The 230,686-nt window shown below is 71.7% G+C and carries 193 protein-coding genes and 3 pseudogenes (2 of these 196 running past the window's edge); 99 read left to right on the forward strand and 97 right to left on the reverse strand.

The window, feature by feature from the left end:
* Positions 1–1,388, forward strand: the 3' portion of a protein-coding gene (cobN, locus tag OG338_RS24430) for a cobaltochelatase subunit CobN (RefSeq protein WP_405939358.1). The gene continues 2,302 nt to the left of window position 1, outside the view; the window shows 1,388 of its 3,690 coding nt (coding positions 2,303–3,690); its start codon lies off the left edge, out of view; the stop codon is at positions 1,386–1,388.
* A 4-nt stretch (positions 1,389–1,392) separates the two neighbouring features.
* Here cobN and OG338_RS24435 read toward each other — a convergent pair whose 3' ends face one another.
* The 3 genes from OG338_RS24435 to OG338_RS24445 all read right to left on the reverse strand — a co-directional run bounded on the left by OG338_RS24435 (position 1,393) and on the right by OG338_RS24445 (position 7,089).
* Entirely contained in the window at positions 1,393–2,088 is a 696-nt protein-coding gene (locus OG338_RS24435) for a L,D-transpeptidase (RefSeq protein ID WP_405939359.1), read from the reverse strand.
* 100 nt (positions 2,089–2,188) lie between these two features.
* Positions 2,189–5,704, reverse strand: coding sequence for a SpaA isopeptide-forming pilin-related protein (locus tag OG338_RS24440; protein ID WP_405939360.1), 3,516 nt, complete (start codon positions 5,702–5,704; stop codon positions 2,189–2,191).
* A 134-nt stretch (positions 5,705–5,838) separates the two neighbouring features.
* Positions 5,839–7,089 (reverse strand): ThuA domain-containing protein, encoded by a 1,251-nt coding sequence (locus OG338_RS24445; RefSeq protein ID WP_405939361.1) that lies wholly within the window; start codon positions 7,087–7,089, stop codon positions 5,839–5,841.
* Positions 7,090–7,491: 402 nt separating this feature from the next.
* Between OG338_RS24445 and OG338_RS24450 the strand changes: the two genes are divergently transcribed.
* Positions 7,492–9,630 (forward strand): RICIN domain-containing protein, encoded by a 2,139-nt coding sequence (locus OG338_RS24450; protein WP_405940519.1) that lies wholly within the window; start codon positions 7,492–7,494, stop codon positions 9,628–9,630.
* Positions 9,631–9,646: 16 nt separating this feature from the next.
* On the forward strand, positions 9,647–11,038 hold the full coding sequence (locus tag OG338_RS24455) for a ricin-type beta-trefoil lectin domain protein (RefSeq protein WP_405939362.1): 1,392 nt from the start codon (positions 9,647–9,649) through the stop codon (positions 11,036–11,038).
* Positions 11,039–11,062: 24 nt separating this feature from the next.
* Here OG338_RS24455 and OG338_RS24460 read toward each other — a convergent pair whose 3' ends face one another.
* Positions 11,063–12,025 carry a helix-turn-helix domain-containing protein gene (locus OG338_RS24460; protein ID WP_405939363.1) on the reverse strand — a complete coding sequence of 321 codons (963 nt, stop codon included), beginning with the start codon at positions 12,023–12,025 and terminating at the stop codon, positions 11,063–11,065.
* 210 nt (positions 12,026–12,235) lie between these two features.
* Between OG338_RS24460 and OG338_RS24465 the strand changes: the two genes are divergently transcribed.
* On the forward strand, positions 12,236–12,700 hold the full coding sequence (locus tag OG338_RS24465; RefSeq protein WP_405939364.1) for a hypothetical protein: 465 nt from the start codon (positions 12,236–12,238) through the stop codon (positions 12,698–12,700).
* 77 nt (positions 12,701–12,777) lie between these two features.
* Here the strand turns inward: OG338_RS24465 and OG338_RS24470 are convergent, their stop codons facing one another.
* Both OG338_RS24470 and OG338_RS24475 read right to left on the reverse strand, forming a co-directional pair.
* Positions 12,778–12,966: a DUF397 domain-containing protein gene (locus tag OG338_RS24470; protein ID WP_405939365.1), complete on the reverse strand. Its 189-nt coding sequence runs from the start codon at positions 12,964–12,966 to the stop codon at positions 12,778–12,780.
* Positions 12,963–13,250 (reverse strand): annotated as a pseudogene (locus OG338_RS24475) (Scr1 family TA system antitoxin-like transcriptional regulator); the annotation flags it as partial. The pseudogene OG338_RS24475 and the gene OG338_RS24470, both read right to left, overlap by 4 nt.
* On the opposite strand from OG338_RS24475, the pseudogene OG338_RS24480 reads away from it, so the two are divergent.
* Together OG338_RS24480 and OG338_RS24485 are read left to right on the forward strand one after the other, a co-directional pair.
* A pseudogene (locus OG338_RS24480) lies at positions 13,243–13,359 on the forward strand (ATP-binding protein); the annotation flags it as partial. The pseudogenes OG338_RS24475 and OG338_RS24480 overlap by 8 nt on opposite strands.
* Before the next feature lie 92 nt (positions 13,360–13,451).
* A complete protein-coding gene (locus OG338_RS24485; protein WP_405939366.1) occupies positions 13,452–13,889 on the forward strand; it encodes a hypothetical protein in 438 nt (145 codons plus the stop codon).
* Between the two features lie 7 nt (positions 13,890–13,896).
* Here OG338_RS24485 and OG338_RS24490 read toward each other — a convergent pair whose 3' ends face one another.
* Together OG338_RS24490 and OG338_RS24495 are read right to left on the reverse strand one after the other, a co-directional pair.
* Positions 13,897–14,085, reverse strand: a complete 189-nt coding sequence (locus tag OG338_RS24490) for a hypothetical protein (RefSeq protein ID WP_405939367.1) — start codon at positions 14,083–14,085, stop codon at positions 13,897–13,899.
* Positions 14,086–14,244: 159 nt separating this feature from the next.
* Entirely contained in the window at positions 14,245–14,754 is a 510-nt protein-coding gene (locus OG338_RS24495) for a hypothetical protein (RefSeq protein ID WP_405939368.1), read from the reverse strand.
* Between the two features lie 155 nt (positions 14,755–14,909).
* Between OG338_RS24495 and OG338_RS24500 the strand changes: the two genes are divergently transcribed.
* Positions 14,910–15,551 (forward strand): DUF6928 family protein, encoded by a 642-nt coding sequence (locus tag OG338_RS24500; protein WP_405939369.1) that lies wholly within the window; start codon positions 14,910–14,912, stop codon positions 15,549–15,551.
* A 464-nt stretch (positions 15,552–16,015) separates the two neighbouring features.
* Here OG338_RS24500 and OG338_RS24505 read toward each other — a convergent pair whose 3' ends face one another.
* Positions 16,016–17,827 (reverse strand): TerD family protein, encoded by a 1,812-nt coding sequence (locus tag OG338_RS24505; protein ID WP_405939370.1) that lies wholly within the window; start codon positions 17,825–17,827, stop codon positions 16,016–16,018.
* 33 nt (positions 17,828–17,860) lie between these two features.
* On the reverse strand, positions 17,861–18,085 hold the full coding sequence (locus OG338_RS24510; protein WP_405939371.1) for a hypothetical protein: 225 nt from the start codon (positions 18,083–18,085) through the stop codon (positions 17,861–17,863).
* A 77-nt stretch (positions 18,086–18,162) separates the two neighbouring features.
* Between OG338_RS24510 and OG338_RS24515 the strand changes: the two genes are divergently transcribed.
* The 3 genes from OG338_RS24515 to OG338_RS24525 are packed head-to-tail and all read left to right on the forward strand — an operon-like array spanning position 18,163 to position 20,045.
* Positions 18,163–18,522 carry a hypothetical protein gene (locus tag OG338_RS24515; RefSeq protein ID WP_405939372.1) on the forward strand — a complete coding sequence of 120 codons (360 nt, stop codon included), beginning with the start codon at positions 18,163–18,165 and terminating at the stop codon, positions 18,520–18,522.
* Between the two features lie 25 nt (positions 18,523–18,547).
* A complete protein-coding gene (locus tag OG338_RS24520) occupies positions 18,548–19,117 on the forward strand; it encodes an isochorismatase family cysteine hydrolase (RefSeq protein WP_405939373.1) in 570 nt (189 codons plus the stop codon).
* Positions 19,118–19,121: 4 nt separating this feature from the next.
* A complete protein-coding gene (locus OG338_RS24525) occupies positions 19,122–20,045 on the forward strand; it encodes an FAD-dependent oxidoreductase (RefSeq protein ID WP_405939374.1) in 924 nt (307 codons plus the stop codon).
* 76 nt (positions 20,046–20,121) lie between these two features.
* Here OG338_RS24525 and OG338_RS24530 read toward each other — a convergent pair whose 3' ends face one another.
* From OG338_RS24530 to OG338_RS24540, 3 genes are all read right to left on the reverse strand, one after another.
* A complete protein-coding gene (locus tag OG338_RS24530) occupies positions 20,122–20,310 on the reverse strand; it encodes a DUF397 domain-containing protein (RefSeq protein ID WP_405939375.1) in 189 nt (62 codons plus the stop codon).
* Between the two features lie 133 nt (positions 20,311–20,443).
* Complete coding sequence (locus OG338_RS24535) at positions 20,444–20,632, reverse strand: DUF397 domain-containing protein (protein WP_405939376.1); 189 nt, start codon at positions 20,630–20,632, stop codon at positions 20,444–20,446.
* Positions 20,629–21,483 (reverse strand): Scr1 family TA system antitoxin-like transcriptional regulator, encoded by an 855-nt coding sequence (locus tag OG338_RS24540; protein ID WP_405939377.1) that lies wholly within the window; start codon positions 21,481–21,483, stop codon positions 20,629–20,631. The genes OG338_RS24535 and OG338_RS24540 overlap by 4 nt, the downstream gene beginning before the upstream one ends.
* A 123-nt stretch (positions 21,484–21,606) precedes the next feature.
* On the opposite strand from OG338_RS24540, the gene OG338_RS24545 reads away from it, so the two are divergent.
* The gene (locus tag OG338_RS24545; RefSeq protein WP_405939378.1) at positions 21,607–22,104 is read left to right on the forward strand and encodes an ATP-binding protein; all 498 of its coding nucleotides are present in this window, start codon (positions 21,607–21,609) and stop codon (positions 22,102–22,104) included.
* Between the two features lie 135 nt (positions 22,105–22,239).
* Positions 22,240–22,773 carry a putative immunity protein gene (locus OG338_RS24550; RefSeq protein ID WP_405939379.1) on the forward strand — a complete coding sequence of 178 codons (534 nt, stop codon included), beginning with the start codon at positions 22,240–22,242 and terminating at the stop codon, positions 22,771–22,773.
* Between the two features lie 15 nt (positions 22,774–22,788).
* Here the strand turns inward: OG338_RS24550 and OG338_RS24555 are convergent, their stop codons facing one another.
* The 10 genes from OG338_RS24555 to OG338_RS24600 all read right to left on the reverse strand — a co-directional run bounded on the left by OG338_RS24555 (position 22,789) and on the right by OG338_RS24600 (position 34,925).
* Complete coding sequence (locus tag OG338_RS24555; RefSeq protein WP_405940520.1) at positions 22,789–23,601, reverse strand: endo alpha-1,4 polygalactosaminidase; 813 nt, start codon at positions 23,599–23,601, stop codon at positions 22,789–22,791.
* Positions 23,602–23,615: 14 nt separating this feature from the next.
* Positions 23,616–24,278, reverse strand: coding sequence for a spherulation-specific family 4 protein (locus tag OG338_RS24560; protein WP_405939380.1), 663 nt, complete (start codon positions 24,276–24,278; stop codon positions 23,616–23,618).
* Entirely contained in the window at positions 24,275–25,201 is a 927-nt protein-coding gene (locus OG338_RS24565) for an NAD-dependent epimerase/dehydratase family protein (RefSeq protein ID WP_405939381.1), read from the reverse strand. Before OG338_RS24565 ends, OG338_RS24560 begins: the two co-directional genes overlap by 4 nt.
* A 7-nt stretch (positions 25,202–25,208) precedes the next feature.
* Positions 25,209–25,922, reverse strand: a complete 714-nt coding sequence (locus OG338_RS24570; RefSeq protein WP_405939382.1) for an NDP-sugar synthase — start codon at positions 25,920–25,922, stop codon at positions 25,209–25,211.
* Positions 25,923–25,954: 32 nt separating this feature from the next.
* Positions 25,955–26,956: an SDR family NAD(P)-dependent oxidoreductase gene (locus OG338_RS24575; RefSeq protein ID WP_405939383.1), complete on the reverse strand. Its 1,002-nt coding sequence runs from the start codon at positions 26,954–26,956 to the stop codon at positions 25,955–25,957.
* Between the two features lie 111 nt (positions 26,957–27,067).
* Positions 27,068–28,504 carry a hypothetical protein gene (locus OG338_RS24580; RefSeq protein ID WP_405939384.1) on the reverse strand — a complete coding sequence of 479 codons (1,437 nt, stop codon included), beginning with the start codon at positions 28,502–28,504 and terminating at the stop codon, positions 27,068–27,070.
* Complete coding sequence (gene pelF, locus OG338_RS24585; RefSeq protein ID WP_405939385.1) at positions 28,501–30,024, reverse strand: GT4 family glycosyltransferase PelF; 1,524 nt, start codon at positions 30,022–30,024, stop codon at positions 28,501–28,503. The genes OG338_RS24580 and pelF overlap by 4 nt, the downstream gene beginning before the upstream one ends.
* Positions 30,025–30,124: 100 nt before the next feature.
* Positions 30,125–32,272, reverse strand: a complete 2,148-nt coding sequence (locus OG338_RS24590) for a hypothetical protein (protein WP_405939386.1) — start codon at positions 32,270–32,272, stop codon at positions 30,125–30,127.
* Between the two features lie 438 nt (positions 32,273–32,710).
* Positions 32,711–33,244, reverse strand: coding sequence for a hypothetical protein (locus OG338_RS24595; protein WP_405939387.1), 534 nt, complete (start codon positions 33,242–33,244; stop codon positions 32,711–32,713).
* Between the two features lie 268 nt (positions 33,245–33,512).
* Positions 33,513–34,925: a lamin tail domain-containing protein gene (locus OG338_RS24600; RefSeq protein ID WP_405940521.1), complete on the reverse strand. Its 1,413-nt coding sequence runs from the start codon at positions 34,923–34,925 to the stop codon at positions 33,513–33,515.
* Positions 34,926–35,282: 357 nt separating this feature from the next.
* Between OG338_RS24600 and OG338_RS24605 the strand changes: the two genes are divergently transcribed.
* The 6 genes from OG338_RS24605 to OG338_RS24630 all read left to right on the forward strand — a co-directional run bounded on the left by OG338_RS24605 (position 35,283) and on the right by OG338_RS24630 (position 41,196).
* A complete protein-coding gene (locus OG338_RS24605) occupies positions 35,283–35,939 on the forward strand; it encodes a Crp/Fnr family transcriptional regulator (RefSeq protein ID WP_405939388.1) in 657 nt (218 codons plus the stop codon).
* Between the two features lie 145 nt (positions 35,940–36,084).
* Positions 36,085–37,020, forward strand: coding sequence for a hypothetical protein (locus tag OG338_RS24610; RefSeq protein WP_405939389.1), 936 nt, complete (start codon positions 36,085–36,087; stop codon positions 37,018–37,020).
* A 29-nt stretch (positions 37,021–37,049) separates the two neighbouring features.
* A complete protein-coding gene (locus OG338_RS24615) occupies positions 37,050–39,029 on the forward strand; it encodes a hypothetical protein (RefSeq protein ID WP_405939390.1) in 1,980 nt (659 codons plus the stop codon).
* A 23-nt stretch (positions 39,030–39,052) separates the two neighbouring features.
* Positions 39,053–39,787 (forward strand): hypothetical protein, encoded by a 735-nt coding sequence (locus tag OG338_RS24620; RefSeq protein WP_405939391.1) that lies wholly within the window; start codon positions 39,053–39,055, stop codon positions 39,785–39,787.
* Positions 39,784–40,059 (forward strand): DNA-binding protein, encoded by a 276-nt coding sequence (locus OG338_RS24625; protein ID WP_405939392.1) that lies wholly within the window; start codon positions 39,784–39,786, stop codon positions 40,057–40,059. Before OG338_RS24620 ends, OG338_RS24625 begins: the two co-directional genes overlap by 4 nt.
* 75 nt (positions 40,060–40,134) lie before the next feature.
* A complete protein-coding gene (locus tag OG338_RS24630) occupies positions 40,135–41,196 on the forward strand; it encodes a hypothetical protein (protein WP_405939393.1) in 1,062 nt (353 codons plus the stop codon).
* Positions 41,197–41,375: 179 nt separating this feature from the next.
* On the opposite strand, the gene OG338_RS24635 is transcribed toward OG338_RS24630, so the two are convergent.
* Entirely contained in the window at positions 41,376–42,905 is a 1,530-nt protein-coding gene (locus OG338_RS24635) for a helix-turn-helix domain-containing protein (RefSeq protein ID WP_405939394.1), read from the reverse strand.
* Positions 42,906–43,054: 149 nt separating this feature from the next.
* Here OG338_RS24635 and OG338_RS24640 point away from each other — a divergent pair, with 149 nt between their 5' ends.
* Both OG338_RS24640 and acnA read left to right on the forward strand, forming a co-directional pair.
* The gene (locus OG338_RS24640; protein ID WP_405939395.1) at positions 43,055–43,747 is read left to right on the forward strand and encodes an MOSC domain-containing protein; all 693 of its coding nucleotides are present in this window, start codon (positions 43,055–43,057) and stop codon (positions 43,745–43,747) included.
* Between the two features lie 198 nt (positions 43,748–43,945).
* Entirely contained in the window at positions 43,946–46,660 is a 2,715-nt protein-coding gene (gene acnA / locus OG338_RS24645) for an aconitate hydratase AcnA (protein ID WP_405939396.1), read from the forward strand.
* A gap of 72 nt (positions 46,661–46,732) precedes the next feature.
* Here the strand turns inward: acnA and OG338_RS24650 are convergent, their stop codons facing one another.
* The 6 genes from OG338_RS24650 to OG338_RS24675 form a co-directional block, all read right to left on the reverse strand.
* The gene (locus OG338_RS24650; RefSeq protein ID WP_405939397.1) at positions 46,733–47,617 is read right to left on the reverse strand and encodes an FG-GAP repeat domain-containing protein; all 885 of its coding nucleotides are present in this window, start codon (positions 47,615–47,617) and stop codon (positions 46,733–46,735) included.
* A 181-nt stretch (positions 47,618–47,798) separates the two neighbouring features.
* Entirely contained in the window at positions 47,799–48,653 is an 855-nt protein-coding gene (locus OG338_RS24655) for an FG-GAP-like repeat-containing protein (RefSeq protein WP_405939398.1), read from the reverse strand.
* Between the two features lie 187 nt (positions 48,654–48,840).
* Positions 48,841–50,220, reverse strand: coding sequence for a GH1 family beta-glucosidase (locus tag OG338_RS24660; protein ID WP_405939399.1), 1,380 nt, complete (start codon positions 50,218–50,220; stop codon positions 48,841–48,843).
* Positions 50,221–50,228: 8 nt separating this feature from the next.
* The gene (locus OG338_RS24665; protein ID WP_405939400.1) at positions 50,229–51,083 is read right to left on the reverse strand and encodes a carbohydrate ABC transporter permease; all 855 of its coding nucleotides are present in this window, start codon (positions 51,081–51,083) and stop codon (positions 50,229–50,231) included.
* Positions 51,084–51,088: 5 nt separating this feature from the next.
* Positions 51,089–52,036, reverse strand: a complete 948-nt coding sequence (locus OG338_RS24670) for a carbohydrate ABC transporter permease (RefSeq protein WP_405939401.1) — start codon at positions 52,034–52,036, stop codon at positions 51,089–51,091.
* Positions 52,037–52,048: 12 nt separating this feature from the next.
* Entirely contained in the window at positions 52,049–53,278 is a 1,230-nt protein-coding gene (locus OG338_RS24675) for an ABC transporter substrate-binding protein (protein ID WP_405939402.1), read from the reverse strand.
* 268 nt (positions 53,279–53,546) lie between these two features.
* Between OG338_RS24675 and yicI the strand changes: the two genes are divergently transcribed.
* Positions 53,547–55,796 carry an alpha-xylosidase gene (yicI, locus tag OG338_RS24680; protein WP_405939403.1) on the forward strand — a complete coding sequence of 750 codons (2,250 nt, stop codon included), beginning with the start codon at positions 53,547–53,549 and terminating at the stop codon, positions 55,794–55,796.
* On the opposite strand, the gene OG338_RS24685 is transcribed toward yicI, so the two are convergent.
* On the reverse strand, positions 55,765–56,937 hold the full coding sequence (locus OG338_RS24685; protein WP_405939404.1) for an alpha/beta hydrolase: 1,173 nt from the start codon (positions 56,935–56,937) through the stop codon (positions 55,765–55,767). The genes yicI and OG338_RS24685 overlap by 32 nt on opposite strands.
* 158 nt (positions 56,938–57,095) lie before the next feature.
* Between OG338_RS24685 and OG338_RS24690 the strand changes: the two genes are divergently transcribed.
* Together OG338_RS24690 and OG338_RS24695 are read left to right on the forward strand one after the other, a co-directional pair.
* Positions 57,096–57,977: a LysR family transcriptional regulator gene (locus OG338_RS24690; protein WP_405940522.1), complete on the forward strand. Its 882-nt coding sequence runs from the start codon at positions 57,096–57,098 to the stop codon at positions 57,975–57,977.
* A 137-nt stretch (positions 57,978–58,114) separates the two neighbouring features.
* Positions 58,115–58,777, forward strand: coding sequence for a histidine phosphatase family protein (locus OG338_RS24695; RefSeq protein WP_405939405.1), 663 nt, complete (start codon positions 58,115–58,117; stop codon positions 58,775–58,777).
* A gap of 24 nt (positions 58,778–58,801) precedes the next feature.
* Here OG338_RS24695 and OG338_RS24700 read toward each other — a convergent pair whose 3' ends face one another.
* Together OG338_RS24700 and OG338_RS24705 are read right to left on the reverse strand one after the other, a co-directional pair.
* Positions 58,802–61,087 (reverse strand): glycosyl hydrolase family 18 protein, encoded by a 2,286-nt coding sequence (locus OG338_RS24700; RefSeq protein ID WP_405939406.1) that lies wholly within the window; start codon positions 61,085–61,087, stop codon positions 58,802–58,804.
* Positions 61,088–61,293: 206 nt separating this feature from the next.
* Positions 61,294–65,139, reverse strand: coding sequence for a GH92 family glycosyl hydrolase (locus OG338_RS24705; RefSeq protein WP_405939407.1), 3,846 nt, complete (start codon positions 65,137–65,139; stop codon positions 61,294–61,296).
* A gap of 499 nt (positions 65,140–65,638) precedes the next feature.
* Between OG338_RS24705 and ngcE the strand changes: the two genes are divergently transcribed.
* The 9 genes from ngcE to OG338_RS24750 all read left to right on the forward strand — a co-directional run bounded on the left by ngcE (position 65,639) and on the right by OG338_RS24750 (position 77,864).
* Positions 65,639–67,084, forward strand: coding sequence for an N-acetylglucosamine/diacetylchitobiose ABC transporter substrate-binding protein (ngcE, locus tag OG338_RS24710; protein ID WP_405939408.1), 1,446 nt, complete (start codon positions 65,639–65,641; stop codon positions 67,082–67,084).
* Positions 67,085–67,134: 50 nt separating this feature from the next.
* The gene (locus tag OG338_RS24715; protein ID WP_405939409.1) at positions 67,135–68,058 is read left to right on the forward strand and encodes a carbohydrate ABC transporter permease; all 924 of its coding nucleotides are present in this window, start codon (positions 67,135–67,137) and stop codon (positions 68,056–68,058) included.
* A 94-nt stretch (positions 68,059–68,152) separates the two neighbouring features.
* Positions 68,153–69,073 (forward strand): carbohydrate ABC transporter permease, encoded by a 921-nt coding sequence (locus OG338_RS24720; RefSeq protein WP_405939410.1) that lies wholly within the window; start codon positions 68,153–68,155, stop codon positions 69,071–69,073.
* Positions 69,074–69,296: 223 nt separating this feature from the next.
* Positions 69,297–70,496 carry an ROK family protein gene (locus tag OG338_RS24725; RefSeq protein ID WP_405939411.1) on the forward strand — a complete coding sequence of 400 codons (1,200 nt, stop codon included), beginning with the start codon at positions 69,297–69,299 and terminating at the stop codon, positions 70,494–70,496.
* Between the two features lie 123 nt (positions 70,497–70,619).
* Positions 70,620–71,687, forward strand: a complete 1,068-nt coding sequence (locus tag OG338_RS24730) for a sugar ABC transporter substrate-binding protein (RefSeq protein WP_405939412.1) — start codon at positions 70,620–70,622, stop codon at positions 71,685–71,687.
* 234 nt (positions 71,688–71,921) lie between these two features.
* Positions 71,922–72,710 (forward strand): ATP-binding cassette domain-containing protein, encoded by a 789-nt coding sequence (locus tag OG338_RS24735; RefSeq protein ID WP_405939413.1) that lies wholly within the window; start codon positions 71,922–71,924, stop codon positions 72,708–72,710.
* Entirely contained in the window at positions 72,707–74,005 is a 1,299-nt protein-coding gene (locus OG338_RS24740; RefSeq protein WP_405939414.1) for a sugar ABC transporter permease, read from the forward strand. The genes OG338_RS24735 and OG338_RS24740 overlap by 4 nt, the downstream gene beginning before the upstream one ends.
* A 271-nt stretch (positions 74,006–74,276) precedes the next feature.
* Positions 74,277–76,196, forward strand: coding sequence for a 1-deoxy-D-xylulose-5-phosphate synthase (gene dxs, locus OG338_RS24745; RefSeq protein ID WP_405940523.1), 1,920 nt, complete (start codon positions 74,277–74,279; stop codon positions 76,194–76,196).
* A gap of 162 nt (positions 76,197–76,358) precedes the next feature.
* Positions 76,359–77,864: an amino acid permease gene (locus tag OG338_RS24750; protein ID WP_405939415.1), complete on the forward strand. Its 1,506-nt coding sequence runs from the start codon at positions 76,359–76,361 to the stop codon at positions 77,862–77,864.
* A 13-nt stretch (positions 77,865–77,877) separates the two neighbouring features.
* Here the strand turns inward: OG338_RS24750 and OG338_RS24755 are convergent, their stop codons facing one another.
* Entirely contained in the window at positions 77,878–78,267 is a 390-nt protein-coding gene (locus OG338_RS24755) for an NTP pyrophosphohydrolase (RefSeq protein WP_405939416.1), read from the reverse strand.
* A gap of 186 nt (positions 78,268–78,453) precedes the next feature.
* Between OG338_RS24755 and OG338_RS24760 the strand changes: the two genes are divergently transcribed.
* Positions 78,454–79,584, forward strand: a complete 1,131-nt coding sequence (locus OG338_RS24760; RefSeq protein ID WP_405939417.1) for a hypothetical protein — start codon at positions 78,454–78,456, stop codon at positions 79,582–79,584.
* Positions 79,585–79,664: 80 nt separating this feature from the next.
* Here OG338_RS24760 and OG338_RS24765 read toward each other — a convergent pair whose 3' ends face one another.
* Positions 79,665–80,768: an LCP family protein gene (locus OG338_RS24765; RefSeq protein WP_405939418.1), complete on the reverse strand. Its 1,104-nt coding sequence runs from the start codon at positions 80,766–80,768 to the stop codon at positions 79,665–79,667.
* Positions 80,769–81,184: 416 nt separating this feature from the next.
* On the opposite strand from OG338_RS24765, the gene OG338_RS24770 reads away from it, so the two are divergent.
* From OG338_RS24770 to OG338_RS24795, 6 genes are all read left to right on the forward strand, one after another.
* Positions 81,185–82,696, forward strand: coding sequence for a hypothetical protein (locus OG338_RS24770; RefSeq protein WP_405939419.1), 1,512 nt, complete (start codon positions 81,185–81,187; stop codon positions 82,694–82,696).
* 207 nt (positions 82,697–82,903) lie between these two features.
* On the forward strand, positions 82,904–84,067 hold the full coding sequence (locus OG338_RS24775; protein WP_405939420.1) for a CDP-alcohol phosphatidyltransferase family protein: 1,164 nt from the start codon (positions 82,904–82,906) through the stop codon (positions 84,065–84,067).
* A gap of 38 nt (positions 84,068–84,105) precedes the next feature.
* On the forward strand, positions 84,106–88,551 hold the full coding sequence (locus OG338_RS24780; protein ID WP_405939421.1) for a glycosyltransferase: 4,446 nt from the start codon (positions 84,106–84,108) through the stop codon (positions 88,549–88,551).
* A 57-nt stretch (positions 88,552–88,608) separates the two neighbouring features.
* On the forward strand, positions 88,609–88,749 hold the full coding sequence (locus OG338_RS24785; RefSeq protein ID WP_405939422.1) for a hypothetical protein: 141 nt from the start codon (positions 88,609–88,611) through the stop codon (positions 88,747–88,749).
* Positions 88,746–89,483, forward strand: a complete 738-nt coding sequence (locus tag OG338_RS24790) for a hypothetical protein (protein WP_405939423.1) — start codon at positions 88,746–88,748, stop codon at positions 89,481–89,483. Before OG338_RS24785 ends, OG338_RS24790 begins: the two co-directional genes overlap by 4 nt.
* Positions 89,480–90,736, forward strand: coding sequence for a phosphodiester glycosidase family protein (locus OG338_RS24795; protein WP_405939424.1), 1,257 nt, complete (start codon positions 89,480–89,482; stop codon positions 90,734–90,736). The genes OG338_RS24790 and OG338_RS24795 overlap by 4 nt, the downstream gene beginning before the upstream one ends.
* Positions 90,737–90,809: 73 nt before the next feature.
* Here OG338_RS24795 and OG338_RS24800 read toward each other — a convergent pair whose 3' ends face one another.
* From OG338_RS24800 to OG338_RS24820, 5 genes are all read right to left on the reverse strand, one after another.
* Positions 90,810–92,939 (reverse strand): 3-hydroxyacyl-CoA dehydrogenase NAD-binding domain-containing protein, encoded by a 2,130-nt coding sequence (locus OG338_RS24800; protein ID WP_405939425.1) that lies wholly within the window; start codon positions 92,937–92,939, stop codon positions 90,810–90,812.
* Positions 92,936–94,162: a thiolase family protein gene (locus tag OG338_RS24805; protein ID WP_405939426.1), complete on the reverse strand. Its 1,227-nt coding sequence runs from the start codon at positions 94,160–94,162 to the stop codon at positions 92,936–92,938. Before OG338_RS24805 ends, OG338_RS24800 begins: the two co-directional genes overlap by 4 nt.
* A gap of 274 nt (positions 94,163–94,436) precedes the next feature.
* A complete protein-coding gene (locus tag OG338_RS24810; RefSeq protein ID WP_405939427.1) occupies positions 94,437–95,711 on the reverse strand; it encodes an HRDC domain-containing protein in 1,275 nt (424 codons plus the stop codon).
* 114 nt (positions 95,712–95,825) lie between these two features.
* The gene (locus OG338_RS24815; protein ID WP_018100712.1) at positions 95,826–96,488 is read right to left on the reverse strand and encodes a response regulator transcription factor; all 663 of its coding nucleotides are present in this window, start codon (positions 96,486–96,488) and stop codon (positions 95,826–95,828) included.
* A gap of 304 nt (positions 96,489–96,792) precedes the next feature.
* Positions 96,793–97,452 (reverse strand): DUF3000 domain-containing protein, encoded by a 660-nt coding sequence (locus OG338_RS24820; RefSeq protein ID WP_405939428.1) that lies wholly within the window; start codon positions 97,450–97,452, stop codon positions 96,793–96,795.
* A gap of 92 nt (positions 97,453–97,544) precedes the next feature.
* Here OG338_RS24820 and hemE point away from each other — a divergent pair, with 92 nt between their 5' ends.
* A complete protein-coding gene (gene hemE, locus OG338_RS24825) occupies positions 97,545–98,618 on the forward strand; it encodes a uroporphyrinogen decarboxylase (RefSeq protein WP_405939429.1) in 1,074 nt (357 codons plus the stop codon).
* A gap of 22 nt (positions 98,619–98,640) precedes the next feature.
* Here the strand turns inward: hemE and OG338_RS24830 are convergent, their stop codons facing one another.
* A complete protein-coding gene (locus OG338_RS24830; RefSeq protein WP_405939430.1) occupies positions 98,641–100,023 on the reverse strand; it encodes an FAD-dependent oxidoreductase in 1,383 nt (460 codons plus the stop codon).
* Between the two features lie 65 nt (positions 100,024–100,088).
* Positions 100,089–101,000, reverse strand: coding sequence for a DUF4349 domain-containing protein (locus OG338_RS24835; protein ID WP_405939431.1), 912 nt, complete (start codon positions 100,998–101,000; stop codon positions 100,089–100,091).
* A gap of 126 nt (positions 101,001–101,126) precedes the next feature.
* Here OG338_RS24835 and hemG point away from each other — a divergent pair, with 126 nt between their 5' ends.
* Both hemG and hemQ read left to right on the forward strand, forming a co-directional pair.
* On the forward strand, positions 101,127–102,599 hold the full coding sequence (hemG, locus tag OG338_RS24840; RefSeq protein WP_405939432.1) for a protoporphyrinogen oxidase: 1,473 nt from the start codon (positions 101,127–101,129) through the stop codon (positions 102,597–102,599).
* A gap of 4 nt (positions 102,600–102,603) precedes the next feature.
* Positions 102,604–103,338, forward strand: coding sequence for a hydrogen peroxide-dependent heme synthase (hemQ, locus tag OG338_RS24845; RefSeq protein WP_405939433.1), 735 nt, complete (start codon positions 102,604–102,606; stop codon positions 103,336–103,338).
* 133 nt (positions 103,339–103,471) lie between these two features.
* On the opposite strand, the gene OG338_RS24850 is transcribed toward hemQ, so the two are convergent.
* The 4 genes from OG338_RS24850 to OG338_RS24865 all read right to left on the reverse strand — a co-directional run bounded on the left by OG338_RS24850 (position 103,472) and on the right by OG338_RS24865 (position 107,488).
* Positions 103,472–104,254: a TIGR04222 domain-containing membrane protein gene (locus OG338_RS24850; RefSeq protein ID WP_405939434.1), complete on the reverse strand. Its 783-nt coding sequence runs from the start codon at positions 104,252–104,254 to the stop codon at positions 103,472–103,474.
* A 63-nt stretch (positions 104,255–104,317) separates the two neighbouring features.
* Positions 104,318–105,418 (reverse strand): TIGR04222 domain-containing membrane protein, encoded by a 1,101-nt coding sequence (locus tag OG338_RS24855; RefSeq protein WP_405940524.1) that lies wholly within the window; start codon positions 105,416–105,418, stop codon positions 104,318–104,320.
* Positions 105,334–106,620, reverse strand: coding sequence for a DUF692 domain-containing protein (locus OG338_RS24860; RefSeq protein ID WP_405940525.1), 1,287 nt, complete (start codon positions 106,618–106,620; stop codon positions 105,334–105,336). The genes OG338_RS24855 and OG338_RS24860 overlap by 85 nt, the downstream gene beginning before the upstream one ends.
* 121 nt (positions 106,621–106,741) lie before the next feature.
* Positions 106,742–107,488 carry a peptidyl-tRNA hydrolase gene (locus OG338_RS24865; protein ID WP_405939435.1) on the reverse strand — a complete coding sequence of 249 codons (747 nt, stop codon included), beginning with the start codon at positions 107,486–107,488 and terminating at the stop codon, positions 106,742–106,744.
* 71 nt (positions 107,489–107,559) lie between these two features.
* Between OG338_RS24865 and OG338_RS24870 the strand changes: the two genes are divergently transcribed.
* Both OG338_RS24870 and OG338_RS24875 read left to right on the forward strand, forming a co-directional pair.
* On the forward strand, positions 107,560–108,237 hold the full coding sequence (locus OG338_RS24870; protein ID WP_405939436.1) for an AIM24 family protein: 678 nt from the start codon (positions 107,560–107,562) through the stop codon (positions 108,235–108,237).
* 127 nt (positions 108,238–108,364) lie between these two features.
* On the forward strand, positions 108,365–108,553 hold the full coding sequence (locus OG338_RS24875) for a hypothetical protein (protein WP_405939437.1): 189 nt from the start codon (positions 108,365–108,367) through the stop codon (positions 108,551–108,553).
* 6 nt (positions 108,554–108,559) lie between these two features.
* Here OG338_RS24875 and OG338_RS24880 read toward each other — a convergent pair whose 3' ends face one another.
* From OG338_RS24880 to zapE, 12 genes are all read right to left on the reverse strand, one after another.
* Positions 108,560–109,345 carry a polysaccharide deacetylase family protein gene (locus OG338_RS24880; protein ID WP_405940526.1) on the reverse strand — a complete coding sequence of 262 codons (786 nt, stop codon included), beginning with the start codon at positions 109,343–109,345 and terminating at the stop codon, positions 108,560–108,562.
* A 19-nt stretch (positions 109,346–109,364) separates the two neighbouring features.
* Positions 109,365–110,093: a DUF6177 family protein gene (locus OG338_RS24885; RefSeq protein ID WP_405939438.1), complete on the reverse strand. Its 729-nt coding sequence runs from the start codon at positions 110,091–110,093 to the stop codon at positions 109,365–109,367.
* A gap of 24 nt (positions 110,094–110,117) precedes the next feature.
* Complete coding sequence (locus OG338_RS24890; protein ID WP_405939439.1) at positions 110,118–110,309, reverse strand: hypothetical protein; 192 nt, start codon at positions 110,307–110,309, stop codon at positions 110,118–110,120.
* Positions 110,310–110,394: 85 nt separating this feature from the next.
* Entirely contained in the window at positions 110,395–110,607 is a 213-nt protein-coding gene (locus OG338_RS24895; protein ID WP_405939440.1) for a hypothetical protein, read from the reverse strand.
* Positions 110,608–110,618: 11 nt separating this feature from the next.
* The gene (locus OG338_RS24900; RefSeq protein WP_405939441.1) at positions 110,619–112,007 is read right to left on the reverse strand and encodes an alkaline phosphatase PhoX; all 1,389 of its coding nucleotides are present in this window, start codon (positions 112,005–112,007) and stop codon (positions 110,619–110,621) included.
* Between the two features lie 94 nt (positions 112,008–112,101).
* Entirely contained in the window at positions 112,102–113,619 is a 1,518-nt protein-coding gene (locus tag OG338_RS24905) for a sensor histidine kinase (protein ID WP_405939442.1), read from the reverse strand.
* Entirely contained in the window at positions 113,616–114,335 is a 720-nt protein-coding gene (locus OG338_RS24910) for a response regulator transcription factor (RefSeq protein WP_405939443.1), read from the reverse strand. Before OG338_RS24910 ends, OG338_RS24905 begins: the two co-directional genes overlap by 4 nt.
* A 130-nt stretch (positions 114,336–114,465) precedes the next feature.
* Complete coding sequence (locus tag OG338_RS24915; protein ID WP_405939444.1) at positions 114,466–116,124, reverse strand: CotH kinase family protein; 1,659 nt, start codon at positions 116,122–116,124, stop codon at positions 114,466–114,468.
* A complete protein-coding gene (locus OG338_RS24920) occupies positions 116,121–116,798 on the reverse strand; it encodes a DUF4956 domain-containing protein (RefSeq protein ID WP_018100685.1) in 678 nt (225 codons plus the stop codon). Before OG338_RS24920 ends, OG338_RS24915 begins: the two co-directional genes overlap by 4 nt.
* Positions 116,795–117,601 carry a polyphosphate polymerase domain-containing protein gene (locus OG338_RS24925; protein ID WP_405939445.1) on the reverse strand — a complete coding sequence of 269 codons (807 nt, stop codon included), beginning with the start codon at positions 117,599–117,601 and terminating at the stop codon, positions 116,795–116,797. Before OG338_RS24925 ends, OG338_RS24920 begins: the two co-directional genes overlap by 4 nt.
* 190 nt (positions 117,602–117,791) lie before the next feature.
* Positions 117,792–118,217, reverse strand: coding sequence for an OsmC family protein (locus OG338_RS24930; RefSeq protein ID WP_329029529.1), 426 nt, complete (start codon positions 118,215–118,217; stop codon positions 117,792–117,794).
* Positions 118,218–118,305: 88 nt separating this feature from the next.
* Positions 118,306–119,400 carry a cell division protein ZapE gene (gene zapE, locus OG338_RS24935; protein ID WP_405939446.1) on the reverse strand — a complete coding sequence of 365 codons (1,095 nt, stop codon included), beginning with the start codon at positions 119,398–119,400 and terminating at the stop codon, positions 118,306–118,308.
* 37 nt (positions 119,401–119,437) lie between these two features.
* Between zapE and OG338_RS24940 the strand changes: the two genes are divergently transcribed.
* From OG338_RS24940 to msrB, 4 genes are all read left to right on the forward strand, one after another.
* Positions 119,438–120,202, forward strand: a complete 765-nt coding sequence (locus OG338_RS24940; RefSeq protein WP_405939447.1) for a pyrimidine reductase family protein — start codon at positions 119,438–119,440, stop codon at positions 120,200–120,202.
* A gap of 214 nt (positions 120,203–120,416) precedes the next feature.
* Positions 120,417–120,869 (forward strand): indole-3-glycerol phosphate synthase, encoded by a 453-nt coding sequence (locus OG338_RS24945; RefSeq protein WP_405939448.1) that lies wholly within the window; start codon positions 120,417–120,419, stop codon positions 120,867–120,869.
* 40 nt (positions 120,870–120,909) lie between these two features.
* Positions 120,910–122,307 (forward strand): UDP-N-acetylmuramate--L-alanine ligase, encoded by a 1,398-nt coding sequence (murC, locus tag OG338_RS24950; RefSeq protein WP_405939449.1) that lies wholly within the window; start codon positions 120,910–120,912, stop codon positions 122,305–122,307.
* A 10-nt stretch (positions 122,308–122,317) separates the two neighbouring features.
* The gene (msrB, locus tag OG338_RS24955) at positions 122,318–122,722 is read left to right on the forward strand and encodes a peptide-methionine (R)-S-oxide reductase MsrB (RefSeq protein WP_405939450.1); all 405 of its coding nucleotides are present in this window, start codon (positions 122,318–122,320) and stop codon (positions 122,720–122,722) included.
* A gap of 47 nt (positions 122,723–122,769) precedes the next feature.
* Here msrB and OG338_RS24960 read toward each other — a convergent pair whose 3' ends face one another.
* Together OG338_RS24960 and OG338_RS24965 are read right to left on the reverse strand one after the other, a co-directional pair.
* On the reverse strand, positions 122,770–125,217 hold the full coding sequence (locus tag OG338_RS24960) for a GTPase-associated protein 1-related protein (RefSeq protein WP_405939451.1): 2,448 nt from the start codon (positions 125,215–125,217) through the stop codon (positions 122,770–122,772).
* 203 nt (positions 125,218–125,420) lie between these two features.
* Positions 125,421–126,041: an L-threonylcarbamoyladenylate synthase gene (locus OG338_RS24965; RefSeq protein ID WP_405939452.1), complete on the reverse strand. Its 621-nt coding sequence runs from the start codon at positions 126,039–126,041 to the stop codon at positions 125,421–125,423.
* Positions 126,042–126,278: 237 nt separating this feature from the next.
* Between OG338_RS24965 and OG338_RS24970 the strand changes: the two genes are divergently transcribed.
* From OG338_RS24970 to OG338_RS25005, 8 genes are all read left to right on the forward strand, one after another.
* Complete coding sequence (locus OG338_RS24970; RefSeq protein WP_405939453.1) at positions 126,279–126,725, forward strand: MarR family transcriptional regulator; 447 nt, start codon at positions 126,279–126,281, stop codon at positions 126,723–126,725.
* A gap of 137 nt (positions 126,726–126,862) precedes the next feature.
* Entirely contained in the window at positions 126,863–127,606 is a 744-nt protein-coding gene (locus OG338_RS24975; RefSeq protein WP_405940527.1) for a hypothetical protein, read from the forward strand.
* A gap of 13 nt (positions 127,607–127,619) precedes the next feature.
* Positions 127,620–129,764 (forward strand): protein kinase domain-containing protein, encoded by a 2,145-nt coding sequence (locus OG338_RS24980; RefSeq protein ID WP_405939454.1) that lies wholly within the window; start codon positions 127,620–127,622, stop codon positions 129,762–129,764.
* 6 nt (positions 129,765–129,770) lie between these two features.
* A complete protein-coding gene (locus OG338_RS24985; RefSeq protein ID WP_405939455.1) occupies positions 129,771–131,879 on the forward strand; it encodes a bifunctional serine/threonine-protein kinase/ABC transporter substrate-binding protein in 2,109 nt (702 codons plus the stop codon).
* A 205-nt stretch (positions 131,880–132,084) separates the two neighbouring features.
* Positions 132,085–133,113, forward strand: coding sequence for an L-threonine 3-dehydrogenase (gene tdh, locus OG338_RS24990; protein WP_405939456.1), 1,029 nt, complete (start codon positions 132,085–132,087; stop codon positions 133,111–133,113).
* 27 nt (positions 133,114–133,140) lie between these two features.
* Positions 133,141–134,334, forward strand: coding sequence for a glycine C-acetyltransferase (locus tag OG338_RS24995; RefSeq protein WP_405939457.1), 1,194 nt, complete (start codon positions 133,141–133,143; stop codon positions 134,332–134,334).
* A 74-nt stretch (positions 134,335–134,408) separates the two neighbouring features.
* Entirely contained in the window at positions 134,409–135,308 is a 900-nt protein-coding gene (locus OG338_RS25000) for a LysR substrate-binding domain-containing protein (protein ID WP_405939458.1), read from the forward strand.
* A gap of 135 nt (positions 135,309–135,443) precedes the next feature.
* A complete protein-coding gene (locus tag OG338_RS25005; protein ID WP_405939459.1) occupies positions 135,444–136,571 on the forward strand; it encodes an aminopeptidase P family protein in 1,128 nt (375 codons plus the stop codon).
* 17 nt (positions 136,572–136,588) lie between these two features.
* Here OG338_RS25005 and treZ read toward each other — a convergent pair whose 3' ends face one another.
* A complete protein-coding gene (gene treZ, locus OG338_RS25010) occupies positions 136,589–138,349 on the reverse strand; it encodes a malto-oligosyltrehalose trehalohydrolase (RefSeq protein WP_405939460.1) in 1,761 nt (586 codons plus the stop codon).
* A 66-nt stretch (positions 138,350–138,415) separates the two neighbouring features.
* Entirely contained in the window at positions 138,416–139,372 is a 957-nt protein-coding gene (locus OG338_RS25015; RefSeq protein WP_405939461.1) for a GNAT family N-acetyltransferase, read from the reverse strand.
* A gap of 165 nt (positions 139,373–139,537) precedes the next feature.
* Between OG338_RS25015 and OG338_RS25020 the strand changes: the two genes are divergently transcribed.
* Positions 139,538–140,104, forward strand: coding sequence for an FHA domain-containing protein (locus OG338_RS25020; RefSeq protein ID WP_405939462.1), 567 nt, complete (start codon positions 139,538–139,540; stop codon positions 140,102–140,104).
* A gap of 9 nt (positions 140,105–140,113) precedes the next feature.
* Here OG338_RS25020 and lpdA read toward each other — a convergent pair whose 3' ends face one another.
* The gene (gene lpdA / locus OG338_RS25025; protein WP_405939463.1) at positions 140,114–141,535 is read right to left on the reverse strand and encodes a dihydrolipoyl dehydrogenase; all 1,422 of its coding nucleotides are present in this window, start codon (positions 141,533–141,535) and stop codon (positions 140,114–140,116) included.
* A gap of 88 nt (positions 141,536–141,623) precedes the next feature.
* On the opposite strand from lpdA, the gene OG338_RS25030 reads away from it, so the two are divergent.
* Together OG338_RS25030 and OG338_RS25035 are read left to right on the forward strand one after the other, a co-directional pair.
* Complete coding sequence (locus tag OG338_RS25030) at positions 141,624–142,523, forward strand: LysR substrate-binding domain-containing protein (RefSeq protein WP_405939464.1); 900 nt, start codon at positions 141,624–141,626, stop codon at positions 142,521–142,523.
* A 132-nt stretch (positions 142,524–142,655) separates the two neighbouring features.
* On the forward strand, positions 142,656–143,624 hold the full coding sequence (locus tag OG338_RS25035; RefSeq protein ID WP_405939465.1) for a cytochrome: 969 nt from the start codon (positions 142,656–142,658) through the stop codon (positions 143,622–143,624).
* A 3-nt stretch (positions 143,625–143,627) separates the two neighbouring features.
* Here OG338_RS25035 and treY read toward each other — a convergent pair whose 3' ends face one another.
* The gene (gene treY, locus OG338_RS25040; protein WP_405939466.1) at positions 143,628–146,156 is read right to left on the reverse strand and encodes a malto-oligosyltrehalose synthase; all 2,529 of its coding nucleotides are present in this window, start codon (positions 146,154–146,156) and stop codon (positions 143,628–143,630) included.
* Positions 146,157–146,305: 149 nt separating this feature from the next.
* Complete coding sequence (gene glgX / locus OG338_RS25045; protein ID WP_405939467.1) at positions 146,306–148,474, reverse strand: glycogen debranching protein GlgX; 2,169 nt, start codon at positions 148,472–148,474, stop codon at positions 146,306–146,308.
* 364 nt (positions 148,475–148,838) lie between these two features.
* On the opposite strand from glgX, the gene OG338_RS25050 reads away from it, so the two are divergent.
* Both OG338_RS25050 and OG338_RS25055 read left to right on the forward strand, forming a co-directional pair.
* Positions 148,839–150,071 (forward strand): SAV2148 family HEPN domain-containing protein, encoded by a 1,233-nt coding sequence (locus tag OG338_RS25050; RefSeq protein ID WP_361027280.1) that lies wholly within the window; start codon positions 148,839–148,841, stop codon positions 150,069–150,071.
* A 67-nt stretch (positions 150,072–150,138) separates the two neighbouring features.
* The gene (locus tag OG338_RS25055) at positions 150,139–150,888 is read left to right on the forward strand and encodes a 3'-5' exonuclease (protein WP_405939468.1); all 750 of its coding nucleotides are present in this window, start codon (positions 150,139–150,141) and stop codon (positions 150,886–150,888) included.
* Between the two features lie 40 nt (positions 150,889–150,928).
* Here OG338_RS25055 and OG338_RS25060 read toward each other — a convergent pair whose 3' ends face one another.
* Entirely contained in the window at positions 150,929–151,795 is an 867-nt protein-coding gene (locus OG338_RS25060) for a phosphotransferase enzyme family protein (protein WP_405939469.1), read from the reverse strand.
* A gap of 124 nt (positions 151,796–151,919) precedes the next feature.
* On the opposite strand from OG338_RS25060, the gene OG338_RS25065 reads away from it, so the two are divergent.
* The 3 genes from OG338_RS25065 to OG338_RS25075 are packed head-to-tail and all read left to right on the forward strand — an operon-like array spanning position 151,920 to position 154,992.
* Positions 151,920–152,864 (forward strand): carbohydrate ABC transporter permease, encoded by a 945-nt coding sequence (locus tag OG338_RS25065; protein ID WP_405939470.1) that lies wholly within the window; start codon positions 151,920–151,922, stop codon positions 152,862–152,864.
* Positions 152,861–153,700: a carbohydrate ABC transporter permease gene (locus tag OG338_RS25070; protein ID WP_405939471.1), complete on the forward strand. Its 840-nt coding sequence runs from the start codon at positions 152,861–152,863 to the stop codon at positions 153,698–153,700. The genes OG338_RS25065 and OG338_RS25070 overlap by 4 nt, the downstream gene beginning before the upstream one ends.
* Entirely contained in the window at positions 153,700–154,992 is a 1,293-nt protein-coding gene (locus OG338_RS25075; protein WP_405939472.1) for an ABC transporter substrate-binding protein, read from the forward strand. Before OG338_RS25070 ends, OG338_RS25075 begins: the two co-directional genes overlap by 1 nt.
* Before the next feature lie 55 nt (positions 154,993–155,047).
* On the opposite strand, the gene OG338_RS25080 is transcribed toward OG338_RS25075, so the two are convergent.
* Positions 155,048–157,339: an MMPL family transporter gene (locus OG338_RS25080; protein WP_405939473.1), complete on the reverse strand. Its 2,292-nt coding sequence runs from the start codon at positions 157,337–157,339 to the stop codon at positions 155,048–155,050.
* A 358-nt stretch (positions 157,340–157,697) separates the two neighbouring features.
* On the opposite strand from OG338_RS25080, the gene OG338_RS25085 reads away from it, so the two are divergent.
* Positions 157,698–158,900 carry a S8 family peptidase gene (locus OG338_RS25085; RefSeq protein ID WP_405939474.1) on the forward strand — a complete coding sequence of 401 codons (1,203 nt, stop codon included), beginning with the start codon at positions 157,698–157,700 and terminating at the stop codon, positions 158,898–158,900.
* Positions 158,901–159,015: 115 nt separating this feature from the next.
* On the forward strand, positions 159,016–159,411 hold the full coding sequence (locus tag OG338_RS25090; RefSeq protein WP_405939475.1) for a DUF4440 domain-containing protein: 396 nt from the start codon (positions 159,016–159,018) through the stop codon (positions 159,409–159,411).
* Here OG338_RS25090 and OG338_RS25095 read toward each other — a convergent pair.
* A complete protein-coding gene (locus OG338_RS25095; RefSeq protein WP_405939476.1) occupies positions 159,326–160,192 on the reverse strand; it encodes an ABC transporter ATP-binding protein in 867 nt (288 codons plus the stop codon). The two genes, OG338_RS25090 and OG338_RS25095, sit on opposite strands and share 86 nt — an antisense overlap.
* A gap of 142 nt (positions 160,193–160,334) precedes the next feature.
* Here OG338_RS25095 and OG338_RS25100 point away from each other — a divergent pair, with 142 nt between their 5' ends.
* Entirely contained in the window at positions 160,335–160,967 is a 633-nt protein-coding gene (locus tag OG338_RS25100) for a DsbA family protein (RefSeq protein ID WP_405939477.1), read from the forward strand.
* Between the two features lie 30 nt (positions 160,968–160,997).
* On the opposite strand, the gene OG338_RS25105 is transcribed toward OG338_RS25100, so the two are convergent.
* From OG338_RS25105 to OG338_RS25170, 14 genes are all read right to left on the reverse strand, one after another.
* Positions 160,998–161,768 carry a sirohydrochlorin chelatase gene (locus OG338_RS25105; RefSeq protein WP_405939478.1) on the reverse strand — a complete coding sequence of 257 codons (771 nt, stop codon included), beginning with the start codon at positions 161,766–161,768 and terminating at the stop codon, positions 160,998–161,000.
* 7 nt (positions 161,769–161,775) lie between these two features.
* The gene (locus OG338_RS25110; RefSeq protein WP_405939479.1) at positions 161,776–162,687 is read right to left on the reverse strand and encodes an ABC transporter permease; all 912 of its coding nucleotides are present in this window, start codon (positions 162,685–162,687) and stop codon (positions 161,776–161,778) included.
* A complete protein-coding gene (locus OG338_RS25115) occupies positions 162,674–163,462 on the reverse strand; it encodes an ABC transporter ATP-binding protein (protein ID WP_405939480.1) in 789 nt (262 codons plus the stop codon). Before OG338_RS25115 ends, OG338_RS25110 begins: the two co-directional genes overlap by 14 nt.
* A gap of 34 nt (positions 163,463–163,496) precedes the next feature.
* Positions 163,497–164,603 carry an aliphatic sulfonate ABC transporter substrate-binding protein gene (locus OG338_RS25120; protein WP_405939481.1) on the reverse strand — a complete coding sequence of 369 codons (1,107 nt, stop codon included), beginning with the start codon at positions 164,601–164,603 and terminating at the stop codon, positions 163,497–163,499.
* 234 nt (positions 164,604–164,837) lie between these two features.
* Positions 164,838–166,169: a sulfate adenylyltransferase subunit 1 gene (locus OG338_RS25125; RefSeq protein WP_405939482.1), complete on the reverse strand. Its 1,332-nt coding sequence runs from the start codon at positions 166,167–166,169 to the stop codon at positions 164,838–164,840.
* Positions 166,170–167,105, reverse strand: coding sequence for a sulfate adenylyltransferase subunit CysD (cysD, locus tag OG338_RS25130; RefSeq protein ID WP_405939483.1), 936 nt, complete (start codon positions 167,103–167,105; stop codon positions 166,170–166,172).
* Complete coding sequence (cysC, locus tag OG338_RS25135; RefSeq protein WP_405939484.1) at positions 167,102–167,647, reverse strand: adenylyl-sulfate kinase; 546 nt, start codon at positions 167,645–167,647, stop codon at positions 167,102–167,104. Before cysC ends, cysD begins: the two co-directional genes overlap by 4 nt.
* 23 nt (positions 167,648–167,670) lie before the next feature.
* Positions 167,671–168,387: a phosphoadenylyl-sulfate reductase gene (locus OG338_RS25140; RefSeq protein WP_405939485.1), complete on the reverse strand. Its 717-nt coding sequence runs from the start codon at positions 168,385–168,387 to the stop codon at positions 167,671–167,673.
* Positions 168,384–168,563 (reverse strand): hypothetical protein, encoded by a 180-nt coding sequence (locus tag OG338_RS25145; protein WP_405939486.1) that lies wholly within the window; start codon positions 168,561–168,563, stop codon positions 168,384–168,386. Before OG338_RS25145 ends, OG338_RS25140 begins: the two co-directional genes overlap by 4 nt.
* On the reverse strand, positions 168,560–170,257 hold the full coding sequence (locus OG338_RS25150; RefSeq protein WP_405939487.1) for a nitrite/sulfite reductase: 1,698 nt from the start codon (positions 170,255–170,257) through the stop codon (positions 168,560–168,562). Before OG338_RS25150 ends, OG338_RS25145 begins: the two co-directional genes overlap by 4 nt.
* Before the next feature lie 114 nt (positions 170,258–170,371).
* Positions 170,372–170,455, reverse strand: a complete 84-nt coding sequence (locus OG338_RS25155; protein ID WP_309486338.1) for a putative leader peptide — start codon at positions 170,453–170,455, stop codon at positions 170,372–170,374.
* A gap of 185 nt (positions 170,456–170,640) precedes the next feature.
* The gene (locus OG338_RS25160) at positions 170,641–171,237 is read right to left on the reverse strand and encodes a GNAT family N-acetyltransferase (RefSeq protein ID WP_405939488.1); all 597 of its coding nucleotides are present in this window, start codon (positions 171,235–171,237) and stop codon (positions 170,641–170,643) included.
* A gap of 49 nt (positions 171,238–171,286) precedes the next feature.
* Complete coding sequence (locus tag OG338_RS25165) at positions 171,287–172,531, reverse strand: GAF domain-containing protein (RefSeq protein ID WP_405940528.1); 1,245 nt, start codon at positions 172,529–172,531, stop codon at positions 171,287–171,289.
* A 336-nt stretch (positions 172,532–172,867) separates the two neighbouring features.
* On the reverse strand, positions 172,868–174,505 hold the full coding sequence (locus tag OG338_RS25170) for an acyl-CoA dehydrogenase family protein (protein ID WP_405939489.1): 1,638 nt from the start codon (positions 174,503–174,505) through the stop codon (positions 172,868–172,870).
* A 74-nt stretch (positions 174,506–174,579) separates the two neighbouring features.
* Here OG338_RS25170 and OG338_RS25175 point away from each other — a divergent pair, with 74 nt between their 5' ends.
* Positions 174,580–175,698, forward strand: coding sequence for a YihY/virulence factor BrkB family protein (locus OG338_RS25175; RefSeq protein WP_405940529.1), 1,119 nt, complete (start codon positions 174,580–174,582; stop codon positions 175,696–175,698).
* A gap of 3 nt (positions 175,699–175,701) precedes the next feature.
* Here OG338_RS25175 and OG338_RS25180 read toward each other — a convergent pair whose 3' ends face one another.
* Together OG338_RS25180 and OG338_RS25185 are read right to left on the reverse strand one after the other, a co-directional pair.
* Positions 175,702–176,046 (reverse strand): CU044_2847 family protein, encoded by a 345-nt coding sequence (locus OG338_RS25180; RefSeq protein ID WP_405939490.1) that lies wholly within the window; start codon positions 176,044–176,046, stop codon positions 175,702–175,704.
* 124 nt (positions 176,047–176,170) lie between these two features.
* On the reverse strand, positions 176,171–177,724 hold the full coding sequence (locus tag OG338_RS25185; protein WP_405939491.1) for a 3-hydroxyacyl-CoA dehydrogenase: 1,554 nt from the start codon (positions 177,722–177,724) through the stop codon (positions 176,171–176,173).
* Between the two features lie 164 nt (positions 177,725–177,888).
* On the opposite strand from OG338_RS25185, the gene OG338_RS25190 reads away from it, so the two are divergent.
* Together OG338_RS25190 and OG338_RS25195 are read left to right on the forward strand one after the other, a co-directional pair.
* Positions 177,889–178,794 carry a LysR family transcriptional regulator gene (locus OG338_RS25190; protein ID WP_405939492.1) on the forward strand — a complete coding sequence of 302 codons (906 nt, stop codon included), beginning with the start codon at positions 177,889–177,891 and terminating at the stop codon, positions 178,792–178,794.
* Between the two features lie 107 nt (positions 178,795–178,901).
* Positions 178,902–180,128 carry an acetyl-CoA C-acetyltransferase gene (locus tag OG338_RS25195; RefSeq protein ID WP_405939493.1) on the forward strand — a complete coding sequence of 409 codons (1,227 nt, stop codon included), beginning with the start codon at positions 178,902–178,904 and terminating at the stop codon, positions 180,126–180,128.
* 23 nt (positions 180,129–180,151) lie between these two features.
* On the opposite strand, the gene OG338_RS25200 is transcribed toward OG338_RS25195, so the two are convergent.
* On the reverse strand, positions 180,152–181,519 hold the full coding sequence (locus tag OG338_RS25200; RefSeq protein ID WP_405939494.1) for an MFS transporter: 1,368 nt from the start codon (positions 181,517–181,519) through the stop codon (positions 180,152–180,154).
* Between OG338_RS25200 and OG338_RS25205 the strand changes: the two are divergent.
* Positions 181,487–182,104, forward strand: a pseudogene (locus tag OG338_RS25205) (dihydrodipicolinate synthase family protein); the annotation flags it as partial. The gene OG338_RS25200 and the pseudogene OG338_RS25205 overlap by 33 nt on opposite strands.
* Positions 182,105–182,198: 94 nt before the next feature.
* Here the strand turns inward: OG338_RS25205 and OG338_RS25210 are convergent.
* Positions 182,199–183,125, reverse strand: coding sequence for a chaplin (locus OG338_RS25210; RefSeq protein ID WP_405939495.1), 927 nt, complete (start codon positions 183,123–183,125; stop codon positions 182,199–182,201).
* A gap of 382 nt (positions 183,126–183,507) precedes the next feature.
* Between OG338_RS25210 and OG338_RS25215 the strand changes: the two genes are divergently transcribed.
* The 6 genes from OG338_RS25215 to OG338_RS25240 all read left to right on the forward strand — a co-directional run bounded on the left by OG338_RS25215 (position 183,508) and on the right by OG338_RS25240 (position 186,279).
* Positions 183,508–183,909, forward strand: a complete 402-nt coding sequence (locus tag OG338_RS25215) for a rodlin (RefSeq protein WP_018100608.1) — start codon at positions 183,508–183,510, stop codon at positions 183,907–183,909.
* A gap of 268 nt (positions 183,910–184,177) precedes the next feature.
* Positions 184,178–184,411, forward strand: a complete 234-nt coding sequence (locus OG338_RS25220) for a chaplin (RefSeq protein ID WP_018523737.1) — start codon at positions 184,178–184,180, stop codon at positions 184,409–184,411.
* Between the two features lie 239 nt (positions 184,412–184,650).
* Positions 184,651–184,941 carry a hypothetical protein gene (locus OG338_RS25225; RefSeq protein ID WP_405939496.1) on the forward strand — a complete coding sequence of 97 codons (291 nt, stop codon included), beginning with the start codon at positions 184,651–184,653 and terminating at the stop codon, positions 184,939–184,941.
* Positions 184,942–185,045: 104 nt separating this feature from the next.
* Complete coding sequence (locus OG338_RS25230; RefSeq protein ID WP_161206838.1) at positions 185,046–185,456, forward strand: rodlin; 411 nt, start codon at positions 185,046–185,048, stop codon at positions 185,454–185,456.
* A gap of 114 nt (positions 185,457–185,570) precedes the next feature.
* On the forward strand, positions 185,571–185,741 hold the full coding sequence (locus OG338_RS25235; protein ID WP_405939497.1) for a hypothetical protein: 171 nt from the start codon (positions 185,571–185,573) through the stop codon (positions 185,739–185,741).
* Positions 185,742–185,868: 127 nt separating this feature from the next.
* Positions 185,869–186,279: a rodlin gene (locus OG338_RS25240; protein ID WP_405939498.1), complete on the forward strand. Its 411-nt coding sequence runs from the start codon at positions 185,869–185,871 to the stop codon at positions 186,277–186,279.
* Positions 186,280–186,396: 117 nt separating this feature from the next.
* Here OG338_RS25240 and OG338_RS25245 read toward each other — a convergent pair whose 3' ends face one another.
* Complete coding sequence (locus OG338_RS25245; protein ID WP_405939499.1) at positions 186,397–186,897, reverse strand: DUF5949 family protein; 501 nt, start codon at positions 186,895–186,897, stop codon at positions 186,397–186,399.
* Positions 186,898–187,213: 316 nt separating this feature from the next.
* Between OG338_RS25245 and rsgA the strand changes: the two genes are divergently transcribed.
* Together rsgA and OG338_RS25255 are read left to right on the forward strand one after the other, a co-directional pair.
* Positions 187,214–188,383, forward strand: a complete 1,170-nt coding sequence (rsgA, locus tag OG338_RS25250) for a ribosome small subunit-dependent GTPase A (RefSeq protein WP_405939500.1) — start codon at positions 187,214–187,216, stop codon at positions 188,381–188,383.
* Between the two features lie 72 nt (positions 188,384–188,455).
* Complete coding sequence (locus tag OG338_RS25255; RefSeq protein WP_405940530.1) at positions 188,456–189,883, forward strand: DNA-3-methyladenine glycosylase 2 family protein; 1,428 nt, start codon at positions 188,456–188,458, stop codon at positions 189,881–189,883.
* On the opposite strand, the gene OG338_RS25260 is transcribed toward OG338_RS25255, so the two are convergent.
* Positions 189,808–190,290: a DUF456 domain-containing protein gene (locus OG338_RS25260; protein ID WP_405939501.1), complete on the reverse strand. Its 483-nt coding sequence runs from the start codon at positions 190,288–190,290 to the stop codon at positions 189,808–189,810. The two genes, OG338_RS25255 and OG338_RS25260, sit on opposite strands and share 76 nt — an antisense overlap.
* Positions 190,291–190,338: 48 nt before the next feature.
* On the reverse strand, positions 190,339–191,319 hold the full coding sequence (locus OG338_RS25265) for a helix-turn-helix domain-containing protein (RefSeq protein WP_405939502.1): 981 nt from the start codon (positions 191,317–191,319) through the stop codon (positions 190,339–190,341).
* 268 nt (positions 191,320–191,587) lie between these two features.
* On the opposite strand from OG338_RS25265, the gene OG338_RS25270 reads away from it, so the two are divergent.
* From OG338_RS25270 to OG338_RS25315, 10 genes are all read left to right on the forward strand, one after another.
* A complete protein-coding gene (locus OG338_RS25270; RefSeq protein ID WP_405939503.1) occupies positions 191,588–193,051 on the forward strand; it encodes a protein phosphatase 2C domain-containing protein in 1,464 nt (487 codons plus the stop codon).
* A gap of 113 nt (positions 193,052–193,164) precedes the next feature.
* Positions 193,165–194,907: a pyruvate dehydrogenase gene (locus OG338_RS25275; RefSeq protein WP_405939504.1), complete on the forward strand. Its 1,743-nt coding sequence runs from the start codon at positions 193,165–193,167 to the stop codon at positions 194,905–194,907.
* 121 nt (positions 194,908–195,028) lie between these two features.
* Complete coding sequence (locus tag OG338_RS25280) at positions 195,029–197,587, forward strand: phosphatidylinositol-specific phospholipase C domain-containing protein (protein ID WP_405939505.1); 2,559 nt, start codon at positions 195,029–195,031, stop codon at positions 197,585–197,587.
* Between the two features lie 118 nt (positions 197,588–197,705).
* Positions 197,706–198,878 (forward strand): NAD(P)/FAD-dependent oxidoreductase, encoded by a 1,173-nt coding sequence (locus tag OG338_RS25285; protein WP_405939506.1) that lies wholly within the window; start codon positions 197,706–197,708, stop codon positions 198,876–198,878.
* Positions 198,879–198,945: 67 nt separating this feature from the next.
* Positions 198,946–199,278 (forward strand): (2Fe-2S)-binding protein, encoded by a 333-nt coding sequence (locus OG338_RS25290; protein WP_405939507.1) that lies wholly within the window; start codon positions 198,946–198,948, stop codon positions 199,276–199,278.
* Positions 199,259–200,689: an FAD-dependent oxidoreductase gene (locus OG338_RS25295; RefSeq protein WP_405939508.1), complete on the forward strand. Its 1,431-nt coding sequence runs from the start codon at positions 199,259–199,261 to the stop codon at positions 200,687–200,689. The genes OG338_RS25290 and OG338_RS25295 overlap by 20 nt, the downstream gene beginning before the upstream one ends.
* Before the next feature lie 53 nt (positions 200,690–200,742).
* Positions 200,743–201,651, forward strand: a complete 909-nt coding sequence (locus OG338_RS25300) for a dihydrodipicolinate synthase family protein (protein ID WP_405939509.1) — start codon at positions 200,743–200,745, stop codon at positions 201,649–201,651.
* A gap of 13 nt (positions 201,652–201,664) precedes the next feature.
* A complete protein-coding gene (locus OG338_RS25305; protein ID WP_405939510.1) occupies positions 201,665–202,666 on the forward strand; it encodes a proline racemase family protein in 1,002 nt (333 codons plus the stop codon).
* A gap of 69 nt (positions 202,667–202,735) precedes the next feature.
* Positions 202,736–203,425, forward strand: a complete 690-nt coding sequence (locus tag OG338_RS25310; RefSeq protein WP_405939511.1) for a GntR family transcriptional regulator — start codon at positions 202,736–202,738, stop codon at positions 203,423–203,425.
* A 510-nt stretch (positions 203,426–203,935) separates the two neighbouring features.
* Complete coding sequence (locus OG338_RS25315; protein ID WP_405939512.1) at positions 203,936–206,218, forward strand: M9 family metallopeptidase; 2,283 nt, start codon at positions 203,936–203,938, stop codon at positions 206,216–206,218.
* Positions 206,219–206,286: 68 nt separating this feature from the next.
* Here the strand turns inward: OG338_RS25315 and OG338_RS25320 are convergent, their stop codons facing one another.
* Positions 206,287–206,877 carry a TetR/AcrR family transcriptional regulator gene (locus OG338_RS25320; protein ID WP_405939513.1) on the reverse strand — a complete coding sequence of 197 codons (591 nt, stop codon included), beginning with the start codon at positions 206,875–206,877 and terminating at the stop codon, positions 206,287–206,289.
* 176 nt (positions 206,878–207,053) lie between these two features.
* Between OG338_RS25320 and OG338_RS25325 the strand changes: the two genes are divergently transcribed.
* Positions 207,054–208,976, forward strand: coding sequence for a serine/threonine-protein kinase (locus OG338_RS25325; protein ID WP_405939514.1), 1,923 nt, complete (start codon positions 207,054–207,056; stop codon positions 208,974–208,976).
* Between the two features lie 156 nt (positions 208,977–209,132).
* A complete protein-coding gene (locus tag OG338_RS25330) occupies positions 209,133–209,498 on the forward strand; it encodes an ATP-binding protein (RefSeq protein WP_405940531.1) in 366 nt (121 codons plus the stop codon).
* A gap of 49 nt (positions 209,499–209,547) precedes the next feature.
* Here the strand turns inward: OG338_RS25330 and OG338_RS25335 are convergent, their stop codons facing one another.
* Both OG338_RS25335 and OG338_RS25340 read right to left on the reverse strand, forming a co-directional pair.
* Positions 209,548–210,630 carry a DUF2637 domain-containing protein gene (locus tag OG338_RS25335; RefSeq protein WP_405939515.1) on the reverse strand — a complete coding sequence of 361 codons (1,083 nt, stop codon included), beginning with the start codon at positions 210,628–210,630 and terminating at the stop codon, positions 209,548–209,550.
* Between the two features lie 206 nt (positions 210,631–210,836).
* Entirely contained in the window at positions 210,837–211,685 is an 849-nt protein-coding gene (locus OG338_RS25340) for a (2Fe-2S)-binding protein (protein WP_405939516.1), read from the reverse strand.
* Between the two features lie 146 nt (positions 211,686–211,831).
* Between OG338_RS25340 and OG338_RS25345 the strand changes: the two genes are divergently transcribed.
* Positions 211,832–212,596: a GntR family transcriptional regulator gene (locus OG338_RS25345; protein WP_405939517.1), complete on the forward strand. Its 765-nt coding sequence runs from the start codon at positions 211,832–211,834 to the stop codon at positions 212,594–212,596.
* A gap of 45 nt (positions 212,597–212,641) precedes the next feature.
* Here the strand turns inward: OG338_RS25345 and OG338_RS25350 are convergent, their stop codons facing one another.
* Positions 212,642–213,427 (reverse strand): hypothetical protein, encoded by a 786-nt coding sequence (locus OG338_RS25350; protein WP_405939518.1) that lies wholly within the window; start codon positions 213,425–213,427, stop codon positions 212,642–212,644.
* Between the two features lie 175 nt (positions 213,428–213,602).
* Positions 213,603–215,390, reverse strand: coding sequence for a PucR family transcriptional regulator (locus OG338_RS25355; protein WP_405939519.1), 1,788 nt, complete (start codon positions 215,388–215,390; stop codon positions 213,603–213,605).
* Between the two features lie 257 nt (positions 215,391–215,647).
* Here OG338_RS25355 and OG338_RS25360 point away from each other — a divergent pair, with 257 nt between their 5' ends.
* The 6 genes from OG338_RS25360 (at position 215,648) to OG338_RS25385 (ending at position 226,339) form a co-directional block, all read left to right on the forward strand.
* A complete protein-coding gene (locus OG338_RS25360) occupies positions 215,648–216,538 on the forward strand; it encodes an FAD binding domain-containing protein (protein ID WP_405939520.1) in 891 nt (296 codons plus the stop codon).
* A gap of 2 nt (positions 216,539–216,540) precedes the next feature.
* Complete coding sequence (locus OG338_RS25365; protein ID WP_405939521.1) at positions 216,541–217,137, forward strand: (2Fe-2S)-binding protein; 597 nt, start codon at positions 216,541–216,543, stop codon at positions 217,135–217,137.
* Between the two features lie 3 nt (positions 217,138–217,140).
* Positions 217,141–219,525, forward strand: a complete 2,385-nt coding sequence (locus tag OG338_RS25370; protein ID WP_405939522.1) for a xanthine dehydrogenase family protein molybdopterin-binding subunit — start codon at positions 217,141–217,143, stop codon at positions 219,523–219,525.
* 270 nt (positions 219,526–219,795) lie between these two features.
* Positions 219,796–221,253 carry an NCS2 family permease gene (locus OG338_RS25375; protein ID WP_405939523.1) on the forward strand — a complete coding sequence of 486 codons (1,458 nt, stop codon included), beginning with the start codon at positions 219,796–219,798 and terminating at the stop codon, positions 221,251–221,253.
* A gap of 34 nt (positions 221,254–221,287) precedes the next feature.
* The gene (locus tag OG338_RS25380; protein WP_405939524.1) at positions 221,288–222,439 is read left to right on the forward strand and encodes an XdhC family protein; all 1,152 of its coding nucleotides are present in this window, start codon (positions 221,288–221,290) and stop codon (positions 222,437–222,439) included.
* 129 nt (positions 222,440–222,568) lie between these two features.
* Positions 222,569–226,339, forward strand: coding sequence for a S8 family peptidase (locus tag OG338_RS25385; protein ID WP_405939525.1), 3,771 nt, complete (start codon positions 222,569–222,571; stop codon positions 226,337–226,339).
* A gap of 65 nt (positions 226,340–226,404) precedes the next feature.
* Here the strand turns inward: OG338_RS25385 and OG338_RS25390 are convergent, their stop codons facing one another.
* Both OG338_RS25390 and OG338_RS25395 read right to left on the reverse strand, forming a co-directional pair.
* A complete protein-coding gene (locus OG338_RS25390) occupies positions 226,405–227,634 on the reverse strand; it encodes an MFS transporter (RefSeq protein WP_405939526.1) in 1,230 nt (409 codons plus the stop codon).
* A 148-nt stretch (positions 227,635–227,782) separates the two neighbouring features.
* Entirely contained in the window at positions 227,783–228,820 is a 1,038-nt protein-coding gene (locus OG338_RS25395; RefSeq protein ID WP_405939527.1) for a hypothetical protein, read from the reverse strand.
* 114 nt (positions 228,821–228,934) lie between these two features.
* Here OG338_RS25395 and OG338_RS25400 point away from each other — a divergent pair, with 114 nt between their 5' ends.
* Positions 228,935–229,501 carry a dihydrofolate reductase family protein gene (locus tag OG338_RS25400; RefSeq protein ID WP_405939528.1) on the forward strand — a complete coding sequence of 189 codons (567 nt, stop codon included), beginning with the start codon at positions 228,935–228,937 and terminating at the stop codon, positions 229,499–229,501.
* A gap of 43 nt (positions 229,502–229,544) precedes the next feature.
* Here OG338_RS25400 and OG338_RS25405 read toward each other — a convergent pair whose 3' ends face one another.
* Positions 229,545–230,686: the 3' portion of a peptidoglycan-binding protein gene (locus OG338_RS25405; RefSeq protein WP_405939529.1), read on the reverse strand. 388 nt of this gene lie beyond the right edge of the window; 1,142 of the gene's 1,530 nt are visible here — the last part of the coding sequence; its start codon lies beyond the right edge, outside the window; its stop codon occupies positions 229,545–229,547.

Here is a 230,686-nt window from a genome sequence, read left to right on the forward strand (position 1 = left end):
CCGAGCAGCCGACCCGCACACTGCTCCACGACCTCAGCCCAGACGTGGCGGCCATCCTCAACTTCGCGGCCCAGGAGGTCGCCCCCCGCCTCGCCGGGACCACCGACGAACTGGACCACTGCGTCCACGCCCTCAACGGCGGATTCGTCCCCGCAGGCCCCTCCGGCTCACCTCTCCGGGGGCTCGTCAACGTCCTCCCGACCGGCCGCAACTTCTACTCCGTGGACCCGAAGGCCGTCCCCTCCCGGCTCGCCTGGGAGACCGGCCAGGCCCTCGCCGACTCACTCCTCAACCGCTACCGCGAGGACAACGGCGACTGGCCGGTGTCCGTGGGCCTCTCCCTCTGGGGTACGAGCGCCATGCGCACCGCGGGCGACGACGTCGCGGAGGCGTTCGCCCTGCTCGGCGTGCGCCCGGTCTGGGACGACGCCTCGCGCCGCGTCACCGGCCTGGAGGCGGTCCCGGCCGAGGAGCTGGGCCGCCCCCGCATCGACGTCACCCTCCGCATCAGCGGCTTCTTCCGCGACGCGTTCCCGCACACCATCGGCCTCCTGGACGACGCCGTGCGGCTGGCAGCCTCGCTGGACGAACCCGCCGAGCTCAACCACGTACGGGCGCACACCCAGGCCGACCTGGCCGAGCACGGGGACGAGCGCCGGGCCACCACCCGTATCTTCGGCTCGCGCCCCGGCACGTACGGCGCCGGGCTGCTCCAGCTCATCGACTCCCGTGACTGGCGCACCGACGCCGACCTCGCCGAGGTCTACACGACCTGGGGCGGCTACGCCTACGGCCGCGACCTGGACGGCTGCCCGGCCCGCGAGGAGATGGAGACCGCGTACAAGCGCATCGCGGTCGCCGCGAAGAACACCGACACCCGCGAGCACGACATCGCGGACTCCGACGACTACTTCCAGTACCACGGGGGAATGGTCGCCACGGTCCGTGCGCTGAAGGGGACCGCCCCGGAGGCGTACATCGGGGACTCCACCCGCCCCGAGACGGTCCGCACACGCACCCTGACCGAGGAGACCTCGCGCGTCTTCCGCGCCCGCGTCGTCAACCCGAAGTGGATCGAGGCGATGCGCCGCCACGGCTACAAGGGCGCCTTCGAGCTGGCCGCGACCGTCGACTACCTCTTCGGTTACGACGCCACGACGGGCGTGGTCGCGGACTGGATGTACGACAAGCTGACCGAGACCTACGTCCTGGACCCGGCCAACCGCGCCTTCCTGGAACAGGCCAACCCGTGGGCCCTGCACGGCATCGCGGAACGCCTGCTGGAGGCCGAGTCGCGCGGCATGTGGGCCAAGCCCGACCCGGCGGTCCTCGAAGCACTGCGCCAGGTCTTCCTGGAGACGGAAGGAAACCTGGAGGGCGAGGAGTAAGCCTCTAGCCGGCGGTACCGGGCTTCACACCCCACACATAGACGACGTCGTCGAGCGCGAGCAGATCCCACAGCTTCGCCGCGTCGTCCACGGTGAGGTTGACGCAGCCCGCCGACCCGCCGCCGTCGTACAGGTCCCCCGGGTGCCCGTGCAGCGCCTGCCCGCCGTCGAAGAACTGCGAGTACGGCATGGGGGCGTCGTCGTAGATGTCGGAGACGTGGTCGCGGTCGCGCCAGTAGATGGTGTGCCGGCCGGGCCGCGTCTCCTGCGCGTCGCGGCCCGTACGAATGGCCACGGGCCCGAACACGACCGTCCGCCCCTTCTGCACCCACAGCAGCTGGCGGTCCATGTCCACACAGGTCACCCGCCCGGTCTCGACGGGGCAGCTTCCGGCGGCGTTCGGGTCCGGCGCGGCCTCGACCACGAGCATCGCGCGGTACGTACCGAGGTCGGCGAACCCGTCCGGGTGCGGGCGGCCCCGCTCGGTCTGGAAGGACCGGATCGCCCGGCAGTCGGCGTCGGACTGACGCCCGTCCACGGGCAGTCCGAGATGGGTCTCCAGCTGCCGCTGGTACGGCCCGGCCGGCGCGGTGCACGCGGTGTCGCGGGCGGCGGAGGCGGCCGAGGGGGCCGCGGTGCACAGCAGCGCCATGGCCGCGGTGGCGACGGTGGCACCGATGAGGCGGTGGGAACGGGACACGGCCGGACCTCCTGCGGGATCAACGGAAACGGTGTATTGCCGAGCCAATCAGCACAAACGCCCGGCCGCCCACGAGTGGGCGGCCGGGCGGGTGAGCGTGTCAGCCGCGAGCGGCCTTGTGCGTGTCGTGCTTGCAGTCCTTGCCCTTGCCCTTACCCTTGCCCGGCTCACCGCGGTCGTTGGCCAGCTCCACGGTGACGCCGTCCTCGCTGTTCTCCTCCGTCACCTCGAACGGCCCGGAGACCGGGTTCGCCGGCAGCACGTAGCCCTCCGGGACGGCGATCTCGCGGAGGTAGTACTCCCCGAGCGGCAGGTCGTCGAAGGTGCACTGCCCGTCCTGGTCGGTGGAGCAGCCCGCGTCCGCGAGCGTGTCGGGGTTCGCCCCGCCCGTCTGAAGCCCGGGCACGTCGTTGCTCTCACGCCACAGCTCGAACACGGCCCCGGGCAGCGGCGCCCCGTTCTTCGCGTCCGTCTTGTCCAGCGTCAGCGACCCGGTCACCGGCGGCACGGGCGTCTTGGCGTTGACGGCCTCGGCCTGGACGCCGTCCTCGGCGTTCTCCTCGGTGAGCGTGAGCGGCCCGAACACGTTCGGGTCAGGCAGATCGTAACCGTCCGGCGCCGAGGTCTCGCGCCAGTAGTAGGTGCCCGGAACCGTGGTCGCGGTGCAGACACCGTTCGCCGGGGTGGTGCAGTCCGAGACGTGGGTGTCGGGGTTGATACCGATCGTCTGGAGCCCCGGCGTGTTGTTGGTCTCACGCCACAGCTCGAAGTCGGCCCCGGCCAGCGGCGCCCCGGTGTCCGCGTCGGTCTTCTCCACGCGGACTTCGCCGGTCACGGGCGGTACGGGGGTCTTCGTGTCGACGGCCTCGGCCTGGACGCCTTGGTCCGCGTTGTCCTCGGTGAGGGTGAGCGGCCCGAAGACGTTCGGGTCCGGGAGGTCGTAGCCGTCCGGGGCCGCCGTCTCGCGCCAGTAGTACGTACCCACGGTGGTGGTGTCGGCGCAGATGCCGTTTGCGGGGGTGGTGCAGTCGGAGACGTGGGTGTCGGGGTTGTCTCCGTCGGTCTGGAGGCCGGGGACGTCGTTGGTTTCGCGCCAGAGTTCGAAGTCGGCGCCGGCGAGGGGTGCTCCGGTGTCGGCGTCGGTCTTTTGTACGCGGACTTCGCCGGTGACGGGGGGTACGGGGGTTTGGGTGTTGGCGGCTTCGGTCTGGACGCCGTCTTCGGCGTTGTCTTCGGTGAGGGTGAGGGGGCCGAAGACGTTGGGGTCGGGGAGGTCGTAGCCGTCTGGGGCCGCGGTCTCGCGCCAGTAGTACGTACCCACGGTGGTGGTGTTGGCGCAGATGCCGTTCGCGGGGGTGGTGCAGTCGGAGACGTGGGTGTCGGGGTTGTCTCCGTCGGTCTGGAGGCCGGGGACGTCGTTGGTTTCGCGCCAGAGTTCGAAGTCGGCGCCGGCGAGGGGTGCTCCGGTGTCGGCGTCGGTCTTCTCCACGCGGACTTCGCCGGTGACGGGCGGTACGGGGGTCTTCGTGTCGACGGCCTCGGCCTGGACGCCTTGGTCCGCATTGTCTTCGGTGAGGGTGAGGGGGCCGAAGACGTTGGGGTCGGGGAGGTCGTAGCCGTCTGGGGCCGCGGTCTCGCGCCAGTAGTACGTACCCACGGTGGTGGTGTTGGCGCAGATGCCGTTCGCGGGGGTGGTGCAGTCGGAGACGTGGGTGTCGGGGTTGTCTCCGTCGGTCTGGAGGCCGGGGACGTCGTTGGTTTCGCGCCAGAGTTCGAAGTCGGCGCCGGCCAGCGGTGCTCCGGTGTCGGCGTCGGTCTTTTGTACGCGGACCTCGCCGGTGACCGGGGGGACGGGCGTCTGGGTGTTTGCCGCTTCGGCCTGGACGCCGTCTTCGGCGTTGTCCTCGGTGAGCGTGAGCGGCCCGAAGACGTTCGGGTCCGGGAGGTCGTAGCCGTCCGGGGCCGCGGTCTCGCGCCAGTAGTACGTACCGGGGACCGTCGTCGCGGTGCAGATGCCGTTCGCGGGCGTCGTGCAGTCCGAGACGTGGGTGTCCGGGTCGTCTCCGTCGACCTGGAGGCCGGGGACGTCGTTGGTCTCGCGCCAGAGTTCGAAGTCGGCGCCGGCCAGCGGGGCTCCGGTGTCCGCGTCCGTCTTCTCTACGCGGACCTCACCGGTCACCGGGGGGACGGGCGTCTGGCTGTTGATGGCCTCGGCCTGGACGCCCTGGTCCGCGTTGTCCTCGGTCAGGACGAGGGGGCCGAAGACGTTGGGGTCGGGGAGGTCGTAGCCGTCGGGGGCTGCCGTCTCGCGCCAGTAGTACGTACCCACGGTCGTGGTGTCGGAGCAGATGCCGTTCGCCGGGGTGGTGCAGTCCGAGACGTGGGTGTCCGGGTTGTCACCGTCGGTCTGGAGGCCGGGGACGTCGTTGGTCTCGCGCCACAGCTCGAAGTCGGCCCCCGCGAGCGGGTCACCGGTGTCCGCGTCGGTCTTCAGCACGCTGACCGCGCCCGTCACCGGCTGCGGTCCACCGCAGTCCGGGAGGTCACCGTCGAACGGGTAGGCGTGGAACTCCACGCCCGCGTTCTCGCTGGTGTGGGTGAGCGAGCCGGTGGTGAAGAACCTGCCGTTCATGCCGGGCAGGCTCACCGTGGTCATGGACGCCTGCTCGCCCACCAGCACGCTGCCCTGAAACTGCCCGGACCCCACGAAGGACGCCGTGGTGGCGTCCGGCAGGTTCCACAGCAGCCGCTCGCGGTACTGGCCCAGCGTGTCGCTTCCGCTGGTGGTGTTGATGATGCGGTTCTCGCCGACCACGTTGACCAGGATCGTCGCGTCGGCGGGGATGTTCTCGAACTCGATGGACTGGCTGCCGTTGGGCGAGTTCGGGTTGACCATGTCGAAGTCGACGTTGAACACCTGGAGGCTGGACGTCCCGTCGCCGGTGAACAGCGTCCGGTAGCCCTCGTTGACCGCGGTCCCGGTGGGCGTCCGGGTCTCGCCGTCCGGCCGCGCGTAGCACTGGCTGGCCGCCGTGAGCTCGTCGCGCAGGCCCACGTACGGGGCCGTCGCGTCGTCGTCCTGGATGGTCGTCCCGGTGACGGTCCCGGTCTGGGTGCCCGCGTACCGGACGATGCCCTGCTCATCGGGCAGGCCGCCCGTCGTGTCCAGGGTCTGTCCGGAGGCGATGGTCACGTTCCCGCCGGCGGCCAGGAAGTCCGAGCCGTCGGGCGGTGCGACGCGCGAGCCGACCCCGACGATTCCGAGGTTGTACAGCGAGCTCGCGTCCGTGTCCTTGTTCTGGTCGAAGTGGTCCAGCACGACGACCCGGCCCTCGGCCTCCGCCGCACGCCCCCGGACGAGGAAGTCGTCGCCGACGAAGATGTTGATGCCGTCGTCCCGGCCGGCGATCGGTCCGTTGTTGATGTCGGGGAACGGGTCGGGGCAGTCGCCCGGGATACAGGGCCCGAGACCACCGGGCAGCGGGGCGGCGGCGGCCGAGGTGGCGCCTAGGCCGAGGGAGAAGACGGGGACGACCGTCGCCAGGACGGCGCAGGCCGCACCTGTGGCGCGGGCGCGTGAGCGCAGCGCGGCGAGGCGTTTGGGCATGGGTTTCATGGCGGCATCCTGAGCGCCCCGCACCCCCGCTCCGCGCGCGCGACACGAGCCGTTGCGCCGGGCGGCGGGACGGGGCCACCCGGACGGAGGGGGTGCGAGCCCGGGCCACCGACCCGGGCGGCCCGGCCGCCCCGTCACCCCGGAAGCACCCAGACCTGATTGTCGCTCCCATAGCAGGACCAGATCTGAAGCCGCGTGCCATTGGCCGCGCTCGGCCCCGTCGCGTCCAGGCACTTCCCGGACGCGGGGTTCAGCAGCTCGCCGGTGCTCCGGTGCTGCCAGACCTGCGCCCCGGAGCCGTTGCAGTCGTAGAGCTGCACCTTCGTGCCGTTCGCGGTCCCGGCCGCCGTGACGTCCAGGCACTTGCCGAGTGCCCGCAGCATGCCGTCGGTGCCGGTCGTCCACCGCTGGGCCCCGGTGTCGTTGCAGTCGTAGAGCTGGACCGCCGTGCCGTTGGCGGAGCTTCCGCCCGCCACGTCGACGCACTTGCCGCCGTACCCGGTGATCCGGCCGGTGGCGCCGTCGTCGGGCGGGGTGACCGGGCCGCCGTCCTGCCCGGCGGCCCAGGCGATCTCCTGGAGCAGGAGCTGATTCTGCCGGGCGCTCGCGAAGGTGGAGGAGAGGGCGGTGTCCGTCGCGTAGTCCATCGCGTTGTGGCCGAAGTTGTTGTAGACCATCCGGTAGTCGCGGTTCGACCACACGATCGGGTAATCCCCGCTGTACCAGGTCTGGTTGGGGTCCGTGCCGATGGGGAACGTCGAGGGGTCCATCGAGGCGAGGACATCGATCGCGGGGTTCTTCCGCAGGTCGTTCTGCCAGCTGTACCACTCGCTCACCGACGAGGTGATCGTGGCCGGGAGCCCCGCCGTCGCCGGGTGCCCGGGATCGTCCACGCGCAGCGTTTCCCGCGTGGGCCCCCAGGTGTTGGAGCGGAACGTGCCGGTGCCCAGGAAGGTGTTGTGGTACCAGGGCCAGTCACCGGTGTCCGTGTTGAACGCGGACACATGGAAGCCGACGAACCCGCCGCCGTTCCGCACGTACGCCTCGAACGCGGAGCGCTGCGACGCGGTCTGCGGGTAGTTGTCGAGGAACATCACCACCTGGTAGCCGGCCAGCTCGGAGCCGTTGAGCCGGCTCCAGTCGGTCGTCGCGGTGTACGTGAAGCCGTGGGCGGCGCCCTGCTCTGCGAACCAGGCGTTCGCCTCGTGGTCGAAGCTGATGTGCGCCGCGTCGTAGGTGCCGTCGTAGAAGGCCAGCACCCGGAACGTACCGGCTGCGGGGGCGGAGTGCGCCGGGGCGGCTTGCAGGCCGAGCACGAGGGCGGCGAGGGCGAGGGTGCGGGCGAGGAGCCGGAGCAGGAGTGCGGTGCCGTGTCTGACGCGCATGGAGGACTCCAGAGGTGGGCGGCGGAGCGCAGCGGCCGAGCAGACCGGAGTCTGCGCGTGTACACGACAGCCCGTCAAGACATCTGTCAGGAAACCTTCCTGGCAGAAATTCGCGCATAACTCGAACGCTGCATGTCAGCGCAGCTGACCTGCGGCTTCAGAAGGCTTACGGCAACCCCGCGGTTTCTCGTGATCGCGCCCCAAGTGCCTACAGAAGGTGAAGGGCCGACTCGTGCACGGGGGTTGACGGGCAGTCGACGGCGGGCCTAGCTTCACGGCTTGAAATAAGGCCGGACCGCATTTCCTGTCATGCACCTGTCCCCGCCCGACACCCCCACCACAGGAAGGCCCCCCATGCCGAGACCACTCCACCGCCGCAGACGGCGGACCACCCCCCTGGCCATGGCGCTGTCCGCCTCACTGGCCGCCGCCGGCGCGCTCGTCGCCCTGGGCACCGGCACCGCCGGCGCCGCGACCCCCGGCGCCCTGACCAACACCGGCAACGGCAAGTGCCTCGACGTCACCGACGGTTCGACCGCCGACGGCACGCCCGCCCAGATGTGGACCTGCTACCCCGGCAGCCAGAACCAGAGCTGGACGCTCAACAGCGACGGCTCGCTGACCGCGAAGGGCAAGTGCCTGGACCTGGCCGCGAACGGCACGGCCAACGGCACCGCCGTCCACCTGTGGACCTGTTACGCGAGCGTCGCCAGCCAGAAGTGGCGGCTGACCGCCGCCGGTGACCTGGTCAACACCGCCGCGGACAAGTGCCTGGACATCAAGGACAACAGCAACGCGGACGGCGCCCGGCTACAGATCTGGGACTGCACCGGCACCGGCAACCAGAAGTGGAGCTACTCCGGCGCCGTGGACCCGACCGACCCCACGGACCCGCCCACGGGGAACAACCCGGACCTCGGCCCGAACACGGTGATCTTCGACCCGTCGATGTCCGCCTCGTCCATCCAGTCCAAGCTGAACAGCATCTTCAACCAGCAGCAGTCCAACCAGTTCGGCTCCCAGCGCTACGCGGTCCTGTTCAAGCCGGGCACGTACAGCGCGGACGTCAACGTCGGCTTCTACACCCAGGTCGCCGGCCTCGGCCTGTCCCCGGACGCGGTGAACATCAACGGCGCCGTCCACGCCGAGGCCGACTGGTTCCAGGGCAACGCCACCCAGAACTTCTGGCGCGACGCCGAGAACCTCTCCGTCACGCCGAACGGCGGCAGCGACCGCTGGGCCGTCTCGCAGGCGGCACCGTACCGGCGCATGCACGTGCGCGGGAATCTCAAGCTGGACGACGGCGGCTGGTCCAGCGGCGGCTTCATCTCCGACTCGAAGATCGACGGCCAGATCCAGTCGGGCAGCCAGCAGCAGTTCCTGACCAAGAACACCCGGATGGGTTCCTGGTCCGGCTCCAACTGGAACATGGTCTTCGTCGGTGACCAGGGCGCCCCCGCCCAGTCCTTCCCGACCTACACCACCGTCCCCGCCGCCCCGGTCAACCGCGAGAAGCCCTTCCTGTACGTGGACGACGCGGGCGCCTGGAAGGTCTTCGTACCCGCCGCGCAGACCAATGCCTCGGCCACCACCTGGAGCGGCAAGAACCAGGCGGGCTCCTCGCTGCCGCTGGACGACTTCTACATCGCGAAGCCCGGCGCGAGCGCGGCCGACATGAACGCGGCGCTGGCCGCCGGCAAGAACCTCCTCATCACCCCCGGCGTCTACCACCTCAACCAGACGCTCGACGTCACCCGCCCCGACACCGTCGTCCTCGGCATGGGCCTCGCCACGCTCATCCCGGACAACGGCATCACCGCGCTCACCACGGCCGATGTGGACGGCATCAAGATCGCCGGAGTCCTGGTCGACGCCGGTACGGTCAACTCCCAGACCCTGATGCGGATCGGGCCCGACGGCTCGTCGGCGAGCCACGCCGCCAACCCCGTCACGCTCAACGACGTGTTCTTCCGCATCGGCGGCGCGACCGTCGGCAAGGCCACCCAGTCGCTGGTCGTCAACACCGACGACACGATCATCGACCACACCTGGATCTGGCGCGCCGACCACGGCAACGGCGGAACGGTCGGCTGGAACACCAACACCGCGGACACCGGGCTCGTCGTCAACGGCCGGAACGTCACCGCGTACGGGCTGTTCGTGGAGCACTACCAGAAGACCCAGGTCATCTGGAACGGCAACGGCGGCCGCACGTACTTCTTCCAGAACGAGCTGCCGTACGACCCGCCCAATCAGAGCGCCTGGAAGAACGGGAACACCAACGGCTATCCCGCGTACAAGGTCGGCGCGTCCGTGACCAGCCACGAAGCGTGGGGCCTGGGCAGTTACGCGTACTTCAACGTCAACCCGTCGGTGGTCGAGGACCACTCCTTCGAGGGGCCCCAGACCTCCGGCGTGAAGTTCCACGACATGGTCACCGTCGTCCTCGGCGGCGCCGGAACGATCAGCCACATCATCAACGGCACCGGCGCGGCCGTCACGCCCGGCAGCAACGTCGCGTACCTCACCACCTACCCGTAAACCGGAGGGACCCACCATGCTCGGATCACGCAGCAGATGGCTCACCGCCCTGCTCGGCGTCGTGCCGCTGGCCGCCGCCGGCCTGGTCGCCACGGCCGCCGCCCCCGCCTCCGCCGCCGCCAACCCCGGCCCCGGCTTCCCCGCGCACTACGCGGCCCCGTACGCGGAGATGTGGAACAGCCCGTCCAGCCTGATGAACGCGTACAACGCGACCGGCAACAAGTACTACACGCTGGCCTTCATCGTCAGCCAGGGCACCTGCAACGCCACCATCAACGGCGACACCCCGGTCACCGACTCCGGCTGGAACAACGCCGTCAACAGCCTGCGCGCGGTGGGCGGCGATGTGATCGCCTCCTTCGGCGGCGCGAGCGGCAGCGAACTCGCCTCCTGTGGCTCGGTGTCCGCGATGCAGGCCCAGTACAAGAAGGTCATCGACCAGTTCAACCTGACCCGCATCGACCTGGACATCGAGGGCAGCACCCTCGACAACACCGCCGCCAACGACCGACGCAACCAGGCACTGGCCAACCTCCAGAACGATTACGCGGCCCAGGGCCGGAAGCTGGACGTCGACTTCACCCTCCCGGTCAGCCCCAGCGGCCTGGAGTCCAACGGCATCGCGCTCCTGAAGAACGCCAAGAGCCACAACCTGGACGTCAACCTGGTCAACATCATGACCATGGACTACGGCCCCGCCATGGACATGGGCCAGGCCGCGATCAGCGCCGCGAACGGACTGCACACCCAGCTCGGCCAGATCTGGACCGACAAGTCCTCCGCCGAGCTGTGGGCGATGGAGGGCAACTGCCCGATGATCGGCGTCAACGACACCGCCGCCGAGGTCTTCACCGTCCAGGACGCCCAGGAACTCGAAGCCTTCGCCGCGAGCAAGGGCATCCAGGAACTCACCTTCTGGTCCCTCGGCCGCGACAACCAGGGCCAGAGCGGCACCCCGCAGAGCACCTGGCAGTTCACCAACACCTTCAAGGCCATAACCGGCGGCGGCGGCCCCGTCGACCCACCGGCCGGCACCACCGCCATCAAGGGCTACGGCGGCAAGTGCGTCGACGTCGCCGGCGCCGACAGCGCCAACGGCACCAAGGTCGACCTCTACACCTGCAACGGCACGTCGGCCCAGCAGTGGACCCGGGACGGCAACACCTTCCGCGCCCTCGGCAAGTGCCTCGACGTCACGGCGGCCGGCACCGCCAACGGCACGAAGGTCCAGCTCTACGACTGCAACGGCACCGCCGCCCAGTCCTGGACGACCGGCGCCAACGGCAGCCTGGTCAACTCCGGTTCGGGCAAGTGCCTCGACGTCACGGACTGGAGCACCACGGACGGCAACCAGCTCCAGATCTGGACGTGCGGCGGCACGGCGAACCAGACCTGGACGCTGGCCTGACGGCCCGGCCCGGCGCGATCGGTATCACCGGTGCGGGTGATGCCGATCGCGCCAGGCCCGCGGCGACATCCCGTACGCGTCCTTGAAGACCTTGCTGAAGTGGGCCGCGTTCACGAAGCCCCAGCTCCGCGCGACCGCCGCCACGGTCCGCGCCCGTCCGGCGGGCCCGGCCAGCTCCCGCTTGCACGCCTCCAGCCGCCGGGCCCGAATCCAGTCCCCGAGGGCGATCCCCGCCCGGGACAGCACGGTGTACAGATGCCGTACGGAGATGCCGTGCGCGGCCGCGATGCGCGCCGCCGACAGATCGGGCTCGGCCAGATGCTCCCGGATGTAGTGCGTGATCCGCAGCCCGAGCGTCGCCTCCATCGGCTCCTTCGCCGGCGCGATGGCCCCGTGCCGGGAGACCAGGACGGCGCGCAGCAGCTCCACGCTCGGCGGCAGCACGGCGGCCGCCTGGTCGCTGCGGTGCAGCTCGTCGCTCCGGGCGAGCTCCGAGAAGTACGTGTACGCCAGCCGCGCGAGCGGGTCCCCGGCGCCGAACGTGAGCGTGGTGGTGTCCCGGATCAGCCGGTCGGGCAGCCCCAACACGGAGAGGGGCAGCCGCAGGAAGTGGTGGTCGACGCCTTCGTCGAAGAGCATCGTGTAGGTCGCGTCCGACCGGAACACCGCGAACTCCCCGGGCCCGATGACGCATTGGCGCCCGTTCTGCGCCGCCATGCTGGTGCCCGTCACCTGAAGACTGATGAAGAGCGAAGGCTCCTCGTCCTTCCGCACGAGCTGCTCGGTCCGCCGTAACGTCACCGCCGACGACCGCGCCGTGCAGACCCGTAACGCCCCGACCGCCTCCACGTCCATCCGCGCCCGGATCTCCCCGTCGGGCGCCCGGTGGTCGATGTCCATCGGCACCACGGAATCCCACACCGCGTGCCGGATGATCTCCTCGCGGTCCCGTAACGGAATGTACGCAGTATCCAGCGCCGGACTCATGTGCGCCCCCTTCGACATGAACGATCCGAGATGAGTGTGGGGGAGCCGCCCCCACCGCGCAACGTCTGAAATTCGCGAGGCGTGTGTGCTGTCCGGGGCGGCGCGCTACTGACAAAGAGCTGTGCACAACGGGCAAAGTCAGCGGCCGCCGACGACTCTAGGGTCCATCAGCGAACCCGTTACGCACCTCTGAGCAGGAATGGGAGCCCGATGTCCCTGAGGACCAGACTCACCGCAACTCTGTTCGCCCTGGGTGTAGTCGCCGCCGCGATTCCCCTGGCCGCCTCGCCCGCAACGGCCGCCAGCGCGCACGGTTGCAGCTACCCGTACGTGTGCCTGTTCAACGGTTCCTATCAGTCGGGCACCATCTGGGGCCGCTACAAGGTCCCGGGCTACCAGTCGATGCCGAAGGCCCACTGGAACACCACGGACGCGGTCGTCAACACGCTGAACAACGACTCCGTCTGGCTGCTCGACACCGGGCCCTCCCCGGACCGGTACATCTGCATCCCGCGGAACACCTCCGTGAACCTCGGCGACTATGCCCACCCCAACGGCGGCACCTGGGCGAACGACGTCGACGTGATCAACATCTGGCCGCCGTCCGACAACGGCCTGTGCAGCGGCACGACCCAGGTCCGCCAGGGCAGCGTCCCCGACGGCTGGCGCCCCTGAGCTGTTACGCGCACGCGAGAGCCCTGCCGGTCCGAGGCGGACCGGCAGGGCTCCGGCGCGTACAGACGCGGCCCGTACTACTTCGCCGTGGCGAGTCCGACGAACCCGGCCCAGGCGTCGTGCGACAGGTGGAGGACCGGTCCGGCCATGTCCTTGGAGTCACGGACGTGGACGGTTCCGGGGCCGGTCGCGACCTCGATGCACTGGCCGCCCTCGGTGTTGCTGTAGCTGCTCTTGAACCAGGCAAGGGGCTCAGCGTTGTTCATAGCTCTCCCAGCAACTTCTCGATGAACGCCAGCGACTCTCGCGGGCTGAGAGCCTGTGAACGGATGATCCCATAGCGCGCTGCGGCGAGAACCGTCAGCTCCGGATCGGTCGACAGGGTGCTCGTGTTCTGAGCCTCGACGTAGAGGAACTTCTTGCCGTCCCTGCGTGTGACGACGGTGAACGGGCCGTTCACGCCCGCGTTGTCCTCGCAGTCGGTAGGCATCACCTGGATCTCCACGTTACGACGCTGTCCGATGAGGAGGAGGTGCTCCAGTCGCGGCCTGCTGCTGGTCGAGGGCCTGGCCACGCGCTGGGGCTGGTACCCGAGGAAGCAGGCACCGGGGAAGACGGTGTGGGCGGAATACGACATGACGGCCGGCGGCGCGGATTAGCGTGGGGGCATGGGAGCGAGGACGGCACAGGGGGCGTACGTGAACGGCGGGGTGGTCCTGGACCTGGCGGCCACGCACTGCACGAGGCGCGGGTGCTGTGGCTCGCGCGGACGGAGGAGTACGCCGCGCGGCGCCGGGCGGAGAAGAGGGCCGGGCGGCGGGCCGTGGCGAGCCCGCGACCGTGGTGGCTGTGGAGCTGGTCGGAGAGCCCGAATCGCGGCTGGTACGAGGACCCGTTCCGCCATCCGCCGCTGCGGCTGCCCGCGTACGTCCGGCGCCAGAACGCGCTGCTGGACGGCGCCGACCTCCCCGGCTGCCCCGCCTGCGGCGACGAGCGACCACCGGTGTCCCACTCGTCCGGTCACGGCTGGGTGGCGCTGTGCCCCGGGTGCGCCTGGGTGCTGACGCCCTGCCCGTGCGGGCAGCGACACCTGGTCGTCCCGCAGACCCCGTACACCTGGACAGGGCTCTGGCGCCGCACCCACATGGGCAACGACGGCCTGCCGAACCCGCATTGGCCGGGGCGCTAGGGCGGAGCTACAGGCCCAAGCTCGCGACGAAGCCCGAGAAGCTGGGCGCCACGACCCGCCACCGGCACAGAGCGGCGTCCGTCCAGAAGTCGCTGCCGACGACGCGGGGATCCGAGGGGTCGGTCCGGTAGTCGAGAGCCAGGGCGCCGTCATCGCCGGGGTTGCCCGTGGTGGCGATCAGTACGGCCTGTTCCACGTCGAGCCAGGGAAGTCCGAGCGGGGCGACGCCGCCGGATGGTGCCAGAAGCCGCGATCGATGAGCGAGGTCAGCAGCGCGGGCAGAGCGAGGCCACGGGCGCCATGGCGCACAGCTTCGCATGGCGGGCAACGCCAAGGAGACAGAGCCCGCGGCTGGTCACCACACGTCGACAGACCAGACGTCACCCCTTCGATGCTCGTCGGGATCCGGGGCGCCGGTCCCGTAAGGATCGGGGTCGGCGACGACGTGGATGCGGGCGGTGGACGCGGATACGCGGTAGCAGTCCATGTCACGCGACGTGTTCTGCTTGTCGAGTGTGATCGTGTGGCCCAGGGCCAGGATGGCGGCCTGTAGTTCCTTGAAGGGAACTCTGGGTGCGAATTCCCCGTACTCCCGCGAGAGCGGGGCCGGCACGGTGCTCGGGGACTGGTCGTACAGCAGGCGTTGGGCCTTCACGCCGAAGCCGAAGCACGACAGCTGCCCGGACGGCCCCGGCTGGTCCGGCGAGAAGTTGATCTCCACGAGCCCGTAGTCCCGCCGTAGCAGACCGCCACCGGGAACATCGAGGAATGTCGCCCCCAGGGCGGCTTCCCAGGCCCCCGGGTCCGCACCGACGCCCGCTCCCAGGACCTCGCCGCAGCCGGCGACGCGAGCGTAGAAATCCACAGCGGACACCCGCCAACCCCTCCGAACTATCCGCACAGGGCACCACGTGGAGCAGCGCCAGTGTTCGGTGATCGTACAGAGATGCCTTCAGGAGCGGCCGTCATGAGGCGATGGAAGGCGCGGGGCTGTCAGTGGGGGGGGCTAGCGTGCGGTGCATGGGAGCGAAGACGGCGATACTTGCGTACGCGGACGGGGACGTGGCCCCCGTACTGAAGGCGGCCGGTGAGCCGCGGGCAGCGGGAACGGCGGAGCTGGTCGCCCGGGTGTTCCCGGGCCGGGGGACGGTGCCGACGGAGGGGGACGTCCTGGCCGAATCGACGTATCCGCCGGAGGGCATCACGTACGCGGGGAGCTTTCCCGGCGTGGACCTGCTCTGCGACCGGCGGCTGATGTTCGACCGCCCGTCGGAACTCCCGGCGCACCTCTTGGAGGCCGCCGAGGGCCGACGCGTGATCCTGCACGCGATGCACAGCGCCTCGGACTGGCTGGCGTTCGCGGTCTGGGAGGAGGGCCGCCTCCGCCGCTCCCTGAGCCTGTCGCCGGACGGAGGCATCGTGGAGAACGTCGGCGACCCGTTCCCCTTCGAGGCGCCGTACTGGGCGGGGGACCGGGCGATGGAGGACTACGCGCTGCCGTTCCACCCCCTCGATCTGGGCAACGAAGCCCTCCGATCCTTCTTCGGCTTCCTCCTGGAGGGCCGCCCCTCGCCTGATGACGTCGACCCGGACGAGATCCCCCTGCTGGGCTTCGCCCTCACGCACGATGGTGCGGTTCGCCGCCCGAGGTCAGGCCGCTGAGATGCCCCTCCAGAGGCGGGCTCCGGCCGCGAACACGATCGGGTCCATGGTGGACAGTTCCGCCCGCACCCGCGCTTCGAACTCCGTACGGGCATCGGCCGGGAGGGCGTCGAAGTAGGCGCGGGAGCCGTGGGAGAGCCCCGTGGCCGTGAGCAGCCGTTCCGCGTCCAGGGGGCGAGGCGACTCAGCCGCCCCTGTCCCTCGGGAATCAGGGGCTGGAACTCCCGGAAGAGAGCCCCGTAGAACTCCCACTCCGGCGCGTCCTCGACGTCACCGGGAACGGAGAAGAAGAACACCCCGCCGGGGGCGAGGACGCGGCGGGTCTCCCGGGCCGCCGCGGCCGGATCATCGAGCAGGTGGACGACGCTGTCACCCGGCAGCCACGGGCCAGCGCGGCACCGGTCAGGGCACCGCGCCCGGGCCCAGGTTGACGACCCGGGTGCCGGGCGCAGGAGCGAGCCACTTCAGTCGGTGATTTCGACGCCGAACCCTCGGGCGAGTGTGTCGAGGCCGTGGTCGTAGCCCTGGCCGACGGCGCGGAAGCGCCAGATGAGGCCGCGACGATAGAACTCGCCCAGGATCAGGGTGCGTTCGGTGGTGGCGGCGTCCAGGGTGGCGCGGGCCGACGGGGCGGCGTCACTGCCGGAAGCAGTACTGATCTGGACCGCGCCGATATCACCAAAGGTGGCCATGCCATCGATGGCGGCAGCGACGACGACTTTGTGGGAGGCGGGTGGGAGGGCGGCGAGGTCGATGGCGACAGTCTGTTCGGCGGGTCCGTCGGTGAGGAGCCGCACGGTGCCCGCGGGGTTCTCCGGGGCGCCGTAGAAGACGAAGTCTTCGTCGAAGGTGACCTGTTCGTCCTCGTCCAGTACGAATGCGACAACATCGACCTCGCAGCGGCTCTGGGGGGCCCAGGCAGCGGTGAGATGCCACTGAGGGGTGGACAGATCGATGACTCCGCCACGGGGGAGTACGTGGAAGGGCAGTGCCGTGATGCCCGTAGCCGCCTCCTCACCCGGTGCAGCCTCTGCCTGGACGATGGTTTCGGTTACGGCAATTGGGGAGGCGAGCCAGCGTTCGTCATGCACGGCGAGTTCCAGCTCCGAGATCCGGCGCATACGACGGTCCTTCTCCCCACCGGTGAGGACGACGACGTCGGTGACGCTCCGAGAGAGATTGACCGCAGCGGACCCACCCAGCTCGACGACCCGCGTACGTGCGGCGACAGCCTCTTCGTGCATGCCGCCCAGGACGAGCACGCGACGGTCTTGCAACGGCTTGTCGGCCGACCTGGTCGGCGCGGGCGTCGGCCGACGAGGCGCCGGAACGCTGGGCGCCGCCCCGGATGCCTCGTGCGACGTTCCGGGTTCCACGGTGTCGAGCAGCTTGAGGAAGGCGCCCTCGTCGATGACGGGAATGCCTTCGGTAGTCGCCCGCCGGGCCTTGGCCGAACCGGACGCGGGCTCATTGGTGACCAGGACGCTCGTGTGGTGGCTGACCGAGGTCATCATGTTGAGCCCGGCTGCCACGCCTCGGCCGATCAACTCAGCGCGCGCGCAGGAAGTTTCACCGGTGATCGCGACCTTCATCCCCTGCTGCAACGCCGCACTCGGCTTCAGCCGCCCCGGATTGCGATAGGCGCACGGCGTCTTGGGCGGCTTCGGCGTGAACTGGGACTCGGCCCGCGGCGGGCAGGGTACGAGTGGCAACGACAAGGCGAGCCGCGCGGCCTCGCGCAGCGATGCCCGCAGGATCCCGGCGAGCACCCGGGTGTCGTCCAGTGCGTCGTGCGCGTGCTGCTGCGGTACGCCGTAGTGGGCGGCCAGCGTGCCCAGCTTCAGGTCAGACGTTGGCGGGTCCACCTGCCGGTTCAGTGCCAGAGTGCACAGCCTCTGCGACACCGGTAGCCACATCCGCGCGTGGGCGAACTCGTGGGCGAGGAACTCGTAATCGAACTGCGCGTTGTGAGCAACGAGGACCCGGCCCTTCAGCATCTCCCCGATCCGCTCGGCGACCTGCTCGAAGGCCGGTGCTCCGAGCAGCCGCTCAGCGGTCAGCCCGTGCACCTCGACCGGCCCAGGGTCACATCCGGGATTCACCAGTGTGGAGAACTCCCCGGTCTGCCGCCCATCCGCCCCGATGGTCACGACGGCGACCGACAGCACCCGGTCCCGGCGGGGTATGACCCCGGAGGTCTCGACATCGACGAGGGCCCAGTCGTGGGCGTAGTCGCCCACGGCGGGTGGCGGGAAGGGAGGCGCGGCGAGACTCATGGCGCCAAGGATGAGTGGCCATGTGACCTTCCCTCAACCTGCATCTGCCTTTGTCCCGATATGAGAAGGCAGGACTCGAACCTGCGGCCAAGTGTGCTTGGAAGGCGCCTGAAGGGAGGGGAAAAGACTCTGACGAGGATTCTGTTCGTCGCCCGACGCGGTCCAGCGGACCTGGTGCACGTGCTCGGCCGGCCCTGTCCGCTGCACGTCGTGCTTGATGCCGCGGGCCCTGGCGTACTCGTCCAGATCGTCGATCACGAAGAGATGACTGGACCACTCTCCAGGCCACACGGCGTACAACTCTCCTCGCCACCGGCTTCGACCACCCCGACATCGTGTCCTTCGGCGTACGGGGTGTGTCCACCGCCTATGCGGGCTGGCCCGGCGTCGCCTACGCCTCCGGCTCCCGCGAGCGCAGCCTCACCATCGACGAGTTGGTCGCCTGCGAACTGACCGTCCAAGCCCTCTGGTGTTTCACCCGTCAGGTGCAGCAGATGATCGAGGAGGGCCAGGACCCCTTCATGCCCGAGCAGTACGGCTGGCGCTTCCTGCGTGCCGCCTCCTCCCGGCTCACCACCGCCCGAGCCCAGGAGACCGCTCAACACGTTCTGATGCGGGAGGCCATCATGAAGACCAGCGGGCTGGCCGAACGGCTGCGCGCCGCGCAGGACGCTCTGCGAGAGGGCGTCGGGTGAGGACACGGGGCAGGAGAAGCAACGGATGGACATCGGCAGCGCCGCGCTGGTCGTGATCGACATGCAGAACGGCTTCGTGAACGAGCGAAGCCGCCACGCCGTGCCCGCGGTCTCCGATCTAGTCGCCCAGTGGGCCGGCGCCGGCCGACCCGTGATCTTCACCCGGTACTTCAACTATCCGGACAGCCCGTACGAGCGCTTCTTCCAGTGGAGCCGACTCCAAGGGCCACCGGAAACCGACATCGTCCCCGAGCTCGCGGAGGCGGCAGCCCGCGCGCAGGCTGTCGTCGACAAGACCGGCTACACGCTCTTCACCTCCCAGGCGGCCGAACTGGTCCGCGGGGGCGGCTGGACCGACCTCGTCTTCTGCGGGATCGCTACCGAGAGCTGCGTCCTGAAGTCCGCGGCTGACGCCTTCGAACACGGCTACGCACCCTGGATCGTCACCGACGCCTGCGCCAGCGACGCCGGCCCCCACGTACACGACGCCGGACTCGTCGTCGCCCGCCGCCTGATCGGAACCGGCCAACTTGTCACCACGGACCACGTGGCCGGCCAACTCGCCGTGTACGCAGGGGCCCCGGTGCTGGAATAGCCCTATGGGCGACACGCGGTACGACACCGACCTGATCATCATCGGCGGCGGACCCGCCGGATGCGCTGCGGCACGCATGGGCGCCAGCGTCGGCATGCGCTCGATCCTGGTCGAGCCGGACCGGCTGTGCAGGAACCTGTACCGGATCCCGGCCCTGAACAATGTGCTCGGCGGCTACACCGGCGGCCCCGAGCTGGCCGGCGCCATCGTCGCCGAGTTGAAGAGCACGGAGCTCTGCCGCCTCGCACTCGGTCGGTACGTCATCGAGCTCTGCGCCGACGACGACCAGGTGACCGCCACATTGGACACGGGTGCTTCTCTCACCGCCCCGTACGCCATCGTCGCCACGGGCGTCGGCCCTCTCCAACCCAGCGACGCGCCCTGGATCACCGCCCCCGCCGGCCTGACCCTGCCTGCGCTCTGGCAGGCCGACGCCGACGACGCCCAAGGCCGGACCCTCCTCGTCCTCGGCGGCGACCGCCCGATCGGCACCTTCCTGCGCGCCCACCCGACCACGGACACGCGCCTTTTCGTGGCGTACCCGGCGGCGGACGAGTACAAGATCGAGGAGATTCGCGAGGACTCCCGGGTCACGCTCCTCCCCGTCGATCACTTGACGCTGCGCGGTGGGGAAGGTTTCCGGCTGTCGGCCGAGACAGTGGGACAGGACGGTACCCACCGGACGATCACGGCGGACGCCGCCTTCCTCAGCCTGGGAAGCGCCCCCGCCGCCCCACCCGGAGCCCTGACCCGTGGCACGGACGGCTACTGCCCGCCCATCGACCAGCACCCCCGCGTCATCGTGGCCGGCGACCTCCGCTCCGCCCGCTTCCAACGGATCATGACCGCCCTGGGCTCCGGCAGCGAGGCAGCGCTGCACGTGTACTACGCGACCCGGGGGCCCCTCACATGGGCCGAAGGCTCTTGAGAGCCCTGGAATCCGTCGGCGGCTGCCGTGCTGGGAGCCGCGAGCACGAGGGCACTGGCCGCCAAGGCAGCCTGTATTACTTCGCCGTGGCGAGTCCGACGAGTTCGGTCCAGGCGTGCTGTGAGACCTGGAGGACGGGCCCGGTCACGTCCTTGGAGTCACGGACGTGGACGGCTTCGGTGCTGGTCGCGACTTCGATGCACTGGCCGCCCTCGGCGCCGCTGTAGCTGCTCTTGAACCAGGTGAGGGGTCCGGTGCTGTTCATGGGCACTCCCAACGACGTCTGCGTACAAGCGAGTCCGTGCGTGGATGCCCCCACGCCGGTTTCGGGGCAGACGAGAGCCCTGCCGGTCAGACACGGACCGGCAGGGCTCTTGCGCGTACAAACGCCGCCTGTATTACTTCGCCGTGGCGAGCCCGACGAGTCCGGTCCAGGCGTGCTGTGAGACCTGGAGGACGGGTCCGGTCGCGTCCTTGGAGTCACGGACGTGCACGGCTTCGGTGCTGGTCGCGACCTCGATGCACTGGCCGCCCTCGGTGCCGCTGTAGCTGCTCTTGAACCAGGCGAGGGGCTCGGTGTTGTTCATAGTTCTCCCAGCAACTTCTTGATGAATGCCAGTGACTCTCGCGGGCTGAGAGCCTGTGAACGGATGATCCCATAGCGTGCGGCGGCGAGGATCGTCTGCGAGGTATCGGTTACCAGGGTGCTCGTGTTGAACCCCTCGACGTACAGGTACTTCTTGCCGTCCTTGCGTGTGATGACGGTGAACGGCCCGTTCACGCCCGCATTGTCCTCGCAGTTGGTCGGCATCACCTGGAGCTCCACATTGCCCCGCTCACCGAAGAGCAGCAGGTGCTCCAACTGCCCCTTTATCACCTCTCGGCCGCCGTACCGGTGTCGCAGGACAGCCTCGTCCATCACGAAACTCAGGAGCGGTGCGGGGCGGCGGTCGAAGATGTCCCGCCTGGCCAGGCGGGCTACCACTCGTTGCTCGACCGTCTCCTGATCCAGAGGCGGGCGTCGCATGGCGAGCAGCGCTCGCGTGTAGTCCTCGGTCTGGAGGAGGCCGTTGACGACGTGCGTGTCGTAGACCAACAGCTCAACGGCCTGCTTCTCCAACTGCGCCATCCCCTGGAAGAACACCGGGTACTGCGCCTGCTCCACCGGCTCCTTCCACACCACCAGCAGACTGTCCGCGCCCAACTCCTTGTCGGCCTGGTCGATCGCCCTCGGCGGCGGAATCCTCCGGCCCTGCTCGAAGGAGGCGATGGTCGATGCCGAGTACCCCAGGCGTCGGCCCAGTTCGTCCCGCTGCATGCCCGCCCGAAGCCGTAAGGTCTTCAGGCTCCGCCCGAAGGCGATGACCACGTCCTGGCCCGCCTTGTCCGCCGCTTGGGCGCCGTCCATCTCCTCGGGGCCCACCCGCTCTGCCGTCATCGCACCCTGCCTCGCTCGATCGCGCCGTGTTCCACGTACTGGTGGCGGCAGCGCGCGTACAAGGAGATCGCGTCGGTGCGTCACCACTGGTCACGCTACGCCACGGCGAGGACTCTCGTAGTCATGACGAGCAACATCGACAGCCCCCACCGCACCATGCAACCCACCCATAACTTCCCCCACTTGGGCACCCCGAGTTTCGACATGCGGTTCACCTCCACGCCCCGGGGCGCCAGGCTGGCCCGCCGCCTGTCGGCGGTCCGGCTGGACGCCTGGGGTCTGCCGTACGGGACGGAGACGCACGAAGCGGTCGTCCTGATCACGGCCGAGCTGACGGCGAACGCGGTGCGCCACGGGCACGTGGCGGGACGGGACTTCCACCTGCTGCTGCGGGTCGTGGAGCGGCCCGGTCCGACCGCGCGGATCGAGGTGACCGACACCCGGGGCGAACGGGTCCCGCCCCGACCCGGCAAGCTCCCGGCCGCCGGCCTCGCGGACGACGGCCGCGGCCTGCTGCTGGTCGAGGGCCTGGCCACGCGCTGGGGCTGGTACGCGAGGACGCGGGCGCCGGGGAAGACGGTGTGGGCGGAATACGACATGACGGTCGGCGGCGCGGACTAGAGCGTGTCCGGCGGATCTACGTGGGCCAAGGCCGGGATGGGGCAACGGCGACCCGGGTGCTGCGGCATTACGGCGTGATCGGGCTTCGGTATCGCCGGCCTGGAGCAGACGGACGCCTGTGCGAGGATCGCCGGCGTGCCGAGCGACTTCGAGCTGACCCTGGACGAGCTGAGAACCGTAACGCGTTACGCCACCGACGCGGCGCGGGACGTCCTGCCGGTGTTCGAGGACGTGCACCCCGGCGACACACGGCCCCGGGCCGCCATCGCGGCGGCCCGGGAGTTCATCGCCGGCGCGCCCCGCACCAGGCTTCAGCGCGTCACGTCGATGGACGCCCACCGCGCGGCGAAGGACGCGGCCACGGAACCCGCCCGGCTCGCCGCGCAGGCGGCCGGCGACGCGGCCTCCGCCGCCTACCTGCACCCGATCGCGAAGGCCCACCAGGTCGGCCACATCCTCCGCGCCGCCGCGAACGCGGCCCGCATCGCGGAGATCGCGGCGGGGGAGGACGACCCGGGGGCCGGTGACCGCGCGCTCGAAAGGGCCCGCGAACGGGCCACCCCCGTCCTGATCGACGTCCTCCGCCGGTATCCGCCCGCGCCCGGCGGCAGGAGCCGTGCCGCGCGGCTCATGACCGTGCTGGATGACGCCCTCCGCCGGGCGCCCTGACGCGAACCGCGTCGCTCAGCACGCCCTGCGCCAGGTGCCCAGTTCCCATTTCTTCCGCATGGAGGAGAGGCCCAGCTTGCGGGACGTGGGGCAGAAGCGGTCGGTCGGTTCGGTGTACTCCACGTGGAAGACGGCCTTGTCCGCCTTGATGAACGGGGTGAGTTTCGCGCACTCGCCGTACTGGGCGCACTGCTCGTTGACCGCGAAGTCGAACGTGCCCACCAGCTGCGGGATCTGCGCCAGATCGTTCTTCAGGCCCACCGCCAGGCCCCGTTCGTGGGCGATGCCGGCGATCATGCGGTTGTACCGCAGCTGGTCCCGCGCGGTGAGCGGGAAGCCCGTGTCCTCGGTGTACGCCTCCACGAGATCGGGCTCCACCGCGTCGAACCCCTTCTTCCGGCACATGTCGAACCGCCGCTCCATGATCGGCCGCAGCAGGGCGAGCTGCCGGATGTCGAGCCAGCGCTCGCCCTGCCAGCCGTTCCGCCCGCCCCGCACCGAGTGGGGGAAGTCGTCCTTGTCCGGCCGGTAGTCCTCCCAGGCGCCCACGTTGATGTAGCAGATCACCTTGCGGCCGTCGCGGTGGAGCCGGGCGACGTCCTTCGCGTCGTTCTCGAAGCCGTCGATGTCGTAGACCGGCACGTCGGCCGCCGTGGCGTCGACCTTCCCGTTGAGCTGCCACTGCCAGGCCAGCCCCGGACGAGGCTGCCACCGGCCCCCGCCGGGACTGCCCGACGCCGTGTCCGGGCGGCCGCCCGGACCGGAACAGCCGGACAGCAGGGCGGCGGGAACCGCGACCGCCAGTACGGCCAGCAGGGCGCCCCACAACCGGGCCCCGGGCCTCACCGCCCCGCCCCGGACAGCACCGGTGTCAGCCCGGCCCACGGGTTGGGCGGCTCCCCGGTCACCGGGCCCGACACGGCGGCGCCCCGCTCGTGGGCGGTGCGCACGGCCAGCGGGGCCAGCGCCTCGGGCACGCCGTACACCAGGTGACAGAGGCGGTCGGGTGCACAGCGGGTCGTCCAGTCGGGTCTGCTGAACGCCGACACATAGGTGGACCAGGGGCCCTCGAACGTGACCAGGAGATCGGCGATCCTGGCGTAGCCGGGGGCCGGGTGCACGCCGTGGTTGAGGACCACGGTCGACGCGCCCCGCCGGCGCAGCGCGCGCACCAGCTTCCGGTAGTCGGGCAGCGCGTCCCCGGCCGCGCTCACCTGGTCCAGGAAGCAGCCGTCGGTGGCGTACCACTCCCGGTGCCGGGCGGCATCGGCCATGACGTCGGCGGCGGGCCGTACGCCGTAGTCGGTGTCCACATAGCCGAGCACCCGGGCGCCCGCCCCGCGCAGCGCGCCCGCCGCCGAGACGAACGCGGGATCGGGCGCGTCGCCGGGCCCGTCGGCGGGATTGAGCACGACCGCGTAGGTGCGGTCGGCCGCCTCGATGAGCCGGTGCCAGGCGTCCGGGTCCACGGCGGGGTGGACGTACAACGGGATCAGCAGGCTCACGACGACGGGTCGCCTTCCTCGCGCGGGGCCGGCGGGCGTACGGGGGCGGACCACAGCGCCGCCAGGGACTCCCGCAGCGCGTACGAGGGACGCCAGCCGAGGGCCGCACCGGCGGCGGAGATGTCGGAGCACTGCCAGGACACCTGCCCCGAACGGGCGGAGCCGGCCCCCCGCTCCTCGACGCGTCCGGCGAAGCCCGCGATGTCCGCCAGGGTGTGCACGAGCTCGCGCACCGGTACGGCGCCTCCGCCACCGATGTTGAGCACGCGCGGCAGCGGCCCGGGCGCGGTGACCGCCCGCTCCACCGCCCGCGCCACATCGCGTACGTCCACGAAGTCGCGGTACGCCGACAGGTCCCCGAGCCGGAGCACCGCGGCCGGGTCCGGACCTGCCTCGCGCAGCAGGCGGACGACCCGGCCGGGCAGTCCGCCGGGCGGCGCCCCGGGCCCCACCGGGTTGCCGACCCGCAGGACGAGCGCGTCCAGGGCCGAGGCCGAGACGGTGACCGTGCCGGCCAGCTTCGTGGCCCCGTAGGCGCCGAGCGGGCGGGTCGCCGCCGACTCCGCCGTCGGAATCCGGTCGGTCCCCGGGCCGTACTCGGCGGCCGAACCGAAATGGACCAGCCGGGCCGAGGGGCAGGCCAGCGCCATCGCCTCGCACAGGACGGCGGGCCCCCGGGCGTTGGCCTCCGCCAGCGTCACCGGGTCCCCGCCGGTCGCACCCGCGCAGTTGACCACGGCGTCCGGCGCCGCCGACGCCAGCGTCTTCGCGAGCCGGTCGGCGGAGTCGGTGGCGAGGTCGACGCGGACGCCGGCGGCGGGGGACCGGCCGCCGGTGAGGACCCACGCGTCCTTGAGCGCGCCCAGCCGCTCGGCGACGTGGGCCCCCAGATAACCGGTGGAACCGAGGACGAGAATGCGCATGTGGTGCTCAGGCTCCCTTGAGCAGCAGGGACTTGCGGGTGGTGAACTCCGCGTTGGCCCGGTCGTAGTCGTCGGGCCGGCCGATGTCCAGCCAGTAGCCGTCGAACTCGTAGGCGCTCGGCGGGTTACCGGAATTCAGCAGGTCCAGGACCAGTTCGTCGAAGCCCAGCGGCAGTCCGGCGGTGTACCCGTCGAGGGTGGCCCGGCTCAGCCCGTACACCCCCATGGACACGCGGTAGTCCATGCTCGGCTTCTCCGTGAAACCCACCACCTTGCTCGCGTCGGTGGTCAGCACACCGAAGTCGATGCGCACCTGGCGGGCGTACGTGGCGATGGTCAGCGGCGCTCCCGAGCTCTGGTGGCTGCGCAGGACGTCGGCGTAATCGAGGTCGGTGAGGATGTCCCCGTTCATCACCAGGAAGTTCTCCGGCAGCCGCTCACGCATCGTCAGGAGCGGCCCCATGGTCCCCAGCGGCGACGCCTCGGTGGAGTAGTCGACCTTCAGGCCCCACTGCGAGCCGTCACCGACGTACGCCCGGATGATCTCCCCGAGATGTCCGATGGCGATGGTGCAGCCGGTGAAACCGGCCGAGGCGAGCTGGCGCAGAACGATTTCGAGGATGGCGTGCTGGTCGCCGATCGGCACCAGCGGCTTCGGCAGGGCCGTGGTGTAGGGCCGCAGCCGGACGCCCTTGCCGCCGGCCATGATCACTGCGTACATGGTCTTCCCCTTGCTCGACGTACCGGATGTGGTCAGATGTTGTAGATGCCGGTCTTGTAGCGGGCGAGGTTGGCCGGCTCGCGGAAGAACTCCACCGTCTGCGCCAGGCCCTCCTCCAGGGTGTGCGCGGGGCTCCAGCCGGTCGCCGCACGGAGCCGCCCGGCATCCGCGACCAGTCGCATGACCTCGGAGTTCGCCGGCCGCAGCCGCTGCGCGTCCTCCCGGACGTCGAGCGCGGTGTCCATCACCTTGCCGATGAGGGCGACCAGGTCCCCGACGGAGATCTCGCCGCCCGTACCGGCGTTGAACGTACGGCCCACGACCTGCTCGGCGGGCGCGGAGCCCACCGCCAGGAACGCCTGCGCGGTGTCCTTGACGAAGGTGAAGTCCCGGGTGGGACGCAGATCGCCGAGGGTGATGGTCCGCTCCCCGGCCGCGACCTGGCCGATGACGGTCGGGATCACCGCCCGCATGGACTGCCTCGGCCCGAAGGTGTTGAACGGCCGCAGCGTCACCACCGGGGTGTCGAAGCTGGCGTGGTAGCTGTCGGCCAGCCGGTCCCCGCCCGCCTTCGAAGCCGCGTAGGGCGACTGGGTGTTGATGGGGTGGTCCTCGGTGATCGGCACGGTCTGCGCGGTGCCGTACGTCTCGCTGGTGGAGGTGTGCACCAGCCGCGGTGTGCCCGCGGCCCGTACCGCCTCCAGTACGTTCAGCGTGCCCGTGACGTTGGTGTCCACGTAGCTGTGGGGCGCTCGGTACGAGTAGGGGATGGCGATGAGCGCGGCCAAGTGGTAGACGCTGTCGGCCCCTTCGACGAGATGGCGGACCGAACCCGGGTCCCGGACGTCGCCGAGGACGATCTCGACCTGGTCCAGGACGTCGGGGGACAGGGTTTCGAGCCAGCCGTACGAGGAGAAGGAGTTGTACTGCGCCATCGCCCTCACCCGGTATCCGGCGGTGACGAGCACCTCGGTGAGATGCGATCCGATGAAGCCCTCGGCTCCGGTGACGGCGGCAAGCGGTGGGGCGTTCACGATGGTTCCTCCGGTGGTCGGCGGTTGGTGTTCGGCAGGTGTCGGGCAGGTGCCCGGTCGGACAGGTGGCAGGTGGCGGTTGGTCGGTCGCAGGCGGTACGTGAAGCGTCCTCAGCCGTGTGCGGCGGGCCGGCCCAGCTTCCGTACGGTCAGCGCGGTGAGACAGAGCAGGGCGGCACCACAGCTCAGCGGCAACGCCGCCGTGCCCGGCGGGGCGCCGGCCAGCAGCCCCGCACCGGCGAACGCCGCCGCGCCGAGACACACGGCGGCCGGCGGCCACGCGGTGCCGAACGCCTGGAGCAGCAGGGAGACCCACAGCGTCCCGGCGAGCGGCAGCAGGGTCGCGGGCCCGGCGCCCGCGAGCATCGCCGCCGGTGTCAGAAGGCCGAGGTACACCAGCAGGCAGCCGGCGAGAACGGCGGCGGAGCGGACCCGGAAACCGCCGAGCGTCCTCGCGGACCGCAGCGCGGCCACCGACAGCCCGCGGTAGCGGTAGAGCAGCCACTCGGCCGGCCCCATGCTCAGGGTCAGCACGATCACCGCCCAGGGCTGGTCCCGCCCCGCCAGAAACGCCAGCGACCCGGCGGCCAGCCCGAACAGGCCGTACGGCACGGACGGCCACAGCCCCGGCCGCGCGGCGCCTGGCGAGGCCGGGGCGGCACGGGTGCCGCGCAGCGCCCAGCCCGCCGCCGCCACGGCACCGAGGAGCGACAGCAGCGGCAGCCCGGCCCGCAGCGCGTTCCCCGGTTCCCACCACAGCAGGGACACCCCGCCGGCGGCGACCGGCAGGAGGGCCGCCAGAAGCAGCCGCTCGCGGCCGAGTACGAGCAGCACACCGGCCGCCGCGAGGTAGGCCGACTGGACGGTGACGACCAGTGCCGTCACGCCCGACCCCGAGAGCGCGGCCCCGGCGGCGGCCGCCACCGCGGCACCCAGGGGCGCCCCCTTCGCGAGGGTGTGGCCCGCCTCCCGCCGTCCGGCGGACAGACGCACGTACGACCGATGGCCCAGCGCCTGGTTCCAGGCCCAGGAGATGAGCCCCGCCACCACCAGCGCCCGCACGGTGCCGTCGGGAGGCAGCAGCCGCCCGGCGAGTGCGTACGCGAGGCCGGGGAGCGCGAACAGCAGTCCCCGTAAGGCGCAGCGCAGATGGTCCGGCCGCCAGGGGTCCTTCGGCCGGGGCGGCTCGGGGAACGTACGCGGCACCCGCCCGTACAACGCCGTCGCCAGCGAGAACAGGTCGGCGTGCCCGTACTTCTCCCGGATCACGTCGCCGGTCAGGCCCTCGGACTCCAGCAGCGCGGCGACCTCGTACGGGTGGACCGCGGGCGCGACCCGGTCCGCCAGTGCGGCGGCCAGTTCGTCCACCGCGTCGGCGCGCGCCCGGTGGCCGGGCATGACGGGGGCGCCGCGGTGCGCGTCGGCGAGACGCAGGGCGAGGGTGTGGTTGTCGCCGAGGCGCAGGGTCAGGGTGCGGTCGTCGGCGAGGCGCAGGGCCAGCGTGTCCTGCTCCGCGCCGCCCGGTTCCAGCGACATGGGCCCGCTCATCCGGCCACGCTCCGCACCGGGAATCCGCCCACCGTCGCCGGCAGGTCGTCCCGGTCGGCCGAGGGCACTCGCCGGCCGCCGGACTCGGACAGCTCCTGGTAGATGGCGCGGAAGGTGTCGATGGTCTGCCGGAGGGTGAACTGCTCGATCACCCTGAGCCGGGCCCCCTCGCCCATCCGCCGGCGCCGTTCCGCGTCGGCCAGCAGCTCCAGGGCCGCGGCGGCCATCGCGGCCGGATCGCGGGGCGGCACGACGAGACCGGTGTCGCCGACCGCCTCCCGGACGCCGCCCACATCCGTGGAGACGGTGGCCCGCCCGCACGACATGGCTTCGATCAGGGTGAAGGGGAAGCCCTCGCTGATGCTGGAGAGCATCACGACGTTGCCCGCAGCGTAGGCGTCCCTGATGTCCTCGACCCGGCCCTCGAAGGTGACCGCGTCGCCCTGGCCCAGCTCCGCGGCCAGCGCCTCGCACCGGTCCCGGTAGCCCTCCCCGCCGCGCGGTGTACCGCCGAACAGGCGCAGCCGCGCGGCCGGCACCCGTTCCCGTACGAGGGCGAAGGCGCGGATCAGGGTCTCCAGGTCCTTGATCGGGTCGACCCGGCCGGCCCAGCTGAGCACCGGGTCGGTGGGTTCCGGGCCGGCGGGCGGGAACGCGGCGGGGTCCACGCCGTTGTAGACCGTGCGGATCGCGTCGGGCGCGGCGCCGCCGTGCTCCTCCCAGAGCCGGTTGTAGCGGTTGCCCGGGGTGATCAGGGCGGCCCGCCGGTACGTCTCCTCCGCGAGCAGCCGGAAGAAGCCCAGCACGAGGGCCTTCACCGGCCACCGGTAGGGGGCGGTGCGGTATCCGAGGTAGCGCTCGCGCAGATACACGCCGTGCTCGGTGAGCAGCAGCGGCACACCGTGCCGTTCCAGCGCGGCGAGGCCCGGCAGGACCGCCACGCCTCCGCTGACCGCGTGCGCCACCCCCGCCTTCGGGCACGGCGCGGCGAGCGGCCGCAGGGCGTGTTCCAGGAGCGCGGTCGCGGTCACCGCGTCGTGCAGGGTCGGCCGGGCCTCGCGCACCGCGAGCCCGGGCCGGTTCCAGACGGCCGTGAGGATGCCGAGCGCCTGGTCCCCGCGCAGGAACGGGCTGAGCCCGCCGTCCTCGCCGGCCCGGGCCAGTGCGTACAGCGCCGGGCCGAAGCCGCCCTCCGCGCGTGGGTCGAGCAGTGCGGTCACGAATTGCTCGTACGACTCGGCGAGCCGCCGGCCGGGGCGCCCGTACGGCGCCTGCCCCTCGGGGGCGGGACCCCACATGGGGACGGAGACGATGGTGCCGACGTGGGCGGGGACGTCCCAGACGACCGGTTCGCGGCCGGTGCCGGTGACGGCGAGCACGTCGAACGCGATGTCGGGCATGCCGGTGACGAGTTGGTCGCACCAGACGCTCACACCACCGTGACTGTGCGGGTAGGTGCCTTCGGTGAGCAGGGTGACGCGCGGCGCGCCGGAGCGTGGCGCGCCGTGGGGAATGTGCATGGATCTGCTCCACAGCCGGGAAGTGAGGGTGTCGGGCCCGGGGGGCGCGGGCCCGCCCCGGCCGCCGTGGTGGCGACCGGGACAGGAGGGCGTACGCCCGTCAGCGCTTCGCGCTGTGGGGGACCGGCGCCATGACGCCGGACGGAACCTTGGTCCGCGGTGCGGTACCCGCCGGCGCACCGTTCACGGCGGGTGTCCGGTGCGGTCCGTCCGTGGTGACCGGTGCGTTCGTGGATGTGGGCAGGTCCAGGGTGTAGGGCAGGCTGCCGGCCTCGGCCCAGCCGGAGACCCGGCCGGCGTAGGAGGTCCCGAAGCCGGTGCCGTCGTGCTCGGTGCCGGCGGGCATGGTGGCCGTGATCGCCACGTCCTCGGGCGCCTGTACGGTCACGCTGTCACCGATGCGGTAGGCGGTGACCTGGCCCGCCTCGACGGCGGCCCGCCAGGCGGAACGGCGCTGCATCTCGGTGCCGATGTCCTTCATACGGAGGTTCACCACGGGGGTGTCGGCGGTGAACAGGTCGTCGTAGCCGTCGAGCACACCGTCGAGCACCGGATAGGCGATGCGGTCCTCGGAGAGGTTCGCCTGATGGATGAAGTGGGGCTTGGGATCGTTGGAGAGGACGTGCCCCAGAGCGATCCGGGTCTCCAGCGGGACGATGTAGTCGGTGTAGCCGGTGGCGACGTCCAGCGGCGCGGCCAGGCAGGTGGTGGTGGCGGGGTTGTCCTCGCAGATCCCGCTGCCGCCCTGGGCGCGGCTGGTGTAGAGCCAGTTGTACTCGTCCACCTGCTCGGTCGCCCGCCCGGCGTTGTAGAAGATGTTCATCGGGTAGCGGGAGATGGTCGTGGCGGGCCCGACCTGGCGCTGCACGGGGTCACGGGAGTTGTCCGAGCCCAGCCACTGGATGCCCGTGTCGGCGAGGGCGGGTGCCAGGTTGGGGTTGTCCACCGGCTGCTGCGGGGTCACCTTCAGACCGGAGTGCTCGCCGGTGACCAACTCCCCCTGGCTGAGCGGAAGTCCGGCCGCCACGCCCCATGCCTCGTTGGTCGCGATCTCGTCGACGATGTCGTTGCGGCTGACCCACCGGGTGGACCCGTCCGGGTTCGTCTCGCACGTCCACGGCACCACACTGGTGTCCTGCACACAGCCCAGGAAGGCGTGCGTATAGGTGTGGTTGATCCAGCGGAATTGGCCGCTGTCGGCGATGAGCTTGTCGGCGAGGAGGTCCTGACCGCCGTTGTCCTCGCGATGGTCGGCGCTGCCGGAGGCGTTGTAGGCCAGGTCGAAGGTGAAGTCATGGCTGTTCTGCCAGCCGATGGCGTGATCGACGTCGGCCGGGACCATGCGGATCGGGTCCGGGGTGCCCGTGCCCGGCTGGCAGTCCACGTCACCGGGTGTGCAGTTGAGCACGGTGTCCCAGCGGTCGTCGGCGGCGAACACGTCGTCCACGTGGACCGCGAAGTAGTTGCGGTCGGCGCCGAGGTGCACGCCGCCGGTCATCCACTCCACGATGCCCCTGGCCAGCAGCCGGTACTGCTGCTGGTACCGGTTGTAGACGAAGGTGACGACGAGCTCCTGCCGTCCGTCGTGCCGGTATTCGCCCACCAGGGAGCCCTTGGCCGTGCTGCCCGGGATGGTGGCCTGGACGTACGGGGTGAAGTCGGCGCCCGTCACCGGCGTCGAGAGGTAGGCGTAGGACTCGCCCACGGTGGGGGAGTTGTCCTCGAACGGAACCGTGCCCTCCAGGTAGCCGAAGGGCCCCGCCTTGCCGGCCTGTGTCACCTCGGCCGACACCCCGTCGACGCTGCCCGCGTAGCCCGCGCCGACCGCCGCGTTGAGCCCCACCTGGGGGCGGGCGTAGGTGTAGGCGTCGACCTGCGGGATCGAGTACGCCTGCTCGTACGCCACGAGGGCCGCCATCTCGGCGGAGCCCGTGGGGAACGGGTTGTCGTTGGGCAGGACGACGGCCTGGTACTTCGCTCGCGGCCGGCCGTCGACGGTGTCGGCGAGGAAGCCCGCGTCGATCTCGGCCCGGCCGGAGTCGTTCAGATCGACCTCGGTGTACGGCGTTCCGGCGTCCTCCAGTTCGGCGGCGATGGCGTCGGTGGAGGGCCCCCCGTCGCTCACGACGAGCACGCGCAGATCGACGCGCGGCGCCGGTTCGTCCGCCTGGGCGGTGGCAACAGGTAACCCGATGGTCGCCATCAGAGTGCCCAGTACGAGCGCGGTGGTGCGAATGGTCCGCTTCATGCGGTGGAAATCCCTCCCCAGGGCAGGAGAGACCGGGCTCCTTCCGGAGCCTGCCCCCACCCCATGGCCATGCCGCCGCCCCTTCGGGGCGTCGGTCGTTGACGCATCCGTCGAGACACATGATGGGGTCTGTGTGGAGTTTTTGTGTGACCATCAGGAAACTTGACGGAAAAGCATATGTCTCAATCAATCCGACAAGGTGGTCGCCTTCATGGCCTGCGGTGCTTCTGCCCTGGATGCGGGGCTGTGTGGCGCCAATGGACTAGACCAAAATGCCCGGGGTGCTGTAGGGCGAGATCAAGTCACGGTTGAGCGGGATCAGGTCACAGCTGAGCGAATGCACCGACGGCGGCCGGCATGGAGCACGGCCGGCCGCCGTCGTTCATGGGTTCCCCGCTCGGCGGGGGCGCGCATCACCCAGGATGCGCGGGGGTGCGGTCACGCGCACAGCACGCGGGTCTCGGGCGTGTAGACCGGGCCTCCGCTGATGCTGGTGCTGTCGCTGAACTCCGCGTAGAAGTAGGAGTAGAAGCCGATGTTGCCGTTGCAGCCGGAGTCGGCGGCGACTTGCAGCGTCAGGGTGACGGTACGGCTCTGACCTGGCGGAATGGTGGTTCCGTAGTTACCGCCGAGGTCCGCGGGGCCGACGCCGGAACACGGAACGGCCCCCGTGTCCGTCGCCAGACTGCACCCGGTGAGGCTGTACTTGAGGTCCGGGCGCTGGGTGGTCAGCCAGGTCGGATCGATGGTCTGGTAGATGAACCAGATGTCGTACGTCTGATTGTTCTCGATCGTCATCGACAGGTTCACCGCGCCGCCCGGCGTGGTGGTGGCCGCGTCGGTGGTGAACGACAGTTCGGCGGCGGCCGGAGCCGGGTCATCGGCGCTCGCGGCGGGCGCCAGACCGAAGAGCGAGAGGGCGACGGCGACGATTGCGGCGAGCCCGAGGCGTCTCGTACGAGTGAGTCTCATGGCCCGGGAGAGTAGGCACGGCCCGCACACACCGTCTGCACCCCGAGCCCCGCTGTGCCCATGGTGCGGCCGAAAGTGACCGTATGGTGAAGGACTTGTGCGGCTGTCTTCACGCGGCGGGGCGGAGGGTCATTCCCGCACGATAACGCCGTGATGCGGTGTGGTCGCGGAGAGTTGTCGTACGTTGCCGTGCCGGAGATGCGGGTCGCACGGTCAATGGCGGAATCCGGGGGCTCGGGACCCGCGCGCCCCGGCGGCGGGAGTCGCGTCAGCAGCTCACGCTGCCCCGCCGCAACGCGTGCCCGCCGTCATTGGCATCGTCCGACCAGTACACCGGCTTCGACCCGGCCACACACTCGTCCGCACCGGCAAGCGCGAAGCCCTCGTTGTTGTAGTTCGGCATACCGCTCGGGCGGTTGTACGCCGCGACCGTGGCGAACGTGCCCGTCGCGTCGACCTTCAGGGTGCGGTGCCGACCGTCGCACGTGTCGTCGCAGACCGCCCAGAGGCGGGACGCCTGCGGCTCCCACTGGAGCTCCATCACGCCGGACATGCCGCTGCCGAAGGAGGCGACCCTGGTGTACGAACCGGAGTCGGCCAGGACGTAGCCGTACACCATGCCCGTGCCCTCGACGCCGACGAAGAACACGCCGCCGCTGTGGGACGCGTAGCGGGACGGGTCGTACGCCGCACCCGTCGACGCGTCCTTGAAGCCCGCGCCGGTCAGCGACGCGTCCGGGACCCGGGCGATCGCTTCGAGGCCCAGGTTGGAGCCGGTCGACGGGAGGTCCGAGGTGAGGTTCCACTCCTTGGCGGCGGTCAGCGAGGAGCCGGAACCGCTGACGTCGTACTTCAGCACCGACAGGCGGCTCGTGCCCGAGGCGTCCCCGTCGCGCTCGCCGGCGACGAAGATCCCGCCGCCCGTCGCGGTGACGCCCTCGCTGTCCGGCCTGCCGGAGCCGCCGGGGAAGCGGAGGGTCTTGCCGGAGGACCAGCCGTTCGCGGTGTCCGGCTTCCAGCCGCCGGAGCCGTCCCGGACCAGGCGCCACAGCTTGCCGCTGTTCTGCGCCGCCCACAGCACGCCGCCGTCCTGGTAGAGGCCGCTCAGGTCCTCACCGAAGACGTTGGAGCCGTCCGCCGTGGCGACCGCGCCGCCCCCGGGCCACGCGACCGGCGTCGTGGTGCCACCGCCGCCGCAGGCGTTCGCGGCGCCCAGCGTCACCGAGGCCGCCTGCTTGAACGCACCCGTGCCGTCGGCGCAGCGCGACCAGGACGGGTCGGAGTGCTTGCTCCAGGAGAAGCCGTCCACCTGCGTCTTGCCGTCCGCCAGATACAGCCGCGCCTTGTCCGCCGAGCCGAGCCCGAACGCCCCGCTCACGTCGAACGCCCGGAAGCCGCCGGGCGCCAGCGTCGTCCCGGAGGCGATCTTGTACGAGTGGTCCTTGTCGTCGTCCTTCAGCACCCACCCCGAGACGTCGACCGAGGCGGTGCCCTTGTTGTACAGCTCCACGGAGTCGTTGACGCCGCCGGTGGTCACCACCTCGTTGATACGTACGTCATCGGCCGGGGCCGCCTGCGCCGCCGGCACCCCGGTCAGCGCACCGGCGGCCAGCAGCGGCGCGGCGACGAGGAAACGGGCGAGAGCACGGGGCCGCCGCGGGCGGGAGAGCGATGCGGTCACGGAATCCATCCTGAGATCGTCGTGGGGCGGGCGGCCCGACGCTCCCGGCCCAGCCCGAACGGAGCCCCCACCCCCGGGAGGACGCCTCGCGAACGCCGGGCGAATTCCGCGCCGCCCCCGCATCGGGGACTACTCGGGCCTTATGTCTCCAAGTACCTGGATCTGCCGGACGGCCCATAGTTCGTCTTCGGCCACGGGCCGTGCTCGGCTGGTGGGAGTGGCCTTCGCGGTCTTCGTCGTCGTGCCCGCGGGCGCAGCCAGCCGTGGACGGGGCAGGAGCGGCGGCAGCGGTGACATCGGTCCTGCACCACGAACCATTCCGTACCTCTGACAAGTGGTCCTGAATATCATGACTCCATGAGCGAAAAACGTACTCCTTTGGTGTCGCCCCTTCGTGATCTGGTGTCGCACGAAGAATGGGACAGGCTGACGGCGCATCGGTGGCAGACGTACCGGCCGGGTGCAACGTTACTGAGGCAGGGGGACATGGGTAGCCATGTGGTTGCCCTGGAAAGTGGGCTGGTGAGAGTTGTGCGAGTTGACCGTGGAGGGCGTCAGCGTCTCCTCGCCTTCCGAGGGCCGGGCGATATTCTAGGTGAGATGGCGCTCCAATGCGGAGTATCCCGATCGGCCAGCGTATTGGCCATGACTCAATGTAGAGCCGCCATTGTTGTCGCAGAGGATTTCCGACGCCTTCTGCGTGACTATCCACTGGCTGAACGCATCGCCGTGATGACCGCCCACCGTCTGCGTGAGCAGGTGGAGGTTCACGACGGGGCCGTACATGAGCGCCTCGCGATGGCCCTGCTGCGCCTTGTCGAGGTTGCCGGCGGGCAGCACTCCTTCTCGCTCACCAGGGAACAGCTGGCCCAGCACATCAACGTGGGCCGCAAGGCCGTCAGTAAGGCGCTGGAGTGCTTGGGGCCGGACAAGGTGAAGGCAGGAAAGAGCTGGATCGAAGTGACCGGCGTGGAAGGGCTGCGTGAGACGGTCGCCGCGTATGTCAGCGTCTGAGAGCGAGTGACGCGCAACACTCTCCGTCTGGTCCTGAGGCACAGACGGCTTCGGTACCCGCTGTGAAGCTGCTCGTGCATGACAACGCATGCACTTCGCCCCTGCCCGGCCCACAGAGACCGGGCAGGCTTCACAGAGGAGACTCATGCTCGAGTTCACCAGTGATTTGCCCCAACAGATTGCCGGGCCGTATGCCATCAGCCGTCCGTTGCCTCCTTACCGGGGCATCCTGGCTGTGGATGCCAAGGACTTCACGGGCCGCCCTGCGATTGAGCACGGCGCCGTCAGCCGCGTCGTACCTGAGCTTCTCAGGACTGCCCTGATCAGGGCCGAGCTGCGGGACCTCTGGGACGAGCGAATGTTCGCTGCCTCGACGGGCGACGGTTACGTCTTCGGATTCGATCCTGTGCGGGCGCCCTTCGTGATCCACCCCCTGGTCTCCACGCTGGAGGAGGTACTGACCGACTACAACATCCTGTCGCATGGGACGGTTCCCATCAGGCTCCGACTCAGCCTGCATATCGGTCCGCTGCCCGACACGGGCGACGAATTCAGTGGCAATGGGACGGCGCGCAATGACACACACCGCTTGCTGGACTCACGTCCGGTCAAGGCCGTGCTCGCATCCCACAGCGAGAACATCACACACGTCGCGGCCATCATCTCGGAGCGATGTTACGAGGACGCGATTCTCGGCGGCTACACGGGGCGCCATCGCGATCACTTCGTAGAGGTTGCTGCGACGGTCGACGGCAAGCCTTTCTCCCAGCGTGCGTGGCTCTACGTGCCGCGTCCTTCCGGACCTCTGCACGACGGGTGTCCGAGTACCGCTCAGGAGGCGGTCGGAGATGCCGGCCGGGTACCTGAGAGCGACGGCACGCACCAAAGTACCGACGCGGACCTCCGGCCGGTGAGCAGCAGCGCGCCCAACGGCAACGTCAACACTGGCACCGTGCACGGTGGACAGAGCGTCGGCAACTATCACATCGCCGGCGATCACGTCGAAGACAGTAAGGCCGCATGTCTCCGTGGCTGGCAGGGAGACCGGATCCGCGGGTCCAAGTACCAGGGGCGACAGTGATGCCGGCTGAAGGTGCTCGTCCGACCGAGTTGAGCGACGCCATCAGCCACTTCCTGAGGGAAGCGGGGCCGTTCGTGTTCGCGCCGAACGGAAATATCAACACGGGGCTCGTCCACGGCGGACAGCAGGTGGCCAACGCGGCGGGCAACTCCGGGGCTGCGGAGCCGATGCGGCAAGGCCCCGTACGGGCCGATCAATTGGCGGCTGCCCGCCGGTGTTTCGTTCCACCGCCGGGATTTACGAGTGCTTTGACCGCGCTCGACGCAGGTATAGCCGTGCTCGTAGGAGACCGGGGGACCGGGCGCGAGACGCATGCTCTCAACTTGCTGGCGCACGGCAACGAAGAACCCGTGATCGTACAAGTGGACGGCGCTGTCGACATCTCTCGGTGGGGGCCACGGCATCATGGTGTGCACGGATATCTGGTGATGGAACCGTCAGATCCGTTCGAGCTTCGGGCATGGGACCTTTCACGTCTGGAGGCGCGGCTGGCTGAAGCCGGGGCCCGCCTGGTCATCGTGTCGGCAGACAGGCCAGGGTTGACCGCCTCCCTGGAAGACCATTTGGGCAGGCCGGTGATACGTCACATGCCCCCGGCCCCGCGGCAAATCTTCGCCGCGCGCTTGGCGGAGGCCGGTTTCCACGATGAGGTGGGTGGTTCGAGTTCGGCAGCCCCGGAGTCCAGTCGGTTCCATGTGCTGCTGCCTGAGGGGCTTCCGCCCCGCCGCGCGGTGCAGGCGGCAGAAGCCGTACTGCGCATGGGTGTCGAGGATGCCTCCGAAGCTGCGGTCATGCAGCACCTGGTTCAGGCCGAAGGACTTGAGACTCTCGCCCGGGCCCAGGAAGAACCTGTTCTTCTCGCCCACCTGCTTTCCATCAGTGTCTACGGCGGACTCCACCGCAATGTCGTGGCAGAGCAAGCGGAAGGGCTTTCGCGACGGCTGGGCCCGCCTGATGAGCGGGTCGTCACAGAACGGAGTCCGAGGTGCCGTCCGGGCGACGATCTTCGTCAGAGGCCGTCACCTGAGGTCCTGCGAGTGTTGGGCGCGCACCGTGTACAGGGTGTCGAGGGTGGAGCAGCGGACACGGTGTCCTTCTTCTGGCCGGCCGTGAGCGAGACCGTCTGGGAGGTCTTGTGCCGCAACCATGCGGACATCCTTCCCTTGCTGCACGCCTGGTTGGCCGCGTCCGGCGAGGAAGGGGAACAGGCCCGACGGGCCGGACTGGCGGCTGCCGCGATGGCGGTAGCCACTGGCGGGCGATCCCTGGAGCATTTGCGTGACCTGGCATCGGCGCCATCGCCGTCGGCACCCCAAGTGGCTGCATGGTGCTTGGGGGCCGCTGTACAGAACCCGCCGTCCGAGCGTAGCGCTGTTGACCTGCTCGATCAGTGGAGTGTCTCGGCTGATGCGTCGCTGCGCATGGCAGTTGCACACGCCTGTGACCCGGACTACGGCGGGGTCACAGCGGATCAAGCCATGCGGTTGCTGCAACAGCTCATGGAGACATGGATCGACGACGCTGATGACCTTTCCATGGTTACCGCCATCACCGAAGCGCTCAGACGACGCTTCGAGGCGGGTGTCTCCGAAGTCAGGTTGGTCGTCCTGCGCCGCATGTGTGACTGGGCATCGTCCGACGGTGTTCTCAGTCTGCTGGTGGCCCTCGTCTTTCCAATGATGGCCGGCACGGACCTCGGGTGGTGGATCGAACAGATCCTCTCCGGGAAAGAGCTGGTCTCGCGCGCGGTCCAATTGACCGGACACGCCCTGAACGAGTCCGTCACCTATGCCCTCATGTGCGAGGTGCTCATCACTTGGTGCTCAGAGGCGGACGGTGCGGAGCAGCAGAGCCAGGCGTTGGGCCGGCTGATGGACGGCATGGTCGCTGCTCGTCAGCCTGGATTCCTTCGCTGGCTACTGGCCGTCGGAAGAAGTCCGGACACTATGCCAGGAAAGGAACCCGCGGCTCGGGCATTGTCCGCATGGCGTGGTGAGGACCTGTCTTGAATTCCGACCGATCAGGAGGATCGATGCCGCTGATGTCTCCCCTCGGCATTTTTTCCGTACTTGAGCGTCGCTGTGCCGGCAGCGATCCAGAACCCTCGTTACACCGCCCCGACACAGAGAGCGGCACCGGCGTGCGGGTGTCATTGGCGCAGGCTCGCCAGCTGCTGTACGACCGTTCCACGTGCCCCGCACTTCGTGCGGCCCTTTGGCTCCAGATCGCGGAGCGTGCTCATCGTGACGCTGAGGACCGGCAAAGCTGGCTCACCGCGGCCCTGTGGCTGGGGTTGCCGGGTCTGCGCCGTACGGCTTCCAAAATCATCTGGGCCTTTGGCGCCGAGCAAGGCGATGTCGAAGCCGAACTCGCCACGTGCTACCTCGAAGCGCTGATGGAGATCGAACCGCAGGAGGCCGGTGACCTCGGTGGGGAGGTACTTCGTTCGGCCTGTTCACGAGCATGGAATGTCTGGCGCCGCGCACGCCTGGAGAGGGCCACGGACGACGTGGATGGTGTCCGAGGCGGCCCCTTCGCGCCGGACGTGGACGAATTCTGGCAAGCGGACTACGAACCCGTACCAAGCGATCGGGGGCTCTCGGCCACGGTGCGGATCACAGTCCCCGCTCATCGGGTCGAGGGAGTGCGACTCGGCGCGCTTGCCCAAGCCTGGGGCCTGGCCGAAACGGCCACGAGTGCCGGCTATTCGGGCCGGGGCCGACAGGTCGCCAAGCTTTCACTTCGCCGCACAAGGAAGGTCACATGAGCAGCCACATCGAGAACCCCCTCACGTTCCGCGAGATTTTCGACCTGCCGGTCAGCGTCGATCTGCGTACAGCCGCCAGGGCCTTTGGCATGTGCCTGGGAACGGCCTACCGGCTGGTCGCTCAGCAGACGTTCCCGTGTCCCACAGTTCGAGTCGGCTGGCGTCACCGTGTGCGGACAGTGGATCTTCTCAGTGCTCTGGGAATCGAGGAGCGTCCGGTTTTCGCTGACGAGGTCGCTGACGGAGTCGCGCTCACTCTTTTCGACGAATGAACCCGCCCTCGCCGTGCCGGCATTCTCTGATACCGGCGCAGCGGAACCCGGAGAAGACTGTGAAGGAGTCTGTTCATGCCCATCTGCCTCGCCATTTGCGGGACATCCGCCAACTCTCATCCTCCCCGCAGCTCCCTGCCCGAGAATCAGAACCGGCCTACAGCTCTGTACGAGGAAATCGTGCGCCCTGAGTGCGAACGGCTCGGTATGACGTTTCTGCGAGCGGATGAACTTGCAGGGGCCGGCCTGCCGAGGAACCAGATGCTGCGGATTCTCACCGAAGCGGACGTCGTCATCGCGACTCTTGACGGCTCTGATGCGGAGCTCTCCTTCGGACTGGGGATGCGTCACGCTCTTGGTCGGCGCACGGTCCACGTCGTGGACGGAGAAAGCCGGTTCGATAGCTTCGGCGCGCTGTTCCGTGTGTCGGCTTCTTCGCTTCGCGACAACACCGACACTGTTCGTCGGCAACTGGTCGATGTGTTGACGGAGGAGGCGCAGCGCCTGGAAACCGCCTCCCCGCTGCCGGCGTCGGCGGTTCCCCGGCTGAGCCCGGAGGCGGCAGATGAAGAAGAGACCGAAGACGGTCCTGGTCTTTTCGATCTGATCGCCGAAGCCGAGATCCAGATGGAAGCACTTGGCAGTGATTTGGCAGGGGTGGAAGCCGCCGTCGTGGACCTCGGTGAGGTGACGGGGGTAGTCATGGAGGACATGGAGCGTGTCAGCCATCCAGGAGCGTCGATGAGCGCGAGGACGGCTGTGCTGAACCGCCTGGCCAAGGCCATCGACGGGCCGGTGGACGAATTGGAGGAGGCGGTCGAGCGCTTCGCAGGGCGTATGGAGGTCAGTTTCGCCGCGTTCAGGGCATTTCTGGAATGGGCGTCCAGCACGCCGCGTTCCGAATGGCCGGACGACGCAGAGGATGTGTTGGAGCAGGTGGCGTCGGCCGATTGGGATGTGCAGAGCACATCTGCTTCGTTCCAGGAAGGGATGGCACTGATCAGCACGCTGGGCGTCGCCAGCCGCAACCTGCGCGGTCCGAGCCGCCGCATCGTCAAGTCCTTCCAGACCATGTTCCAGAGCATGGCAGTGGTGGGTGAGTTGCAGGCGATGGCTTTGGCCCTGAAGAACTCCTGATCTTCCAGGGTCTCCACCTTGCTGAGGGCCGTCAGGGGCAGCACGCCCTGACGGCCCTCGACGGACCCGTACCGGCTCTGTGACATCGGCCGTGAAAAGATCTCCTTGGGCGACCACGTCGGCCAAGGAGCCGCACAGCGCGCCTCCCGCCCCGCCGACGGCGCCCAGCGGTTCCGTCCCTAGATGTCCCGGAAGATCTCGATCTGCGCCCCCACCGAGTTCAGCCGCTCCGCCAGTTCCTCGTAACCCCGGTTGATCACGTACACGTTGCGCAGCACCGACGTGCCCTCCGCCGCCATCATGGCGAGGAGGACGACCACCGCGGGGCGGAGGGCCGGGGGGCACATCATTTCGGCGGCGCGCCAGCGGGTGGGGCCCTCGACCAGGACGCGGTGGGGGTCCAGGAGCTGGAGGCGGCCGCCGAGGCGGTTGAGGTCGGTGAGGTAGATGGCGCGGTTGTCGTAGACCCAGTCGTGGATCAGGGTCTGGCCGTGGGCTGAGGCCGCGATGGCCGCGAAGAAGGGGACGTTGTCGATGTTGAGGCCGGGGAACGGCATCGGGTGGATCTTGTCGATCGGCGCCTCCAGCTTGGAGGGGCGGACCGTCAGGTCGACCAGCCGGGTGCGGCCGTTGTCCGCCGCGTACTCCGCGGTGCGGTCGCAGTCGACGCCCATCTCCTCCAGGACCGCGAGCTCGATCTCCAGGAACTCGATCGGGACCCGGCGGATCGTCAGCTCGGACTCCGTGACGACGGCCGCGGCCAGCAGGCTCATCGCCTCGACCGGGTCCTCGGAGGGCGAGTAGTCCACGTCCACGTCGATCTCGGGCACACCGTGCACCGTGAGGGTCGTCGTACCGACGCCGTCCACGCGTACGCCCAGCGCCTCCAGGAAGAAGCAGAGGTCCTGGACCATGTAGTTGGAGGAGGCGTTCCGGATGACCGTGGTGCCGTCGTGGCGGGCGGCGGCCAGCAGGGCGTTCTCGGTCACGGTGTCGCCGCGCTCGGTCAGCACGATCGGGCGGCCGGGCGTGACGGAGTGGTCGACCCGGGCGTGGTAGATCCCCTCGGTCGCGGCGATGTCCAGGCCGAAACGGCGCAGCGCGATCATGTGCGGCTCGATCGTCCGCGTACCGAGGTCGCAGCCGCCCGCGTACGGCAGCTTGAACGCGTCCATGCGGTGCAGCAGCGGGCCGAGGAACATGATGATGGAGCGCGTGCGGCGGGCGGCGTCCGCGTCGATCGCGTCCATGTCGAGCCGGGCCGGCGGCACGATCTCCAGGTCGGTGCCGTCGTTGATCCAGCGGGCGCGCACGCCGATGGAGTTGACCACTTCGAGGAGGCGGTAGACCTCCTCGATACGGGCCACGCGGCGCAGCACCGTACGGCCCTTGTTGAGCAGGGACGCGCAGAGCAGCGCCACACAGGCGTTCTTGCTGGTCTTGACGTCGATCGCGCCGGAGAGCCGGCGGCCGCCGACCACGCGCAGATGCATGGGACCGGCGTAGCCGAGCGAGACGATTTCGCTGTCGAGTGCTTCACCGATACGGGCGATCATCTCAAGGCTGATGTTTTGATTGCCGCGCTCGATGCGGTTCACCGCGCTCTGGCTGGTGCCGAGCGCCTCGGCGAGCTGGCTCTGCGTCCAGCCCCGGTGCTGACGGGCGTCACGGATGAGCTTGCCGATACGTACGAGGTAGTCATCTGACATGGCGAAAGGCTATCTCAGATATGAGATTGCACCCGCGTGGGGGTGTGCCGTTCGGGTGGGAGTGGCGTGCCGGACGGGGCGGGGGAGTGAAGCGCGGTGCGCGAAACTCCCTCGCGCCCCGGGCCGGGCCCCTCATAAGGTCCCGCCCCATGGATTCCCGCGGCACGCACGTGCTCTCCGTGAACATCGGCCGTCCCCGCCCCAACCCCTGGAAGGGAATCAGTGCGACCGGCATCGACAAGCGGCCCGTCGATGGGCCGGTCGCGGTAACCGCCCCCGGCCCCAAGGGCACCGGCGCCGTCGGTCTGGCCGGTGACCGTGTCTACGACGTGAAGCATCACGGCGGCACCGACCAGGCCGTCTACGCCTACGCGCGCGAGGACCTCGACCGCTGGGCGGCCGAGCTCGGCCGGCCGCTCGACGACGGGGTGTTCGGCGAGAACCTGACCACCCTCGGCGTGGACGTCAACGGAGCCCTGATCGGGGAGCGCTGGCGGATCGGGCCGGACGTGGTCCTGGAGGTGTCGTGCCCGCGCATCCCGTGCGGGACGTTCCAGGGCTGGCTGGAACGGGACGGCTGGATCAAGAGGTTCACCCGGGCGGCCCTGCCCGGCGCGTACCTCCGGGTGATCGAGCCCGGCGAGATTCGCTCCGGTGACCGCCTGGAGATCGTGCACCGGCCCGCGCACGAGGTGACCGTCGCGCTGGCGTTCCGGGCGACGACCCTGGAACCTGACCTGCTGCCGCGCCTCCTCGCCGCCGACGCGCTGCCCGACGAGACGAAGGAGGCGGTCCGCCGCCGCACGGGTGTCATGCGCCCCGTTCGGGGCGCCCGGACATGACCCTTCCGCGGTCATGTACTAGAGTTATCTCGACATCGAGATATATGCCGAAGGCGCACAGCGAGCCGCCCCCGGTAAGGGTTACCTAACTAAGCCTTACCTTAGCGGATGGCCCGGTGGTCCGAGGCGGCACCACGCGGCGCCCGCCGTGGTGAGGCGCGGCGCGGAGATACGCGCACATTGATGAAGGAGACTGTCGTGTCGGCGAACAGCTTCGACGCCCGCAGCACGCTGCGCGTGGGCGACGAGTCGTACGAGATCTTCAAGCTGGACAAGGTCGAGGGCTCCACGCGCCTCCCTTACAGCCTGAAGGTGCTGCTGGAGAACCTGCTCCGCACGGAGGACGGCGCGAACATCACCGCCGACCACATCCGCGCGCTCGGCGGCTGGGACTCCCAGGCGCAGCCCAGCCAGGAGATCCAGTTCACGCCGGCCCGCGTGATCATGCAGGACTTCACCGGTGTGCCCTGCGTCGTGGACCTCGCGACCATGCGTGAGGCCGTCAAGGAGCTCGGCGGCGACCCCGAGCGCATCAACCCGCTCGCCCCGGCCGAGCTGGTCATCGACCACTCCGTCATCGCCGACAAGTTCGGTACGAAGGACGCCTTCGGGCAGAACGTCGAGCTGGAGTACGGCCGCAACAAGGAGCGCTACCAGTTCCTGCGCTGGGGCCAGACCGCGTTCAGCGAGTTCAAGGTCGTCCCGCCGGGCACCGGCATCGTCCACCAGGTCAACATCGAGCACCTGGCCCGTACGGTCATGGTCCGGGGCGGCCAGGCGTACCCGGACACCCTCGTCGGCACCGACTCGCACACCACCATGGTCAACGGCCTCGGCGTGCTGGGCTGGGGCGTCGGCGGCATCGAGGCCGAGGCCGCGATGCTCGGCCAGCCGGTCTCCATGCTCATCCCGCGCGTCGTCGGCTTCAAGCTGACCGGCGAGCTGCCGGCCGGCACCACCGCCACCGACCTCGTGCTGACCATCACCGAGATGCTCCGCAAGCACGGCGTCGTCGGCAAGTTCGTGGAGTTCTACGGTGAGGGCGTGGCCGCCACCTCGCTCGCCAACCGCGCCACCATCGGCAACATGTCGCCGGAGTTCGGCTCCACCGCCGCGATCTTCCCGATCGACGAGGAGACCCTCAACTACCTGCGCCTGACCGGCCGCGACGCCCAGCAGGTCGCCCTGGTCGAGGCGTACGCCAAGGAGCAGGGCCTCTGGCTGGACCCGGCCGCCGAGCCGGACTTCTCCGAGAAGCTGGAGCTCGACCTCTCCACGGTCGTCCCGTCCATCGCCGGTCCGAAGCGCCCGCAGGACCGCATCGTCCTCGCCAACGCGAAGGCCCAGTTCGCCCAGGACGTCCGCAACTACGTGGACAGCGTGGACGAGGCGGGCAAGGAGTCCTTCCCGGCCTCCGACTCCCCGGCCATCGGCGCCGCCGGCCCGACGAACCCGGTCTCCGTCACCGCCCCCGACGGCACCACGTACGAGCTGGACCACGGCGCCGTCACCGTCGCCGCGATCACCTCCTGCACCAACACCTCGAACCCGTACGTCATGGTCGCCGCGGCGCTCGTGGCGAAGAAGGCGGTCGAGAAGGGCCTGACCCGCAAGCCGTGGGTCAAGACCACCCTCGCCCCGGGCTCCAAGGTCGTCACCGACTACTTCGACAAGGCGGGCCTGACCCCGTACCTCGACAAGGTCGGCTTCAACCTCGTCGGCTACGGCTGCACCACCTGCATCGGCAACTCCGGCCCGCTGCCGGAGGAGGTCTCCAAGGCGGTCAACGAGCACGACCTGGCCGTCACCTCGGTGCTCTCCGGCAACCGCAACTTCGAGGGCCGGATCAACCCCGACGTCAAGATGAACTACCTGGCGTCCCCGCCGCTGGTCGTCGCGTACGCCATCGCCGGTTCGATGAAGGTGGACATCACCAAGGACGCGCTCGGCGTCGACCAGGACGGCAAGCCCGTCCACCTGGCCGACATCTGGCCCTCCGAGGCCGAGGTCAACGACGTCGTGGCGAACGCCATCGGCGAGGACATGTTCAACAAGTCCTACCAGGACGTCTTCGCGGGCGACGCCCAGTGGCAGGCGCTGTCCATCCCGACCGGCAACACCTTCGAGTGGGACGCCGAGTCCACCTACGTGCGCAAGCCCCCGTACTTCGAGGGCATGACCATGGAGACCACGCCGGTCGAGGACATCATCGGCGCCCGGGTCCTGGCCAAGCTGGGCGACTCGGTCACCACCGACCACATCTCCCCGGCCGGTGCGATCAAGGCCGACACCCCGGCCGGTCAGTACCTCACGGAGCACGGCATCGAGCGCCGTGACTTCAACTCCTACGGCTCGCGCCGTGGCAACCACGAGGTCATGATCCGCGGCACGTTCGCCAACATCCGCCTGCGCAACCAGATCGCGCCGGGCACCGAGGGCGGCTTCACCCGCGACTTCACCAAGGACGGCGCTCCGGTGTCGTACATCTACGACGCCTCGCAGAACTACCAGGCCGCCGGCACCCCGCTGGTCATCCTGGCCGGCAAGGAGTACGGCTCCGGCTCGTCCCGCGACTGGGCGGCCAAGGGCACCGCGCTCCTCGGCGTCAAGGCCGTCGTCGCCGAGTCGTACGAGCGCATCCACCGCTCGAACCTCATCGGCATGGGCGTCCTGCCGCTCCAGTTCCCGGAGGGCCAGACCGCCGAGTCGCTGGGCCTCACCGGCGAGGAGACCTTCTCGGTCACCGGCGTCACCGAGCTGAACGACGGCACGACCCCGCGCACGGTCAAGGTCACCACCGACACCGGTGTGGAGTTCGACGGCGTCGTCCGCATCGACACCCCCGGTGAGGCGGACTACTACCGCAACGGCGGCATCCTCCAGTACGTGCTCCGCAGCCTGATCCGCAAGTAAGGGCCGGCGGCAGCGAACGGCGAGAGGGCCGCATCCCCGGCGACGGGGGTGCGGCCCTCTCTCATGGCCCGGTCAGAACAGGAACTTGTAGCTGTCCCAGCCGCTCGTGCCGATCCGCTTCTTGGCCTTGTACGGGGCCGCGGCGTTGCCGGTGCCGCTGTACAGGTACAGCTCGGCGCCCTTGCGGGCGATCAGGTCGGTCTTGCCGTCCTGGTCGATGTCACCCGTGGAGATCAGGCGGTTGTACTGGTTCCAGCCGCTGCCGATCTTGGTGCGCTTGGCGAACGGCGCCTTCTGGTTGCCGGTGCCCTTGTACAGCCACAGGACGCCCGACTTGTCGCGCGCGACGACGTCGTTCCTGCCGTCGCCGTTCAGGTCGCCGTTGCCGGCGATCTCGCTGTAGATGTTCCAGCCGTAGCCGGCCTTGATGCGCTTGGTGACCTTGCCGTTGCCGTACCCGAGGTAGACGTACAGGTCGCCCTTGGTGTCGACGGCGAGCATGTCACCGGCGGCGGCCCCGCCGATCTGGCCGGGGGAGACGATCTTGGTGTAGATGTTCCAGCCGTAGCCGATCTTGACGGCCGACGAGTCGAACTTCAGGTAGCCCATGTCGCCGTTGGTCTCACGGAACCAGAGGCCGTCGCTGCTACCGTCGTGTTCACCGTCGTAGTGGTCGACCTGCATCATCGCGGAGACGCCGGTCCAGCCCTTGCCCTCCTGCTCGCGGGCCGTGAGGCCGCCCTTGCCGTTCGGGCCGTACGCGTACGCGATGCCCGCGGAGTTGACGCCGTAGAGCCAGAAGTGCGGGTTGGCGGCGGCAGCGGCGGGGGCCGCCGCCGGCTGGTCGGCCGAGGTGCCGAGCGAAGTCTTCGGGGCGTCGGCGGCCACGGCGGAGGTGCCGGTGGCGACGAGGGCGGCGGTGAGCGCCGCGGCTGCCGCGCGAGCGGCTATACGCATGTGGTGCCGGCCAGTGGTTTTGGCCACAAGTACTCCATGGATCGTGAAGTGGGAGTGGCCCGCCGCACGTTGGCGGCGGGCCACCGTTTCAGCGGAATCGTGTCACGATTTCGTACGCGAAACCTTCACGTTTCGTCATGAGTGTGTAACCACTGCGCCCGCTGTAACTGCTGTGACCGGCTCAGAAGAAGAGGCGGTACGTGTTCCAGCCCGAGGTCCCGATGATGGCCTTCGGCTTGTACGGGGCGGCCCCGTTGCCGGTGCCCGCGTACAGGTACAGCTCACCCTTGGCGTTGCGGGCGACCAGGTCGGCCTTGCCGTCCATGTTCAGGTCACCGGCGGCGAAGAGGGTGTTGTACTGGTTCCAGCCGCTGCCGATCTTGGTGCGCTTCTGGTACGGGTCGTGCTGGTTGCCGGTGCCCTTGTACAGCCACAGGACGCCCGACTTGTCGCGCGCGACGAGGTCGCCCTTGCCGTCGCCGTCCAGGTCGCCGTTGCCCGCGATCTGGGTGTAGATGTCCCAGCCGTAGCCGACCTTCAGGCGCTTGGTGACCGTACCGTCGCCGTAGCCCAGGTACAGGTAGAGGTCGCCCTTGTTGTCGCGGGCGAGCAGGTCGCCGCCCTCGGCGCCGCCGAACTGGCCCACCGAGACGACGGTGTTGTAGATGTCCCAGCCGTAACCGACCTTCACAGCGGGGGAGTTGTCGGCGGCGTAGTACCAGATGTTGCCGTTGGTGCCGAGCTGCCAGCGGCCGTCCGCGACGTTGTCCGCGTTGTGGTCCACCTGGCCGACGAACGCGAGGCCCGTCATGCCGGTGTTGAACTCGACGCGCGACGAGATGGTGCCGTCGCCGAGGGGTGCGTAGTAGTACGCGGTGCCCGAGCTGTTGATGCCCGTCAGACCGAACATCGGCGCGTCACCGATGTCGGAGGCGGATGCGGCGGATGCGCCGGTGACGACCAGGGCCGCGGTTATCGCGGCGGCGGCGAGACGGGCGGCAGCCCGTCCGTGCCGACGGCCAGAGATCTTGGCCACGTGTGTTCTCCATGGATGGTGGGACGAGGCGTGACGCGCCGCGGGATACGGGGACACGCCACGGAATTGAGGGTGATCCTTTCACGACTCCCTCACGTCTCCAAGGGTTTGTCGAAATGAGGCCAACCCCACACCTTCGCCCCGGTATACGGACACCGAGAGCGCCCCGCCCCCGCCCCCGCCCCGCTCAGCCCCGGTGCGCCGCGATCAGCGCCCGATACCAGTGGTAGCTGTCCTTCGGGGTGCGCTCCAGGGTGTCGTAGTCGACCCGGACGATCCCGAACCGCTTCGCGTACCCCAGCGCCCACTCGAAGTTGTCCAGCAGCGACCACACGTAGTAGCCCCGCACCTCCACGCCCGCGTCCATCGCGGACCGCAGCGCCGCCAGATGCGTACGCAGGTACGCCACCCGGTCCGCGTCCCGCACCGCACCGTCCGGCGCCACGGTGTCGTGCTCCGCCGAACCGTTCTCCGTGATGTGCACCGGCGGCAGCGCGTCCCCGTAGGTGTCCTTCAGCGCGGTCAGCAGATCGGTGAAGGACTCCGGCACGACCGGCCAGCCCATCGCCGTCCGCCGCACGTCCGGGTACTGCCCCTCGGCGTATCCGTTGTCCGTGGCGACCCGCAGCGCGGGGTCCGGCTCGCGGTGCGGGGCGTCGGCCACCACGATCGGGCGGTAGTAGTTGATGCCCAGGAAGTCCAGGGGCTGGGAGATCAGGTCGAGGTCGCCGGCGCGCCGGAAGTCCGCACCGGTGATCAGCTCGCCCCAGGTGTCCTCCTCGGTGGCCGGGTAGCGGCCCGCGAGGATCGGTTCCGTCCACACCAGGTTGTGCTGGGTGTCCGCGCGGACCACCGCGGCCCGGTCCGCGTCCGAGCCGGTGGCAGGCACATTGCGGTCCAGGTTGAGGGTGATGCCCGCCTCCCGCACACCCGCCGCGCGCAGCGCCTTCATCGCCAGGCCGTGGCCGACGAGCAGGTGGTGGGCGGCGGCCAGGGCGCCGCGCCCCTCCTTGGCGCCGGGCGCGTGTCGCCCCACGGAGTAGCCGAGGAAGGCGCTGCACCACGGCTCGTTGAGGGTGATCCAGCGCGGCACCCGGTCGGCCAGGTGCTCCGCCACGACCGCGGTGTACTCGCCGAACCGCTCGGCCGTCTCCCGTACCCGCCAGCCGCCCCTGTCCTCCAGGGCCTGCGGCAGGTCCCAGTGGTAGAGGGTGGCGGCCGGCTCGATGCCTGCCTCCAGGAGCTCGTCCACCAGCCGGGAGTAGAAGTCGAGCCCCTTCGGGTTCACCACGCCGGTGCCCTCCGGCAGGATGCGCGACCAGGCGATCGAGAAGCGGTACGAACCGATGCCGAGGTCCCGCAGCAGCGCCACGTCCTCCCGGTAGCGGTGGTAGTGGTCGCAGGCCACGTCACCCGTGTCGCCGCCGTCCGTCCTGCCGGGCGTGTGGCTGTAGGTGTCCCAGATGGACGGGCCGCGTCCGTCCTCCCGCGCGGCCCCTTCGATCTGGTACGAGGCCGTCGCCGCACCGAAGACGAAGCCGGGCGGGAAGACCGGGAACTCACTCATGCATACCCCTACTTGACCGAGCCACCGGTGATCCCGGCGGCGATGTACTTCTGCGACAGGACGAGCAGCACCGCCGCCGGCACCGCGGACAGCACGGAGGCGGCCATCACCGAGCCCCAGTCGCCGACATGGGCGCCGATGTACTGGTAGATGCCCAGCGTGATCGGCTTGACGTCGTCCGTGGTGTTCAGCGTCAGCGCGAACATGAAGTCGCTCCACGCGTACAGGAACGCGAACAGCCCGGCCGTGATCAGCGAGTTGCGGCTCATCGGCAGCACGACCCGCACGAAGGTCCGGAAACGTCCGGCCCCGTCGACCTCGGCGGCCTCGATGACCTCGCGCGGGATCGCCACCATGAACGACCGCATCAGCACGATCGCGAACGGAATCCCGAGCGAGGCGTCGGCCAGCATCAGACCGGCGTACGAGTTGACCAGGCCGAGATCCACGTACGCGCTGTACAGGGCGTTGGCGATGACGATGCCCGGCACCATCTGGGTGATCAGCGTCCCGAAGACGATCGTCCGGGTGCCGCGCAGCTTGAACTGCGCCAGCCCGTAAGCGGCCGGCGCCGAGACCGCCAGGCAGATGACGACCGCGCCAAGCGCCACCGCGAGCGAGGTCAGCAGATTGCCGCCCTGGTCGGTGAGCGCCGAGCGGAAGCCCGAAAGGTCCAGGCCGTGCGGGACGGGGTCGACCTCCAGCAGCCCGGACTCGGGCTGGAGCGCGGTGTTCACCATCCAGTAGAGCGGGAACAGCATCACGCACAGCACCAGGATGCCGAAGACCATGGCGCCCCAGCGCCGCTTCGGCCGGCCGCCGGTCCGCGTGGGTGCGGCGGGGGTACGCACGGTGCTCGCCATGCCGGTCACTTCCCCTCGTTGCGGTTGGCCCGCAGGTAGAACACCGCGAAGACGGCGGAGATCAGGATCAGGATGTTGCCGACCACGGCACCGGCCCCGAAGTCCAGCTGGACGAAGGAGTTCTGGTACGTGAGGGTGCCGAGGGTCTGCGTGGAGTCGGCGGGTCCGCCGTCGGTGAGCGCCAGGATCAGGTCGAGGATCTTGACCGTCGACATGAAGCCGAGCACCAGGACCACGGTGATCACCGGCCGCAGCATCGGCAGCGTGATCGAGCGGAACGTCCGCCAGGCGGAGGCGCCGTCCAGCGAGGCGGCCTCGTACAGCTCCTTGGGGACCTCCTGGAGTCCGCCGTAGAGGATCACCATGTTGAACGGGATGCCGATCCAGATGTTCACCAGGATCACCGAGATCAGCGCCATGCTCGTGCTGGTCAGCCACGGGGTGTCGCCGCCGAGGCCGATCGTGCCGAGGAACGAGTTGAGGACGCCGGTGTCCTGGTCGAGGATGCGCCGCCAGACGACACCCGAGACGACCATCGGGACCAGCCACGGCAGCAGGATGAGCGACCGCAGCACGCCGTTCAGCGGGAAGCGGCGGTTGAAGAAGACGGCGAGGCCGAGGCCGACGCAGAACTGCCCGATCAGCGAACCGATCGTGAACAGGACGGTGTGCACCAGGGCCTTGCCGAAGAGCTCGTCGTTGAAGACCTTGCTCCAGTTGTCCGTCCCGTTGAACGGGGACTCGCCCGTGAAGAAGGTGGACGGCGAGTAGTCCTGGAAGCTCATCACGATGTTCCGGACGAGCGGGTAGCCGAAGAACAGCGCCATGAAGAGCACGGCGGGGGCGATGAAGCCCCACTGGGCGAGCCGCCTGTGGCGCCGGACGCGGGCGGGGTTCGGCGGCTTCGCGGTCTTCTCGGTCACGAGCGCGGGGGCGGCGGTGGTGGTCGACATGGTTCGGATACCTCAGTTCCCGCTCGTCGCGCGCTTCTGGGCGCGGGTGAGGGCGGCCTCGCTCGACTCGCCGGTCAGGGCGGACTGGAACGCGCTCTGGAGCGCGAGGGAGACGGACGACCACCGCGCGCCGAGCTTGGCGGTGCGCGACCGGGCCGTGGCGACCTGGTCGGCCAGGGCGTCGAGCTCGGGCACCTTCTTGCGCCACTCGGCGGCGGCCTTCTCGTTGGCCGGGACCATCCAGCTGTTCAGCGCGTAGGTGATCTGCTCCTGCTCGCCGGACATGCAGCCGATGATCTTCGCGGACATCTTCTCGCGCTTCTCGTCACCGGTGTTGGGCACGGTCAGTACGCCGCCGCCCAGCGGTCCCACCGAGTCGTCGCCGGCCTTCGGGACCGGGATCTCGGCGATGCCCCAGTGCAGACCCTTCCTGGAGTTCAGGGTCTCCACCTGCCAGGGGCCGTTGATCATCATCGCCGCGTTGCCCGCCATGAACTGGTCGTTCACGTCGGCCTGGGTCCAGTTGACCGTCGACTTGGAGAGCGAGCCGTCCTTGAGGAGGCTTTTCCAGTAGTCCAGCGCCCCGGCCACCCCGGGGCTGTCGAGCTTCGTCTCGTCGCCGCCGTTGGACCACATGAAGGGCGTGAACTGGAAGACGCCGTCCTCCGCGCCGCCCGCGCTGAGCGCCAGTCCGTACCGCTTGCCCCGCGTGAGCTTCTTCGCGGTCTCACGCATCTCGGCCCAGGTGGTGGGGACCTTCAGGCCGGCCTGGTCGAGGGTGTCCTTGTTGTAGAAGAGCGCCAGCGTGTTCACCGTGCGCGCGGCCCCGTAGTACGTCCCCTCGTACGAGCCGAAGTCCACGATCCCCTCGGGGATGTCCTTCGTGGTCAGCCCGAGGTCCTTCAGCGGGATCAGCCCGCCGGCCTCGGCGAACGTCGGCATCTCGGAGGCGTCCAGCTGGAGCACGTCGGGCAGCGACTTCGAGGACGCCATCCGCAGCGCCTTGGTCATCACCTGCGCGGCCGGGACGCTCTGCTGCTCGATGGTCACCCCCAGCTGCTTGCCGCACCGGGCCAGCGTCTGGGCGTCCCAGCGGTGGTACGACTCGTCGGTCGAGGAGTTCATGACGGTGTAGACGTCCGGGTCCCGCTGCTGGCCGCAGCCCGACAGGACCACACCGCCGATCAGCGCGGACACGACGGTGAGCGGGACGGCGACCCGGGGGGTGAAGCGGTTCGACATTCAGCTGCCTCTTGTTGGCAAGGGCCCGGGCGGCTGCGCTGCCGTCCGACCGATTTGTTTGCTGCCAGTACTAATACGGCATGGGGGCTCCCGTTTCCAGACCATCCCGGTGACGCACAGGTCACACAGGGGCAACATGGGCGTTCGTGCGGGGCGTTGGAACCCTTGTCCCGGCGGATTCGCAGCCTTCGGTGAGCGAATCGAAGCGCTTCGAAAAATATTTGTTTTGTGTACGATCAAAATCAGGAACCACAGGAACGGACCCCCCATGAAGTTCACCGACGGCTTCTGGCAGATGCGAGACGGTGTCCACGCCTCGTACGCCACCGAACTCCGCGACCTCCGCCGCGACGCCGACCGCCTCACCGCCTACGCTGCCGTCCAGCGCGTGACGCGGCGCGGCGACACCCTGAACGCCCCGCTGATCACCGTGGAGGCGTACGCCCCCGCCGAAGGGGTCATCGGTGTCCGCGTCACCCACCTCGCGGGCAAGCGCCATCCGGGCCCCGACTTCGCCCTGCCCGGCGCCACCGGTGACCCCGCCGCCACCACCCGCGAGGACGCCGGCGCCGCCGAGCTGACCAGCGGGCCGCTCACCCTGCGGCTCCCCGCCGACGGCTTCGGCCTGGAGTTCCGGGACGCGGACGGGCGCGTCCTGACCGCCGCCGGACGCAAGGGGACCGCCTTCGCCACCACCGGCGACGGCGCGCACCACATGGTCGCGCAGCTCGCGCTGGGCGTCGGCGAGACGATCCACGGGCTCGGCGAGCGGTTCACGCCGTACGTGAAGAACGGCCAGGTGGTCGACATGTGGCAGGCGGACGGGGGGACCAGCAGCGAGCAGGCGTACAAGAACGTCCCGTTCTACCTCTCCTCGCGCGGCTACGGCGTCTTCGTCAACCACCCCGGCAAGGTCTCCTTCGAGGTCGGCTCCGAGGCGGTCGGCCAGGTGCAGTTCAGTGTCGAGGACCAGACGCTGGAGTACTTCGTCGTCGCCGGACCCACCCCCAAGGAGGTGCTGGCCCGCTACACCGCGCTCACCGGCCGCCCGGCGCTGCCCCCGGCCTGGTCCTTCGGCCTCTGGCTGACCACCTCGTTCACCACCGCGTACGACGAGGCGACCGTGACCTCGTTCGTGGACGGCATGGCCGAGCGGGGCATCCCGCTCTCCGTGTTCCACTTCGACTGCTTCTGGATGCGCGAGTACCAGTGGTGCGACTTCGAGTGGGACCCGGCCGTCTTCCCCGACCCGGCGGGCATGCTCGCCCGGCTCAAGGCCAAGGGTCTGCGGATCTGCGTCTGGATCAACCCGTACATCGCGCAGAAGAGCCCGCTGTACGCGGAGGGCGCGGCCCGGGGCTACTTCGTCCGCACCCGCGAGGGCGACGTCTGGCAGTGGGACAAGTGGCAGGCCGGCATGGCCCTGGTGGACTTCACCAACCCCGAGGCCACCGCCTGGTTCCAGGGCAAGCTGGGAACCCTCCTCGGCCAGGGCGTCGACGGCTTCAAGACGGACTTCGGCGAGCGCATCCCCACCGACGTCGTCTGGCACGACGGATCCGACCCGGAGCGCATGCACAACTACTACACGCACCTGTACAACAAGGCGGTCTTCGAGCTGCTGGAGAAGGAGCGCGGCCAGGGCGAGGCCGTCCTCTTCGCCCGTTCGGCCACGGCTGGCGGCCAGCAGTTCCCCGTGCACTGGGGCGGCGACTGCTGGTCCTCCTTCGAGGCGATGGCGGAGTCCCTGCGCGGCGGCCTGTCCCTGAGCCTGTCCGGCTTCGGCTTCTGGAGCCATGACATCGGGGGCTTCGAGGGCACCCCGGACCCGGCGGTCTTCAAGCGCTGGCTCGCCTTCGGGCTGCTCTCCTCGCACAGCCGGCTGCACGGCTCCTCGTCCTACCGCGTCCCGTGGGAGTTCGGCGACGAGGCCGTCGCGGTCACCCGGCGCTTCACGGAGCTGAAGCACCGCCTGATGCCCTACCTGTACGGGGCGGCCGTCGAGGCCCACCGCACCGGCGTCCCCGTGATGCGTCCGATGCTGCTGGAATTCCCGGACGACCCGGCCGCCCGCACCCTGGACCGGCAGTACATGCTCGGCCCCGACCTGCTGGTCGCCCCGGTCTTCAGCGAGGACGGCGAGGTGGAGTACTACGTCCCCGAGGGCACCTGGACCCACCTCCTCACCGGCGAGCCGGTCACCGGCCCCGCCTGGCACCGGGACACCCACGGCTTCGACGGCCTGCCGCTGCTGGTCCGCCCCGGCGCGGTCCTCCCGGTCGGCGCGGACACCGCCCGGCCCGACGCCGACTGGACGGACGGCCTCCAGCTGCGCGTGTACGCCCCCGAGGGCACCGGAGACCTCCGCCGCACGGTCACCGTCCCCGGCCTCACGGGCGGGCCCGCCGCCACGTACGAGGTGATCCGCGAGGGCGGCACGCTGCGGGTCACGGCCGACACGGACCGGCCGTACGAGGCGGTGACGGTCACGCCCGGGGCGCCCGCTCCCGCGATCTGACCCAGGCGGTGAACGCCTCGACCGCGTCCACCACCGCGTCGAACCGCAGCGAGTGGTACAGGTCGAAGGCGTGGTTCCCGCCGCGCAGCTCCGCGTACACGACCGGGCTCTCGGACGCGTCGCGCAGCCCCTCGGCGACCTCGCGGATGTCGGCGGCCGGCACCAGCGGGTCCAGGTCGCCGTGGACGATCAGCATGGGCGGCGCGTCCGGCCGGGCATGGCCCAGCGGGGACGACTCGGGGCCCTGGTGCCAGTAGGCGCCCAGGAAGCCGTTCAGCGCGATGAAGCCGGTGACCGAGGTGTCGGCGTCCTCGAAACCGGGCTGGAACGCGGGGTCGTCCGGGGTCAGCGCGGCGACCGAGCCCATGTGGCCGCCCGCCGAACTGCCCGCCACGAACAGGGTCGACGGGTCGGCACCGTACTCATGGGCATGCTCCCGTGCCCAGGCGATCACCCGCTTGAGGTCGATCATGTGCTCGGGGTGCCGGACCTGCGGCTTCAGCCGGTAGTTGGCGCTGATGGTCACCCAGCCCCGGCTCGCCAGCCGGTACAGCAGCGGCAGCGACTGGCTGTTCTTGTGGCCGCCGGTGTAGCCCCCGCCGTGCATGTGGATCAGCACCGGCGCCCCCTGCGGGCGGGCCCGGTGGTGGTACACGTCGAGCAGATTGCGGCGGCCGGCCTCCCCGTACGACAGATTGGCCACGCGCCGCACGTCTCCCCGGCGCTTGAGGATCGGTACGAACAGGACGCGGAACCACGGGGGCCGGTGCCGCAGCCCCTCGGCGAGGTCCGCGTCGATGGCATCGCGCCACCCCTCGCCCAGCCCCTCGGTCATCGCGCGCTCGATCCGGTCCCGCTCGCCCCACGCGCGATGGGCGATCACCGCGAGCCCGGGCGCGGTCACGGTGGCCAGCGCGACGATGCCCCAGGCGCCCGGCGAATCCATGACGTCGTCCTGGGCGAACGCCATCGCCGTCGGCACGAGCAGCATCCAGAAGAACGCGGCGAACGGCAGCTCGTTGGCGGCCAGCCCGAGGATGTAACTGGGGCGGCCCAACGGATGCTCGAACGGCACCGGTCTCAGCGCACACCAGGTGCCGATCGCGACGATGAGCACGGGAATCAGATATCCGACAGGCACGGCACCTCCTGGAACGGCAGCCGGGCCTGCCTACTCACGCGCACCCCCGGTCGAGGGCAGCGCCCACCAGTCTTCCCCGCCGCCCGCGAGGCATCAACGACGATACTGGTAACGTCTTTTGACTCTGGACTAAACAATCCGGGGGGCCGGGCGTGGAGATGCGGGAGATCGAGATATTCCTGACGCTCGCGGAGGAGCTGCACTTCAGCCGTACCGCCGAGCGGCTGGGCGTCAGCCCCGGCCGGGTCAGCCAGCTCGTCAAGAAACAGGAACGCCTCATCGGCGGCCCCCTCTTCGACCGCACCACCCGCACCGTGCGCCTCTCGCCTCTCGGTGAACAGCTGTACGAGGCGCTGAAGCGCGGCCATGAGCAGATCACCCGGGGCATCGAAGCCGCCAGGGCCACCGCCCGGGGCACCAGGGGCACCCTGACCCTCGGCACCATGGGCCCGTACGCCCTCCAGATCAAGGACACCCTCGACCTCTTCCAGGCCCGCCACCCCGACGCCCGCATCCGGCACCGCGAGATCCAGCCCGCCTCACCGCTCGACCTCCTCCTGTCGGGCGACGTGGACATGGTCTACGTATGGCTGCCCGCCGAAGGGCCCGGCCTGACCGTCCTGCCGACCGCGCACACCTCCGCGCTGCTCCTGATGGTCAGTGCCGGACACCCCTTCGCGGAGCGGGAGTCCATCTGCCTGGAGGACTTCGGCGACTGCGCCGTGGTCGAGGGCGGATCGATCCCCGCCGCCATGGAGGAGGTCCTCAACCCCCGGCACACCCCCTCCGGCCGCCCCGTCCGGCGCGGCCCCCGGGTCACCACCTGGCAGGAAGCGCTCAGCGTCGTCGCCTCGGGTCAGGCCACCGCCGCCGTACCGGCCGAGACACAGGACTTCTACGCCTGGCCGAGCCTGGCCTACGTCCCCATCCGCGACGCACCCCCGTGCCGCTGGGCCCTGGTCTGGCGCACCGAGGCGGAGACCCCCCTCATCCGCGCGTTCGCCGAGGCGTCGTCCGACGCCGGCCGGCTCAGGGACTGACGCCCCACGGGCGCGCCCGCCCGCCCCGGCCCGGCCGGAATGCGATCGTGGACCGGCGGGTTAGTGCCTGTACGGGCGGGTTAGCGCCCGTACGGGGAACGTGAGCGGTAACAGCACTGAGAGCGGATGGCCTTCACATGGGCGAGCTGATCCTGATCCGGCACGGCGAGACCGAGTGGTCCCGCGACGGGCGCCACACCAGCCACACCGATCTGCCCCTGACCCCCCTCGGCGAACGCCAGGCCCGCGCCCTGGCCCCGCTGCTCGCCGACCGCTCCGTCGCGCTCACCCTGGTCAGCCCCCTGGTCCGGGCCCGGCGCACCGCCGAACTCGCCGGGCTCGCGGAGCCCCGCATCACCCCGGAGCTGCGCGAGTGGGACTACGGCGGCTACGAGGGCATCACCACGGACGAGATCCGCCGCACCCGGCCCGACTGGAACCTCTGGACCGACGGGGTCGGCGCCGGCCCCGCGGCCCACCCCGGTGAGACCCCGGCACAGGTCGGGGCCCGGGCCGACCGGGTGCTGGCCGAGGTCGCGGAGGCGGCCGGACGCGCCGGCGAGGAGGACGTCGTGCTCGTCGCCCACTCCCACTTCCTGCGCGTCCTGACCGCCCGTTACCTGCGCCTGACCCCGGCCGAGGGCACGCTCTTCCAGCTGGCCACGGGCGCCGTGTCCCGGCTGGGCCGGGAACACGGCAACCCGGTCATCACCGCGTGGAACGTCACTCTGCCGGAGAGCCTGTTCCCGGCGGCCGTCCCGGAGACACCGGAGACACCGGAGACACCGGAGCGGACCTGACGGCGGCGGTTCGGCCCGGCGGCCTCACTCCAGGCCGTCGGTCATCGCGTTGAGCAGGGTGCCCGACGCGTCGTCGTTCTCCAGCGAGAAGGCGAACATCCCGGCCAGCCCCTTGCTCTTGGCATAGTCCGCCCGGGCCTGGATGGCGCGGGGGGTGTCACCGGTCCAGAAGTTGGAGCCGTCGTAGATCCAGGAGCTCTCGGTGACCGGGTCCCAGTGGGTCTGGGCCTCCGTCGCGTTCAGCTCCTTCCAGGCGGCCAGCCCCGCCTCCTGGCTCAGCTGCTTGGCGGGGGTGGGGCCGGTGGCCGACTGGTAGAGCCCGTAGTCGTCACCGGCCGGGACGCCGGTCCAGCCGCGCCAGTAGAAGGGCACGCCGAGCACCAGCTTGGCGGCCGGGAAGCCGCCCGGGATGCCGTACTCGGGGAGCCCGTCGGTGTAGGCGGTGACGGCGGTGTCGAGGTTGTACTTCGCGGTGCCGGGCGCGATCGGCGTCGTCGGGTCGGCGGGGCTGTCGTGCAGCGGGTCCTGGTGGTTGGTGGGCCCGGTGGCGTCCCAGGCGCCGTGCATGTCGTACGTCATGACGTCCGCGTAGTCCAGGTAGTCACCGATCTTGTCGGTCTCCAGGTACGTGATCTTGTCCTGGCTGCTGGGCAGCGCCGCGGTGAGCAGGAATCGCTTGCCGACCGTCGCGCCGTACGCGTCGAGCTGGGTGCGGAACTCCTTGAGCAGCAGCGTGAAGTTGGCCTTGTCGGCGGGGGAGTAGTGGTTGCCGGTGTGGCCGCCGGCCGAGCCCGGGTACTCCCAGTCGATGTCGATACCGTCGAAGATGCCGGCCGCGGAGGCGGGGCCGCCGGACGGGTCGCCCTGGACGTTCTTCGGCAGGTCGCCCTTCATGAACATGTCGATGCAGGAGGAGACGTACGCCTTCCGGGAGGCGTCGGTCGCGGCGGCGTCGGAGAAGTACTTGGAGTAGGTCCAGCCGCCCAGCGAGACGGTGAACCGCAGGTTCGGGTACTTCGCCTTCAGCGCGCGCAGCTGGTTGAAGTTCCCCTTCAGCGGCTGCTCGTAGACGTCGGCGGTGCCGTCCACGCTGTCCGCCGCCGAGACGTCCGCCTGATAGTCGGCGTAGGCGTCACCGGCGCCGTCGCCCGCGTTCGGGTTGTCCTCGTTGCCCGCGTCGGACGCCTTGATCGTCTCGAAGCACTTGTGCGTCGTGGGGTGGATGTTCTCGAACGCGTAGGTGACCACGTCCAGCCCGGCGGCGGCCCCGCTGGTGCCGATGTGCTTCGGGTAGTAGGCGTTCTCGTAGATGCCCCACTGGTCGAAGTAGGCGGAGGCGTACGGCTTCGCGGCCGGTGCGGCCCCGGTGGTCACGGTGACCGCCGTGGACTGGGCGGAGGCGTGCGAGCCCTGGTAGCCCTGCACGGTGAAGGTGTAGGTGTGGTTCGGGAGCAGCGAGCTGACGGCGACGGTGGTGCCCATCGAGGTCGCCACCAGCTGCCCGTCCGACCACACCTTGTACGAGGCCACGCTGCCGTCGTCCGACGAGGTCGTCGAGCCCTGCCACTTGAGCACGGCCGCGTTCCCGGTGACCTTGGACGCGGTCAGCCCGGTGGGTGTGGTGACCTTGCCGTCACCGGCGGGCCCGTTGGGGTCGGTGGGTGGGTCGGTGGGGTCCGTGGGGGGATCGGTCGGATCGGTGGGCGGGTCGGTGGGGTCCGTCGGGGGATCGGTCGGGTCGGTCGGCGGGGGCGTGGAGCCGCCGCCCGGTCCGGTGAGGCTGAGGTCGTCCGCGTGGTAGGCGCCCTGCCCGTACCAGCCGTGCGTGTAGACCGTGACCGAGGTGGTGTTCGCACCGGTCGTGAAGGTCGTGGACAGCTGCTGCCAGGAGGACGCGGACGGCGTCCAGGCGCTCGCGTCCACCCCGCTGCCGGTGGCGCCCAGATAGACGTACGAGCCCTGCACCCATCCGGACAGGGTGTACGAGGTGTTGGGCCGCACGGCCACGGTCTGGCCGCACTGTCCGGTGTCGGCGGCGGTGGCGTTGCCGGACAGGCCGCCCGATCCGCTGTGCGCGGTGGCGGTGACCGAGGCCCCGTTCGTACAGGTCCAGCCGCTCAGCGAGCCGGCCTCGAAGCCGGCGTTGGTGAGGATTTCGGCGTCGGCCGCGGCGGCGTGGCCGGGGACGGCGGCCAGGGCGGCCCCGGAGGCGACGAGCACGGCGGCGACCGCCAGCGCTCCGTTGCGTCGTGCGCGGGCCGCCGGTCCGCGCACCTGCGCGGTCGGGGAGCCTGCTGGGCGTGCGGACATCGTGCCACCTCCGGGTACGGGTGCGGTTTATGTGTGCATGCCAGACGGCCGTCCTGTACGGAGATTGGACTGGACCAATGCGCCGGGTCAAGCGTGAAGCGGGACTTGGGAGAAACTTGGTGTAGACCAATTTCGGCCGAACCCGCCGTACGCAGCACGACCGGGCGGGACCAGAAGGCCCCGCCCGGTCGTCTCGGTTCACGCGGTCAGGCGATCAGCTCCACCTCCGCGAGTGACGCCGAGCCGTCGAACACCAGCCGGTAGTGCGCGTACGAGCCGGGGGACTTCACGGAGAAGGCCCGCGTCTGCTTGTCCCAGGCGAAGGACTGGCCGGACCGCTTGTCGAGGTCCTGCCAGCTCTTGCCGTCCGACGAGCCCTGGAGCACCCAGCCCTTCGGCGCCGTCGCCCCGGCCGCCGAGGTCAGCGTGTACTGGACGCCCTTGACGGCGGACGGGACGGGCAGCCCGACCGTGGTGGCGGTGCCGGTGGTGGCCGAGGTGTTGTCGAACAGCGGGCCCTCGCCCTTCAGCACGTCCTTGCGCGGGGCCGGCACCTGGTCGTCCTTGGTGATGGAGACCGGCGCGGCGTCCTTGCCGGTGCCCCAGGCGGACGGCTTCGGGCCCATGGCGAAGTCCAGCGTCCCGCCCCTGGCCAGCAGCTCGTGCGGCAGCGAGGTGGAGGTCCACTTCCTGCCGTTGACCTTCAGGCCCTGGACGTAGATGTTCTTCGCGCTGTTCTTCGGCGCCTTCACGACCAGCTTGCGGCCGTTCTCCAGATGCACGGTCGCCTTGGTGAAGAGCGGCGAGCCGATCGCGTACTCCCCGCTGCCCATCACCAGCGGGTAGAAGCCGAGCGAGGAGAAGAGGTACCAGGCCGACTGCTCGCCGTTGTCCTCGTCGCCGTGGTAGCCCTGCCCGATCTCGCTGCCCGTGTACAGCCGGCCCAGCACCTCGCGGACCTTCTCCTGCGTCTTGTACGGCTGTGAGGCCGCGTCGTACATGTACGTGACGTGATGGGCGACCTGGTTGCTGTGCCCGTACTGGCCCATCCGTACGTCACGGGCCTCCGTCATCTCGTGGATGACCCCGCCGTAGCTGCCCGCGAACTCCGGGGTGCCGGTCTCCGGGGTGGCGAAGTAGGTGTCCAGCTTCTTGGCGAGCCCGTCCCGGCCGCCGTACAGGTTGGCCAGGCCCCTGCTGTCCTGCGGGGCGGTGAAGGCATAGCCCCAGCCGTCGGTCTCCGTGTAGTCGTAGCCCCAGACGCGCGGGTCGTAGAGGTCCGACGGCAGCCGCCAGTCGCCCTTCGCGTCCTTGCCCTGGAAGAAGCCGGCCTTGTCGTCGAACAGCTCCACGTAGTCGCGGGCCCGGTTCATGAAGTACTCGGACTCGTCCTTGTAACGCTGCTCGTGCGTCTTCTCGTACAGCGCCTCGCCCATCTTCGCGATGCCGTAGTCGTTGACGTAGCCCTCCATCGACCAGGACATGCCCTCGTGGGTCGTGGTGTCCGCGTACCCGGTGAACGGGGACGTCTCCATGCCCTTGCGGCCCACGCCCGAGGACGGCGGGACGACCGTCGCGTTCTTCACGGCCGCGTCGTACGCCGCCTTCGCGTCGAAGTCCACGCCCTTGACGTACGCGTCGGCGAACGCCACGTCCGAGGAGGTGCCGGTCATCAGGTCCGCGTAACCCGGCGAGGACCAGCGGGAGATCCAGCCGCCGTCCTTGTACTGCTGGACGAAGCCGTCCACCATCTCACCGGCCCTCGAAGGCGTCAGCAGCGAGTACGCCGGCCAGGTCGTCCGGTAGGTGTCCCAGAAGCCGTTGTTCACGTACACCTTGCCGTCCACGATCTTCGCGCCGGTGTGCGTCGGGGTGTCCGAGCCGGTCTGCGGCGAGAAGGGGGAGGCGTACTTGTCCTTGCCGTCGACCTTCTCGGAACCCGAGTTCGGGTAGAGGTAGAGCCGGTACAGGCTGGAGTACAGCGTGGTCAGCTGGTCGGCGGTGGCGCCCTCGACCTCCACCTTGCCCAGCAGGCCGTCCCAGGCGTCCTGCGCCCTGTCCTCGACCCGCGCGAAGGAGCGCGAGGCGGGGATCTCGGCGGCCAGGTTCTTCTTCGCCTGGTCGACGCTGATCAGCGAGGTCGCCAGGCGCAGGTTCACCGTGCGGTCCTTGCCCGCGTCGAAGCGCAGATAGCCGGAGACGTCTTCACCGCCGCCGCCGGAGAGCTTGCCGCTCGCGGTGACCGGTGCGTCGAAGACGCCGTACACGAACAGCCGCGTCGCCCCGGTCGAGCCGCCGCTCTTCACGTCCGAGAAGCCGGTGAACGAGCTGGTCGCCGGGTCCAGGGTGAGCCCGCCGTCGTTGGAGACGTTGTCGAAGACGATGCTCGCGTCCTTGCCCGGATACGTGAACCGCATCCGCGCCGCGTGATCGGCCGGCGTCATCTCGGCCTTGAGACCGTTCTCGAACGTCACGCCGTAGTAGTGCGGCCGCGCGGTCTCGTTCTCGTGCCTGAACGGCAGCGCGCGGGCCGTGCGCGAGGCGTCCGGGGTGCCGGAGGCCGCCGAGGGCATCAGCTGGAAGGTCTGCCGGTCACCCATCCAGGGGCTGGGCTCATGGCTCGCGGCGAACGCCTGGAGCGTGGGCAGGTTGTCCGCGTTGTTGCCCCGCGCGTAGTCGTAGAGCCAGCTGGTCGAGCCGGCGTTGGTGACCGGCGTCCAGAAGTTGAACCCGTTGGGGACCGCCGTCGCCGGGAAGTTGTTGCCGCGCGAGAAGGAGCCGCTGGAGTTGGTGCCCCGGACGGTCGACGCGTAGTCCGAGAGGTGCGCCTTGCGCTTCTCCGGCTTCGTGGGCGCGATCTTCAGGTCGTCGATCCAGCCCTGGAACTTCGCCGGGCCCTTGGGCGAGTCGTACGCGATCAGGATGCGGTCGACGGTCTTGCCCGCCGCGACCGTGCCGATGGCGGCGTCGACCTTGTTCCACTGGTTGACGTAGAGCCGCTTGGCGTCCGCCTGGCCCTGCGGCGTCAGCAGCCCGCCGTTGGTGTCGGTGGCGCCCAGGCCGCTCAGGTAGGTGCCGTCCGTGAAGGCCAGGTCCACCGCGACATGGGTGGCCGGGTAGGACAGGTCCGTCTCGCCCATCTGCGGGTAGACCAGGTAGGACAGCTCGGTGTCCCGCTCGACGCGCGTGTTCACGTCGAACACCTTGTTGTACGAGTAGGCCCGGCCGTCCGCCTGGTGGGTGCCCGCGTACCGCAGCGCCTTCTTGCCGGTGAAGCCCGCGCCGGCCTTCGCGGTGGGGGAGCCGGAGGGGCCGTTGCCGACCTGCGTGCGCATGTCGGAGGGCGCGGGGGTGGAGGTGTCGCCGTCGGAGAACTGGACGTCGGCGAGCTGGGTGGCGTCGGTGGCGCCGTTGTTCTCGGTGATGTTCAGGCGGAAGTGCTGGTACGCCTTGTCCGTCTCGAAGTCGTACGACTTGGTCTGGAAGCGCTCACTGAAGGTCTGGCCCGTCCGGGTGTCCAGGTCCGTCCAGGTCTCGCCGTCCGCGGAGCCCTGGAGCGTCCAGTCCTTCGGGTCGCGCTCGTCGTGGTCGTCGGCGGAGGTGAGCGAGTACGTAACGACCTCGACCGGCTCGGTGAGGTCGAACTCCAGCCAGGCGGTGGACTCGAACGACAGCCACTTCGTACGCGACTCGCCGTCCACGAGGTTCTCCTTCACCTCGCCGCCGCCGGTGTTCTCGTCGCTGGCGCGGACGTCGGTGACCCGGTCGGTCACATTGCCCGGTATTCCGGAGGAGAATCCGCCATCGACACCCGATGACCGCTTCTTTCCGTCCGGACCCTCTTCTACGGAATTGCGCCAGTCCGGCTGCTTCTCGTCTTCTTCGAAGGACGTGCTGAACGTCCGTTCACCCGTGGGCCTTTGGCCTCTCGGGCCAGACCCGGCCGATTGAGCGGCGGCCGCCGTGGGGGCTGTCACGACCAGGACCAGAGAGGCCGCGATCAGCGCTGCCGTGCTGCTTCGTCTCGTACGAGAACGGTGTCGGGGGTGCATGCCGAGCCATTCCTCCCGGGGAAGTGTGCGCTTGGACAACGTTGTCAGAAGATGCGCAGGAACAAGTAGGGAGGCAAGTGACTGATGGTGTCAAGGGAGTTGGATCGGGGGCCGGCGCCGAATCGACCGGAATGCGGAAAACGTTACATCCGAAGGAGGGTCCGGAGTGTCGAGGTATCCGCGAGGTCTCAACTCGGGAAAGACTGCCGTGCAACCTTGCTTTCGATCTTGCTCAGTTGGCAACAAGTGGACTATACCTGTCGGCGTCCGCACAGCTGCTTCACCGGTTGTGCGGCTGGGGGACACGGGGGCAGGACAACACGACGCCGCAGGTGCGTCGGCTGTTCGGTGCCCCGGCGCCCCCCACGGCAATCGTTAGCCTGAAATCTGAACCACCCAAGCGCAACTGACCGCGGTGGCGGGGCCCTTCGCTGAGGCGAATTACGACGGGGCGACCGGTACACACCGCCTGAGTCCTGGAGAAGGCGAGGACTTGAGCATGGGATCCACCTCCGCCCACAACAATGAGGGCCTTGGCCGTCGCGATGTGATCAAGCGTTCTGCCGCACTCGGTCTGATCACCGTTCCGACCATGAGCTTTCTGTCCGCCTGCGCGAGCGGCGACAGCAGCGGCGACGAGCCCGTCAAGAAGGGCAAGACCAGCGCGAAGAACCCGCTGGGTGTCAACGAGAGCGCCGCGCTCGACGTGGTGATCTTCAACGGCGGCTTCGGCGACCAGTACGCCAAGGACGCCGAGAAGAAGTACGGCGAGGCGTTCCCGAAGGCCAAGGTCAAGCACACCTCGACGCAGAAGATCCAGTCGCAGCTCCAGCCGCGGTTCAACGGCGGCACCCCGCCGGACCTGATCGACAACTCGGGCGCCGAGCAGATGGACATGGGTGTCCTGGTCGGCAAGAAGCAGCTGCTCGACCTGACCCCGCTGATGGACGCCCCGTCCTACGACGACCCGAGCAAGAAGGTCCGCGACACCCTGCGGCCCGGCATTCTGGAGATGGGCCAGTTCGACGGTGAACAGGTCTGGATCATGAACTACGCCTACACCGTGTACGGCGTGTGGTACTCGCAGACCAACCTGGAGAAGCTGGACGCGGAGTACCCCGAGACCTGGGACGACATGCTCGCCCTCTGCGCGAAGGCGAAGAAGCAGGGCGTCGCGGGCTGGACCTACGCCGGTAAGTACCCGTACTACCTGCCGTTCTCGCTCTACCCGTTCATCGGCAAGATCGGTGGCCGGGAGGTTCTCGACAAGATCGACAACCTGGAGCCGAACGCCTGGAAGGACCCGTCCGTCAAGGCGGCGTTCGAGGCGTACTACGAGCTGTACAAGAAGGGGTACATCCTCAAGGGCACCCCGGGCCTGACCCACATCCAGTCGCAGACCGAGTGGACCAAGGGCAAGGCGCTCTTCATCCCGAACGGTTCGTGGGTGGAGAACGAGGCGGCGCCGACCACGCCCAAGGACTTCAAGATGATGGTCGGGGCGCCGTCCAGCCTGGACTCGTCCGACAAGCTGCCCTTCGGCACCATCTGGGCCGCCGGCGGGGAGCCCTTCATCGTCCCGGCCAAGGCGGCCAACCCGCAGGGCGGCATGGAGCAGCTGCGCATCATGCTCTCCGAGGAGTCCTCGAAGAACTTCACCAAGCAGGTGAAGTCGCTGAGCGCCTTCAACGGCGGCACCGACGGCCTGACCCTGTCCACGGCCCTCCAGTCCGGCGTCGACGCGCTGACGAAGGCCGGCGACAACGTGGTGAACCCGCGGCTCCAGGACTGGTACGGCAAGCTCCAGAAGGAGCAGATCGGTACCGCCTGCCTCGGCGAGATGATGGCCGGGCGCATGACGCCGGCCGAGGCCATCAAGAAGATCCAGGAATACGCGGACGCCGCGGCCAAGGATCAGTCCATCAAGCACTACAAGCACCAGTGAGCAACCGTCACCAGCGGCGGCACCCGCGGAAAGATCGGGGTCGGTAAACGATGCAGCACGGCAAGTACCGGTTCATTGTGGGGTTCCTGGTAGTCCCCTTGGCCTTGTACGCGGTCTTCGTCATCTGGCCGTTCATCCAGGCCATCTACTATTCCTTCACGGACTGGACCGGACTGAGCCCCGACTTCAAGATGGTCGGCTTCGGCAACTACTCCAGGATGCTGAAGGACGACATCTTCTGGAAGTCGCTCCAGCACAGCGTGATTCTCGTGTTGGTGCTGCCGCTGGTGACGTTGGGCCTCGCGCTCTTCTTCGCCTTCATGCTCAACGTCGGGGGCCGTCGGCGCAAGAACGCCGCGGTCGCCGGCGTGCGGGGATCGGGCTTCTACAAGATCGCCTATTTCTTCCCGCAGGTCCTGTCGATCGTCATCGTCGCCCTGCTGTTCCAGTTCGCGTACAACCCGCGTTCCGGCATGATCAACGCGGCGCTGAAGGGGGTCGGCCTCGACTCCGTCCAGCCCGAGTGGCTGGGCGATCCGAATCTGGCGCTGATCTGCGTCATGGTGGTGCTGGTCTGGTCGACGGTCGGCTTCTTCGTCGTCCTCTTCTCGGCCGGCATGGCGTCCATCCCCAAGGACTTCTACGAGGCGGCGCTCCTGGACGGGGCCAGCCGCATCACGACGTTCTTCAAGATCACCGTCCCGCTGCTCTGGGACACCATCCAGTCGGGCTGGGTCTACATGGGCATCCTGGCCCTCGGCGTCGAGGCGTTCACGGCCGTCCAGGTCATGACGGTCGGCCCCGGCGGACCCGCCTACTCGACCTCGATCCTGCCGCTGTACGTCTACCAGACCGCCTTCCGCGACGGTCAGGCCGGATACGCGACGACGATCGGTGTCGGACTGCTCATCGTCACCATGGCGTTCGCCGCCGTCGTGATGCGGCTGGGCCGGCGCGAGCGGCTGGAGTTCTGATGCCGCGCTTCCCGGGACGCGTTCCCCGCACCCCCAGCAGGCAAGACAGCCCGGCCGCGGCGGCCGGCTCGACAGTAGTACGAGGTGAGCACGCGTGAAGGCCACTGAAACCCCTCCCGCGGTCGCGGCGACGGATCCGGCCCCCGTGTCCAAGTCGTCCGCCCCGGCGGGCAAGGAGAAGAAGAGCGGCGAGGGGAAGACCCTCAACGTCTTCTCGCACGGTGTGCTGATCATCTGGGCGATCCTGGTGGTGCTGCCGCTGCTCTGGGCGATCATGTCCTCGTTCAAGAACGACGACTCGATCCTGTCGACGCCGTGGGCGCTGCCGGACAAGCTCCACTTCGAGAACTGGTCGCGCGCCTGGAGCCAGGCGCACATGAGCGACTACTTCTTCAACACGATCGTCGTGGTGGGCTGTTCGCTGATCGGCACGCTGCTGCTCGGCTCGATGGCGGCCTATGTGCTCGCCCGGTTCGACTTCCCGGGCAACCGCTTCATCTACTACATGTTCATCGGCGGGATGAGCTTCCCGATCATCCTGGCGCTGGTCCCGCTGTTCTTCGTGATGAACAACATGGGGATGCTGAACACGCGGCACGGACTGATCCTGGTCTACATCGCGTACTCGCTGCCCTTCACCGTCTTCTTCCTCACCTCCTTCTTCCGGACCCTGCCGGGGTCGGTGGCGGAAGCGGCGATGATCGACGGAGCCTCGCACACCCGGACGTTCTTCCAGGTCATGCTGCCGATGGCCAAGCCCGGCCTGATCAGCGTCGGCATCTTCAACTTCCTCGGCCAGTGGAACCAGTACATGCTGCCGACGGTGCTGAACACCGACCCGAAGTACCGGGTGCTCTCGCAGGGTCTGGTCGAACTGGCCAGCAGCCAGGGCTACAAGGGCGACTGGTCCGGCCTCTTCGCCGGTCTGGTGATGGCGATGCTGCCGGTCCTCGCGGCCTACATCATCTTCCAGCGCCAGGTCGTGGCCGGGCTCACCGCGGGAGCGGTGAAGTAACACCCCGTACACCCTGAGCGCACTTCACGAACGGAACGAACCGCCCGCCGGCATCCCAGCCGGCGGGCGGTTCGTCTGTGTACGGGGGAGTTCGCCCCGGCCGCGAGGTGGGGGAGCGGTGCTCATCGGTGGCTCCGACTGCTCAAGGTCTTGACGGGGCCCACCCCAAAACGGTCAGCTTAGAGTTCACATGTTGGAGAATATGGCAGGAGTGAGTGAGTCGATGGAGACTCCGGGGTCGCAGACGTCTCTGCATCGCGCCAACCTTGAGCGGGTCGTGCGCGCCGTACGCATGGCTGGTTCGCTCACCCAGGCGGAGATCGCCAGGAGTACGGGCCTCTCCGCGGCCACCGTCTCCAATATCGTTCGCGAACTGAAGGACAGCGGCACGGTCGAGGTGACCCCCACCTCGGCGGGCGGCCGCCGGGCCCGCAGCGTCTCGCTCAGCGGCGACGCGGGCATCGTGATCGGCGTCGACTTCGGCCACACCCACCTGCGCGTGGCGGTCGGCAACCTGGCCCACCAGGTGCTCGCCGAGGAGTCCGAGCCGCTGGACGTCGACGCCTCGTCCGCCGAGGGCTTCGGACGGGCGGAACAGCTGGTCAACCGGCTGATCGAGACCACCGGGATCAGCCCGGACAAGGTCATCGGGGTGGGCCTCGGTGTACCCGGCCCGATCGACGTCGAGTCCGGCACCCTGGGCTCCACGTCGATCCTGCCGGGGTGGACGGGCATCAACCCCAGCGAGGAGCTCGCCGCCCGCCTGGGCGTGCCGGTGTACGTGGACAACGACGCCAACCTCGGCGCCCTGGGCGAGCTGGTCTGGGGGAGCGGCCGGGGGGTCAGGGATCTCGCGTACATCAAGGTCGCCAGCGGTGTCGGCGCCGGTCTGGTGATCGACGGGCACATCTACCGGGGCCCGGGCGGCACGGCCGGCGAGATCGGCCACATCACCCTGGACGAATCGGGCCCGGTCTGCCGCTGCGGCAACCGCGGCTGCCTGGAGACCTTCACGGCCGCGCGCTACGTCCTGCCCCTGCTCCAGCCCAGCCACGGCCCCGATCTCACCATGGAGCGGGTGGTCCAGCTGGCCCGCGAGGGCGATCCGGGATGCCGGCGGGTGATCGGTGACGTCGGGCGGCACATCGGCAGCGGGGTGGCCAACCTCTGCAATCTGCTGAACCCGAGCCGCGTGGTGCTGGGCGGCTCGCTGGCGGAGGCCGGGGAGCTGGTCCTGGGGCCCATCAGGGACTCCGTGTCGCGTTACGCGATCCCCAGCGCGGCCCGGCAGCTGTCCGTGCTCCCGGGGGCGCTGGGGGGCCGCGCGGAGGTGCTGGGCGCGCTGGCGCTCGTGCTGAGCGAGATGGGGGATTCGACCCTTTTGGAGAGCACCCTCCCCGCGGCCACTCCTGCCTTCACTTAGATAACGAATGGCACCGTTGTCATCTCGTTAAGGATTTACTCCTTGACGCCGCTCCCGCGGCCGAGTTGACTTCCAGCCACCTCGGCCGCGACGTTGCGGCCTCGTCAGGGAGGCAAACCCCCAATGAACGCAATGACGCGACGCATCGTCATAGGCACGGCCGCCGCTTCGATGGCCGTCTCCCTCGCCGCTTGCGGCAAGGCCGGCGACGACAAGAAGGACTCGGCGGACTCGGGCAGCAAGACCAAGATCGGTCTGCTGCTCCCCGAGAACAAGACCGCCCGCTACGAGACGCTGGACAAGCCGCTGTTCATCGAGGCGGTCACGAAGGACTGCGCCGACTGCGAGGTCGTCTACAACAACGCCGCCGGTGACGTCGGCCAGCAGAAGCAGCAGTTCGAGCAGCAGATCGCCGACGGCATCAAGGTCATCGCGATCTCCTCGGTCGACGCCGAGAAGTCCGCCGCCTGGGTCGCCGACGCCCACAAGAAGGGCGTCAAGGTCGTCGCGTACGACCGCGCCATCGCCGGTGCCGACGCCTACGTCAGCCACGACAACGAGAAGATCGGCCGGCTCCAGGGCCAGGCCGTCCTCGACGCCCTGGGCTCCAAGGCGGCGAACGCCAACCTCGTCATGATCAACGGCGACGAGAAGGACCCGAACGCCGGTCTGTTCAAGAAGGGCGCCCACGCGTCCCTCGACGGCAAGATCAAGATCGCCTACGAGGCGTCCGGCGAGTGGGACCCGAAGATCGCCGGCGAGAAGATGACCGCCGCCATCTCCTCGGTCGGCAAGGACAAGATCGACGCCGTCTACTCCGCCAACGACGGCATGGCGGGCGGCATCATCACCTCCCTGGGCAACGCCGGCATCAAGGACATCCCGGTGGGCGGCCAGGACGCCGAGCTCCCCGGCATCCAGCGGATCATCGCCGGCACGCAGACCTTCACGATCTACAAGTCGCCGAAGCAGCTGGCCCCCGCGGCCGCCCAGTTCGCCGTCAACCTGCTCCAGGGCAAGGACATCGGCGCCCAGGGCGAGACGGACGGCGTTCCGTCCACGCTGCTTGAGCCGACCGTGGTGAACAAGGACAACATCGAGTCCACCGTGATCAAGGACGGCATCTACAAGGTCGCCGACGTCTGCGTCAAGGACATCGCCGCCAAGTGCACCGCGCTGGGCATCAAGTAGTCCCTCCGCGCGCCGGGGCCGGCCGGCCCCGGCGCGTGCGGGCCTGATTCCGCCCCGTACGGCGGAATCGGCCCGCGCCCCCATGACTGTCCGGCCCCGGCCGGCTCACACCCCGCTGCCGGCCGGGTGCCGGACACTCTTCCCCCAGTGCTTCCCGTATGTCGACGCTGCCCTCGCGGCGCGGCGTCTCCGCCGGTCAGGCGGCACATCCCCGCCGGTCAGGCGGCGAAGGAGATGGTTCACGTGTCACAGACGCCCGTGCTGGCGTTGCGTGGAGTCTTCAAGCGATTCGGAGCGGTCCAGGTCCTCTCCGGTGTCGATCTCGAAGTCCACGCCGGAGAAGTGGTCGCCCTCGTCGGCGACAACGGCGCCGGAAAGTCCACGCTGGTCAAGACGATCGCCGGCGTGCACCCCATCGATGAGGGTGTCATCGAGTGGGAGGGCGCGAAGGTGGACATCAGCCGCCCGCACGACGCCCAGAACCTCGGCGTCGCCACCGTCTACCAGGACCTCGCGCTCTGCGACAACCTGGACGTCGTCGCCAACCTCTTCCTCGGGCGCGAGATCAAGAAGGGCGGCGTCCTCGACGAGGTCGCCATGGAGAAGCGGGCCAAGGACCTGCTGTCCACCCTCTCCATCCGCATCCCCAGCGTCCGCATCCCGGTCGCCGCGCTCTCCGGCGGTCAGCGCCAGGTCGTGGCCATCGCCCGCGCCCTGGTCGGCAACCCCAAGATCGTGATCCTGGACGAGCCCACCGCGGCCCTCGGCGTCGAGCAGACCGCCCAGGTGCTCGACCTGGTGGAGCGGCTGCGCGAGCAGAACCTCGGCGTCATCCTCATCAGCCACAACATGGCCGATGTGAAGGCCGTGGCCGACAAGGTCGCCGTGCTGCGGCTCGGCCACAACAACGGCGTCTTCCCCGTGGCCACGACCAGCCACGAAGAAATCATCGCCGCGATCACGGGCGCCACGGACAACGCCGTGACCCGCCGCAAGTCGCGCAGCGCGGAGGCATCCAAGTGAGCAACACCAACGAGACTTCGGCCAAGGTCCCGGCCCAGGCGGAGCCCGCCGGGGCCCCCGCGCCGGCGGAGGGCGCGGTGCCGGTCGTCGACCCCCGCCTGCTCGTCCGCGAGCAGGGCTTCAAGGGCTACTGGACCGAGTTCAAGCGCAAGGTGCGCTCGGGCGAGATCGGCTCGCTGCCCGTCGTGGTCGGCCTGATCATCATCGGCATCGTCTTCCAGGCCGAGACCGGCAACTTCCTCACCTCGTACAACCTCGACCAGATCACGCTGTACGCGGCGGGCCCCGGCATCATGGCCGTCGGCATCGTCTTCGTGCTGCTGCTCGGCGAGATCGACCTCGCGGTCGGCTCGGTCGCCGGCCTCGCGGGCGCCGTGTGGGCGGTCCTCGGTACGGACATGCCGGACGGCCTCGCGATCCTGCTCGGCATCCTCTCCGGCACGGTCATCGGTGCCTTCCACGGCATCGTCTTCGCCAAGATCGGCGTGCCCGCGTTCGTCGTGACCCTGGCGGGCTTCCTGGGCTGGGCCGGCATGCAGACCTGGGTGATGGGCGAGAAGTCCACCATCACCACCCCGCTCGGCAGCTTCGTCCGCGACCTGACCAGCTACTACTTCGAGGACATCGCCGCCGCCTACGGCCTCGCCATCGTCGTGATCGTGGCCTTCTACCTCGCGCAGCTGCGGGACGCGCGGCGCCGCAAGGCCGCCGAGCTGCCGGCCCGCCCGCAGAGCGAGATCATCCTGCGCACCGCGCTGCTCGCCGTCCTGGCCCTCCTCGCCGCGTACGCGTTCAACCAGGAGCAGGGCCTCCCGCTCTCCCTGGTGATCTTCCTCGGCATTCTGGTCATCACCGACTTCGTGCTGCGCCGCACCACGTACGGCCGTCAGGTCTTCGCGGTCGGCGGCGGCGTCGAGGCCGCGCGCCGCGCCGGTATCAACGTGTCCTGGATCCGCATCTCGGTGTTCATGATCTCCGGCACGCTCGGTGCGGTCGGCGGCCTCTTCCTGGCCTCCGCGACCGGCGGCGCCGACCGCTCCCTCGGCGGCGGCAACCAGCTCATGATGTGCATCGCCGCGGCCGTCATCGGCGGTACGTCCCTGTTCGGCGGACGCGGCAAGGTCTGGTCGGCGCTCCTCGGCATCCTGGTCATCCAGTCGATCGTCCAGGGCCTCAACCAGATGAACCTGTCGTCCAACGCGATCCAGTACATGATCACCGGTGGGGTCCTCCTCATCGCCGTGATCATCGACTCGGTCTCCCGCAAGACGCAGAAGACCGCCGGCCGCGCCTAGCGCCGGCGACACCACGGCCGCGCCCGGCGACACGCGACACCGCAGGCCGCGCGCGTACGCACCACCCGCCGGAGCCCGGCGCCCCCACGGAGGGCGCCGGGCTCCGGCGCGTACCGGCACGGAAGGGGCAGCACGCCCCGACTCCCACTTCGGGGGGAGGCCGTTAGACTCATCGGATCGGCATGCTCGACCAGCACAATCGCAAGGAGGCACGGTGACACAGCCGCGCGAAGCGCGTCACGCACGGGCGGTGGTGGGCGACGGATGGGATCTGCTGACCCGCATCGGCGGACCGCGTGACCTCGACCGGCTCACTTCCGAGCAGCTGGAGCAGCTCGCCGAAGAGATCCGGACCTTCCTGGTCGACGCGGTCTCCAAGACCGGCGGACACCTCGGACCCAACCTCGGCGTGGTCGAGCTCACCATCGCCCTGCACCGGGTCTTCGACTCGCCGAAGGACAAGGTCCTCTTCGACACCGGCCACCAGAGCTACGTGCACAAGCTCCTCACCGGCCGCCAGGACTTCAGCAGGCTCAAGAGCAAGGGCGGCCTCTCCGGCTACCCCTCGCGCGCCGAGTCCGAGCACGACGTCATCGAGAACTCGCACGCCTCCACCGTCCTCGGCTGGGCCGACGGCCTCGCCAAGGCCAACGAGGTCCGCGGCAAGGACGACCACGTCGTCGCGGTCATCGGCGACGGAGCCCTCACCGGCGGCATGGCCTGGGAGGCGCTGAACAACATCGCCGCCGCCAAGGACCGCCCCCTCGTCATCGTCGTCAACGACAACGAGCGCTCCTACGCGCCCACCATCGGCGGCCTCGCCAACCACCTGGCCACCCTGCGCACCACCGACGGCTACGAACGCTTCCTGGCCCGCGGCAAGGACCTCCTGGAACGCACCCCCGTCGTCGGCAAGCCGCTGTACGAGACGCTGCACGGCGCCAAGAAGGGCCTGAAGGACTTCATCGCCCCGCAGGGCATGTTCGAGGACCTGGGGCTGAAGTACGTCGGCCCCATCGACGGCCACGACATCGAGGCCCTGGAATCCGCCCTCCAGCGCGCCAAGCGCTTCGGCGGCCCGGTCATCGTGCACTGCCTCACCGAGAAGGGCCGCGGCTACACCCCCGCCCTCCAGGACGAGGCCGACCGCTTCCACGCCGTCGGCAAGATCCACCCCGACACGGGCCTGCCCGTCGCCACCTCCGGCCTCGACTGGACCTCGGTGTTCGGCGAGGAGATGGTCAAGCTCGGCCGGGAGCGCGAGGACATCGTCGCGATCACCGCGGCCATGCTCCAGCCGGTCGGCCTGACCGGGTTCGAGAAGGAGTTCCCGGACCGGATCTACGACGTCGGCATCGCCGAGCAGCACGCCGCGGTCTCCGCGGCCGGCCTCGCCACCGGCGGCCTCCACCCGGTCTTCGCGGTGTACGCCACCTTCCTCAACCGTGCCTTCGACCAGGTCCTGATGGATGTCGCCCTGCACAAGTGCGGGGTCACCTTCGTCCTGGACCGGGCCGGCGTCACCGGTACGGACGGCGCCTCGCACAACGGCATGTGGGACATGTCGATCCTCCAGGTCGTGCCCGGACTGCGGATCGCCGCCCCGCGCGACGCCGACCAGGTCCGCGCCCAGCTGCGCGAGGCCGTCGCGGTGGACGACGCGCCCACGGTCGTCCGCTTCTCCAAGGGCGCGGTCGGCCCCTCGGTCAAGGCCGTCGGCAAGGCGGGCGGCATGGACGTGCTTCGCGAGCCCGGCACCGCCCGGCCCGACGTGCTGCTCGTCTCCATCGGCGCGCTCGCCCCGATGTGCCTGGAGATCGCCGACCTGCTCGACGCCCAGGGCATCTCCACGACCGTCGTGGACCCGCGCTGGGTGAAGCCCGTGGACGAGGCCCTGGCCCCGCTCGCCGCCCGGCACCGCGTCGTCGTCACCGTCGAGGACAACAGCAGGGCCGGCGGCGTCGGCTCCGCCGTCTCCCAGGCGCTGCGCGACGCGGACGTCGACGTACCACTGCGCGACTTCGGCATCCCGCCGGTCTTCCTCGACCACGCCTCCCGCAAGGAGGTGCTGGCCGAGATCGGGCTGACCGCCCCGGACATCGCCCGCCAGGTCACCGGCCTGGTCGCCAAGCTGGACGGGCGCTACGAGCCGGCGGAGGACCGCACCGTCGCGGAGCGCGTCCGGGACTGACCCGTACCCCCGCTACGGCCGAACGGGCCGGTCGGACCACCCGTAACGAGTGGTCCGACCGGCCCGTTCGCGTGAAATCCGGCCGTGGCAGGCGTGCCGCGAACGGGTGATGGGGCCGGGTCCGGAACATGGCGTGCACGACGAGTGCGTGGAGGTACGCCGGTGAGCACGCAGCAGGACCTGCCCCCGAGCGGGAACGGGCTGTTCAGGACCAAGACGGTCGAGCAGTCCATCCGCGACACCGAGGAGCCGGAGCACGCCCTCAGGAAGTCGCTCTCGGCCCTCGACCTCACGGTTTTCGGGGTCGGCGTCGTCATCGGCACCGGCATCTTCGTCCTCACCGGCAAGGTCGCCAAGGAGACGGCCGGCCCGGCCACCGCCCTCGCCTTCGTCGTCGCGGGCGTCGTCTGCGCGCTGGCCGCGCTGTGTTACGCGGAGTTCGCGTCCACCGTGCCGGTCGCGGGGTCCGCGTACACCTTCTCGTACGCCTCCCTCGGCGAACTGGTCGCCTGGATCATCGGCTGGGACCTGGTGCTGGAGTTCGCGCTCGGCACGGCGGTGGTCGCGGTCGGCTGGTCCGGTTACGTCCGCTCGCTGCTGGACAACGCGGGCTGGCACCTGCCGGACGTGCTGTCCGGGCCGGACGTGGCGGACGGCTTCGGCTTCGACATCCTGGCCTTCGCCCTGGTGCTGGTCCTGACCGTGATCCTGGTACTGGGCATGAAGCTCTCCGCCCGGGTCACCACGGTGGTGGTCGCCATCAAGATCGCCGTCGTCCTGATCGTCATCATCGCGGGCCTGTTCTTCATCGACACCGGGAACTACTCGCCGTTCATCCCGGACGCCGAGCCCCAGCCCTCCGGGTCCGGGTTCGACGCCCCGCTGGTCCAGCTGATCTTCGGTTACGCCCCGACGAACTTCGGCGTCATGGGCATCTTCACCGCCGCCTCCATCGTCTTCTTCGCCTTCATCGGCTTCGACGTCGTCGCCACGGCGGCCGAGGAGACGAAGCTGCCGCAGCGCGACATGCCGCGCGGCATCCTGGCCTCGCTGTTCATCTGCACCGTGCTCTACGTCGCGGTGTCGATCGTCGTCACCGGCATGCAGCACTACACCGAGCTGTCCGTCAGCGCCCCGCTCGCCGACGCCTTCAAGGCCGTCGGACATCCCTTCTACGCGGGCGTCATCAGCTTCGGCGCCGCCGTCGGCCTCACCACCGTCTGCATGATCCTGCTGCTCGGCCAGACCCGGGTGTTCTTCGCGATGAGCCGCGACGGCCTGCTCCCGAGGTTCTTCTCCAAGACGCACCCGCGCTTCCGCACCCCGTACCGCCCGACCATCCTGCTCGGCGTGATCATCGCCGTCGTCGCCGGGCTGACCAGCATCAACGAGCTGGCCACGCTGGTGAACATCGGCACCCTCTTCGCCTTCGTGGTCGTCGCGCTCGGCGTCATCGTGCTCCGCCGCACCCGCCCGGACCTGCACCGTGCCTTCCGTACCCCGTGGGTGCCGGCGGTCCCGATCGTGTCGGTGGCCGCCTCGGTCTGGCTGATGCTCAACCTGCCGGCCGAGACCTGGCTGCGGTTCGCGGTCTGGATGGTGATCGGTGTGATCATCTACTTCGCGTACGGCCGCTCACACAGCCGGGTGAACCGCGAACGGGTCTGAGGGACCCGGGGCCCTAAGCCCCCGGCCGCACCGTACGCGGCCCCGTGCACCGCGCCCCGTGCGCCTCGGCCCGGCGGCGCAGCTCCCGGTCCGCGGTGACGACGACACAGGGGCGCGGCACGGCCCCCGCCTCCGCCGCCAGCGCGGCGATCAGATCGTCACCGCTGCCCGGGGCCGCCTCCACCCGCACCCCGGGCACCGGCGCGACGTCCCGGGCCCGCCCCTCGACCACCAGCACCAGGTCGACGGGGCCGGGCACACCGGGCAGGCCGTCGGAGGCGTACGGAACCAGCGAGTCGCGCAGCCGCTCGGCCGCGCCCCGCCGGTCGCGCCACCAGCCGTCCGGGACGGACCCGACGACATTGGCGGCGTCGACGATCACCAGGGCCAGCGGATTCGGCATGGGGCCACCCTGCCATGTCCGAGCTGTGCCGAGCTGTGCCGAATCCCCGTGCAAACGGTGCGGACGCGGTGATTCCAAGGGTTCGAACGGTGATTCTATGATGGGTGCTCCCCGCCTTCCGGACGCCGGTCGTGACACAAAGCCGCAGCTCGGGGGCGGACCATCACGGAAGGAAGACGCCACGACATGCGAGTCAGGTCGAGACGTGCCCAGGGGAGCGCCTCGGGCAAGGGCGACGACGCCCTGCGAGACGTCGAAAGCGCCCGTGGCACCGGCGAGACCCCGGTCGACGGACGCTGGCTCGTGCGTGGCAAGGACGGCAGGCTCACCGCCTACGCGCGCAACGAGGACGGGCTGCTGCGCTGGACCGAGGAATACCCCGGCGGCCCCGGCTGGCAGGGCCCCGAATTCTTCCCGGTCCCGGACCTGACCCATCTCGGCGTCGCCCAGGGCCCGGACGGCTACGTCCACTTCATCGGCCGCCGCACGGTGCACGGCGACGAGGAACGGCCGCGGGTCGACCTCGTGCACGCCATCCAGTACCAGACGGGCCGCCCGGTCACCGCGTGGCGGACCGTGGGCAATCCGTACAAGGACGGCGACGAGCGCGCCGCCCGCATCGGTCCGCCGGCCGCCGCCGTCGCCCCGACCGGCATGGTCCACGTCTTCGTCCGCAACGCCAACGGCGGCATGATGCTGCGCCGCGAGGCGAAGAACGGCAAGTGGGAGGGGTGGAAGGACCTCAGGGGCACCCTCGGCAAGGAGACGATGGCCGTCGCGGTCGCCGAGTCGGGCCGCATGGAGCTCCTGGTCCCCGGCACCAACAAGGCCATGCGGTGGGCCCAGGCCGAGCCGGGCGGCGCCTTCCAGAAGGGCGACAACCTCAACGTCAAGATCGCCGGCGGCGCGGTGAGCGTGCTGGAGACCGGGCCCGACCGCAACACCTTCTACTGGACCGACGCCACCACCGGCACCCTGGTCGCCACCCGCCTGGACACCCCGCCCATCACGATCGGGGACACCCCGGCCGACGGCCGCGTCGCCGTGCTCCGCGCCGAACTGGACGACTACGACTGCACGGTCCTCGCCCACCGCACCCGCGACGGCCGCGTGCTGCTCGCGGCCTGCGGTACGGAGAACGAGGCGGGCGGCCTGTGGTGGGCGGCGACCGGCGAACGCACCTCGGCGCCCCCGGCGCTGGCGCTCGACGGCGAGGGCCGCGTGGTGCTCGCGATGATCGGCGAGCGCGGCGGGCTGTACGTGGCCCGGCAGAACGACGAACCGGGCCTGGCGCTGGGGCCGGCCCGGCGGGTGTGACGCGTACGGCTGGGGTGTGACGCGTACGGAATGCCTTACGGCCCCGGGAACGTTCCCGGGGCCGTAGCGGTGCGGTCCGATCAGCCCTGGCCGAGCGCCGGGGACTTCTTGGCGGACTCGGGGATGGGGGTGTCCTCGCGGATCGCCTTCCACAGCGCGTCCGCCCGCGGCTTCACGGCCACGACGCGGTTGTGGTCGATCTTGTCGTACTCGACGGGGAGCATGATCGTCTCCATCGTGTCCGGGTCGACCCCGTTCATGGACCGGGCGAACTTCGCGAGCGAGGTGAGCGAGGCCAGCTCGTCGTCGGTGGTCAGGGCCGCCGTGGCCGAGTTGGCGATCTTGTAGGCGCTCGTCGGGCTGCCCAGCAGGTCCTGGCTCTTGACCTCCTTGAGCAGCGCCATCAGGAACTGCTGCTGGAGACCGATGCGGCTCAGGTCGGTGCCGTCGCTCAGGCTGTACCGGGTGCGGACGAACTTCAGCGACTCGGTGCCGTCGAACTTGTGCGGTCCGGCGTCGACGTTCAGCCCGGTCTTCTTGTCGTGGATGGGCTCCTTGACGTCGATGTTCACCCCGCCGATGGCGTCCACGAGCCCCTTGAACCCGGCGAAGTTGATCTCCAGGTAGTGGTCGATCCGCACCCCGGACATCTTCTCGACGGTCTTGACCACACACGCCGGACCGACCTGCGAGTACACCGAGTTGAACATCACACGGTCCTTGCCCGGCACCGTCGAACCGTCGCCCTTGGCGCAGTCGGGCCGGGTCACCAGGGTGTCGCGCGGGATGGACACGGCGACGGCCTTGTCCCGCCCTTCCGGAATATGCACGACGAGCGCCGTGTCGGACCGCGCCCCGCTGACCCCGATCCCGCCGCCCAGCTCCTTGTTCTCCGAGCCGGCCCGCGAGTCGGACCCCAGCACCAGCAGATTCTGCCCACTGGTGGGCAGCTTCTCGGGACGGTCCTCACCGAGCGCCTTGTTGATGTCGACGCCCTTGATGTTGTTGTTGAGGTGGCTCCAGAACCACCACGCGGTGCCGCCGGCGGCGAGGACGAGCACCAGGGACGAGACCAGGATCACCCGTCGTATTCGCTGACCCCGCGTCCGGACACGCTTGCGCCCGCGGCGGCGCGGGGTCTCCGGGGAGCTCCCCTGGCCGGGGGTGGTGTCGTCTTGGCTCATCCTGAGTGAGTCCTCACAGCTTGTGGCCTGGTCAGGGCGCGGGTAATGGGGGTGGGACTCGGGTGGGGGGTGGAGCCGGTCCTCGTTTTCCCGGGATCAGCACTATAAACAGTCGATCAGGTGTACGTACGAAGGCTGTGGCGTAACTGTGACAGACCGGGCAGTCGGGCCGGCGGGTGACCGGTTCAGGGTGACATCGATCATGTTTGTCGGAAACCATGAGTCATCAGAGCGCTATGAGTGGATTTCCTGACCGAAGCGGGAGTGCTTATCTTCTTGGGAGCCGGGGCAACCGCAAGCCCGGTTCCCTAAGTGAGGAGGGCGGGCGCATGGCACGCAGAGGGGGGCGTCGGCCGGAGCGAGGCAGGCGGACGCAGGATCGCGTGGGTGCCGCTCGGGCGGGTGACGCCGGCGGCGTGGCAATCGTGGTCGCGAGCCCCGGTGACGCTGTGGAACCTCTGGCGTTGCAGCGGAGCGGCCCGTTGGTCGACGTCGTCTGCGCCCAGCCCGGCACGCCGGAGGAGCGGGCGGCGCTCGACCGTGCCATGGCCGATGCCGCGGACCGCGGTGTCCGGGTCTCGGATGAGCCCTGGGTCATCGACGCCGAGCCAGGAAAGATCACCGCCCGGGTGCTTGAGGCACTGCGTCACCTGCGGCCGCTGCTGGTGACCACCCTGGACCCCGACCCCGAGCACTCCTCCCTCGACGTGGAGACCAAGGGCCCGGTCGTCACGGAGCCGCCTCTGCGCGGCAGCGTGGCGCGCGCCACGATCGCCGCCGCCCGCCGGCATCAGCGGGAGTGCGGTTCGCCGGTGTTCATACGGTGTCACCGGGCGGGCGTGCCGGCCACGCTGGGGCCCCGGGCATGTGATCGTCATCCGCTCCCGCTCCGCTGGCTCGTCAGGGGGGTGGACGGCAGGCTCTCCGCCTATCTGCCGTCGGCCGCCGGGGTGCTGCGCTGGACCGAGAAGCGCGTGGGCGGGAACGAGTGGAGCGGTCCGGAACTCCTCGAAGGACCCGATCTTCTTCCCGGCCTCGAAGTCGTCCAGGATGCCCAGGGGTACGTACACCTCTTCGGCCTGCGCCGCCGGAAGGGGCCGGACGGAACGGACTGGGTCGATGTGGCCCACACCACCCAGTACCAGACCGGGCGGGCTCTGGGGGCCTGGCGCTCCGCGGGCAACCCGCATGGCAAGAACCCCGGCAAGAGCCGCGAGGTCGGCTTCCCCGCCGCGGCCTTCGACGCCAATGGTGACCTCGCCGTCTTCGTGCGCAACTTCGGCCACAGCATCAGTGTCCGCAGTCAGGGACCGGACGGGCGGTGGAGCGGCTGGCAGCACCTTCGCGGGGTCCGCGTCGCCGACGAGCTCATCGCGCAACCCGGTGGTTCGGGCGTACCCGAGGTCTGGGCCAGGGCGAGGGACGCGGCGGCCGCCATCCGCTGGCACCGCGAGACGCCGTCGGGCGAGTGGACGCTGGACGCCGCGGGAACGGTCAGCCCGGCCCCCGGCACCCTGTCGGCGGCCCCCGAGGCGGGGTCGGTGCGCTACCGGTACGCGGGGAGCAACGAGGTCTGTGTGCAGGTGCCGGGGGCCGGTGCTGTGAGCCTGGGCGGGCGGGACGGCACGGGGCCGGTGGCCGGGGTTGCCGGCGTCGACATCCAGGGCTGGGGGTGCACGGTGCTCGTGCGGTCGGGGGAGTCCGGTGCGTGCCTGGTGGGCGCGCATGCGGACGGGCGGCCGGAGGGCGGCGTGTGGTGGTTCGATGCGGGGGAGACCTCGGTGGTGCCGCCGGCCGTGGCGGTGGACGGCCTCGGCCGGGCGGTCGTCGCGGTTCTGGGGGGCGACGGGCGGCTGAGGATCACGCGTCAGGTGCCGGGGGAGGACGGCCTCGTCTTCACCTCCTGGACCGTGGTCCCCGGGGTCTGACCTGCGGCCCGGAGGCGGTCGAGTGAGCGTCCGCGACCATCTTTGATGGTTTTGGGATCAACCTTGATCTTGGTAGGGTCTAATCCTGTCTTTATGTGGATCACAGGTGAAGGTTCTGTGTCCATATGGTGAACGCCCCTTGATTGCGACTTTTTGCAGGCCGATGGGGCCGCGTTGACTGCGTGAGTCGTGTTTGTCTGAGGGGTTATGGGGAAGCTGTCGCTGCGCGCCGTTCAGAAGCTGACATGCAAGAAGCGCGATGCCTGGTGGACCGTCCTGCTGGTCGATCCGGTCGCGACGCGCATGCTGATCGTGATGGCCAAGTTCAAGTTCATCACCCCGAACCGGGTCACCTGGTCCGCGCTGTTCGTCGGCCTCGGCTCCGCGTACTTCTTCCTCAAGGGTGACACCCCCTCCCTCGTCATCGGGGCGGCCCTCTACCACCTGAGCTTCATACTCGACTGCATCGACGGCAAGCTCGCCCGCCTCAAGGGCAACGGCACCGTCTTCGGTGGCTGGCTCGATTACGTCTTCGACCGCATCCGGGTCCTCTTCTGCGCACTCGCCCTGATGGGCGGCCAGTACCTGCGCACCCACAACGAGCTCTACCTCCTCGCGGCGCTGGCCGTCGTCTTCCTCGACATGCTCCGGTACGTCGACGCCCTGCAGATCTACAAGATGCGCATGTCCATGCGCATGAAGATCGAGAAGGTCACGCTGGAGCGCAAAGCGCTGGAGGACGAGCAGGCCGCCCGTCAGGAGCCGGCCGAGACGGCCGACCAGCCCCAGGTGGTCTTCATCGAGGACCTGCTCCGGGAGAACCCGGGCGTGGAGGCCGAGGTCCTCAAGCAGCAGGCCGGAGACGTGGTCGACCTGCACGCCCAGTTCCGCAACCGCTTCCCCTGGTACACGCGATTCCGTCAGGCCCTGCTGCGCAGCCGCATCCGGCCGCACCTGATCAGCGGCATCGAGTTCCAGATGTTCATCTTCATCGTGGCGCCTCTGATCGGCCAGATACTCTGGACGACCGCGATATCCGCCGCCGCGCTCGGCCTGTTCGAGCTCGTGATCATGTACAAGTTCTGGCTGTCCACCCGTGACTTCACCCGGCTCATGGAGAAGCTCGCCACCGAGCCCTCCAAGGCCGGCGTGATCGCCGAGAACCTCCACCGGGGACGTCACCGCCGGGCCGGCGGCCTCGACGAGGAGCGGCGCGCCGCCCTGGCACAGCAGTTCCCGGTCCCCGAGCAGGACGACGACCTGGGCTTCCAGCCCTACCCCCAGCCCTATCCCCACCATGCCCAGGACATCGAGACGCAGCAGCTCAGGGCGCTGCCCTACTGGGTGGAAACCGAAGGTTCGGTGCGATGAGTCCGGCAGTCGACCCGGCGGCTTACACAGTTTCCGTCGTGGTTCCCGCGTACAACGCCGCTGCCACCTTGGGCCGGGCCCTGAAGTCCGCGCTTGCCCAGACGCACCGGAACGTCGAGGTGATCGTCGTCGACGACGCCTCGGCCGACGGGACCCTCGGCGTGGCGCGGCAGTTCGCGGCGGCCGACGGGCGTGTACGGATTGTCGAGCGTCCGCAGAACAGCGGCGGTGTCGGGGCTCCGCGCAATATGGGCATCATGACCGCCACGGGCCAGTACGTGATGTTCCTGGACGCGGACGACGAACTCCCCCTCAAGGCGTGCGAGGAGCTGCTCGCCTCGGCCGTCGTCACGGGTTCGGACATCACCGCCGGACGCGCCCTGCGTGTCAACCTCAACACTGAGGAGACCACGGTCTGGCAGCCGCAGCTCTACGCCTCTCCGCGTACGGTGGCCGGGCTGCGCGCACTGCCCCAGCTCTTCGACGACCCGATCGCGGCAGGCAAGCTGTACCGGCTCGACTTCCTGCACAACCACGGGGTCCGGTTTCCCGAGGGCGTCTACTACGAGGACACGTACTTCTCCACGCTGGCCAACTACTGGGCCGGTTCGATCACCTTCCTCACCGCCCCCGTGTACCGCTGGATGTGGGAACGCGACTCCTCCGCGCCCTCCATAACGAACCGCCGCGGCGAACTGCGCAGCATTCAGGACCGGGTCGCCGTCCACCAGTACACGGACTCCTTCCTGCGTCAGGTCGGGGAGGGCGAGCTCCTCGCGCACAAGGCGGTGAAGTTCCTCTCTCACGACCTGCATCTGTACGCGCGCGAACTGCGCTCGGGCGACGAGCGGTACCGGCGGGGTTTCGCCGCAGTCGTGGGCCCGTACCTGCGCTCCCTGGAGCCCTCCGTCTACGAGCTGTGCGGCGTGCTGGAGCGGGTCCGTGCCTTCTGCCTCATGCACGGGCGGGTAGACCTGGCGCTGTCCGTCTCGGACTACACGCAACGCCGGAGCGTGCTCAGCTCGGACCTCGTCGAGCGTGACGAGCGCGTCTACTGGTCCGAAACGCTGCTGCACCTTCCCCACGCGGAACGCTTCCTCGATGTCACGGATCTCGACCTCGTCGGCAAGCCGCTGACCGACGCGCGGCTGTTCAACCAGGCGACCGAGGTGGAGATACGGGGCGATGAACTCCACCTGTCCGGATACCTGCTCAATCAGTTCGGCAGGTTCTCCACCGGTGGCAAGATCGAACTCAAGGCCGTGCTGCGACTGCGCAGCACCAAGAGGGACCACGTCTTCCCGGTCAACGCGGTCGAGACGGACGATCACCGTGTGCATTACCAATCGGTCCTCGATCTGAAGAGCAGCGTGGGAGCGGCGACCGGCGAAGGCGTCTGGAACCTTTTCGTCCAGGTCCGCCACGCGGGCCAGCGCGCCACCACGACCGTGGCGATCCATGGCATCGACATCACCCGGGAGCGTTACGAGGGCCCGACCGGAACGTACGAGATGTACGAGACGGTCAGCGGGAACGTCGCGCTGCGGCTGGAGACCGGGGAGCGTGCCGCCCTGGACACCCGCAGGGGAACTCCCTGGAACTGGTGGCACGGCGCCGAGGAACCGCCGCCGGTGACCCAGCCCGGTCCGTACCAGGCCGCGGTCGTCGTCCACTGCCACAACGACGAGCACCATCTGAACGAGTCACTGAGGTCGCTGGCGGCCCAGAGCGTGTTCACCCAGACGCAGATCGTGTTCGTCGATGACGGTTCCACCGACCGTACGGGCGAATTCCTGCACAACTTCGTCGCTTACTACCGCAACGCCTCCGTGCTCCGGCTCCCCCCGCAGGGCGCGGCGGCAGCCTACGAGCACGGCCTCGCCGAGGTCGTCGCCCCCTACGTGCTGTTCGCCAGTGGCCGCGACATTCTCGGCGCCGACAGTCTGCGACAGCTCACCGAGTCGGCCGTCAAACACGACGTCGATGTGGCCATCGGGAACTACGACACGTTCCCCGGACCGCGTCGCAACGCCAACGAACCGTGGAAGCGGTACTTCGGCGGGGGTGCCAAGGGCCGGACCGACCTGGTGGCCAAGGCTCCGCACATGCTCTTCTCGGTCGACCTCGGGAACAAGCTCTTCCGTGTCTCGATGCTGCGCGACCACCGGATACGGCCGTCGGACGGCGGCATGTTCGTCGAGACGTGGGTCAGCGTGCTGGCGCTGGCGACCGCCCGGACCTTCAGCATGGTCGACCGGTACGTCTATTTCCAACGCGATCCCGCTCAGAACGACTCGCTTTTCGATGTCGACTGGAACGACCCGGTCAAGGTCCGCCAGCGGCTCCACCTCAACCGGTACCTGCTGGACTACGCCGAACGGCTCGAGGAGCCCATGGCGCTCCTGATCCAGCGTTTCGTGGTCCGCTCCTACCAGCCGTTCCTGCGCAACTACCACCGCATCATGAACCGCACGGAGATCGCGGACGTCTTCGAGGACCTGTGCGCCGTCTACGCCCGGATTCCGGAGAAGACGCTGCTCCAGTACGTGACACACCCCGTGTCACGGATCCAGCACCATGCCGTCCGCACTGGCAACTTTCCGCTGTTCTGCGACCCGTTCTCCAAGCCCGAGTACGAACCGTCGCTGCAACTGGACGAGAGGGGTATGTACCGGCGGCTCGCGGCCGACGGCGTCGCGTCCAGCCTGCTCCGGGTGGAGCGCCAGAAGGCCGTACTCGAAAGTGTGCGTTACCGGGACGGCGAGCTTCAGTTCGAGGGTCTGATGACCCTGACGGGCGTCGACATCTCCCAGCTCTTCACGAACCGCATCGAACTGATATGCACGGACGGGACGAGGAGTGTGGCGATCCCCGCCGAGCAGGTGTACCGGCGCGACCGGTGGCGGGTCAGGAACGAACGGGACTGGTTCGGGGGATGGCGTGCGGCGGCGGCGCCGAAGGCGCTCGCCGGACTCGCCGGCCGCGACCTCACGGTGGTCCTGCGCTTCCACGACGGCGACCGCCACGTCGATGCTCCGGTCGGAGCACGGCTGATGCTGCACCGGTTCAAGGGCATGCGCAGGATCGGCCGTGACTGGCTGTGGCTCGGTGTCCGTGACGACGACTCCATGGTCTTCCGCTACTTCACCGGGGCCGGCCGGAAGCTGCGGGGCCGGCTGTGGCATCTGCGGCGCCAGGTGCGGTCCGCGCTGCCCGGCCGACCGGGCTGGCGTACGCGCCTCGCCTACCTGCTGAGCTATCCCCGGCTCCACCGCAAGGACATCTGGATCATCGGCGAGAGGGCCGATACCGCGCAGGACAACGCCTACCACCTGTTCCGGTGGATCAGGGAGAACCAGCCGCGCCGGAAGGTCTACTACGCCATCAACGGGGACGCCAAGGACCGGGCCAAGGTGGCACCGTACGGGCACGTCCTGGACCGCACCTCGCGCAAGTACCGGATGTATCTGCTGCATGCCAAGCGGCTCATCAACCCGTACGACCTGGAGGCATACCTCGGGTTCCCCGAGCTCAGCAAGAGCTCCTTCCTGCGGGGCTACGGAGACCTGCTGAACTACCGGAGGGTCTTCCTCCAGCACGGGGTCACGTACAACGACGTGGCGCCCTCGGTGCACCAGCAGGTCACCGACGTCGACCTGTTGCTGACCGTGGGCCAGGCGGAGCGTTCGTACTTCGCCGAGCACTGCGGCTATGGCTACGCCCGGGTCGCGGCCGCGGGCTTCCCGCGGTTCGACGCCCTGCAGCCCGTGCGTTCGGGACGGCCGAGGGTGCTTCTGATGCCCACCTGGCGGAGAGACATTGTCGCCCCTTCGTACGACAGGGCGGCCAAGGCGAAGATCCCGTTCGCCGCGTCCGACTACTTCCGGTTCTTCTCGACCCTGCTGCGCGACGAGCGCCTGCTGGCTGTGCTCGAACGGCACGGGGTGGAACTGGAGTTCATGCCGCACTATGAGATCCGCCCCTATCTGCACCACTTCCGCATCGACCATCCGTCGGTGACCGTGACCGGCGACGGACGGGACGTGCAGCTGGCCATGCGTGAGTGTTCACTCCTGGTCACCGACTACTCATCGGTCTTCTTCGATGTGGCCTACATGGGCACCCCCATCGTCTACACGCCGTTCGACGAGGAAGACTTCTACGGCAACCACTACAAGCGCGGCTACTACGCGTTCGAGCGCGACGGATTCGGCCCGGTCTGCCGCGACGTCGACGCGACGGTGCGGGAGATCATCGCCACGATCGAGCGGGGCTTCGCCATGGAGCCGCGGTACCGCGCCCGGGTCGACGCCTTCTTCGGCCGCCGGGACACGAACAACTCGGAACGGGTCTTCCGGGCCATCGGCGAACTGGAGGGGGCGGTCGAGAGCAGCTGGGCGCCGGACGCGCCGTCGAGCACGCACAGCGCGCTCGACGGCGGCGCGGACCGCCACGATCGGGATCCCAGCAGGGAGTGGGCGTAGTGCAGTGGACGCGCACGGTCCGGAGCGAGTTCACGCAGCTTCGCGGAACGCGGCAGGATGACCTGGCTCCTGCGGGAGGCCCGGCCGGACGACCTGGTCCTGTTGTTGTTGGGCTTCTCCCCCGACAGCGTGGAGTGGCCGGATGACGACATCTTCGGAGAACTGGCGCGGACCCGGACCTTGGAGGTCGTCGAATGAGTGACTGGTATCTACTCGCCCGTATCCAGGTCGCGCACCCGGAGCGCACAGGAGTCTCGGCGCTCATGGAGCTCCACGCCGACGCGGACCCCGAGGTCCCCGTGGTGCCTGGCCAGGACATTGCCCTGCATCTGCAGATACTGCCCGCGGGCGGCCCCTACCGGGCGTACGGCTACATCTTCGACGACATCGTGGCCGAGCACGCCACCATGGCCCAACTGCAAGGGCTCGGACACCTCCCCAACGGCCGGTTCGCGACGTACGCGAGTGGAAACGAGCCCCGGGCGGTGACCGCCGTCCTCACGGTGAACGACGATGCTCCCGAGGGCGCGGTCCTGCTCCCCAAGGTGTGCGTCGGCGTGATGTCGTACGCGGGCGAGAAACTGGTCTCGTCCGCCCAGATCACCGACGCGGGCTTCCGGGTACAACGTGCCTGGGTGCCCGGCCGCAGCCTGTCCATCCCGTCCGGCGGCTACGCCGTCATCGGTCCCGACCGCGACGCTGCCGAGGCGGGCTTCCGGGTAGTCGGCGTGGGGATCCCACAGGCGGGTACGGTGACCGCGGCGCCGGACGGCAGCGTCACCTACATGGGAGTGCCCGGAGCGGCCGGCTACGACCGCTTCTCCGTCTGTTACGAGAACGCGCGGGGCCACCGAAACTGGTCCGAGGTGACCGTGTACGCGGGGGACATCGGCAGGAACCCCGGATTGCTCCCCGGCGCCCTCGCGGGATGAGGCGTCGTCTGTTCCTGACCGCGGCCGGTGGCTGGGCCCTGGGCGGTTGCGGCACGGCGGAGGCGCCGAGGCCGCCCCGAACCCCCGCCCGCCGGCTTCCCCCCGGCGTCCGGTACGAGGAGCACACGGTCCGTCTCCCGGCCGGCCCTGTGCGTTACCAGGCGCTGTCCGTCGCGCCGGACGCGCCGGTCAAGCTGGGCGCGGTGCACGGTGCCCGCCTGGACTCGGCGGAGACCGTGCGGTCCATGGCGAAGCGGGCCGGGGCGGTCGCCGCCGTGAACGGTTCCTTTTTCGACATCCGTACCAGTGCGGTCTTCAGCGGCTACGACGGGGACCCGCTTGGGCTGTACGTCGAGCACAACGCACTGCTCAGTGAGGCGGCGAACGGACGTACCGCCCTGGTTCTGGGAGAGGACGCCGTCTCCGGACGCATCACCGAAGCCCGCTCGGTGAGCCGCGTGGTGGCCGGGGACGGTGCGGCGCGGCTGATCGACGGCGTCAACCGGATGCCCGGCCGGATCGTCGGATGCGGCGGAGTGGGAGGCGATGTCCTTCAGGGGAAGCGGCACACCGCCCCCGCTCACAACAAGCTCTGCACCGACCCCGATGAACTGGTGCTGTTCACACCGCAGTGGGGGACCGAGGCGGCCCGTGCGCCGGCCGGAACCGTCGAAGCCGTCCTCGCCGCCGGGGGCCGCGTGCTCCGTCTCCGCACACCGGCCGGAGGGCCCGTGCCGGACGGCGGCCGCGTCCTGCAAGGAACCGGCACCGCCGCGGCCTGGCTGCGCCGCCACGCCCTGCCGGATACCGTCCTGCGCATCACATCGCAGGTCTACGACAGTGCGGGGCGGCGGCTGTCGGGGAAGAACCTGACCGTGCTCCAGGCCGGGCCCCGGCTGTTGCGCGACGGCCGCGTCGACATCAACATCGAGGCGAACGGGCTCTCCCCGACTGCGCTCTCCCAGCGCCACCCCCGGACCCTGGCGGGGTTCACCCGTGACGGGACCCTCCTGCTCATGACGGTCGACGGCCGTGACCCCGGCGCCAGCATCGGTGTGACCATGGCCGAGGCGGCTGAGCTGATGCGTGCATGGCACGCCCACGACGCCCTGAACCTCGACGGCGGCGGTTCCACGACGATGGTCGTGCTGGGGCAGCTCCGTAACCGCCCCAGGGGGTCGAACGGTGCGAGGGTGACCGAGCGGGCGGTGGCCAACGCGCTGGTCGTCGTGGCCGCCCAGGCGCACGCGTAGAAGCCGCCGGTTACGCGGACGGGCCGTACGGAAACGAAATCCGTACGGCCCGTCCGCGTAACAGACAAACGCGTTACGCAGGAACGCTCGCCACGCCCGCCGCCAGGAACTTCTTCCCGTTCACCCGCTCCGACACGCCCTCGCGGTCCAGGTACGGTGTGATGCCGCCCAGGTGGAAGGGCCAGCCGGCGCCCGTGATCAGGCAGAGGTCGATGTCCTGGGCCTCGGCCACGACGCCCTCGGCCAGCATCAGGCCGATCTCCTGGGCCACCGCGTCCAGGACGCGGTCGCGGACCTGCTCCTCGGTGAGGACGGTGTCGCCCTGCTTGAGGAGGGCGGCGACCTCGGGGTCGAGGACCGGGGCGCCCGAGTCGTAGACGTAGAAGCCGCGCTTGCCGGCCTTGACGACCGCCGCCAGGTTCTCGGAGACGGTGAAGCGCTCCGGGAAGGCGCGGTTCAGGGTCTCGGAGACGTGCAGGCCGATCGCCGGGCCGACGAGCTCCAGGAGCACCAGCGGGGACATCGGCAGGCCGAGTGGCTCGATGGCCTTCTCGGCGGTCTCGACCGGGGTGCCCTCGTCGATGACGTTCTGGATCTCGCCCATGAAGCGGGTGAGGATGCGGTTGACGACGAACGCCGGGGCGTCCTTCACCAGCACCGCGGTCTTCTTCAGCTTGCGGGCCACACCGAAGGCGGTGGCCAGCGAGGCGTCGTCCGTCTGCTCGCCGCGCACGATCTCCAGGAGCGGCAGGATCGCGACCGGGTTGAAGAAGTGGAAGCCGACGACCCGCTCGGGGTGCTGGAGCTTCGACGCCATCTCGGTGACCGAGAGGGACGAGGTGTTGGTGGCGAGGATCGCGTGCGCCGGGGCGACCGCCTCGACCTCCGCGAACACCTGCTGCTTGACGCCGATCTCCTCGAAGACCGCCTCGATGATGAAGTCGGCGTCGGAGAAGCCCTCCGCCTTGTCCAGCACACCGGTGACCAGGGCCTTCAGGCGGTTGGCCTTGTCCTGGTTGATGCGGCCCTTGCCGAGCAGCTTCTCGATCTCGGCGTGGACGTAGCCCACACCCTTGTCGACGCGCTCCTGGTCGATGTCGGTCAGCACGACCGGCACCTCCAGGCGGCGCAGGAAGAGCAGGGCGAGCTGGCTGGCCATCAGGCCCGCGCCCACCACGCCGACCTTGGTGACCGGGCGCGCCAGGTTCTTGTCCGGGGCCCCGGCCGGGCGCTTGGCGCGCTTCTGGACCAGGTTGAAGGAGTAGATCCCGGACCGCAGCTCGCCGCCCATGATCAGGTCCGCCAGGGCCTGGTCCTCGCGGTCGAAGCCGGCGGACAGGTCGCCGTCCTTGGCCGCGGCGACGATCTCCAGCGCGCGGTAGGCGGCCGGGGCCGCGCCGTGCACCTTGGAGTCGGCGATGGCCCGGCCGCGCGCGACGGCCTGGTCCCAGGCGTCCCCGCGGTCGATCTCGGGGCGCTCCACGGCGACCGTGCCGTTGAGCACGTCCGCGGTCCAGACGAGGGACCGCTCCAGGAAGTCCGCGCCCTCGAAGAGCGCGTCCGCGATGCCCAGCTCGAAGACCTGCTTGCCCTTGAGCTGGCGGTTCTGGTTCAGCGAGTTCTCGATGATCACCGAGACCGCGCGGTCGGCGCCGATCAGGTTCGGCAGCAGCACGCAGCCGCCCCAGCCGGGGACCAGACCGAGGAAGACCTCGGGCAGCGAGAACGCCGGCAGCGCCTTGGAGACGGTGCGGTACGAGCAGTGCAGTCCGACCTCGACACCGCCGCCCATCGCCGCGCCGTTGTAGTACGCGAACGTGGGCACCGCGAGGCCGGAGAGCCGGCGGAAGACGTCGTGGCCGCCCTTGCCGATGGCCAGCGCGTCCTTGTGCTCCTTGAGCAGCTCGACGCCCTTGAGGTCGGCGCCGACCGCGAAGATGAACGGCTTGCCGGTGATGCCGACGCCGGTGATCGCGCCGTCCGCGGCCTCCTTCTCGACCTGGTCGATCGCGGCGTCGAGGTTCGCCAGCGACTGCGGCCCGAAGGTGGTCGGCTTGGTGTGGTCCAGGCCGTTGTCCAGCGTGATGAGGGCGAAGCGCCCGGCACCGGCCGGCAGGTCCAGGTGGCGTACGTGCGCCTGGGTGACGACCTCGTCCGGGAACAGCTCGGCCGCACCCTTCAGAAGCTCGGTGGTGGTGCTCACTTGTCGCCTCCGGCGTTCTCGAAGTGCGGGTTCTCCCAGACGACTGTGGCGCCCATGCCGAAGCCGACGCACATGGTCGTGAGGCCGTAGCGGACCTCGGGGTGCTCCTCGAACTGGCGGGCCAGCTGGGTCATCAGCCGGACGCCGGAGGAGGCCAGCGGGTGACCGTAGGCGATCGCGCCGCCGTACTGGTTGACCCGGGAGTCGTCGTCGGCGATGCCATAGTGCTCCAGGAAGGCCAGCACCTGTACGGCGAACGCCTCGTTGATCTCGAAGAGACCGATGTCCGAGATGGACAGGCCGGCCTGCGCGAGGGCCTTCTCGGTGGCCGGGATCGGCCCGTAGCCCATGACCTCCGGCTCGACGCCCGCGAAGGCGTACGAGACGAGGCGCATCTTGACCGGGAGGCCCAGCTCGCGGGCGACGTCCTCGGCGGCGAGCAGCGAGGCGGTGGCGCCGTCGTTGAGCCCCGCGGCGTTACCGGCGGTGACGCGGCCGTGGGCGCGGAACGGGGTCTTCAGGTTGGCCAGGGACTCCATGGTGGTGCCCGGGCGCATCGGCTCGTCGGCGGTGACCAGGCCCCAGCCCGTCTCACCGGCCTCCGCGTTCGTGCGGCGCACCGAGACCGGCACCAGGTCCTGCTGGATCTTGCCGTCGGCGTACGCCTTGGCGGCCTTCTCCTGCGAGCGCACGGCGTACTCGTCGGCGCGCTCCTTGGTGATCGTGGGGTACCGGTCGTGCAGGTTCTCCGCGGTCATGCCCATGAACAGGGCGGACTCGTCGACCAGCTTCTCCGACACGAACCGCGGGTTCGGGTCGACGCCCTCGCCCATCGGGTGGCGGCCCATGTGCTCGACACCGCCGGCGACGACGACGTCGTACGCGCCGAAGGCGATGGAGCCGGCCGTCGAGGTGACGGCGGTCAGGGCGCCCGCGCACATGCGGTCGATGGAGTAGCCCGGGACGGACTGCGGCAGCCCGGCCAGGATGCCGGCGGTACGGCCGAGGGTCAGGCCCTGGTCGCCGATCTGGGTGGTCGCGGCGATGGCGACCTCGTCGATCTTCTTGGGGTCCAGGTCCGGGTTGCGGCGCAGCAGCTCCCGGATGGCCTTCACGACGAGATCGTCGGCGCGGGTCTCGTGGTAGATGCCCTTCGGGCCCGCCTTGCCGAACGGGGTGCGGACGCCGTCTACGAAGACGACGTCCCGGATGGTACGAGGCACGATGGCTCTCCTCCAGGGTGCGGGATGGCACTGCTGCGGGGCGCGCCCGGAGGCACGCCGCTCCGGTCATGCTACTTGCGGGTAACCAGACTGCCCACCCCCTGCGGCCGGAGCGGCGAAGGTCACACGCGGAAACTGCCCGCCGAGCACCCCTCCGCACACGGCGAATGGCCCGGACGGACTCGTTTGGGAGTCCGTCCGGGCCATTCGCCGTGTGTGCGGAACGTGGCGTGATTACGCCCCTGTCCTGTGCCGTTACGAGAGCCGCGTGCCGTTACGAGGGCTGCGTGAGCGCCCGGTACAGCAGCGGGGCCACCTGCTCGATCTGCCAGTGCCGCGCGCCGTACCCGGCGAGCGCGGACTCCACCGTCTCCGGCGTCGGGTTCTTCGGCGGCTCCCAGCAGACCCGGCGCACCGTGTCCGGCGTGATCAGGTTCTCCTGCGGCAGGTGCAGCCGCTCCGCCAGCGCGGAGACCGCGGCGCGGGCCGCCGAGAGCCGGGCGGCGGCGGCCGGGTCCTTGTCGGCCCAGGCGCGCGGCGGCGGCGGTCCCGCGAGGGCCTGGCCGGGCTGCGGCAGCTCCGTGTCGGGCAGCGCCTTGGCCCGGTCCACGGCGGCCTGCCACTGCTCCAGCTGGCGTCGGCCCATGCGCGGTCCGAAGCCGGTGAGGGCGGTCAGCGCCTGCGTGTTGGCCGGCAGGGAGAGCGCGGCCTCGATGATCGCCGCGTCGCCGAGCACCTTGCCGGGCGAGATGTCGCGCCGCCGGGCGATCTGGTCCCGGGCGTTCCACAGCTCCCGGACGACCGCCATCTGGCGGCGGCGGCGGACCTTGTGCATCCCGGAGGTGCGGCGCCACGGGTCCTGACGCGGGGGAGCGGGCGGCGCCGAGGCGATGGCGGAGAATTCCTCCCGCGCCCATTCCAGCTTGCCCTGCCGGTCCAGCTCGTCCTCCAGCGCGTTGCGCAGGTCGATGAGGAGCTCGACGTCCAGCGCGGCGTAACGCAGCCAGGGCTCGGGCAGCGGGCGGGTGGACCAGTCGACGGCGGAGTGGCCCTTCTCCAGCGAGTAGCCGAGGACGTTCTCGACCATGGCGCCGAGGCCGACCCGCGGGAAGCCGGCCAGCCGCCCGGCCAGCTCGGTGTCGAAGAGCCCGGTCGGCGTCATCCCTATCTCGCGCAGGCAGGGCAGATCCTGCGTCGCCGCGTGGAGGATCCACTCGGTGCCGCGCAGGGCCTCGCCCAGCCCGGACAGGTCGGGGCAGCCGACGGGGTCCACGAGCGCGCTGCCCGCCCCGTCGCGGCGCAGCTGGACGAGATAGGCGCGCTGGCCGTAGCGGTAGCCGGACGCCCGCTCGGCGTCCACGGCCACCGGGCCCGAGCCTGCGGCGAATGCGGCGATCACCCCGGCCAGGGCGTCGTCGGACGCCACCACCGGCGGAATGCCCTCGCGCGGTTCGAGCAAGGGGATCGGCGCCGGGGCGACGTCGTCCGGGGGGGCGCCCCCGGTGGTTCGCAGTGATGTGTCTGCTGCGGTCTCTTGGGCGTCGGTCACGTGTCAAGGGTATCTGTGTGTGCGCGGCGCCTGCCGACGGAACGTTCCGTCGGCAGGCGCCGATGCACATAATCCAGCCGGTTCCGTACGCCGGACACCGGCCGGGGCGGGGAATCAGTGGATGATGCCCGTCCGCAGGGCCACCGCGACCATGCCGGCGCGGTCGCCGGTGCCCAGCTTGCGGGCGATCCGGGCGAGGTGGCTCTTCACGGTCAGGGCGGACAGCCCCATGGAGACACCGATGGCCTTGTTGGACTGGCCCTCGGCGACGAGCCGCAGGACCTCCACCTCGCGGCCGGACAGTTCGCGGTAGCCGCCCGGGTGGCTCGGGGTGCCGGGGGGCCGGCGGTGCATCCGGGCGGCGGTGGCGCCGATGGGGGCGACGCCGGGACGGGCCGGGTGGCCGATGTTGGTACGGGTGCCGGTGACGACGTAGCCCTTGACGCCGCCCGCGAGGGCGTTGCGCACGGCGCCGATGTCGTCGGCGGCGGACAGGGCGAGACCGTTGGGCCAGCCGGCGGCTCGGGTTTCGGACAGCAGGGTCAGCCCGGAACCGTCGGGCAGGTGGACGTCGGCTACGCAGATGTCGCGCGGGTTGCCGACGCGGGGGCGGGCCTCCGCGATGGACGACGCCTCGATGACGTCACGAACTCCGAGTGCCCACAGATGGCGGGTGACGGTGGAACGGACGCGCGGGTCGGCCACGACGACCATGGCCGTCGGCTTGTTCGGGCGGTAGGCGACCAGGCTTGCGGGCTGCTCAAGGAGAACGGACACCAGGCCTCCTGGGGGAGTGGCGGGACGGGCCGGCTCGGGGATGAAGCCGGGGCGAACCGTGCTTGAAGGGTCATTGACTCCTTCGGCAGCAGACCCCTGCTCCTTTAGGGGAAGATCACGATTTATTGAGTAACAATTCGGGCAAATGGGGTTCTCGATCGATTCCTGAGAGCGTTTTCCGCTGGCTGAAACTGATCGCATGACGTGGCGGCACGGGCGTCGCCCGACGCGGCGGCACGGAAAACGCGGCACGGAAAACGGGGCGGCCCGGAGGCCACCCCGCTCGCACCGGTCATGACAGGAACTACGGCGTCTGCGGCCCCCGGCGCTGTGGGAGCGTGACCACCGCCGCGTCGACGGGACCCGACGGCGGCAGGCCCGCGATCTGGCAGAGCAGGTCGCCCCAGGCGACCAGATGCGCCGCCGCGTCCGGTGCCCCGCCCAGCCCCTCGCGCGGGGTCCAGGAGGCCCGGATCTCGATCTGCGTCGCGGGCCGCCGGGTCTCCAGCGCGCCGAAGTAGTGCGAGCCCGCCATCGTGACCGTCCCGCCCGCCTCCCCGTAGAACAGCCCCCGGGCCTCCAGCGCGCCGGTCAGCCAGGACCAGCAGACCTCGGGGAGCAGCGGATCGGCGGCCATCTCCGGCTCCAGCTCGGCGCGGACCAGGGTCACCAGCCGGAAGGCGCCCTGCCACGCCTCGTGGCCGGCCGGGTCGTGGAGCAGGACGAGCCGGCCGTCGGCGAGGTCGTCGTCGCCGTCGACCACCGCCGCCTCCAGCGCGTACGCGTGCGGGGCGAGCCGCTTCGGCGGCCGGGTCGGCTCCACCTCCAGTTCGGGACGCAGCCGCGCCGCGCGCAGCGCGTCCACCGCCGAACGGAACGCGGACGGTACGGCACCACCCTCCGCGCCGTCCGCGCCGTCAGCGCCATCGGATTGACCGGAGATGTGTCCCTGAGCCGCAGCCATGCGGGGAAGAGTAGGCGGAACGGGAGCTCCGTGCGCGGAAGGACACCCGTGCGGGGCCGGGCTCGTTTTCCGCGCGTGCGAAGATTCTGTGCGTGAGTGCCAACGACCGCCCCTCCGGGCAGCAGACGAAGACTTCCGCCACCTATGACTCGGCGTTCCTCAAGGCGTGCCGGCGCGAGCCGGTCCCGCACACGCCGGTCTGGTTCATGCGCCAGGCGGGGCGTTCGCTGCCCGAGTACCTGAAGGTGCGCGAAGGCATTCCGATGCTCGACTCCTGCACGATGCCGGAGCTCGTCACCGAGATCACGATGCAGCCCGTCCGCCGCCACAAGGTCGACGCCGCCGTCTACTACAGCGACATCGTCGTCCCGCTGAAGGCCATCGGCATCGACCTCGACATCAAGCCCGGCGTCGGCCCGGTGATCGCCGAGCCGGTCCGCACCCGTGCCGACCTCGCCCGGCTGCGCGACCTGACCCCCGAGGACGTCCCGTACGTCACCGAGGCCGTCCGGCTGCTCACCGCCGAACTGGGGGCCACCCCGCTGATCGGCTTCGCGGGCGCGCCGTTCACCCTCGCGAGCTACCTCGTGGAGGGCGGGCCGTCCCGTAACCACGAGCACACCAAGGCCATGATGTACGGCGACCCGGAGCTCTGGGCCGACCTGCTCGACCGGCTCGCCGAGATCACCGGCGCCTTCCTCAAGGTCCAGATCGAGGCCGGCGCCTCGGCCGTCCAGCTCTTCGACTCCTGGGTCGGCGCCCTGGCCCCCGCCGACTACCGGCGCTCCGTGCTGCCCGCCTCCGCGAAGGTCTTCGACGCCGTCGCCGCGTACGACGTCCCCCGCATCCACTTCGGCGTCGGCACCGGCGAACTGCTCGGCCTGATGGGCGAGGCCGGGGCGGACGTCGTCGGCGTCGACTGGCGGGTGTCGCTGGACGAGGCCGCGCGCCGCGTCGGCCCCGGCAAGGCGCTCCAGGGCAACCTCGACCCGGCGGTGCTGTTCGCACCGACCTCCGCGGTGGAGGCCAAGACCCGGGAGGTGCTGGACGCCGCCGCGGGCCTGGAGGGCCACATCTTCAACCTGGGCCACGGCGTCATGCCGAACATGGACCCGGACGCGCTCTCCCGCCTCGTCGAGTACGTCCACACCAGCACCGCCCGCTGAACCCCGCGAAGGCGGGCGCCGCTCAGGCCGTGCCCGCCTTCCGCAGCACCGCCACCGTCTTGCGGGCCGCCACCAGGACCGGGTCCCAGACCGGCGAGAACGGCGGGGCGTAGCCGAGGTCCAGGGCGGTCATCTGCTCGACGGTCATCCGGGCGGTGAGTGCCACCGCCGCCACGTCGACCCGCTTGCCCGCGCCCTCGCGGCCCACGATCTGCACGCCGAGGAGCCGCCCTGTGCGGTACTCCGCGATCATCTTCACCGTCATGAGCCGCGCGTCCGGGTAATAGCCCGCCCGGCTGGTCGACTCGATCGTGGCCGTGACATACCGCAGTCCCACCGCCCGGGCGTCCTTCTCGCGCAGCCCGGTCCGGGCGATCTCCAGGTCGCACACCTTGCTCACCGCCGTACCCACCACACCGGGGAACGTGCCGTAGCCGCCGCCCACGTTGGAGCCGATGACCTGGCCGTGCTTGTTGGCGTGCGTGCCGAGCGCGATGTGCCGGGTGTGGCCCGCGACCAGGTCCAGAACCTCCACGCAGTCGCCGCCCGCCCAGATGTCCGGGTGGCCCTGGACGCGCATCGCCAGGTCGGTGAGCAGCCCGCCGTGCGGGCCGAGCGGCAGCCCGGCCTCCCGGGCCAGGGCCGTCTCCGGCTCGACGCCGATGCCCAGCACCACGATGTCCGCCGGGTAGGACGCGTCGTCGGTGACGACCTCGGTGACCCGGCCGTCCTCACCGGTCCGGATCGCGGTGACCGCCGCCCCGTTCACCGTGGTGATCCCGAGCCCGTCCATCGCGTCGTGGACCAGGCGCCCCATGTCCGGGTCGAGGGTGGCCATCGGCTGTTCGCCGCGGTTGAGGACGGTCACCTCGAAGCCGCGCTTCAGCATCGCCTCGGCCATCTCGACGCCGATGTACCCCGCCCCGACAACGACCGCGCGCCGGCCCTCCGTCCGGTCCAGGCTGTCCAGCAGCGCCTGCCCGTCGTCCAGGGTCTGCACCCCGTGCACCCCGGGCGCGTCCATGCCGGGCAGGTCGGGGCGCACCGGCCGCGCCCCGGTGGCGATGACCAGCTTGTCGAACCCGGTCCAGTACGTCTCGCCGGACTCCCGGTCCAGGGCGCGCACCCGCCGCCCCGCCACGTCGATCTCCGTGACCTCGGTGCGGGTGCGCAGGTCGATGTCACGGGCCCGGTGCTCCTCGGGCGTACGGGCGATGAGATCGTCCCGGTCCGTGACGTCGCCGCCGACCCAGTACGGGATGCCGCACGCGGAGTACGAGGTGAAGTGGCCCCGCTCGAAGGCGGTGATGCTCAGCTCGTCCGGGCCTTTGAGCCGCCGGGCCTGGGACGCGGCGGACATGCCCGCCGCGTCCCCGCCGATGACCACCAGTCGTTCCGCCGCCATGCCGGTCCCTCCGAAGCGCGTCCGAAAACACCCACGCTACGGCGCGGGCCGCGCCGGCGGCGTACTCACTCGCCCTTCGCGCCCCGGCGGCGGTGCGGCAGCAGCCGCCACAGCACGGCCAGGACGGCCGCCACGGCGAGGAACGGGGCCGCCGCACCGACCGCCATCGCCAGCCACCGCAGCATCGTCACGAAAGCGTGCCAGCCCCCGGCGACGGCGTCCGGGAAGCCCGGGTCGTCGTCGGCCGCCCCGGCCGCCGTCTCCGGCTCCACCAGGTCGAGCGTGATGGTCGCCAGCGTCGTCCGGTCCTTCAGCGACGCCTGTTGCGCGAGCAGCGACTCCAGCTCCGCCTGACGGCTGCTCAGTTCGCCTTCCAGCGCGACCACATCGGCCAGCTTGCCGGCCCGGTCCATCAGCTCGCGGACCCGCTTCACACTCGCCCGCTGGGTGGCGATCCGGCTGCCGACGTCCACGACCTGGTCGGTGACGTCCTTGGCCGCCGAGGTCCGGGAGACGAGCTTCCCCGCTCCCGACAGGTCCCGCAGCACCTCGTCGTAGGACTCCTGCGGTACGCGCAGCACCAGGTTCGAGGATTCCCTCGTGCCGTCGATCCGCTCGGTGGTCTCCTTCTCGACCAGCCCGCCCGCGTCCCGCGCCGTCGCCCGGGCGTGCGCCGCCGCCTTCGACGTGTCCTTGACCTCGACGGAGAGGGTGGCGGTGCGGATGACGTGGGTCGCGGACGGCTCCGGGTTCTTACGCTGCCGCTCCGGCCGCTCCGCGTCGGCCGCCGGAGCCCCGGCCTTGCCCGCCCCGGAACCGGCCTTCTGCTGTTGTGCCCCGGCGGCGCCCCGGTCGGCGGCCGGGCCCGAATCGCCGCCGGACGCGCCGCAGCCGCTCAGCGCCAGCACGGCGGCCAGCAGCACGGCGGCCGGTCCGGACACACGCCGGCCGGCGCGGATCAAGGGTTCTCCTCGCATAACTGTCCCCCCAGGACGGGTGATTGATGTCGGCGGTGGGACGTACGAAGGGGGCCCGCGGACTCCGGAAACCGGTTTCGAAGCGGTCACGGTCGGGACCCGGAGCCGGTTTGAGAGAGTGGAGCCATGCAGCCATCCACACACCGCGCGGACCGGGCCCCCCGCCATGTCGTCGTCATCGGCGGCGGCATCGCCGGACTCGCGGCCGCCCACCGGCTCGTCGGCGCCGGGCTGAGGGTCACCGTTCTGGAGGCGACCGACCGGCTCGGCGGCAAGCTCATGACCGGCGAGGTCGCCGGTGTCCGGGTCGACCTCGGCGCCGAGTCCATGCTCGCCCGCCGCCCGGAGGCCGTCGCCCTGGCCCGGGCCGTGGGCCTCGGCGACCGCCTCCAGCCGCCCGCCACCGCCACCGCCGCGCTGTGGACGCGCGACGCGCTGCGCCCGATGCCCAAGGGCCATGTGATGGGCGTGCCGGGCGACCCGTCCGTCCTCGGCGAGGTGCTGTCGGCCGAGGGGCTGGCCCGGATCGCCGAGGACCGGGAGCTGCCCCCGGTGGCGGTCGGCGAGGACGTCGCCGTCGGCGCGTATGTGGCGGACCGGCTGGGGCGCGAGGTCGTGGACCGGCTGGTGGAGCCGCTGCTCGGCGGGGTGTACGCGGGCGACGCCTACCGGATCTCGATGCGCGCCGCCGTACCGCAGCTCTTCGCGGCCGCCCGGGAAGGCGGCTCCCTGCTCGACGGGGTCACCCGGCTCCAGGAGCGGGCCGCCGCCCGGCAGCAGACCGGGCCCGTCTTCCAGGGCATCGAGGGCGGCATCGGCACCCTCCCGGGGGCCGTCGCCGACGCGGTGCGCGCCGGGGGCGGGGCGGTCCGCACCGAGACCCCCGTGCTGGGCCTGACCCGTAACACCGACGGCTGGGACGTCCGCACGGACACCGGGGCCGTCTCCGCCGACGGCATCGTCCTCGCCGTGCCCGCCTGGTCCGCCGCCACGCTGCTCGCCGCCGAGTCGCCGGGGGCCTCGGCGGAGCTGGCGGGCGTCGAGTACGCGTCGATGGCGCTGGTCACGATGGCGTTCCGGCGCTCCGACGTCACCGGCACCGCCTTCGACGGGCGCTCCGGCTTCCTCGTACCGCCGGTCGACGGGCACACCATCAAGGCCGCCACCTTCTCCACGCACAAGTGGCAGTGGGTCGCCGACGCGGCCCCGGACCTCTTCGTGCTGCGGACCTCGGTGGGCCGGTACGGCGAGGAGGAGCACCTGCACCGCGAGGACGGCGAGCTCGCCGGCGTATCGCTGCGCGACCTCGCCGCCGCGACCGGGCTCGCCGCCCGGCCGGTGGCGACCGGGGTCACCCGGTGGATCGGCGGACTGCCGCAGTATCCGGTGGGCCACCTCACCCGGGTCGCCCGCATCCGCGACGCGGTCGCGAAGCTGCCCGCGCTGCGGGTGTGCGGCGCGGTGTACGACGGGGTCGGCATCCCGGCCTGCGTGGCGAGCGCGCACCGGGCGGCGGACGAGATCGCCGGGGATCTCGGCGGGGAGATCATCGCCACGCCGACCCTGGTTCAGGGCACTCGGAGCGAGGCGGGACAATAGCCGTATGAGTGCTCCTGAGACTGCGACATCAAGCAAGGTTCCGAACGCCGGCAAGAAGGCCAAGGACCTCAACGACGTCATCCGCTACACGCTGTGGTCCGTCTTCAAGCTGCGCGACGTCCTGCCCGCCGACACGGACCGCGCGGCCGTGTCCGGTGAGGTCCAGGAGCTGTTCGACCAGCTCGCGGCCAAGGACATCACCATCCGCGGTACGTACGACGTCTCGGGCCTCCGCGCCGACGCCGACCTCCTGATCTGGTGGCACGCGGAGACCGCGGACGAGCTCCAGGAGGCGTACAACCTCTTCCGCCGCACCCGGCTCGGCCGCCACCTGGAGCCGGTCTGGTCGAACATGGCGCTGCACCGCCCCGCCGAGTTCAACAAGTCGCACATCCCGGCGTTCCTCGCCGACGAGACGCCGCGCAACTACATCAGCGTCTACCCCTTCGTGCGCTCGTACGACTGGTACCTGCTGCCCGACGAGGACCGCCGCCGCATGCTCGCCGACCACGGCAAGATGGCCCGCGGCTACCCCGATGTGCGCGCCAACACCGTCGCCTCGTTCGCGCTCGGCGACTACGAATGGATGCTGGCCTTCGAGGCGGACGAGCTGTACCGCATCGTGGACCTGATGCGTCACCTCAGGGCCTCCGAGGCGCGGATGCACGTCCGCGAGGAGGTCCCCTTCTTCACCGGCCGGCGCAAGTCGGTCGCGGACCTGGTGGCCGGGCTCGCCTAGCGAACGGGCTCTCGACCACCCCAACCCGGAAGATCAGACGGCGGGCACACGGCACCCCGGTGCCGCCCGCCGGTCCAGCGACACCGGGTTCGGCTCAGCGGTGCGGCGCGCTTCCCGCGCGCCGCACCGTTCGTCATTCGCGGGTGCCCAGCCGCTTCCGTACGCCCGGCCGGCCGGTCAGCGCGGCCCGCAGCGCCGGGTCGTCCACCGCGTCCACCCCGCGTACCGCGACCGTCACCAGCGTGTCGCCCGTCGCGCCGTCCCCCGGCACCGCACACGCCGCCAGCAGCCGCTGCCCGTCCGGGGAGGCCCAGGAACCGTAGGGGTGCGCCTCGACCCGGGCGATGGCCAGGCACCCCAGGGTCAGCACGAGCGGCAGCGCGAACCACACCGGCATCGGGGCAGGGCCCCCGCCGTCGGGCGCGAGCAGGGCGGCGGCTCCCAGCGCGGCCACCAGCAGCGCCGCGCCGCGCACCGCCCGCACCGCCGAGGCGACGTCCGCCCCGCGCGGGACCGCCAGACCGGCGGCGACGAGCCGGTCGGCCACCGCGCGCACGGCGTCGGCCGCCGCGGCCGAGGCGCGCACCGGGGCGATCGGCGACTGGCCCCCGGGCCCGATGGCCCGGATCACCGTACGTTCCACCTCGTCGCGGCCCTCGGGGTCCACGACCGTCGCCCAGCCGGTGTGGGCCAGCAGCAGCCGGCGCCGCAGATGCATGGAGACCAGCGCCAGGTCGGCGACCCGGCCGGGCCCGCCCGCCAGGAACGCCGCCTCGTACAGCGTGAGTTGCCGTTCGCGCGGCCCACTGGCCGGGGCCGCCGGACGTCGGGCCGCGCGGGCTCCCGCGAGACAGAGCCGGGCGCAGGAGAGACCTGCCGCCCCCCAGGCGAGCAGCAGCAACAGAAACGGCACCATGCCGGATTTCTATGCCAGGGCCGCCCGCGGCGCCATAGCTCGTCCAGTAAGTGGACGGCCGTCTCAGGAACTGCTGCCGCAGCTCGACCCGCCCCCACAGCTGGAACCGCCCCCGCAGCTGCTGCCGCCCCCGCAGCTCGATCCGCCTCCGCCGCAGCCACTGCCGCCGCCACAGCCCGACCCGCCCCCGCAGCCCGACCCGCCGCCTCCGCCGCAGCTGTTGCCCGAGGAGCTGCCGCAGCCGCCGCCCGGGCTCGCCCCCGCACACCACACGGCCGGCGCGACCAGCAGCGCCGATGAGCCGTACACGGCGGACGAGGCGGCGGTGGGCCTGGTCCGGGCGGCCGCGACCAGGTGCGTCCGCAGCTCCGGGTCCGGGACGCCGCGCAGCCCCCGGGTCGCCACCAGGAACGCAGGATCGGTCCGGTGGGCGTGCGCCGCGCCGAACTCCGCCGCCGCCCCGCGGCCCGCCCGGGTGATCCGGGACCGGGCCACCGCCGCGCAGACCAGGCCGGACACGAAGCCGAAGGCGACGGCCGGGATCATCGCCACCGCGAACGGGTAGCTCCAGCCCGCTCCGCCTTCGCCCTCCACGAACCGGGCGAGGGCCAGCCCGATGGTGACCGGGGCGGACGCGAGGCAGAGCAGCGTCTGCGACAGGCCCCAGACGCGCCACACGGTGCCGGCGCGGGGCGGGGCCAGCAGTCCGCGCGCGGCCAGGCCGTCACCGGTCTCCTGCACCGCCGGATGCCGCATCACGGCAGCCCGCAGCGCCGGCAGTGCCCCGCTCGGCGCGGCCGCCAGCTCGTGCAGCACCGCCCGCTCCACCGGGTCGTGGGCGACCGGCCGGAGCACGGCGACGATGCCGGGCCCGCCGACGGCCAGCCGGCCGTCCGCGTGCATCGCGGCCAGCGCGGTGTCGGCCACCCGGCCGGGCCCGCCGTTCAGGAACGCCACCTCGGACAGGTCGTGCGCCGGACCGCCCACCCCCCGGCGGGAGCGGGCCAGGCCGACGATCAGCACGGTGAACGAGGCGATCACCGCGAGCGCGAGGAACACCAGCATCCCGTCCACGCCGGTCACCGCCCCACCAGCACGGAGCGGGCCGCCCGGGCCAGCCGGGTCGCCCGCCCGGGCGGCCGGGGTGCGGCCCGGTCCCGCCACCACCGCGTCAGCCGGCGCCGGGCCGCGTCGTCCGCCGGGCGGCCCGCGATGAGCAGGTGCTCGGCGAAGTCCAGGGCGTCCCGCCGGTATCCCGACGTCATGGGCCGCGCCCCGGCGTACGCGAGGAACGCCGCCCGGTAGCCGGACCCCAGGATCTCCGGCAGCTCGGGCGCCACCTTGGCCACGACGTCCGCGCGCTTGGCGGCCAGGGCGCGGCTCTGCACCCGGAGCCGGCCCGGGTCGAAGCCCTCGGGCACGGGCGTCCCGGCGACCAGGGCGGACAGCAGTGCCGTCTGAGCGACGGCGACACGGTCCCGTACGGGCTCCGCGACGGACGCGGCGGGCGGGACCTCCGGGGGAGCCCAGGCCCCCGAGGCGCCCCCGCCCTTCTCCAGCACCCCACGGATCGCGTCCAGCTCGCCCGCCAGCTCACCGGCCGGCGGGAACGCGTCGTCGCGCTCCAGCAGCACCCCCGGCGGGTCCACCCGGGACCGCAGCTCCGCCAGCACATCGAGCACCGGGGCGGTCACCGGGTGGGCGTGCGTGTCGTGCCACACGCCGTCCTTCTCGACCCCGCCCGCCACATGCACGTACGCGATGGCCTCCACCGGCAGTTCGTCCAGCGCGGCCGCCGGGTCCTCGCCCCGGTTCACCTGGTTGGTGTGCAGATTGGCCACGTCGATCAGCAGCCGCACCCCGGTCCGCTCGACCAGCTCCGCCAGGAACCGCCCCTCGGTCAGCTCCTCGCCCGGCCAGGAGACCAGCGCCGCGATGTTCTCCAGGGCCAGCGGCACCGGCAGCGCGTCCTGCGCGATGCGCACGTTCTCGCACAGCACGTCCAGCGCCGCCCGGGTGCGCTCCACCGGCAGCAGATGGCCCGCCTCCAGGACCGGCGACCCGGTGCGCGCCCCGCCCGCGCGTACGAAGGCGATGTGCTCGGTCACCAGCGGCGCGCCGAGCAGCGTGGCCCGGGCGGCGAGGTCCGCGAGCTTCCCCGGGTCGGGGCGGTCGGCGCCGCCGAGGCCCAGCGAGACGCCGTGCGGCACCACGGTGACCCCGCGCTCCCGCAGCCGTACCAGGGAGTCCGGCAGGTGATCGGCGCAGAGGTTCTCCGCGACCGCCTCCACCCAGTCGATCCCCGGCAGCGCCTCCACCTCGGCGGCGATCTCCGGCCGCCAGCCGATCCCGATGCCCAGCCTCATACCGTCCCCCATGTCGCTTCCCCCTCGCTCCGTGCAGGGGTGATGGCCCCGGAGCGCGGCCCTGAATCCGGAAGCGGAGACGTTCAGAGCTTCATTTGAGGTTCCGGCGGCCCCGGCCCGCTCAGCGGAGGTGCCGCAGCGCCGGGTGGTCGGCGACCACCGTGCACGACCCCGGGGCGATCTCCGTGAAGCCCGCGTCCCGTACGACCGGCAGCCCGCTCACCGTCAGCTCCGCCCAGCGGCCCGGCTCCGCCGTGGCCACCGAGAGCGGGAAGCCGGCCTCGCGCCACGCCTTGCGCCCGGTCTCCGACAGCTCCCACCAGGCGAGCTGCGCCCCGTGCCCGACCTGCGCCATCTCCTTGCCGGCCGACATGCCGAGGTCCGGGTTGAGCCAGAGCACCGGGTGCGCCGGGTCGGGCGCGGCCGGCGGCTCCGGGTCGTCCAGGTCGGTGCCAGAGACCTGGAGCTTGGCCAGCTCCTTCGGCCAGCCGTCCAAGGGCACGGGCGGGAAGACCCGCACTTCCGCCTCCTCGCCCGTCACCGTGATCCCCGGCAGCGCCGACGCCTTGCGCCACTCCGCGCCCCGGGCCCGCCGGACCACCTTGCGGATGCGGGCGTCCTGCCAGTCCCGCATCACCCGCGCCCACTCGCCCTCGCCCACCGACCGCTCGTCGGACAGCATCACGAGCACCGCGCGGGCGGCCGTGCGCAGGGCGTCGGTGCGGGCGGGCGGTGCGGCCTTCTCGATGTGCACCACCAACGGCAGTACGTACTGCGGTGCTTCGTCCCGGTCCGTCCGCTCGGACCGGAAGGGGCTGTCCACGGGCACGGCGGACGGGGACGCGGGGATGTCATTGCTGCTGCTCACCCGCCCAGTCTGCCAGTCGCCCCGGACACCGTTTTTGGCGGAATGGGAGGCTCCGGGCGAGGATGCCGTCCATGAAGAGCGATCTCTTTTCCAGCGAGCACATGGCCGAGCAGGCGACCGTCCCCGGGATGACCCTGCAGAACGCCAAATCCATCAAATACGCGGTCAACGGGGAGATGCACGCCCGCCAGGGATCGATGGTCGCCTTCCGTGGGAACCTCCAGTTCGAGCACAAGAGCCAGGGCATCGGCGGTCTGCTCAAGCGGGCGGTCACCGGTGAGGGGCTGCCGCTGATGGCCGTGCGCGGCCAGGGCGAGGCGTGGTTCGCGCACGAGGCCGCGAACTGCTTCATCGTGGAGATGGAGCAGGGCGACGCCCTCACCATCAACGGCCGCAACGTCCTGTGCTTCGACGCGTCGCTCTCGTACGAGATAAAGACGGTCAAGGGCGCCGGGATGACCGGCGGCGGACTCTTCAACAGCGTCTTCACCGGCTACGGCAAGCTGGGCCTGATGTGCGACGGCTATCCCATCGTCATCCCCGTCACCCCGCAGCAGCCGGTCTTCGTGGACACGGACGCCGTCGTCGGCTGGAGCGCCCAGCTGAACACCTCGCTGCACCGCTCGCAGAGCGTCGGCTCGATGATCCGGGGCGGCTCCGGTGAAGCCGTCCAACTGCGCCTGGACGGGCAGGGGTTCGTGATCGTACGCCCCAGCGAGCTGAAGCCCGAGAGGGCGTCGTCCCACTGAGCACCGGCGCGTGGCCCCTGGTGCGGCGGCCGGCCGCGCACGGCTTACGTCCCGAGCCGTTCCCGGCCGCCGCGTTCGCGCTCGTCCGCCGGCTCGCTTCCGTACGGGGCTGAGTAGGCTCGTACGTATGACTGAGGAATCAGGGCCCTACTGCGAGACGTCGCCCGCCGAGTCGCCGGAGCGGGCCGAGGGGCCGCCGTACGCCGAGTGCGTGCTGTGCCGGAAGCCGACCGAATACGCGGAGTCGGTCAAGGGGATCACGCTGTGCCCGGTGTGCGAGTGGCAGGAGGCCCAGCGCACGGCCTGCTCCGGCTGAGGTGCTTCAGCCCGCCATCAGCTCGGACACCCTGACGAAGCGGTAACCGCGCTTCCGCAGCTCCGGCACGACCTGGGCGACCGCCTCGGCGGTCACCGGTGCCGCGCTGCGGGTGCAGTGCATGACGACGAGCGAACCGGACCGCACCCCGTCCAGAACCTGCTCGGCGACGGCGTCCGCGTCCGTCGCGAAGGCGTCGCCGCTGACGACGTCCCACTGCACGGCGGTCACCTTCTCCGGCCCGAGGGCGCGCAGCGTGGCGTCGTCGTAACAGCCGCCGGGGAAGCGGAAGTACGGCACCACATTGCGGGCGCCGGTCGCCCGGATCGCCCCGAACGCCCGCTGGACCTCCTTGCGCACCGCGCCCTTCTCGACCGTCGGCAGCCCGTAGCAGGGCGTGGTGAACGCGTAGTGGCTGTAGGAGTGGTTGCCGATCTCGAAGAGGGGATCGGTGCCGATGGAGCGCGCCTGGTCCGGATACTCCTCGGCCCAGCGCCCGGTCATGAACACCGTCGCGGGCACCTTCAGGCGGCGCAGCAGGGCGATCAGTTCCGGGTTGTCGAAGTGCTCACCGGCCGCCGCGCGCGGTCCCTCGTCGGCCGTCATGTCGGCGTCGAAGCTCAGCGCGACGACCTTCGCGGCGCGCTGCGGCCCGCGCTTGAAGACGGGGGTCAGCCCGCCGGGGCCGGGGGCCATGACGGGGGGCTCGGCGGCCGGCTTCGGGGAGGCGGGCGGCCGTTCGGCGGTTGTACGGGGCTCGGCCCGGCCGCAGCCGACGAGTACCGCGCTCAGCACACCCAAAACGGCTGCTTTATGCGCAAATCCGATCACTTCCGGAAGGTAACCGATCGGCCGGACGGTGTGCCGGGCTGGCGCGCTGGACCGGCGGCGCCCCACGCAGATGGCGCATCAGCTGTTCGAGGGCCGCCCAGCTCTCGGCGGTCTCGCCGTCGCCGAGCGGGTAGTAGTAGCCCGGCCTGCCGCCGGGGCCCACCTCGGTCACCTCGGCGGAGCCGAGCACGAAGGCGTACGGGAGCGGGGGCCGTTCGAAGCGGGGCGGGGCGTTCAGGTCGCGGCGGCCCTCGCCCAGCCGGCAGAGCATGGTCCGCAGCCCGTGCCGGGTCACCAGCTCGTCGGCGAGCCCCGCCGGCGCGTCCAGGGGCGGCCGCTCGTCGGGGCGGTCCGGGCCGCCCACGGCCACCAGCCAGGCCGGCCGGGGCACGCGCTCGTACGCCAGGTCGGTCAGCCGCCGCCGCGACCATATGAGCCCGGCCGGCTCCGAGGTGCCCCAGCCCGCCGGGGGTGCGCCGGTCAGCGCCTCCCAGGCGGCTTCCGGGGCGCCGCCGAGCACCAGGCCGGCGGTGGGGCGGTGCACGGTCCGGAGCGACACGACGAGCTGCCGGTCGCCGGTTGGCCCGGCCTCGGTGAACGCCTCCGCGACCGGGGTCTGCCCGTCCTCGCGCCGGTCCGGTGCGAACGCGTCGGGGAAGAGTGTGCAGCGGGGCGGGGTGACGATTTGGAGCGACCGTTCGCTTTCCACGGTGGCCCGCAGCGCCTCCGTCAGTCAGCTCGTCATGGGGACGACCGGGCGGTCCTGGAGGACCACGGCCGCCTCGTCGGTGAGCAGCATCGTCAGCCGCGCGGCGAAGGCCCCGGCCAGCTCATCGGCCCGGTCCACCCCGGCGGCGGCCCGCGCCTCGACCCACCACCGGGGCCCGTCCCCTTCCGGTGCGGCCTCCGCCCCGGCGCTCCCCACCCGCAGCCCGGGCCACCGGCGAGCAACCCGGCCAGCACACTGAGCGAGTCAGGCATCCGCCGGGTGAGTGCGACGACGTCCTGGGTCATGCGGGGGTCCTTCGGGTGTTGTGGGGAAGGGTGGAGTCGAGCAACTCCTCCTGCTCCGGGGCGTCATAGACCGGGTCGAGCGCCTGGAAGGCCGTGTGGACGTCCTTGCCCGTGGCCCGGATGTCCGAGGCGGTCGTCTTCAGCTTCAGGACCCGACGAACGCCGTCGGGGTCGATGTCCCAAAGAGGTGGCGGGGTGTGCCGCCGCACCTATCGGTCCGTCAGCGCCACGGGCCCGTGACCGCGAACGTGGTGCCTGGTGTGTAGACGTTCACGTACATCGTCCCGTGGTCCGGTGCGAACGTGACACCCGCGAACTCGCCCCACTCCGGCTCCTCGGGCGTCCCGATGTTCTGCCGGCCGCGCGCCATCGGGTACACCTCGCCCCGCCGGGTCAGGCCGAACACATGCTGGGCACCGCCGCCGTCCTCACAGACCATCAGGCCGCCGTCGGGGGCCAGGGTGATGTTGTCGGGGGACTCTCCGGGGAGTTGGAGGTCGGTGCCGGGGCCGAAGGCGACGACCAGGGTGAGCCGGCGCCGCTGCGGGTCGTAGCGCCAGACCTGCCCGTAGTGGTCCGCCGCCGAGCCCTCCGCGCGGTGCGCGAAGCTGGAGACGAAGTAGACGGACGAGCCGCCCCAGTAGCAGCCCTCCAGCTTCTGGCCGTGCGTGATGCCCTTCGGGCCGAAGTCCTGGAAGCGGATGGGGGTTTCGGCCGCCTGCGGATCCGGTACGGGTACCCACTCGACGCCCTCGAACACCGTCCCGGTCTCCCGCACGGCCGAGAGGTCCGGCACCCCCGGCACCCGCATGGCCTCCAGCCGGCCGCCCGCCCGCAGCGAACCCGTACCGCCCAGCGGCTTCTCCGGCAGGAAGCGGTAGAACAGCCCGAACGGCCGCTCGAACGCATCCTCCGTCTCGTACACCGTCCCGTCGCGCGGATCGATCGCGACGGCCTCGTGCTGGAAGCGGCCCAGCGCGGTCAGCGGCACCGCGCCGGTGCGGCGCGGATCGGCGCCGTCCACCTCGAAGACGTAGCCGTGATCCTTGGTGTAGCCGTTGGTACCGGCCCTGTCCTCGGTCTCCTCGCAGGTCAGCCAGGTGCCCCACGGGGTGCGCCCGCCCGCGCAGTTCACCGCCGTACCGGCGATGGCGACCCGCTCGGACAGCACCCGGTTCCGGCCGTCGAGCTCCAGAGCCGTACAGCCGCCCCTGCCCATCGGGTCGTACGTCAGCCCCTCGACCACCGGTACGGGAATCGCGGCGTCCACCCGGTTCTCGTGGTTGCGGACCAGCCGTACGTGCCCGCCCCGGCCGGCGAACGCGGCCATGCCGTCGCAGTGGCTCGGCACCCGCCCCTCGCCGGAGCGGAGCCGGTCGCCCTCCCGGGACAGCACCCGGTAACGGAAGCCCGCCGGCAGGTCGAGCAGGCCGTCCGGGTCCGGCACGAGCGGACCGTAACCCTCGTGACCGCGCGCGGCCGAGCTGCCCGCGAAGAGATCGGTGAACGCCCCCGTGAAGGCGATCGAGACGGCGGCGGCACCCGTCGCCAGAACGTTGCGCCGGGACGCGGCGGGACGGGGTGCGCCGGGACGGGGTGCGACTGACATGGGCAACTCCCTGTGTGGGGAAACAGGCGGCACGGCATCGTCACGAGCGGACCTGCCCGTTCGGGGCCGTCGGTGAACGTTGTCACGCCGCGTATCACGGACCCGCGCCGACGCTCCGGGGCAGCAGCAGCCGGAACGTCGCCCCGTCGCCCGGCCGGGTGTCGAGTTCGAGCCGCCCGCCGTGCGCCTCGGCGATGGTGGCCGCGATCGACAGGCCGAGCCCGGACCCGGGTTCGGCGCCCTCCCGGTCCGCCGGCGGCGCCCGGTAGAACCGCTCGAAGACCTGCCGCGCCGCGTCGCCCGGCAGCCCCGGCCCGTCGTCCGCGACCTCCACCACACACGCCTCCACCCCGGCCGCCAGCGCCGCCGACGCGGCGGAGCGGCCGGGCCGGTCGGTCCCGCCGGTGTCCGGACCGGTGCGCACCGCGCCGACCCGGACCTCGACGCGCGCCCCGGGCGGGGTGTGCACACACGCGTTGGCCAGCAGATTGCCGATGACCTGGGACAGCTGATGGGCGTCGCCCAGCGCCTCCACCACGTCCAGCGCGGACCCGGCCCCGTCCCGCCCGTCCCCGCCCAGCGGTGCCAGCCGTACGTCGCGGCCCGGATGCGCGACGACGGCCGCGCCGACCCCGTCAGCCGCGAGCGACAGCAGGTCCACGGTCTCGCGATGCGCCACGGGGGCGTACCCCAGCTTGGCCAGCAGGAAGAGGTCGTCCACGAGCCGGCTCATCCGCTCCGCGTTCCGGGCGATCAGCACATGGGCCTCGCGCCGGCGGGCGGCGGGCAGCCGGGGCTGCTCCACGAGAAGTTCGGCGAACCCCTGGACCGAGGTCAGCGGGGTGCGCAGCTCGTGGCCCGCGTCCGCCATGAAACGGCGCAGCCGCTGTTCGGAGGCGTCCTTGCGGTGCAGCGCGGCCCGGACCTGGCCGAGCATCGTGTTGAACGCGAGCCCGAGCCGCCCGGTCTCCGTGCGCGGGTCGGTGTCCGTGACCGTCAGGGCCGACTCGCCGCCGGTGATCCGCAGGGCGGTCCGCTCCATCCGGGCCAGCGGGCGCAGCCCCAGGCGCACGGCGGCGCTCCCGAGCAGCCCGACCCCGGCCGCGGTGGCGACCCCGATCGCGAGGCTGAACCACAGCAGCTTCGACGTGGCCCCCTCCACCGTGCCCAGCGGCAGCGCGACGACGACGCGCCGCCCGTCCGGACCCGTGTCGGCGACCACCCGCCAGGCCGAACCGCCGTCCGCGTCCGGCACGGTGGCGGGGCGGCCGCGCTCCAGGGCGAGGCCGGAGACGGTGCCGGGCAGCCGGGGACGGCCGCTGCCGCTGCCGAGCGAGCCGGGCCTGAGCCGCCCGTCGGAGCCGTAGAAGAAGACCCGGAAGTCGGAGGGCAGGGCGTCCTCGGGCACGGGGCCGTGCGGCGGTCTCCCGTACGCGGCCGGCGGCGGTGGGCGGAACTGGACGAGCCGGTGATCGATCTGGCCGGTCAGCCACGACCGCATCACCCCGAGCCCCGCCGCCTGCGAGACCAGCACGGCCACGGTGGCCAGCACGGTCGAGATCAGCACCAGCCGGGTCCGCACCGAGCGCGGCCGGCGCGGCAGGAACCTCACGGCGCGTCCTCGCGGGGCAGCCGCAGACAGTAGCCCACCCCGCGCACGGTGTGGATCAGCGGGCGGTCCGCGCGGTCGATCTTGCGGCGCAGGTTCTTGATGTACGTGTCCACGATGCGGGTGTCCCCGGCGAAGCCGTAGCTCCACACGTCCAGCAGGATGTCCTGCTTCTCCAGCACCTTCTCGGCCCGCGACACCAGGCAGACCAGCAACCGGAACTCGGTGGGGGACAGCCGCACCGGCTCCCCGCCCCGGTGCACGGTGTGCCGGTCGCGGTCGACGCTCAGGTCCGCGTACCGCAGCGGCGGCTGCTCGGCCGGCGGGCGGGGCGCGCCACCGGTGCGGCGCAGGATCGCCCGGATGCGCAGCAGGATCTCCTGGATGTGGAACGGCTTGGTGACGTAGTCGTCGCCGCCCGAGCTGAGCCCGATGATGCGGTCCTCGATGTCCGTGCGCGCGGTCAGGAACAGCACCGGGGTGTAGTCGCCCCGGGACCGCAGCGCCCGGGTCACGGCGAAGCCGTCCGTGTCCGGCAGCAGCACGTCCAGCACGACCAGGTCCGGCCGGCGGCGTTCCACCTCGTCCAGCGCGTCCCGCCCGTTCGCCGCCGAGGCGACGCTGTGACCGGCCGCGGTCAGGGCGGAGGTGAGCAGCGTACGGATACCGGGGTCGTCCTCGACGACCAGGACGGTGTGCCGGGCTGACCGGTCGCCCATGGGAAGGATCACCTCGCGGCGTTGCGGACACGGCCCGGGTGGCGCCGTGCGGCGCGATGCTACGGGCGGAACTTGTGCGCGTTCACAGGAACGGGGCGCGCCCCGGCGGGGGTCCGGGGCGCGCCGGAGGTCAGCCGGTCACCTCCTTGCTCTTCGAGACGGACGGGTCCTTCGCCAGGGCCGCCGTGCGCTGGGTGACCGTGGTGCGCAGGGTGCCGACCGCGCTCTTGACGTCCTTCGCGGGGACACCGGCCCGGGTCGCCTGCTCCGTGAGGTCGTCCAGGGTCTTCGTGGCCTTGCCGGAGGCGAAGAACTTCTCGTACAGGTCCTGGTACGCCTTCCGGTAGACCGCGTCGAAGGCGTCGAGCTCCAGGAACCGTTCCTTCAGGGCGTGCCCGGACATCATGCCGCCGCCGCGCCGGCCACCGGCCGCGTCGTCGTCGCCGTCACCGCCGTCCGGTGCGCCGGGGAAGCCCTCGGGCATGCCTTCCGGCTGGTCGCCGTCGCCCGGACCGCCTCCCCGGCCTCCGCCGGGGCGGCCGCCGCCCATGCTCATCCGGTCGTCAGGACCCGCCGTCGCGTCCCCGCTGAAGGTGAGGTTGTAGTCCCAGCCGAGCACCGAGAACTTCTTGCTGTTCAGGTCGTACCCGAGGAGGTAGTTCTTGCCCGGGCCCGCCATGTCGTCGAAGTTCATCAGCAGGTTCTGCGTGGCGACGTAGTGGGCGAACGAGTCGACGTCGACGTGCTTGCCGAGGCCGGCGGCGAACTCCTCGTCGGAGGACTCCTCCACCCACCTGGTCAGCTTCATCACCGGTTCGAGATCCTGGCTGCCGACCTTGTTGAGCTGCCGGAACGACGTCTCGTACTTCGACGGGTCGTCGCCCTGGTAGTCGAACGTGCCGCCCGCCCTGGCCTTGTAGACCACGGACTCGCCGTCGACCGCCTCGGCGTACTCGGTGTCGGGGTTCTCGACCATGAGCCGTACGGCGGTCGGCCGGTCGTTGACCTTCAGCGTGGTGAGGCCGTACCGCTCGGCCGGCTCCCCGGTGCCGTCGATCAGCGCGAGCGCCAGCGCCTCGTTGAGGGGCACCTGAGCGTTGCTGCCCGGGCGCAGCGAGATCTCCCGCTCGCCCTGGTAGGCGCGGCCCTCCACGTACTCGTCGATCTTGACGAGCCAGGGCAGCTCCTCGGGCTTGTCGGCGGACAGGTTGTACTGCGTCATCCCACCACCGCGCCCCCCGCCCGCACCCCCCGGGGCCTGACCACCACCGGCGGCCTCACCGCCCTCACCGCCGCGCTGCCCCGTACCGCCCGACGGCATGCCGCCCGGCATCCCGCCGCCCGGCATTCCGCCTTCCGCGCCGCCCGGAGCACCGCCCCGGTTGCCCCGCAGGGACATCAGGGTCGAGTTGCCCTTGAGGCGGATGCCGACGTCGCTCAGGAAGACCCCGTCGATCGTGAGGTCGGCCGGGATGGAGTCCTTCGTGCCGTCCTTCTTGAACTCCTTCATCATCTTGTCGAAGTCGGTCTGCTTGTACTCCAGCCGTATGGAGTGCTTCACGGACGTGTCATACAGCCCGACCGTGCCCCGCACATCGTCCGTGATCGTGTCGGCTTCCACCCGCGAGGCGGAGGTGACGTACGGGGAGACCCGCGCGTCGCCGAACGCGTACAGCATCACGGCGAGCCCCGCGCACAGCGCCCCGGCGGGTTTCCAGTGGTGCCGCAGGCGTACGGGCACGCGGTCGCGCAGCCGTCGCCCGCGGGGCGTGCCGTCGACGGGGCTCACAGGTCGGTGGTGTCGTAACCGGTCAGGACCGTCACGCGCTGGCCGGAGGTGCGTTCCTGGAGTGCGGTGACCAGGTCGCTGGGCTCGGTGCCCTTCTTCATCCGGACCGTGTAGAAGACCTCGTTCAGCGCCCCGCCCCGGATCGTCTCCGTGGAGACCAGCTCGAATTCGGTCGTGTACTTGATCAGCACGTCACGGATGCCGGGGGTGTAGTCCTCGCCCGCCGGGACCTGGACCTTGACGACCTGGCGCTGCACGTTCAGCGCGAACCAGTCGAACTTGTGCATGATGACGACGACCGCGCAGATCACGACCGCGCCGACCGCGGCCAGCGTGTAGAAGCGGGCACCGCAGGCCATGCCGATCGCCATGGCCAGGAAGATGAACCCGACGTCCCGGGTCTCCTTGACCGCGTTCCGGAAGCGGACCACGGACAACGCGCCGACCAGGGAGAACGCCCGGGCCAGGTTGGACCCGACGACGAGCATGATCAGGGCGACGATCATGCCGACGATGACCAGGGTCTGGACGTAGGACTGGCTGTACGACACGTTCCGGTGGGTGTACCGGTAGACGTAACCGATGACCGTGCTCAGGACGAAGGACAGGGCCATCGCCACGACGACGTCGGCGACGCTGAACGTCCCGCTGAGTTCCTGAAGATCGAAATTCACTGTGTTCCCGCTTCGAGATGGAAGGCGGACCGGGGTGCCAGCCCGAACGCCTCGATGGACTGGACGTACTTGGAGACCCGGATGAGGCTCAGGTCGCGGCGGGCCGCGAGGTCGGTGATCCAGTGCGGGGTCCGCTCGTTGACCTTGATCTCCATCACCGACATGTGCGGCGGCACGGTGAACCGGTTCTCCGGATTCGCCTGCCCGAAGTGGAAGTCGCGGTCGCGGCCCCGGATGCGCCGGTCGAAGGTGACCCGGAGCCCGGTGTCGGCGGCGCGCCCGACCAGTGCCTCGCGCTGGTAGCCGGTCATCGCGGTGGGCCGCAGATTCAGCCGTACGACCAGGTCGAGCACCTCGTGGACGAACGCGCGCTCGTTGGGGGAGTGCTCCACCAGCTCGCGTGCGTCGCAGAGTTGACGGGCCGTCGCATACGGGAGGGTGATGCGGCGCTTCTGGGTGACCCGGTTGACGCGCTGTTTGATCTCCACGCAGACCGGGGACTCGTCCGTGACGCCGGCCGGGTCGCCGTAGTGCCTGATGCGCAGCTTGCGGCGGAACTTCAGGCCCTCGATCTTCTCCCAGTAGAACCGCAGCTCGGGGGAGTCGTAGTACAGGCTCCACACCCCGTACCCGCCGACCGGGCTGTTCAGGTCGCGGTCCATCCGCTCGCCGAGCTCGTCACGCAGTTCGGCGGCCCGCTCGACCGGGACCAGGTACTTCAGCTCGTATCTGTTGAAGGCGTGCAGCCTGCTCGCCACATGCAGCGGTGGGGGGTCGTCCGTGGCCGTGTCGGGTTGCGACACCGTGCGCCTCCTTCGTCGTCCGTGCCGGACCGGCCGGCCCGCGATACGCAACCAACGACGGATGAGGAAGCGATGAGAAACCCGGGTGTATTGCAGGAGGATTAAAGATGGCCGGAAGGTGAACACGGCGGGTGCGCAAACGGCTGTGTCCCCGGGCGGACGGCCCGGGGACACAGTGGGAGAGCGATGATCAGGCGAGCGACGCGCTCAGCGTGATCGTGGTGCCCGAAAGCGCCTGGCTGACCGGGCAGTTGGCCTTGGCGTCCTCGGCCGCCTTGACGAAGCCGGCCTCGTCCAGACCCGGCACGGTGCCCACCACGGTGAGGTGGATGCCGGTGATGCCGGTGCCCGGCTGGAAGGTGACGTCGGCCTTGGTCTCCAGCCGGGCCGGCGGGGTGCCGGCGCCGCTCAGACCGTGCGACAGCGCCATCGAGAAGCAGCTGGAGTGGGCCGCGGCGATCAGCTCCTCCGGGCTGGTCTTTCCGTTCGCCTCCTCCGCGCGGGACGGCCAGGAGACCGGGTACTCGCCGATCCCGGACGAGTCGAGGGTGACGACCCCCTTCCCCTCAAGGAGGTTGCCTTCCCATTCCGTGTGGGCGGTACGCGTGGTAGCCATGCTGGTCCCTTCGAACGGTGCGCGGTGGTACGGACACGGCGGGCACTGCGTCGTGCGCCGCCGGTGGTACGTCCTTACGCCCCCGAACCTACTGCGCCACCAGCCCCTTCGCGTCACGCGCCAGTGCGGTGAGCCGGGAGATCGCCCGGAAATACTTCTTCCGGTACCCGCCGTTCAGCATCTCGTCGCTGAACAGCCGGTCGAAGGGCAGCCCGGCCGCGAGGACCGGCACCTCCCGGTCGTACAGCCGGTCCGCGAGCACCACGAGCCGCAGCGCGGTCGACTGGTCGGGCACCGGCCGCACCTCGGTCAGGCACACCGCCTTCAGCCCGTCCGTCAGCGCCCCGTACCGGCTCGGGTGGACGCGGGCCAGGTGGTCGAGGAGCGCCGGGAAGTCGTCCAGGCTGGCGCCCGGCGTGGCGTACGCGGCCTTGGTGACCTGCTCGTCCGAGAACGGCGGCGGGGCCTCGGGCAGTCCGCGGTGGCGGTAGTCCTCGCCGTCGATGCGCAGCGGGCGGAAGTGCGCGGACAGGCCCTGGATCTCGCGCAGGAAATCGGCGGCGGCGAACCGGCCCTCGCCGAGCTTGCCGGGCAGCGTGTTGGAGGTCGCGGCCAGCGCGACGCCCTCCTCGACCAGCCGGCTGAGCAGCGAGGACACCAGCACGGTGTCGCCCGGGTCGTCCAGCTCGAATTCGTCGATGCACAGCAGCCGGTGCCCGCTCAGCGTGCGTACGGTCTGCTGGAAGCCCAGCGCGCCCACCAGGTTCGTCAGCTCCACGAAGGTGCCGAAAGCCTTCAGCGAGGGCGCGGCCGGGGTGGCGTGCCAGAGCGAGGCGAGCAGATGGGTCTTGCCGACCCCGTACCCGCCGTCGAGGTAGACCCCGCGCGGGCCGGACGGCTTGGCTTCCGCCTTCCGGCCGAACCACTTGCGCTTCCCGGACCCCGAAGCATGCGCCCCGCCCAGCCCGGCGGCGAAGTCGCTGAGCACCCGGACCGCCTCGGTCTGGCTCGGCTGGTTCGGGTCGGGTACGTACGTATCGAAACGCACCGAGTCGAAGCGCGGTGGCGGCACCATCTCGGCGACCAGACGGTCGGCGGGGACGTGCGGCTCGCGGGCGCACAGGGACAGCGGGGCCGTTTCGGCTATGGGGCTGGACCCCGGCACGGCGTGGGAGGACGACACAACCGTCAAGCTTACGACCCGTGCCAGACTGCCGGACATGCGACGCCTGTTCCCTGTGACCGACCTGACAGCGGCCGACACCTCCGGCGACTGGAGCCTGGACCGCCTCGCCGACGCCTACGCCTACCCGGCGGCGGACGGACCCTGGCTGCGCGCCAACATGGTGTCCACCCTGGACGGGGCCGCCCAGCACGACGGCCGCTCGCAGCCGATCTCCTGCGAGAGCGACATGCGGATCTTCGGCACCCTGCGCGGCCTGGCCGACGTGGTGATCGCGGGCGCCCAGACCGTACGCCAGGAGGGTTACCGCCCGGCCAGGGCGCGGGACGCCTTCGCGGCGCGGCGGGCGGCGGCCGGGCAGCCCCCGGCCCCGGCCGTCGCCGTGGTCAGCGGCAGCCTGGACCTGGACTTCTCGCTGCCGCTCTTCGTCTCGCCGCTGGTCCCGACGCTGGTGCTGACCGGGGCGGGCGCGCCCCCGGACCGGATCGAGACGGCCCGGAAGGCGGGCGCCGAGGTGGTGATCGCGGGTGAGGGCTCGCGCGTCGACCCGGCCCGCGCGGTGCGGGAGCTGGCCGGCCGGGGGCACCGGCGGCTGCTGACGGAGGGCGGGCCCCGGCTGCTCGGGCAGTTCGTGGCGGCGGGGGTGCTGGACGAGCTGTGCCTGACCCTCGCGCCGATGCTCACGGCCGGTGACGCCCAGCGGATCGCGGGCGGGCCGGCCGTTGAGGTGCCGAAACGATTCTCCCTGGCCTCGCTGCTGGAGGAGGACGGCTTCCTCTTCAGCCGTTACCGCCGGTCCTGAGGGCCCCGCCGTCCCCGTATGCCCCAGAGCTCTCCCCCTACCGCCCATGGCACCGCCCGTGCGGTGGCAATGAGCGGAATATCATGTTCCGGTTAGCGTTCCGTGGGCAGAATGGATCTCGCAGACCCCGTGCGAGCGCGGGGAAGGATGGTTTCGGCAGCGGCCCGCGACGGTCGCTGAAGAGAAGGGCTCTGTGGTGTTCACCAGCGTTTTGATGATCGAGAAGGCCCTCACCTCCGGGGACATCGAATTCGTCACCACCCTGCACGGGGAGGAGCGCATCTCCTTCGTCGTCCTCATGCAGCCGCGCGGCGACCAGGCGGACGTCCTGCTGCGGGCCATCGACGACCTGGCGATGGGCGAACTGAAGGAAGCGGCCCGCGAGAGCGAGGAGCCCGAGGGCCGCAGCGCCAGGGAGTCGGCCTCGCTCGCCCTCCAGGTCTCCCTGGAGGCCCTGCGCCAGGCGGGCTGCGAAGCCGTCGGACAGGTGATCGAGAGTCACCCCCTGGACAAGCTCACCTCGGTGGTCGAGGAGTCCGAGGCCGACGAGGTCATCGTGCTGACCGCGCCCCACTACGTCGAGGAGTTCTTCCACCGCGACTGGGCGTCCCGGGCCCGGCACAAGGTCGGCGTCCCGGTGCTCAAGCTCTTCGCGCACAGCGAATAGGCTGGGAGCCCCTACCCGTACGCACCTGGGAGAGACACGTATGGCACCCGGCATCCCCGCCGCCATGGAACGACCGCACTTCATCGGCATCGGCGGCGCCGGAATGTCGGGCATCGCCAAGATCCTCGCCCAGCGCGGCGCGAAGGTCGCGGGCAGCGACGCCAAGGAGTCCCCGACCGCCGAGGCGCTGCGCGCGCTGGGGGCGACCGTCCACATCGGGCACGCCGCCGGGCACCTGGCCGACGACGCCAGCTGCGTCGTCGTCTCCAGCGCCATCCGCGCCGACAATCCGGAGCTGGTGTGCGCCGGGGAGCTGTCCATCCCCGTCGTGCACCGCTCCGACGCCCTGGCCTCGCTGATGGGCGGGCTGCGCTCCATCGCGGTCGCCGGCACCCACGGCAAGACCACCACCACCTCGATGCTGGCCGTCGCCCTGAGCGAGCTGGACCTCGACCCCTCGTACGCCATCGGCGGCGACCTGGCGGGCCCCGGCACCAACGCCACGCACGGCGAGGGCGACCTCTTCGTCGCCGAGGCCGACGAGAGCGACCGCAGCTTCCAGAAGTACGACCCCGACGTCGCGATCGTCCTCAACGTCGAGCTGGACCACCACGCGAACTACGCGTCGATGGACGAGATCTACGAGTCCTTCGAGACCTTCGCCGGGAAGATCGTCCCCGGGGGCACGCTCGTCGTCTCCGCCGACCAGTCCGGCGCCGTCGAGCTGACCCGCCGGGTCCGTGCGGCGCTGCCCGCGCTCACCGTCGTCACCTACGGCGAGTCCGGCACCGCCGATGTGCGCGTCCACAAGATCACCCCGCGCGGCCTGACCAGCGAGGTCACGGTGATCCTCGGCGGGAAGTTCCTCACCTTCACGGTGTCCGTGCCCGGCCGCCACTACGCGCTCAACGCGGTCGCCGCCCTCGCCGCCGGCATCGCCCTCGGTATCCCCGCCCACAACCTCGCCTCGGCCCTCGGCAAGTACACCGGGGTCAAGCGCCGCCTCCAGCTCAAGGGCGAGGCGGCCGGCGTCCAGGTCATCGACAGCTACGCGCACCACCCCACCGAGATGACCGCCGACCTGGAGGCCATGCGCGGCGCCGCCACCGACGCCCGCCTCCTCGTCGTCTTCCAGCCGCACCTGTTCTCCCGCACCCAGGAGCTCGGTACGGAGATGGGCCAGGCCCTCGCCCTCGCCGACGCCTCCCTGGTCCTGGACATCTACCCGGCCCGCGAGGACCCGGTCCCCGGCGTCACCAGCGCCCTGATCATCGACGCGGCCACCGCCGCCGGCGCCGACGTCACCGCCGTCCACGACAAGGACCGGGTGCCCGAGGCCATCGCGGGAATGGCGAAGCCCGGCGACCTCGTTCTCACCATGGGAGCGGGGGACGTCACCGACCTCGGCCCGCGCATCCTGGACCACCTGTCGAGCTGAAGGAGCCACCGTGACGTACGACGTCGAGAAGCCGGACGAACAGTGGCGGGAGGAGCTCACCCCCGCCGAGTACGCGGTGCTGCGCAAGGCCGGCACCGAGCCCGCGTTCGTCGGTGAGTACACGGACACCAAGACGGAGGGCGTCTACTCCTGCCGGGCCTGCGGCGCGGAGCTGTTCCGCTCCGGCACCAAGTTCGAGTCGCACTGCGGCTGGCCGTCCTTCTACGACCCGAAGGACACCGACGCGGTCGAGCTGATCCAGGACCGCAGCCACGGCATGGTCCGCACCGAGGTCCGCTGCGCCCGCTGCGGCTCCCACCTGGGCCACGTCTTCGAGGGCGAGGGCTACCCGACCCCGACGGACCAGCGCTACTGCATCAACTCGATCTCGCTGCGGCTGACACCGGACGCCTGACCCTTCCGGCGTTACGGGGCCGGGCACGCCCGGCCCCGCAGCGCTGCTCAGCCCCGCCGCACCCGCCCCGCGATCCGCCGCCCCAGGCGGCCCAGGGTGCCGCGTTCGCGGCGGTTCCAGTCGCGGAAGGCGTCGGCCCGGGCGCTGCTGCCCGAGTGGCCGACCGCGTCCGCGACCGCCGCGATCCGGTCCGCGGGCAGCGTCCGCATCACGGGACGCAGCACCTCGTCGAGGAGTCCGGCGGCGGCCCCGGTCCATGGGGCGCCGGCGTGCGGGTGGGCCGTCCACACGGTGAAGCAGTCGGCCGCGTAGGCCGGGTCGGCGGCCAGCCGGGCCCGGACGCCGTCGCCGCGGGCGGTCCGGGCGTAGGCGGCGATCAGGTCCGCGTCCCCGCTCTGCACCAGGGCGTACAGCTCCTCGTCGGGGCGCTCCGGTGCCAGCAGCCGCCCGGCCACCGCGTCGCACGCCTGCCCGAGCACACCCGGCTCCACGGGCTCCGCCTCCGCGCGCAGCGCCCGCACCCGTTCGGCCCAGTCCGGCTCCGCCGCGCCCGAGCGCACCTCGCCGGCGAACTCAAGCAGCTGGAGCGCCGCCCGCACCCGGCCCCCGGTCTCCTGCGGGAAGCCGCGCAGCAGGTCGTGGGCCAGCTCCGGGGCCGCCCCGTCGTCGGCGCCGGCCGCGAGCGCGGCGGCCACCAGGAGGGACCAGGTGCCGGCCGCCCGGTGCGCGTCCGAGGTCGCCGCCTCAAGCAGCTGCCGGGCCTCGGCGGCCGCCGGCGCCCCCGCGTCCCACACCAGGCCCACCGCCGTCCGCAGCACCAGCGGCTCCGCGAACGGCGACACCCCGCCGGCCCGCAGAATCCGCTGGAGCGTCGCGACCCGGTCGTCGCCGCAGTCCGCCCTGGCCTCCGGCGCCCCGGCGCACATCCGCAGATGCGGCAGCGCCTGTGTGCCGGTGAACGGCAGCGGGACCCGGCTCAGCAGCCGGGCGACCCCGGCCGGATGGTCCGGCGCGATCCGGTCGAGCGCGCCCAACAGGGCCGTACGCACATCGAACTGCTCGTCCATCAGCTCAAGCAGCGCGGGCGCCCAGCCCGGGGCGCCCTCCTCGCCGCCGGTCAGCAGCGCGGGCGCGAGCCGGTCCAGCACGGAGGGCAGCAGCTCGGCGCAGTCCACCCCGAGCAGCCGGGCCACCCGCAGCAGTTGCACCGTACGGGCCACGTCCAGGCCGACTCCCGTGCCGCCCAGCTCGGTCACGATCTCCGGCCCGAGCAGCCCGGCGACGGCCGCGCCCTCCGGGCCGCTGAAGGCGGTGCGGCCGGGCAGCTCCAGCGAGCCGTTGCCGCCGCGCACCGCCTCCGTCACCAGCATCGCGGCGAGCGGGGCGGTGGTGGTCGCCGGGGAGCGGCCGTCGAGCGCCGCGAACAGTCGCCCGGCGGCGTCGAATTCGGGCCCGGAGCGGTCGTCGGTCCCGGGCGCCGTCAGCGCCTCGACCAGCCGGTGGGTCCGGGTCCCGTCCAGGGCGTACGGCCGCTCGGCGGCCCAGTCGGCGGCCGCCGCGCGCTCCTCGGTGCCGAGCGGTATGCCGGCGCACAGGGCCGTCACCGCCAGCGGCCCCGCCGCGAACGGCTCCCCGGGCAGCGCGGCCGCCTCCCGGAACAGCTCCGGCGCCCGGCCGCGCCAGATCCGGGCGGCCGTCTCGGCCCAGGTGTCGCCGACGGGCCCCTCCGGACGCGGGCCGCCGCACAGATGCACGCGCAGCCCGGGGCCCGCCAGCTCCTCGGCGTCCTCGGGCAGCACCCCGACCACCCGCCCGGCCGCCTCGCGGGGGCGGCGGGTGTACGTGGTGAAGGTCAGGTGCTCCGCGAGCCCGTCCGGCAGGGCGAGCCCGGCGAGCGCGATCCAGCGGGCGACGTCCGCGCTCTGCCGCTCGGCCAGGACGACCCGCTCCGGTCCGTCCGGTCCGTGCAGCCGGCGCAGGTCGGACAGCACCCCGGCGAGCCAGGGGCCGCGCGAGACGGCGAAGTCGTTCAACGCCTCGCGCTCGCGGGCCTCGTGGCCGGCCGGGGCGGGCAGCGCGGCGAGCGGATCGGGCAGCGGGCGGTCCGGCGTCGCGGCGGCCCAGCGGGCGGACCGGCAGGCGGTGAGCGGCAGCGTCCCCCCGGGGAGCCGGATGCCGGGCGGCAGATGGACCGCGTGGGCGTGGAAGCGTACGGCGGAGGTCCGGGGGGAGCGCACCGCTATGGTCCGGGCGAGCAGCCCGCTGCCGTCGGAGAGCAGGCTGAAGCTGTACGCCTCCGGCAGGGCGCGCAGGGCGGTGTCCGTGAGCCGGTCCGGTGTGCCGCGCGGCGCCTCGTAAGCCAGCAGCGGTCCCGCCTCGGTCAGCACGGACGCGGGTATCGAGGCGTCAACCGATGTGAACCGGGCGGTGGTTGGGCCGTCCTCGCCGGTCCCGTCCCCGTCCGCGGAGGTGTAGTGCAACTGCGCGAGGCTCATGCGTCGGCTCTCTTCGTCCCTGCCTGAAGATCCCCTGCCACCCGCACCCGCCCTCGCGGTGGCAGCGCCGTCCCGGCAGAGAGCGGCGACCCCGGCGGGGAGTGCTCCGCAGTCGCTGGGGCGACGCTATCAAGGAGCGACACGCCCTTGCGCCCCTGCGGCCGGAAGGCCGGGGGCGCGGGACACCGGCGATCCGGGCCGGACTACTCGAAGCGGGAGGTGTCGCCGGCTCCCCGGCGTACGATCTCCAGCTCGCCGCCCGAGAAGTCGATGACGGTCGTCGGCTCCGTGCCGCAGTCGCCGGAGTCGAGGACGATGTCCACCTCGTGGTCCAGGCGCTCCTTGATCTCCCAGCCCTGGGTGAGGGGTTCGGCCTCGTCGGGCAGCAACAGCGTGCTGGAGAGCAGCGGTTCGCCCAGCTCGCCCAGGAGGGCCTGCACGACCGGGTGGTCCGGGATGCGGACGCCCACGGTCTTCTTCTTGGGATGGAGGAGCTGGCGCGGCACCTCCTTGGTGGCCGGCAGGATGAAGGTGTACTGGCCGGGCGTGGCCGCCTTGACCGTACGGAACACGTCGTTGTCGATGTGCACGAACTGCCCGAGCTGGGCGAAGTTCTGGCACATCAGCGTGAAGTGGTGGCGGTCGTCGAGGTTGCGGATCGCACGGATGCGGGACAGGCCGTCCCGGCTGCCGAGCTGGCACCCGAGTGCGTAGCAGGAGTCCGTCGGATACGCGACGAGCGACCCGGAGCGGATGTTCTCGGCCACGTTGGTGATGGTGCGCTGCTGGGGATTTTCGGGGTGTACGTCGAAATACTTCGCCATCCGGCGAGTCTACGGCCGGGAGCGTGAACGGCTACCGGTGAAGCGGATTGTGTGGCTCCCGGGCGGGCAGGACAACCGGTTCGAGTGGTCGCCGCCGTTCAAACCTGCCCGGGCCCCGCGCGCGGGGCGTTGTGCAGCATGCATGATACGTGCATCGTGCACACATTCCGTGGTATATGTGTACAGAGAGGTCGTCGTTCCGTGGGGGAGGCGTACCGCAGTCGTAGGGAGCCGTGCGTGGACATGCCTGTGGACCGGATCGAGTTCGAGACGATGCTGCTCGGCCGGCACATGAGCCTGCTCACCTCGCGCGGCGGCGGCCGGCTCGACCGCAGCGCGTACATCCTCCTCAGCCGCATCCGGGTCGAGGGCCCGATGTCGATCGGCCAGCTGCACGACGCGTTCGGCCTCGACACCTCGACGCTGAACCGGCAGACCGCCGCCATGCTCCGGGCCGGTGTGGTGGACCGCATCGCCGACCCGGATGGCGGGATCGCGCGCAAGTTCGTCATCACGGACGAGGGCGAACGCCGCCTCGACCGGGACCGGGCGGAGAACCGCGAGGGCCTGCAACGCGTCCTCGCCGAGTGGACCCCGGAGGAGGCCGCCCGCTTCGCGGACGACCTGGCCCGGCTCAACCGCGACATCGAACGCCTCGACGGCAGGCCCTGGCCGCGCGACTGAGCCGGTCCCCTGCCGCCGGACGGCCCTTGCTCATAGGATCGGAGCGGTCTTCGGGGGAAACGGGGTGGGCGATCGTGGCGCGCGCGGGGGCGATACGCGGACTACGGGGATACGGAGCGCTGCTGCTGGCTCCACTGGTGCTGGCGGCCTGCGCGGGCGGCGGAACTCCGGCCGGGACCAGGAGCTCCGCGAGCGCCACCGCCGGCACCGCCCCGGCCCCCGGGCCCACGGAAACCGCCGTCATCGACGCGGACCCGGCCAAGCTGCCGGCCACCCGCGCGAAGGCGCTCCGCCTCATCCGCGAGGTCATCGCGGAGCCCGCCGCGTTCGGCCCCGCCGTGGTCGAAGGCAGCCCGTACGAGAGCGACCCGGCGACCTGGCCCGTCCTCGGCACCGACTGCGTCTGGCGGCAGGAGAAGCCGGCGGCCGACGTCCTGGCCGGCCTGAGCCGCTACTTCGAGGTGCCGGCGGCGGGCGGCAAGGGCCCACTGCGGCTCTCCGCCGTCGTCACCGTGCACCGCACCCGCGAGGACGCCCGGTGGGAGATGGCCGAGTCCCTGGAGGAGACGATGCGCTGCCCCACGCAGCAACTGCGGCAGGGCGAGTCCATCGGGTCCATGCTCGCCTCCGCCCTGGCCCGGGGGGAGTCCCAGCACAGCGCCGAGGACGTGCTGTTCGAGACCGGGGAGTACCGCAACGAGGCACTGGGCGGCGGCCCCTACCCGTACTCCTGGTATCTGTCGCAGACCCTCCGGTTCACCGTGGCCGTGACCGGCAAGGGGGCCAAGGGCTGGAGCGAGGACGAGGTCGACGCGCTGACGAACCAGGCCCACTCCACCATGCTGCGGAACCTCGAATCCGCCGTCGAGAAGCAGAGCTGAGCGAGGGACCGTGATGGAGAAGCTGCGCCCCTCCGACCCCGCCCGGATCGGCGGACACCGGCTGCTCGGGCGGCTCGGCGCCGGCGGAATGGGCGTCGTCTACCTCGGCCGCACGGACGCCGGAACCCTGGCCGCGATCAAGGTGATCCTGCCCGAATACGCCGCCGACGACGCCTTCCGGACCCGCTTCCGGCGCGAGGCCGAGGCCGCCCGCAGGGTGGACAGCCCCTGGGCCGTGCCGGTCTCCGGCGCGGACACGGAGGGCGAACGGCCCTGGCTGGCCACCGCGTTCGTGCCCGGGCCCACGCTGTCGGAGGCCGTCGCCCGCTGCGGCCCGCTGCCGGCCCGGGGCGTCCGGGTGCTCGGCCGGCTGCTCGCCCGCGCGCTGGCCGCCGTCCACGCGGCGGGGCTCGTGCACCGCGACGTCAAACCGGGCAACGTCCTGCTCACGGTCGACGGTCCGCGCCTGATCGACTTCGGCATCGCGCGGTCCGCCGACGCCACCGCGCTCACCGGCACCGGCCTGGTGGTCGGCACCCCGGGCTTCCTCTCCCCGGAACAGGCCACCGGAGGCGGCACCGAGGCGGGCCCCGCGAGCGACGTCTTCTCCCTCGGCTGCCTCCTGGCGTACGCCGCGACCGGGCGTCCGCCGTTCGGCAGCGGAGCCGCCGACGCCCTGCTCTACCGCACCGTCCACAAGGCACCCGGCCTCGCGGGCATCGACGACCCCGAACTCCGCGCCCTGCTCGACGCCCTGCTCGCCAAGGAGCCCGGGGCCCGCCCCACCGCCGCCGCACTCGACACCCGGATCACCGAGGACCTGCCCGACGGCTCCGTCGACTGGCTGCCGGCCGGCATGGCGGCCCTGGTGGCGGAACGCTCCGCCGCCCTGCTCGGCCTGCCCGGTGTCGACCCGACGCTCGCCGACGGCGCCACGCGATCCGGACCCGGCCGGCGCAAGGCCCTGCTGATCGCGGGCGCGGGGCTCGTGGCCGCGGCCGGCGGCGGGTTCGCCGTACGGCAGTGGCTGCGCGACGACAGCGCCGCACCGGCGGCGGCCGCCGGCGAACGGGCCTGGACCATCGGGCTGCAAGCCGACCTGTCCGGCCCGCGGAGCGCCGCGGGCCGGGCCCAGGAGCGCGGGGTCCGGCTCGCCGTCGAGCAGTTCAACGCCCGTGCGGACAAGCCCTTCACCCTCACCGTCGAGGTCCGCGACGACGGGGGAGACCCCGCCCGCGGAGTGCGGGCCGCCACCGGGTTCGCGCGCAACCGCGACGTACTCGCCGTGGTCGGCCCGACCGGTGACGCCGTGACGGAGGCCGTGCTCGGCACCTACGACGAGGCCATGCTGCCGGTCCTCACCGTGTCCTCGCTCCAGCTCACCTACGCGGCCCGGGCCAGGAAGTCCTTCTTCCAGGCCGCCCCCGCCGACGGCGTCCTGGCCCAGCCGGTCATCCGGCGGCTGGTCCTGCGGCCCGAGGTCGAACGGCTCGGCGTCCTGCTCGACCGGGCCGGCGGGCACTCCGCGTACCAGGTCGGCTATCTGACCAACATGCTGACCGGGCAGCTCACCACCGGGACCACCTACCCGCGCGTGGTCCCGGCCGGCACCCGGGACCTGGCACCCGTGATCGCGGACATGCTCGCGCACGCCAGCGACGCCCTCTTCTACGCCGGTGACGCGGCCGGCGCCGCCCGTACCGCCCGTGCCCTCGCCGGCACCTCGTTCAAGGGGCCCCGGATGGCCCTGCACACGGCCATGAACCCGGCCTTCCTCAAGGACGCCGGACCGGCCGCCGATGACTGGGAGTTCACCGCGCCCTTCATCGACCCGGCGGCACCCGCCGCCAAGAAGTTCGCCGCCGCCCACCGCGCCGCCTACGACGCCGCCCCCGCCCACTGGGCCGCCGAGGCGTACGACGCGGCCGGCCTCGCGATCGCCGCCGTGACCGCCCTCGCCGGGACGGCGCCCGGCAAGCCGAAGCGCCCGTCGCGCGGCGCACTCGTCGCGAAGATCGCCGCGTCCACGTACCAGGGCGTCTCACGCGCGTACGTCTTCGACGAGAACCACCGGATCAAGGGCGACGACGCCTACCTCTACGGGGTGCGCGACGGGCACTACGCCTACCTCGGCGCCGCACCGAAGGCCACGGCCTGATCCCGCATGCGACCGCTCACCCCGGACGACCCGCGCACCATCGGCGCCTACCGCACCCTCGCCCGGCTCGGCGCCGGCGGCATGGGCGTCGTCTATCTGGCGCGTACGGCCGGAGGCGCGCTCGCCGCCGTGAAGGTGATCCACGCCGAGCATGCCGCCGACCCCGGATTCCGGGCCAGGTTCCGGCGCGAGGCCGAGGCCGCGGCACGGGTCACCGGCCCCTGGACGGTCCCGGTGACCGGGGCGGACACCGAGGCCCGTGAGCCCTGGCTGGCCACCGCCTTCGTGCCCGGCCCCTCCCTCGGAGAAGCCGTCGGGACCGGAGGGCCGCTGCCCGTCGCCACGGTCCGGGCACTCGGCGCGCGGCTGGCAGAAGCGCTCGGCGCGGTGCACGCGGCCGGCCTCGTGCACCGCGACGTCAAGCCCGGCAACGTCCTCCTCGCCCTCGACGGGCCCCGCCTCATCGACTTCGGCATCGCCCGCCACGAGGGCGCCACCGCGCTCACCGCCACCGACGTGGTGATCGGCACACCCGGCTACCTGGCCCCCGAACAGGCCGTGGCGGGGCCGGTCGGGCCCGGCTGCGACGTGTTCTCGCTGGGCTGCGTGCTGGTGTACGCGGCGACGGGCCGGCGCCCGTTCGGGGACGGCACCCCGGCCGGGGTGCTCTTCCGCACGGTGCACCAGGAACCGGACCTGGACGGGCTGCCGGCCACGCTGCTGCCCCTGATCACCGCCTGCCTGGCCAAGGACCCGGCCGACCGGCCCGGCGCCGGGGAGATCGCGCGGTCCCTCGCGGACGGTCCCGGTGACTGGACGGTGCCCGGCCTCCCCGCCACGGTCGCCGCCCGCTCCGCCGCCGCCCTCGCCCTCCCCGACCCCGAACCGCCCCCCGCCACCCCGGACCCCGGGCCACGGCGCCCCACCCGGCGGCGCCTGCTCACCGCCGGAGCGGCCGGCGCCGTCGCCCTCGCGGGCGGGGGGACCGTCGCCTGGGTGGCCGCCACCCGGCGCGGCGGCACCGGAAAGGCACCCGGCCCCCTTCCCGCGTACCGCATCGCCCTGCACGCGGACCTGACGGGAACGGGCCGCGACACCGGCCTCGCCCACCGGCGCGGGGCCCTCCTCGCGATCGACGCCCACAACTCCCGTACCGACAAGACCTTCACGCTCGCGCTGCGCACCGAGGACGACGCCGGGGACCCCGGCCGCGCCCGCCGGGCCGCCGACCGGATCACCGCCGACCCCCGGGTGCTCGCCGTCATCGGCCCCACCGCGGAGGCCGTGGACGCCGGGATCGCCGGCCGTTACGAGAAGGCGCGCCTCGCCCAGATCGTCGTCGCGGCCGGCTCCTCCGGCGCCGATGTGGCGACCACCCGGTCCCTGTGCGTACTGCGGCCGCTCGACCCGGTGCTGGTCATCGGGCTGATCTCCTACCTGGCCCGGGTCCGGCCGACCGACCACGTCGTCCTCATCGAGGACCGCGCGGACGCGCAGAACAGCTGGGCGATCAGGGACCTGCTGCCGAAGGCGCCGGCCTACGGGGTCAGCTACACCACGGAGACCGTCGCGGCCACCGCCCGCACCTTCGCCCCCGCCGCCCGTGCCGTGGTCGCCGCCGGGGCGGGCGCGGTCGTCTACGCCGGATCGTCCGCCGCCCGGGGCGCCCGCTGCGCCAAGGACCTCGCCGCCGCCGGATTCACCGGCACCGGGACGTCGCTCGGCCCCGTACTCGCCCCGGCCTTCCTCCGGGACGCGGGCGCGGCCGGCGAGGGCTGGGTCTTCGCCGAGGCGTACACCGACCCGACGGCCCTGCCCGCCGCCGAGGCGTTCACCGCCGCCCACCGCGAACGGTTCGGTGCGCCGCCCGCCACCTGGGCCGCCGAGGCGTACGACGCGGTGGGCCTGATCGCGCGGGCCGCCCGCACCACCAGCGCCGTCGACGCCCCGCGCGACGGGGTGGCCGGGAGAATCCTGAGCACCGGATACCAGGGCATCACCCGGAAGCTGTCCTTCTCCGCCTCGACCCACCAGGTGCTGCCCCGGCCGGGCATCTTCCTCCACCGGGTCGACGGGGGACGCACCCGCTTCCTCGGGCTCAGCACCTCGGTGTGAAGCGCAGCTGCGGCCCCGCTTAAGAAAACCTCGATGGACCTGGGGCGCGGGGTACGGCAGATTTCTCCGTGACGGCGGAGGATGGTGCGCGGCAGCCGGTACGAGCGCGCTGCCATGCCGTCCCTCTCATCCTTCCCCGGGCCGCAGGCTTCCTCAGACATGCCCCCGGCCCGGGGAGCTCAACGCCGTACAGGGAGCCGCAGCCGTGAAGGCACTCGTGAAGCAGAAGGCCGAGCCCGGACTCTGGCTGATGGACGTCCCCGAGCCGGAGACCGGCCCCGGCGACGTACTGATCAAGGTCCTGCGCACCGGCATCTGCGGGACCGACCTGCACATCCGCAACTACGACGGCTGGGCGCAGCAGGCCATCAGCACCCCGCTCGTCCTCGGCCACGAGTTCGTCGGCGAGGTCGCCGCGATCGGCGCGGACGTGGTCGACATCGCCGTCGGCGACCTGGTCAGCGGCGAGGGCCACCTCGTCTGCGGCAAGTGCCGCAACTGCCTGGCCGGCCGCCGCCACCTCTGCCGCTCCACGCTGGGCCTCGGCGTCGGCCGCGACGGCGCCTTCGCGGAGTACGTCGCGCTGCCCGCGTCCAACGTGTGGGTGCACCGGGTCCCCGTCGACCTCGACGTCGCCGCGATCTTCGACCCGTTCGGCAACGCCGTCCACACCGCGCTGTCCTTCCCGCTCGTCGGCGAGGACGTCCTGATCACCGGTGCAGGCCCGATCGGCATCATGGCCGCCGCCGTCGCCAAGCACGCCGGCGCCCGCAACGTCGTGATCACCGACGTCAGCGAGGCCCGCCTCGAACTGGCCCGCAAGGTCGGCGTCAGCCTGGCGCTCAACGTCGCCGAACACACCATCGCCGACGGCCAGAAAGAGCTGGGCCTGCGCGAGGGCTTCGACATCGGCCTGGAGATGTCCGGCCGCCCCGAGGCGATGCGCGACATGATCGCCAACATGACGCACGGCGGCCGGATCGCCATGCTCGGACTCCCCGCCGAGGAGTTCGCCGTCGACTGGGCCCGGATCGTCACCTCCATGATCACGGTCAAGGGCATCTACGGCCGTGAGATGTACGAGACCTGGTACGCCATGTCCGTCCTGCTGGAGGGCGGTCTCGACCTCGCCCCCGTGATCACCGGCCGGTACGGCTACCGCGACTTCGAGGCGGCCTTCGACGACGCGGCGAGCGGACGCGGCGGCAAGGTCATCCTCGACTGGACCGTCTGACCTCCTCACCTCCCTAAGGAATCCGGCATGTTCGACTCCGTACGCGACGATCTGCGCACCACCCTCGAAGAGATCGAGGCGGCCGGGCTGCACAAGCCCGAGCGCGTCATCGGCACCCCGCAGTCCGCGACCGTGGCCGTCACCGCCGGGGGCCGCCCCGGCGAGGTGCTGAACTTCTGCGCCAACAACTACCTGGGTCTCGCCGACCACCCCGAGGTGATCGCCGCCGCCCACGAGGCGCTGGACCGCTGGGGCTACGGCATGGCCTCGGTCCGCTTCATCTGCGGCACCCAGGAGGTCCACAAGGAGCTGGAGCAGCGGCTCTCCGCCTTCCTGGGCCAGGAGGACACGATCCTCTACTCCTCCTGCTTCGACGCCAACGGCGGCGTGTTCGAGACGATCCTCGGCGCCGAGGACGCGGTCATCTCCGACGCCCTCAACCACGCCTCGATCATCGACGGCATCCGGCTGTCCAAGGCCAAGCGCTTCCGTTACGCCAACCGGGACATGGCCGACCTGGAGAAGCAGCTCAAGGAGGCGTCCGGGGCCCGGCGCCGGCTGATCGTCACCGACGGCGTCTTCTCCATGGACGGTTACGTCGCACCGCTGCGCGAGATCTGTGACCTGGCCGAGCGCTACGACGCCATGGTCATGGTGGACGACTCGCACGCCGTGGGCTTCGTCGGCGCCGGCGGGCGCGGTACGCCGGAGCTCCACGGCGTCATGGACCGCGTCGACATCATCACCGGCACCCTCGGCAAAGCGCTCGGCGGCGCCTCCGGCGGTTACGTGGCGGCCCGCGCCGAGATCGTCGCCCTGCTGCGCCAGCGCTCGCGCCCGTACCTCTTCTCGAACTCGCTCGCCCCGGTCATCGCCGCCGCCTCGCTCAAGGTCATCGACCTCCTGGAGTCCGCCGGCGACCTGCGCGAGCGGCTCAACGCCAACACCGCGCTCTTCCGCACCCGGATGACCGAGAACGGCTTCGACATCCTGCCCGGCGACCACGCCATCGCCCCCGTCATGATCGGGGACGCGGCGAAGGCGGGCCGGATGGCGGAGCTGCTCCTGGAGCGCGGTGTGTACGTGATCGGGTTCTCGTACCCGGTCGTCCCGCAGGGCGCGGCCCGCATCCGCGTCCAGCTCTCCGCGGCGCACTCCACGGAGGACGTGAACCGCGCGGTCGACGCGTTCATCGCGGCGCGCGCCGAGCTGGAGGGCTGAGGGCGGTCCCAGGACGGTCGCGGGGGCGGTCGGGGCGCCCCCGCGACCGTCCTGGGACCTGGGACAATGGGCACATGATCGATGCCCGGCGGCTGCGCGTCCTGCGTGCCGTGGCGGACCACGGCACGGTGACCGCCGCGGCCGCCGCGCTGTATCTGACCCCGTCCGCCATCTCCCAGCAGCTCGCCGCCCTGGAGCAGGAGACCGGCCACCGGCTGGTCGAACGCGGCTCGCGCGGGGCCAGGCTCACCCCGGCCGGCGAGATCCTGCTCACCCACGCCAACGCGGTCCTGGCCCAGCTGGAACGGGCGGAGGCCGAGCTCGCCGCGTACGGCTCCGGCGAGGCCGGTACGGTCACGGTCGCCGCGTTCGCCACCGGCATCGGCCTGGTGCTCGCCCCCGCCATCGCCGCGCTGGGCCGGACCGCCCCCGGCATCAAGGTCCGCGTCCAGGACGCCGAGGGCGACGCGAGCGTCCCCATGGTCCTGGACCGGCAGGTCGATGTGGCCGTCGCCGTCGAATACCGGGGCGCCCCCGGCGAGGACGACCGCCGGCTCACCCGCGTCCCCCTCTACTCCGAGCCGTTCGACGCGGTGCTCCCGGTGGGCCACCGGCTGGCGGGCCAGGAGCAGGTGGCCGTCGCCGAGCTGGCCAAGGACGCCTGGATCGGGCCGTACCCGGGCAACCCCTGCCACGATGTGGTGGTCCTGGCCTGCGAGTACGCCGGTTTCGCACCGAACCTCGAACACTCGTCGGACGACTTCCACGCGGTCGTCGCCCTCGCCGGAGCGGGCGCCGGAGTGGCCCTGGTGCCGCGCACCGCGCTCCGAGGCATGCCTCTGACCGGTGTGGTGGTCCGCCCGGTCCGCGGGACCGCCCCCACCCGCCGGGTCTTCGCGGCGGTGCGCCGGGGCGCCGAGGCCCACCCGCTGATCGCACCGGTCCTGGAAGCGCTGGCGGGCGCGGCGGGCTGAGGGCCCTCCGGTCGGTGTCCTCGACCAGCTCGAAGCCGAGGGCCCGGTGCGGAAGGAAAGGGCCTCCCCGCCCGTGCGCACCGCCTCGCCGGCGGGCAGGATGGGAGGGCCGTTCCGTGCCGTCAGGAGGCCCGCATGCCCACGAACCAGCCCGTGCCGTTCACCGCCGACGACTACCGGGCCAGGATGGCGCGGGCCGCCGAGAGCGCCGCCGCGGCCGGGCTCGCCGGGGTGCTGGTCGCGCCCGGCCCCGACCTGGTGTACCTGACGGGCTATCAGCCGACCGCGATCACCGAACGCCTCACCCTGCTCGTCCTCGCGGCGGACCGGGACCCCGTGCTCGTCGTGCCGACGCTGGAGGCGCCGGACGCGGCGAAGGCCGTCGGCGCCCCCGCCCTGACCCTGCGTGACTGGACGGACGGCAAGGACCCGTACGAGGTCACCGCCCCGCTGCTGGACGCGCGGGGCCGGTTCGGGATCAGCGACAACGCCTGGGCGATGCACCTGCTCGGCCTCCAGCAGCGGCTGCCCGGTTCCTCGTACGCCTCGCTCACCCAGGCGCTCCCGATGCTGCGCGCGGTGAAGGACGCCCACGAGCTGGACCGGATCGCCGCCGCCGGGGCCGCCGCCGACGCCGCGTACGAGGAGATCCTGAAGGTCCGCTTCGCCGGCCGGAAGGAGACCGAGGTCGCCGCCGACCTGGCCCGGCTGCTCACCGGACACGGGCACTCCCAGGTCGACTTCACCGTGGTCGGCTCCGGCCCCAACGGGGCCAACCCGCACCATGAGGCGGGGGAGCGCACCATCGAGCACGGCGACATGGTCGTCCTCGACTTCGGCGGCCTCAAGCACGGCTACGGCTCCGACACCTCCCGTACCGTCCATGTCGGCGAGCCCACCGCCGAGGAGCAGCGGGTCCACGACATCGTCCGCGAGGCGCAGCAGGCGGGCTGTGCGGCGGTGCGCCCCGGCGTCGCCTGCCAGGAGATCGACCGGGCCGCCCGCGCGGTCATCACCGAGTTCGGCTACGGGGAACGCTTCATCCACCGCACCGGCCACGGCATCGGCGTCACCACCCATGAACCGCCGTACATGATCGAGGGCGAGGAGCAGCCGCTGGTGCCCGGCATGTGCTTCTCGGTGGAGCCCGGCATCTATCTGCCGGGCCGGTTCGGCGTCCGCATCGAGGACATCGTGACCGTCACCGAGGACGGCGGGCGCCGGCTCAACGCCACCGCCCGCGAACTCGCGATCGTGGAGTAGCCCGGCGGCCCTTCGCCTCAGTCGTCGGCGAGGACCACACAGGACTCCGGCGGCAGGTGCAGCATCCCGTCCGGGCCCGGCGGGTCCACCGGCAGCCACGCGGCGAGCACCCGCCCCGGACCGCCCCGGTGCCGCCCGTTGCCCAGCGGGATCGCGGCCGGCTCCCCGGCGAGGTTGACCGCGATCCGCAGGTCGCCCCGGCGCACCGCGAGCCACCGAGCCCCGTCGTCGTACGCCGCCTTGACGCTCGCCAGGTCCGGGTCGCGCAGGTCCGGCAGGGTGCGGCGCAGGGCGATCAGCTCGCGGTACCAGGCGTACAGCCGGGCGTGCGGTTCGTGGCGGAGCTCGTCCCAGTCCAGGCAGGAGCGGGCCCGGGTGGCCGGGTCCTGCGGGTCCGGGATGTCCTCCTCCGCCCACCCGTGCGCCCCGAACTCCCGCCGCCTGCCCGTGCGTACGGCCTCCGCCAGCTCCGGGTCGGTGTGGTCGGTGAAGAACTGCCACGGGGTGCGGGCGCCCCACTCCTCGCCCATGAACAGCATCGGCGTGAAGGGGCCGGTCAGCACGAGGGCCGCCGCGCAGGCCAGCAGCCCGGGGGAGAGGGAGGCGGCGAGCCGGTCGCCGAGGGCCCGGTTGCCGATCTGGTCGTGGGTCTGGGCGTAGCCGACGAAGCGGTGGGCGGCGCTGCGGGTGACGTCGACGGGGCGGCCGTGCGTGCGCCCCCGGAAGCCGGAGTACGTGCCGTTGTGAAAGAAGGCGCTCGTCATCGTCTTGGCGAGCCCGGCCAGCGGGGCGGCCGCGAAGTCCGCGTAGTAGCCCTGGGACTCGCCGGTGAGCGCGGTGTGCAGGCAGTGGTGGAAGTCGTCGTTCCACTGCGCGTGCAGCCCGAGCCCGCCCTCCTCGCGCGGGGTCGTGGTGCGCGGGTCGCACAGATCGGACTCCGCGATCAGCGGCAGCGGGCGCCCCAGCCCGGCGGCGAGCGCGTCGGCCCCGGCGGACAGCTCCTCCAGGAAGGTCAGCGCCCGGGTGTCGGCCAGGGCGTGCACCGCGTCGAGCCGCAGCCCGTCCAGCCGGTAGTCCCGCAGCCAGGCGAGCGCGCTGCCCAGCAGATACGCCCGCACCTCGTCGGAGCCCGGCGCGTCCAGATTGACCGCCGCGCCCCACGGGGTGTGGTGCGTCTCGGTGAAGTACGGGCCGAACGCGGGGAGGTGGTTCCCGGACGGGCCCAGGTGGTTGTGGACGACGTCCAGGACGACGGCGAGCCCCAGACCGTGCGCCGTGTCGACAAAGCGCTTGAGTCCCTCGGGCCCGCCGTACGGCTCGTGGACGGCCCACAGCGACACCCCCTCGTACCCCCAGCCGTGCACCCCCGGGAACGGGCACACCGGCATCAGCGACACATGGGTGACGCCCAGCTCCGCGAGATGGCCGAGCCGGGCCGCCGCCGCGTCGAAGGTGCCCTCGGCGGTGAACGTGCCGATGTGCAGCTCGTACAGGACCGCCCCGGGCAGCTCGCGCCCCGCCCACTCCGAGCGCCAGGCGTACGCGTCGTGGTCGACCACCGCCGACTCGCCGTCGGGGCCGTCCGGCTGGCGGCGCGAGCGGGGGTCGGGGCGCACCGGACCGCCGTCCAGGGCGAAGCCGTAACGGTCGCCGTCGGCGGCCTGTGCCTCGGCGGTCCACCAGCCGGGCCGGTCCGGATCGGGCGCCATGGGCCGCAGTTCGCCCGTCAGCCGCAGCGCGGCCGACCCCGCATCGGGTGCCCATACCTCGAACAACATGCAGCACTCCCTCGCTCCCGGGGCCCGGTCGCCCCGGCCCATGGTGCTACGGAGGCGAGGCGCCCGTCAGTCGTCCCACACCATGTCGAAGGCGCGCTCGAAATTGACGTAGCCCAGCCGGGCGAACGCCTTCGCCATCGGAACGTTGCCGAGGTCCGTCGCCGCCCGGATGCGCTGCACACCGTCCTGTGCGGCCAGTATCCGCGTCCCCTCGGCGAGGATGTCGTCGATGTGGCCGTGACCGCGGTGGGCGGGCAGCACACCGATGTACGCGATGACCGGGTTGTAGTCATTACGGGCCGGGATCACGAAGCCGACCGGCTCGCCGTCCGGCAGCTCCGCGACGCGCCACCACTCCCGGGGCGTCGCATACCCGGCCAGCTCCTCGTCGTAATGCTTCTCGGCGGCCTGGCACGGCGTCAGGCCGGACGCCAGGTCCTGCCGCCCGTGCGCGTCGAGGGTCCCCTCCATCACGGACGTCATCAGCGCCAGCAGGTCCTCGCGCCCCGCCACCGGCCGGAACCGCAGCCGCCCGCTCGCGGCCGGCACCGGGGTCCCCGCCCGCCACTCCAGGCGCAGCCGCTCCACGAGCATCCGGGCGCCGGTGCGCTCCATGACCCGGATGCGGGCCTCGACGGCCTCCCGGACGGCCGGGTCCTCGCGCCAGCCGGCCGGCACGAACCGCCCGTACTCGGGGCGCGGCGCCCCGGCCGGGACGACGGCGGCCGTGGCGGTCTCGACCAGGCGCAGCCCGGCCTCCTCGCGCTCGGCGGGCGGCAGGGTGTCGTCCAGGTCGAAGAAGTCGAGCAGCAGCGGCGCCGCGCCGTCCCTGCTCCACCACGCGACCCGCGCCACCACGCGGTCACCGCGCAGCGCCACCCACATCCATTCCGGGCGGCGGCGGCCCGTGGCGAGATCGTCGGCCAGCTCGTGGTCGAGGACATACGGGAGTCCGAGGAAGAGCTTCAGCTCCTCGGGGCCGGTCAGCGGACGGATGGTCGGATCAAGCGGTGCGTCGGGCACTGAACTCCCAGCTCGTACGAGCACGCCACGGCGGTCACCGGGCGGCGGCGGCCGACCCTAGTAACGTTCCACCGGGGCCGCCCCCGGTTATCCGGTGCAGGTCAGAGGTGCCGGAAACCGGGGTTCATCTGGACACCCCGGGGCCGTCCGGCCGACAATCGAGCCGTGACGTCCCCGTTCGAGTACCACACGCCCACCGCGCGCCTGTCCGACGCGCAGCGCGACCGCGTCCTCGGCGTGCTCAGGGAGGGCGCCGCCCAGGGCAAGCTCTCCCAGGACACCTTCATGCGGCGCATGGAGGTGGCGCTGACGACCAGCCGCCCCGAGGAGCTGGAAGCCCTCACCAAGGACCTGGAACGCGACGGCCGTTGGTCGCGCCGGCTGCTGCGCGTCGTCGGCGGGGTCTCCGGCTTCCCCGAGCGGGTCCGCCGGGCGTGGCGGGCGGAGCGGCTGCCGAAGCTGCTGCTGCCCGCCCCCAGCCCGCACCCCCTGCTCATCGGCCGCGACCCGGGCAACGGACTGCGGCTCAGCCACGAGACCGTGTCCCGGATGCACGCGGAGCTGACCGCGCACGGCGACCGCTGGCTGCTGCGGGACCTCGGCTCGACCAACGGCACCTGCGTCAACGGGCAGCGGGTCACCGGCACGGTCCCGGTGCGCGAGGGCGACCAGGTCAGCTTCGGCCGCATGATGTTCCGGCTCTCCGCCCCGGCGCTCCGGCCGCCCGCCTGACGCACCCGGTCACGTCTGCTGGTGCAGCCCCCGGCCGGCCAGGGTGAGGAACGATTCGCCGACCGCCTCGGAGAGCGTGGGGTGCGGGTGGATGTGCCGGGCCACGTCGAAGGGCTCCGCGTCCCAGCCGACGATCAGCTGGGACTCGGCGATCATCTCCGAGACGTGCGGCCCGACCAGATGCACGCCGAGCACCCGTCCGTCCCGCTCGGCGACCACCTTCACCAGACCGCCCTGCCCGTGCACCATCCCCTTGGCGACGGCGGTCAGCGGCATGGTGTTCACCACGACGTCGTGGCCCGCGTCGCGCGCCGCCGCCTCGGACAGCCCCACCGCCGCCGTCTGCGGCGCCGAGTACGTGACCCGGGGCACCGCGTCGTAGTCCACCGCCGTCGTACGGCGCCCCGCCAGGGCCTCCGCGGCCAACAGCCCCTCCGCGAACGAGGCGTGGGCCAGACCGAGGGACGGCGGCGGCAGCAGGTCCCCGACCACGTGGACGCCCGGCACCGGGGTCTCAAGGCGCGACCGGTCCGCCGGTGCCACGTACCCCCGCGCGTCGGTGGCCAGTCCGGCTGCGGCGAGCCCCAGCCCGTCCGTCACCGGCACCCGGCCCACCGCCACCAGCAGCCGGCGCGCCTCCACCGTCACGGTCTCGCCGCGCGGGGTGCGGAGCGTGGCCCGTACACCGTCGTCCAGGAGCGCGGTCTCCAGCAGCCGCGTCCCCGTCCGCACGTCGACACCCCGCTTCCTCAGCCCCCGGGTCAGATGGCGGGACACCTCCGCGTCCTCCAGCGGAACCAGCCGGTCCGCCGCCTCCACCAGGGTCACCCGCGCCCCCATCGACCGGTGCAGCGAGGCGTACTCCACGCCGATCGCCCCGCCGCCCAGCACCAGCACCGATTCCGGAAGACCCGGCGCGAACAGCGCGTCGTCACTGGTCACCACACGCCGCCCGTCCGCCGGCAGGTCCGGCAGCATCCGGGGCCGCGAGCCGGTCGCGAGGACGATGCCGCGCCGGGCGGCCACCTCCCCGTACCCCTCGATCCGCACCGAGCGCGGCCCGGTCAACTCGGCGCTGCCCGCCACCACTTCCACTCCGGCGTGAGCCAAATGGGCCCGCACGCCCCGGTGGTTGCGGGCCACGATGTCGTCGCGGGTGGCGACCAGCGCCGGCCAGTCCACCGACTCCAGCACCGCCTTCACACCCCACCGCTCACGCGCCTCCGCGATGCCGTCGACCAGTTCGGCCGCGTGCAGCATCGCCTTGCTCGGGACGCAGCCCCGGTGCAGACAGGTCCCGCCCACCTTGTCGCGCTCCGCGAGCAGCACGCTCAGCCCGAGCCCGGCCGCCCGCAGCGCCGTCGAATAACCCCCGGTCCCGCCGCCGATCACGACGACGTCCGCTTCCCCCACCCGCTGGTCCTGTGTCATGGCTCCCACCCTCCGCCCGGTCCTTGCCATGAGTCCAAGGCAATGTTTGTGTGGTTTCCATGCACGGAGCGCATGGGAAGAGGGCGCGGTGAGCCTGCGGCAGATGGAGTACTTCGTCACCGTGGTCGAGGAGGTGTCCTTCACCCGGGCCGCCGAGCGGCTCCACGTCACGCAGCCCGCGCTCTCCCACCAGATCAAGGCCCTGGAACGGGCCGTCGGCGGGCCGCTGCTCGAACGGCTGCCGCGCGGGGTGCGGCTCACCGCGATGGGCCGCGCGTTCCTGCCGCACGCCGAACGCTCCGTGCGCAGCGCCGCCCAGGCCCGCCGCGCCGCGCGCGCCGCGGCCGGTGCGCGGGGCGGCGAACTCCACATCGCCACCGTCCACGCCATCGCCGTCGGCATCCTCCCCGACGTCTTCGCCCGCTGGCGGACCGCCCACCCCGGAGTCGCCCTCGTCCTGCACGAGTACGCCACCACCGAGGCCCTGGAGGACCGGATCGAACGCGGCACCGCCGACCTCGCCGTCGGCCCGCCGCCCGCCCGCTGGAGCGGCCCGGTCGTCCCCGTCGGCGCGGAGGACATCGTCCTCGTCGTCCCCTTCGACGACCCCCTCGCGGGGCGCGCCTCGGTCCGCCTCCAGGAACTCGCCGACCGCTTCTGGGTGCGCTGCGCCATGGAACCGCTCGTGGACGGCACCCCGTTCCTCGACCTCGCCTGCGCCCGGGCCGGATTCGTCCCCCGCACGGCGGTCCGCACCGAGCACACGTCGACCGCGGTACGCATGGCGGCGGCCGGCGTCGGCGTCGCCACCGCGCCCGCGCACGTCGTACGGGGAGCGGTCGGCGAGGACTGCGCGGTGCTCACCGTGGACCCGCCGTGGGCCCGCCCCCTCGCGGTCTTCTCCCGGGTGGAGCAGACCGGCGCGGCCGCCGCCTTCACCGAACTCCTGACCACGACCTGGCCGCCCGGACCACGGACCGGCGGCTGAGCGGGACGTCGTCACCGGCCCCCGCGATGTCACCCGAACGGGTGCGCGCCGACTGCGACGGGACCGTTCAGGTGATGGCCTGAGGGGACCCGCGCCGCGCACCGGCGCACCGACCCGCCCCGGGGGAACGCCATGCAGGCCGACGCACCCCGAGACATACCGGCCCCGACCGCCTCGCCCGAGCCCCGCCGCCGGTCCACGCGCCCCCGCACCGGTCCCAGCCTCCTCGCGCCCGGCGCGGCCCACGACCCGTACCGCTTCTACGGGATGCTGCGCGAGCGCTATCCGCTGAGCTACGACGCGCCCCTCGGCGCCTGGCTGATCAGCCGGTACGACGATGTGACCGCCGTGCTCACCGACCCCCGGTTCACCGGCTTCCCGCAGGACGGGGCGCCCCGGGGCGGGCCCGCGCCGCTCGGCCTGTGCCACGGCAGCCCGCGCTGTCTGCCCGCCGACCGGTACACCGTGGTGACCGGCACGGTCCCGGACGGGCTCGCCGAACGCGTGGAACGCACCGCCTATGTGCTCGCCCGGCGGATCGCCCGCTCCACCCGCGCCGACCTGGTCGAGGAGTTCTGCCGCTGGCTGCCCGCCGCGCCCGCCGGTGACGGGCCCTGCGCCCGGGACACCGCCCTGCGCCGGACCGCGCTCGCCTCGCTCCTCGCCAACCTGCTGGACGCCCCCGACCTGCTGGCCGCCCTGCGCGTCGAACCCGCGCTCGCCGGCCGGGCCTGGACCGAGTCGCTGCGCCGCGACCCGCCGGTCCAGGTCGTCCTGCGCCGCACGGTCGCCGAAGTCGCGCTCAGCGGCGGCACCCTCCCCGCGCGGGCGCCCGTCGCCTGCCTCGTCGGGGCCGCCGCCCGCGACCCCGGGCGGTTCGCCGCCCCGGACGCCTTCGACCCGTTCCGCCCGGACCAGGACCGCACGCTGACCGGCCCGGCGGGCTGCCCGGCCGTGGCGCTCAGCCGCCTGGAGGCCGAACAGGGGCTGCGCGCCCTGCTCGACGCGATGCCCGGGCTCCGCTGGGCGGAGGGCTTCCGCCCGGCCGCCACGGGCCTGCTCACCCGGGGCCCGCGCTCCCTCCTCGTCCGGCCGGGCTGAGCCTCAGCCCCGTACGAGCAATGCCACCGGCCGGTCCGCGAACAGCTCCGCCACCTCCGCCGTGCCGCCCGTGAACTCCCGGCCCGGCGTGAGGAGATCCCGCCACACGCCCTCGTCCGGCAGGGCCAGCCGCGTCCCGCGCCAGCCGCCCGACTCCGCGAGCCGCAGCGACAGCCGGGTCACCGCCGTGACGACCTCCCCGGACCGGCAGAACGCCACACAGTGCGCGGCCGCCGGGCCCGAGGCGCGCAGCGGGGCGTACGTGCCCGACTCGCCGAACACCGCGGGCCGCTCCCGCCGCAGCCGCAGCGCCACCCCGGTCAGCTCCGCCTTCTCGTCGGCGGGCGCGTCCGGCGCCGGCTCCCGGAACGGCCGCCGGTTGTCCGGATCGACCAGCGCCAGATACGCGCGCTCGGTGCCCTGATACAGGTCCGGCACCCCCGGCATCGTCAGATGCACCAGCGCCGCGCCCAGCGACTGCGCCCGCACATGGACGGCGAGCGGGGCCGCGAACTCCGCCACGAGCGACCGCACCGGGCCGGTGTCCGCGGCCGGCCCGGCGGCGACGAAGTCCGACGCCAGCCGCTCGTACACCGGATCGGGCTCCGTCCAGCTGGTGAACAGACCCGACTCGCGCACCGCCTTCAGCAGCGCCGGCTCCAGCCGCGCCGCCCGCTCCCCGGCCGGAATCCCCGCGCAGCCGACCGCCGTCTGCCACGCCTGCCAGGCCAGCTGCGGATCGGGCGCGGCCTGGGCGGACCGCCCGAGCCCCGCCACCAGACCCGCCCACCGCCCGGGACACTGGGACAGCACCGCGATGCCCGCCCGCACATCCGCGCTGCGCTTCGTGTCATGCGTCGTCAGCGCCGTCCCGGTGGCGGGCCAGTCGCGGGCCAGCCGGGTGCAGAAGGCGTGGAAGTCCTCCGGCTCGACCGCCGGATGCCCCGGGTCACCGCCCACCTCGTTCGCCGAGATCAGCGGCAGATAGCGGTAGTACGCGGTGTCCTCGACGGCCTTCGCCCGCAGCGCGGACGACGTCTGGGCGAACCGGGCGCAGAAAGCGGCCCGGTCCGCGCCGCCACCGAGGTCCTGGCCGGAGCTCCCTCGCGGCGTCGCGGCGCCCGGCACCGCCGCCTCCGGCGTTGTCGTCGGTCGCCGACGCTCCGCGTCGACTCCCTCCTCCGCCTTGGATTCGACGGCGCCGGACATCGCTCCTTCACCCGCGAGGGAGCTCCGGCCAGGACCGAGCCGCCCCAGCGCCAGGTCCCGCACCACGTCGACCGCCGACGCCTCCTCGCGTACCGCGAACACCGCCTTGGCGTCGCTCACCGCCGTCGCGTCGAGCGTCGCCCCGGCCTCTTCCGGGCAGGGGCCGCCCGCCGTCACGTACGGGCGGTAGACCGGGACGCGGACCAGCAGCTCGCGCACGGCGGTGCGCAGCGCCCAGGGGGCGTGGTCGCGCAGCGCCGGGTCCCCGGCGCAGATGCGGGAGGCGAGGCGGGTCAGCTGCTCGGTCTCCGCCGCCAGTTCATGGGTGACGACGCGGTACGCGGCCCGGCGCACGGTCGCCGTCCAGTAGCCGCCCCGGTCACCGGCCGGGGACGCGGCCTCGCGGTAGTGGCCCAGCAGCTCGGCGGCGCCCTGGGGGTCGGTGAACAGGCCGTCGATCCGGTACAGCGCGTCGTAGCCCGTGGTCCCGGCCACCGCCCAGCCGGCCGGCAGCGGCTCGGAGCCGGTGAGGATCTTCTCCACCACCGTCCACACCCCGCCGCTCGCCTCGGAGAGCCGGGCCAGATAGCCGGCCGGGTCGGCGAGCCCGTCCGGGTGGTCGATCCGCAGGCCGTCGGCCACCCCGTCCCGGACCAGTTCGAGGATCTTGCCGTGGGTGGCGGCGAAGACCTCCGGGTCCTCCACCCGCACCCCGATCAGCTCCGAGATGGTGAAGAACCGCCGGTAGTTCAGCTCGGTACGGGCCAGCCGCCACCAGCCGAGCCGGTAGTGCTGGGCGTCCAGCAGCTCCGGCAGCGGGAGGTGGGCGGTGCCGTCGCGGAGCGGGAACTCCTGCTCGCCGTAGCGCAGCACCTCGCCGTCCACCCGCATCCGCGCCATCTCGTCGCCGATCCGGCCGCCCAGCACCGGCAGCAGCAGCCGCCCGTCGCCGGCCGCCCAGTCGATGTCGAACCAGCGGGCGTACGGGGAGTCCGGGCCCTCGCGCAGCACCTCGCGCAGGGCGTGGTTGCGGACGGGGTCGGCCGCCATGTGGTTGGGCACGATGTCCAGGACCAGGCCCAGCCCGTGCTGCCGCGCGGTGCGTGCGAGCCGCCGCAGCCCCTCCTCACCGCCCAGCTCGTCCCGGACCCGGCCGTGGTCGGTGACGTCATAGCCGTGCCGGGAGCCCGGCACCGCTTCCAGGACCGGGGAAAGATGCAGATGGGAGACGCCGAGCGAGGCGAGGTACGGCACCGCGTCCTCGGCGGCGCGGAACGGGAACTCCGGCTGGAGCTGGAGCCGGTACGTGGCGGTAGGCGTCATGGGACCTTCGTACCCACATCGCGGCCGCGTGTGTCACCCTGCCCGGCACAAGGGCCTGTCCGGCGGATCAGGGCCGGGGTCGCGACCCTGATCCGCCGGACAGGCCCTGGGGCACGACGGGGTGACGTGGGCGGGCCCCGCGCGACCGGTCAGGCCGGGCGTTGCAGCACCACCATGCTCCGGCCCACCAGCGTCACCCGATCGCCCGCCGCCACCTTCGGCCCGGCCCCGGGCAGCACCCCGGCCGGGCGCGCGGTGTCGACCACGGCGTGCCACTGCCGGCCGTGGTTGACCGGCACCGCGAATTCCAGCGTCTCGGCGCTCGCGTTGAACATCAGCAGGAACGAGTCGTCGGAGATCCGCTCCCCGCGCGGCCCCGGCTCCGAGATGGCGTGCCCGTTCAGGAACACGGTCAGGGCCTTGGCGTGGGCGGCCTGCCAGTCCCGCTGGGTCATCTCCTGGCCCTCGGGCGTGAACCAGGCGATGTCGGACAGCTCGTCGTGCGTGCCCTCCACCGGGCGGCCGTGGAAGAACCGGCGGCGGCGGAAGACCGGATGGTCGCGGCGCAGCCACACCATCGCCCGGGTGAACTCAAGCAGGCTCATGTCCCGGACGTCGCCGTCCGCCCCGTCGTCCTCGTCCTCGCCGTCCTCGCCCACCGCCGAGGCCGGCTCCGGCCAGTGCACCCACGACAGCTCGTTGTCCTGGCAGTAGGCGTTGTTGTTGCCCTGCTGGGTACGCCCGAACTCGTCGCCGTGGCTGAGCATCGGCACGCCCTGCGACAGCATCAGCGTGGCGATGAAGTTGCGCATCTGACGCTCGCGCAGCTCCAGCACCTCGGTCCGGTCGCTCTCGCCCTCGGCGCCGCAGTTCCACGACCGGTTGTGGCTCTCGCCGTCCCGGTTGCCCTCGCCGTTGGCCTCGTTGTGCTTGTCGTTGTACGAGACCAGGTCGTGCAGGGTGAAGCCGTCGTGGCAGGTGGTGAAGTTGATCGAGGCCAGCGGGCGCCGCCCGTCGTCCTGGTACAGGTCCGAAGACCCGGTCAGCCGCCCGGCGAACTCGGCGAGCGTCCGGGGCTCGCCCCGCCACAGGTCGCGGACCGTGTCCCGGTACTTGCCGTTCCACTCGGTCCACAGCGGCGGGAAGTTCCCCACCTGGTAGCCGCCCTCGCCCACGTCCCACGGCTCGGCGATCAGCTTGACCTGGCTGACCACCGGGTCCTGCTGCACCAGGTCGAAGAACGACGACAGCCGGTCCACCTCGTGGAACTGCCGGGCCAGCGTGGCCGCCAGGTCGAAGCGGAAGCCGTCCACATGCATCTCGGTCACCCAGTACCGCAGCGAGTCCATGATCATCTGGAGCACGTGCGGCGACCGCATGAGCAGCGAGTTCCCGGTGCCCGTGGTGTCCATGTAGTACCGCTGGTCGTCGGTCAGCCGGTAGTACGAGGCGTTGTCCAGGCCCCGGAACGACAGCGTGGGCCCCAGGTGGTTGCCCTCGGCGGTGTGGTTGTAGACCACGTCGAGGATGACCTCGATGCCCGCCTGGTGCAGGGCGCGCACGGCCTGCTTGAACTCCAGGACCTGCTCGCCCCGGTCGCCCCAGGAGGCGTAGGCGTTGTGCGGGGCGAAGAAGCCGATCGTGTTGTAGCCCCAGTAGTTGGCGAGCCCCGCGTCCGCGAGCCGGTGGTCCTGGACGAACTGGTGCACCGGCATCAGCTCGATCGCCGTGACGCCCAGCTCCGTCAGATGGGCGATGATCTCCGGATGCGCCAGCCCGGCGTACGTGCCGCGCAGCTCCTTCGGCAGCCCCGGATGGAGCATCGTCAGGCCCTTCACATGGGCCTCGTAGATCACCGTGCGGTGGTAGTCCGTACGGGGGCGCCGGTCGTCGCCCCAGTCGAAGTAAGGGTTCACCACGACCGAGGTCATGGTGTGCGGGGCGGAGTCGAGATCGTTGCGCGCGTCGGGCTTCCCGAACGGGTAGCCGTACACCGACTCGCCCCAGGTGATCCGGCCGGACACCGCGCGGGCGTACGGGTCCAGGAGCAGCTTGGCGGAGTTGCACCGGACGCCCCGCTGCGGTTCGTACGGGCCGTGCACGCGGAAGCCGTAGCGCTGACCGGGCATCACCCCCGGCAGATAGGCGTGCCGGACGAACGCGTCGGTCTCTCTCAGCTCCACCGCCGTCTCGGAACCGTCGTCGTGCAGCAGGCACAACTCGATTCGGTGGGCGGCCTCCGAGAAGACCGCGAAATTGGTCCCGGCGCCGTCGTACGTGGCACCGAGCGGGTACGCCTGTCCCGGCCACACCTGCATGGATTCGACTCTTCCCGTCCTGCCGCGGTCGCCCTGGGGAATACGGGCCGCCTGGTCCCCGGGCCAGATCTTCCCCGAAAGAGCTCCCCTTACCTAGGACGTCGGCCCGTCGGTCAACCTCGTGCCTCTCCGCGTCGCCCCGGACCGGCCCCCGGCCGGGCTCCTGCCCGAGCTGTCCGGTTCGCGGCCCCCGCTGGGGTGTTTAATCCCTATGAATCCGCTCACTCCCGTCGAACCCACCGACCGGAACAGGTTTGATTCCATGGGGAGTTGGTAAAGGAGCCTGCGCATCGGGCTGCACCGGCTCCCGCTCCCGGAGTACCCTTCCTTGATCGTTGGTGGGGGAGTGGAAGGCGGTGCGTGGGTGAGCTCGGGAGGGTTCGAGCTGCCCCCGGGTGACGCGGGTCACGAGGGGGACGTGGCCGAGGTCCCGCCCGGGGCGGTATCGCTGGCACAGCCCCTGGAGATCGGCGCGGAGCTGGACTGGGGCGCCGACGCCTGGAGCGAGGTGCGCACGCGCGCGCAGCGGGCCGGGCGCGCCTACATCTGGCTGAATCTGGTCGAACAGCGGCTGCGCGCCGTCGTCGCGGCGGTGCTCCGGCCGATCTACGAGCCCGTCCACGGCGAGGACTGGGTGGTGGCCGCCGCCGGGCCCGCCGGGCAGGAGTGGGTGCAGCGCGCGGTCGCCGTGCGCGAGGTCTCCCGCCGCAAGGGCTATCTGCTCGACCCGGCCGACGACAACGTCCTCAGCTTTCTCACGCTGCCGCAGCTCCGCGAGCTGATGGTCCAGCACTGGCCGTGCTTCGAGCCGTACTTCGACGACCGCCGTGACGTCGAACTGGCGCTCGACGAGCTGGAGGTCGCCCGCAACGTCGTCTCCCGCAACCGCGCGCTCAACGAGGCGGTGCTCGCCCAGGCCGAGCGGGCCTCCGCCCGGCTCCTGGAGATGCTGGGCAGCGGCGCGGGGGTGCCCTCCGCGGACCGGCTGCCGGTCGACGCGGTCGAGGACCTGGTCGGCGACCGGTACGCGGACGTGGTCTCCGTCCACTCCGACCGGGTGCGGCTCCAGCGCCAGCTGCCCGCCGAGGACCTGTTCGGCGGTGCCCGCAGGCTCGACGCGATCGGCATCGGGCTCAATCTGCTGGTGCAGAACTTCTCCGGACGCCGTCTCATCCGGCTCGCCGAGTCGGGCTGCCGTATCCGGCTGCTCTTCATCAACCCGGCCAGCAGCGCGGTCAAGCGCCGCGAGCGGGAGCTCGGCCTGAAGAAGGGCGAGCTGAGCCGGTCCGTCGAGATGAACATCCTGCACACCCGCCGGGTACGCGCCAAGCTCCGCGACCCGGACGCCTTCCAGATCCACGTCTTCGACGAGACCCCGCGCTTCACGGCCTACCTGGTGGACGGCGACGGGGCCGACGCGGTCGGGGTCGTCCAGACCTATCTGCGCCGGGCGCGCGGCATGGAGGCGCCGGTGCTGGTGCTGCGCGGCGGCGGGCGTGCGGTGGTCCGGGCGGGGCAGGGATACGAGCACGGGCTGTTCGAGACGTACCGCGAGGAGTTCGAGTCGGTGTGGACGGACTCCCGGCCGGTCTCCTGAGCGGCGTTGTCAGTGGCCCGTGCGAGGGTGGTCGTCATCCGGGGGAGCACCATGAAGGAGGTACGGGATGAGCTGGCACCGGCACGCGCTGGTCGGCTTCGATCTGGAGACGACGGGTACGGACCCGCTGGAGGCCCGGATCGTGACGGCCGCGGTGATCGCGGTGGACGGCCGGGACGGTGAGCCGGCGGCCCGGCACACCTGGCTGGCCGACCCGGGCATCCGCATCCCGGCCCAGGCGTCCGCGATCCACGGCATCAGCAGCGAGCGGGCGGCGGCGGAGGGCCGGCCCGCACGCGAGGTGACCGACGAGATCGCCGACACGCTGGCCGGCTACTGGCGCCGGGGCGTCCCGGTCGTCGCGTACAACGCCGCGTTCGACCTGACGCTGCTCACGGCCGAGTTGCACCGCCACGGGCTGCCCCCGCTCGCCGGCCGGCTGGGCGGCGCGCCCGTCGGCCCCGTCATCGACCCGTACACCATCGACCGTGCGGTCGACCGCTACCGCAAGGGCAAGCGGAATCTGGAGGCGGTCTGCGTCGAGTACGGCGTGGTGCACGGCGGCGCCCACGACGCGGCGGCGGACGCCCTGGCCGCGGTGCGCGTGGCCTACGCGATAGCCGCTCGCCACCGCGTCGTCGCCGACCTCCCGGCGGACGCCCTGCACGCCCGCCAGATCACCTGGCACGCGGAGTGGGCCGCGGACTTCCAGGACTTCCTCCGCCGCAAGGGCACGGCGGACGCGGTGGTGGACGGCCAGTGGCCGGTGCGGGAGCCGGCCCGTACGACGGCGAAATCAAGCCCGTCCGGCGATTGAGGGCAGACGCCGGTCCGGCGCGCCGGGGCACCTCACCGGCTCAGAACGGATACCACCGCACCGAGGCGTCACCGTCGCGCAGCGATGCCACCCGGCGCCGGAACTCCGTGAGGGCGGCCGCATTCGAGGGCGCGTGCTGGGCCACCCACGCACAGCTCGCCGTCTCCCGGGCCCCCCGCAGCACCCCGCACCCGTCCCACTCCCGCACATCCCACCCGTACGCCCGGGTGAACGCGTCATACGCGTCCGCTGCCAGCCCGTACCGGTCGCGGGACAGGGCGAGGACCACCAGGTCGTGTTCGCGCAGATCGGCGGAGAAGGTCTCCAGGTCCACCAGGACCGGCCCGTCCGCGCCGACATGGACGTTGCGCGCCAGCGCGTCCCCGTGGATCGGACCCGGCGGCAGCTGCGGCACCAGCGCAGCGGCCGCCGCCGCGAAGCCGTCGCGCCGCTCGCGGAGATACGCCGCGTCCGCCGGATCGATCGCGTCGCCCGCCAGCCGCAGCCACCGTTCGACGCCGCCCAGCAGCTCCCGGCGCGGCAGCGCGAAGCCCTCCGGGGCGGGCAGTGCGTGGACGGCGGTCAGCAGCGGGGCCAGATCGCGCGGCTCGGCGGGCCGCACCGCTTCGGGCAGCCGGTGCCACGCGGTCACCGGGTGGCCCCCGACCTGCCGGGCCCGCTCCTCGGCGGCCCGCACGGCGGGGACACCGGCGGCCGCGAGCCACCGGGCGACGGCCACCTCGCGCTCGGCGCGTTCCAGCAGCTCGGGGTGGCGCACGGCGTCCCGGCCGACCTTGACGACGAGGCCGTCGGCCGCGAACACCGCGTTCTCACCGAGCGCCAGCAGCTCCGCGCCCCCGGGGAACCCGGCGGCGGCCAGCACCTCGCGCGCTTCCATCTCGTTCATGGTCCGATTTTCGCATCCGTGCAGGTTGCCTTGACGAACCGGCGGCCCGTCAGCACGATGACGGAGGCCCCTGAGCGGCCAGAACGGCAACAAGCCGGTCGAACGACGCAAAGGGGGCATACGTATGGCATTAGCGAGCGCGACCGTGCGGTCCGGGCGCCACGGACCACCCGGCAACCGCACCGGCAAGCGCACCGGTGACCGGGGCGCCGGAACCTGGTTCCTCGTCCTCCCCGCCCTCATCCCGATCCTGGTCCTCAGCGTCGGCCCGCTGCTCTACGGCATCGCGCTCGCCTTCACCGACGCCCAGTCCGGCCGCACACGCTCCACGCGGTGGACCGGCACGCTGAACTTCCAGGACCTGCTGCACGACGGGCTGTTCTGGGAGTCGTTCCGGATCGGCCTGGTGTGGGCGGTCGGCGTCACCGTCCCGCAGTTCGTGCTCGCCCTCGGCCTCGCGCTGCTGCTCAACGAGAACCTGCGGATGCGCTGGCCGGCCCGCGCCCTGGCGATCATCCCGTGGGCGATGCCCGAGGTCGTCGTCGGCATCATGTGGCGGCTCGTCTACAACCCGGACGCCGGCATCCTCAACGAGACCATCCGCGATCTGGGGCTCGGGGACGGCCGGGACTGGCTCACCGGGCTGGCGACCGCGCTGCCCGCAGTGATCCTCGTCGGCGTCTGGTCCGGCATGCCGCAGACCACGGTCGCCCTGCTGGCCGGGCTCCAGAACACCCCGCACGAACTCCACGAGGCCGCCGCGCTCGACGGCGCGGGTGCCTGGCGCCGGTTCCGCACGGTGACCTGGCCCGCCATCAGACCGGTCGCGCTCTCCATCACCGCGCTCAACTTCATCTGGAACTTCAACTCGTTCGCCCTGGTCTACGTCCTGACCAACGGCGGCCCCGGCGGCCGCACCCGGCTGCCGATGCTCTTCGCGTACGAGGAGGCGTTCCGCTACGGGCAGTTCGGCTACGCCGCCGCGATGGGCTGCGTCATGGTCGCCGTGATCTCCGTGATCCTCGCCGGGTATCTCGCCGGGCGGCTCAGGGGAGGCGACGACCGATGAGTATGCGTACCGGACGGTCCGTGCGTGCCGGGCAGTACGTGGCGCTGCTGTGCTACCTGATCTTCCTGGCGTTCCCGTTCCTGTGGCTGATCTCCACCGCCTTCAAGCCCGCCCCGGAGCTCGGCTCCCTGCACCCGACCTGGATTCCGCAACACCCGACGCTGGACAACTTCCGGCAGGCGTTCGACGAGCAGCCGCTGCTGCGGGCCACCGCCAACTCGCTGATCGCCGCGCTCTCGGCCGGGCTGATCGCCGTCCTGATCGCGACCCCGATGGCCTATGTGATGGCCCGCCACCGCACCCGCCTCGCCACGGCCGCCACCGGCTGGGTGGTGGTCAGCCAGGCGTTCCCCTTCGTCCTGCTGATCATTCCGCTCTTCCTGGTCCTGAAGAACCTGCACCTGATCAACACCCTCTGGGGGCTGATCCTGGTCTATGTGGTGTGGGCGCTGCCCTTCGCGCTGTGGATGCTCGTCGGTTACGTACGGGCCGTGCCGCGCGAGCTGGAGGAGGCGGCGGCGGTCGACGGGGCCGGGCGGCTGCGCACGCTGGTCTCGGTCACCGCCCCGCTGCTGGCCCCGGGCATCGTGGCCACGGCCCTCTTCGCGTTCATCACCGCGTGGAACGAGTTCTTCTTCGCGCTCGTGCTCCTCAAGACTCCGGAGAAGCAGACCTTGCCGGTCGTACTGACGCACTTCCTCGGCGCCGAGGGCGCCGGCGACCTCGGGCCGCTCGCCGCCGCCGCGTTCCTCGCCACCCTCCCCTCGCTCGTGCTGTTCGCCGTGATCCAGCGCCGGATCACCGGCGGCATGCTGGCCGGGGCGGTGAAGAACTGATGCGCGCGCTGGTACGCAACGCTGCCGCGGCGGCCACCGCGCTCGCCCTGCTGCTCACCGGCTGCGGCGGGGGCGATGGCGGCGGGGCGGACGGGAGGGTCACCCTCCGCTTCCAGTCGCTGGCCTGGCAGAAGGAGTCCGTCGACATCAACAAGCGGCTGGTGAAGGAGTGGAACGCGGCCCACCCCGACATCCGGGTCGAGTACGTCCAGGGCAGCTGGGACAGCGTCCACGACCAGCTGCTCACCTCCTTCGAGGGCGGCGAGGCGCCCGACATCATCCACGACGCCTCCGACGACCTCGCCGACTTCGCGTACGGGGGCTACCTCGCCGACCTCCGCCCCCTCCTGCCGGACGCGCTGACCGAGGACATCCCGCGCAACAGCTGGGAGACGGCCACCTTCGACGGCGGGGTCTACGGCGTCCCCTTCCTCCAGGAGCCCCGGGTCCTGATCGCCAACACCAAGATCCTGAAGGCGTCCGGAGTCCGCATCCCGACCCCGGAGAAGCCGTGGAGCTGGCCGGAGTTCCGGCAGGTGACCGAGGAGCTGACCGGCGAGGGCCGTTACGGGGTCGCCTGGCCGCTCAAGGAGCCGGTCTCCGTCACCCTCAACCTGGGCCTCTCGGCGGGCGGCGAGCTCTTCCACCGGGGCGCCGACGGCAAGGTCACCGTCGCGATGGGGGAGGGCGACCAGGTCGTTCCGGGCACCATCCACGACCAGGTCAACACCGACCACAGCGCCGCCCGCACCGCGCTCGGCATGGGCGGCGGCGACGCCCTGCCCGGCTTCTTCGGCGGCAAGTACGCGATGGTGCCGCTCGGGTTCTCGTACCGCCAGCAGATCGTGGAGCAGGCGCCGAAGGGCTTCGAGTGGACGGTGCTGCCCGCCCCGGCCGGCCGGGACGGGCTGGCCCAGGGGGTGAGCCCGCAGACCCTGTCCGTCGCCGAGGACAGCCCGCACAAGAAGGAGGCGGTGGAGTTCATCGACTTCCTGCTGCGGCCCGCCAACATGGTCCGGCTGGCCGAGGGGGACTGGATGCTGCCCACCGGCACCGAGGCGCTGGCCGACCCCGCCCTGCACACCGCGGACCGGGGCTGGGCGACCGGCGCCGCGCTCGCCACCGCGCTGCGGTCCGCCCCGGCCCAGTCGGTGCGCGGCTACCCCGAATGGAAGGACAAGGTGGCGACCCCCGCCCTCCAGGAGTTCTACAGCGGGGCGATCGACGCGGCCGAGCTGAAGAAGCGTCTGGTGACCGACGGCAACCGGGTCCTGGCCCGCTACCAGCGCTGAACACAAAGGTCCCTCCTCCCGGCGTCCGAGAGGAGGGACCGCGTACAAGAGGGGATCAGACGCCGACCCGCTCCGGCTCCTCGCCGCCGTGCGCCGGTGCGGACGGGGCCGGCTCGTCGTCGTACGACTCGTCGTGCGTCATGTCCGGCAGCCACCGCAGCCACTTCGGGAAGTACCAGTTGCGCTCGCCCAGCAGGGCCATCACGGCCGGGAGCAGCACCCCGCGGATGATCGTCGCGTCGATCAGCACGGCCGCCGCCAGGCCGACGCCCATCTGCTTCATGGACTGCATCGACAGCGTCCCGAAGATCGCGAACACGGCGACCATGATCACGGCGGCACTGGTGACGACGCCGGCCGTGGTGACCACGCCGTGGGCGATGGCGTCCCGGGTGTTACGGCCCTGGAGCCGGGCCTCACGGATGCGGGAGACCACGAACACGTGGTAGTCCATCGAGAGCCCGAAGAGGATCACGAAGAGGAACAGCGGCAGCCAGGAGATGATCGCGCCGACGCCCTCCGCGCCCACCAGCGAGGCGCCCCAGCCGTGCTGGAAGACCGCCGTCAGGATGCCGTAGGCGGCGCCCACCGAGAGCAGGTTGAGGATGATCGAGGTGACGGCCACGGTCAGCGAGCGGAAGCAGAGCAGCATCAGCAGGAAGGCGAAGACGACCACGAAGGCGAAGACCGGCGCGACCGAGCCGACGATCTGGTCGTTGAAGTCCTTCGACCCGGCGACCTGCCCGGTGACCGGCGCCTCCACCCCGGCGACCTTGCCGAGCGTCGCCGGACGCACGGTGTCCCGCAGCAGGTCCAGGCTCTTCTCGGCCTTCTTCTGGTCCGAACCGCCGACCAGCGGTACGTCGATGACCGCGACGTTCTCCGCGTCGTGCGTGACGATCTCCACCGGGCCCTTCGAAGCCCCCGAGGAGACGGCCTGCTCGCGGAACTCCTTCAGCGCCTGGCGTACCGGCGCCGCTCCGATGTCGTCGGCCTTCACCACGACCCGCGCCGGGTCGGCACCGCCGGGGAACGCCTCGTTCACCCGGTCGTAGGTCCGCACGATCGGCAGCGAGTCCCCGAACTCCTGGTCCAGGGTGAGGTTCTGGGTGTGCATGCCGAGCGCGGGCAGCGCGATCGCGGCGAGCGCCCCGGCGGCGACCACGAGCGCGGTCCACGGGCGGCGCAGCACGGCGGTGAGCACCGCGCGCCAGACGCGGCTCTCGCCGTCGGCGCCGCCCCGCTCCGAGCGCTTCAGGCGGTTCAGGAACGGCACCCGGCCCTTCTCGACCCGTTCACCGAGCAGCGAGAGGAGCGCGGGCAGCACGGTGACCGAGCCGACCATGGCGACGGCGACGACCATCAGCGAGGCCAGGCCCATCGCCTGGAACTCCGCGATGCCGGTGAAGAGCATGCCCGCCATCGCGACGCAGACCGTCACACCGGAGACGACGATGGCGCGTCCGCTGGTCGCGGCGGCGATCATCAGCGCGGTCCGGGCGTCCCGGCCCCTGGCCCGCTCCTCGCGCTCCCGGCGCAGATAGAACAGGCAGTAGTCGACGCCGACGGCCAGACCCACCAGCAGCATCACCGAGTTGGCGGTGTCGCTCATCGGCTGGAAGTGGCTCACCACACCCATCAGGCCCATGGTCGCCATGATCGCGGTGAGCGCGAGGGCGACCGGGAGCAGCGCGGCGACCAGCGCGCCGAAGGCGATGAGCAGGATGCCGAGCGCGACCGGCACGGCGGAGAGTTCGGCCCGCTGAAAGTCGCTCCCGAAGGCGTCGTTGAACGTCTTGCCCATGCTGGCGCCGCCGATCTCCTCGATCAGCAGCCCGTCGTGCGCGCCGTCCACCTTCTCGACGGCCTTGAGCACGGGCCCGACCCGCTCGCTCGCCGTCTCGGGGTCGCCCCTCATCTCGAACTGGACGAGCGCGCTGTGCCCGTCGGCCGAGATGGTCCTGGTGGTGTACGGCGAGGTGACGGCGGTGACCTCACCGGTGTCCTGCACGGCCCGGATGACGTCCTTGACGGCCGCCCGGAACTCGGCCGACCCGGCCACCGCCCCGTTCTTCCCCTCCGACTGGATGAGCACGGTCTCACCGGCCGGGTCCTTGAGCCCCGCGTCCTCGATGATCCGCACGGCCCGGCCCACCTCGCCGGACATCTGCTCGCTCTCCTTGACGTCGACCCGGCCGGCCGCGGAGCCGAGCCCCATCGCCAGGACGACGAACAGCACCCAGATCGTCACCGCGGCCCAGCGGTGCCGGGCGCTCCAACCGCCCGCCCGGGCCGCGACACCCCGCACCCGCGGCCCCCGCGTCCGTGCCGCATCCACATTCCCCATGACGGGCCTGCCCCCTCGTGAACGGCCCCGGCCCCTCGCCGTCGCCTCCCGATTCGAAGGTAGGGGCGGCATAAAGCGTGTGCGTCATGCTCTCCGGCGAGGCGGGTGCGGCCGCTCTCCGCCCTGGGGACGGGGCGTGCCCCCGAGAAGGAGGATCAAAGCCCCTTACACGTAAAGGTGATCGGCGTATCGCGGGGCTCCTGCGACCTTCCTGTGACGAAAAGTTGGCGAGTGCGTCGGAGCTGTAGGGAGGTATTGATCTGCGCGCGTCAATCGGTCAGGGTTTCGAACCAACCCCCGGAGATTTTCCGGCCGGGGGCCAATCCCCCCACAAAGAATGACGAGGAGACCCCTCTTCATGGCCATTCACAAGCGCGCACGCCGGATCAAGCTGACCGCCTCCATCACCGCGGTCGCGGCCGTCGCCGGCGTCACCCTGCTGGGCACCTCGTTCGCCGGAGCGGCACCCGCTCCGGTCATGGGCAAGATCTACGGTGCCGACGCGGCGACCGCGGTCTCCGGCAGCTACATCGTGATGCTGGACCGGAAGGCGGACAAGGCCGAGCTCGCCAAGGAGTACGGCGGCAAGCTGAAGCGCAACTACAGCTCCGCCATCAACGGCTTCTCCGCCAGCGGCCTTTCGGAGACCGAGGCCAAGCGGCTCGCCGCCGACCCGGCCGTCTCGAAGGTCGTCCAGAACAAGAAGTTCCACATCGACGCCACCCAGGACGACCCGCCGTCCTGGGGCCTGGACCGCATCGACCAGACGGAGACCGCGGGCGACAACGCGTACACCTACCCGGACAGCGCGGGTGAGGGCGTCACCGCCTACGTCATCGACACCGGAGTCCGCACCACCCACGAGGAGTTCGGCGGCCGCGCCGGCTCCGGCTACGACGCCGTCGACAACGACGACAGCGCCGACGACGGCAACGGCCACGGCACCCACGTCGCCGGCACCATAGCCGGGGCGACCTACGGCGTCGCCAAGAAGGCGAAGATCGTCGCCGTCCGCGTCCTGGACGACTCCGGCTCCGGCACCACCGAGCAGGTCGTCGCCGGCATCGACTGGGTCACCGAGCACCACGAGGGCCCGTCCGTCGCCAACATGAGCCTGGGCGGCGGCGCCGACGAAGCGCTCGACGCGGCCGTGCGGAAGGCCATCGCCTCCGGCGTCACCTTCGCGGTCGCCGCCGGCAACGAGGCCGGCGACGCCGGCGAGGGCTCCCCGTCCCGCGTCCCCGAGGCCATCACCGTCGCCTCGTCCACCGTGGACGACGAGCAGTCGTCGTTCTCCAACTACGGCCCGGTCGTGGACATCTACGCCCCGGGCTCCGACATCACCTCGTCCTGGAACGACAGCGACACCGCCTCCAACACCATCTCCGGTACGTCGATGGCGACCCCGCACGTCGTCGGCGCCGCCGCCGTCTACCTGGCCGGGCACCCCGACGCCACCCCGGACGAGGTCGCCACGGCCCTGACCGAGGGCGCCACCCCGGACGCCATCAGCAACGCCACCGAGGGCACGGCGAACAAGCTCCTGAAGATCGTCGAGTAACCGCGCAACCGGCCGGCGGCCACCGCGCTCTCCCCCACGGGGCGCGGCGGCCGCCCGGTCCGCCTCCACCGTCCTACGCTTGCCCCATGACGACCGACGCGGACGGGAGACGGGCATGACCGGACCGGCACCGGGCGTGGACGCGGCCATCGAGGGGGAACTCCGGCTCCTGGACCCCCTGGTCCGGGCCTCCGCCGACCTCCTCGGCCAGGTGCTGCACCCCGACTACCGGGAGGTGGACACCACCGGCCGCCACTGGGACCGGGCCACGATCATCGACCTGCTCGTCTCGGGACCGGCCCCGGGGCCCGGCCCGCTCACCGCCTCACGGATGCGGGGCGTGCACCTCGCGGACGGGCTCGTCCATCTCACCTTCGACACCGAGGCCAGGAACAGGCGCGCCCACCGCAGTTCGCTCTGGCGGCTCACCCCGACAGGCTGGCTCCTCTACTACCACCAGGCGACACCCTTCGGCTCGCCCGGGCCGTCCACCGGCCGTCCGTCCGGCTGATCCGGACCGGGTGCCCGAAGCACTCGCTGACCAGGCCCGTGGTCAGCACCTCGTCCGCCCCGCCCGAGGCCAGGCACCGCCCGCCCCGCAGCAGCATCGCGTGCGTGGTGGAGGCGGGCAGCTCCTCCAGATGATGGGTGACCAGCACGGTCGCCAGCTCCGGATGCTCCTCGCGCAACGCGTCCAGACTGTCGAGCAGCTGTTCCCGGGCGGCCAGATCCAGCCCGGTCGCCGGCTCGTCCAGGAGCAGCAGCCGGGGCTGCGGCATCAGGGCCCGGGCGATCAGCGTACGGCCGCGCTCGCCCTGCGACAGGGCCGGCCAGCGCGACCCCGTCCTGTCGCCCATCCCCAGCATCGTCAGCAGCCGCTCCGCCCGCTCCCGCTGCCCGGTCCCCGGCGACCAGCGCGGCACCGGCTCGACCGAGTTCGTCAGACCGGTCAGCACGACTTCGCTCACCGTCAGCGGCGAACGCAGCGGATGGCGCGGATTGACATGGCCGAGCAGCGTCCGCAGCTCCCGCAGATCCACCCGTCCCAGCGTGCGGCCCAGCACCTCGACCGAACCCCGCGTCGGATGCGTCACCGCCCCGAGCAGCCCGAGCAGGGTGCTCTTGCCCGCCCCGTTCGCCCCGAGCAGCGCCCAGTGCTCCCCGCCGCGCACGGTCAGCGACACCGCGTCGAGCAGGACGTTCCCGTCGCGTACGAGAGAGACCTCGTCGGCCCGGATGACCGGGACCGGGGCCGTGACGACGGAGGGGGACAGGGGTGCGGTGGTGGTCACGTGCGACTGCTCCTTCGTACGGGCGCGAGCGCCTTTCTGCGCACCGGAAGCCTATCGGTGGGCGCGCGGGCCGGGATTGGCCCAGGTGAACGGGTGCTGAATGGCCCGGGGGAGTGTGCCACCGGCTGGCTAGGCTCGGCCCATGACCACTCACCCCGCCCCGGAACGGGGCAGGCCCGTAGTCGACTTCTACTTCGACCCGGCCTGCCCGTTCGCCTGGATCACCTCCCGCTGGATGCTGGAGGTCGAGCAGCACCGCGACATCGAGCTCCGCTTCCATGTGATGAGCCTCTACCTGCACAACCTCGGCAACGAACTCCCCGACTGGTACCGCGACCTGGTCGACCGTTCGACCGGCCCCGTCCGGGTCGCCGCCGCCGCGGCCGAGGAGCGCGGCGGGGAGATCCTGCGCGACCTCTACACCGCCCTCGGCAGCCGCATCCACCAGCAGAAGAACGAGGACTTCGACGAGGTCGTCGCCCAGTCCCTCGCCGAACTCGGGCTGCCCGCGCACCTCGCGCAGGCCGCGCACGACGAGGCGTACGACGAGGCCGTGCGGCGCAGCCACGAGGCCGGACAGGACCCGGAGGCGGGCGGCTACGTCGGCACACCCACCATCCACGTCGACGGGACGGTGTGGTTCGGGCCCGTGCTGCGGGCGATCCCGCGCGGTGAGGAGGCGGCCCGGCTCTTCGACAGCTTCCGGGTGCTCGCCGGCCACGCCGACTTCTACGAGCTCAAGCGCACCCGTACCGGCGGCATCGATGTCGGCTGAGCGGGCGGCCCGCCCGGCGCGCCGCCCGCCTCAGGCGCTGACCGCGACCGGCCGCGCCGCCGCCGCGTCCGCCTCGTCGTAGCGGTCGAGCAGCAGCCGGGCCAGCTCCGGGGCCGGGCCCAGCACCCCGGCCAGCACCTCCGCGCCGGCCTCGGCCGCCCCCGCCGCGATGCGGTCCGGGAGGCGGCCGGGCGCGATCACATACGGGGCGACCGCCACCCGGCGGACCCCGTCGGCCCGCAGGGCGCGTACCGCGTCCTCGGTACGCGAGAGACCCCCGGCACTTACAGCGGAGGCGAACGCAGGCCGCACGGAACACCAACCGGTGTGCCGCAGCTCCCGCGCGATTTCAGCGATCACTGCGATCGCCTCCGGGTCTGAGGAGCCCGCCGAGGCCAGGACGAGCCCGGTCGAGCTTCGGTCGCCGGGGCGCACCCCGGCCTCGTACAGCCGCCGTTCCAGCGCGGCGTTCAGCAGCGGCGACGGGCCGAGCACCTCGGCCTGCCGGACCCGCAGCCGAGGCAGCGCCGCGCGGGCCTCGCGCAGCACCGCCGGGATGTCCGACTTGGCGTGGAACGCCCGGGTGAGCAGCAGCGGCAGCGCCACCACCTCGGGCGCGCCCTCGGCGGCCAGCCGCTCCAGGACCCGCGGCACCGAAGGCGCGTTGAAGTCCAGGAAGGCCGTCTCCACCCGGAGCCCCGGCCGCTGCGCCCGTACCCGCGAGGTGAGCGCGTGCACGGTCGCGGCGTGCCGCGGGTCACGGCTGCCGTGGGCGATGACGAGGAGGACCGGAGAGGACATGGGGGGCTCAGTTCTTGACGAGGAGACCGCGGCTGCGCAGCACCCACCGCTCCAGCGGGCTGAAGATGAGCAGGTCGATGGCGATGCCGACGAACAGGATCAGGATGATGGCGAGGAAGATCCCCGGCATGTCCGCGTTGTTGCGGCCGTTCTCCATCAACTGCCCGAGCCCGAGTCCGAGATCCGGGGACGAGGCGATGATCTCGGCGGCCATCAGTGAACGCCAGGAGAACGCCCAGCCCTGCTTCAGGCCCGCCAGATAGCCCGGCAGGGCGGCCGGCATCACGATCAGCCAGGTGCCGCGCAGCCCGGTCGCGCCCAGGGTCCGGCCGGCCCGCAGGAAGAGCGGGGGCACCTGGTCGACGCCCGAGACGAGCCCGTTGGCGATCGAGGGCACCGCGCCGAGCAGGATGACCGCGAACATCATCGAGTCGTTCAGCCCGAGCCAGATCACCGCCGGCGCCACCCAGGCCACCGAGGGCAGGGACTGGAGCCCGGACAGGATCGGCCCGATCGCGGCCCGGACGAACTTCACCCGGGCCACCAGCAGCCCCAGCGGGGTGCCGATCGTGACCGACAGCAGGAAGCCGAGCAGACCGCGCGAGACGCTGGTCCACACCACGTCGAGCAGCGTGCCCTGCAACCACATGTCACGGGCGCTGTCCCAGACGGCGGACGGCGAGGGCAGCTTGTAGTCCTCGGTCACCTCGCCCCAGACGAGCAGCTGCCAGACGACCAGGACCAGGGCGACCGCGACGAGCGGCGGCAGGACCTTGCGCAGCAGGACCTCGCGCACCGGGGTGCGCTGGACCTGCACCGCGTCCAGGGCGTCCAGACCGGCTTCGAGCCCGGCCAGGTCGTCCGGCCTCCCGCTCCCGCCGGACCCGGCCTCGTCCGACTTGATGTCAGTGCTGGCCATGACGGCGGATCTCCCCACGCAGTTGTTCGGTGATCTCGACGGACAGTTCCGCGACGGCGGTGTCCTCGATACGGCGCGGCTGCTCGATGTCGACCGTCCACTCACGGGCGATCCGGCCGGGCCGGGACGAGAGCAGCACCACGCGCTCGGCGAGGCGGACGGCCTCGCGCACATTGTGTGTGACGAAGAGGACGGAGACGTTCGTCTCGCGCCAGATCCGGGTCAGCTCGTCGTGCAGCACATCGCGGGTGATGGCGTCGAGCGCGGCGAACGGCTCGTCCATCAGCAGCAGTTGGCTGTCCTGAGCGAGCGCGCGGGCCATCGCCACGCGCTGCCGCATCCCGCCGGACAGCTCGTGCACCCGCTTCCCGTACGCCCCGCCGAGCCGGACCAGCTCCAGCAGCCGCTCCGCCTCGGCGCGGCGCTGCGACTTCGGCACCCCGCGCAGCCGCAGGGCCAGTTCGATGTTCTTGCCCGCGGTCAGCCACGGGAACAGGGCGTGCTCCTGGAACATCAGCGCGGGCCGGCCGCCGGGGGTCTCGATGCTGCCCGCGGTCGGCCGGTCGAGCCCGGCCACCAGATTGAGCAGGGTCGACTTGCCGCATCCGGAGGCGCCCAGGAGGGTGACGAACTCGCCCGGGGCGACATCGAGACTGATGTCGTCCAGGACCAGCTGTGTTCCCGCGGGCCCGGCGAAGGACTTCGAGACATGCGCGATACGGGCGGCGTGCCCGACCTGGACACGGTCCTCGGCCTTGGTGAGGGTGTTCGCCATGGTCGTCACCTCCTGGGGGTCTTCGGGCGGCTGGTTACTTGACGCCGAGGCCGGCGTCGGCGACCTCGGGCTTGCCCGCGGCCTTGAGGATCTTGTTGAGCGGCTTCAGGTCGTAGATGCCCCTGAGGTCGGGCTTCTCCAGCAGACCGGCCTTGACCGCGTGCTGGGCCTGCGCGTCGAGCGTCGCGGCCAGCGGGTCGTCGGTGATCTGGATCGACTTCCAGGCGGGGTCGATGACCTCGGCCGGCAGCTCCTTGCCGGTGAGCTTCTTCAGCGCGGTGTTCGCGGAGTCCTTCGCCTCGTCCGGGTTGGCGTTGATCCAGGCGTTGGTCCGCACCGAGCCGCGCAGCACGGCCTCGACCACGTCCCCGTGCTCCTTCAGGAACTTCTGCGACACGATGATGTTGGTGATCACGAACTTGTCGTCCGGCCACAGCGTCGACTCGTCCAGCAGTTCCTTCGCGCCCGCGGCGACCAGCTTGGAGGCGGTCGGCTCGGGGACCCAGGCGCCGTCGATGGAACCGGCGCGGTAGGCGTCGGGCGCCACCTTGTTGTCCGTACGGACGACGGAGACGTCACCCTTGCCGCTCTGGGCGTCGACCTTCCAGCCCTTCTCGGAGATCCAGTTGAGGAACGCCACGTCCTGGGTGTTGCCCAGCTGCGGGGTCGCGATCTTCTTGCCCTTGAGGTCGTCCGGGGTCTTGATCTTCTCCGGGTTCACGACGAGCTTGACGCCGCCGGACGCGGAGCCGCCGATGATCCGCAGGTTCTGGCCCTTGGACTTGGTGTAGCCGTTGATGGACGGCGAGGGGCCGATGAAGCCGATGTCGATCGAGCCGGCGTTCAGCGCCTCGATCTCGGACGGTCCCGCGTTGAAGGTGGCGGTCTTCAGCTGGGTGCCGCCCAGCTCCTTCTGGAACAGCCCTTCCTGGTCGCCCACGAGCGCGGTGGCGTGCGTGAGGTTCGGGAAGTACCCGATGCGCACGGTGTCGGCGGAGAGCTTCTTGCCGTGTGCGACGTTCGCCTTGCCGTCGTCCACCGCCTGGGAGCCGTAGCCGCAGGCGGTGAGGGCCACGGCCAGCAGGGGCAGGGCGGCGACGGCGGCGATACCGCGGCGCGGCGTGGTACGGGGGGCAGGCACGGGTGGTCTTCCTCTCGGAGGCCCGGTGCGCACGCCCCTCGTCAGTGCGGGGGCGCGGCCGGGAAGGCGGCGGGTGTGCGGCTGTGCGGGCGGTGCGGGCCATGCGTCCGGGCGCGCGGGCAGTGCGCGTACGTCATCGCGCACATCGCCCGACTCCGCCCTGGCCACTTCCCACCGCGCCGCTGCCGACGCGGCCACCCTCCTTCGCGAAGGTCGAGAAGACGTCGATGCCCATCAGAAGTCCCACTCCGCGTCGTCGTCCGCGGCCGGCGCTTCCTCGGCGGCGGCGAACGAGGTGCCCGCCATGCCCGCCGAGAGGGTGGTGCCGTCCGCCGGGTCGATCAGCAGGAAGGAACCGGTGCGGCGCGAGTCCGCGTACGCGTCGAGCGCCAGCGGCTCGGCGGTCCGGACGACGACCCGGCCGATGTCGTTGGCGACCAGCTTGCCCGGGGCCGGGTGCTGGGAGAGGTCGTCCAGGGTCAGCCGCGAGGGGATGTCCTTGACGATCGCCTTGACGGTGCGCGTGGTGTGCTTGAGGAGCACCCGCCGGCCCACGGTGAGCGGTTCGTCCGCGACGTGGCAGACGGTCGCCTCGACGTCCTGGGTGACGGCCGGCGCGTCGTCCACCGGTGCGATGAGGTCACCGCGCGAGACGTCGATGTCGTCCGCCAGGCGCAGGGTCACCGACTGGGGCGCCCAGGCGATGTCCACCGGGTCCCCGAGCAGGTCGATGCCCTCGATCGTGGAGGTGCGGCCCGAGGGCAGCACGGTCACGGACTCGCCGACCCGGAACGCCCCGGCGGCGATCTGGCCCGCGTAGCCCCGGTAGTCGGGGTGCTCCGCGGTCTGCGGCCGGATCACGTACTGGACCGGGAAGCGGGCGTGGCAGGCGGTCAGGTCGTGGCTGACCGGGACCGTCTCCAGGTGCTCCAGGACCGTGGGGCCGCCGTACCAGTCCATGTTGGCGGACGGCTCGACGACGTTGTCGCCGGCCAGCGCGGAGATCGGGATCGCGGTGATCTCGGGGACCCCGAGCGATGCCGCGTACGCGGTGAACTCCTCGGCTATCGCGGCGAACACCGGCTCCGCGTAGTCCACCAGGTCCATCTTGTTGACGGCCAGGACCACGTGCGGGACGCGCAGCAGGGCGGCGACGGCGGCGTGCCGGCGGGTCTGCTCGACCACCCCGTTGCGGGCGTCGACCAGGACCACGGCCAGCTCGGCCGTGGAGGCGCCGGTGACCATGTTGCGGGTGTACTGCACATGGCCCGGGGTGTCGGCCAGGATGAACCGACGCCGGGGCGTGGCGAAGTAGCGGTAGGCGACGTCGATGGTGATGCCCTGCTCGCGCTCGGCGCGCAGGCCGTCGGTCAGCAGCGCCAGGTCCGGCGCCTCCTGGCCGCGGTTGCGCGAGGCGTGCTCGACGGCCTCCAGCTGGTCGGTGAGGACCGACTTGGAGTCGTGCAGCAGGCGCCCCACGAGGGTGGACTTGCCGTCGTCGACGGACCCGGCGGTGGCGAAGCGCAGCAGGGTGGTGGCGCTCAACTGCTCAGCAGTGGTGGTCATTTAGAAGTACCCTTCGCGCTTGCGGTCTTCCATCGCGGCCTCGGACATCTTGTCGTCGGCGCGGGTCGCGCCTCGTTCGGTGAGGCGGGAGGCGGCGATTTCGGTGATCACGGCGTCGAGTGTGGTGGCGTCGGAGTCGACGGCGCCGGTGCAGGACATGTCGCCGACGGTGCGGTAGCGGACCTGGCGGGTCTCGGTGGCCTCGTGTTCCCTGGGCCCGCCCCAGTCGCCCGCGGTGAGCCACATGCCGTTGCGGTTGAAGACCTCGCGTTCGTGGGCGAAGTAGATCTCGGGGAGGTCGATGCCCTCGTGCTGGATGTACTGCCAGACGTCGAGTTCGGTCCAGTTGGAGATGGGGAAGACGCGGACGTGTTCGCCGGGGGCGTGGCGGCCGTTGTAGAGCTGCCAGAGTTCGGGGCGCTGGCGGCGGGGGTCCCATTGGGAGAACTCGTCGCGCAGGGAGAAGACGCGTTCCTTGGCGCGGGCCTTCTCCTCGTCGCGGCGGCCGCCGCCGAAGACGGCGTCGAAGCGGTGCTGCTGGATGGCTTCGGTCAGGGGCACGGTCTGGAGGGGGTTGCGGGTGCCGTCGGGGCGTTCGCGGAGCTTGCCGGCGTCGATGTAGTCCTGGACGGAGGCGATGTGGAGCCGCAGTCCGTGTTCGGCGACCACGCGGTCGCGGTAGGCGAGGACCTCGGGGAAGTTGTGGCCGGTGTCCACGTGCAGCAGGGTGAAGGGCACCGGTGCGGGTGCGAACGCCTTGAGCGCCAGGTGCAGCATCAGGATCGAGTCCTTGCCGCCGGAGAACAGGATCACCGGCCGCTCGAACTCACCCGCCACCTCACGGAAGATGTGCACCGCCTCGGACTCCAACGAGTCCAAGTGGCTCAGCGCGTACGGGTTGTCGGTGCCCTCTTGCACAGTCGCGACGGTCGTCACGCCGCACCCCTCTCGTTCAGCAGCGCGTAAAGCTCCGCCGCGGACTCCTGCACGGTCTGACGGTGCGACTCGATCCGCAGATCGGGTGACTCGGGGGCCTCGTAGGGGTCGTCCACCCCGGTGAGCCCGCTGATCTCGCCCGCCGCCTGCTTGGCGTAAAGACCCTTCACATCGCGCTCCGAGCACACCTCGACCGGAGTGGCGACGTGCACCTCCAGATACGCGGTGCCCTCGGCCTGGTGCCGCTTGCGGACGGCGTCCCTGCTGTCCGCGTACGGGGCGATGACCGGGACCAGCACCTTGACGCCGTTCGCCGCCAGCAGCTCGGCGACGAAGCCGATCCGCTGCACGTTGGTGTGCCGGTCCTCGCGCGAGAAGCCGAGGCCCGCCGAGAGGAACTCGCGGATCTCGTCGCCGTCGAGCACCTCCACACGGTGGCCCTCGCCGCGCAGCCGCCCGGCGAGTTCATAGGCGATGGTGGTCTTGCCGGCGCTCGGCAGACCGGTCAGCCAGACGGTGGCCCCCGTCTCCGTCACGCTCATCGAAGTCTCCTGATCAGTCGTCATCAGCCGTGCAGCCCGCATTCGGTCTTGCCGCGCCCGGCCCAGCGGCCGGCCCGGGCGTCCTCGCCCTCCAGCACCCGGCGGGTGCAGGGCGCGCAGCCCACGGAGGCGTAACCGTCCATCAGCAGCGGGTTGGTGAGCACCCCGTGCTCGGCGACGTAGGCGTCCACGTCGTCCTGGGTCCAGCGGGCGATCGGCGAGACCTTCACCTTCCGGCGCTTCTCGTCCCAGCCGACCACCGGGGTGTTCGCCCGGGTCGGGGACTCGTCGCGGCGCAGCCCGGTCGCCCAGGAGGCGTACGCGGTCAGGCCCTCCTCCAGCGGCTTGACCTTGCGCAGCTTGCAGCAGAGGTCGGGGTCGCGGTCGTGCAGCTTCGGCCCGTACTCGGCGTCCTGCTCGGCGACCGTCTGACGCGGCGTCAGCGTGATCACGTTGACGTCCATCACGGCGTCCACCGCGTCCCGCGTCCCGATGGTCTCCTCGAAGTGGTAGCCGGTGTCCAGGAACACCACGTCCACGCCGGGCAGCACCCGGGAGGCCAGGTGCGCCACGACCGCGTCCTCCATCGAGGAGGTGACGCAGAACCGGGGCCCGAAGGTGTCGGCCGCCCACTTGAGGATGTCGAGAGCGGAGGCGTCCTCCAGCTCGCGACCGGCCCGCTCGGCGAGCTCCCGCAGCTCCTCACCGGTGAGCGTGTCGATGTTCTGAGTGACCGTCATATCCCGTTCCCTCCAACGTCGTTGGCCTTCAGTCCCCGGCTCAGCAGGCCCAGGAACTTCAGCTGGAACGCCCGATTGCAGGAAGCGCATTCCCAAGCCCCGTGCCCGGCCTCGTGCGGGCGCAGATCCTCGTCGCCGCAGTAGGGGCAGTGGAACGGGGCGGCGCGCTCGCTCATGACAGCGACTCCGCACTGGCGCGGGCGGCCCAGGTGGCGAAGCGCTCGTCGCTCTCGCGCTCCTCCAGATAGCGGCCGACGACGCGCTCGACGTAGTCCGGAAGCTCCTCCGAGGTGACCTTCAGGCCGCGCACCTTGCGGCCGAAGCCGGCGTCCAGGCCGAGCGCGCCGCCCAGGTGGACCTGGAAGCCTTCGACCTGATTGCCGTCGGCGTCGACCATGAGCTGGCCCTTGAGACCGATGTCCGCGGTCTGGATGCGGGCGCAGGCGTTGGGGCAGCCGTTGAGGTTGATGGTCAGCGGCTCGTCGAAGTCGGGCAGCCGGCGCTCCAGCTCCTCGATCAGCGAGGCGCCCCGGTTCTTCGTGTCCACGATGGCCAGCTTGCAGAACTCGATGCCGGTGCAGGCCATCGTGGACCGCCGGAAGGTCGAGGGCTTCACCTGGAGCCCCAGCGCCTCCAGACCGGCGGACAGCGACTCGACCCGGTCCTGCTCCACGTCGAGGATGATCAGCTTCTGCTCCACGGTGGTGCGCACCCGGTGCGAGCCGTGCGCCTCCGCCAGCTCGGCGATCTTCGTCAGCGTGGTGCCGTCCAGGCGGCCGACGCGCGGCGCGAAGCCCACGTAGAACCGGCCGTCCTGCTGCGGGTGGACGCCGACGTGGTCGCGCCAGCGGGAGGCCGGCTCGGCCGGGGCGGGCCCGTCGAGCAGCGGCCGCTTCAGGTACTCGTCCTCCAGCACCTGGCGGAACTTGGCGACGCCCCAGTCGGCGACCAGGAACTTCAGCCGGGCGCGGTTGCGCAGCCGCCGGTAGCCGTAGTCCCGGAACAGGCCGGTGACCCCCGCCCAGACGTCGGGCACGTCGTCCAACGGCACCCAGGCGCCGAGGCGTTCGGCCAGCCGGGGGTTGGTGGAGAGCCCGCCGCCGACCCACAGGTCGAAGCCCGGACCGTGCTCGGGGTGGTCGACGCCGACGAACGAGATGTCGTTGATCTCGTGGACGACGTCCTGCACCGGAGAGCCGGAGATCGCGGTCTTGAACTTGCGGGGCAGGTTGGAGAATTCCTTGTTGCCGATGTAGAGGTCGTGGATCTTGTCCAGCGCCGAGGAGCCGTCGATGATCTCGTCGGCGGCGATCCCGGCGACCGGCGAGCCGATCATCGTACGCGGGCAGTCGCCGCACGCCTCGGTGGTGGAGAGCCCGACCGCCTCCAGCTTCTGCCAGATGGCCGGCACGTCCTCTATGCGCACCCAGTGCATCTGCACGTTCTGCCGGTCCGTGATGTCGGCCGAGCCGCGCGCGTACTCCTGCGACACCTCACCGATGGCGCGGAGCTGATCGGTCGTCAGCCGGCCGCCGTCGATGCGCGTACGCATCATGAAGTACTTGTCCTCAAGCTCCTCCGGCTCCAGGGCCCCGGTGCGGCCGCCGTCGATGCCGGGCTTGCGCTGGGTGTAGAGACCCCACCAGCGGAACCGGCCGCGCAGGTCGGACGGGTCGATCGAGTCGAATCCGCGCTTGGAGTAGATCGTCTCAATGCGTGTCCGCACATTGAGACTGTCGTCGTCCTTCTTGAGCTGCTCGTTCGCGTTGAGGGGCGTGTGGTGGCCCATGGCCCACTGGCCCTCGCCACGATGGCGCCCGGCCTTGCGGCGGGGCGTCGTGGTAGCGGTCTTCTCCGGGCTGGAGGCCATGGCGATACGTCCTTCGGGACTGCAGGAGGGCGGCTCTGAACGGCACACTCGCGTGAGGCGCGGCGGTGCGCAGTGCTGAACTGAAGCAAGGAAATCTCGGCGGTGCTGGGACTCTCAGCTCGCCGGACAGATGGCGCTGGACATGCGGCCGAGGTCGACGTGGCGTCGACTCACCAAGGCAATTCCAGTTCCGGACATGACGGAAGCCTGTCATGGGGATCTCGCGGCAGTCCACCACTATCCATGATGTGGACGCCCTGGTCCCACCTGGCGAGACAAAGTGGCACGCATCACGCGCGTGGCGCGTGCCGGGGTGGAGTGCAAACCGGGCAACTGGGCTGATTTGCCACGGAAATGCTGACCGCTGTGCGCGGGGGCGGCGCTCAGCGGCCGGAGCCGGGCCACGGGCCGGGAGTGTCCACCGGCTCCTCCAGCTCCGTGCGCGTGTCGAACAGCCGGAAGCCGCGCCTCAGGTAGTTGTCCATCGCGTGCGGGCCGTCCTTGGAGCAGGTGTGCAGCCACACCCGCTTCGTCGCCGGCCGCTCCGGCCACCGCTCGGCCAGGTCCCAGGCGCGGGCCGTCCCGTACGACAGCAGATGACCGCCGATCCGCCGCCCCCGGAAGGCCGGAATCAGCCCGAAGTACATGATCTCGACCACGCCGTCGTCCTGCGGGTCCAGCTCGACGTACCCCGCCGGGGTGCCGTTCGCGTACGCCACCCAGGTCTCCGCGCCCGGCCGCTCCAGGGCCTCCCGCCACTGCGCGTACGTCATGCCCAGGCGGTCCGTCCACCGGATGTCCCCGCCCACCGCCGTGTACAGGAAGCGGCTGAATTCGGGCAGCGGCACCCCGGACCGCACGATCCGGACCTCCGCGTCCGGCACCGAGGACGGGCGCAGCTCATCGGGCGAGTTCTGCTCCAGGGACCAGATGGTCACCTCTTCGGAGGCCGGCGGCTCGGGACGTACGGGGTCGCTCATGGCAGCCAGACAACCATGCCCCGCACCCCTCGCCCCACCCGGCCCCGGATCACCGGGGCCCCGGCCCCTCCGCCTCCCGAACCTCCCGCTCAAGCCCCTCCCGCTCCCGCGCGCCCCGCGCCGCCGCCACCACCGGGGCCTGCGAGCGCGGCAGCAGATCGGCCGGGTGCTCCGGATGGACGACCTCCACCTCCACGCCCTCGCCGAACCGGTACGGGCGGTGCGCGAGCACCTCGGCCAGATGGCGCCGCAGCCGCGATATCTCCGCCCGCACCGTCACCGTCCTGGTCGCGTCACCGAACAGGTCCTGGGCCAGCTCGGAGGCCGTGCGCCCCTCCCGGTGCAGCGCCAGCGCGTACAGCAGCTCGGCGTGGCGCGGGGACAGCGGCTGGGTCCAGGTGCCGACCGGGCTCACCACGTTCACCGCGAGGGCGCGCGGCCGGCTCAGATCGAGGACCACCCGGCGCGGCGGGCCGTCCAGCGTCCCGTCCGCCACCTGGACCAGCCAGCCGCCCGGCAGCGGCTCCACCCGGCACATCCCGAGCGACGGCAGCCACACCCGGCCCGGCCCCAGCGACTTCGGCAGCGGCAGCCGGTCCACCGGGGGCATCCCCGTCACCGCCGCCGTCCAGCCGTGGCCGTCCACCGCCACCGCCCGGCCGCCGATCCGGCTCAGGACCGGGGCGGCCACCGCCCGCAGCCGGTCCACCGCCTCCAGATGCCGGACCCGGATCTCGCTCTCCGCCAGCCGGGCCACCGACCGCACCAGGGCCAGCGTCGTCGGGTGGAACGTGGACGCGGGCCCGCTGATGTCCACGATCCCCATCAGCCGGCCGTCCCGGGGATCGCGCACCGGGGCCGCCGCGCACGTCCAGCCGTGCAGGGTGCGCACGAAGTGCTCCGCCGAGTGCACCTGCACCGGGGCGCGGGACGCCAGCGCGGTACCGATCGCGTTGGTGCCGGTGATCTCCTCGGACCAGGCCGCGCCCTCCGCGAGGCAGATGCCGTCGGCCCGGCGCAGCACCCCCGTGTTGCCCTCGCGCCACAGCACCCGGCCCTCCACATCGGTGACGACCATGATCTGCTGCGAGGCGTCCGCGATGCTCGTCAGCCCGTCACTGAGCAGCGGCATCACCTCGCCCAGCGCGGAGCTGCGGCGCCGGTGCTCGATCTCGTCCGCCTCCAGCAGCCTGCTGTGCGTCGTCTGCTCGGGATCGATGCCGCTGCGCAGCACCCGGTCCCAGGAGGCACCGATCTCCGCCCGGGGCGCGGCGGGCATGCGGTCGCCCGCCATCCGCGCCTCCCGGGACCGGTGCACCAGCCGCCTGGCCTGCGGGCTCTCCTGAGCAATCGGACGCAGCCCGTCCGCCGGAGTCGTCTCCACGCCGGTTCCCCCTCACCCCACTGCCCGGCCCGGTACGCGGGCCGCGCCCCCATCCTGCCGCCGCCCGGGCCCCGATAACGCAACTCCACACAATGGTTGCAACCCTCTGCAACTCTGGCGAGGCTCCCCGGACCGTACAAGAGTGGCGGCACACCGCGCCGCGGGCCCCGGCCCTCACGTGCGGTGTGTACAGCATGGGGGGTGGTGCCGTGTCGGCGCAGCACCACCCCCCGTCGCTGTGCCCGGTCAGGATTCCGCCGGCCGGGCCCGGGCCACGACCGACGCCAGATCCAGGGTGTGCGGCAGGGTCCCGAACGCCGCGCCCCCGTCCCCGCCCAGGCGCGAAGCGCAGAAGGCGTCCGCCACCTCGGGCGGCGCCCAGCGCACCAGCAGCGAGCCCTGGAGCACCAGCGCGATCCGCTCCACGACCCGGCGCGCCCGCGCCTCGATTCCCGCCAGGTCGGCCAGCTCCGTCAGCATGTCCCTGATCGCCGCGTCCAGCCGGTGATCGGCGCCCCGGGCCCGCCCGACCTCCTGGAGGAACGCGTTCAGCGCGAGCGGTTCGCGCCGCAGCACCCGCAGCACGTCCAGCGCCTGGACGTTCCCGGACCCCTCCCAGAGGGAGTTGAGCGGTGCCTCCCGCAGCAGCCGGGGCATCCCCGACTCCTCGACATAGCCGTTGCCGCCCAGGCACTCCAGCGCCTCGCCCACCAGCGGCGTGCACCGCTTGGTGACCCAGTACTTCGCCGCCGGCACCGCGATCCGCAGGAACGCCGACTCGCTCTCGCCGCCGTCGTCGTACGCCGCCGCGAGCCGCATCGCCAGCACGGTCGCCGCCTCCGACTCCACCGCCAGATCGGCCAGCACATTGCGCATCAGCGGCTTGTCCACGAGCGGCCCGCCGAACGCGGACCGGTGCGTCGTGTGGTGCACCGCCTGCGCCACCGCCTGCCGCATCAGCGCCGCCGAACCGGTCACGCAGTCCAGCCGGGTCGCCGCCACCATCCCCATGATCACGCGGACGCCCCGCCCCTCCTCACCGATCCGCCGCGCCCACGTCCCGTCGAACTCGACCTCCGCCGAGGCGTTGGACCGGTTGCCCAGCTTGTCCTTGAGCCGCTGGATCGCGAACGGATTGCGGCTGCCGTCCGGCAGCACCCGGGGCAGCAGAAAGCAGGTGAGACCGTCCGGGGCCTGCGCGAGGACCAGGAAGCCGTCGGACATCGGGGCCGAGCAGAACCACTTGTGCCCGGTCAGCAGGTATGCGCCGTCCTCGGCCAGCGGCTCGGCACGCGTGGTGTTCGCCCGTACGTCCGAGCCGCCCTGCTTCTCCGTCATGCCCATCCCGAGCAGCGCCCCCGCCTTGTGCGCGGGCGGCCGCAGCCCCTCCTCGTACACCCGCGAGGTCAGCAGCGGCTCCCACTGGGCGGCCACCTCCGGCTCGGCGCGCAGGGCCGGCACCGCCGCGTGCGTCATGGAGACGGGGCAGCCGTGTCCCGCCTCGGCCTGCGTCCACACCAGGAAGCCCGCCGCCCGGCGGACATGCCCGCCCGGCCGGTCCCAGGCATCGGTCAGCCCGGCCCCGACGGCGTGCCCGAGCAGCCGGTGCCAGGCCGGGTGGAAGCCGACCTCGTCCACGCGGCGGCCGTAGCGGTCGTGGGTGCGCAGCCTCGGCGGGTTCGCGTTCGCCTCGGTGCCCCAGGACGCGGCCTGCGCGGAGCCGGCCGCCCGGCCGAGCGCGGTGAGCCCGTCCCGGGTCTCGTCCAGGACCTCGGGCGGAAGATGACGTTCCACCGCCTCGCCGAGCACCCGGTCCGTGCCGAAGACGTCATGGCCGAGGAGCGGAGGGGCCTGGTTGGACACGGTGTGGGTGGTGGTCGCCATGCCGATACGGTAAGGACGTGCAGGCAGCAAACGAAACACCCGAGCGGCCACCGGGCCGGCTCCACCGGGCCCGAGTGCTCTACCGCAACGTCTCCAAGCGGCAGCTCGCCTGGCAACTGCTCAAGGACACGGTCAACTCGTGCATGGAGTACCGCATCCTGGGACTCGCCGCCGAGGCCGCGTTCTTCACCCTGCTGTCCCTGCCCCCGCTGCTCCTCGGCCTGATCGGCCTGCTCGGTTACGTGGACGAGTGGACGAGCACCACGACGGTCGCGTCCATCGAGCGCAACATTCTCAGCGCGGCCCACACCATGCTGTCCGAGCGCGGCGTCAACGACTTCGCCAAGCCGCTCCTGGCCGACGTCACGACCGGCGCCCGGCCCGACGTCATCTCCCTCGGCTTCGCCATCGCCCTGTGGTCCGGCTCCCGCGCGGTCAACGTCTTCATCGACACCATCACCGTCATGTACGGACTCGACGGCCAGCGCGGCATCGTCAAGACCCGGATGCTCGCCTTCCTGCTGTACGTGGTGGCGCTGCTGCTCGGCGCGGTCGTGCTGCCGCTGCTCGTGGTCGGCCCGGACCGGGTCGTGGAGCTCATACCGTGGGGCACCGAGGTCATAAGCGTCCTGTACTGGCCGCTGGTGATCGTGCTCTCGGTCGCCTTCCTCACCACCCTCTACCACGTGTCCGTGCCGGTCCGTTCGCCGTGGATCGAGGACATGCCGGGCGCCCTGGTGGCCCTGGCCATGTGGGTGTTCGGCAGCTTCCTGCTGCGGATCTACCTGACCAGTACGGTCGAGGGCCCCACGATCTACGGATCGCTGGCCGCGCCCATCGCGGTGCTGCTGTGGATCGGCGTCTCCGCCTTCGCGGTACTGGTGGGCGCCGCCGTCAACGCGGCCATCGACCGGGTCTGGCCCTCGGTGACGACGGCCGCCGCCCGCGCCGCGAACGACCGGGTGCGCGCCGCCCAGGCCGCCGAGTTCGTCGCCCGCACCCGGGCGGAGAGCTGGCACGGCGGCCCGCCGGCCGACGAGGACGACGAGGACGACGAGGGCGACAGCCCGTACATGCCCTCCGAGTTCCCCGAGCGCTGGTCGCGGTTCCTGCCGCCGGACGACGTGAAGTCCCGGCTCCAGAAGCCCGGCCGCGAGAAGGACGCGGACCGGGGCAGCCCGTACGACGAGTGAGCCTCAGTCGGTGGTCGCCGGGCTCTGCGACCCCGGCGACCAGGACAGCTTCACCGTCAGATGGCCCTCCAGCGCGCTCTTCGCGATCACCGCGCCCGCCTCCGAGGTGATCTTCACGCCGAACTCCAGCTCCACCCCGTCCGGCTTCAGCCGCCCGTCCCGGAACACGGCGAGCGCCGATTCGGCGGCCGACCGGATGCCCTCCAGCGCGCTGTCGAACGTGCGCCCCGCGCGCGCCAGGGCGTGCGGCCCGTCCCGCGACACCAACTGCGCCCCCGGCGCGTGCCGGTCGACCTCCACGGTCACCGTCGCCCCGTTGTCCGTGGTGAACTCCATCAGTGACGCCATGACCGCCCCCGTAACCGGTTTACGTACGCTGCCGTGTCCGTCGACACTAGTGGTACGGACGGCAGTTACGCAGGGCGCACGGTCGTCCGGGCGCACCACCGGCCCGCCGTCCCGCGCGCGTCGGTCACGGCGCCCCCAGCACATCCGCCGGTGACGTCCCCGGGTCCGTCAGCGCGAGCCCCAGTGCCGCGCGTTCCGTGACCCAGCGCGTCGGGCGGTGGCGCGGGTCGCCCGTCGACGCGTGCAGCGCCCGGTGCAGCTCCAGCATCCGGGCCGCGCCGATCCGGTCGCCCCAGGCCAGCGGGCCCACCGGATAGCCGAGCCCCGTCGTGACGGCGACGTCGATGTCGGCCGGGGCGGCGAGCCCGCGCTCCGCGATGGACGCGGCGACCGACACGACGGAGGCCAGCAGCCGCTGGGCGACCGAGCCCGCCGTGTCCCGGACCACCGACACCGCGAACGGCTCACCGCCGTCCCCGGCCCGGGCCAGCACCGCGCGGGCGTCCCGCGCCGCCCCCGCGTCCGCCGCCGGGGTCACCGCGAGCACGCGCCGCCGCCCCGCCGCCGGCAGCGGGTCGACGCCGAAGGTGCGCCCGGCGGGCAGCCCGTGCGCGGCGACCGCCGAGGCGACCGGGGTGCCCCAGACCGGGACCAGGACGACCGCCGCGTCCGACGGCCGCCCGCCGCCCGACACGGCGGCGCCCGCCGAGGCCAGCGCCTCGCGGAGCGCGGCCGCCCCGGCCTCCCGCGCGGGGTCCGGCGCGAAGACGTGCACCGGGCGGTCCGCGTCCCCGGTGACCGGCGGCTCCGGCGCGGGTCCGGTGGCCTCGGGGCCGTACGCGTACCAGCCGCGTCCGGTCTTGCGGCCGTGCAGCCCGGCCGCCACCCGGTTCGGGGTGAGGAAGGAGGGGCGGAGCCGGTCCTCGTAACGGAAGCCCTCCCAGATCGAGTCGATGACGGCGGCCGTCACATCGAGCCCGGTCAGGTCCGTCAGCTCGAACGGGCCCATCCGCAGGCCCAGTACGTCGCGCGCGATCCGGTCGATGTCCGCGGGCTCCCCGACGCCCTCCTCAAGCAGCGCCAGCGCCTCCGTCACCAGGCCGCGCCCGGCGTGGTTGATCAGGAAGCCCGGGGTGTCCGCGACCGTCACCGCACGGTGGCCGCAGCCCTCCACGAGCGCGGTGAGCAACGGCGGGATCTCCGGCCGGGTCGCCGCACCGGGCACCACCTCCACGATCCGCATCAGCGGCACCGGGTTGAAGAAGTGCAGCCCGGCCAGGCGCGTCGGGTCCTTCAGCGCGGCGGCGATCCGGGTCACCGAGAGCGAGGAGGTGTTCGTCGCGAAGACGGTGGACGCGGGCAGCGCCTGTTCGAGCCGGCCGAACACCTCGGTCTTCGTCGCCAGGTCCTCCCGTACGGCCTCGATCACCAGCTCCACCCCGGGGCCCGCCGCCCACGGGTCGTCCAGCGGGACCAGCCGCTCCGCCGCCGACTCCGCGTCCGCCGCCGCCATCCGACCCTTGGCCACGGCCCGGTCCAGCATGGAACGTACGAAGGCGACGGCGTCCGCCACCGCCTCGGCGCGTACGTCGCACAGCTCGACGGTGTGTCCGGCCGCGGCCGCCCACTGGGCGATGCCGCGGCCCATGGCTCCGGCGCCGACGATCCTGATACGCATGCGGGTCACGGTCCTCTCACTGGGGCGGGCCGGGTGCCCGCGCTGCCGACGCTTTCAGTGGCTTTGATCGCCGTCCAATACCGAATTAGGCTCGGACCGAGACGTCTGACGAATCAATGGCCGAGGCTCCTCAATGATGAGGGCCGGCCCGGGGGAGGGGCGGCATGGAGCTGCGGTATCTGTCCGCGTTCCTCGCCGTGGCGGAGGAACTGCACTTCGGCCGCGCCGCCAGACGGCTCCGGATGGCACAGCCGCCGCTGAGCCAGCAGATCCGCCGGCTGGAGAAGGAGCTCGGAGTCCAGCTCTTCGAACGCAACACCCGCTCGGTACGGCTCACCAGCGCCGGGGAGTCCTTCCTCCAGCCGGTGCGGACCGTGCTGGACGATCTGGACACGGCGGTACGGGCCGCGAGGGCGGCCGGGCAGGGCGCCTACGGCAGGGTCCGCATCGGCTTCGCGGGCGCCTCCAGCCACGAGACGCTGCCGCTGCTCACCCGGGCGGTGCGGGCCGCCCACCCGGGCATCGAGCTGGTCATGACCGGCCAGACCTACGCCGACGTGGCGCTCGCCCGGGTCGCCGACGGCTCGCTGGACCTGGGGTTCGTCCGGCTGCCGGTGACCGCGCCGGGCGTGAGCTGCCGGGTGATCGACGAGGAGGAGCTGGTGTGCGCGCTGCCCCTCGACCATCCGCTCGCCGGCCGCCCCGAGATCCCGCTCGGCGCGCTGGCCGGGGAGCCGTTCGTCGCGTTCCCCGCCAACACCGGCTCCACCGTGCGCGACGCGATGACCGAGGCGTGCGAGGCGGCCGGGTTCGGCCCGCGCGTGGTGCAGGAGGCGCCGGACTCGTACACCATCCTGGCGCTCGTCGCGGCGGGCGTCGGGGTGACGCTGACCGTCACCTCCGTCCAGCACATCCAGCTCAGCGGCCTGGTCTACCGCCCGCTGGCCGGGCCGCCGATCCGGCGGCAGCCGGCGCTCGCCTGGCGGACGGACAATCCGTCGGCCGCCCTGCGCGCGGTGCTGGACGTGGCGGAGCGGGCGCTCCCCACGCCGGGCGGCGCGGCCGATTGAGACGCCGGGCGTCTCGGTTCCGGGGAAACTGGGTATTGGACCGGTCACGCCGCCGGGTGCGAGGGTCGTGCCGGACCCCGCACTCAGTCTCCCGGAAAGGCCCCGCCGTGCCCGACGCCCTCGATGTCGTGATCTGCGAACCCCTGCGCACCCCCATCGGCCGCTTCGGCGGGGTGTTCGCCGGGGAGAAGCCGGCCGCCCTCGCGGCCCGGGTCATCGCCGAGGTCGTGGCCCGGACCGGCATCGACCCCGACCGGGTGGACGAGGTGATCCTCGGCCACTCCTACCCGTCGGCGGAGGCCCCCGCGATCGGCCGGGTGGCCGCCCTGGACGCCGGGCTCCCGCAGTCGGTGACCGGCCTCCAGACCGACCGCCGCTGCGGCTCCGGACTCCAGGCGGTCCTGGACGCGGCGATGCAGATCCGGGCCGGGTTCAGCGAGGTCGTGATCGCGGGCGGCGTCGACGTGATGAGCGGCGCCCCGTACTACACGCACGACGGGCGCTGGGGCATCAAGGGCCCCGGCCTCCAGCTCCACGACGCGCTCGCCCGGGGCCGGGTCACCGCGGGCGGCGTGCACCACCCGGTGCCCGGCGGCATGATCGAGACCGCCGAGAACCTGCGCCGGACGTACGGAATCAGCCGCGCGGACCAGGACGCGCTGGCCCTGCGCTCGCAGCGGCGGGCGGGGCGGGCCGCCGCCGAGGGTCGGTACGAGAAGGAGACGGTCCCCGTTACGGTGAGGACCAGGAAGGGCGAGACGGTGATCTCCGCCGACGAGCACCCCCGCCCCGGCACCACCGCCGAACAGCTCGCCGCGCTCCGCCCGGTCATGCTGAAGTCCGACCCGGAGGCCACCGTCACCGCGGGCAACGCCAGCGGCCAGAACGACGCGGCGGCCGCCTGCCTGGTGACGAGCGCCGCCACCGCCGCCCGCCTCGGCCTGACCCCGCTCGTCCGGCTCGTCTCCTTCGCCCGCGCCGGGGTGCCCGCCGCGGCCATGGGCCTCGGCCCCGTCCCCGCGACGGCGGCCGCGCTCGGCCGCGCCGGGCTCACGCTCGCCGACCTCGACCTGATCGAGCTGAACGAGGCGTTCGCCGCCCAGGTGCTGGCCTGCACCCGCGAGATGGGCCTCGGCGAGAAGGACCACGAGGAGCGGATCAACGTGAACGGCTCCGGTGTCTCACTGGGCCACCCGGTCGGCGCGACCGGCGCCCGCATCCTCGCCACCCTCACCCGCGAACTGCACCGCCGCGAGGCCCGCTACGGCCTGGAGACCATGTGCATCGGCGGCGGCCAGGGCCTCGCGGCGGTCTTCGAGCGCGTGACGCCCTGAACGCGGGCCCCGGCGCCGCCCCCTCACCGCCGTACCGGCCCCGGCCGCTCCACGGCCGCCGGCCGGCCCTCGACCGCCCCCGCCGCCAGGTGGTCGTCCGTCGCGTCCGGGTCCGTCAGCCGGTTCAGCCGGGCCGGGACGTCGAAGCCGACGAGGAGGACCACGATCACCGTGCCCGCGAAGGTCAGCACGGCCAGCGCGCCGCCCAGGCTCATCCCGGACGCCAGATGGGCGCCGAGGACCGGGGCGACCGCACCGCCCAGGGCGCCCACGTTGTAGGTGAAGCCGAGCGCCGCGCCCCGGCTGCGGGTCGGGAAGTGGCCGCCGATGTAGCGGGGGAGCAGGCCGGAGATGCCGAAGCTGGTCGCCTGGAGCAGGAAGAGCAGGGCGCCGAGGAGCAGGAGGTTGTCCTCCACCGCGAAGACCGGGTACACGAAGGCGAGCGAGGCCAGCAGCGTCAGCGCGTACGCCTTCTTCGTACCGAGCCGGTCGCCGAGGAAGCCGGCCGTCCAGCAGCCCACCATGGTGCCGAAGCCCGCGAAGTACAGGACATCGGTGACCTGGCTCGTGGAGTAGCCCAGCTCCGTCTTCAGATACGTCGGCAGCAGAGCCTGGATCGGCCAGGAGTAGAGGAACGCGAAGAACAGCGTCACGATCATCGACAGATACAGCACCCAGCCGCGCTTCCCGCCCAGCTGCACCGCGAGCGCGGCGAGCGAGATCCCGGCGACCACCGACAGCACCGGCACCAGGCCCGCGCCGCCCGGCGTGAAGACCAGGAACAGCGAGAGCGTGGCGACGGCCACCAGCACCGTGTTGACGGCCGCCCGGCGCGGGGTCGGGAACAGCGGCCGGAACGGATGGGGCTCCGCGCCCTCGTCCGCGACGGACTCCGTCCACTCCTCCGCCTCGGGCAGCGCCCGCCGCATCCACAGCGCGATGGCGATCGGGATCAGCCCGAGGTAGAACATCCAGCGCCAGCCGAGCGAGGGCACCACCCAGTCGTACACCTGGGCGGCCAGCACCGAGCCCACCGAGAACCCGGAGATCAGGAAGCCGCTGGCCCGGTTGCGCAGGGCGGGCGGCCAGCTCTCCATGACGTACGTGGAGCCGGCGCTGTACTCCCCGGCCATGCCCATGCCGATGGCCAGCCGGGCGGCGAACAGGCTGTGGTAGTTCCAGGCGAACCCGCAGGCGAAGGTGCCCAGCGAGTACAGCAGGATGCTCACCACCATCGACAGCTTCCGGCCGTAGCGGTCGCCGAGGGCGCCGAGCACCGCGCCGCCGAGCCAGCGGGTGATGAAGGCGCCGGAGATCAGACTGGCCGCCTGCACCGTGCTCAGCCCGAAGTCGAAGCCGTCGTGACCGCGCCCTTCTACACCCGCACCCACGCCACGGAGATCGACCGCCACTTCCGGGACGTCGCCGCCGCCCTGGACCTGCCGGTCCTGGCGTACGACGTGCCGGTCTGCGTACACAGCAAGCTCGACCCGGAACTGCTGCTGCCGCTGGCCGCCGACGGGGTGCTGGCCGGGGTGAAGGACTCCAGCGGCGACGACGGCTCGTTCCGCCGGCTGGTCATCGGCGCCCGCGAGCTGCCCGGCTTCTCCGTGCTGACCGGCCACGAACTGGTGGTCGACGCGATGATGCTCGGCGGCGCCGACGGTTCGGTGCCGGGGCTCGGCAACGTCGATCCGCACGGGTACGTACGTCTGCACGAGGCCGCGGTGCGCGGTGACTGGGCGGCCGCGCGAGCCGAACAGGACCGTCTGGTCGCGCTGTTCGACATCGTGCGCGCCGCCCGCCCGGGCACGGCGTCGGCCACGGCGGCGGGGCTCGGCGCCTTCAAGACCGCTCTGATGCTGCGCGGGATCATCGCCACCAATGTGATGAGCCCGCCGATGCGCCCGCTGGACGCCGGGGAGACGGCGGCGGTCGCGGCCTGCCTGGACCGCGCGGGGCTCGGCACGGTCTGACCCGTACGCCGCACGCGGCACCGAAGACAAGAGGTCCGGCCGGACAGCTCAGGGCTGTCGGGCCGGACCTCTTCGTGCTCGGGGGAGCGTCAGCTCACTTCTTCGCGGCGCGGGCGCGGCGCATCATCAGGCCGCCACCGAGTACCAGTGCGGCGCCGGCGCCACCGGCGATGCCCAGGTTCTCGTTGGCACCGGTGTCCGCCATCTGCGGCGGCTTGTGGTGCTTCGGAGGCGTGTGGTGCCAACCGGTGTGGGTCGGCGGGTTGTCCGTGGGCGGCTCCTCGGTGGGAGGGGTCGGCGGGTTGTGGTGGTGGCTGGGCGGGCAGTCGTCGTCGTGGTGGTGCACCGGGGGCTTCGGCGGCGTCGGGGGCTTCGGCGGGTGGTGCGGCTTCGGCGGGTTGTGGTGGTGGTGGCTCGGCGGGCAGTCGTCGTCGTGGTGGTGCACCGGCGGCTTCGGAGGCTTCGGGGGCTCCGGCGGGTTGTGCTCGTGGCCGCAGTTGCAGTCGTGGTCGTGGTGACCCGTCGGCGGCTTGTGGTGCGGGGGCTTGTGGTGGTGCGGCGGGTTGTGCGTGGGCGGCTCCTCCGTCGGCGGCTCCTCGGTGGGCGGGGTGCCCTCGTCGCCGCCGCCGTTCTGGCACTTGTTGCCGGCGGCCGGGTTCAGCAGGCCCACCACGTTGATGCTGTTGCCGCAGACGTTGACCGGGATGTCGACCGGGGCCTGGACCACGTTGCCCGAGAGCACACCGGGGGAGCCGGCGGCCACACCCTGGGCGCTCGCGCCCGAGCCGCCGTTCCCGGAGCCGCCCTTGTTCTCGCACTCGTTGCCGAAGGCGGGGTTGAGCGCGCCGATCACGTTGACCGTGTTGCCGCACACGTTGACGGGCACGTGCACCGGGACCTGCACGACGTTGCCCGAAGCGACGCCGGGCGAACCGACGGCCGCACCGTCGGCCGTGGCATCGGCGAAGGCATAGCCGCCGGAGGCGGTCAGGATGCCTGACGCCGCCGCCATGACGAGCATGCTTTTACTCAAGGCTTTTCGCATTGGTGCCCTTCCTTGGGACATTTCTCGCGGGCGCACGGCCCACAGTTCGTTCATCAGGCGGTGCAGCAGCCGGCGGACCCGCCCATCCGGAGGCGGCCCTCCTGGCGGAGCGGCTTGACGACACCCATAACGACGTCCGCGTGCATGGGAAACGTGAATGCCGTGAATTTTCTGTGCGCACGCGGCGGGGCTACGAGTGAACGTTTCGTCTCTCGATTTCCGACAGTATTACTCGATCACTTTCGTACGGACGTCCGTGTCTTCCAGGCATTCGGGTGAATGGTGATAACCAAACGTCGGCCCGGCAGTTGTTCAGGGCGCTCCGGCTACGGGGTATCCAGTACGAGAAGGGTTCATCGTGATCAAGAAGGTCCTGGCTACGGGTGCCGTCGCCGCCTCCATCCTCGGGCTCGGCGCCGCGCAGGCGATGGCCATCGGCAACGACGGTGGCACGACCTCGGTCAACGGCAACGGTGCCTCGCAGTCGTTCGGCAACGCCGTGACCAAGGGCGACGGCAGCCCGCAGTTCGACCTGGTCCAGGGCTCGCTGAACAAGCCCTGCGTCGGCCTGCCGCTCAAGGCGAACGTCGGTTCGCTCATCGGCCTCGTCCCGATCGCGGTCCAGGACGTCAACGTCCTGTCCAACCCGCAGAACCAGCAGTGCACCGAGAACTCCACCCAGGCCAAGGGCGACGAGCCGCTGTCGCACATCCTGGACGGCATCCCGGTCCTCTCGGGCAACGGCGCCGGCAACAGCTGATCCGGCCCCCTCCCGGGCCCGGGCCGCCGGTGTTCCTCCTCCGGACGGCCCGGGCCCGCTGCCGCCCCGCGAGGGTCGGGCGGGACACGGTCGGCTGACCGAAACTGCATCATTCGGGCGCTATTGGAGCAATCAGCTCGCTGAGCAGTGTCGCATACCGTCCGAAATCGTTACGAATGAAAGCGGCGGAGTCACGAGCGATCAGGTCCGCGCTCGTGCGGCACGAAAGCCGTGGCCGCTCCGGACTCCGCACAAGAAAGGGTTCCAAGTGAAGTACACCAAGATCGCCGCCGTCGCCGCCGGTACGCTCATGGCCGTGGGTGCCGCCGCCCCGGCCTTCGCCGACTCGGGCGCCGAGGGTGCGGCCGTGGCCTCCCCGGGTGTCATCTCCGGCAACACCATTCAGGTGCCGGTGCACATCCCGGTCAACGTCTGCGGCAACACCATCGACGTCATCGGCCTGCTGAACCCGGCCTTCGGCAACGCCTGCGTCAACGACTGATCCATCCCGCCGAATTCTCTCGGCTCGAAAAGCCCCGGCCCGCACTCTCGGCGGCCCGGGGCTTTTCCCGTGCCCGTGTCCAGAGAGATCCCGCACCCCGAGAAATACCGCGCCGTCCAGTTTCCCCGCCGTATCCGGTTCGTTAGCCAGGGAAAGGGCGGCCGGGGACAGGGCCAAAGAAGGCCCGTGCGGCGCGGGGATGCGACCGTGACGGCCGCCGCTGAGAAGGGAACCCGAAAGTGAAGTACGCGAAGTCCGCCGCGCTCCTCGCCGGTTCCGTGGTCGCACTCGGCACGGCTGCTCCCGCCTTCGCCGTCACCACGACCACGGCCCCCAACTTCAGCCTCGACGGAGGCGTCAACCAGGTGACGGCGGCCGCCCCGCAGGTGGTCGACCCGGTGCTCGACACCGTCAGCGGCGCCGCCGAACGCCTGCACGAGGACGGCACCGTCGCGAAGGTCGCGGGCCAGGGCGCCGGCGCGGTCAAGGGCGCGGCCCCGCTCCTCGGCGGCCTCCCGCTCTCGAACTGAACCGCACCTTTCGGGTGAAGCGCCACAACCATTCCCGCTCCGCCGAGTTGATCAGTGCGCTCGGCACCGGCGGGCAACCAGAGAAAAACCAGAAGGGCAGTTTCATGATCAAGAAGATGATGGCCTCGGCGGCCGTCGCCGCATCGATCGTCGGCGTCTCCGCCGCGGTCGCCCCGTCGGCCATGGCCATCGGCAACGACCAGGGCACCACCACCGTCAACGGCAACGGTGCCATGCAGGCGTACGGCAACTCCGCCACCCACGGTGACTGGAGCCCGCAGTTCGCGCTCATCCAGGGCTCGCTGAACAAGCCCTGCATCGCCCTGCCGGCCAAGGCCAACGTGGGCTCCCTGCTCGGCCTCGTGCCGATCTCGGTCCAGGACATCAACGTCCTGTCCTCGCCGCAGAACCAGCAGTGCACCGAGAACTCCACCCAGGCCAAGGGTGACGAGGCCCTGTCGCACATCCTGGACGACATCCCGATCCTCTCGGGCAACGGCGCCGGCAACAACTGACCGGTACCGACGGCGCATCACACGCGGCCCGGCGGTCGCCCGAAAGGGCGGCTCGCTGGGCCGCTTGCCGTAGTGCGGGCGGCCGCTCCGCGCCGCAGCGGGTAGGGCCTCCGCATGGACCAGCACCACAGCAGGCACCCCGGCAGCGCAACCCCGATCTACGACCGGCTCCTCGCCGAGTGGCGGGCCGCCCGCGCCGAACCTGCCCCGGACCCGGGCCCCGCCCGCGCCGGCGGACTCGTGCCTCCGGCGCGCACCTCGGCCGAGGCGGGCGGACGGAGCTGACCGGGGCCGTCGGACTCCGTCGAACTCATGCGGGATCGAACCCATTTGGGTGGATCAGCGGAACCGAAGCGTCCGCACGGGGTTGATCAGTACGTTCCAAACGGAACGCTCCGAAAGGTGAAGCGTGATGAAGAAGATGATGGCCGGCGCGGCAGTGGCCGTGTCCCTGGTCGGCCTGACGGCCGCCGCGGCCCCCTCGGCCATGGCGATCGGCAATGACGGGGGCACCACCTCGGTCAACGGCAACGGCGCCGCCAGCTCCTACGGCAACGCCGAGACCCAGGGCGACGGCAGCCCGCAGGCCCAGCTCATCCAGGGCTCGCTCAACGACCTGTGCGTCGGCGCCCCGGTCAAGGCCAACGTCGGTTCGCTGGTGGGTCTGCTGGTGCCCGTCGCGGTCCAGGACGTCAACGTCCTGTCCAACCCGCAGAACCAGCAGTGCGCCGACAACTCCACCCAGGCCAAGGGCGACGAGCCCCTGTCGCACCTGGTGGACGACATCCCGGTCCTCTCCGGGAACGGCGTCGCCAACGACTGATTGCGCGCCGCGCCCGCGTCGTCCGTCCTGTGCGGCGCGGGCGCGTACGGCATGACGGAGGCCCACCACCCTCGCCGGGTGGTGGGCCTCTTCCGTGGGCCTCTTCCGTGGACCGGGTCAGCCGAGGCTGCGCACCGGCAGCACACAGTGCGCCGCGGTCGCGATGGTGTCCGGGTCGCCCGCGAAGGCCCGCAGCTCCGCCTCGCCGATCGGGAGCCCGGGCGCGCCCTGCGGCCAGGGGCGGGTCGCGAACATCGCGTGCACCTCGCCCTGTTCGTTCGCCGCCGCCAGCCACTCGGGCGGCACCGGGTACTGCGCCTTGAAGTGCGGCAGGGTCAGGACGGCCTGGCCGGCCTGGACGAGGAGCTTCACGGGGAGTCCCGGCGTCTCGTCGGCCCGCACCGGAGCACCGCCGACGGGGAGCCCGCAGCGCTGCAACGCGAGCCGCATCGCGTGCTCACCGGCCGCCGGGCCATCCGATCCGTCGCCCAGCGAGTAGGCGAGCAGGAAGGCGGCGTCGCGCCCGCTCTGCCGGTACTCGCCGCTCCAGCCGATCAGGATGAGGGTGCCCAACTGGGCCTGGGTGAACGAGCCGGTGGCTGTCTGGGGGGAGGTCATGTGCGGCACCCTAACCGTCCGCGACCGGTCCAACTCCATGCGTATCACCCGATCGGGGGACGACTGCCACAACCGGGTCCGCGCGAATAATCCGTTGAGCCGCCGGACCGCCCGGGGCTAAGGTGTGCGACGAGACGGACGGCGGACCTGCCGCCGGTACCGGACCTGGACGAATGCGGAGGTGAGGACATTGACGACGGTCGTTGCGGTGGGCGCTGCCCACGAGTCGAAGTTCCTCTTTGTCACCTCCGTGGCCACCGGCTGACCTCTTCGCGCCCTCACGCGCACCGCCGGGCCACCCTGTGAAGGGTCTCCCTTGTCTCTCCCGTCCTTCTCCGCCTTCTCCTCCTCCCCCTCCAGCGCCTCGCATCCGCTCGCCGCCTACGGCTGGGACGACGACTGGGCCGCCGAGTTCGCCCCGTACGCCGCCCAGGGACTGGTGCCCGGACGCGTGGTGCGGGTGGACCGCGGGCGCTGCGACATCGTCACGCCCGAGGGCACGGTCTGGGCGGACACCGCCTTCGTCGTGCCGCGCGACCCGATGCGGATCATCTGCACCGGCGACTGGGCGGCCGTCGACGCCGCCGGCGACCCGCGGTTCGTCCGTACGCTGCTGCCGCGGCGCACCGCCTTCGTACGCTCCACCTCGTCCAAGCGCTCCGAGGGCCAGGTGCTCGCCACCAACGTCGACCACATCGTCATCTGCGTCTCACTGGCCGTGGAGCTGGACCTAGGCCGCGTCGAACGGTTCCTGGCCCTCGCCATGTCCAGCTCCGGCGGTGACGCGCTGCTCGGCGACGCCGCCGGGGCCGGGGAGCGCACCGCCGAACCGGTCGTCGTCCTCACCAAGGCCGACCTGGTCCCGGACGCGGGCACGCTCTCCCACCTCGTCCAGGACATCGAGCACATCGCCCCCGGTGTGCAGGTGCTCCCGGTCAGCTCCGCCACCGGCGAGGGCGTCGACGTGTTCTCCGCGATCGTCTCCGGCGGTACGAGTGTGCTGCTCGGGGCGTCCGGCGCTGGCAAGTCCACCCTCGCCAACACGCTGCTCGGCCAGGACGTGATGGAGGTCCGGGCCGCCCGCGACGTGGACGGCAAGGGCCGGCACACCACCACCACCCGCAATCTGCTCGTGCTGCCCACCGGCGGGGTCCTCATCGACACCCCCGGACTGCGCGGGGTCGGCCTCTGGGACGCCGGGGTCGGCGTCGGCCAGGTCTTCTCGGAGATCGAGGAGCTGGCCGAGGGCTGCCGGTTCCACGACTGCGCCCACGAGGCGGAGCCCGGCTGCGCCGTGCGGGAGGCGATCGAGGACGGCATCCTGCCCGAGCGCCGCTTCGACAGCTACCGCAAGCTCCAGCGCGAGAACCAGCGCATCGTCGCCAAGACCGACGCCCGGGTCCGGGCCGAGATCCGGCGCGACTGGAAGCGGAAGGGGGCCGAGGGCCGGGCCGCGATGGACGCCAAGCGCGGCCGCATCCGGTAGCCGGACCACCTCTGGTCGACGTCCGAAAACCGCGAGTGACGGTGCCCGGCGAGGCGCACACTGGACGGTGTGATGGACGAAGAGACCAGGTACGAGGCGGTGAGCAGCCGTGACGCCCGTTTCGACGGCGAGTTCTTCTTCGCCGTCGAGACGACCGGCATCTACTGCCGGCCGAGCTGCCCCGCCGTCACCCCCAAGCGGAAGAACGTCCGCTTCTACCCGACGGCGGCGGCCGCCCAGACCAGCGGTTTCCGGGCGTGCCGCCGCTGCCGCCCGGACGCCGTGCCCGGCTCCGCCGAGTGGAACGTCCGGGCCGATGTCGTCGGACGCGCCATGCGCATGATCGGCGACGGTGTGGTGGACCGGGAGGGCGTCCCCGGGCTCGCCCACCGGCTCGGCTACAGCTCCCGCCAGGTGCAGCGCCAGCTCAACGCGGAACTGGGCGCCGGACCCGTCGCCCTGGCCCGCGCCCAGCGCGCCCACACCGCCCGCATCCTGCTCCAGACCACCGCCCTGCCCGTCACCGAGATCGCCTTCGCCGCCGGATTCGGCAGCCTGCGCCAGTTCAACGACACCGTCCGGCAGATCTACGCCCGCACCCCGAGCGCCCTGCGCGCCGAAGCCGGTACGGGGCTGGGCATCGCGGTCCGCCGGGCCGGCACCACCGGCATCCCGCTCCGGCTCACCCACCGGGGGCCGTACGCCGCCCGTGACGTCTTCGACCTGCTCGCCGCCGGCTCGGTCGCCCGCGTCGAGGAGATCGCCGGGGAGCCCGGCCGCCGGACCTACCGGCGCACGCTGCGCCTCCCGTACGGCACCGCCGTCACCTCCGTGGACGAGCGGTCCGCCGGGAACTGGCTGGACGCCCGCATCCACCTCACCGACCTGCGCGACCTGACCACGGCCGTCCAGCGGCTGCGTCGGCTCCTCGATCTGGACGCCGACCCGTACGCGGTGGACGAGCTGCTGTCCGCCGACCCCGCGCTCGCCCCGGACGTCGCCGCCCGGCCCGGTGTGCGCTCGCCGGGCGCGGCCGACGCCGAGGAGTTCGCCGTGCGGGCCCTGGTGGGCGACGCGGCGGCGGAGGAGCTGGTCGAGGAGTACGGCAAGGCGCTGGACGTGCCGTGCGGCGCGCTGACCCATGTCTTCCCCGAACCGGCTGTGCTCGCCGAGGCGCCCGGTGACCCGGCCCTGCGGGCTCTGGCGACCGCGCTCGCCGACGGCACCGTATGCCTGGACGCGGGCGCCGACCGCGACGAGGCCGAGCAGGCGCTCCGCCGGCTGCCCGGCATCGGCCCCGCCACCGCCGCGCTGATCCGGATGCGCGGCCTGAGCGACCCGGACGTGGACCCGTACGGCACTCCCGGCGCGAGCGGCTGGCGCCCCTGGCGCTCGTACGGGGTGCGGCGGGCCAGGTCCTGCGGTCAGCCCCAGATCAGCGCGCCCAGCCAGGCGCCCGTCACCAGCAGGCACGCGAAGAGCTCCACGAGCACCGAGTAGCCGGTCGCCCGCATCACCGTGCGGACCGACGCCCAGCCCGCGCCCCGGCTGCCGAGGCGCAGCCGCTCCGCCCCGAAGACCACCCCGACGTATCCGACGACCGCCCCGACGACGGGCAGCACGAAGAAGCCGACGATGCCGCCGAGCCCGCCCAGCAGCAGCGTCCGGCGCGGGGCCCCCGACTCACGGGGCCGGCGCGGCGGCAGAAGCGGTTTGAGCGCCTGGTTGAGCAGGAGCAGCGCGGTCGCGCCGATCAGCACGGCCCACGCGGTCGGCGTCGTGTCGGTGAGCGCCCACCACAGGACGGCGGCCCACACGATCGCGGGCCCCGGCACGCCCGGCACCAGCACCCCGATCAGACCGAGCAGCATCACCAGTCCCACGGCGACGAGCTGCCACACACTCATCTGACCAGCGTGCCGGAGTCCACCCGGTCCCGCCCGTTCTGACCAGGGCTACGAGCGGGCTACCCAGCCCCGCTCGTACGCGTGCCAGCCGAGCTGGAGCCTGGTGGAGACGCCGGTCAGCTCCATCAGGCCCTTGACCCGGCGCTGCACGGTGCGCAGGCCCAGGTCCAGCTGCTTGGCGACGCTCGCGTCGGTCAGGCCGGCCAGCAGCAGCGACAGGATCTCCAGATCCGTCGGGTCCGGGCCGCCCGGCTCCGGCAGGACCGCGCCGCTCTCGCCGAGCCGCAGCGGCATCGCCTCCCGCCACACCGCCTCGAAGAGCCCGGTCAGCGATTCCAGCAGCCCCGAGGCGTGCACCACCAGCGCGGCGGGCTCCGCGCCGCGCCCGGTCAGCGGCACCATGGCCAGCGCCCGGTCGGCGATCACCAGCTTCGTCGGGACCCGGGGGACCACCCGGCACTGCTCGTCGCGGCTGAGCGCCGCCGACAGCTCCGTGATCCCGGACTCCAGGCCCAGCACCTCGCGCTCCACGACCACCCGGAACGACACCCCGCGGGTGGCCGCCTCCTCCTCGGACTCGTTGTCCAGGCCGCTGACCGCGATCGGCTTCCCGGTGACCAGCGCGCACACCTCGCTCGTCGCGCCCAGCTGGAGCTGGTGGAAGCGGTGGGCCACCGCGCTCGCCCCGGTGACCACCTCCACCAGGTCGTGGACGGCCGGTTCGGCCGCGTCGGCGCGGTATTCCTCGGCGAGCAGGACCGCCGCCAGTTCGGCCTGTTCCAGCTGATGGCGCTGCTGGGTGAGCAGGGCGCCCAGGGCGACCCCGGGCGGGGCCGCGACCCAGCGGCCCGTGCGGGCGGAGGACTGGGCGGCCAGGCCGTGCTGCTCCAGCCTGCGCAGCGCGCGTTCCGTGTCCCGCTCGGGGAGCGCCAGCCGGTGCGAGAGGTCGGACACCTCGGCGGCCCCCAGCGCCACGAGTGCGCGATAGGCCGACTCCTGCCTCTCGTCAAGACCTATGGCTGCCAGCATCCCGACCCCTCCCCGGACCCGTGCGTACGCGTGCGACGCACCCCGTGTGGCGAAAAGTCGCCACGGCGTGATTTCGCCACGGCACATCATCGCCGTACCGTGCGCCACTCTGCCAATGTGGCGGCACGGCGGGACCGGCGGTCGTGTCCTGTTCCCGCTGCTCGGACCGGGTCCGCCGGGCGTCCTTCCCGTGGGGGGTGGGGCCGCCCGGCGGACCCATTTTCCGGATGCCCGTTTTCGTACGGCCCCCGCGGTCGACAATAAGGACATGAGTCAGCAGGGGGAGAAGCCCGCGGCCCACGAGGACGACTGGTGGCGCAGGCTGTACGACGAATCCGCCCCGGACGCGGGGGCGGCCCAGGCCGCCGACAGTCTCGACGACCGATTCGACTCGGCGTCGGACACGGTGGCGTCCGAGAAGACGGTGGCGTCCGAGAGGGGCGCGGCCCGCGGGACGCCGGGGGAGATACCCGAACCCAGGGAGGAGCCGTGGCCGCCGGAGCCGGCCGCCCGCGTGCCGCGGGACGTGCGCGTGCCGTCCCGCGCGCCGTGGGAGCCGATGACCGGGCCCGCGCTCCCGCGCACCTTTCCGGGGCCGCCGGCCCCCGAGCCGCCCGCCCCGGAGGACCCCCGTGTGCCCGCCGGGCGCGAAGCGCCTCCGCTGCCCAGGCGGCCCGTCACCGAGCGGGCCGAGGCGGACGAACCCGCCCCGGAGGAGGCGCCGGCGGAGCCGGCCGTCGCGCCCGCGCCGCCCCGGGTCGCCCATGTCGGGGCCCGGCCGCCCACCTATGACGCCGAGCCCACGGCGCTGCCCGCCACCGACCCGTACGAACTCGGCCGGGTCGTCCCGGACACGGTGCTGGACGGTGCCACGTACGGCACGTACACGCTGCGCGCCGCGTCCGTACGCGGTGACTCGGCCCGGTTCCGGGGCGAGCCGCGCCGGGACGCGCTGCTGACGGTGCGCTTCGGGAGCGGGGAGAGCGCGCTGGTGCTGGTCGCCGTCGCGGGCGCGTCGCGGGGCGCGGAGGGGGCGCACACGGCGGCGGCGGACGCCTGCCACTGGATCGGCGAGGCGGTCGGGCGCAGTCACGCCCGGCTCTCCGACGACATAAGGGCGGGCCGCCGCGCCGATCTGAAGTCCGGGCTGCACCGGCTCACCGACCGGGCCTTCGGCAAGCTTCGCGCCCGCGCCGCCGAACTGGGCGTCGAGCCGGACGCGTACACCGCGAGCCTGCGCTGCCTGCTGCTGTCCGCCGACCCCGACTGCCGCACCCGGGTCTTCTTCGGTATCGGCGCCGGCGGCCTCTTCCGGCTCCGGGACGGCAGCTGGCACGACCTGGAACCGGCGCTGCCGCCACCGGCCGCGCTGACCGGGGAACCCGTCGTCGGCTTCGGCTCGTCCGCGCCCGAGAGCGGGTCCGACGGGGACCGGCTGACCATGGATCTGGACATCGTCACCGGCCCCGCCCCCTATGTGGAGGACCCGCTGCCGCCCCCTGCGGAACCGTTCCGCTTCCGGGCCTCCGTCGCCCGGCCGGGGGACACCCTGCTGCTGTGCGGGGCGGGCCTCGCCGAACCGCTGCGCGGTGAACCGGAGCTGGCCGCCGAGCTCGCCACGCGCTGGTCGCCGGTGGAGGCGCCGGGCCTCGGGGCATTCCTCGCGGACACCCAGATCCGGGTGAAGGGGTACGCGGACGACCGGACGGCGGTCGGCGTCTGGGAGGCGTAACCGCGCACGCCATGGGTTGATGGATTCCGGATACCGTCCGGGCCGGGGTTTGACGCCCCGCGTCCCGGACAGCCGGACGTGCACGGAGCACAGGCAGAGGGAGTGCGTCACCCATGGCCAAGCAGAATGTGTCGGAGCAGTTCGTCGACATCCTCGCCCGGGCGGGCGTCAAACGCCTGTACGGGGTCGTGGGGGACAGCCTCAACCCGGTGGTCGACGCCGTACGGCGGCACGCGGACGTCGAGTGGATCCAGGTCAGGCACGAGGAGACGGCGGCGTTCGCGGCCGGCGCGGAGGCGCAGATCACCGGCGACCTCGCGGCCTGCGCCGGCTCGTGCGGGCCCGGCAACCTGCACCTCATCAACGGCCTGTACGACGCCCACCGCTCGATGGCCCCGGTGCTCGCACTGGCCTCGCACATCCCGTCCAGCGAGATCGGCCTCAACTACTTCCAGGCCACCCACCCCGAGCTGCTCTTCCAGGAGTGCAGCCACTACAACGAGATGATCTCCAACCCGCAGCAGATGCCCCGGCTGCTCCAGACCGCCATCCAGCACGCGGTCGGCCAGGGCGGGGTCAGCGTCGTGACCATGCCGGGCGACGTCGCCGGGCAGGCCGCGCCCGAACGGTCCGCCGAACACGCCCTGGTCACCTCGCGCCCCACCGTGCGGCCGGGCGACGCCGAGATCGAGAAGCTGTGCCGGATGGTGGACGAGGCCAGACGGGTGACGCTGTTCTGCGGCAGCGGCACGGCGGGCGCGCACGCCGAGGTGATGGAGTTCGCCGAGCGGATCAAGTCCCCGGTCGGGCACGCCCTGCGCGGCAAGGAGTGGATCCAGTACGACAATCCGTACGACGTCGGCATGAGCGGACTGCTCGGCTACGGCGCCGCCTACGAGGCCACCCACGAGTGCGATCTGCTGATCCTGCTCGGCACCGACTTCCCGTACAACGCCTTCCTGCCCGACGACGTGAAGATCGTGCAGGTCGATGTGCGGCCGGAACACCTCGGCCGGCGGACCAAGCTGGACCTGGCGGTCTGGGGCGACGTCCGCGAGACGCTGCGCTGCCTCACGCCCAGGGTGAAGGCGAAGTCCGACCGCAAGTTCCTCGACCGGATGCTCAAGAAGCACGCCGACGCGCTGGAGGGCGTGGTCAAGGCGTACACCCGCAAGGTCGAGAAGCACGTCCCGATCCACCCCGAGTACGTCGCCTCGGTGCTGGACGAACTCGCCGACGACGACGCCGTGTTCACCGTCGACACCGGCATGTGCAACGTCTGGGCGGCCCGCTATCTGACACCCAACGGCAAGCGGCGGGTGATCGGTTCGTTCAGTCACGGCTCGATGGCCAACGCGCTGCCGCAGGCGATCGGCGCCCAGTTCACCGACCGGAACCGGCAGGTCGTCTCGATGTCGGGCGACGGCGGATTCACCATGCTGATGGGCGACTTCCTGACCCTCGTCCAGTACAACCTGCCGGTCAAGGTGGTCCTGTTCAACAACTCCTCGCTGGGCATGGTGGAGCTGGAGATGCTGGTCGGCGGTCTGCCGTCGTTCGGGACGACCAACAAGAACCCGGACTTCGCGGCCGTGGCGCGCGCGGCGGGGGCGTACGGTGTCCGCGTCGAGAAGCCCAAGGAGCTTTACAGCGCGCTCAAGGACGCCTTCAAGCACAAGGGACCGGCGCTGGTCGACGTCGTCACCGACCCCAACGCGCTCTCCATCCCGCCGAAGATCAGCGCGGACATGGTGACCGGCTTCGCCCTGTCCGCCAGCAAGATCGTGCTGGACGGCGGGGTGGGCCGGATGCTTCAGATGGCCCGCTCCAACCTTCGTAACGTGCCGCGACCCTGAGCGGCCGCCGGTCCGGCGGCCGGTCGCTAACGGGCGCGGATTAGCCGCGTGTTACCGAGAATTCAGCGCTCTGCACGATGCTTCGGGAGACCCGTGTGTGAAGACTCTCCTGGAGACCCGAGTGAGACATCGAATTACGGCGACGGCCTGGTGGCGCAGGGCGGCCGTCCTGCTCACCGCGCTCATGGCCATGGCCGGAAGCATCGCCGTCCTGAGCCCCGGCACGGCGTGGGCGGCGCTGCCTGACGACACCGACAACCCGGCCTACCGGTCGCTGGGGAAGGCGGACAACCCCGACTGGATGCGGGCGCTCGGCAACGGCACCTCGCTCGGTGCGCTCTCCGTTCCCGGCACGCACGAGACGCTGTCGATCCGCGGCGGCGACATGACCTACACCCAGCAGAACGGCGGCCCCAGCGCGCAGACCCTGGCCGCCCAGTTGCAGGCGGGCATCCGCTCCATCGACATCCGGGTGCGGGTCATCGGCGGCAGCTTCACGATCCATCACAGCAAGGTGTACCAGGACGCGAACTTCGCCGATGTGCTCAAGGTGCTGGGCGAGTTCCTCACGGCGCACCCCACCGAGACCGTGATGATGCACCTGCGGGCCGAGTGCGACAACGACGCCGGCCCGTTCAGCGTCGACTGCAAGGACGACCCGACCAGCACGACCGGCAAGGACCGCGTGGACGTGTTCCGCAAGTACCTCGACGAGGACCCCAACGGCGGGTTCTTCTGGGGCCCCGCGGTCAGCGGTACCAAGCAGGCGGACGTGCCGACCCTGGGCGAGGTGCGCGGGAAGATCGTCCTGGAGCGCTTCCGCAACGTGGACGACCTCAGCGGCAAGTACGGTCTCGCCGGTGACAGCTTCCGCATCCAGGACGACTACACCGTCGCGAACCTGCTGCCCGGCGCCATCAACGGCAAGGTCGACAAGGTGGTCCGCCATCTGGAGGCGGCCAACACCGACACCGACCTCAAGCACATGTACATCAACTACACCAGCGGCTCCAGCGGCGCGGCCTATCCCAAGGCCGTGGCCGACCGGGTGAACGAGAAGGTCCTCGGGCCGCTCGGTTCCGTGAGCACCCGCACCGGTGAAGTCATGATGGACTACCCCGGATACGCCATGATCAACACGATCATCGCCCAGAACCCGCCCCCGCCGGCGCCCGTGTGGCAGGTGCCGAGGCTCGCGGTCATGCCCCTGGGCGACTCCATCACGCTGGGCGTGGGCAGCAGCACCCGCACCGGCTACCGGCCCGCGCTGGCGAGCGCCCTCGCCGGGCACGCGGGCACCGTGGAGTTCGTGGGCTCGCAGGTCGACGCCGACGGCGTGACCCACCACGAGGGGCACTCGGGCTGGCTCATCGAGCAGTTGCAGGCGAACATCGAGACCTGGCTCGCCGACGCCCGGCCCAATGTGGTGACCCTGCACATCGGCACCAACGACATGAACCGCGACAACCGGGTGTCGACCGCCCCGCAGCGGCTCGGGACGCTCATCGACCAGATCCACACCGCATCGCCGGACACCGCCGTCGTGGTCGCCTCGCTCGTCCCCGCCACCGACCCGGCCGTGCAGGCCCGGATCGACACGTACAACCGGGCGATCCCCGGTATCGTCGCCGACCGGGCCCAGCGGGGCTACAAGATCGTCCAGGTCGGCATGGGCGCGCTGACCACCGGTGACCTCAACGACAACCTGCACCCCGACAACACCGGCTACGCCAAGATGGCGGACGCCTTCCTGGGCGGCATCGCGGACCTCGCCGGCCGGGGCTGGGTGAAGGAGACCGTCGACGTCAAGCCGGCCCCGCCGCGCCAGGCGTCGGCCCTCGGTGACTACGACGTGGACATCAACGGCGACGGCCGGGCCGACTACCTCGTGGTGAGCGCCAACGGGGCGGTTCAGGCATGGCTCAACACGGCCGACCCCGTCACCGGGGCGGTGAAGTGGTCCGACCAGGGCGTCATCGCCTCGGGTTCCAGCGCCTGGACGGCCGACCAGGTCCGCTTCGCGGACGTCGGGGGCGACGACCGCGCGGACTACCTGGTGCTCGACCCCGGTAACGGGGCGGTGCACGCGTTCATCAACACCGGCGGCGACGGCCGGGGCGGCTGGCAGGACAAGGGTGTCATCGCCACCGGTTCCAGCGCGTGGACCGGTGCGCAGGTCCGCTTCGCCGATGTCGGCGGCGACGCCAAGGCCGACTACCTCGTCGTCGGCGCCAACGGCTCCACCCGCGCCCTGCTCAACACGACCGACCCGGCCACCGGGGCGGTGAAGTGGTCCGACCAGGGCGTCATCGCCTCGGGTTCCAGCGCCTGGACGGCCGACCAGGTCCGCTTCGCCGATGTCGGGGGCGACGCCAAGGCCGACTACCTCGTCCTCGCCGACCAGGGCGCCACCCACGCGTACGTCAACACGGGCGGCGACGGCCACGGCGGCTGGTCCGACCAGGGCGTCATCGCCACCGGCTCGTCCGGCTGGCTCGCCGCCCAGGTCCGCTTCGCCGACATCAGCGGGGACGGCCGTGCCGACTACCTCGTCCTCGACGAGAACGGCGCCATCCACGCCTACCTCCACACCGTGGGCAGCGCCGGGGCCGTCAAGTGGTCCGACCAGGGCGTGATCGCCACCGGTACCGGATCGCCCGCTTCCAGCGTCCGGATCTGATCCGGCCCGGCCGTCCCCGCCGCCGCGGGGACGGCCGGCAGCCGACGCCCCCAGGGGGCCAACTTCCTTCGCCGCGTGGCCCCTTGGCACCCCCAGAACCATGTGACATATTACTGGCGTGTTCACGAGACAGCCTCTGGATGTTGTCGTCGTCGGAGCCGGGGTCGTCGGCGCCGCCTGCGCGTACTACGCCACCCGGTCCGGGCTCTCGGTCGCGGTGGTGGACGGCGGACCGGTCGCCGGCGGCACCACGGGGGCGGGGGAGGGGAACCTCCTGGTCTCCGACAAGCCGCCCGGGCCCGAACTCGACCTCGCCCGGCTCTCCGCCGCGCTCTGGCGCGAGCTGTCCGATGTGCTGCCCCGGGCGGTCGAGTACGAGCAGAAGGGCGGCCTCGTCGTCGCGGCGGACGAGCGGTCCCTGGCGACCCTGACCGCGACCGCCGCCGGACAGGCCGGGGCGGGGGTACGCACCACAGCCGTCGCCCCGCACGAACTGCCCGAGCTGGAACCGCACCTGGCCCCCGGCCTCGCGGGCGGCGTCCGCTACCCGGAGGATGCCCAGGTCCAGCCCGCCCTGGCCGCCGCCCACCTGATCCGCGCCGCCCGCGACGCCGGGGCCGCCCTGCACACCGGCCGCCCGGTCACCGCCGTGCTCACCGGCCGCACGGGCGCGGTGCGCGGTGTCCGGACCGGGGCCGGGGACCTGCTCGCCCCGGCCGTGGTCAACGCGACGGGCGTACGGGGCGGGGAGTTCGCCGCGCTCGCCGGGGTGGCGCTGCCGGTGCTGCCCCGGCGCGGGTTCGTCCTGGTGACCGAGCCGCTGCCGCCGCTGATCCGGCACAAGGTGTACGCCGCCGAGTACGTGGCCGATGTGTCCAGCGCGTCGGCCGCCCTCCAGACGTCCCCGGTCGTGGAGGGCACCCCCGCCGGGCCCGTCCTCATCGGCGCCAGCCGCGAACGGGTCGGCTTCGACCGCACCCTGTCCGTGCCGGTGATCAGCGGACTGGCCGAGGCGGCCGCCGCGCTGTTCCCGGTCCTCGGAGCCGCCCGGGTGCTCCGCGCGTACCACGGCTTCCGCCCGTACCTGCCCGACCACCTCCCCGCCATCGGGCCCGACCGCCGGGTCCCCGGCCTCTTCCACGCCTGCGGCCACGAGGGCGCGGGCATCGGCCTCGCCCCGGCGACGGCGGCCCTGGTCACGGCGGCGATCCGGGGCGAGGAACCGCCCCTGGACGCGGAGCCGTTCCGGCCGGACCGCTTCGGGGCGGACACCGGGTCCGGCTCCCCGTGAGCCGCCCGCCCCTTCCGTGAGCCCCCGCCCCTCCCCGTACCGCCCGATCCACGAGACAGGAGCCCCGGTGAGACGAGCACGCCGACGCGACCGCACCCCGGCCGGGCTTGCCGGGGCCGAGCCCGGGCCCGGGTTCGAGATCACCTTCGACGGGCGGCCGGTACCTGCCCTGCCCGGGCAGAGCATCGCGGCCGCGCTGTGGGCCGCGTCCGTCCTCAGCTGGCGTACCACCCGGGTCAACGGGCGGCCCCGGGGCGCCTTCTGCGGGATCGGCTCCTGCTTCGAGTGCCTGGCCACGGTCAACGGGCGCCCCAATCTGCGGGCCTGCCTGCTGCCCGCCCGGCCCGGCGACGCCGTCACCACCCAGGAAGGCAACGGACATGCCGCACCCCGCCCCTGACCGCGCCGAGGTCGCCGTGGTGGGTGCCGGACCGGCCGGGCTCGCCGCCGCCGTCACCGCCGCCGACGCCGGGCTCGACGTGCTGCTGATCGACGCGGCCGACGCCCCCGGCGGCCAGTACTACCGTGCACCCGCGCCCGGTCTCGGCGCCACCCGCCCGGATGCCCTGCACCACGGCTGGGGCACGTTCACCGCGCTCACCGCCCGCCTCGGCCGGCACCGCACCACCGGGCGGGTGCGCCATCTCACCGGCCACCAGGTCTGGGCGGTGACACGGACCGGCGAGGACTGGACCCTGCACGCGGTCACCGGCCCGGACGGCGGTGACGGGGCCGCCCCGCGCGCCCGCCGCCTCGTCATCGCGACCGGCGCCGTCGAGCGCCAACTCCCCTTCCCCGGCTGGACCCTGCCCGGCGTGGTCGGCGCGGCCGGGGCCCAGGCCATGCTCAAGTCCGGGCTCGTGCTCCCCGGCCGGCGCGTCGTCGTCGCCGGGAGCGGGCCGCTGCTCCAGGCCGTCGCCCTCTCACTGGCCCGGGCCGGGGCCCGGGTGCCCGCACTGGTGGAGGCCGCCGGCTACGCGGCGTACGCCCGTGCGCCCCTGACCCTGGCCGCGAACCCCGGCCGGCTCGCGGAGGGTGCACGCCACCGGGCGGGCCTCGCCCGGTACGGGGTGCGGATGCTCACGCACCGGGCCGTCACCGCCGTCCACGGAACCGCACGCGTGGAAGGGGTCACGGTCAGCCGGCTCGACCGCGCCTGGCACCCCGTGCCGGGGACCGGACGGCGCATCGAATGCGACGCGCTCGCCGTCGGCCACGGCCTCGTCCCGCAACTGGACCTCGCCCTCGGCCTCGGCTGCGCCACCCGCACCGGCACGGACGGCTCGGCGGTCCTGGAGGTCGACGCGCAGTTGCGTACCACCGTGCCCGGAGTCTGGGCCGCCGGCGAGACCGGGGGCGTCGGCGGGGTGCGACTCGCCCTGGCCGAGGGAGAGCTGGCCGCCCTGTCGGTGATCGCCGACGCGCGGGGCGGCCGGGCCCCGGCCCGCGCGGGGGCGCTGCGCCGCCGTCGGCGCCGGATGCGCGCGTTCGCCGGGCTGATGGGGGCCGCGCACCGGCCGGGACCGGGGTGGACCGGGTGGCTCGCCCCGGACACCGAGGTCTGCCGGTGCGAGGAGGTCACCGCCGGCACGCTCCGGACCGCCGTCGCCGGACTGGGCGCCGGCGACCCCCGCACCGCCAAGCTCCTCACCCGGGCCGGCATGGGCTGGTGCCAGGGCCGCACCTGCGGCTTCGCCGTCCGGGCCCTGACCGCCCCGCCCGACACCGACGCGCCCCCCGACCGGCGCCCCCTGGCCTGCCCGGTCCCGCTCGCCACACTCGCCCGCGCCGCCCGCGACGAGGGCGAGTGACCCCGCGCACCCGATCCGCCACCACCCCGTACACCCACCCCGAAGGAGCCCGTATGACCTCCGAGCCCAGCCGCACCGGTGCCCCCTGGCGGGGTGTCATGGTCGCCACGCCCCTCACCCTGCGCGAGGACCGGTCCGTCGACTTCGACGCGTACGCCGCACACGTCCGCGACCTCATCGACGCGGGGTGCGACGGTGTGGTGCCCAACGGATCGCTGGGGGAGTACCAGACCCTCAGCGACCGGGAGCGCCGGGAGGTCGTGCGGGTCGCGGTCGAGGCGGCCGGGGACGGGGGCAGGGTGATGCCCGGGGTCTCCTCGTACGACAGCGCGCAGTCCCGGCGCCGCGCCGACGAGGCCGCCGAGGCGGGGGCCGGGTCCGTGCTGCTGCTGCCGCCCAACGGCTACCCGTGCGAGGACGCGGCCGTCCGCGCGCACTACGCCGAGGTGGCGGCGGCCGGGCTGCCCGTCGTCGCGTACAACAACCCGTACGACACCAAGGTGGACCTGACGCCCCGGCTGCTCGGGCAGCTCCACGCGGAGGGGTCGGTCGTCGCGGTCAAGGAGTTCAGCGGCGATGTCCGCAGGGCGTACGAGATCGCGGAGGAGGCGCCCGGGCTCGATCTGCTCGTCGGCGCCGACGACGTGCTGCTCGAACTCGCCCTGGCGGGGGCCGTGGGCTGGATCGCGGGCTGCCCCAACATGCTGCCGGGCAGCTGTGTCGCGCTGTACCGGGCGGCCGTCTCCGGGGACCTGGAGCGCGTCCTGCCGCTCTACCGCCGGCTGCACCCGCTGCTGCGGTGGGACTCCAAGCCGGAGTTCGTCCAGGCCATCAAGGCGTCCATGGACATCGTCGGCCGGCACGGCGGGCCCACCCGGCCGCCCCGGCTGCCGCTCGACGCCGACGCGCTGGCCGCCGTACGCGCCGCGACGGAGAAGGCCCTCGCCGAGGGCCTGGACTGAGAGGGGAGGGACGATGCGCAGCCGCCACGTCTTCCACGCCGTCGACTCGCACACCGAGGGCATGCCCACCCGTGTGATCACCGGCGGGATCGGCACACTCCCGGGCGCCACCATGGCCGAGCGCCGGGCGTACTTCATGGCGCACCGGGACGCGGTGCGCACCCTGCTGATGTACGAGCCGCGCGGCCATTCCGCGATGAGCGGGGCCGTCCTCCAGCCGCCGACCCGGCCCGACGCCGACTTCGGGGTGCTGTTCATGGAGGTCTCCGGCTGCCTGCCGATGTGCGGGCACGGCACGATCGGGGTGGCGACCGTGCTGGTGGAGACCGGCATGGTCGCGGTCACCGAACCGGTCACCACCGTACGGCTCGACACCCCCGCCGGGCTCGTCGGCGTGGACGTACGCGTGGAGGGCGGGGCCGCCACCTCCGTCACCCTCACCAATGTGCCCGCCTTCAGCGCCGGGCTCGGGCTCACCGCGAAGGTGCCCGGCTTCGGTGAGGTGCCGTACGACCTCGCCTACGGCGGCAACTTCTACGCGATGGTGCGGCTGGGGGACCTGGGGCTGCCGTTCGACCGGGCGCGGAAGGACGAACTGCTGGCAGCCGGGCTGGCGTTGATGGAGGCGGTCAACGCGACCGACCGGCCGGTCCACCCGGTGGACCCGGCCATCCACGGGCTCAAGCACGTCCAGCTGATCGCGCCCGGCTCCGACGCGGCGCACTCGCGGCACGCGATGGCCATCCACCCCGGCTGGTTCGACCGCTCGCCGTGCGGCACGGGCACCTCCGCGCGCATGGCCCAGCTGCACGCGCGGGGCGAACTCCCGCTGGACCGGGACTTCGTGAACGAGTCCTTCATCGGGACCCGGTTCACCGGCCGGCTGGTCGGCGAGACCACGGTGGGCGCGCTGCCGGCCGTCGTGCCGACGGTCACGGGGAGGGCTTGGATCACCGGGACCGCGCAGTATTTCCTGGACCCGGACGACCCCTTCCCGGAGGGCTTCCTGTTGTGAGCCCGCGCCGGGTTCAGGTCCAACGTGACATTGTATTCTGACCCTCCGCACGGTGCTGGAGGAACAGATATGGCCCGCCTGACCTCGCTCAACGCCATCTCGGCGCAGGAGCACCTGCGCGACCAGGTGGCGCATGCGCTGCGGGCGGCCCTCGTCTCCGGCGAGCTGCGGCCCGGCACGGTCTACTCGGCGCCCGCGCTGGCCGCCCAGTTCGGTGTGTCCGCGACCCCCGTACGTGAGGCGATGCTCGACCTGGTCCGCGAGGGCCAGGTCGAGGCCGTCCGCAACAAGGGTTTCCGGATCACCGAACTGACCGACCAGGACCTGGACGACTACACCGAGCTGCGCGCGATGATCGAGGTCCCCACGGTCGGCCGGATCGCGCGGATGGGCCTGACGCACGAGCTGGAGGCGCTGCGGCCCGTCGCCGAGGAGATCGTCGCGGCCGCCCGCCGGCACGACATCCTGGGCTACCTGGAGGCGGACCGGCGCTTCCACCTCGCCCTGCTGGGGCTGGCCGGCAACCGGCGGCTGGTCGAGCAGGTCGGCGAACTCCGGAAGCGCTCAAGGCTCTTCGGGCTGAACCGGCTCTCCGAGTCCGGGCAGCTGACCGCCTCGGCCGAGGAGCACATCGAGCTGCTCGACCTGGTGGTCGCCGGGGACGCCGAGGGCGCCGAATCCTGCATGCTCGGCCACATGTCGCACGTCCGCTCGCTGTGGGCGGACGGCCGCCGGGGTGAGCCGGCGAGCCAGGCGTAACGCCTCAAGCTCCCCCGTAGGCGCGGGCGTTGACGCGCCGACGGATGCCGTCACGACAGCTTCACAAAGACGGCCGTCTCGGCCGCTTCCTAAAGACATGTGACATGTGCCATTGTACTGACGGTCGCGCTTGAGGTCGTGTCCATGTCACTTTGCTGACCGTTCCGGTCGCCCGCCGTCCCCGTCCGGCCTCACCCGCGCGCCATCCCCCACGGCCGCGCAACGGCGCGCGGCCCTCACACCGCTGGGAGGCGGCACGTGAAGAAACGAACGGTCCGACAGAGAGTCACCGGACTCACCACCGCGGTCCTAGGGCGTGTCCGCAAAGTCCCGTCTGGCCCGCGACGCCTGGCACGCACTCTCGCCGCACCGGCCGAAATCCCTAGTACGTCCAGTACGAGGGATGTCGGCCGGCACGCCGAGAGCACGCGCCATGCGCCGCGGGCCACGCCCTTCGGGCGTACGACGGGACTTTGCGGACACGCCCTAGCGGCCTGCCTGGGCATCGGCATGCTCGCCGCACCCGCCCCGGCCGCCGAGCCCCGGCCTTCCATCCCGGCGGCCGCGAGCGCCGCCGCGCACCGGACGGCCGGTGAGGCGTCGCCCGAGCCCGGCGGCCCCACCGCACAGGCCCCCACCGCGCCCGCCCAGGACCCGGCCCACCTGGGCGAGACGGCCGTGAGCCCCGCCGAGCGGGCCCCGCTCAGCGCCTCCAAGGACGTGCTGCGGCGCGACTACGACGACCCGCGTGCCACCGAACCGAGCCACCCGGCCCCCTCCATGAAGGCGAAGTCCCTTGCCCGGGCGGCCGCTTGCTCCGTCTCCGACTTCACCAGCCGCACCGGCAGCGCCCTCGTCCAGCAGATCAAGGCGTCCACCACCGACTGCGTCAACACCCTCTTCTCCGTCAAGGGCAATGACGGCTACCTCGCCTTCCGCGAGGCCCAGATGGTCACCGTGGCCGACGCCCTGCGCGCCGGATCGGCCGCTTACCCCGGCGACAGCAGCACCGGCATGCCTCAACTGGTGCTCTACCTCCGGGCCGGGTACTACGTGCAGTACTACGACCCCGGTACGGTCGGCTCGTACGGCACCGCCCTGCGCACCGCCATCCAGGGCGGCCTGGACGCCTTCTTCGCCTCCGCGCACTCCCGGGACGTCACCGACGCCAACGGCGAGACCCTGGCCGAGGCCGTCATCCTCATCGACAGCGCCGAGCAGAACGCCCGCTACCTGGACGTCGTCAAGCGGCTGCTGGCCGGCTACGACTCCTCGTACAACAGCTCCTGGTACATGCTCAACGCGGTCAACAACGTCTACACCGTGACCTTCCGGGGCCATCAGCTGCCCGCGTTCATCAGCGCCGTCGAGGCCGACCCGAGCCTGCTCGGCGCGCTCGCCGGATTCGCCCGCGACCACCTGGACCTGCTGGGCACCGACCAGTCCTACCTGACCTCCAACGCGGGCCGCGAGCTGGCCCGCTTCCTCCAGGAGGACGCCCTCAGGCCCACCGCGAAGAAGCTGGTCATCGACCTCCTCGGCCGCTCCTCGATCACGGGGCCCACCGCGCCGCTCTGGGTCGGGCTCGCCGAGATGGCCGACTACTACGACAGCGCGAACTGCTCCGCTTACGGCACCTGCGACCTGGCCGCCCGGCTCAAGAGCGCCGTGCTGCCCACCTCGTACACCTGTAGCGACAGCATCCGCATCCTCGCCCAGCAGATGTCCTCGGCCGACCTGACCGAGGCGTGCACCAGCCTGCGCGGCCAGGACGCCTACTTCCACCAGGTGGCCCGGGACAGCGGACCCGTCGCCGGGGACCTCAACACCACCATCGAGGTCGTCGTCTTCGACTCCAGCACCGACTACCAGACCTACGCCGGGGCCATCTACGGCATCGACACCAACAACGGCGGGATGTACCTGGAGGGCGACCCGTCGGCGGCCGGCAACCAGCCGAGGTTCATCGCCTACGAGGCCGAGTGGGTCCGACCCGACTTCCAGATCTGGAACCTCAACCACGAGTACACCCACTACCTCGACGGCCGGTTCGACATGGCGGGCGACTTCGACGCCGGTGTCACCACCCCGACCGTGTGGTGGATCGAGGGCTTCGCGGAGTACGTCTCCTACTCGTACCGCGACGTCACCTACGACGACGCCCTCACCCAGGCGGGCACGCACACCTACACCCTGCGCACCCTCTTCGACACCACCTACGAGAACGCCGACCAGACCCGCATCTACAACTGGGGCTACCTGGCCGTCCGTTACATGCTCCAGTCGCACCGCGCCGACATGGACAAGCTCCTCGGCCTCTACCGCGCCGGTGACTGGAACGGCGCCCGCACCCTGCTCACCTCCACCATCGGCACCCGTTACGACACCGACTGGGCGAACTGGCTCACGGCCTGCGCGGCCGGCAGCTGCGGCACCGCCACCAACCCGCCGACCGAGCCCACCGCCCAGTGCACCGGCACCGACACCCGCGAACTCGGCCAGGACTGCGCCCGCGACGGCCAGTACGCGACCCGGGGCAACTACGCCTACCTGTACCTCTACATACCGGCCGGCACCGACCGGCTGACCATCACCACCAGCGGCGGCACGGGCGACGCCGACCTCTACTACAGCTCCACCGGCTGGGCCACCACCGGCTCGTACACCGCCCGGGCCACCGGCAGCGGCAACGCCCACACCCTCACCGTCGACCACCCGGCCGCCGGTGCCCACTACATCAGCCTGTACGGCGTGCAGGACTTCGACCGGGTCAGCGTCGCGACGCGCTACTGACCCGGCACACCCCCGGAGCGGCCGCGGCCGTCTGCGCACACCCCTCGCGCAGGCGGCCGCGGCCGTTCTCATGGGCTGACGGAGCGCCAGATATGCTGCGGGACCGTGCGGACGGCCTCCTCGATGTCGATGTCGCCCACCGCGAGCCAGCGCCGCGCGATGCTCGTCACCGGGCCCAGGATCAGCGACTCCAGGACGGGCAGCGGCAGCGCCACCAGCTCGCCCGACTCCCGATGGGCGTGGAGCCAGGCGGCGAGCGGGGCGATCCGGGCCTCCTGGGCACCCCGCAGCTGGCGCGCGTTGGTGATGGCCTCGCGGTCGGCGGTGACCGAGTGCATCAGCCGCGCCGCGTCCGGATGTTCCTGGATGAAGCGGAGATACGTCTCCGTCAGCGCCCGCACCCCGCCGCGCGCGTCCGTCACCTGGTGCAGCGCCTCGACCACCTCGCCGAGGAGGCGGCCCAGCCAGGACTGCGCGAGCGCCAGGACCACGCCCTGAAGGCTGCCGAAGTGGTGGTAGATGCTGCCCGCGCTCACGCCGCTGGCCGAGGTGATCGCGTTCAGCGTGAGGCCGGCCTCACCCCGGGCCGCGTACAGCTCCAGGGCGGTGTCGAGCACCTGGGCGGCCGTGGCCTCCCCGCGCTGTTGCTTCGGACTCATCGACGCAGCCCCCCGGTTCCGGAATCTCTGGCTCCTCATGGTGCACCCGGGGGACAGCGTAGAAGAAGATTCCGGAATTGTTTCCAGAAGTTGTTCCAATCAGTGCCCACTTTGCTTCACACTGAACGTTTGTCGCGCCAAGTCGCGGCCACACATGGGGACTTCAGGAGACCGGCGTGAACAACGACGACCACGCGGACAACGAGGACTACCTCGACGGAGGCATCAAACCGCTGACTCCGACGGACCCGGCGCGCGTCGGGCCCTATCTGCTGCTGGGCCGGCTCGGCGCGGGCGGCATGGGCCGAGTCTATCTCGCCCGCTCCGACGGCGGCCGCACCGTCGCGGTCAAGGTGGTGCACGCGGAGCACGTCGCGGACCCGCAGTTCCGGGGCCGCTTCCGGCGCGAGGTCGAGGCAGCGCGGAGCGTCGGCGAGCGCTGGACCGCGCCCGTCCTGGACGCGGCACCGGACGCCGAATTCCCCTGGGTGGCCACGGGTTACGTGCCCGGGCTCTCCCTGGAACAGGTCGTGCGGGGCCACGGCGCACTGCCCGCCGCCTCGGTGCGGGCACTCGCCACCGGGCTGCTGCACGCGCTGAAGGACATCCACGCGGCGGGCATCGTCCACCGCGACCTCAAGCCGTCCAACGTGATGCTCACGATGGAGGGGCCCAAGGTCATCGACTTCGGGATCGCCCGCGCCGTCGGGACCGCCGTCGAGTCCCTGCTCACCAGCACCAACATGATGATCGGCACGCCCGGTTTCATGGCCCCGGAGCAGGTGCGCGGGGAGACCGCGGTCCCGAAGAGCGACGTCTTCACCCTTGGCTGTGTCCTGACGTACGCGGCGACCGGGACGCTCCCCTTCGGTCACGGGGCGAGCAACCAGCACGCGATCATGTACCGGATCGCCGAGGCCAAGCCCGAGCTCGAACGGGTCCGGGACGCGGATCTCAAGGAGCTGATCGCCCGGCTGCTGGTCAAGCCGATCGAGGAGCGGCCCTCCGTGGACGAGCTGCTGGCCGAGCCGGGGCGCGCAGCCGATCCGGCCGCCGCCTCCTGGCTGCCGGCCGCCGTGGTGGGTCATCTGGCCCGCCAGTCGGCGCAGTTGCTCGACGCGGAGGCTGCGCCGCTGCGGCAGGAGGGTGATCGCGCCACGATGCGCCTCGGGTCGGCGCCCGAGGCGGCGGCGGCCGTGGTGGAGGGGGCCGTGGTGGAGGGGGCCGTGGTGGAGGGGGCGAAGACGGCGGAGAAGGAGAAGCCGAAGCGCCGGCGCCCCTGGCTGGTGGCCGTCCCGCTGGTGGTCGTCCTCGGCGGCGGGGGCGGCACGCTGGTCATGCTCCAGCCGTTCAGCCACGACGGCGGCGACGCGCACGCGGCGCCCCCGGCCGCCACCTCCACCGGCCCGACCGCCGCACCGGAGCCCTCGGTGGCCGGCAGCGCGTCCCCGGCCGGCAGCAAGAGCCCGAAGGCGTCGCCGAGCAAGAAGAAGGCGGACGCCGGCAAGGACGGGAAGGACGGCAAGGACGGGAAGCCGGGCAAGGACGGCCGCAGCACCGGCAGTTCGGGCGGCGGCTCGGGCTCCACGGGAAGCGGTTCGTCCTCGGGCGGTTCGTCCGCCACGGGCGGCGGCGGTTCGTCCTCCACCGGGGGCGGCGGCTCCACCACGACCAGCGGCGGCAGTTCGGGAGGCGGCAGCACGGGCGGCTCTTCCACGAGCACATCCGGCGGGGGTTCCACCAGCACCTCGGGCGGCTCCGCCACCGGCGGCTCGGGCGGGGGCGGCAGCACGGTGCCGGCGTCGTTCGTCGGCACCTGGAAGTTCGGAGAGATCTACAACACGGGTCAGCCCGGCACCATCACCATCTCCAAGACCGGTGTGGTGCGCCTGAGCGACTATCCCTACAACAACTGCCCGTTCGAGGCCAAGGTGACCTCCAGCAGCAGCGGCCGCATCAACGTCGGCACCGGAAAGCGTGTGGGTGCCAACCCCGGATACTGCTTCGTCGAAACGGTGGACCCGTCCTACTTCGTCACCAACGGCGACGGCATCCAGCACGACGTCGGCGGGTTCAAATACTTCTACAAGCGGGCCTGAATCCCACACGATTCCCTCCGGTCCGAAGGGCTCCGCAAGCGTGACAGCCGGTAGGCGGGGCATGCATTGCGTGAGCACCTTCGAGACAGGGGGCGACTGGCCGTGTGGGCGGGGGAAACGATGGAGCGTCACGAAGAGGCCCGGATGCACCGCAGGGTGGACCGGGCCGATCTGGCAGCCGTGGGGGAAGTCCGGGGAGCGGTCCGGGAGTTACTGCGCTACCGGTGGAAGGAAGAACCGGCGCAGGTAGCCGAACTGCTGCTCAGCGAGCTGGTGACCAACGCCCTGGTGCACACGGACGACGGCGCGGTCGTCGCCGTGAGCGTCGCACCCCGCCGGCTGCGCGTGGAGGTGCGGGACTTCGTCCCCGGAATGGACACCGAGCCGCACGTACCGCCCGCCGACGACGGTACGCACGGCCGGGGGCTGATCCTGGTGGAGAGCCTCGCCGACTCCTGGGGGATCAGCCCCCGCTCGCTGGGCAAGGTGGTGTGGTTCGAGCTGGACGGCGAACGGCCCTGACGGTCCTTCCGGACCGGCAGGGCCGTCTTCTCGCATCCGCTGTCCCGTATCAGCCGAACTGCTGCTCCAGGTCCTTGAGTTTCTGCTCCAGCGAATCGAGCCGGGGCAGGGCCTGGGTGTCGTCGTCGGCGGCCGGGTCGGCCGCCGACGATTCGCTCGCGCCCAGTTCAGGGACGCTCGCCGCGTTCGAGTGGTTCACGGCTTGCAGGGATGGCCGGGGCCGCAGGGGCAGCTGACCCGGCTCGGATATGGCCGGCTCCGCGGCGGACTGCGCGGAGCCCGTCGCCGGTGCCAGGGCGGCCACCTCGACCGGGGGGCCACCCCGGCCGAGCCGCCCCCAGGCCCGGTTCTGCCGGTTCAGGGCCTTGATGTGGGCCCGGTCCAGCTTCTCCTGGTCCTTTCTGCGGAGACGGTTCTGCTCCTTCTCCCTGCGGTCCTCGCGTACCTCGTCGACCGCCTCGTCCAGCGTGCGTACGCCTTCGAGGAGCATCAGCGACCAGGCGCCGAAGGTCTCCCGGGGCGCGCGCAGCCAGCGCACGATCCGGATCTGCGGCAGCGGGCGGGGAACCAGGCCCTGCTCGCGCAGCGCGGCACGGCGGGTCTGCTTCAGCGCGCGGTCGAACAGCACGGCGGCCGAGAGCGACATGCCCGCGAAGAAGTGCGGGGCACCCGCGTGGTTGATGCCGCGCGGCGCGTGCACCCAGTTGAACCAGGCGGCGGCACCCGCGAAGGTCCACACCAGGAGGCGCGAGCCGAGCGCCGCGTCCCCGTGGCTGGCCTCCCGTACGGCCAGGACCGAGCAGAACATCGCCGCCCCGTCCAGACCGAAGGGCACCAGATACTCCCAGCCGTCGGAGAGGCCGAGATTCTGCTCGCCGAAGCCGACGAGCCCGTGGAAGGAGAGTGCGGCGGCGACCGCCGCACAGCAGAACAGCAGCACATACGAAGCGGTGGCGTACAGCGCTTCCTTGCGTCTGCGCCGCTCCTCGCTGCGTTCCCAGCTGTCGTCGGCCGAGGCTGCTGCGTCAGAGGCGCGCCTTCCACGCGCGACCACCGCCACCGCCGCCATGACCCCCACGAGCAGCACGGCGCCCGGAAGCAGCCAGTCAAGCGATATGTCGGTCAGTCTCATGCGCGGTCCCTTGCGTCACGTAGGGCGTTTCGGGCGCCATCGTGGCGGAAATCCCGTCACGGCCAGGCGGTTTCGGGGCAAGAGAACGCCAAAGGGGTGCAGGAGGCCGCCGATATGGCCGTTCTGGTCGAACGCCCTTCAGCGCTTTACGCATGATGTTCGAATACTTGCCACCCGTCCGGGCGGAGTGAATCCGGCGGAGTGGATCAGGGCGCGGGCGTCAGTTTGCGGACGCGTTCCTCGTCGCACGTACGCGGGCACGTGACGCAGGTGTCCTCGGGGCGCAGCGTGTAGAACAGGCAGCAGCTCGCCCGGTCCCGGGTCGGCAGCGACTCCCCGTTCGGCCCGGTCAGCTCGCGGAAGCCCGCGGTGCCGACGTACGGCTTGGTGGTGCCCGGCAGCAGCGCCTCCAGCTCCGTCATGGCGCGCCGCTCCTCGCCCAGCAGATGGGCGACGTACCAGAGGCCCTCGACGATCTCGTCGGTCGCCATCCCCCACAGGGCCCGCTTGCCGCGCCGCATCCGCGGCCGGAAGCCGTCGAGCACCGGGCCCAGGTGTTCGGCCACCGCGTCCAGCACCTCGGCCCGCAACGCCGACTCGTCGGCCACCACCCGGGCCCCCGGCAGCCCGGCCGCCGGGTCGTCGGGCAGGCAGGCGAACTCCCGCACCCGCAGCGTCAGATGGCCCAGCGCGCGCTGGAACGAGACGTCCTCGACCGGGACGCGGGGCACCCGGCGGTGCAGGAACCACGGCACCGTCACCAGCAGACAGGCCGGCCAGGCGTACCGGTGCAGTCCGAAGCTGGCGATCACATCGGGCCGGCCCTCCTGGCCGTAGTCCCGCCGCACCTGCTCGGCGTCGAAGGCGAGGAACGTGTCCAGGGCCTCACCGCCGGCCGCCAGCTCGTGCGCACCCACCCAGCCGGGGCCGCCGGGGGCGCTCTCGCCCTCGGCCAGGATCTCGGCGCGCACCCCGGGGAAGACCTCGGTCAGGCGCGCGTAGGCGTCGGCCACGGGCGAGGCCGTCACCGCGGGGAGCAGGGCGGGCAGGGTCATGCGGGGGACCACCGATTCACGATCGTCAGCAGGTAAGGCTTACCTTACCCTGCCGGACCGTTGTTTGAACTGGGGCCCCTTACGCCTATCGTGCACTCAGGGCGCCCGACGCGCGAGCGCGCCCGTGACAGGCCGAGGAGGTGCCCGTGGAGCAGGGCGGAGCGCGCGAGGAGGTGCGTCCCCCGTACGGCGTAGGCGCGGCCGTGCCCGCTTCGGCCATCCGGGTGCCCGAGCAGGCCCGCGGCGAGCACACCCACGGGGAGCAGCCGCACGAGGCCCCCCGCGTCCAGGTGCGCCGGCACTCCGTGCGCGGCCAGATCCTGGAGGCCCTGCGCGCCGCCCTGGTCGACGGCGAGCTGGTCCCCGGCCAGGTCTACTCGGCGCCCGTGCTCGGCGCCCGCTTCGGCGTCTCCGCGACCCCGGTGCGCGAGGCGATGCAGCGGCTGGCCACCGAGGGGGCCGTGGAGGTCGTGCCCAACCGGGGCTTCCGGGTCGCCGAGCGCGGACCGCGCGAGCTGGCGGAGCTGGCCGAGGTCCGCGCCCTGATCGAGGTCCCCGTCATGCTGCGGCTCGCCCGCACCGTCCCGCCCGCCCGCTGGTGCACACTGCGCCCGCTGGCCGACGCCACCGTGGCCGCGGCGGCCGTCGGTGACCGGGCGAGCTACGCCGAGGCCGACCGGGCCTTTCACGGCGCGGTGCTCGCCCTCGCCGGGAACCACAGCCTGGTCGCCGTCGCCGACGACCTGCACCGCCGCTCCCAGTGGCCCCTGGTGGACAACCCGGTCACCCGGCGCGCCGACCTGCTGGCCGACGCCTCCGAGCACACCGCGCTGCTCGACGCCCTGATCGCCCAGGACGTGGCGGTCGTCCAGTCGCTGGTACGCGAACACTTCGCGGGCGCCGACGGCTGACCCCCGTAACCCCCGGTGCGTACGGGGACGGGCCGGCGCCCTCGCTCAGTTCGCCTCGATCGTCTCCGGCGGGGGCTGGTCCAGATGCGGGCCCAGCCAGGTCGGGACGCCGCCGAGCAGCCGGAACAGCCGGGCCGCCTCGGCGCGCAGCCGGGTCGCCGCCTCCGGCTCCGGCTCGGCGTCGGCCAGCGCGATGAGCGCCGGGGCCGTACCGACCAGATAGCCCAGCTCCTCCCTTATCCGCAGGGACTCCGCGAAGCCGTGCCGGGCCTCCGCGAGCTCGCCCTCGCGCAGGGCGATCAGGGCGAGATGGCGCCAGGTCGAGGAGAGCAGCAGCGCGTCGCCCTGCGCGGTGGCACCGGCGTGCGCCCTGCGGTAGGCGGCCCGGGCGGCCTGCGGGGAGTCCGCGATGTTCTGCGCGATCAGGCCGCGCCGGAAGTCGAGCAGCGGCCGGCCCTGGGCGGCGGGCGAGAGCAGGGCGGCGGCCCGCCCCAGCGCCACCCGGGCCTCGTCGGCCCTGTCCCGCACCCCGAGCAGGGTCGAGGCGTACGCGAGATACCCGCGCTCGCAGGCCGCCGCGCCGCGCTCCTCGTCGTCGTGGGCCATCGCCTCGGCGGTCCGCAGGGCGTCCTCGGCGTCCGTCCAGCCCTCCCCGGTGTACAGGCAGCGCTCGGTCAGCAGGGCCGTCCGCTGGAGCGCCGCGGCCGGGTCGGTGGCGGCGTCGTGCTCCAGCAGGGCCGCGGCGTCGGTCCAGCAGGCGCGTGAGCGCAGCCGCCATACCGCGGTCTGGAGCGGAGGATCGTCATCTGCTGTCGTTCCGGAACCAGACATGGCGGTATGCGCCACATTGCCCTCCCCGAGCGCGCCGTCGAGCTGTTGAGTATGGGCCGCATCACAGCACGGAATGGCACGCCGGGCCAAGAGGTCGAGGCAATGTCAGGTGAAACTTTTCACAATCGGCCACCTGGGGCCGGGTGCCCCCAGGGCCCTTGCCCGGCCCGGGAATTCAGCTCATCCGCAGGGCCAGGAAGAAATCGAGCTTGTCCTCCAGGCGCGCCAGATCACGCCCCGTCAACTGCTCGATTCGCCCGACCCGGTAGCGCAGCGTGTTGACGTGCAGATGCAGCCGGGCCGCGCAGCGGGTCCAGGAACCGTCGCAGTCCAGGAAGGCTTCCAGGGTCGGGATCAGCTCCGCGCGGTGGCGCCGGTCGTACTCGCGCAGCGGGTCCAGCAGCCGCGCGGTGAACGCCCGCCGCACGTCGTCCGGGACGAACGGCAGCAGCAGCACGTGCGAGGCCAGCTCGTGGTGGCCGGCCGCGCAGACCCGGCCGGGCCGGGCCGCCGCCACCCGGCGGGCGTGCCGGGCCTCCTCCAGAGCGCCGCGCAGCCCCTCCGCCGAGTGCACCGAGGCGCTGACACCGAGTGTCAGACGGCCGTCGTCGCCGAGGCCCGCGGAGAGCGGGGCGCGCACGGCGGCGAGCAGCGCGTCGGCGTGCAGGGCGGGGCCTTCGCCGGGGCCGGTGCCGGGTCCGCCGTTCCCGGGTCCGCCGTTCCCGGTGCCGGTGTTCCCGCCGTCCTGGCCACCGTCCCCGCCGCCGGACGCGCCACCGGACGCCTGGACCGCCGCCCGGTCCGGGGTGGCCGGCAGCGGCAGCAGGGCGATCGCCTCGTCGTCCGTGTGGGCGACGGCGATCCGGTCCGCCGATTCGGGGCCCGTCACCGCCGGGTCGACCAGGATCTCCTCCAGCAGCGCCTGGGCGACCGGGCCGCCCCGGACCCCCGACGCGCCGTCCTCGTCCCACTCGACCCGGGCCACCACGACCTGCCAGTGCGGCGCGGTGCCGAGGCCGGGGAGCAGGACCGGCGTTGCCACGCGCAGCCGGGCGGCGATCTCGGCGGGCGCGGCGCCCGCCTGGACCAGCTCCAGGACCTCCTGGGCGAGCCGGCGGCGCACCGTGCGGGCCGCGTCGCGCCGGTCGCGCTCGACGGCGATCAGCTGGGTGACGCCCTGGAGCAGGTCGAGCCGCGCGGCCGGCCAGTCGCCCGCGTCGGCCTCCACGGCGAGCAGCCAGTCGGAGAGCACCGACTCCCGCACATCGCGGGCGGGCGGCACCGCGCCGCCCCGGCCGTTGTTCCGGATCGGGAAGAGCGAATACGTCGTACCGTCGAGGGCCGCCCGGTGCGGGGCGCGGCGGCCGGCGCGGACGGCGGCCAGATGCAGCCCGGCCAGCTCCGCCCCGGCGGCGGCGGGCAGCGGGGCACCCGCGCCCGCGATCTGCCGCCCGGTGGGGGAGAGCACCCAGGCGTGAAGGTCCAGGTCGGAGCCCAGCAGATCGAGGACCACCTCGGGGCCGCCGCCGGTCGGGCCCGAGGTCATCAGCCGACGGTGCCGGTCCACCACGGCCGCCAGGTCGCCCGCCCGCTCGCCGGACACCTGACGCACCACATACTCGGTGATCGTTGCGAACGCGACCGTCTCATGGACCGCGAACAGCGGCAGCCGGTGATGGCGGCACGCCGCCACGAGATCGTCCGGGATATCGCCCAGCTCCGCCTCGCCGGCCGCGAGCCCGGCCACCCCGGCGCCCGCCAGGATGCGCACGAACGGCTCCGAGTCCCCGGCGTCCCGGCGCCAGGCCAGACCGGTCAGGACCAGCTCGCCGCCGGTGAGATAGCGGCTCGGGTCACGCAGGTCGGTCGTCATCACGCCACGGACCGACCGGTCCAGCTCCTCGTCGCCGCCGAGCAGCCGCAGCCCCAGCGCGTCGTTCTCCAGCAGTGCGCGCAGCCGCATCTGGTCGCCGCCGATCTCTTTCGTTGGTACGGGTGGAGTCTGGGTGTTGCGGTGAGGCCGTTGAGCCCCGCCATTCGTTCGAATCTACAAGACATGAGCGGAGACCGGCCAACCGCTTCATGGGTTCGGTGACTGCACCAGGTGGAGCAGGGCTTGTGTACTGGGCCACACACCGCGTGAACAAGACATGAACAAGTTCGAGGGCCGGCCGTCACCCAGCCCCCCGCGCAGACCCGATTGAGAAGAAGAGAGCCACCATGGACTTCCTTCGCCCCGCAAGCTGGGAGGAGGCGCTCGCCGCCAAGGCCGAGCACCCGACGGCTGTGCCCATCGCCGGGGGCACCGATGTGATGGTCGAGATCAACTTCGACCACCGGCGCCCCGAGTACCTCCTGGACCTCAACCGCATCGGTGAGCTCACCGAGTGGGAGGTGGGCCAGGAGAGCGTACGGCTCGGCGCCTCGGTCCCGTACAGCCGGATCATGGAGCACCTGCGGGCCGAGCTGCCCGGGCTCGCCCTCGCCTCGCACACCGTCGCGTCCCCGCAGATCCGCAACCGCGGCGGCGTCGGCGGCAACCTCGGCACCGCGTCCCCGGCCGGTGACGCCCACCCCGCCCTGCTCGCCGCCGGCGCCGAGGTGGAGGCCGAGTCCGTACGCGGCAGCCGGCTGATCCCCATCGACGCCTTCTACACCGGCGTCAAGCGCAACGCCCTCGAACCGGACGAGCTGATCCGGGCCGTGCACATCAAGAAGGCCGACGGCCCGCAGCAGTACTCCAAGGTCGGCACCCGCAACGCGATGGTCATCGCCGTCTGCGCCTTCGGCCTCGCCCTGCACCCCGAGACCCGCACGGTCCGCACCGGCATCGGATCGGCCGCCCCGACACCCGTACGGGCGAAGGAGGCCGAGGCATTCCTGAACGCCGCCCTTGAGGAGGGCGGGTTCTGGGACAGCCGCACCATCATCACGCCGTCCGTCGCCCAGCAGTTCGCCACCCTCGCCGCCGGCGCCTGCAACCCGATCGACGACGTGCGCGGCACCGCGAGCTACCGCCGGCACGCCGTCGGGATCATGGCCCGCCGCACCCTCGGCTGGGCCTGGGAGTCATACCGCGGCAACGGCCGCAGCACCGAAGGAGCCGCCTGATCATGCGTGTCAATTTCACGGTCAACGGCCGCCGTCACGAGGCCGACGACGTCTGGGAGGGCGAATCCCTCCTCTACGTCCTGCGCGAGCGGATGGGCCTGCCCGGCTCCAAGAACGCCTGCGAGCAGGGCGAATGCGGCTCCTGCACGGTCCGCCTCGACGGCGTCCCCGTCTGCTCCTGCCTGGTCGCCGCCGGCCAGGTCGAGGGCCGCGACGTCGTCACCGTAGAAGGTCTCGCCGACTTCGCCGCCCACCGCGCCGACGCCCACCCCGGCACCGGCTGCGCCTCCGGCGCCTGCGGCACCTCGCTGGACCGGGCCAAGCGCTGGAAGGCCGAGCCCGCCGCGGGCGACGAGACCCGCGACACCGGCGAGCTCTCCCCGATCCAGCAGGCGTTCATCGACGCCGGAGCCGTCCAGTGCGGCTTCTGCACCCCCGGCCTCCTGGTCGCGGCCGACGAACTCCTGGAGCGCACCCCGCAGCCGTCCGACGCGGACATCCGCGAGGCGCTCTCCGGCAACCTCTGCCGCTGCACCGGCTACGAGAAGATCCTCGACGCGGTCCGCCTCGCGGCCGCCCGCGCGGAAGAGACGGTCTGAGCCATGGGCGTTACCGGTTCCCCCACCAACATCAACCAGGGCAGCCGCACCAAGGGCGGCATCGGCGAGTCCACGCTGCGCCCCGACGGCATCCTGAAGGTCACCGGCGAGTTCGCCTACTCCTCGGACATGTGGCACGAGGACATGCTCTGGGGCCACACCCTGCGCTCCACCGTCGCGCACGCCGAGATCGTCTCCATCGACGTCTCCGAGGCGCTGGCCACCTCCGGCGTCTACGCGGTCCTCACCTACGACGACCTGCCCGCCGCGATGAAGAACTACGGCCTGGAGATCCAGGACACCCCCGTCCTCGCCCACGGCCGGGTCCGCCACCACGGCGAGCCCGTCGCGCTCGTCGCCGCCGACCACCCGGAGACGGCCCGCCGCGCCGCCGCGAAGATCCGCATCGACTACCGCGAGCTGCCCGTCGTCACCGACGAAGCCTCCGCGACCGCCCCCGGCGCCCCCCTCATCCACGAGGGCCGCGACGACCACCACATCGGCCATGTGCCGCACCCCAACATCGTCCACCGCCAGCCGATCGTCCGCGGCGACGCGGCCGCCGCCGAGGCCCGGGCCGATGTGATCGTCAAGGGCGACTACTACTTCGGCATGCAGGACCAGGCGTTCCTGGGCCCCGAGTCCGGCCTCGCCGTACCCGCCGAGGACGGCGGCGTCGACCTGTACGTGGCGACCCAGTGGCTGCACTCCGACCTGCGCCAGATCGCGCCCGTCCTCGGCCTGCCCGAGGACAAGGTCCGCATGACGCTCTCCGGCGTCGGCGGCGCCTTCGGCGGACGCGAGGACCTGTCGATGCAGATCCACGCCTGCCTGCTCGCGCTGCGCACCGGCAAGCCCGTGAAGATCGTCTACAACCGCTTCGAGTCCTTCTTCGGGCACGTCCACCGCCACCCGGCCCGCCTGCACTACGAGCACGGCGCCACCCGCGACGGCAAGCTCACGCACATGAAGTGCCGCATCGTCCTGGACGGCGGCGCCTACGCCTCCGCGTCCCCGGCCGTCGTCGGCAACGCCTCCTCGCTGGCCGTCGGCCCGTACGTCATCGACGACGTCGACATCGAGGCCATCGCGCTCTACACCAACAACCCCCCGTGCGGCGCCATGCGCGGCTTCGGCGCCGTCCAGGCGTGCTTCGCCTACGAGGCGCAGATGGACAAGCTGGCCGCCGCACTGGACATGGACCCGGTCGCGTTCCGGCAGCTGAACGCCATGGAGCAGGGCACCCTGCTGCCGACCGGGCAGCAGGTCGACTCGCCCGCCCCGGTCGCCGAGCTGCTGCGCCGCGTCAAGGCCATGCCGCTGCCGCCCGAGCGCCAGTGGGAGAGCGCCGGCGAGCACGCCGACGTCCGCGCGCTGCCCGGCGGCCTGTCCAACACCACCCACGGCGAGGGCGTCGTGCGCGGCGTCGGCTACGCGGTCGGTCTGAAGAACGTCGGCTTCTCCGAGGGCTTCGACGACTACTCCACCGCCCGGGTCCGCATGGAGGTCATCGGCGGCGAACCCGTCGCGACCGTCCACACCGCCATGGCCGAGGTCGGGCAGGGCGGTGTCACGGTGCACGCCCAGATCGCCCGTACCGAACTCGGCGTCGCCCAGGTCACCATCCACCCAGCCGACACCCAGGTGGGCTCCGCCGGATCGACCTCCGCCTCCCGTCAGACGTACGTCACCGGCGGCGCGGTCAAGAACTCCTGCGAGGCCGTCCGCGAACAGCTCCTGGAGCTCGGCCGGCGCAAGCTCGGCACCTACCACCCCGCCTGGGCCACCGCCGAACTCCTCCTGGAGGGCGGCAAGGTCGTCACCGACGGCGGCGAGGTACTGGCCGACATCGCGGACGTCCTGGAGGACGAGGCGATCGACATCGAGCTGGAGTGGCGCCACCGGCCCACCGAGCCCTTCGACCTGCACACCGGACAGGGCAACGGCCACGTCCAGTACTCCTTCGCCGCACACCGCGCGGTGGTCGAGGTCGACACCGAACTCGGCCTGGTCAAGGTCATCGAACTGGCCTGCGCCCAGGACGTCGGCAAGGCGCTCAACCCGCTGTCGGTCGTCGGCCAGATCCAGGGCGGCACCATCCAGGGGATGGGCATCGCCGTCATGGAGGAGATCATCGTCGACCCGGTGACCGCGAAGGTGCGCAACCCCTCCTTCACGGACTACCTCCTCCCCACCATCCTCGACACGCCGACCATCCCGGTCGACGTGCTCGAACTCGCCGACGACCACGCCCCGTACGGGCTGCGCGGCATCGGCGAGGCCCCCACCCTGTCGTCCACCCCGGCCGTCCTCGCGGCGATCCGGAACGCGACGGGTCTGGAGCTCGACCGGACGCCGGTCCGGCCGGAACACCTCACCGGCGTCTGACGAGGCTCCGCCACCAGCTCTCCGGGCGGTGCGTGCCACCGGCGAACGTCACACTTCCCCGGCCCGCACCGCCCGGAGGCCCAGGGTTCCGCCCCGCTCGCGGCCCCCGTACCCCCCCGCACCGGAACAGCACCACCCGTTCCGTCTCCTCCTGCATGAACAGTTCGTCTCGGGCCGTCCCCCGGGTCGTGCCGCCAGCGCAGTCATCCCAAATCCCGCATTTCGATTCTCCATCGCGGGTGCCCCTGTGAACCTTGGGAGTCAGGCATCATGACCCAGCAGTCAGTGCAGCCGAAGACCGGTCCGGAGGACGCGGGCTCCGGCTCGCGCGTCCCCGCCGGCAGATCGTGGCTCGACCGGTACTTCCACATATCCGACCGCGGTTCGACCGTGGCCCGGGAAGTGCGCGGCGGTGTCACGACCTTCATGGCCATGGCGTACATCCTTCTGCTCAACCCGCTGATCCTCGGCGGCAAGGACGTCGACGGCAATCTGCTCAGCCAGCCCGCCCTGATCACCGCCACCGCGCTCGCGGCGGCCGTGACCACCCTGCTCATGGGCTTCGTCGGCAAGGTCCCGCTCGCGCTTGCCGCGGGCCTCAGCGTCTCCGGCGTCCTGTCCTCGCAGGTCGCCCCCGAAATGACCTGGCCGCAGGCCATGGGCATGTGTGTGATGTACGGCGTGGTGATCTGCCTCCTGGTGGTCACCGGTCTGCGTGAGCTGATCATGAACGCGATCCCGCTCCCGCTGAAGCACGGCATCACCATGGGCATCGGCCTGTTCATCGCCCTGATCGGGCTCTACAAGGCCGGATTCGTCGGCAAGGGCACCGCGACCCCGGTGACCCTCGGCCCGGCCGGTGAACTCGCCGGCTGGCCGGTCCTCGTCTTCGCGGTCACCCTGCTGCTGATCTTCATGCTCCAGGCCCGCAACATCCCCGGCGCGATCCTCATCGGCATCGTCGTCGGCACCGTGGTCGCCTTCGTGATCAACAAGGCCGCGGACGTCGACCCCAAGACCTGGAGCAGCGGCCCGCCGGAGCTGAAGGGCTCCGCGGTCTCCTCGCCGGACTTCTCGCTCTTCGGCGACGTCGACTTCGGCGGCTGGGGCGACGTCGGCGCGATGACCGTCGGCTTCATCGTCTTCACCCTGGTGCTCGCCGGCTTCTTCGACGCGATGGCCACCATCATCGGTGTCGGTACGGAGGCCGGGCTCGCCGACGACAAGGGCCGCATGCCGGGCCTGTCGAAGGCGCTGTTCATCGACGGCGCGGGCGGGGCCATCGGCGGTGTCGCCGGCGGTTCCGGGCAGACGGTCTTCGTGGAGTCCGCGACCGGCGTCGGCGAGGGCGCCAGGACCGGTCTGGCGTCCGTCGTCACCGGCCTGTTCTTCGCCGCCTGCCTCTTCTTCACCCCGCTCACCGCGATCGTGCCCGCCGAGGTGGCCTCCGCCGCTCTCGTCGTCATCGGCGCGATGATGATGCAGAACGCCCGGCACGTGGACTGGAGCGACCGCTCCGTGGCCATCCCGGTGTTCCTGACGGTGGTCCTGATGCCGTTCACGTACACCATCACCACCGGCGTGGCGGCGGGCGTCATCTCGTACGTCGCCATCAAGGCCGCCCAGGGCCGGGCCCGCGAGGTCGGCGCGTTCATGTGGGGCCTGACGGTGATCTTCGTCGTCTACTTCGCCCTGCACCCGATCGAGAGCTGGCTGGGCGTCAGCTGACCCGCCGCCCCACTCACCCGCCAAGGAGACCGAGATGCTGGACATCGCCGAAGAGCTCGACCGCTGGGCCGGGCAGGGACGCGATTTCGCCGTGGCCACCGTCGTCGCCGTCGGCGGCAGCGCGCCCCGCCAGCCGGGGGCCGCGCTGGCCGTCGACCGCGACGGCACGGCGATCGGCTCGGTCTCCGGCGGGTGTGTGGAGGGGGCCGTGTACGAGCTGTGCCAGGAGGCGCTGGAGGACGGTCTGACCCGCCTCGAACGCTTCGGCTACAGCGACGAGGACGCCTTCGCGGTCGGCCTGACCTGCGGCGGCGTCATCGACATCCTGGTGACCCCGGTCCGGGCGGCCGACCCCGCCCGCCGGGTGTACGCCGCCGCGCTCGCCGCCGCCGTACGGGGGGAGGCGGCGGCGGTCGCCCGGATCACCGACGGGCCCGCCGAACTCCTCGGCCGGCCGCTCCTGGTGCACCCCGACGGCCGTTACGAGGGCGGGCTCGGCGGACATCCCGAGCTGGACCGCACCGCGGTCGCCGAGACCCGCGCCATGCTGGACCAGGGCCGCACCGGCACCCTCACCATCGGCGCCGACGGCTCGCGCTGCGGGCAGCCCCTCACGCTGCTCGTGGAGTCCAGCGTGCCGCCGCCCCGGATGATCGTGTTCGGGGCCATCGACTTCGCCTCGGCCCTGGTCCGGGCCGGCAAGTTCCTCGGCTACCGCGTCACGGTGTGCGACGCGCGGCCCGTCTTCGCGACGAAGGCCCGCTTCCCGGACGCCGACGAGCTGGTGGTGGACTGGCCGCACCGCTATCTGGCCGGAACGGCGGTGGACGCGCGCACGGTGCTGTGCGTCCTCACGCACGACGCCAAGTTCGACGTGCCCCTGCTGGAGGCGGCGCTGAAGCTGCCCGTCGCGTACGTCGGCGCGATGGGCTCCCGCCGCACCCACCTCCAGCGCAACGACCGGCTGCGCGAGGCCGGGGTCACCGAGCTGGAGCTGGCCCGGCTGCACTCGCCGATCGGGCTCGACCTCGGAGCGCGTACGCCCGAGGAGACGGCCCTGTCGATCGCCGCCGAGATCGTCGCCGCCCGGCGCGGCGGCAGCGGTGCCCCGCTGACCGGCGCGCACACCCCGATCCACCACCCGGGCGGGCTGCCCCCGGCGGGGCGCATCGGCTCGGTGGCGTGAGGCGGCTTGAGGGTGGCCTGAACTCGCCCTCGTAACGCCCCGTCCGGGACCGGCGGTTAGCCGCCACGGCACATTCGCGCCAGGCGCGGACCGTCCCGCGGCGGCCGGTTTACCGGTAGATCATCACCCATGACTTTCTCCCCCTCCACCGCGACCGGCCGGGCGAGACTCGCACGCGCCGGGCGACGCACCCTCGTCATAGCCACCGCGGCGGCCCTGATGAGCGGCGCGCTGCTGCCCGTCGCGGGCGCCGCCCACGCCGCCCCCGCTTCCCCCACCATGGCGACCACCCCGGCAACCACCCCCGCCTCGGCGCCCGTTCACCGCTACGACATCACCCTGGTCACCGGTGACGTCGTCCACTACACGGACGGCACGGGCAACCAGGACACCGTCACCGTGGACCGCCCCGAGGGCGCGACCGGGGGCGTCCACGTCCAGCAGGCCGGGGACGACCTCTACGTCCTGCCCGACGAGGCGCAGAGCCTGCTCGCGGCCGGGAAGCTGGACCGCCGCCTCTTCAACGTCTCGGCGCTCGCGAAGATGGGCTACGACGACAAGAGGACCGGCGGCATCCCGCTGATCGCCACCTACCCCGCGTCCAAGGCCCGTTCGCTGCCCGTCGCGCCGCGCGGCAGCAGGACCGTCCGGCAGCTGGAGTCCATCCACGGCGCCGCCCTCAAGGCCGGCAAGGACACCGCCCGCGCCTTCTGGAACGACATCGCGCGCACCGCCACGGCCCGCTCGCTGGACGACGGCATCGCCAAGCTCTGGCTCGACGGCCGCGCCGAGGCCGCGCTCAAGGACTCGGTGCCGCAGATCAACGCCCCGCAGGCATGGGCCGAGGGCTACGACGGCAAGGGCATCAAGGTCGCCGTTCTGGACACCGGTATCGACGAGGACCACCCGGACGTCAAGGACCGCATCCTGGAGACGAAGAGCTTCGTCCCGGGTGAGGAGGTGGACGACAAGAACGGCCACGGCACGCACGTCGCCTCCACCATCGCCGGCTCCGGCGCCGCGTCCGGCGGCGTCAACAAGGGCGTCGCCCCCGAGGCCGGGCTGCTCGTCGGCAAGGTCCTCAGCGACGAGGGCTCCGGCGCCGACTCCGGCATCATCGAGGCCATGGAGTGGGCCAGGGCGGAGGGCGCCGACGTCGTCTCCATGAGCCTCGGCTCACCGGTCGCCGACGACGGCACCGACCCCATGTCCCAGGCCGTCAACACCCTCTCCGCGGACGGCGGCCCGCTCTTCGTGATCGCCGCCGGCAACGCGTACGGCGCGGGCACCATCGGCTCGCCCGGCTCCGCCGACAAGGCGCTCACCGTCGCCGCCGTCGACAAGCGGGACGCCCGCGCCGACTTCTCGTCCATGGGCCCGCTGGTGCGCAGCTACGGCCTGAAGCCGGACCTGTCCGCGCCCGGCGTCGACATCAACGCCGCCGCCTCGCAGTCCGTCCCCGGCATCGAGGGCATGTACCAGTCGATGTCCGGTACGTCGATGGCCACCCCGCACGTCGCGGGCGCCGCCGCCATCCTCAAGCAGCGGCACCCCGACTGGTCCGGTCAGCGCATCAAGGACGCGCTGATGACCTCGTCCAAGGTGCTGCCCGACTACACCCCGTACGAGCAGGGCACCGGCCGCCTCGATGTGAAGGCCGCCGTCGACACGACCATCGAGGCCACGGGCTCCGTCGCGGTCGCCGCGTACGACTGGCCGCACAGCGCCTTTGACCCGGTCACCGAACGCACCCTCACCTACCGCAACACGGGCGCCGCCGATGTCACCCTCGACCTGGCGACGGACAGCGGCTCGGACGCGTACACGCTGTCCGCGAAGCGGCTGACCGTCCCGGCCGGCTCCACCGCCGAGGCCGTCCTGACGCTCGACCCGTCGAAGGTCGACGCGGGCACCACGTTCTCCGGCCAGGTGATCGCCGAGGACGCGTCCGGCGCCGTCGTCGCGCACACCGGCTTCGCGCTCACCAAGGAGCAGGAGCTCTACGACCTCACGCTCCGGCTCCGCGACCGCTCCGGCAAGCCCATGGACGGCACCGTCGTCCTCGGCGCGCTCGGCGACCCGAACCTGTCGCCGGTCGCCGTGTCCGGTGACACCACGCTCCGCCTGCCCCCGGGCAACTACACCGCCTGGGCCGCCGCCGACGTCAAGGGCGACACCGCCGACTCGCGGGCCATCGCCTTCCTGGCGGTCCCCGAGATCATCCTGAACAAGCCGGTCACGGCCACCCTCGACGCCTCCGAGGCCCGCAAGGTCAGCGTGCGCACGCCGAAGGAGACCGAGACCCGGCAGCTGCGCTACGACATGGCGCGCACCGCACCGGACGGCACCGTCCAGCGCGACGCGTACCAGATCCCGCTGACGTACGACCAGCTGTGGGCGACTCCCACCAAGAAGGTCACTCAGGGCGACTTCTCCTTCCTGACCCGCTGGCGCCAGAGCGAGAAGCTGCTCGATTTGACCGCCGACGGCCGGGACGTCCCGGCCACCGTGCAGAGCGGTTCGCCGGTCGCCGAGGACAGCCGCGCCAAGCTCCGCGGCGTCTACGCGGGCACCGGCTCCGCCGCCGAGTACAAGCACCTGGACGCCAGGGGCAAGGCCGTCGTCATCCGCGGCAGCGACACGGTGACCCCGGCCGACCGGGCCGCGGCCGCCATCGCCGCCGGCGCCAAGGCGCTGTTCGTCGTCAACCAGGGCGACGGCCGGCTGATGGAGGCGTACGCCGACTACGGCACCACGCTCCCCATCCCGGTCGCCACCGTCCAGCGGCTCGCCGGCGAGCGCCTGATCAAGACCGCCCAGCGCGGCAGGAAGCTCACCGTCGAACAGCACCGGTTCGCGAGCTACGTCTACGACCTGGTCGACCGCCACAACGGCGCGGTCCCGGACCGCTCGCTCGCCTACACCCCGTCCACCCGGCAGCTGGCGAAGATCGAGAACACCTTCTACGGCCACCGCGACGTCGTCGGCGGCGGCTTCCGCTACGACATCCCCGAATACGGCCCCGGGCTCGGCTTCGAGGAGTACGAGAAGTTCCCCGGCACCCGCACCGAGTGGGTCACCCCGCTGCCGGGCGCCTCTTTCTGGTACGAGAACCACTCCCAGTTCAACGAGGAGGGCACCGACACCGCGCTGGAGGAGCGCGGCGGCGAGATGGACTACCGGGCCGGCTCCACCAACAGGGCCCAGTGGTTCGCGCCCGTCACCCGGCCGCGCCTGGGCACCGCCTTCTGGGGCCCGAACCGCTCCCAGTACGGCGACATCCAGTACAACATCACCCCGTGGACGGACGGCGGTGCCGGGCACTCGGGCTCCATGCCGGACAAGGAGTACGACACCGGCAAGGTGACGGTCTACCAGGGCGACAAGCTGCTCGACGAGTCCCCGGGCCGGGCCGGCTACATCGGCGACCTGCCCGACGAGAAGCTGCCCTACCGCCTGGTGCTGGACGCCTCGCGCGACGCGGACACCTGGAAGACGTCCGTACGCACCCACTCGGAGTGGTCGTTCGTCTCGGGCGCCCTCGACCCGGAGGGTCCGTACCAGGTGGACATCCCGATGCTCCAGCTGGACTACGACGTCGCCACGGACCTCGCCGGTGACGTGCGGGCCGGCAAGTGGACCGAGATCGGTCTGTCGGCCACCACGCAGGAGTGGCTGGACGGTGCCGTGAAGGCCACGAAGGCTTCCCTGTCGGTGAGTTACGACGACGGGAAGACCTGGAGCGCGGTGTCGCTCAAGAAGGACCGGACGGGTTCCTGGACCGCCCGGTTCAAGACCCCGAAGAAGGGCGCCAAGGCGGTCTCCCTCAAGGCCCACGCCGAGGCCGCCGGCGGCCTCGCGGTGGACCAGGAGATCATCCGGGCGTTCGGCCTGAAGTGACCCGCTGAACCCTTCGTGCGAGGCGGCCGCTCGCCCCTTCCGGGGCGGGCGGCCGTTCCCGTGCGTCAGACCGCGTCCACCACCTCCGCCCCCGTACGGACCCGCCGCACACCGGCGCCCCACACCGCCGCCGCGCACAGCAGCGCCGGGGCCGCCGCCACCGCGCAGCACAGGGCGAGCGGCAGCCGGTCCACCAGCAGCCCCACCGTCGCGGTGCCGCCCGACGAGCCCGCGTTGAACGCGGTGTTGACCCAGGCGCCCGCCCGGGTGCGCCGGGCCGCGTCCGCCGACTCGTCCGCGATCAGGTAGGCGGTCGTGAGCGCCGGTGCGAGGAACAGCCCGGCCGCGCCGGCCACGGCGATCAGCACGTACACGCTGCCCGCGAGCCCGGCCACCGCGACCGCGCCGGAAAGTCCGGCGGCCAGCACCGGCAGCCGCACCCCGAGCGGGGCCCGCCACCGCAGCGCCCCGTAGGCCAGGCCCCCGACCGCGCTCGCCGCCGACAGGGCGGCCAGCACCCAGGACACCGCCGACGCCCGGTGCATCGCCTCGGTGAGGGCCACCGCCAGCAGGTCCAGCGCCCCGAGGCAGAGCCCCACGGCCGCCGTCAGCAGCACGGCCCGCCGCAGCGCGGGTACGGCGCTCAGCCGCAGACCGGGCGCGGCCGGTCCGGCCGCCGCAGTGCGGTGGACCGGCTTCCCGCGCGGCACGGCCGGCGAGGCCGCCAGCGCCCCCGCCCCCACCGCGATCAGCACCGCACCGGCCAGCACGGCGGCGGCGGGCCCGGTCGCCGTCACCGCGACGCCCACCAGCAACGGCCCGGTGACGTACAGCAGTTCCTCGGCCACCCCGTCCAGGCTGTACGCGCGGCGCAGCAGCTCCCGGTCGGGGACGAGGTCGCTCCACAGCGTCCGCATGACCGGGCCGAGCGGCGGAGTGCAGACCCCGGCCGCCGTGGCGAGGACCCCGAGGACCACGGGGGAGGCGCCCGGCCGCCAGGTGACCAGGGCGAGGGCGCTGAGCAGCACCGCGTACAGACCGGCCATCGGCGGCAGGGCGCGGCGCGCCCCGTACCGGTCGATCAGCCCGGCCCGGGCGGGGGACAGGCACACACTGGCGGCCCCGAACAGGGCCATGACGGCACCGGCGGCCGAGTAGGAGCCGGTGGCGTCCTTGACGGCGAGCAGCAGGGCGAGCGGGGCGATTCCGTAGGAGAGCCGCCCGGTCAGCGCGGCGGCGAAGGCGCGCGCGGCGTGCGGCACGCGCAGGACAGCGAGGTACGAAGGAGTGGACACGACGGTCTTCCTCGGGAGGGCGGCGCGGGCTCGCCGCGCCACAGGTATGCGGGGACACCGGAGCGCCGCACCCGGTACGCCGGGCGCGGTCTCGACGGGGTCCTACGCACGAGGAAGAAACACGCGGGCAAGGTAGCAGAGGCCCGCCCTACCCGACGACCTCCGGATTGGCCGCCAGGATCTCCTCCGTGACCGCCCACAGCCGGGGCACGAAGCGCAGCACCTCGTCGCGCCGGGCGAGCAGGCCGGCGGTGTCCGTGAGGCCGGTGAGGTCCGCGACCGCGTCCCGGAAGGCCGGCAGCCGGGCGGTGTGCAGGGCGGGCGCGTCCGCGGCCAGCACGGTGTGGCAGCGGGCGAAGGTCGCCAGGATCCAGAACACCGCCTCCCGGTGGTCGCCCCGGTCGATCAGCTCCCGGCTGCCGTCCACGGCGACGGGCCGGGCCCGCTCGGTGAGGTCGCCGGCGAAGAAGAACGGCGTGCGCGCGACGGGGACCGTGGCGTCGAACGTCCGCGTCAGCTCGGCGAGATGGTGCCGGACCAGCGGCGCGGACACCTCCGCGCAGCCCAGGAGCGCCAGCAGCTCCGGATACCGCGCCTCCTGCCCGTACGCGGAGAGCACATCGCGCACGGCGGGGTAGCGCAGCCGGACGGTCGGGTTGCGCAGGGCGGCCACCAGCGGGACGTGCGTGGTGACCCCGGTGGGGAAGAGCCAGGCCAGCACCCGGGCGGCGAACGGCTGCGCGGGGTCGAGCGCGGCGAGCCGGCTCTCGACGCGGTGCCGGGCGTCCAGACACCGCCGCCGCACATGGTCCCGCCGGGCGAAACGCGGTGCGACGTACGCGTGCAGCGCGCGCAGCCGCCCCGTGGGGTCGTCGACGACGGTGTCCCGGCGGAAGCCGCCCGCCAGGTGGTACGCGCCCAGCACCGCTGCCGGGTCGGCCAGCAGGGACCACGGCTCGTAGGTGATCTCCAGGAGCGCGCCCCGGTGCGGGAGCTTGCCGGGCTTCTCCGGCGCGGCCCCGGCCGTCACCACGACCACGTCCACGTCCGAGGAGACCGGCAGCTCCGCGTCGTCCGGCCGCCCGACCGTGGACCCGCTGAAGTAGGCCCCCAGATAGTCCGGCGCGGGCCGGGCGTACGCGGCCACCCAGTGCGCGGCGGCGGCACGCGCCTCTCCGATCCTCATGCCCGACACCTACGCGCCGGTCCGGCTCGGCGTCAAGCACGAGCGGGCCGGCGCCCGGTAACGTCGGCGGCGTTTCCCGCCCCCCGTCCCCGTGAACGCCCGGTGAGGTGTGCCATGAGCAAGGTCGTCTACTGGATGTCGATGTCCCTCGACGGTTTCATCGAGGGCCCGGACCGGAACATCGGCTGGCATGTGATCGATGACGAGCTGCACCGCTACTTCAACGACCAGCTGGCCGGCATGGGCGCCATGCTGGACGGCCGCGTCACCCATGAACTGATGGCGGACTTCTGGCCCACCGCGGACGAGGACCCGGCCAACGCCGGGCCCACCGCCGAATTCGCCCCCATCTGGCGGAACACCCCGAAGTACGTGTACTCGCGGACGCTGGAGCACGCCGACTGGAACACCACGATCGTCCGCGAGGTCGTCCCGGAGGAGGTCGCGGCCCTCAAGGAGCGGACCGACGGGGACCTCGCGCTCGGCGGCGCCGGGCTCGCCGCGTCCTTCGCCGCGCTCGGCCTGATCGACGAGTACCGCGTCTATGTGCAGCCGGTCCTCATCGGCCGGGGCAAGCCGATGTTCCCGGCCGGGGAGACCGTGCGGCCGCTGCGCCTCACCGGCACCCGCGCCTTCGGCAACGGGGTCGTGGAACTGCGCTACGAGCCCGCCGGCCGGTGACGCCCCGGGGCCGGCCCGGGACGCCACCGCTCCGCCGGCTCCGTCAGCGGCCCGCCTGGAGCGCCGCCCAGGTGCCGGGGCCCACGATCCCGTCGGCCGTCAGCCCCCGCCCCGTCTGATAGGTGCGCACCGCGGTCGCGGTCGCCGGGCCGAAGCGGCCGTCCGCGTCCACCGTCGAGCCCAGCGCCGCCGTCAGGGCCCGCTGGAGCCGCTTCACGTCCTCGCCGGTGGCGTCCTCGGCGAGCACCGGGGTCGCCCCGGCGGACAGCAGCGCCGTCCATGTCCTGGCGCCCACGACCCCGTCCGCGTCGAGTCCGTGCGCCGACTGGAACGAGGTCACCGCGGCCGCCGTGGCGGGCCCGAAGCTGCCGTCCGCCTCGCCCGCCGCGTAACCCTGGTCGTTCAGCAGCCGCTGGAGGGCGGTGACCTGAGGACCCGTCGAGCCGGACCGCTGGGTCGTGTACGTGGCGAAGCTCAGCCCGTCCCGGGTCTCGCCGCCCGTCCCGCTGCCGGTGACGAGCTCCATGTAGCGGTCCCAGTCCCAGTAGGGGCCGGGGTCCGTGTGGTCGTTGCCCGGGGCCTCGCTGTGCCCGATGATGTGCGCCCGGTCCTTCGGGATGCCGTACCTGTCGCACAGCGAGGCGGTCAGCGCGGCCGACGAGCGGTACATCGCGTCCGTGAACCAGGTGGGGTCGTCGATGAAGCCCTCGTGCTCGATGCCCAGTGCCGAGGCGTTGGCGCTGCGCGCGTGGTACGCGGTGTCGGAGTCCCGCACCATCTGGGTGATCTGCCCGTCCGACGACCGCACCACGTAGTGCGCGCTCACCTCGGACACGGGGTCCTGGAACCAGCTGATCGAGCCCGCGTACGAGCCCTGCGTGACATGGACGACGATCTTGTCGATCTTCGCGGTCCGGCCGCTCGCGTAGTTGTTCGGGTCGGCCGGGACCCAGAGCGCGGCCGGGTAGTCGGCGCTCCGGGCACCGATGCCCGCCACCGGGACCCCGTCCCGCTCCGGGGAGACCGGCCGCCCGGTCACCGTGATCCGCTCGCCGCCCGGGGTGAGCGCGTCGAGCCCGTCGGCCAGGAAGGTGTAGACCGTGTCGGCGTAGAGCGCGGCGGCGGTGCCCCGGGTGCCGCTGTAGCGGGCGACGGCCGGGTACCAGGCGTCGAGGTCGTCGCGGT

The organism is Streptomyces sp. NBC_00726, from assembly GCF_045161735.1.
Classification (GTDB): Bacteria; Actinomycetota; Actinomycetes; order Streptomycetales; family Streptomycetaceae; genus Streptomyces.

Bases quoted from the DNA above. Each gene is read 5' to 3' on its own strand.
- OG338_RS24440 (WP_405939360.1), bottom strand. From the start codon at position 5,704: ATGAAACCCATGCCCAAACGCCTCGCCGCGCTGCGCTCACGCGCCCGC.
- OG338_RS24445 (WP_405939361.1), bottom strand. From the start codon at position 7,089: ATGCGCGTCAGACACGGCACCGCACTCCTGCTCCGGCTCCTCGCCCGC.
- OG338_RS24450 (WP_405940519.1), top strand. From the start codon at position 7,492: ATGGCGCTGTCCGCCTCACTGGCCGCCGCCGGCGCGCTCGTCGCCCTG.
- OG338_RS24455 (WP_405939362.1), top strand. From the start codon at position 9,647: ATGCTCGGATCACGCAGCAGATGGCTCACCGCCCTGCTCGGCGTCGTG.
- OG338_RS24460 (WP_405939363.1), bottom strand. From the start codon at position 12,025: ATGAGTCCGGCGCTGGATACTGCGTACATTCCGTTACGGGACCGCGAG.
- OG338_RS24465 (WP_405939364.1), top strand. From the start codon at position 12,236: ATGTCCCTGAGGACCAGACTCACCGCAACTCTGTTCGCCCTGGGTGTA.
- OG338_RS24470 (WP_405939365.1), bottom strand. From the start codon at position 12,966: ATGAACAACGCTGAGCCCCTTGCCTGGTTCAAGAGCAGCTACAGCAAC.
- OG338_RS24500 (WP_405939369.1), top strand. From the start codon at position 14,910: ATGGGAGCGAAGACGGCGATACTTGCGTACGCGGACGGGGACGTGGCC.
- OG338_RS24505 (WP_405939370.1), bottom strand. From the start codon at position 17,827: ATGAGTCTCGCCGCGCCTCCCTTCCCGCCACCCGCCGTGGGCGACTAC.
- OG338_RS24520 (WP_405939373.1), top strand. From the start codon at position 18,548: ATGGACATCGGCAGCGCCGCGCTGGTCGTGATCGACATGCAGAACGGC.
- OG338_RS24525 (WP_405939374.1), top strand. From the start codon at position 19,122: ATGGGCGACACGCGGTACGACACCGACCTGATCATCATCGGCGGCGGA.
- OG338_RS24530 (WP_405939375.1), bottom strand. From the start codon at position 20,310: ATGAACAGCACCGGACCCCTCACCTGGTTCAAGAGCAGCTACAGCGGC.
- OG338_RS24535 (WP_405939376.1), bottom strand. From the start codon at position 20,632: ATGAACAACACCGAGCCCCTCGCCTGGTTCAAGAGCAGCTACAGCGGC.
- OG338_RS24540 (WP_405939377.1), bottom strand. From the start codon at position 21,483: ATGACGGCAGAGCGGGTGGGCCCCGAGGAGATGGACGGCGCCCAAGCG.
- OG338_RS24545 (WP_405939378.1), top strand. From the start codon at position 21,607: ATGACGAGCAACATCGACAGCCCCCACCGCACCATGCAACCCACCCAT.
- OG338_RS24565 (WP_405939381.1), bottom strand. From the start codon at position 25,201: ATGCGCATTCTCGTCCTCGGTTCCACCGGTTATCTGGGGGCCCACGTC.
- OG338_RS24570 (WP_405939382.1), bottom strand. From the start codon at position 25,922: ATGTACGCAGTGATCATGGCCGGCGGCAAGGGCGTCCGGCTGCGGCCC.
- OG338_RS24580 (WP_405939384.1), bottom strand. From the start codon at position 28,504: ATGAGCGGGCCCATGTCGCTGGAACCGGGCGGCGCGGAGCAGGACACG.
- pelF (WP_405939385.1), bottom strand. From the start codon at position 30,024: ATGCACATTCCCCACGGCGCGCCACGCTCCGGCGCGCCGCGCGTCACC.
- OG338_RS24590 (WP_405939386.1), bottom strand. From the start codon at position 32,272: ATGAAGCGGACCATTCGCACCACCGCGCTCGTACTGGGCACTCTGATG.
- OG338_RS24595 (WP_405939387.1), bottom strand. From the start codon at position 33,244: ATGAGACTCACTCGTACGAGACGCCTCGGGCTCGCCGCAATCGTCGCC.
- OG338_RS24605 (WP_405939388.1), top strand. From the start codon at position 35,283: ATGAGCGAAAAACGTACTCCTTTGGTGTCGCCCCTTCGTGATCTGGTG.
- OG338_RS24610 (WP_405939389.1), top strand. From the start codon at position 36,085: ATGCTCGAGTTCACCAGTGATTTGCCCCAACAGATTGCCGGGCCGTAT.
- OG338_RS24620 (WP_405939391.1), top strand. From the start codon at position 39,053: ATGCCGCTGATGTCTCCCCTCGGCATTTTTTCCGTACTTGAGCGTCGC.
- OG338_RS24625 (WP_405939392.1), top strand. From the start codon at position 39,784: ATGAGCAGCCACATCGAGAACCCCCTCACGTTCCGCGAGATTTTCGAC.
- OG338_RS24630 (WP_405939393.1), top strand. From the start codon at position 40,135: ATGCCCATCTGCCTCGCCATTTGCGGGACATCCGCCAACTCTCATCCT.
- OG338_RS24635 (WP_405939394.1), bottom strand. From the start codon at position 42,905: ATGTCAGATGACTACCTCGTACGTATCGGCAAGCTCATCCGTGACGCC.
- OG338_RS24640 (WP_405939395.1), top strand. From the start codon at position 43,055: ATGGATTCCCGCGGCACGCACGTGCTCTCCGTGAACATCGGCCGTCCC.
- OG338_RS24650 (WP_405939397.1), bottom strand. From the start codon at position 47,617: ATGCGTATAGCCGCTCGCGCGGCAGCCGCGGCGCTCACCGCCGCCCTC.
- OG338_RS24660 (WP_405939399.1), bottom strand. From the start codon at position 50,220: ATGAGTGAGTTCCCGGTCTTCCCGCCCGGCTTCGTCTTCGGTGCGGCG.
- OG338_RS24665 (WP_405939400.1), bottom strand. From the start codon at position 51,083: ATGGCGAGCACCGTGCGTACCCCCGCCGCACCCACGCGGACCGGCGGC.
- OG338_RS24670 (WP_405939401.1), bottom strand. From the start codon at position 52,036: ATGTCGACCACCACCGCCGCCCCCGCGCTCGTGACCGAGAAGACCGCG.
- OG338_RS24675 (WP_405939402.1), bottom strand. From the start codon at position 53,278: ATGTCGAACCGCTTCACCCCCCGGGTCGCCGTCCCGCTCACCGTCGTG.
- yicI (WP_405939403.1), top strand. From the start codon at position 53,547: ATGAAGTTCACCGACGGCTTCTGGCAGATGCGAGACGGTGTCCACGCC.
- OG338_RS24690 (WP_405940522.1), top strand. From the start codon at position 57,096: ATGCGGGAGATCGAGATATTCCTGACGCTCGCGGAGGAGCTGCACTTC.
- OG338_RS24695 (WP_405939405.1), top strand. From the start codon at position 58,115: ATGGGCGAGCTGATCCTGATCCGGCACGGCGAGACCGAGTGGTCCCGC.
- OG338_RS24700 (WP_405939406.1), bottom strand. From the start codon at position 61,087: ATGTCCGCACGCCCAGCAGGCTCCCCGACCGCGCAGGTGCGCGGACCG.
- OG338_RS24705 (WP_405939407.1), bottom strand. From the start codon at position 65,139: ATGCACCCCCGACACCGTTCTCGTACGAGACGAAGCAGCACGGCAGCG.
- ngcE (WP_405939408.1), top strand. From the start codon at position 65,639: ATGGGATCCACCTCCGCCCACAACAATGAGGGCCTTGGCCGTCGCGAT.
- OG338_RS24715 (WP_405939409.1), top strand. From the start codon at position 67,135: ATGCAGCACGGCAAGTACCGGTTCATTGTGGGGTTCCTGGTAGTCCCC.
- OG338_RS24725 (WP_405939411.1), top strand. From the start codon at position 69,297: ATGGAGACTCCGGGGTCGCAGACGTCTCTGCATCGCGCCAACCTTGAG.
- OG338_RS24730 (WP_405939412.1), top strand. From the start codon at position 70,620: ATGAACGCAATGACGCGACGCATCGTCATAGGCACGGCCGCCGCTTCG.
- OG338_RS24735 (WP_405939413.1), top strand. From the start codon at position 71,922: ATGGTTCACGTGTCACAGACGCCCGTGCTGGCGTTGCGTGGAGTCTTC.
- OG338_RS24755 (WP_405939416.1), bottom strand. From the start codon at position 78,267: ATGCCGAATCCGCTGGCCCTGGTGATCGTCGACGCCGCCAATGTCGTC.
- OG338_RS24760 (WP_405939417.1), top strand. From the start codon at position 78,454: ATGCGAGTCAGGTCGAGACGTGCCCAGGGGAGCGCCTCGGGCAAGGGC.
- OG338_RS24765 (WP_405939418.1), bottom strand. From the start codon at position 80,768: ATGAGCCAAGACGACACCACCCCCGGCCAGGGGAGCTCCCCGGAGACC.
- OG338_RS24775 (WP_405939420.1), top strand. From the start codon at position 82,904: ATGGGGAAGCTGTCGCTGCGCGCCGTTCAGAAGCTGACATGCAAGAAG.
- OG338_RS24785 (WP_405939422.1), top strand. From the start codon at position 88,609: ATGACCTGGCTCCTGCGGGAGGCCCGGCCGGACGACCTGGTCCTGTTG.
- OG338_RS24790 (WP_405939423.1), top strand. From the start codon at position 88,746: ATGAGTGACTGGTATCTACTCGCCCGTATCCAGGTCGCGCACCCGGAG.
- OG338_RS24795 (WP_405939424.1), top strand. From the start codon at position 89,480: ATGAGGCGTCGTCTGTTCCTGACCGCGGCCGGTGGCTGGGCCCTGGGC.
- OG338_RS24820 (WP_405939428.1), bottom strand. From the start codon at position 97,452: ATGGCTGCGGCTCAGGGACACATCTCCGGTCAATCCGATGGCGCTGAC.
- OG338_RS24830 (WP_405939430.1), bottom strand. From the start codon at position 100,023: ATGGCGGCGGAACGACTGGTGGTCATCGGCGGGGACGCGGCGGGCATG.
- OG338_RS24835 (WP_405939431.1), bottom strand. From the start codon at position 101,000: ATGCGAGGAGAACCCTTGATCCGCGCCGGCCGGCGTGTGTCCGGACCG.
- hemG (WP_405939432.1), top strand. From the start codon at position 101,127: ATGCAGCCATCCACACACCGCGCGGACCGGGCCCCCCGCCATGTCGTC.
- hemQ (WP_405939433.1), top strand. From the start codon at position 102,604: ATGAGTGCTCCTGAGACTGCGACATCAAGCAAGGTTCCGAACGCCGGC.
- OG338_RS24850 (WP_405939434.1), bottom strand. From the start codon at position 104,254: ATGGTGCCGTTTCTGTTGCTGCTGCTCGCCTGGGGGGCGGCAGGTCTC.
- OG338_RS24860 (WP_405940525.1), bottom strand. From the start codon at position 106,620: ATGAGGCTGGGCATCGGGATCGGCTGGCGGCCGGAGATCGCCGCCGAG.
- OG338_RS24870 (WP_405939436.1), top strand. From the start codon at position 107,560: ATGAAGAGCGATCTCTTTTCCAGCGAGCACATGGCCGAGCAGGCGACC.
- OG338_RS24875 (WP_405939437.1), top strand. From the start codon at position 108,365: ATGACTGAGGAATCAGGGCCCTACTGCGAGACGTCGCCCGCCGAGTCG.
- OG338_RS24900 (WP_405939441.1), bottom strand. From the start codon at position 112,007: ATGTCAGTCGCACCCCGTCCCGGCGCACCCCGTCCCGCCGCGTCCCGG.
- OG338_RS24910 (WP_405939443.1), bottom strand. From the start codon at position 114,335: ATGGGCGACCGGTCAGCCCGGCACACCGTCCTGGTCGTCGAGGACGAC.
- OG338_RS24930 (WP_329029529.1), bottom strand. From the start codon at position 118,217: ATGGCTACCACGCGTACCGCCCACACGGAATGGGAAGGCAACCTCCTT.
- OG338_RS24940 (WP_405939447.1), top strand. From the start codon at position 119,438: ATGCGACGCCTGTTCCCTGTGACCGACCTGACAGCGGCCGACACCTCC.
- OG338_RS24945 (WP_405939448.1), top strand. From the start codon at position 120,417: ATGATCGAGAAGGCCCTCACCTCCGGGGACATCGAATTCGTCACCACC.
- murC (WP_405939449.1), top strand. From the start codon at position 120,910: ATGGCACCCGGCATCCCCGCCGCCATGGAACGACCGCACTTCATCGGC.
- OG338_RS24960 (WP_405939451.1), bottom strand. From the start codon at position 125,217: ATGAGCCTCGCGCAGTTGCACTACACCTCCGCGGACGGGGACGGGACC.
- OG338_RS24965 (WP_405939452.1), bottom strand. From the start codon at position 126,041: ATGGCGAAGTATTTCGACGTACACCCCGAAAATCCCCAGCAGCGCACC.
- OG338_RS24980 (WP_405939454.1), top strand. From the start codon at position 127,620: ATGGAGAAGCTGCGCCCCTCCGACCCCGCCCGGATCGGCGGACACCGG.
- OG338_RS24985 (WP_405939455.1), top strand. From the start codon at position 129,771: ATGCGACCGCTCACCCCGGACGACCCGCGCACCATCGGCGCCTACCGC.
- OG338_RS24995 (WP_405939457.1), top strand. From the start codon at position 133,141: ATGTTCGACTCCGTACGCGACGATCTGCGCACCACCCTCGAAGAGATC.
- OG338_RS25000 (WP_405939458.1), top strand. From the start codon at position 134,409: ATGATCGATGCCCGGCGGCTGCGCGTCCTGCGTGCCGTGGCGGACCAC.
- OG338_RS25005 (WP_405939459.1), top strand. From the start codon at position 135,444: ATGCCCACGAACCAGCCCGTGCCGTTCACCGCCGACGACTACCGGGCC.
- treZ (WP_405939460.1), bottom strand. From the start codon at position 138,349: ATGTTGTTCGAGGTATGGGCACCCGATGCGGGGTCGGCCGCGCTGCGG.
- lpdA (WP_405939463.1), bottom strand. From the start codon at position 141,535: ATGACACAGGACCAGCGGGTGGGGGAAGCGGACGTCGTCGTGATCGGC.
- OG338_RS25035 (WP_405939465.1), top strand. From the start codon at position 142,656: ATGCAGGCCGACGCACCCCGAGACATACCGGCCCCGACCGCCTCGCCC.
- treY (WP_405939466.1), bottom strand. From the start codon at position 146,156: ATGACGCCTACCGCCACGTACCGGCTCCAGCTCCAGCCGGAGTTCCCG.
- glgX (WP_405939467.1), bottom strand. From the start codon at position 148,474: ATGCAGGTGTGGCCGGGACAGGCGTACCCGCTCGGTGCCACGTACGAC.
- OG338_RS25055 (WP_405939468.1), top strand. From the start codon at position 150,139: ATGAGCTGGCACCGGCACGCGCTGGTCGGCTTCGATCTGGAGACGACG.
- OG338_RS25060 (WP_405939469.1), bottom strand. From the start codon at position 151,795: ATGAACGAGATGGAAGCGCGCGAGGTGCTGGCCGCCGCCGGGTTCCCC.
- OG338_RS25065 (WP_405939470.1), top strand. From the start codon at position 151,920: ATGGCATTAGCGAGCGCGACCGTGCGGTCCGGGCGCCACGGACCACCC.
- OG338_RS25070 (WP_405939471.1), top strand. From the start codon at position 152,861: ATGAGTATGCGTACCGGACGGTCCGTGCGTGCCGGGCAGTACGTGGCG.
- OG338_RS25075 (WP_405939472.1), top strand. From the start codon at position 153,700: ATGCGCGCGCTGGTACGCAACGCTGCCGCGGCGGCCACCGCGCTCGCC.
- OG338_RS25080 (WP_405939473.1), bottom strand. From the start codon at position 157,339: ATGGGGAATGTGGATGCGGCACGGACGCGGGGGCCGCGGGTGCGGGGT.
- OG338_RS25085 (WP_405939474.1), top strand. From the start codon at position 157,698: ATGGCCATTCACAAGCGCGCACGCCGGATCAAGCTGACCGCCTCCATC.
- OG338_RS25090 (WP_405939475.1), top strand. From the start codon at position 159,016: ATGACCGGACCGGCACCGGGCGTGGACGCGGCCATCGAGGGGGAACTC.
- OG338_RS25100 (WP_405939477.1), top strand. From the start codon at position 160,335: ATGACCACTCACCCCGCCCCGGAACGGGGCAGGCCCGTAGTCGACTTC.
- OG338_RS25105 (WP_405939478.1), bottom strand. From the start codon at position 161,768: ATGTCCTCTCCGGTCCTCCTCGTCATCGCCCACGGCAGCCGTGACCCG.
- OG338_RS25110 (WP_405939479.1), bottom strand. From the start codon at position 162,687: ATGGCCAGCACTGACATCAAGTCGGACGAGGCCGGGTCCGGCGGGAGC.
- OG338_RS25115 (WP_405939480.1), bottom strand. From the start codon at position 163,462: ATGGCGAACACCCTCACCAAGGCCGAGGACCGTGTCCAGGTCGGGCAC.
- OG338_RS25125 (WP_405939482.1), bottom strand. From the start codon at position 166,169: ATGACCACCACTGCTGAGCAGTTGAGCGCCACCACCCTGCTGCGCTTC.
- cysC (WP_405939484.1), bottom strand. From the start codon at position 167,647: ATGAGCGTGACGGAGACGGGGGCCACCGTCTGGCTGACCGGTCTGCCG.
- OG338_RS25140 (WP_405939485.1), bottom strand. From the start codon at position 168,387: ATGACGGTCACTCAGAACATCGACACGCTCACCGGTGAGGAGCTGCGG.
- OG338_RS25145 (WP_405939486.1), bottom strand. From the start codon at position 168,563: ATGAGCGAGCGCGCCGCCCCGTTCCACTGCCCCTACTGCGGCGACGAG.
- OG338_RS25150 (WP_405939487.1), bottom strand. From the start codon at position 170,257: ATGGCCTCCAGCCCGGAGAAGACCGCTACCACGACGCCCCGCCGCAAG.
- OG338_RS25155 (WP_309486338.1), bottom strand. From the start codon at position 170,455: ATGTCCGGAACTGGAATTGCCTTGGTGAGTCGACGCCACGTCGACCTC.
- OG338_RS25160 (WP_405939488.1), bottom strand. From the start codon at position 171,237: ATGAGCGACCCCGTACGTCCCGAGCCGCCGGCCTCCGAAGAGGTGACC.
- OG338_RS25165 (WP_405940528.1), bottom strand. From the start codon at position 172,531: ATGGCGGGCGACCGCATGCCCGCCGCGCCCCGGGCGGAGATCGGTGCC.
- OG338_RS25170 (WP_405939489.1), bottom strand. From the start codon at position 174,505: ATGGCGACCACCACCCACACCGTGTCCAACCAGGCCCCTCCGCTCCTC.
- OG338_RS25180 (WP_405939490.1), bottom strand. From the start codon at position 176,046: ATGGCGTCACTGATGGAGTTCACCACGGACAACGGGGCGACGGTGACC.
- OG338_RS25185 (WP_405939491.1), bottom strand. From the start codon at position 177,724: ATGCGTATCAGGATCGTCGGCGCCGGAGCCATGGGCCGCGGCATCGCC.
- OG338_RS25190 (WP_405939492.1), top strand. From the start codon at position 177,889: ATGGAGCTGCGGTATCTGTCCGCGTTCCTCGCCGTGGCGGAGGAACTG.
- OG338_RS25210 (WP_405939495.1), bottom strand. From the start codon at position 183,125: ATGCTCGTCATGGCGGCGGCGTCAGGCATCCTGACCGCCTCCGGCGGC.
- OG338_RS25230 (WP_161206838.1), top strand. From the start codon at position 185,046: ATGATCAAGAAGATGATGGCCTCGGCGGCCGTCGCCGCATCGATCGTC.
- OG338_RS25235 (WP_405939497.1), top strand. From the start codon at position 185,571: ATGGACCAGCACCACAGCAGGCACCCCGGCAGCGCAACCCCGATCTAC.
- OG338_RS25240 (WP_405939498.1), top strand. From the start codon at position 185,869: ATGAAGAAGATGATGGCCGGCGCGGCAGTGGCCGTGTCCCTGGTCGGC.
- OG338_RS25245 (WP_405939499.1), bottom strand. From the start codon at position 186,897: ATGACCTCCCCCCAGACAGCCACCGGCTCGTTCACCCAGGCCCAGTTG.
- OG338_RS25255 (WP_405940530.1), top strand. From the start codon at position 188,456: ATGGACGAAGAGACCAGGTACGAGGCGGTGAGCAGCCGTGACGCCCGT.
- OG338_RS25260 (WP_405939501.1), bottom strand. From the start codon at position 190,290: ATGAGTGTGTGGCAGCTCGTCGCCGTGGGACTGGTGATGCTGCTCGGT.
- OG338_RS25265 (WP_405939502.1), bottom strand. From the start codon at position 191,319: ATGCTGGCAGCCATAGGTCTTGACGAGAGGCAGGAGTCGGCCTATCGC.
- OG338_RS25270 (WP_405939503.1), top strand. From the start codon at position 191,588: ATGAGTCAGCAGGGGGAGAAGCCCGCGGCCCACGAGGACGACTGGTGG.
- OG338_RS25275 (WP_405939504.1), top strand. From the start codon at position 193,165: ATGGCCAAGCAGAATGTGTCGGAGCAGTTCGTCGACATCCTCGCCCGG.
- OG338_RS25295 (WP_405939508.1), top strand. From the start codon at position 199,259: ATGCCGCACCCCGCCCCTGACCGCGCCGAGGTCGCCGTGGTGGGTGCC.
- OG338_RS25300 (WP_405939509.1), top strand. From the start codon at position 200,743: ATGACCTCCGAGCCCAGCCGCACCGGTGCCCCCTGGCGGGGTGTCATG.
- OG338_RS25305 (WP_405939510.1), top strand. From the start codon at position 201,665: ATGCGCAGCCGCCACGTCTTCCACGCCGTCGACTCGCACACCGAGGGC.
- OG338_RS25310 (WP_405939511.1), top strand. From the start codon at position 202,736: ATGGCCCGCCTGACCTCGCTCAACGCCATCTCGGCGCAGGAGCACCTG.
- OG338_RS25315 (WP_405939512.1), top strand. From the start codon at position 203,936: ATGCTCGCCGCACCCGCCCCGGCCGCCGAGCCCCGGCCTTCCATCCCG.
- OG338_RS25320 (WP_405939513.1), bottom strand. From the start codon at position 206,877: ATGAGTCCGAAGCAACAGCGCGGGGAGGCCACGGCCGCCCAGGTGCTC.
- OG338_RS25335 (WP_405939515.1), bottom strand. From the start codon at position 210,630: ATGAGACTGACCGACATATCGCTTGACTGGCTGCTTCCGGGCGCCGTG.
- OG338_RS25340 (WP_405939516.1), bottom strand. From the start codon at position 211,685: ATGACCCTGCCCGCCCTGCTCCCCGCGGTGACGGCCTCGCCCGTGGCC.
- OG338_RS25350 (WP_405939518.1), bottom strand. From the start codon at position 213,427: ATGTCTGGTTCCGGAACGACAGCAGATGACGATCCTCCGCTCCAGACC.
- OG338_RS25355 (WP_405939519.1), bottom strand. From the start codon at position 215,390: ATGCGGCTGCGCGCACTGCTGGAGAACGACGCGCTGGGGCTGCGGCTG.
- OG338_RS25360 (WP_405939520.1), top strand. From the start codon at position 215,648: ATGGACTTCCTTCGCCCCGCAAGCTGGGAGGAGGCGCTCGCCGCCAAG.
- OG338_RS25365 (WP_405939521.1), top strand. From the start codon at position 216,541: ATGCGTGTCAATTTCACGGTCAACGGCCGCCGTCACGAGGCCGACGAC.
- OG338_RS25370 (WP_405939522.1), top strand. From the start codon at position 217,141: ATGGGCGTTACCGGTTCCCCCACCAACATCAACCAGGGCAGCCGCACC.
- OG338_RS25375 (WP_405939523.1), top strand. From the start codon at position 219,796: ATGACCCAGCAGTCAGTGCAGCCGAAGACCGGTCCGGAGGACGCGGGC.
- OG338_RS25380 (WP_405939524.1), top strand. From the start codon at position 221,288: ATGCTGGACATCGCCGAAGAGCTCGACCGCTGGGCCGGGCAGGGACGC.
- OG338_RS25385 (WP_405939525.1), top strand. From the start codon at position 222,569: ATGACTTTCTCCCCCTCCACCGCGACCGGCCGGGCGAGACTCGCACGC.
- OG338_RS25395 (WP_405939527.1), bottom strand. From the start codon at position 228,820: ATGAGGATCGGAGAGGCGCGTGCCGCCGCCGCGCACTGGGTGGCCGCG.
- OG338_RS25400 (WP_405939528.1), top strand. From the start codon at position 228,935: ATGAGCAAGGTCGTCTACTGGATGTCGATGTCCCTCGACGGTTTCATC.